The organism is Nostoc sp., assembly GCF_036917095.1.
Classification (GTDB): Bacteria; Cyanobacteriota; Cyanobacteriia; order Cyanobacteriales; family Nostocaceae; genus Nostoc.
On sequence record NZ_JBALFH010000044.1, the window covers coordinates 519,042 to 749,727 of the forward strand.

At 42.4% G+C, this 230,686-nt stretch carries 188 protein-coding genes, 2 tRNA genes and 3 pseudogenes (1 of these 193 running past the window's edge); 106 read left to right on the top strand and 87 right to left on the bottom strand.

Annotated elements, in window-relative coordinates; all coding sequences use genetic code 11:
- On the top strand, positions 1-91 hold the end of the coding sequence (locus V7L01_RS26770; protein WP_335040198.1) for a GumC family protein. The gene continues 2,135 nt to the left of window position 1, outside the view; 91 of the gene's 2,226 nt are visible here — the last part of the coding sequence; its start codon lies off the left edge, out of view; its stop codon occupies positions 89-91.
- 680 nt (positions 92-771) lie between these two features.
- Here V7L01_RS26770 and V7L01_RS26775 read toward each other — a convergent pair.
- The 5 genes from V7L01_RS26775 to fabI all read right to left on the bottom strand — a co-directional run bounded on the left by V7L01_RS26775 (position 772) and on the right by fabI (position 7,826).
- On the bottom strand, positions 772-2,208 hold the full coding sequence (locus tag V7L01_RS26775; RefSeq protein ID WP_335040199.1) for a right-handed parallel beta-helix repeat-containing protein: 1,437 nt from the start codon (positions 2,206-2,208) through the stop codon (positions 772-774).
- A 1,015-nt stretch (positions 2,209-3,223) separates the two neighbouring features.
- Positions 3,224-4,693 carry an SLBB domain-containing protein gene (locus V7L01_RS26780; RefSeq protein ID WP_335040201.1) on the bottom strand — a complete coding sequence of 490 codons (1,470 nt, stop codon included), beginning with the start codon at positions 4,691-4,693 and terminating at the stop codon, positions 3,224-3,226.
- A 507-nt stretch (positions 4,694-5,200) separates the two neighbouring features.
- A complete protein-coding gene (locus V7L01_RS26785; protein WP_335040203.1) occupies positions 5,201-6,187 on the bottom strand; it encodes an ABC transporter ATP-binding protein in 987 nt (328 codons plus the stop codon).
- A 153-nt stretch (positions 6,188-6,340) separates the two neighbouring features.
- Positions 6,341-6,982, bottom strand: coding sequence for an imidazoleglycerol-phosphate dehydratase HisB (gene hisB, locus V7L01_RS26790; RefSeq protein ID WP_335040206.1), 642 nt, complete (start codon positions 6,980-6,982; stop codon positions 6,341-6,343).
- Between the two features lie 67 nt (positions 6,983-7,049).
- Complete coding sequence (gene fabI, locus V7L01_RS26795) at positions 7,050-7,826, bottom strand: enoyl-ACP reductase FabI (RefSeq protein ID WP_335040208.1); 777 nt, start codon at positions 7,824-7,826, stop codon at positions 7,050-7,052.
- 381 nt (positions 7,827-8,207) lie between these two features.
- Here fabI and ntcA point away from each other — a divergent pair, with 381 nt between their 5' ends.
- The 3 genes from ntcA to V7L01_RS26810 all read left to right on the top strand — a co-directional run bounded on the left by ntcA (position 8,208) and on the right by V7L01_RS26810 (position 11,145).
- Positions 8,208-8,879 carry a global nitrogen regulator NtcA gene (gene ntcA / locus V7L01_RS26800; RefSeq protein WP_017652326.1) on the top strand — a complete coding sequence of 224 codons (672 nt, stop codon included), beginning with the start codon at positions 8,208-8,210 and terminating at the stop codon, positions 8,877-8,879.
- Between the two features lie 168 nt (positions 8,880-9,047).
- A complete protein-coding gene (locus tag V7L01_RS26805; RefSeq protein ID WP_335040210.1) occupies positions 9,048-10,538 on the top strand; it encodes a DUF3084 domain-containing protein in 1,491 nt (496 codons plus the stop codon).
- A 151-nt stretch (positions 10,539-10,689) separates the two neighbouring features.
- Complete coding sequence (locus V7L01_RS26810) at positions 10,690-11,145, top strand: pre-16S rRNA-processing nuclease YqgF (RefSeq protein ID WP_335040212.1); 456 nt, start codon at positions 10,690-10,692, stop codon at positions 11,143-11,145.
- 55 nt (positions 11,146-11,200) lie between these two features.
- On the opposite strand, the gene V7L01_RS26815 is transcribed toward V7L01_RS26810, so the two are convergent.
- Positions 11,201-11,464 carry a DUF3146 family protein gene (locus V7L01_RS26815; RefSeq protein ID WP_069070640.1) on the bottom strand — a complete coding sequence of 88 codons (264 nt, stop codon included), beginning with the start codon at positions 11,462-11,464 and terminating at the stop codon, positions 11,201-11,203.
- 265 nt (positions 11,465-11,729) lie between these two features.
- Entirely contained in the window at positions 11,730-12,491 is a 762-nt protein-coding gene (locus V7L01_RS26820; RefSeq protein WP_335040214.1) for a hypothetical protein, read from the bottom strand.
- Positions 12,492-12,651: 160 nt separating this feature from the next.
- Between V7L01_RS26820 and V7L01_RS26825 the strand changes: the two genes are divergently transcribed.
- The 4 genes from V7L01_RS26825 to V7L01_RS26840 all read left to right on the top strand — a co-directional run bounded on the left by V7L01_RS26825 (position 12,652) and on the right by V7L01_RS26840 (position 15,032).
- Positions 12,652-13,518: an aldo/keto reductase gene (locus V7L01_RS26825; RefSeq protein WP_335040216.1), complete on the top strand. Its 867-nt coding sequence runs from the start codon at positions 12,652-12,654 to the stop codon at positions 13,516-13,518.
- 217 nt (positions 13,519-13,735) lie between these two features.
- Positions 13,736-14,257, top strand: coding sequence for a GNAT family N-acetyltransferase (locus V7L01_RS26830; protein WP_335040218.1), 522 nt, complete (start codon positions 13,736-13,738; stop codon positions 14,255-14,257).
- Between the two features lie 73 nt (positions 14,258-14,330).
- Positions 14,331-14,657 (top strand): DUF433 domain-containing protein, encoded by a 327-nt coding sequence (locus V7L01_RS26835; protein ID WP_335040220.1) that lies wholly within the window; start codon positions 14,331-14,333, stop codon positions 14,655-14,657.
- A 3-nt stretch (positions 14,658-14,660) separates the two neighbouring features.
- Positions 14,661-15,032, top strand: a complete 372-nt coding sequence (locus tag V7L01_RS26840) for a DUF5615 family PIN-like protein (RefSeq protein ID WP_335040222.1) — start codon at positions 14,661-14,663, stop codon at positions 15,030-15,032.
- A gap of 62 nt (positions 15,033-15,094) precedes the next feature.
- Here the strand turns inward: V7L01_RS26840 and V7L01_RS26845 are convergent, their stop codons facing one another.
- Complete coding sequence (locus tag V7L01_RS26845) at positions 15,095-15,808, bottom strand: Crp/Fnr family transcriptional regulator (RefSeq protein ID WP_335040224.1); 714 nt, start codon at positions 15,806-15,808, stop codon at positions 15,095-15,097.
- Between the two features lie 8 nt (positions 15,809-15,816).
- Entirely contained in the window at positions 15,817-17,214 is a 1,398-nt protein-coding gene (locus V7L01_RS26850; protein ID WP_335040227.1) for an amidase, read from the bottom strand.
- Positions 17,215-17,617: 403 nt separating this feature from the next.
- Between V7L01_RS26850 and V7L01_RS26855 the strand changes: the two genes are divergently transcribed.
- Positions 17,618-18,871 carry a hypothetical protein gene (locus V7L01_RS26855; RefSeq protein ID WP_335040229.1) on the top strand — a complete coding sequence of 418 codons (1,254 nt, stop codon included), beginning with the start codon at positions 17,618-17,620 and terminating at the stop codon, positions 18,869-18,871.
- A 128-nt stretch (positions 18,872-18,999) separates the two neighbouring features.
- On the opposite strand, the gene map is transcribed toward V7L01_RS26855, so the two are convergent.
- From map to V7L01_RS26885, 6 genes are all read right to left on the bottom strand, one after another.
- Positions 19,000-19,827, bottom strand: coding sequence for a type I methionyl aminopeptidase (gene map / locus V7L01_RS26860; RefSeq protein ID WP_335040232.1), 828 nt, complete (start codon positions 19,825-19,827; stop codon positions 19,000-19,002).
- A gap of 280 nt (positions 19,828-20,107) precedes the next feature.
- Positions 20,108-20,632, bottom strand: coding sequence for a cupredoxin domain-containing protein (locus V7L01_RS26865; protein ID WP_335040234.1), 525 nt, complete (start codon positions 20,630-20,632; stop codon positions 20,108-20,110).
- 103 nt (positions 20,633-20,735) lie between these two features.
- A complete protein-coding gene (locus V7L01_RS26870; protein WP_335040236.1) occupies positions 20,736-23,588 on the bottom strand; it encodes a M16 family metallopeptidase in 2,853 nt (950 codons plus the stop codon).
- A gap of 142 nt (positions 23,589-23,730) precedes the next feature.
- Positions 23,731-24,174, bottom strand: a complete 444-nt coding sequence (locus V7L01_RS26875) for a VOC family protein (protein WP_335040238.1) — start codon at positions 24,172-24,174, stop codon at positions 23,731-23,733.
- Between the two features lie 78 nt (positions 24,175-24,252).
- Positions 24,253-24,762, bottom strand: a complete 510-nt coding sequence (locus V7L01_RS26880; protein WP_428850620.1) for a TIGR02652 family protein — start codon at positions 24,760-24,762, stop codon at positions 24,253-24,255.
- Between the two features lie 39 nt (positions 24,763-24,801).
- Complete coding sequence (locus V7L01_RS26885; protein ID WP_335040240.1) at positions 24,802-24,990, bottom strand: hypothetical protein; 189 nt, start codon at positions 24,988-24,990, stop codon at positions 24,802-24,804.
- 14 nt (positions 24,991-25,004) lie between these two features.
- On the opposite strand from V7L01_RS26885, the gene V7L01_RS26890 reads away from it, so the two are divergent.
- From V7L01_RS26890 to V7L01_RS26900, 3 genes are all read left to right on the top strand, one after another.
- Positions 25,005-25,532: a gamma carbonic anhydrase family protein gene (locus V7L01_RS26890; RefSeq protein WP_335040242.1), complete on the top strand. Its 528-nt coding sequence runs from the start codon at positions 25,005-25,007 to the stop codon at positions 25,530-25,532.
- A gap of 225 nt (positions 25,533-25,757) precedes the next feature.
- Complete coding sequence (locus V7L01_RS26895) at positions 25,758-25,883, top strand: photosystem II protein Y (RefSeq protein WP_012411301.1); 126 nt, start codon at positions 25,758-25,760, stop codon at positions 25,881-25,883.
- A 205-nt stretch (positions 25,884-26,088) separates the two neighbouring features.
- A complete protein-coding gene (locus tag V7L01_RS26900; protein ID WP_335040244.1) occupies positions 26,089-27,387 on the top strand; it encodes a bifunctional folylpolyglutamate synthase/dihydrofolate synthase in 1,299 nt (432 codons plus the stop codon).
- An 88-nt stretch (positions 27,388-27,475) separates the two neighbouring features.
- On the opposite strand, the gene V7L01_RS26905 is transcribed toward V7L01_RS26900, so the two are convergent.
- Entirely contained in the window at positions 27,476-28,774 is a 1,299-nt protein-coding gene (locus tag V7L01_RS26905; RefSeq protein WP_335040246.1) for an ABC transporter substrate-binding protein, read from the bottom strand.
- Between the two features lie 141 nt (positions 28,775-28,915).
- Between V7L01_RS26905 and pilM the strand changes: the two genes are divergently transcribed.
- From pilM to V7L01_RS26925, 4 genes are all read left to right on the top strand, one after another.
- A complete protein-coding gene (gene pilM / locus V7L01_RS26910; RefSeq protein ID WP_335040249.1) occupies positions 28,916-30,022 on the top strand; it encodes a type IV pilus biogenesis protein PilM in 1,107 nt (368 codons plus the stop codon).
- A gap of 4 nt (positions 30,023-30,026) precedes the next feature.
- Entirely contained in the window at positions 30,027-30,803 is a 777-nt protein-coding gene (locus tag V7L01_RS26915) for a PilN domain-containing protein (protein WP_335040252.1), read from the top strand.
- Positions 30,800-31,567, top strand: a complete 768-nt coding sequence (locus V7L01_RS26920) for a pilus assembly protein PilO (RefSeq protein ID WP_335040254.1) — start codon at positions 30,800-30,802, stop codon at positions 31,565-31,567. The genes V7L01_RS26915 and V7L01_RS26920 overlap by 4 nt, the downstream gene beginning before the upstream one ends.
- Positions 31,568-31,873: 306 nt before the next feature.
- Complete coding sequence (locus V7L01_RS26925; protein ID WP_335040256.1) at positions 31,874-34,309, top strand: AMIN domain-containing protein; 2,436 nt, start codon at positions 31,874-31,876, stop codon at positions 34,307-34,309.
- Positions 34,310-34,565: 256 nt separating this feature from the next.
- On the opposite strand, the gene V7L01_RS26930 is transcribed toward V7L01_RS26925, so the two are convergent.
- Positions 34,566-35,204, bottom strand: coding sequence for a Uma2 family endonuclease (locus V7L01_RS26930; RefSeq protein WP_335040258.1), 639 nt, complete (start codon positions 35,202-35,204; stop codon positions 34,566-34,568).
- A gap of 692 nt (positions 35,205-35,896) precedes the next feature.
- Here V7L01_RS26930 and V7L01_RS26935 point away from each other — a divergent pair.
- The 3 genes from V7L01_RS26935 to V7L01_RS26945 all read left to right on the top strand — a co-directional run bounded on the left by V7L01_RS26935 (position 35,897) and on the right by V7L01_RS26945 (position 38,857).
- Positions 35,897-36,181, top strand: a complete 285-nt coding sequence (locus tag V7L01_RS26935) for an HU family DNA-binding protein (RefSeq protein WP_010998076.1) — start codon at positions 35,897-35,899, stop codon at positions 36,179-36,181.
- A gap of 26 nt (positions 36,182-36,207) precedes the next feature.
- Positions 36,208-37,293 (top strand): threonine-phosphate decarboxylase CobD, encoded by a 1,086-nt coding sequence (cobD, locus tag V7L01_RS26940; protein ID WP_335040260.1) that lies wholly within the window; start codon positions 36,208-36,210, stop codon positions 37,291-37,293.
- A gap of 109 nt (positions 37,294-37,402) precedes the next feature.
- Complete coding sequence (locus V7L01_RS26945) at positions 37,403-38,857, top strand: dihydrolipoyl dehydrogenase family protein (RefSeq protein WP_335040263.1); 1,455 nt, start codon at positions 37,403-37,405, stop codon at positions 38,855-38,857.
- A 387-nt stretch (positions 38,858-39,244) separates the two neighbouring features.
- On the opposite strand, the gene V7L01_RS26950 is transcribed toward V7L01_RS26945, so the two are convergent.
- Both V7L01_RS26950 and V7L01_RS26955 read right to left on the bottom strand, forming a co-directional pair.
- Entirely contained in the window at positions 39,245-39,955 is a 711-nt protein-coding gene (locus V7L01_RS26950; RefSeq protein WP_335040265.1) for a diacylglycerol/polyprenol kinase family protein, read from the bottom strand.
- Positions 39,956-40,020: 65 nt separating this feature from the next.
- Positions 40,021-41,799 carry a DUF3685 domain-containing protein gene (locus V7L01_RS26955; protein WP_335040267.1) on the bottom strand — a complete coding sequence of 593 codons (1,779 nt, stop codon included), beginning with the start codon at positions 41,797-41,799 and terminating at the stop codon, positions 40,021-40,023.
- A 143-nt stretch (positions 41,800-41,942) separates the two neighbouring features.
- Between V7L01_RS26955 and V7L01_RS26960 the strand changes: the two genes are divergently transcribed.
- Complete coding sequence (locus V7L01_RS26960) at positions 41,943-44,981, top strand: pentapeptide repeat-containing protein (RefSeq protein ID WP_335040269.1); 3,039 nt, start codon at positions 41,943-41,945, stop codon at positions 44,979-44,981.
- A 160-nt stretch (positions 44,982-45,141) separates the two neighbouring features.
- On the opposite strand, the gene V7L01_RS26965 is transcribed toward V7L01_RS26960, so the two are convergent.
- Positions 45,142-45,588, bottom strand: coding sequence for a Fur family transcriptional regulator (locus V7L01_RS26965; protein WP_335040271.1), 447 nt, complete (start codon positions 45,586-45,588; stop codon positions 45,142-45,144).
- 661 nt (positions 45,589-46,249) lie between these two features.
- On the opposite strand from V7L01_RS26965, the gene V7L01_RS26970 reads away from it, so the two are divergent.
- Positions 46,250-46,735 (top strand): CRR6 family NdhI maturation factor, encoded by a 486-nt coding sequence (locus V7L01_RS26970; protein ID WP_335040273.1) that lies wholly within the window; start codon positions 46,250-46,252, stop codon positions 46,733-46,735.
- A gap of 116 nt (positions 46,736-46,851) precedes the next feature.
- On the opposite strand, the gene V7L01_RS26975 is transcribed toward V7L01_RS26970, so the two are convergent.
- A complete protein-coding gene (locus tag V7L01_RS26975; RefSeq protein ID WP_335040275.1) occupies positions 46,852-47,811 on the bottom strand; it encodes a glycosyltransferase family 9 protein in 960 nt (319 codons plus the stop codon).
- 69 nt (positions 47,812-47,880) lie between these two features.
- Between V7L01_RS26975 and ispD the strand changes: the two genes are divergently transcribed.
- The 3 genes from ispD to V7L01_RS26990 all read left to right on the top strand — a co-directional run bounded on the left by ispD (position 47,881) and on the right by V7L01_RS26990 (position 49,802).
- Complete coding sequence (gene ispD / locus V7L01_RS26980; protein ID WP_335040277.1) at positions 47,881-48,561, top strand: 2-C-methyl-D-erythritol 4-phosphate cytidylyltransferase; 681 nt, start codon at positions 47,881-47,883, stop codon at positions 48,559-48,561.
- A 185-nt stretch (positions 48,562-48,746) separates the two neighbouring features.
- Positions 48,747-49,289, top strand: coding sequence for an SMC-Scp complex subunit ScpB (gene scpB, locus V7L01_RS26985; RefSeq protein ID WP_335040279.1), 543 nt, complete (start codon positions 48,747-48,749; stop codon positions 49,287-49,289).
- 165 nt (positions 49,290-49,454) lie between these two features.
- A complete protein-coding gene (locus V7L01_RS26990; protein ID WP_292873506.1) occupies positions 49,455-49,802 on the top strand; it encodes a DUF760 domain-containing protein in 348 nt (115 codons plus the stop codon).
- A 43-nt stretch (positions 49,803-49,845) separates the two neighbouring features.
- On the opposite strand, the gene V7L01_RS26995 is transcribed toward V7L01_RS26990, so the two are convergent.
- A complete protein-coding gene (locus V7L01_RS26995) occupies positions 49,846-51,054 on the bottom strand; it encodes an HhoA/HhoB/HtrA family serine endopeptidase (RefSeq protein ID WP_335040281.1) in 1,209 nt (402 codons plus the stop codon).
- Between the two features lie 216 nt (positions 51,055-51,270).
- On the opposite strand from V7L01_RS26995, the gene V7L01_RS27000 reads away from it, so the two are divergent.
- A complete protein-coding gene (locus V7L01_RS27000) occupies positions 51,271-52,164 on the top strand; it encodes a M23 family metallopeptidase (protein ID WP_335040283.1) in 894 nt (297 codons plus the stop codon).
- A gap of 65 nt (positions 52,165-52,229) precedes the next feature.
- Here V7L01_RS27000 and V7L01_RS27005 read toward each other — a convergent pair whose 3' ends face one another.
- Both V7L01_RS27005 and V7L01_RS27010 read right to left on the bottom strand, forming a co-directional pair.
- The gene (locus tag V7L01_RS27005) at positions 52,230-53,267 is read right to left on the bottom strand and encodes an isochorismatase (protein WP_335040284.1); all 1,038 of its coding nucleotides are present in this window, start codon (positions 53,265-53,267) and stop codon (positions 52,230-52,232) included.
- Between the two features lie 95 nt (positions 53,268-53,362).
- A complete protein-coding gene (locus V7L01_RS27010; protein WP_335040286.1) occupies positions 53,363-53,581 on the bottom strand; it encodes a hypothetical protein in 219 nt (72 codons plus the stop codon).
- 132 nt (positions 53,582-53,713) lie between these two features.
- On the opposite strand from V7L01_RS27010, the gene V7L01_RS27015 reads away from it, so the two are divergent.
- From V7L01_RS27015 to ctpC, 3 genes are all read left to right on the top strand, one after another.
- On the top strand, positions 53,714-54,928 hold the full coding sequence (locus tag V7L01_RS27015) for a pentapeptide repeat-containing protein (RefSeq protein ID WP_335040288.1): 1,215 nt from the start codon (positions 53,714-53,716) through the stop codon (positions 54,926-54,928).
- A 308-nt stretch (positions 54,929-55,236) separates the two neighbouring features.
- Positions 55,237-56,463, top strand: coding sequence for a (E)-4-hydroxy-3-methylbut-2-enyl-diphosphate synthase (gene ispG / locus V7L01_RS27020; RefSeq protein ID WP_335040290.1), 1,227 nt, complete (start codon positions 55,237-55,239; stop codon positions 56,461-56,463).
- A gap of 231 nt (positions 56,464-56,694) precedes the next feature.
- Positions 56,695-57,978, top strand: coding sequence for a carboxyl-terminal processing protease CtpC (gene ctpC / locus V7L01_RS27025; protein ID WP_335040292.1), 1,284 nt, complete (start codon positions 56,695-56,697; stop codon positions 57,976-57,978).
- Between the two features lie 78 nt (positions 57,979-58,056).
- Here the strand turns inward: ctpC and V7L01_RS27030 are convergent, their stop codons facing one another.
- The gene (locus tag V7L01_RS27030; RefSeq protein ID WP_335040294.1) at positions 58,057-58,242 is read right to left on the bottom strand and encodes a DDE transposase family protein; all 186 of its coding nucleotides are present in this window, start codon (positions 58,240-58,242) and stop codon (positions 58,057-58,059) included.
- Positions 58,243-58,665: 423 nt separating this feature from the next.
- Here V7L01_RS27030 and V7L01_RS27035 point away from each other — a divergent pair, with 423 nt between their 5' ends.
- Complete coding sequence (locus V7L01_RS27035; RefSeq protein WP_335040296.1) at positions 58,666-59,169, top strand: DUF6174 domain-containing protein; 504 nt, start codon at positions 58,666-58,668, stop codon at positions 59,167-59,169.
- Between the two features lie 509 nt (positions 59,170-59,678).
- On the top strand, positions 59,679-60,518 hold the full coding sequence (locus V7L01_RS27040) for a DNA/RNA non-specific endonuclease (protein WP_335040298.1): 840 nt from the start codon (positions 59,679-59,681) through the stop codon (positions 60,516-60,518).
- 80 nt (positions 60,519-60,598) lie between these two features.
- On the opposite strand, the gene V7L01_RS27045 is transcribed toward V7L01_RS27040, so the two are convergent.
- Complete coding sequence (locus tag V7L01_RS27045; RefSeq protein ID WP_335040829.1) at positions 60,599-60,991, bottom strand: nuclease A inhibitor family protein; 393 nt, start codon at positions 60,989-60,991, stop codon at positions 60,599-60,601.
- 113 nt (positions 60,992-61,104) lie between these two features.
- On the bottom strand, positions 61,105-61,755 hold the full coding sequence (locus V7L01_RS27050; RefSeq protein ID WP_335040300.1) for a Uma2 family endonuclease: 651 nt from the start codon (positions 61,753-61,755) through the stop codon (positions 61,105-61,107).
- Between the two features lie 185 nt (positions 61,756-61,940).
- On the opposite strand from V7L01_RS27050, the gene V7L01_RS27055 reads away from it, so the two are divergent.
- The gene (locus V7L01_RS27055) at positions 61,941-62,411 is read left to right on the top strand and encodes a hypothetical protein (RefSeq protein ID WP_335040302.1); all 471 of its coding nucleotides are present in this window, start codon (positions 61,941-61,943) and stop codon (positions 62,409-62,411) included.
- Positions 62,412-62,832: 421 nt separating this feature from the next.
- Here V7L01_RS27055 and V7L01_RS27060 read toward each other — a convergent pair whose 3' ends face one another.
- On the bottom strand, positions 62,833-64,881 hold the full coding sequence (locus V7L01_RS27060; protein ID WP_335040304.1) for an elongation factor G: 2,049 nt from the start codon (positions 64,879-64,881) through the stop codon (positions 62,833-62,835).
- Positions 64,882-65,145: 264 nt separating this feature from the next.
- Here V7L01_RS27060 and V7L01_RS27065 point away from each other — a divergent pair, with 264 nt between their 5' ends.
- From V7L01_RS27065 to V7L01_RS27080, 4 genes are all read left to right on the top strand, one after another.
- Positions 65,146-66,066, top strand: coding sequence for a tetratricopeptide repeat protein (locus tag V7L01_RS27065; protein ID WP_335040306.1), 921 nt, complete (start codon positions 65,146-65,148; stop codon positions 66,064-66,066).
- Between the two features lie 87 nt (positions 66,067-66,153).
- Positions 66,154-66,702: a phosphate-starvation-inducible PsiE family protein gene (locus tag V7L01_RS27070; protein ID WP_335040308.1), complete on the top strand. Its 549-nt coding sequence runs from the start codon at positions 66,154-66,156 to the stop codon at positions 66,700-66,702.
- A 238-nt stretch (positions 66,703-66,940) separates the two neighbouring features.
- Positions 66,941-67,186: a hypothetical protein gene (locus V7L01_RS27075; protein ID WP_335040310.1), complete on the top strand. Its 246-nt coding sequence runs from the start codon at positions 66,941-66,943 to the stop codon at positions 67,184-67,186.
- 265 nt (positions 67,187-67,451) lie between these two features.
- Positions 67,452-68,312, top strand: coding sequence for a class I SAM-dependent methyltransferase (locus V7L01_RS27080; RefSeq protein WP_335040312.1), 861 nt, complete (start codon positions 67,452-67,454; stop codon positions 68,310-68,312).
- A gap of 248 nt (positions 68,313-68,560) precedes the next feature.
- Here the strand turns inward: V7L01_RS27080 and V7L01_RS27085 are convergent, their stop codons facing one another.
- The 4 genes from V7L01_RS27085 to V7L01_RS27100 all read right to left on the bottom strand — a co-directional run bounded on the left by V7L01_RS27085 (position 68,561) and on the right by V7L01_RS27100 (position 72,005).
- The gene (locus V7L01_RS27085) at positions 68,561-69,553 is read right to left on the bottom strand and encodes a cyclase family protein (protein ID WP_335040315.1); all 993 of its coding nucleotides are present in this window, start codon (positions 69,551-69,553) and stop codon (positions 68,561-68,563) included.
- Positions 69,554-69,718: 165 nt separating this feature from the next.
- Positions 69,719-70,639: a methylenetetrahydrofolate reductase gene (locus V7L01_RS27090; protein ID WP_335040831.1), complete on the bottom strand. Its 921-nt coding sequence runs from the start codon at positions 70,637-70,639 to the stop codon at positions 69,719-69,721.
- A 58-nt stretch (positions 70,640-70,697) separates the two neighbouring features.
- Entirely contained in the window at positions 70,698-71,708 is a 1,011-nt protein-coding gene (gene trpS, locus V7L01_RS27095) for a tryptophan--tRNA ligase (RefSeq protein ID WP_335040317.1), read from the bottom strand.
- Between the two features lie 165 nt (positions 71,709-71,873).
- The gene (locus tag V7L01_RS27100) at positions 71,874-72,005 is read right to left on the bottom strand and encodes a hypothetical protein (protein WP_335040319.1); all 132 of its coding nucleotides are present in this window, start codon (positions 72,003-72,005) and stop codon (positions 71,874-71,876) included.
- A gap of 173 nt (positions 72,006-72,178) precedes the next feature.
- Here V7L01_RS27100 and V7L01_RS27105 point away from each other — a divergent pair, with 173 nt between their 5' ends.
- Positions 72,179-72,958 carry an acyl-CoA desaturase gene (locus V7L01_RS27105; protein ID WP_335040833.1) on the top strand — a complete coding sequence of 260 codons (780 nt, stop codon included), beginning with the start codon at positions 72,179-72,181 and terminating at the stop codon, positions 72,956-72,958.
- A gap of 397 nt (positions 72,959-73,355) precedes the next feature.
- Here V7L01_RS27105 and V7L01_RS27110 read toward each other — a convergent pair whose 3' ends face one another.
- The 3 genes from V7L01_RS27110 to V7L01_RS27120 all read right to left on the bottom strand — a co-directional run bounded on the left by V7L01_RS27110 (position 73,356) and on the right by V7L01_RS27120 (position 77,150).
- The gene (locus V7L01_RS27110; RefSeq protein ID WP_335040322.1) at positions 73,356-74,489 is read right to left on the bottom strand and encodes an SAM-dependent methyltransferase; all 1,134 of its coding nucleotides are present in this window, start codon (positions 74,487-74,489) and stop codon (positions 73,356-73,358) included.
- Positions 74,490-74,857: 368 nt separating this feature from the next.
- Entirely contained in the window at positions 74,858-75,724 is an 867-nt protein-coding gene (locus V7L01_RS27115; RefSeq protein ID WP_335040324.1) for a calcium-binding protein, read from the bottom strand.
- A 166-nt stretch (positions 75,725-75,890) separates the two neighbouring features.
- On the bottom strand, positions 75,891-77,150 hold the full coding sequence (locus V7L01_RS27120) for a glycosyltransferase family 4 protein (RefSeq protein WP_335040326.1): 1,260 nt from the start codon (positions 77,148-77,150) through the stop codon (positions 75,891-75,893).
- 151 nt (positions 77,151-77,301) lie between these two features.
- Here V7L01_RS27120 and V7L01_RS27125 point away from each other — a divergent pair, with 151 nt between their 5' ends.
- Complete coding sequence (locus V7L01_RS27125; protein WP_335040328.1) at positions 77,302-78,036, top strand: DUF429 domain-containing protein; 735 nt, start codon at positions 77,302-77,304, stop codon at positions 78,034-78,036.
- Positions 78,037-78,165: 129 nt separating this feature from the next.
- Here V7L01_RS27125 and V7L01_RS27130 read toward each other — a convergent pair.
- The 3 genes and pseudogenes from V7L01_RS27130 to V7L01_RS27140 form a co-directional block, all read right to left on the bottom strand.
- Positions 78,166-81,021 (bottom strand): annotated as a pseudogene (locus V7L01_RS27130) (beta strand repeat-containing protein); the annotation flags it as partial.
- A gap of 901 nt (positions 81,022-81,922) precedes the next feature.
- Entirely contained in the window at positions 81,923-84,487 is a 2,565-nt protein-coding gene (gene glgP, locus V7L01_RS27135) for an alpha-glucan family phosphorylase (RefSeq protein WP_335040331.1), read from the bottom strand.
- A gap of 592 nt (positions 84,488-85,079) precedes the next feature.
- Positions 85,080-85,403 carry a hypothetical protein gene (locus tag V7L01_RS27140; RefSeq protein ID WP_335040332.1) on the bottom strand — a complete coding sequence of 108 codons (324 nt, stop codon included), beginning with the start codon at positions 85,401-85,403 and terminating at the stop codon, positions 85,080-85,082.
- Between the two features lie 716 nt (positions 85,404-86,119).
- Between V7L01_RS27140 and V7L01_RS27145 the strand changes: the two genes are divergently transcribed.
- From V7L01_RS27145 to V7L01_RS27160, 4 genes are all read left to right on the top strand, one after another.
- Positions 86,120-86,248, top strand: a complete 129-nt coding sequence (locus tag V7L01_RS27145) for a hypothetical protein (protein ID WP_256091202.1) — start codon at positions 86,120-86,122, stop codon at positions 86,246-86,248.
- A 427-nt stretch (positions 86,249-86,675) separates the two neighbouring features.
- Positions 86,676-87,371 (top strand): acyltransferase, encoded by a 696-nt coding sequence (locus V7L01_RS27150; RefSeq protein ID WP_335040334.1) that lies wholly within the window; start codon positions 86,676-86,678, stop codon positions 87,369-87,371.
- Between the two features lie 316 nt (positions 87,372-87,687).
- Positions 87,688-87,804 (top strand): photosystem II reaction center protein I, encoded by a 117-nt coding sequence (locus V7L01_RS27155; protein ID WP_015114068.1) that lies wholly within the window; start codon positions 87,688-87,690, stop codon positions 87,802-87,804.
- Positions 87,805-88,000: 196 nt separating this feature from the next.
- Positions 88,001-90,904 carry a DUF3769 domain-containing protein gene (locus V7L01_RS27160; RefSeq protein ID WP_335040336.1) on the top strand — a complete coding sequence of 968 codons (2,904 nt, stop codon included), beginning with the start codon at positions 88,001-88,003 and terminating at the stop codon, positions 90,902-90,904.
- A gap of 66 nt (positions 90,905-90,970) precedes the next feature.
- Here V7L01_RS27160 and V7L01_RS27165 read toward each other — a convergent pair whose 3' ends face one another.
- The 3 genes from V7L01_RS27165 to murJ form a co-directional block, all read right to left on the bottom strand.
- Positions 90,971-91,255 carry a hypothetical protein gene (locus V7L01_RS27165; RefSeq protein WP_335040339.1) on the bottom strand — a complete coding sequence of 95 codons (285 nt, stop codon included), beginning with the start codon at positions 91,253-91,255 and terminating at the stop codon, positions 90,971-90,973.
- Between the two features lie 221 nt (positions 91,256-91,476).
- Complete coding sequence (locus V7L01_RS27170) at positions 91,477-91,989, bottom strand: outer membrane beta-barrel protein (RefSeq protein ID WP_335040341.1); 513 nt, start codon at positions 91,987-91,989, stop codon at positions 91,477-91,479.
- Positions 91,990-92,243: 254 nt separating this feature from the next.
- Positions 92,244-93,848, bottom strand: coding sequence for a murein biosynthesis integral membrane protein MurJ (murJ, locus tag V7L01_RS27175; protein WP_335040343.1), 1,605 nt, complete (start codon positions 93,846-93,848; stop codon positions 92,244-92,246).
- Positions 93,849-94,491: 643 nt separating this feature from the next.
- On the opposite strand from murJ, the gene V7L01_RS27180 reads away from it, so the two are divergent.
- Positions 94,492-97,509, top strand: coding sequence for a GAF domain-containing sensor histidine kinase (locus V7L01_RS27180; protein WP_335040345.1), 3,018 nt, complete (start codon positions 94,492-94,494; stop codon positions 97,507-97,509).
- Positions 97,510-97,567: 58 nt separating this feature from the next.
- On the opposite strand, the gene V7L01_RS27185 is transcribed toward V7L01_RS27180, so the two are convergent.
- Both V7L01_RS27185 and V7L01_RS27190 read right to left on the bottom strand, forming a co-directional pair.
- Positions 97,568-98,074: a pentapeptide repeat-containing protein gene (locus tag V7L01_RS27185; RefSeq protein WP_335040347.1), complete on the bottom strand. Its 507-nt coding sequence runs from the start codon at positions 98,072-98,074 to the stop codon at positions 97,568-97,570.
- A gap of 85 nt (positions 98,075-98,159) precedes the next feature.
- Positions 98,160-99,680, bottom strand: a complete 1,521-nt coding sequence (locus V7L01_RS27190; RefSeq protein WP_335040350.1) for an LCP family protein — start codon at positions 99,678-99,680, stop codon at positions 98,160-98,162.
- A gap of 115 nt (positions 99,681-99,795) precedes the next feature.
- Between V7L01_RS27190 and V7L01_RS27195 the strand changes: the two genes are divergently transcribed.
- The 4 genes from V7L01_RS27195 to V7L01_RS27210 all read left to right on the top strand — a co-directional run bounded on the left by V7L01_RS27195 (position 99,796) and on the right by V7L01_RS27210 (position 104,765).
- A complete protein-coding gene (locus tag V7L01_RS27195; protein ID WP_335040352.1) occupies positions 99,796-100,917 on the top strand; it encodes a mannose-1-phosphate guanylyltransferase in 1,122 nt (373 codons plus the stop codon).
- A gap of 197 nt (positions 100,918-101,114) precedes the next feature.
- Positions 101,115-102,761, top strand: a complete 1,647-nt coding sequence (locus V7L01_RS27200) for an ABC1 kinase family protein (RefSeq protein WP_335040354.1) — start codon at positions 101,115-101,117, stop codon at positions 102,759-102,761.
- Between the two features lie 161 nt (positions 102,762-102,922).
- Positions 102,923-103,903 carry an ABC transporter ATP-binding protein gene (locus V7L01_RS27205; RefSeq protein WP_335040356.1) on the top strand — a complete coding sequence of 327 codons (981 nt, stop codon included), beginning with the start codon at positions 102,923-102,925 and terminating at the stop codon, positions 103,901-103,903.
- A 73-nt stretch (positions 103,904-103,976) separates the two neighbouring features.
- Positions 103,977-104,765 carry an ABC transporter permease gene (locus tag V7L01_RS27210; protein WP_335040358.1) on the top strand — a complete coding sequence of 263 codons (789 nt, stop codon included), beginning with the start codon at positions 103,977-103,979 and terminating at the stop codon, positions 104,763-104,765.
- Between the two features lie 282 nt (positions 104,766-105,047).
- Here the strand turns inward: V7L01_RS27210 and V7L01_RS27215 are convergent, their stop codons facing one another.
- The 4 genes from V7L01_RS27215 to V7L01_RS27230 all read right to left on the bottom strand — a co-directional run bounded on the left by V7L01_RS27215 (position 105,048) and on the right by V7L01_RS27230 (position 109,771).
- Positions 105,048-106,772, bottom strand: a complete 1,725-nt coding sequence (locus V7L01_RS27215; RefSeq protein WP_335040360.1) for a serine/threonine-protein kinase — start codon at positions 106,770-106,772, stop codon at positions 105,048-105,050.
- A 187-nt stretch (positions 106,773-106,959) separates the two neighbouring features.
- A complete protein-coding gene (locus V7L01_RS27220; RefSeq protein WP_335040835.1) occupies positions 106,960-107,796 on the bottom strand; it encodes an alpha/beta fold hydrolase in 837 nt (278 codons plus the stop codon).
- 119 nt (positions 107,797-107,915) lie between these two features.
- Complete coding sequence (locus V7L01_RS27225; protein ID WP_335040362.1) at positions 107,916-108,836, bottom strand: bestrophin family protein; 921 nt, start codon at positions 108,834-108,836, stop codon at positions 107,916-107,918.
- A 503-nt stretch (positions 108,837-109,339) separates the two neighbouring features.
- A complete protein-coding gene (locus tag V7L01_RS27230; protein WP_335040363.1) occupies positions 109,340-109,771 on the bottom strand; it encodes a VOC family protein in 432 nt (143 codons plus the stop codon).
- Positions 109,772-110,345: 574 nt separating this feature from the next.
- On the opposite strand from V7L01_RS27230, the gene V7L01_RS27235 reads away from it, so the two are divergent.
- Both V7L01_RS27235 and V7L01_RS27240 read left to right on the top strand, forming a co-directional pair.
- Complete coding sequence (locus V7L01_RS27235; RefSeq protein WP_335040365.1) at positions 110,346-110,564, top strand: hypothetical protein; 219 nt, start codon at positions 110,346-110,348, stop codon at positions 110,562-110,564.
- Positions 110,554-110,916: pseudogene (locus V7L01_RS27240) on the top strand (type II toxin-antitoxin system PemK/MazF family toxin). Before V7L01_RS27235 ends, V7L01_RS27240 begins: the two are co-directional and overlap by 11 nt.
- Positions 110,917-111,126: 210 nt before the next feature.
- Here the strand turns inward: V7L01_RS27240 and V7L01_RS27245 are convergent.
- The 3 genes from V7L01_RS27245 to V7L01_RS27255 all read right to left on the bottom strand — a co-directional run bounded on the left by V7L01_RS27245 (position 111,127) and on the right by V7L01_RS27255 (position 114,165).
- A complete protein-coding gene (locus V7L01_RS27245; protein WP_335040368.1) occupies positions 111,127-112,005 on the bottom strand; it encodes an SIMPL domain-containing protein in 879 nt (292 codons plus the stop codon).
- 189 nt (positions 112,006-112,194) lie between these two features.
- Positions 112,195-112,572, bottom strand: a complete 378-nt coding sequence (locus V7L01_RS27250) for a hypothetical protein (RefSeq protein ID WP_335040371.1) — start codon at positions 112,570-112,572, stop codon at positions 112,195-112,197.
- A gap of 525 nt (positions 112,573-113,097) precedes the next feature.
- On the bottom strand, positions 113,098-114,165 hold the full coding sequence (locus tag V7L01_RS27255) for an NAD(P)/FAD-dependent oxidoreductase (protein WP_335040373.1): 1,068 nt from the start codon (positions 114,163-114,165) through the stop codon (positions 113,098-113,100).
- A gap of 144 nt (positions 114,166-114,309) precedes the next feature.
- On the opposite strand from V7L01_RS27255, the gene V7L01_RS27260 reads away from it, so the two are divergent.
- The 6 genes from V7L01_RS27260 (at position 114,310) to V7L01_RS27285 (ending at position 119,114) form a co-directional block, all read left to right on the top strand.
- Positions 114,310-115,152, top strand: coding sequence for a hypothetical protein (locus V7L01_RS27260; protein WP_335040374.1), 843 nt, complete (start codon positions 114,310-114,312; stop codon positions 115,150-115,152).
- Entirely contained in the window at positions 115,134-116,471 is a 1,338-nt protein-coding gene (locus tag V7L01_RS27265) for an O-antigen ligase family protein (RefSeq protein WP_335040376.1), read from the top strand. The genes V7L01_RS27260 and V7L01_RS27265 overlap by 19 nt, the downstream gene beginning before the upstream one ends.
- A 571-nt stretch (positions 116,472-117,042) precedes the next feature.
- The gene (locus V7L01_RS27270; RefSeq protein ID WP_335040379.1) at positions 117,043-117,432 is read left to right on the top strand and encodes a hypothetical protein; all 390 of its coding nucleotides are present in this window, start codon (positions 117,043-117,045) and stop codon (positions 117,430-117,432) included.
- 261 nt (positions 117,433-117,693) lie between these two features.
- Positions 117,694-117,924 carry a hypothetical protein gene (locus V7L01_RS27275; protein WP_335040381.1) on the top strand — a complete coding sequence of 77 codons (231 nt, stop codon included), beginning with the start codon at positions 117,694-117,696 and terminating at the stop codon, positions 117,922-117,924.
- Positions 117,917-118,252 carry a GNAT family N-acetyltransferase gene (locus V7L01_RS27280; RefSeq protein ID WP_335040383.1) on the top strand — a complete coding sequence of 112 codons (336 nt, stop codon included), beginning with the start codon at positions 117,917-117,919 and terminating at the stop codon, positions 118,250-118,252. Before V7L01_RS27275 ends, V7L01_RS27280 begins: the two co-directional genes overlap by 8 nt.
- Before the next feature lie 337 nt (positions 118,253-118,589).
- Positions 118,590-119,114: a Ycf51 family protein gene (locus tag V7L01_RS27285; protein WP_335040385.1), complete on the top strand. Its 525-nt coding sequence runs from the start codon at positions 118,590-118,592 to the stop codon at positions 119,112-119,114.
- Positions 119,115-119,349: 235 nt separating this feature from the next.
- Here V7L01_RS27285 and V7L01_RS27290 read toward each other — a convergent pair whose 3' ends face one another.
- Positions 119,350-119,526: a hypothetical protein gene (locus V7L01_RS27290; protein WP_335040387.1), complete on the bottom strand. Its 177-nt coding sequence runs from the start codon at positions 119,524-119,526 to the stop codon at positions 119,350-119,352.
- Positions 119,527-119,903: 377 nt separating this feature from the next.
- Here V7L01_RS27290 and V7L01_RS27295 point away from each other — a divergent pair, with 377 nt between their 5' ends.
- Both V7L01_RS27295 and V7L01_RS27300 read left to right on the top strand, forming a co-directional pair.
- Positions 119,904-121,094, top strand: coding sequence for an iron-containing alcohol dehydrogenase family protein (locus V7L01_RS27295; protein ID WP_335040390.1), 1,191 nt, complete (start codon positions 119,904-119,906; stop codon positions 121,092-121,094).
- On the top strand, positions 121,091-122,296 hold the full coding sequence (locus tag V7L01_RS27300) for an aspartate aminotransferase (RefSeq protein WP_335040392.1): 1,206 nt from the start codon (positions 121,091-121,093) through the stop codon (positions 122,294-122,296). The genes V7L01_RS27295 and V7L01_RS27300 overlap by 4 nt, the downstream gene beginning before the upstream one ends.
- Positions 122,297-122,611: 315 nt before the next feature.
- On the opposite strand, the gene V7L01_RS27305 is transcribed toward V7L01_RS27300, so the two are convergent.
- Positions 122,612-123,421: a metallophosphoesterase family protein gene (locus V7L01_RS27305; protein ID WP_335040394.1), complete on the bottom strand. Its 810-nt coding sequence runs from the start codon at positions 123,419-123,421 to the stop codon at positions 122,612-122,614.
- Positions 123,422-124,461: 1,040 nt separating this feature from the next.
- Here V7L01_RS27305 and V7L01_RS27310 point away from each other — a divergent pair.
- On the top strand, positions 124,462-127,707 hold the full coding sequence (locus tag V7L01_RS27310) for a non-ribosomal peptide synthetase (protein ID WP_335040396.1): 3,246 nt from the start codon (positions 124,462-124,464) through the stop codon (positions 127,705-127,707).
- Positions 127,704-132,056, top strand: a complete 4,353-nt coding sequence (locus tag V7L01_RS27315; RefSeq protein ID WP_335040397.1) for an amino acid adenylation domain-containing protein — start codon at positions 127,704-127,706, stop codon at positions 132,054-132,056. The genes V7L01_RS27310 and V7L01_RS27315 overlap by 4 nt, the downstream gene beginning before the upstream one ends.
- A gap of 174 nt (positions 132,057-132,230) precedes the next feature.
- On the opposite strand, the gene V7L01_RS27320 is transcribed toward V7L01_RS27315, so the two are convergent.
- Together V7L01_RS27320 and V7L01_RS27325 are read right to left on the bottom strand one after the other, a co-directional pair.
- The gene (locus tag V7L01_RS27320) at positions 132,231-136,298 is read right to left on the bottom strand and encodes a PAS domain S-box protein (protein ID WP_335040398.1); all 4,068 of its coding nucleotides are present in this window, start codon (positions 136,296-136,298) and stop codon (positions 132,231-132,233) included.
- Between the two features lies 1 nt (position 136,299).
- Positions 136,300-136,620 carry a helix-turn-helix domain-containing protein gene (locus V7L01_RS27325; RefSeq protein ID WP_335040400.1) on the bottom strand — a complete coding sequence of 107 codons (321 nt, stop codon included), beginning with the start codon at positions 136,618-136,620 and terminating at the stop codon, positions 136,300-136,302.
- Positions 136,621-137,051: 431 nt separating this feature from the next.
- On the opposite strand from V7L01_RS27325, the gene V7L01_RS27330 reads away from it, so the two are divergent.
- Positions 137,052-138,101 (top strand): 1-acyl-sn-glycerol-3-phosphate acyltransferase, encoded by a 1,050-nt coding sequence (locus V7L01_RS27330; RefSeq protein WP_335040402.1) that lies wholly within the window; start codon positions 137,052-137,054, stop codon positions 138,099-138,101.
- 31 nt (positions 138,102-138,132) lie between these two features.
- Here the strand turns inward: V7L01_RS27330 and V7L01_RS27335 are convergent, their stop codons facing one another.
- Both V7L01_RS27335 and V7L01_RS27340 read right to left on the bottom strand, forming a co-directional pair.
- Complete coding sequence (locus V7L01_RS27335; protein ID WP_335040405.1) at positions 138,133-138,594, bottom strand: GNAT family N-acetyltransferase; 462 nt, start codon at positions 138,592-138,594, stop codon at positions 138,133-138,135.
- A 51-nt stretch (positions 138,595-138,645) separates the two neighbouring features.
- Positions 138,646-139,119, bottom strand: coding sequence for a DUF4385 domain-containing protein (locus V7L01_RS27340; RefSeq protein ID WP_335040407.1), 474 nt, complete (start codon positions 139,117-139,119; stop codon positions 138,646-138,648).
- 77 nt (positions 139,120-139,196) lie between these two features.
- On the opposite strand from V7L01_RS27340, the gene V7L01_RS27345 reads away from it, so the two are divergent.
- Together V7L01_RS27345 and V7L01_RS27350 are read left to right on the top strand one after the other, a co-directional pair.
- Entirely contained in the window at positions 139,197-139,664 is a 468-nt protein-coding gene (locus V7L01_RS27345) for a VOC family protein (protein ID WP_335040409.1), read from the top strand.
- Positions 139,665-139,692: 28 nt separating this feature from the next.
- On the top strand, positions 139,693-139,983 hold the full coding sequence (locus V7L01_RS27350) for a hypothetical protein (RefSeq protein WP_335040411.1): 291 nt from the start codon (positions 139,693-139,695) through the stop codon (positions 139,981-139,983).
- 33 nt (positions 139,984-140,016) lie between these two features.
- On the opposite strand, the gene V7L01_RS27355 is transcribed toward V7L01_RS27350, so the two are convergent.
- Entirely contained in the window at positions 140,017-140,688 is a 672-nt protein-coding gene (locus tag V7L01_RS27355) for a Uma2 family endonuclease (protein ID WP_335040413.1), read from the bottom strand.
- Between the two features lie 58 nt (positions 140,689-140,746).
- Entirely contained in the window at positions 140,747-141,496 is a 750-nt protein-coding gene (locus tag V7L01_RS27360) for a class I SAM-dependent methyltransferase (protein ID WP_335040415.1), read from the bottom strand.
- A 6-nt stretch (positions 141,497-141,502) separates the two neighbouring features.
- On the opposite strand from V7L01_RS27360, the gene V7L01_RS27365 reads away from it, so the two are divergent.
- From V7L01_RS27365 to V7L01_RS27375, 3 genes are all read left to right on the top strand, one after another.
- Positions 141,503-142,321, top strand: a complete 819-nt coding sequence (locus tag V7L01_RS27365) for a class I SAM-dependent methyltransferase (protein ID WP_335040418.1) — start codon at positions 141,503-141,505, stop codon at positions 142,319-142,321.
- 160 nt (positions 142,322-142,481) lie between these two features.
- On the top strand, positions 142,482-144,755 hold the full coding sequence (locus V7L01_RS27370) for a cation:proton antiporter domain-containing protein (RefSeq protein ID WP_335040420.1): 2,274 nt from the start codon (positions 142,482-142,484) through the stop codon (positions 144,753-144,755).
- Positions 144,756-144,940: 185 nt separating this feature from the next.
- Complete coding sequence (locus V7L01_RS27375; RefSeq protein ID WP_335040422.1) at positions 144,941-145,468, top strand: cupin domain-containing protein; 528 nt, start codon at positions 144,941-144,943, stop codon at positions 145,466-145,468.
- A 385-nt stretch (positions 145,469-145,853) separates the two neighbouring features.
- On the opposite strand, the gene V7L01_RS27380 is transcribed toward V7L01_RS27375, so the two are convergent.
- The 6 genes from V7L01_RS27380 to V7L01_RS27405 form a co-directional block, all read right to left on the bottom strand.
- On the bottom strand, positions 145,854-147,278 hold the full coding sequence (locus V7L01_RS27380) for a TolC family protein (RefSeq protein ID WP_335040424.1): 1,425 nt from the start codon (positions 147,276-147,278) through the stop codon (positions 145,854-145,856).
- 114 nt (positions 147,279-147,392) lie between these two features.
- Positions 147,393-148,064, bottom strand: a complete 672-nt coding sequence (locus V7L01_RS27385) for an ABC transporter ATP-binding protein (RefSeq protein ID WP_335040427.1) — start codon at positions 148,062-148,064, stop codon at positions 147,393-147,395.
- Between the two features lie 30 nt (positions 148,065-148,094).
- Positions 148,095-149,375 (bottom strand): ABC transporter permease, encoded by a 1,281-nt coding sequence (locus tag V7L01_RS27390; protein ID WP_442937027.1) that lies wholly within the window; start codon positions 149,373-149,375, stop codon positions 148,095-148,097.
- Positions 149,376-149,574: 199 nt separating this feature from the next.
- Positions 149,575-151,155 (bottom strand): efflux RND transporter periplasmic adaptor subunit, encoded by a 1,581-nt coding sequence (locus V7L01_RS27395; protein ID WP_335040429.1) that lies wholly within the window; start codon positions 151,153-151,155, stop codon positions 149,575-149,577.
- Between the two features lie 97 nt (positions 151,156-151,252).
- A complete protein-coding gene (locus V7L01_RS27400; RefSeq protein WP_335040431.1) occupies positions 151,253-151,801 on the bottom strand; it encodes a hypothetical protein in 549 nt (182 codons plus the stop codon).
- Positions 151,802-152,149: 348 nt separating this feature from the next.
- The gene (locus V7L01_RS27405) at positions 152,150-152,776 is read right to left on the bottom strand and encodes a TetR/AcrR family transcriptional regulator (RefSeq protein WP_335040433.1); all 627 of its coding nucleotides are present in this window, start codon (positions 152,774-152,776) and stop codon (positions 152,150-152,152) included.
- Between the two features lie 145 nt (positions 152,777-152,921).
- Here V7L01_RS27405 and V7L01_RS27410 point away from each other — a divergent pair, with 145 nt between their 5' ends.
- Positions 152,922-153,809, top strand: a complete 888-nt coding sequence (locus V7L01_RS27410) for a tetratricopeptide repeat protein (RefSeq protein WP_335040435.1) — start codon at positions 152,922-152,924, stop codon at positions 153,807-153,809.
- A gap of 170 nt (positions 153,810-153,979) precedes the next feature.
- Here the strand turns inward: V7L01_RS27410 and V7L01_RS27415 are convergent, their stop codons facing one another.
- The gene (locus tag V7L01_RS27415; RefSeq protein WP_335040437.1) at positions 153,980-154,384 is read right to left on the bottom strand and encodes a response regulator; all 405 of its coding nucleotides are present in this window, start codon (positions 154,382-154,384) and stop codon (positions 153,980-153,982) included.
- A gap of 283 nt (positions 154,385-154,667) precedes the next feature.
- Between V7L01_RS27415 and gyrA the strand changes: the two genes are divergently transcribed.
- The 3 genes from gyrA (at position 154,668) to V7L01_RS27430 (ending at position 158,213) form a co-directional block, all read left to right on the top strand.
- On the top strand, positions 154,668-157,220 hold the full coding sequence (gene gyrA, locus V7L01_RS27420; RefSeq protein ID WP_335040439.1) for a DNA gyrase subunit A: 2,553 nt from the start codon (positions 154,668-154,670) through the stop codon (positions 157,218-157,220).
- Between the two features lie 9 nt (positions 157,221-157,229).
- On the top strand, positions 157,230-157,694 hold the full coding sequence (locus V7L01_RS27425) for a GNAT family N-acetyltransferase (protein ID WP_335040441.1): 465 nt from the start codon (positions 157,230-157,232) through the stop codon (positions 157,692-157,694).
- Between the two features lie 333 nt (positions 157,695-158,027).
- Positions 158,028-158,213 carry a chlorophyll a/b-binding protein gene (locus V7L01_RS27430; RefSeq protein ID WP_196525045.1) on the top strand — a complete coding sequence of 62 codons (186 nt, stop codon included), beginning with the start codon at positions 158,028-158,030 and terminating at the stop codon, positions 158,211-158,213.
- Between the two features lie 147 nt (positions 158,214-158,360).
- Here the strand turns inward: V7L01_RS27430 and rpoD are convergent, their stop codons facing one another.
- Positions 158,361-159,530, bottom strand: a complete 1,170-nt coding sequence (rpoD, locus tag V7L01_RS27435; RefSeq protein ID WP_012412585.1) for an RNA polymerase sigma factor RpoD — start codon at positions 159,528-159,530, stop codon at positions 158,361-158,363.
- A 1,752-nt stretch (positions 159,531-161,282) separates the two neighbouring features.
- Positions 161,283-163,220, bottom strand: a complete 1,938-nt coding sequence (gene gyrB, locus V7L01_RS27440) for a DNA topoisomerase (ATP-hydrolyzing) subunit B (protein ID WP_335040443.1) — start codon at positions 163,218-163,220, stop codon at positions 161,283-161,285.
- Between the two features lie 228 nt (positions 163,221-163,448).
- Here gyrB and miaA point away from each other — a divergent pair, with 228 nt between their 5' ends.
- The gene (miaA, locus tag V7L01_RS27445; protein WP_335040444.1) at positions 163,449-164,354 is read left to right on the top strand and encodes a tRNA (adenosine(37)-N6)-dimethylallyltransferase MiaA; all 906 of its coding nucleotides are present in this window, start codon (positions 163,449-163,451) and stop codon (positions 164,352-164,354) included.
- A gap of 57 nt (positions 164,355-164,411) precedes the next feature.
- Here miaA and V7L01_RS27450 read toward each other — a convergent pair whose 3' ends face one another.
- Positions 164,412-165,137, bottom strand: a complete 726-nt coding sequence (locus V7L01_RS27450) for a Uma2 family endonuclease (RefSeq protein ID WP_335040446.1) — start codon at positions 165,135-165,137, stop codon at positions 164,412-164,414.
- A gap of 29 nt (positions 165,138-165,166) precedes the next feature.
- Entirely contained in the window at positions 165,167-166,756 is a 1,590-nt protein-coding gene (locus V7L01_RS27455; protein ID WP_335040449.1) for a substrate-binding periplasmic protein, read from the bottom strand.
- Between the two features lie 605 nt (positions 166,757-167,361).
- On the opposite strand from V7L01_RS27455, the gene glcD reads away from it, so the two are divergent.
- The 6 genes from glcD (at position 167,362) to V7L01_RS27485 (ending at position 175,678) form a co-directional block, all read left to right on the top strand.
- Entirely contained in the window at positions 167,362-168,834 is a 1,473-nt protein-coding gene (gene glcD, locus V7L01_RS27460; RefSeq protein ID WP_335040450.1) for a glycolate oxidase subunit GlcD, read from the top strand.
- 306 nt (positions 168,835-169,140) lie between these two features.
- A complete protein-coding gene (locus V7L01_RS27465) occupies positions 169,141-170,388 on the top strand; it encodes a glycoside hydrolase family 10 protein (RefSeq protein ID WP_335040452.1) in 1,248 nt (415 codons plus the stop codon).
- A complete protein-coding gene (locus V7L01_RS27470; RefSeq protein ID WP_335040454.1) occupies positions 170,388-170,972 on the top strand; it encodes a hypothetical protein in 585 nt (194 codons plus the stop codon). Before V7L01_RS27465 ends, V7L01_RS27470 begins: the two co-directional genes overlap by 1 nt.
- Positions 170,973-171,386: 414 nt before the next feature.
- Entirely contained in the window at positions 171,387-173,636 is a 2,250-nt protein-coding gene (locus V7L01_RS27475; RefSeq protein ID WP_335040456.1) for a GAF domain-containing protein, read from the top strand.
- 61 nt (positions 173,637-173,697) lie between these two features.
- Positions 173,698-173,769, top strand: a tRNA-Lys gene (locus tag V7L01_RS27480).
- Positions 173,770-174,142: 373 nt separating this feature from the next.
- Entirely contained in the window at positions 174,143-175,678 is a 1,536-nt protein-coding gene (locus V7L01_RS27485) for a flavin-containing monooxygenase (RefSeq protein WP_335040458.1), read from the top strand.
- A 15-nt stretch (positions 175,679-175,693) separates the two neighbouring features.
- Here V7L01_RS27485 and rppA read toward each other — a convergent pair whose 3' ends face one another.
- Positions 175,694-176,392, bottom strand: coding sequence for a two-component system response regulator RppA (gene rppA, locus V7L01_RS27490; RefSeq protein WP_335040839.1), 699 nt, complete (start codon positions 176,390-176,392; stop codon positions 175,694-175,696).
- Positions 176,393-176,467: 75 nt separating this feature from the next.
- Here rppA and hisG point away from each other — a divergent pair, with 75 nt between their 5' ends.
- On the top strand, positions 176,468-177,112 hold the full coding sequence (hisG, locus tag V7L01_RS27495; protein WP_335040460.1) for an ATP phosphoribosyltransferase: 645 nt from the start codon (positions 176,468-176,470) through the stop codon (positions 177,110-177,112).
- Positions 177,113-177,439: 327 nt separating this feature from the next.
- Here the strand turns inward: hisG and V7L01_RS27500 are convergent, their stop codons facing one another.
- A complete protein-coding gene (locus tag V7L01_RS27500) occupies positions 177,440-177,652 on the bottom strand; it encodes a hypothetical protein (RefSeq protein WP_335040463.1) in 213 nt (70 codons plus the stop codon).
- A gap of 370 nt (positions 177,653-178,022) precedes the next feature.
- On the opposite strand from V7L01_RS27500, the gene V7L01_RS27505 reads away from it, so the two are divergent.
- The 4 genes from V7L01_RS27505 (at position 178,023) to V7L01_RS27520 (ending at position 184,368) form a co-directional block, all read left to right on the top strand.
- The gene (locus tag V7L01_RS27505) at positions 178,023-180,593 is read left to right on the top strand and encodes a GAF domain-containing protein (protein WP_335040465.1); all 2,571 of its coding nucleotides are present in this window, start codon (positions 178,023-178,025) and stop codon (positions 180,591-180,593) included.
- An 8-nt stretch (positions 180,594-180,601) separates the two neighbouring features.
- Entirely contained in the window at positions 180,602-181,027 is a 426-nt protein-coding gene (locus tag V7L01_RS27510) for a response regulator (protein ID WP_335040841.1), read from the top strand.
- A 5-nt stretch (positions 181,028-181,032) separates the two neighbouring features.
- A complete protein-coding gene (locus tag V7L01_RS27515) occupies positions 181,033-183,312 on the top strand; it encodes a hybrid sensor histidine kinase/response regulator (protein ID WP_335040844.1) in 2,280 nt (759 codons plus the stop codon).
- A 144-nt stretch (positions 183,313-183,456) separates the two neighbouring features.
- Positions 183,457-184,368 carry a hypothetical protein gene (locus tag V7L01_RS27520; protein ID WP_335040467.1) on the top strand — a complete coding sequence of 304 codons (912 nt, stop codon included), beginning with the start codon at positions 183,457-183,459 and terminating at the stop codon, positions 184,366-184,368.
- Between the two features lie 301 nt (positions 184,369-184,669).
- Here the strand turns inward: V7L01_RS27520 and ychF are convergent, their stop codons facing one another.
- From ychF to yidD, 3 genes are all read right to left on the bottom strand, one after another.
- Positions 184,670-185,761, bottom strand: a complete 1,092-nt coding sequence (gene ychF, locus V7L01_RS27525) for a redox-regulated ATPase YchF (protein ID WP_335040469.1) — start codon at positions 185,759-185,761, stop codon at positions 184,670-184,672.
- 45 nt (positions 185,762-185,806) lie between these two features.
- Positions 185,807-186,034: a hypothetical protein gene (locus V7L01_RS27530; RefSeq protein ID WP_196508711.1), complete on the bottom strand. Its 228-nt coding sequence runs from the start codon at positions 186,032-186,034 to the stop codon at positions 185,807-185,809.
- Positions 186,035-186,213: 179 nt separating this feature from the next.
- Positions 186,214-186,450, bottom strand: coding sequence for a membrane protein insertion efficiency factor YidD (gene yidD, locus V7L01_RS27535; protein ID WP_012412579.1), 237 nt, complete (start codon positions 186,448-186,450; stop codon positions 186,214-186,216).
- Positions 186,451-186,511: 61 nt separating this feature from the next.
- Between yidD and V7L01_RS27540 the strand changes: the two genes are divergently transcribed.
- Together V7L01_RS27540 and V7L01_RS27545 are read left to right on the top strand one after the other, a co-directional pair.
- The gene (locus V7L01_RS27540; protein WP_335040471.1) at positions 186,512-187,213 is read left to right on the top strand and encodes a diacylglycerol/polyprenol kinase family protein; all 702 of its coding nucleotides are present in this window, start codon (positions 186,512-186,514) and stop codon (positions 187,211-187,213) included.
- A 221-nt stretch (positions 187,214-187,434) separates the two neighbouring features.
- Positions 187,435-187,914: a pentapeptide repeat-containing protein gene (locus V7L01_RS27545; RefSeq protein WP_335040472.1), complete on the top strand. Its 480-nt coding sequence runs from the start codon at positions 187,435-187,437 to the stop codon at positions 187,912-187,914.
- A 243-nt stretch (positions 187,915-188,157) separates the two neighbouring features.
- On the opposite strand, the gene V7L01_RS27550 is transcribed toward V7L01_RS27545, so the two are convergent.
- On the bottom strand, positions 188,158-189,057 hold the full coding sequence (locus V7L01_RS27550) for an alpha/beta fold hydrolase (protein ID WP_335040474.1): 900 nt from the start codon (positions 189,055-189,057) through the stop codon (positions 188,158-188,160).
- A gap of 445 nt (positions 189,058-189,502) precedes the next feature.
- Here V7L01_RS27550 and V7L01_RS27555 point away from each other — a divergent pair, with 445 nt between their 5' ends.
- The 4 genes from V7L01_RS27555 (at position 189,503) to V7L01_RS27570 (ending at position 192,644) form a co-directional block, all read left to right on the top strand.
- Positions 189,503-190,057, top strand: coding sequence for a thioredoxin family protein (locus V7L01_RS27555; RefSeq protein WP_335040476.1), 555 nt, complete (start codon positions 189,503-189,505; stop codon positions 190,055-190,057).
- 71 nt (positions 190,058-190,128) lie between these two features.
- Positions 190,129-190,857 (top strand): UMP kinase, encoded by a 729-nt coding sequence (gene pyrH, locus V7L01_RS27560; protein ID WP_100898733.1) that lies wholly within the window; start codon positions 190,129-190,131, stop codon positions 190,855-190,857.
- A 25-nt stretch (positions 190,858-190,882) separates the two neighbouring features.
- On the top strand, positions 190,883-191,404 hold the full coding sequence (frr, locus tag V7L01_RS27565; protein WP_335040479.1) for a ribosome recycling factor: 522 nt from the start codon (positions 190,883-190,885) through the stop codon (positions 191,402-191,404).
- Between the two features lie 118 nt (positions 191,405-191,522).
- Positions 191,523-192,644, top strand: a complete 1,122-nt coding sequence (locus tag V7L01_RS27570; protein ID WP_335040481.1) for a geranylgeranyl reductase family protein — start codon at positions 191,523-191,525, stop codon at positions 192,642-192,644.
- A 498-nt stretch (positions 192,645-193,142) separates the two neighbouring features.
- Here V7L01_RS27570 and V7L01_RS27575 read toward each other — a convergent pair whose 3' ends face one another.
- Both V7L01_RS27575 and V7L01_RS27580 read right to left on the bottom strand, forming a co-directional pair.
- Entirely contained in the window at positions 193,143-194,012 is an 870-nt protein-coding gene (locus tag V7L01_RS27575; RefSeq protein WP_335040482.1) for a CPBP family intramembrane glutamic endopeptidase, read from the bottom strand.
- Between the two features lie 192 nt (positions 194,013-194,204).
- Complete coding sequence (locus V7L01_RS27580; RefSeq protein WP_069074038.1) at positions 194,205-194,642, bottom strand: AbrB family transcriptional regulator; 438 nt, start codon at positions 194,640-194,642, stop codon at positions 194,205-194,207.
- A 1,452-nt stretch (positions 194,643-196,094) separates the two neighbouring features.
- Here V7L01_RS27580 and V7L01_RS27585 point away from each other — a divergent pair.
- Complete coding sequence (locus V7L01_RS27585) at positions 196,095-197,102, top strand: succinate dehydrogenase/fumarate reductase iron-sulfur subunit (protein WP_335040846.1); 1,008 nt, start codon at positions 196,095-196,097, stop codon at positions 197,100-197,102.
- Positions 197,103-197,172: 70 nt separating this feature from the next.
- Here V7L01_RS27585 and V7L01_RS27590 read toward each other — a convergent pair whose 3' ends face one another.
- The 4 genes from V7L01_RS27590 to psbX form a co-directional block, all read right to left on the bottom strand.
- Entirely contained in the window at positions 197,173-197,697 is a 525-nt protein-coding gene (locus V7L01_RS27590) for a TolB family protein (protein ID WP_335040484.1), read from the bottom strand.
- A 158-nt stretch (positions 197,698-197,855) separates the two neighbouring features.
- Positions 197,856-198,416, bottom strand: a complete 561-nt coding sequence (locus V7L01_RS27595) for a TolB family protein (RefSeq protein WP_335040486.1) — start codon at positions 198,414-198,416, stop codon at positions 197,856-197,858.
- Positions 198,417-198,463: 47 nt separating this feature from the next.
- Positions 198,464-199,387, bottom strand: a complete 924-nt coding sequence (locus V7L01_RS27600) for a Ycf66 family protein (RefSeq protein ID WP_335040488.1) — start codon at positions 199,385-199,387, stop codon at positions 198,464-198,466.
- A 245-nt stretch (positions 199,388-199,632) separates the two neighbouring features.
- The gene (gene psbX / locus V7L01_RS27605; protein ID WP_012412183.1) at positions 199,633-199,752 is read right to left on the bottom strand and encodes a photosystem II reaction center X protein; all 120 of its coding nucleotides are present in this window, start codon (positions 199,750-199,752) and stop codon (positions 199,633-199,635) included.
- Positions 199,753-200,010: 258 nt separating this feature from the next.
- Between psbX and V7L01_RS27610 the strand changes: the two genes are divergently transcribed.
- A complete protein-coding gene (locus tag V7L01_RS27610; protein WP_265276153.1) occupies positions 200,011-200,304 on the top strand; it encodes a YggT family protein in 294 nt (97 codons plus the stop codon).
- A gap of 106 nt (positions 200,305-200,410) precedes the next feature.
- Here the strand turns inward: V7L01_RS27610 and accC are convergent, their stop codons facing one another.
- Positions 200,411-201,754, bottom strand: coding sequence for an acetyl-CoA carboxylase biotin carboxylase subunit (gene accC / locus V7L01_RS27615; RefSeq protein ID WP_335040490.1), 1,344 nt, complete (start codon positions 201,752-201,754; stop codon positions 200,411-200,413).
- Between the two features lie 595 nt (positions 201,755-202,349).
- Here accC and V7L01_RS27620 point away from each other — a divergent pair.
- The 8 genes from V7L01_RS27620 to V7L01_RS27655 all read left to right on the top strand — a co-directional run bounded on the left by V7L01_RS27620 (position 202,350) and on the right by V7L01_RS27655 (position 209,441).
- Positions 202,350-202,430: transfer RNA gene (locus tag V7L01_RS27620), tRNA-Leu, on the top strand.
- A gap of 128 nt (positions 202,431-202,558) precedes the next feature.
- Entirely contained in the window at positions 202,559-203,182 is a 624-nt protein-coding gene (locus V7L01_RS27625; protein WP_335040492.1) for a chorismate lyase, read from the top strand.
- A gap of 171 nt (positions 203,183-203,353) precedes the next feature.
- Positions 203,354-203,899: a Uma2 family endonuclease gene (locus V7L01_RS27630; RefSeq protein WP_335040494.1), complete on the top strand. Its 546-nt coding sequence runs from the start codon at positions 203,354-203,356 to the stop codon at positions 203,897-203,899.
- A gap of 61 nt (positions 203,900-203,960) precedes the next feature.
- Positions 203,961-204,524: a Uma2 family endonuclease gene (locus V7L01_RS27635; RefSeq protein WP_335040497.1), complete on the top strand. Its 564-nt coding sequence runs from the start codon at positions 203,961-203,963 to the stop codon at positions 204,522-204,524.
- Positions 204,525-204,977: 453 nt separating this feature from the next.
- Positions 204,978-206,750, top strand: coding sequence for a DUF3352 domain-containing protein (locus V7L01_RS27640; RefSeq protein ID WP_335040499.1), 1,773 nt, complete (start codon positions 204,978-204,980; stop codon positions 206,748-206,750).
- 138 nt (positions 206,751-206,888) lie between these two features.
- Positions 206,889-207,950: a c-type cytochrome biogenesis protein CcsB gene (gene ccsB / locus V7L01_RS27645; RefSeq protein ID WP_335040501.1), complete on the top strand. Its 1,062-nt coding sequence runs from the start codon at positions 206,889-206,891 to the stop codon at positions 207,948-207,950.
- A 289-nt stretch (positions 207,951-208,239) separates the two neighbouring features.
- On the top strand, positions 208,240-208,548 hold the full coding sequence (locus V7L01_RS27650) for a KGK domain-containing protein (protein ID WP_335040504.1): 309 nt from the start codon (positions 208,240-208,242) through the stop codon (positions 208,546-208,548).
- Positions 208,549-208,700: 152 nt separating this feature from the next.
- Positions 208,701-209,441: a Uma2 family endonuclease gene (locus tag V7L01_RS27655; protein WP_335040506.1), complete on the top strand. Its 741-nt coding sequence runs from the start codon at positions 208,701-208,703 to the stop codon at positions 209,439-209,441.
- Positions 209,442-210,031: 590 nt separating this feature from the next.
- Here the strand turns inward: V7L01_RS27655 and V7L01_RS27660 are convergent.
- From V7L01_RS27660 to V7L01_RS27670, 3 genes are read right to left on the bottom strand one after another with little or no spacing between them, the layout of a single operon-like run.
- Positions 210,032-211,714, bottom strand: a complete 1,683-nt coding sequence (locus V7L01_RS27660; RefSeq protein ID WP_335040508.1) for a tetratricopeptide repeat protein — start codon at positions 211,712-211,714, stop codon at positions 210,032-210,034.
- On the bottom strand, positions 211,671-211,922 hold the full coding sequence (locus tag V7L01_RS27665; protein ID WP_335040510.1) for a hypothetical protein: 252 nt from the start codon (positions 211,920-211,922) through the stop codon (positions 211,671-211,673). Before V7L01_RS27665 ends, V7L01_RS27660 begins: the two co-directional genes overlap by 44 nt.
- Positions 211,900-213,024: a P-loop NTPase fold protein gene (locus tag V7L01_RS27670; protein ID WP_335040511.1), complete on the bottom strand. Its 1,125-nt coding sequence runs from the start codon at positions 213,022-213,024 to the stop codon at positions 211,900-211,902. The genes V7L01_RS27665 and V7L01_RS27670 overlap by 23 nt, the downstream gene beginning before the upstream one ends.
- A gap of 168 nt (positions 213,025-213,192) precedes the next feature.
- On the opposite strand from V7L01_RS27670, the pseudogene V7L01_RS27675 reads away from it, so the two are divergent.
- Positions 213,193-213,288, top strand: a pseudogene (locus tag V7L01_RS27675) (Npun_F5749 family FMN-dependent PPOX-type flavoprotein); the annotation flags it as partial.
- On the opposite strand, the gene V7L01_RS27680 reads toward V7L01_RS27675, so the two are convergent.
- Entirely contained in the window at positions 213,274-213,501 is a 228-nt protein-coding gene (locus tag V7L01_RS27680) for a hypothetical protein (protein ID WP_335040513.1), read from the bottom strand. The pseudogene V7L01_RS27675 and the gene V7L01_RS27680 overlap by 15 nt on opposite strands.
- Before the next feature lie 251 nt (positions 213,502-213,752).
- Between V7L01_RS27680 and V7L01_RS27685 the strand changes: the two genes are divergently transcribed.
- From V7L01_RS27685 to V7L01_RS27700, 4 genes are read left to right on the top strand one after another with little or no spacing between them, the layout of a single operon-like run.
- On the top strand, positions 213,753-214,370 hold the full coding sequence (locus V7L01_RS27685; RefSeq protein ID WP_335040516.1) for a Uma2 family endonuclease: 618 nt from the start codon (positions 213,753-213,755) through the stop codon (positions 214,368-214,370).
- Positions 214,371-214,382: 12 nt separating this feature from the next.
- Entirely contained in the window at positions 214,383-215,384 is a 1,002-nt protein-coding gene (gene tilS, locus V7L01_RS27690) for a tRNA lysidine(34) synthetase TilS (protein ID WP_335040517.1), read from the top strand.
- 30 nt (positions 215,385-215,414) lie between these two features.
- Positions 215,415-215,714, top strand: a complete 300-nt coding sequence (locus V7L01_RS27695; protein ID WP_335040520.1) for a type II toxin-antitoxin system HigB family toxin — start codon at positions 215,415-215,417, stop codon at positions 215,712-215,714.
- Positions 215,698-216,099, top strand: a complete 402-nt coding sequence (locus V7L01_RS27700; RefSeq protein WP_335040522.1) for a helix-turn-helix domain-containing protein — start codon at positions 215,698-215,700, stop codon at positions 216,097-216,099. Before V7L01_RS27695 ends, V7L01_RS27700 begins: the two co-directional genes overlap by 17 nt.
- A gap of 201 nt (positions 216,100-216,300) precedes the next feature.
- On the opposite strand, the gene hmpF is transcribed toward V7L01_RS27700, so the two are convergent.
- A complete protein-coding gene (hmpF, locus tag V7L01_RS27705) occupies positions 216,301-218,058 on the bottom strand; it encodes a pilus motility taxis protein HmpF (protein WP_335040524.1) in 1,758 nt (585 codons plus the stop codon).
- Positions 218,059-218,450: 392 nt separating this feature from the next.
- Between hmpF and V7L01_RS27710 the strand changes: the two genes are divergently transcribed.
- The 5 genes from V7L01_RS27710 to V7L01_RS27730 all read left to right on the top strand — a co-directional run bounded on the left by V7L01_RS27710 (position 218,451) and on the right by V7L01_RS27730 (position 229,985).
- Positions 218,451-219,629, top strand: a complete 1,179-nt coding sequence (locus V7L01_RS27710; RefSeq protein ID WP_335040526.1) for a response regulator — start codon at positions 218,451-218,453, stop codon at positions 219,627-219,629.
- Between the two features lie 395 nt (positions 219,630-220,024).
- On the top strand, positions 220,025-220,390 hold the full coding sequence (locus V7L01_RS27715) for a response regulator transcription factor (protein WP_012412195.1): 366 nt from the start codon (positions 220,025-220,027) through the stop codon (positions 220,388-220,390).
- Positions 220,391-220,403: 13 nt separating this feature from the next.
- Positions 220,404-220,934: a chemotaxis protein CheW gene (locus tag V7L01_RS27720; RefSeq protein ID WP_335040528.1), complete on the top strand. Its 531-nt coding sequence runs from the start codon at positions 220,404-220,406 to the stop codon at positions 220,932-220,934.
- 14 nt (positions 220,935-220,948) lie between these two features.
- The gene (locus tag V7L01_RS27725) at positions 220,949-223,891 is read left to right on the top strand and encodes a methyl-accepting chemotaxis protein (RefSeq protein ID WP_335040530.1); all 2,943 of its coding nucleotides are present in this window, start codon (positions 220,949-220,951) and stop codon (positions 223,889-223,891) included.
- A 91-nt stretch (positions 223,892-223,982) separates the two neighbouring features.
- On the top strand, positions 223,983-229,985 hold the full coding sequence (locus tag V7L01_RS27730; RefSeq protein WP_335040532.1) for a hybrid sensor histidine kinase/response regulator: 6,003 nt from the start codon (positions 223,983-223,985) through the stop codon (positions 229,983-229,985).
- The last annotated feature ends 701 nt before the right edge of the window (positions 229,986-230,686 follow it).

Sequence of the window (230,686 nt, forward strand, 5' to 3'; positions counted from 1 at the left end):
TAAAAATGAGTCTAGTAGTTATTTATACCACGATCACGAATATTTTAAACCAAGGGAGTTGACAAAAGAGCTTAAGGCTGCAAAAAAATAAAATATCTAAACTTTAGGGGCTACAGAAAGACATATCAATAAACCATTGACTAGAATTTCGTAGTTCCTCTGACCCCAGATTGTTTATTTAGACTTTATCCAAATAAAATAACGTCGCCTTGTTATTTGGCGAAAATTCTAGGTTGTCAAAAAGCTCTAGAATTCAGAAATGCCAAAAGTTTTCGGAAAGTGACAAAAGAGGAATATTTTAAATAAACACACTTGTGAATCCGATAGTTGATCGCGAGTGGAGATTTTTAATGTGTACTTTAAACAGAAAAAAGCGGCAGCCAACACCTACCGCTTTCTTCTCTTAACAATGATTATTATTATTTAAATGTCCATGAATTAATTCTTGGGAAGTTTTTAAGAGAGTACATTTAGTTTGGTTCTACCACCCGCTTATTTATGCTACATCATTAAAATTAAGGTTTTATATCAGATTCGGAATGTGGGTCACAACAATGGGTTGTAGACAAAAACTCTATATAAATCAGGATTTTGTCATACAACCCAATACCATATTATTAACTCAATTTCTTTGCCAAAATGACTCAAGATAAGCATGTGATTGACTGTTAAGCAAAACCTAGAGCTTTTTTACCCGATCGCAAAAATAGGCACGTATCATTCAGTTTTGTTTTATGTCAATCTTCGTAAATTGGCAAAGGTCATTGTTAACTAATACTGCATTTCGTATGCACCTCTTTCGGATGCTGAACCATACACACGAGACTTGCCTAGAATATCGGTTGTCAAATTATTCCACCTCATACCACTATTGATTGCCCGGCTTTTCCGGTTCAGTCTAAAGTCGCCATTAGAGGGATTCATAAACATTGGATCTGCCATAATATCGTTAGGGCCAACAGCACTTACACGAGAACCATTGTTGTTGTAAAGGTTGTAGTTAAAAGTAACGTTGCTACTTCTATTATTCAGGTTTATTGGTTTCTTAGACGCAGAATAAAGGATGTTATTGACAACTTTGATATCGCTTGAATAATTACTCATGATTTGCCCGGAATTACTTCCCGCAGTCCGGTTATTCAAATAAGCTGTGTTGTTGACAATATCTACATGATCACTTTCATAAGTATGAATGCCCGAACCACCATTTCTATATGAGATATTGTTGGCAATCAAAGTACGCCCTCGGTATCCATAATTTCTTGAACGATCGACAATAATGCCATTACCGTCTTGGTACTTTCCATTTTGAATCCAGGGAACCAACATTTGATTGTTATAGACCTTGTTCCTGGTCACAAACATCTTGTAGTTCTTGCTGTTGTCATAATTCCGACTGTTGAGCAGCGAAATTCCACTACAGCCGAAGACTGAGTACCAAGCACTATTGAACACCTCGTTATTATCGATTGTCACATAGTCCGATTCTATAACCGTAATGCCTCCACCTCCACAATCATGTATTTTATTGTTGAGAAGACGTATATGGTGGGTTTGACCACTTTTTCGCCCATCTATGCTAATGCAGTTTCCATTCGTCTTAGGGTTAGATACGTTATACTTCTGACTCATCGCATAATCACGGTCTATATTGCCATTGTTCCCTACAACCTCCAGACCGTTTACCTCGACATATGAGGCTCGATTGTAAATCCAAATTCCATGCCATCCATTGTATTGAAGTTTCGGGCGATGTCCAGGATATGCTTTATACGTAATCCATGCATTTGCCTTTCCAGAGCGTTTAATCTCTATTACCGATCCAGTCTTACCCGTATTCTTGTATACCCCATTCATAATAAGTACGGTGTCGCCGGGGTTAGTCAGGTTTGCTGCTCTTTGAATTGTCCTAAAGGCAGATGAAGTAGTGAGTCCGCTATTTCTGTCGTTTCCGGTATCACTAACATAGTATTTTGTCGCAGTTGGAATAGCACTGATCAGCTTGCGGCTGGGTAGTGGCATCTCCTGATTGGTGGATGACTGACGAACATCTTTAACATCGTTAACTAAAGACTTTGTTATCCTGTCTCCTTGAACTAGACCTGTTAATGCCCAGGGAAGTACAAGAGATGCGCTCAAACTGAGAAAACCTAAACCATGAATCATCATAGGGAAAAATAGGGTATGTTGCAAAAACTGAATCGTCAACAGTCAGTAGCTCTAGCCTTAATCAGTAACTCAGTATTGGATACGGTCGTGTAACTGCCGTTTTTAAGTTTATACACGGTTTTTTAAGATTGCACCTGCGAATTTTCGCTGAAATATGACTGGGATGCCTTTTGAACTTGTATTATAAACAACGGTAGTTGTTTGGTATAAATACTGGATAAAAATTATCAGTATCCAGAGTTATACCATTAATGGACACCAAGCAACCGTACAAATGGCGTCATTTCCAATTCGACATCATTTTACTGTGTATACGCGGCATCTGTGGTTAAGATAGTATATCTGTCATCAATCAATTAATTTACTTAAATAATTCTTATGATAATAAGAATCATAAAATGACTATAAATAGGGCATAGACTAGGATTTATCGTCTCTCCCTTGTAAAATATTCTCATTATCATCAACCAACCGAGTACTTACAACAAAGTTGGCAAAAGCATATCAAGGTAGATTAAGTATTTTTAGTGAAAGTTTTATAGTCTACAGCATTTGTAAACAAGTAGTTTTACTAAAAATTTCTCTAATAATGGCGGATATAAAACACAATTTTGGAGGAAATGATACCTTATCTGCGTTCGTGCAGCGTGTCACAGATATACTCTACGCGTAGCTTGATTCCTCGTGGGAATCCGGTGGGCTACGCCTTATGCCAAGGGGAAACCAGTTCAGTTAAGGCTAAAACTCTATTACAAAATCAATTCTTTAACGTGGGCGTGGAGCGACTTGCGGCCTCTTAAAAAGCAGTACAAGAGTTAATTTAATAGTCCCATTTATGAGTCTATAGTTGTTTTATATAAATCTAAATTAAATCGTGAGAAAATACGAAGATAAAAATACGTATTTATAAGTTTTTCAAATTTTTATTTCTCACGAATGATTAAGTTGGGCTATATTAACTCTTGACTATTAAGCTTTGATTCAAGGATAGTGCTATTTGAGGGACGAAGAGGGTTGACCAACGCCCCCAATTTGCATCTATCTATCTATTAAACTAGAGTCCGAACAAGTTCAGAAGATTAAAGATAACACCTAGAGGGCCAGTTATAGTGTTTACGGTATCGCCAGTATTAGCTAAACCAGATCGGTTGACTACCACAACATCATTATTACGGAGTATAGGATTAGTTTGCTCATTAATTCCGGCGGAGAAATCCACTTTTACTATACGTTTAGTGACAGAACCATTAGGGTTGAGGCGAATCAAATCAACAGCTTTACTACTAGCTCTGGCATCATTAAATCCGCCAGCAGCGAGTATAGCTTGATTTAAAGAGCTATTCGGCTGAACGTCTGTTAACCCTGGTTTTTTAACTTCGCCTACCACACCAACTTGAATGCGTGTAGGAGATAAAGTAGTGGTAGCTAATTGAGTAGCTTCTGCGGGGTTAATTTCAGTTGCCGTTGGAATAACAATCGTATCTCCGTCTTGCACGATGATGTCTTGATTGGCATCACCACTCTGCAATAATTGCCAAAGATTGATATCTATAGTTTGTTCTGAGCCAGTTCTTGTAGGTCGGCGTAGCCTGAGATTACGAACATCAGCCTGTGCTGTAATTCCCCCTGCGAGTTGAATTACCCGTGTCACATTTGGTAAACCAGTGGGACTGGCAGTGCCACTGTTAGGGGTTGCGCCCACTTGGCTATCTGTGTTACCTGGGGTGACAAGATACGAGCCGGGACGGTTAACTTCACCAATAATTGTTACTGTGCGGGGTGTGGTTTGACTGGCGGCAAAGTTGGATGCAAATATATTGCGAGATTCTGCCACGTTGAAGTTGGTTGCTGTTGGCACAACTATGGTGTCTCCATCCCGCAAGGTAATATCCTGCGATAACTTGCCTGTTTGAATGAGTTCTTTCAAATTGAGGGTGACAGCTTGCTCTGAAGAACGTCCTATTCTACGCCGTAATTGAACTTGAGTCACATCCGCAGCTAAAGTCACCCCCTGCGCTGTTGTTAATGCGGCTAATACAGTGGGGTATTGTACGCCTGGATTGTTCCCGGCACCTCCGCTCAAGTTTAGAGTGTAAGCTCCTGGACGGGTCACCTCTCCGGCAACGAAAATATTGATGGGACGCGGCGATAACAGATTGACAGAGATTAAGGGGCGTTTGAGGAAGCGAGCATATCTTCTGGCAATTTCGTCGGCAGCCTGTTCGCTTGTTAGTCCGAGAACGGATACACTGCCAATTAAAGGCAGGTTTATCGCTCCACCTGGCGGAATTTGGTATTCACCTGTATATTCTGGTACTTCAAATACATTTACACGGATGAGATCCCCGCCTCCTAATGAATAATTAGTATCTAATTGTGTTGGTGTGCTTGGTGTTTCTGTAGTTGGTGGTAATGGTTGTCCCTGAGCCAGACTGACACATGGCACAGCAACATTGACAGCACTTAACAAAGCCACACCCACAACTGGCTGAGTTAGGAATTTAAACAAACTTCTGTTAAGCATATTTACCTGAGATTCTGAAACTACAATCAATAAAGTACTGTCTAAACATTTTTATTTTGACTATACCTAAGTATTCAAGTTCCCTGACACTCTTATTTTCCTCGAAAATTGTGATTTTCCGGAGGAAATTTGTTTATTGAATTTGAATTTTTAGTGAAGTTAATTTAAAGTTAACGCTACTTGAATAGAGCAATTATCAAAAAAGACAGGATTTACGCAACTAAACGCAGTTTATACAGTAAATACTCTGTCAACTAATAAAGTACTTACGAATAAAATTTTCTTGCAAAAGCCAATTTTATGTTATTTAAACTGCAATCTCAAATCTGCTATGAGTACCCAAATTATGAACAAGTTCATTAAATAAATACAAATAACCTTAAAAATAGGTCGAAATTTGATTTTTGGTAAGTTGGTTTGAGAAAGATAAACTCAAAAAGGCATAAATTTTGAGGTTTTGTTCCTCAAGCCAACCCCAAATTTACTATTTGGCAATAAGCAAGAAGACTAATTCAGTGAGTCCTTTTTGCTTTGAATTTGTTGAATAAAAAATTCTTCTAGGGAGTGACGCGACAAGTTCATGGCAATAATTTTACCATCCATGAGACGAAGACTGGCGAGGAAATCATAGTAATTGTCTTGTAGTGTACCTTGCCATGAACCATCAGGCTCAAATCTGACAGTGGGTATCCATTTTTTAAGAATTTCCCAGTCACCACCTTGACCTTTGACATGATATGTTGTGTTTTTTCCGCCTAAAAGTTCATTAAGGGAACCAGAGCAAATTAATTCACCTTGAGCGAGGATGGCAATGCGATCGCAAATTTGTTCTACTTCACTAAGAATATGGCTGTTGAAAAAAATCGTCTTACCAGCGGCTTTTAGCGCCAAGATAATTTCTCGCATTTGGTAGCGTCCCACCGGATCGAGACCAGACATCGGTTCATCTAGAAAAACCAATTCTGGCTCGTTAATTAGCGCCTGTGCCATACCAACACGCTGTAACATTCCTTTCGAGTAGCGACGCAGCAGCTTTTTGCGGGCATCGGCTTGGGATAAACCCACTAATTCCAGCAGTTGGGGAATACGTTGGCGTTGTACACTTTTGGGGATTTGGAATAGTCCAGCGGCTAGCTGCAAAAACTCCCAGCCCGTGAGATAGTCATACAAATAGGCATTTTCCGGCAGATAACCGATATGTTGCTTAACGCTGCGATCGCCTAGTGGCTCACCCAATAATAATCCCCGTCCAGAGGTAGGACGAATAATTCCCAGCAACAATTTTAAAAGGGTGGTTTTACCTGCACCGTTTGGCCCCAGCAACCCAAAGGTTTCGCCTTTGTAAACTGTTAAAGAACAGTTTTTGAGAGATACGACTTTTTGATTTAGCCAAAAACCAGTGCGATAGACTTTTCGTAACTCAGAAGTCAGGACTACTGGCGGAGTGTCTGTCGTATTAAGTTGAGAATCAGGGTCATCTGCAACAGACTTCATCTCGGTTCAATTACTAATTACCAGCTTGGTATTAATTACAGGTTACCCGGTAGGCTGATAATAACCATCACCGAGCAGTGTGTCAATTATCGCAAACAGAGTAGCTAAATTAACACTATAAAAATCAGCGCTGGTAACTAACTATGGCTAGCTTTACAAAACGCCTTTAGAACTGGGAATTACACCAGCCCGACGAGGGTCAATTTCCACCGCCAGCCGCGTTGCCCTCGCAAAAGCCTTAAATGTCGCTTCAATAATGTGATGGGAATTAATGCCATCCAATTGCCGAATGTGCAGTGTCATTTGGCTATGGTTCACCAAAGCCACAAAAAATTCGCGCACGAGTTGGGTGTCATAGGTTCCTACCCGCTGGGTAGGAATTTGCAAGCCATAGCTGAGGTGAGGGCGTCCAGAAAAGTCCAGCGCTACCTGAACTAAGGCTTCGTCCAGTGGTGCAAGAAAATTACCAAAGCGGACAATGCCTTTTCTGTCGCCCAGTGCTTGGTTCAAAGCTTGGCCTAAGGTAATGCCTACATCTTCGTTGGTGTGGTGGTCATCAATTTCCCAGTCTCCCTTGGCTTGGACATCTATATCAATCAGCCCGTGGGAAGCAATTTGATGCAACATATGATTCAAAAACGGAACACCCGTTGCTGCCGTGCAAGCTCCTCTACCATCCAGATTGATGGTAACTTGCACATCGGTTTCACCTGTGGTGCGGTGAACAGTGGCAATCCGAGGGGTTTTAGTTGAGCGATCGTAGTTTGAATTAACTTGGTGATTGGTTGTTTGCATGGGGAATGGAAAGAGTTAGACGTTAGGAGCTATGAATTTTTAACTCCTAACTTCTCACTTTATCGCGTCACATTCCCATAATTTCATATCCTGCATCTACATACAGCACTTGTCCGGTAATGCCGCTGGACAAATCACTACATAAGAAAGCGGCAGCATTGCCGACTTCTAACTGAGTGACGGTGCGTCGTAGGGGAGCTACTTCTTCTACATGATGAATCATATCCAATATTCCGCCTACCGCTGAAGAGGCCAAAGTCCGGATGGGGCCTGCGGAAATGGCATTCACGCGGATATTTTGCGGCCCTAGTTCGGCGGCTAGGTAACGTACACTCATTTCTAACCCCGCCTTGGCAACTCCCATGACATTATAGTTAGGGATTGCTCTGACACCACCTAAATATGTCAAAGTGACGATACTACCTCCCTCTGTCATCAAAGGTTTAGCTGCACCAGTTAACTGCACCAGCGAGTAAGTACTAATTTCTAAGGCGGTGTTGAAGCCAGAACGAGAGGTTTGACTAAAATCTCCAGTCAGATCGTCTTTGCTGGCAAAGGCAAGACAATGGATGAGGATGTCTAGCTTTCCCCAGCGATCGCGGATTGTTTCAAAGGTAGATTGAATCTGTTCGTCATTTTGAACATTACAGGGAAGAAATAAGCTGGGGTTGAGAGGTTCTACCAATTCTGCAACTTTTTTCTCCATTTTGCCGCGTTCATCCGGCAGGTAGGTAATACCCAGGTTTGCTCCGGCGAGGTGCAGCTGTTGGGCAATGCCCCAGGCGATCGAGCGGTTATTGGCAATACCTGTAACAAGGGCATTTTTTCCAGTCAGATTTAGCATAGAAATTGTTAATGCGATCGATCATTAGGAGCATACTAGAATCTGAGGCACGTTTTGTCTTTGTTTTACACAGGATTTGTAAAAATGAATATTGCTAAGAGTGTTTACTGCGTGTAAAAATCTTGATTTTTCCTAAAGATTTTCTCAAGATATCTTTATTTGTTCTTTAAAAAACCCTTTTTAATACAGCTATTGGAACTACTTATCAACAACTAGTAGCTGAAAGGATCAACAATTATGTATCATTATAAACAAACAGTTATGAAGAGATGAATTTGAGTATAGGAAAGTACAGAAAGGTTGACGGTGCTTTATTCATTTTTCAGGTGTATTCTTAGGTAATCAGTTTTTGTTTTTCCGGCATTGGGTAGGGGAAGGGAGATGATCGTGACACAAGATAAAGCCCTAGCAAATGTATTTCGTCAGATGGCGACCGGGGCGTTTCCGCCAGTTGTGGAAACGTTTGAACGCAATAAAACGATCTTTTTTCCTGGCGATCCTGCCGAACGAGTTTATTTTCTTTTGAAAGGCGCTGTTAAACTTTCCAGGGTGTACGAGGCAGGAGAGGAAATAACGGTAGCGCTGCTGCGGGAAAATAGTGTTTTTGGTGTATTGTCATTGCTGACAGGAAATAAGTCAGATCGGTTTTACCATGCGGTTGCATTTACGCCTGCGGAATTACTGTCAGCACCAATTGAACAAGTGGAGCAAGCACTCAAGGAAAATCCAGAATTATCAATGTTAATGCTACGAGGTCTGTCTTCGCGCATTTTACAAACAGAGATGATGATTGAAACTCTCGCTCACCGAGATATGGGTTCTCGGTTGGTAAGTTTTTTGCTAATTCTTTGTCGGGATTTTGGGGTTCCTTGTGCAGATGGGATCACTATCGATCTGAAGTTATCTCATCAAGCGATCGCAGAGGCAATTGGTTCAACTCGTGTTACCGTTACTAGGCTACTAGGGGATTTACGTGAAAAAAAGATGATTTCTATTCACAAAAAGAAAATTACTGTGCACAAACCTGTTACCTTAAGTAGGCAATTCACATAAAATCAATTGGAGAAAGGGGAATCGGCGCGTGTTGTATTTTGAAAAATGACACTAATAGCTAGAGGTAAATCTAAAATTGAGTAATTTCAGCTATTGCCAATTTCCAGTTCTCCACAGACAATGCTTAAAAGTAGTAGGCTGTATCTGGAAGGATTTCGGTAGCTAAAGATGACCACCGGATACATCCTCATCGCAGCAATTTTAATTCTGGGAGGCGTAATTGCAACCGTGGGCGATCGCATCGGCACACGAGTTGGCAAAGCCCGCCTCTCACTTTTTAACCTTCGTCCGAAAAATACTGCTGTACTGGTAACTATTTTTACGGGCGGTTTGATTTCAGCATCAACACTAGGAATTTTATTCGCTGCCGACGAAGGCTTGCGAAAGGGAGTCTTTGAATTAGAAGATATTCAAACAGACCTCAGACAGAAGCGGGAACAGCTAAAAACCGCAGAAACTCAGAAAAGTCAGGTAGAGAGCGAGCTAAACCAAGCAAGAATTGCCCAAGCAAAAGCACAACAAGACTTGCAGGTAATCAATCAATCTTTGCAGGCGGCGAATGCCAAACAACGCCAAACACAAGCTCAGTTGAACCGCACTATTAGTCAACAAGCTCAAACTCAAACTCAACTCCAACGCACACAAGGCCAGCTAGAACAAGTTGTAACTCAGTACCAAAAAGCCATAGCTGAATTACAAAGCGTTTACAACCAGAGAAAGGAGCTACAGGCAGCAGTTGAACTACTGAAGACAGAGCGGCAACGACTGTATGCTGAAGCTAAAAAAGCCATTGACGAAGCCAAAACAGCGATTGAAAAACGCGATCGCGAACTTGCTAACCGTCAAGAAGCCATAGAAGTACGCGATCGCAAAATTGCCCAACTCGATCAACTGATTCAAAAGCGTAATATAGAAGTTGCAGCGCGAGAGCAAGTGATTGCCAAACGAGAATCGCGCCTCAAAGAATTGGAAGCACAACAGGAGCAACTAGAACAGGAAGTTGCAAGGTTGGAAAAATATTATCAGTCCTACCGCGACCTGCGTCTTGGTAAGCTGGCCTTAGTTCGCGGTCAAGTTCTATCTGCTGCTGTAGTTCGTGTTACCCAACCTGCTGCTGCTCGTCAGGCAGTGATACAACTTTTACAAGAAGCCAATCGCAACGCTAGCCTCGAATTAAGTGAGCCTGGGGCAAATCCTGCAAATGCAGAGCTACTGCGGGTGACCCAGGATAGAGTTGACCAATTGAGCAAGCAAATTGGCGATGGTCAAGAATACGTGGTGCGAATTTTCTCGGCTGGTAATTACGTCAGGGGAGAAAAGCAGATAGAATTTTTCACCGATACAGCCCGCAATCAACTGGTTTTTTCGGGAGGCGCAGTGCTGGCCACAACTACTGCTGATTCCAAAAGCATGACATCCTATCAATTACAGCAGCGGCTGGAAATACTGATTTCTGCTTCGCAATTTCGTGCCCGTAATGCCGGAATTGTCGAAAATGTGCAAGTAGAGGGGACTTTCTTACGCTTTGTCAGCCAACTAAGGCAGTACAATCAACCACTGGAAATCAAAGCGATCGCAGCAGAGGACACTTATACAGCCGGGCCATTGAGAGTAAAATTAGTGGCAATAGTCAACGGACAAATCATTTTTAGTACTTAAAAAATTATTTGCACACTGTTATTAGTAAGATTTAAACATATTGAACAGCAGCCAAAATAATTGGTGTGATTGCATTTTTTCTCTACGTTCGCGTAGGAAGATATTTGTAAGGGTACATTTCTAATTCTTAATTTTTAATTTTGAATTTATTATGAATTTCCGTGAATTTTCACCAACGCAACCAGTGATATTAGGGTTTGATCCAGGTCGAGATAAGTGTGGTTTAGCGGTGATGGGACTGGATCGGCAATTGTATTATCATCAGGTCGTCCTAGCAAAGGAGGCGATCGCTACCATTGAGACACTGCGTCAAAAGTTTCCTATCTCTTTGATGGTGATGGGAGACCAAACTACAGCCAAGGAGTGGAGACAGAAATTATATCAGGAATTGACAGAACCGTTGAGTATTATTTTAGTGGATGAGCGCTACACAACTTTAGAAGCACGCGATCGCTATTGGCAAATGTACCCAGCTAAAGGGCTAATAAAACTATTGCCACAGGGTCTGCGACAGCCACCAAGACCCATAGATGACATTGTTGCCATCCTCTTAATCGAAAGATACTTGAATCGCCTCACGGAATCAACACTCAGCAGTCAGGAGTGAAAAATTAGATCGTTGTACAGACGCGATTAATCGCGTCTCTCCAAACTTCTAACTTTTAAAGTTCTGCCCGAATAGTAAAAGCATAATCTCCTCCAGGCTCTAGCTGGTAATCTTGTTGCTCCAAAAATCGACCGAGGGGTTCTTTGATTAAGGCGCGACCTTGGGAAGGCTTGACGGCAAGTTCTCCCCGGCGAAAATGCCACTGGAAATGCCACTCAAACTCACCCGCACTCACTTCGCCTTCAAGGAAGCCATGTTGCCAGGATTGGCGGGTAATTCTGACATGGGCAATGGTTTCTGGCAGACGTTTTGCACTCACAATGCTTTATGTCAAGTGTGGAATAACAGCCGATCGTGTAGGCTACTTATTTTATTTACCAAACATAGCTTAATTAGACAAACTGACAAAGTGGGTATTTCTAATTGACTAGGTTGTGTTAATAAGTCGGATGACTACAGTATTCTGAAGTTGCGGCTATAATGTGCATGGACTTAATGGCGAAAAGCCTACCGAATCAGGCTTTATTTGTAACCCTGTAACTTCAGTCTCAAGGCACAGCGGGACGTTTTGGGAATAATTTTGGTTAATATTTTAGGAATAACTGTATCCTAGAAACTGCATATCTGATGCTTTTTTCATCAGTGTATTGTGGGTTAATTGGAATTTCCTGGTAAGATTTTATAACAATTATAGCTCGATAAAGCTTAGAGTATTTATATTGCTTTTCTTGGATATCAAAACGCATAATATTTTCTAGTGGATGTTCTATAACTTGATTGCCACGAATACTTTTTCGCTCGATAAATACCTTATCGATACTTTTGTAAAAAGTGCAGATAGTTACAGGTGATGTTGCAAAATAAACAGCGATCGCCATAAAAATCAATATAAATAAATTCAAGAAAAATAGATAATCTCGTTGATTCTGCTGCACTAATAAAGAAGTTTGCCCAGAGTTGATAAAATCGTTAATTTTAAAAGCCACTTTTTCATTCTCTTCATAGCTAACATGTGACAGCAAAGCAAATTCTCCAAATGGTGTCACAATCATAACTTGATAAGTTTTCGATCCTTTGCTACCAGTCTTTGTCAGAATGTATGCTTCTTGGAGATCGAACATTTTCAGTTTATTCATGCTTCCCACCAAGTTAAACCGCTTCAATTCACAGTTAATTTGGTTTGGTGAAGGTCGAGTGCAATTGAGACTAACTGAAGCAGAATCAAAAACTAAGCAGTAAATTAAAAAGCTCAAACAGACAGTAAAAATGCACCACCCGCTGAACCAGTGTCTGAGTGGTCGATGCTTTAGCTGCAATCTGGTACGGGTTTCCTCTACAATTTTCATCGGTGCCTGGTATAGAATACTTACCCCCTAAGTAGAGTATTCCCTTCGTAGCCCATTCACTTATCGCCAAGTCTAAGTACTAGGGAAGATTTATGAGGAATCCCTAAAAAATCTTTGACTAGCTGGTAGATAATTGGTGCAGAAAGCTATAGCTAGAAACATGGAAACCAAACAACTAGGAAAAACTGGTATCTTTGTGAGTGCGATCGGTTTGGGTGGTATGCCCATGTCAATTTCTAATCGTCCTCCCGAATCGGAATCAATCCAAGTTATTCATCGTGCTTTGGATCTGGGTATTACATTTATTGACACTGCCGACTCTTACTGCAAAGATGAGTCAGATAAGCACCACAACGAGCGACTAATTCATAAGGCGCTTACTAGTTACAAAGGCGATGTTAGCCAAATAATTGTGGCAACTAAAGGCGGGTTGATGCGTCCCAATGGCAACTGGACAAGCAACGGCAACCCAGAACATTTGCGCCAAACAATTCGAGTCAGTTTTGAGGCGTTGGGTGGTGCTAAACCTATCGATATTTGGCAATACCATTCTCCCGATCCAAAGTACACCATTGAAGAATCCCTTGCACCTGTGAAAGAAGCAGTGGAGGAAGGTTTGATTCGGTTTGTGGGAGTTTCTAACTTTTCCGTTGAACAAATTCAGCGAGCGCGGGATGTGGTAGATATTGTCTCAGTGCAGAATCAATATAGCCCTTGGCAACGACAGCCAGAAAATGATGGCGTGTTGAAGTATTGCGAACAGCAAGGATTGACCTTTTTGCCTTGGAGTCCCTTTGGTGGTAGGCGTCGCCATCAGGACTTGCAAGATATCCCAGCGATCGCTCAGTTAGCTAAAGAAAAAGGCGTGTCTGTGTATAATATTGTTTTGGCGTGGTTGCGTTCCAAGTCGCCCGCTATTTTACCAATTCCTGGTGCTAGCAAGGTTTCCAGCATTGAAGACTCAGCACAAGCTATCAATGTGAAACTATCTGATGATGAAGTGCAAAAAATTGATGGGGCAACCTAATTATTCCACTGGCTAAGGTAGATGTGGTAAAAGTTGCCTGAGATTTCCGTGGCTTGTTTAGCTGCATAAACTATTTTAAATCTTCCACAAAGACGCAAAGACACTAAGAAATTCTTTGCGTTTTTGTGTAGTGTAAAATGTAAAACTTAAAATTCCTAGATTGCCTGCATTAAGCACATAGAGAAAATACATGATTTTAGAAACAGACCGCTTGCTAATGCGTGAGTTTGTAGAGGCAGACTGGCAGGCGGTTTTCGCTTATCAATCCGATCCTTTTTACTTGCGTTACAACTATTGGACACACCGCACGCAGAAGGATGTTTGCGAGTTTGTTCAGATGTTTATCGTTCAGCAAAAAGAGCAACCACGGACAAAATTTCAGTTAGCTATTGTCCTCAAAGAAGAAAATCAGCTTATTGGTAATTGTGGTATCCGTATAAACGACCTGGAAATGCGGGAAGCAAATATCGGCTATGAACTAAACACTAAGTATTGGGGACAAGGTTATGCAACAGAAGCAGCACACGCCATTTTAAAGTTCGGTTTTGAAGAACTGGGAATGCATCGTATCTGGTCTTGGTGTGTTGCAGAGAATATCGCTTCTGTAAGGGTATTAGAAAAAATTGGTATGCTTCGTGAGGGCCATCTACGAGAAAAAGAGTTAATCAAAGGCAGATGGTACGATAATTTTCTTTACGCTATCCTTGAGCACGAGTGGAAAGCCTGGCGGTGTGTCTAGTTCTAGTTGTCACTGCACGCGAACAAATAAAATTGTAAATGTAACCTTCCAAAATATTAGAGGATTTACATCCGTGACATTCAAAGAGTTAGAACAACAACTTCTTGCCCTCAGTCCTAGTGAAAAAGTGCAGGCTATTCAGTTACTTGCTCAAAGTCTCAGTAGTAATTGGCAAGGAATTGAGAAAACCCCTAAAGTCTGTGGTGGGGATGCTCGCATCGCTAAAACTCGTATTCCCGTCTGGGTACTTGTAGAAGCTCGTCGTCTTGGATATAGTGATGCTGACCTTTTGACGAGCTATCCAACCATTACAGCGACAGATTTAGCTTATGCTTGGGGATATGCAGAAGCTCATCCCGATGAAATCGAACTAGCTATTGAACGAAATGAGGTAGCCTAATCAATGGGACGCTTTTACGCGGATGAGCAGTTTCCGCTTCCAGTTGTGGAATTATTACGCACTTTGGGACATGATGTTTTGACTGTTCAGGAAGCAGGAAATGCAGAACTAGGCATACCAGATGACGAAGTGCTGGAATTTGCAACTAGCCAGGAACGCTCGATTTTAACCATTAACAGGGATGATTTTATTCGCTTGCATCGTCGAAATTGCAATCATTTCGGTATTATTGTTTGCACTAACAATCGTAATTGGCAGCAGTTTGCAGCACGAATAAATGAGGCTGTGACAGCAGAAGAATCGTTGCAGGGAAAACTAATTCGTGTGGTACGTCCAGTCACTTTAAAAAATTTTACTGAAACCGCGCAAACTTGAAAAATTATCTGTATTTTCTCGTAGTCTTTTGCAAAAATCCACCCGGATTCCTATAGAACATATTAGCTAATGTGTTCAGGTGGTATTCTACCAGAAGCGATCGCATCCAATTTCTTTGCATCAAGTATCGTAATCTTCCCACCTCGGCTATAGGCAATTACTGACTTGAGACTTTTAATTAACCGCACACATTCTTCGTAAGTAATGCCACTACTGCGAGCCATCCGATAATAAGATAATTTGACTTTTAAACACTCGCCTTGCGAACTAGATTCAGTTCCAGATTCAGCAGCAAAATATTGAATTAATCTGGCAAGGCGAACAATAGCTCTTTCAGAAACTAATCCGTGGACTGTTTCATGCAATTGCTGAATTCGACTGTTAAAAACCATCAGCATTCGTAATGCAATTTCAGGATTTTGTCCAATAGCTTTTAATAAAGCATCTCGCTCTACAGTCAGAATATGACAATCAGATTCAGCAGTCACAGTTGCCGGAGAAATTCCATTTCCTAACAAAGCAGGAGCCGCAAAAATTTCTCCAGCAGCTAGGGCGCGGAGAATCGTCTCTTTCCCCGTTATTGCTGTTTTAGTAACTTGAATTGAACCACTGACAACAGCATAGAGTTTTGCTGGTAAGCGATCGCCCTCATGCAGAATAATTTCTCCTTTGCGATACGGTTGTATCTGAGTGGAAGGTTGCAAATTTACTTTGTCTGCTATTTCTAAACTTGCAAACACAATAATTTGCGAAAGTTGTTCCAGGGATGCCTGCACGATCAGCCCTATATTGCAAAGGCTGGACGATGATGAATCCAAGGGTTAGCCGCTTCTAATTGTGCTGCTAGGCTGATGAGGGTGGCTTCAGCCGCAGGTTTACCAATTAGCTGCACACTCATGGGTAAACCCTTACTATCAAAGCCTACAGGAATTGCGATCGCAGGTTGTCCAGTTGCATTCGCAGGCGGACAAGGGGCAACCCATTGAATAATATTTTGGAATGTCTCTTCTGGACTCAACGAAGCCCATTCCCCAACTAGGATGGGTGAATGTAGATAAACTGGCAATACCAGCACATCCACGGTATCGAAAAACGCCACAATCTGCCGTGCCACTATCTGCATTTGAGAAACTGCTTGCAGGTATTCTGCAACAGTACCTGTGCGTGCAAATAGCCAGCGATTCAATGGTTGCAAGGCTTCAACAGGAAGTCCCGCCGCAGCTACCCCAGCTTGCCAGACGATTTGAAATGGTTCAACTAAAGCACTAAAATCTGGGGATTTCTGTTCAACTTGGTGGCCGAGTTGTTCTAATAACTCAACTGTTTGGCGGACACCTTGCTGACAGTTGGCATCAGCTTCTCCCAAAGGAGAAATGCTAGTGTCAAAAGCAATTCGCAAAGCACCGAGTTTTGTCTTGGTGGCGGCGAGAAATGATGGTTCGGGATCTGGCAACCAGTAAGGATCGCCTGTGACATAGCCAGATATGGTATCCAAAAGGGCAGCAGCATCAGCCACAGTCCGGGCGATCGGGCCGTTGGCAGCAATTCCAGCAAGGCGTTCGCCTACGGGTGCTTTACTCACCCTGCCTCTGGATGGTTTGAGTCCCACCAAACCACAACAAGCCGCAGGCCCCCGAATCGAACCACCGCCATCAGAACCTTGAGCGATCGCACACAATCCCGCTGCCACCGCCGCTGCTGCGCCACCACTGGAACCACCAGGGGTGTATTCTAAATTCCACGGATTTCTAGCTGGGGGAAAACCCGTAGGTTCGCTGTAAGGTAATGAACCTAATTCGGAAGTGGCTGTTTTGCCGAGAATAGTAAATCCAGCTTGCTTAATCCGTGCCACAATCCCATCATCATAGTTAGGGATATTGTTCAGTAATGCCGGATTTCCATAAGTACAGGTAACACCTGCTACAGCATTGAGGTCTTTAATGGAAATTGGCACCCCAAAAAATGGCGGTAGTTCTGAGGTAGTTGTCAATAATTCTGTTTTGGCTTTGGCATCTGCGATCGCTAGTTCTGCCGTCACCGTAAAATAACTTCCTAATTGGGGATTCAACTGCCCAATCCGTTCTAAATATATTTCTACCAACTCTAGCGGTGATACTTCCCGGCGACGGATTAATTGCGCCAACTCTAGTGCTGGGGTAAATGCTAAATCAACTTCATTCATACGTTAGTGAATGGGTAATTTTGTCTTTCTCTGGGATTTTGAAACTGAAATTGTTACTTTAGCAGGATTTCCGGGAACTATATATTTTGTAGCTCCTGAAATTTGTCACTCAACTAGGATGCTTGGATGCAACAGCCGTGGTTACGTTCTTACTCAAGCCATTTTAATTGTTTCGCGTAAACTTTCGACAAATCCCTAAGGGGTATTTATGGCTAACTTAGAAATACTTGTTAGTGAATTGCCAACATTGATTCAGAGTCTAAAACTGACTATTGGCGATTCTAATCAAATCATGGAACAAATTATCCTGATTAATAATGCTCAGGAACAACTACGGAATATTAAAAAATTAATTGTTCATGAATTAAGATTTGATAACATTAGAAGTTCTGCGATCGCCCCGGTGACTATTACTAGTTTGTTTATCCCAAGTATGGGATTAGTAGATGCAGTCTTAGCAGAAAAATTTGGCAATTCAAAAACTAAGTTTTCCTTAACTGATTTACAAACAAAAATTGATTCTTGGATTGAATGGGGATATTTTTTACAGGCAATAGCCGCCGATATTCTTAGTGATGTTAAGTTGGTAAATCAAATAAACATTGATATTAATCATCTCAGCATAACCATGAGTTTTCAGGAAATTACTGAGGGTTTAAAAATTAACTTAGACTTTGGCAAGCCTAATATTTTACAACGTCAAATTCAAATAATTAGCAACTATCAAAAGGAGCTATTAGAGTTACAATTAAAATTAAATTATATTTTTAATACTATTAAAAATAGTCATGGTTTATTAAATATTTTATTAGGTGTGTCTGCTTTCTATGGTAAATCTGGCTTCGCTTTAGAGTGGTTAGATGATGACCACGAATTAATTATATCGAGTGAAGGAAAAGTTCAAGAATTGACAGATATTCTCAATGATTGCGATTATTTTCAAGAAAAAATTACTGCTTTAATTATTCAGGGTGACACTTTAAGGGAACAGGCAGAAGAAGCCGTAAAAAAGATTGGTGAGGAAAGTAGTAAAGAAGTAATTATTAGCCAGCAGGAAGAAATAGTACCAAAGTTCTCGACACAAAAAATAGTACGTTTGGCTTTAGTTATAGCCTCAAGTTTATTAATCTTGGGTTTTGGTGCTTGGAAAATTAAAGAGCAAAGTCTAAGTTTAGCTCAAGAAGGAAGTGCGAATGCTAACTTTAAATCTGCTCAAAAACTCGGTATGGAGGCTGCCTCTCTGGTTCAAAAACCACCACATCCTCTAAAAGTCTGGCAACAAGCACAAAACAAATGGCATCAGGCAATAATCTTGTTAGATAGTATTCCTAATCAAACATCAGTTTCTGACCGAGCAAAAAAGAAATTGGCTTACTATCAGATTAACTATAACGCAATCAATCAAAGAGCCTTAATTGAAAAGAAAGCCGTAGCCAACTTAGAATCAGCCCAAAAACTAGCAATAGAAGCTAATTTATCTGTCCAAAATTCACCTCATCCGCTAATAGTTTGGCAGCAAGCACAAGACAAATGGCAACAGGCAATCAATTTATTACAAGCAATTCCAGACAATACTTCTGTCTCTATACAAGCTAAAGAAAGACTTCCTATTTATAAAACTAACTATGCGGCTATCACTGAAATAATCCAAAACTAATACACGATTCCTGATTTTTCTAAGAAGTCACGAATCTAAGACTTTCGATTTTTGTAAAAAAATAAAGAGGCAAATCGTCCTCTTTTGACGCTTCACCTCTCTTAAAAACAGATAATTACAACTAACAATTACACCTTAGAACGGTCAGTCAAAATCTCATAACCAGTCTCTGTCACCAACACTGTATGCTCAAACTGAGCCGATAAAGAATTATCCACGGTGACTGCTGTCCAACGGTCAGATAATGTCCGGGTGTGTCTAGAACCTGCATTTAAAATTGGCTCAATTGCCAGCGTCATCCCCGCACGGAGTTTAACATTTGGCATCTCACGGGTACGGTAGTTGAATACTGAAGGTTCTTCGTGCAGATTACGACCGACACCGTGTCCAGTGAATTCTTCGACTATACTGAAGCCGTTAGCTTTCACATGGTCTTCAATTGCTCCAGCTAGGTCAAGCAAATAGACACCAGCTTTTACTTGTTCAATGCCTTTATATAAGGCTTCTTCTGCTACGCGAATTAATTTAGCAGCTTCTTCCGTCACTTCACCGACAGCAATTGAAATGCAAGAATCACCGTGAAAGCCTTGGTAATAAGCGCCCGTATCTACTTTTAATACATCCCCCACGCGAATTACTTTCTTCGGACTAGGAATGCCATGCACTGCTTCATTGTTAATGCTGGAGCAAATAGAACCTGGAAAGCCGTGATATCCTTTAAAACTAGGCGTTGCACCCATTTCGCGGATACGTTTTTCTGCATAAGCATCCAAATCAGCAGTGGTCATTCCTGGCTTTACTAGCTCGGAAATTTCTTTTAGGACAGTTGCCACAATTGTCGCTGATTGGCGCATGATTTCAATTTCACGCGGCGATTTAATTTCAATTCCTCGACGTTGTTTTTTCGCAGGTGCTGGCTGAGTCGTTTGAGAAATTAAGTTACTGAAAATGTTCATGGGAAATTAATAATTACTGGTGGCTCTGACGCTGAAGTATCAATGCTTTCTCTAGATTAATTGAGAAATAATATCTATAATTTAAGTTATTTTAATCCCCGATCGGGATTCTTCCAGTTTAGCCGCTAACGTATATACAATAACACATTCGCCTACTCGCGATCGCTTGGGCTGCAATCAAAATCGCCCTAACTTATTTTTCGCTGCACACTATGCGATTTAGCTCAATTATCTTTAATCGAAACATTATACGGCTACCAAATACCGAGTCGAATAATTTTTAATTCTTGATGGCAATTTCTCCAGTCATGCCTGCTTCGGTATGTCCTGGTATTGGACAACGTAAGCCATAAGTGCCAGATTTCAGGGGCACAAATACCCATTCTGCCTCAGCACCCGGCTTGAGTTCTAGTTCGTGAATGGCTCCTTTGATTTCTACTTTGCCTGCTTGGACTTTTTGTGTCCAGATGCCATCGGCAAAATCTTTAGCAGTAAAATAGTGTTTCAGTTGGCTGGGATTGGTAAGCCGGAGTTGATAGCGTTTGCCAGCCTCGAATTCCAAATGATTTGGCTCAAACTTGAGTTCGTTAGCCAAATTACCTAAACTAACTGTAATTTCTGTAGCTGGTTGCTTGAGCAAATCGCCAGACAAATTTGCTGCCATTGCTGGAGTAGCAGCGATGAAATTTAGACCCAAAAGCAACGTTAATATCACGTAGTTTCGTCGTAATATTTGCAGCCAAGCAAGAGTGGGTAAAGTCAGAGATGTAATTACAATTTGATATAAATAGTTATAAATTTTCATCAGTAGTTCTCAAAAGGCAATGTTAGCGAGCAGGAAAAAATAATAGGTATCTGGAAAAAGAACTTTACCTATTCTTTATATTATCCATGCCCAATGCCCATCTCTACCTAATGCTTTTCTCTGCTAACACAGATGGCCCAGCAGTAACGACTACAATTCGATCTGGGTGAAGTAACTCACGAGCCGTTTGATTAACTTGGTCAAGAGTTACTTTCTGGATTTTTTGAGTCAAGGAGTGTAATTCTACTTTATCTAGTCCATACACCTCATTCATCAAAATCCTGTCTGTTAATTCCTCTGGGTTTGCCAGGGAAACATTGTAGTTGCTGATGAGGGTGCGTTTAGCTGTTTCAACTTCCAGTGCAGTGACGCCTTGTTGATGGATTTGCTGGAGTATTTGGCGGGTGCTGGCGATCGCTTTGGTGCTATCTTCAGGACTAGTTTGCATCTCAATCAAAAATGTCCCTGCATTCTTCCCAGCTTGGAAGGAGCTATAAATTCCATAGCTCAAACCTTGGCGATCGCGCACTTCTGCACCCAGTCTACTAGATAAGGTATCGCCTCCCAAAATCTGGTTCAATACTAAGGCTGCGTGAAATCGAGGATCGTAACGGTTAATAGCTGTGTAACCCATATATGTAACAGCTTGGGCTTTATCTGGCAAAACTGGGTTGACACTGACTATTTTCTCCAGCATTGGCACCGGGGGATATTTTAATGTTGGTGCTTGGCCGCTAACTTCCCAGTTACCAAACTTATTTTTAATCAGCGATCGCACTTTGTCTAGATCGAAATCTCCCACCAGCGCTAACACTGTCGTATCTGGACGATAATGTTTAGCTTTGAAGTCAATCACATCCTGGCGCTGAATCTGCTGTAAAGTTTCCTCTGTGGGAAAGGTATGTAAGGGATGTTTTTTCGGGTAAATTGACTGAACAAATATTCTTCTGGCTACTTCTGATGGCTCATCTAATTCCTGTTGCAGTTCAGTTAAAGTTTGTTGGCGATACAATTCCAATTCTTTGACTGGAAAGGTACTATGTTTAACAACATCTGCCAATATCTCAACGAGTATCGGCAAATCCTCTGCTAAACTATCACCTTCGATATGCACACCTTCGCGGTAGGTTTGAAAGTCTAGACTCGCCCCCCGTTCTGCCAAGACTTTAGCAATAGTTAAGACATCCTTGCTTTTGGTGCCATTGAGCAAATTCTCTGCGACAAAAGCAGCTAGTCCAGCTTTATTCTCTGGATCGAATTCCGTCCCAGCTTGAATATAACCGCTCAGGGTAACGGTGGGAGTACTATTATCCGGTAACAGTAATAATCGCAGTCCGTTGGTAAATTTGAATTCCTGTGGTAATACTTGGGCGATGTTTTCGACGGCAAGCAACGCATCTGGAGCCAAATCCACAGGTGGTAAGTATTTCCCCACCTCAGAAGGAAGCACAGGTGCGCCAGGAGAAAAATTCTCTGTAGTTTGGGCTGAATCTGGTTTGTCACCAACCCCTGTTATCCGCTTCTGGGTTGGTTCAAAAAAGCCTACTGTCCTGGCTCCTTTTGTGAGGTATTTATTAATCGCAGCAACAACATCCGTTGGCTTCACCAGACGGACAGCGGCCAAATAGCGGTCTGTGTAGCGATAATCACCAACAGTTGTCTCATCAGTACCCAATCGCATTGCTTGAGAGGTAATATCACGGTTACTCAAAATTACATCTGCTGCTAATTGGGTTTTGGCTCGTTCAACTTCCTCTGATGTCACGCCTTTTTCTGCTACATTGGCGATCGCGCTACTCAATACTGAATCAATTTTTTTCAAATCTTGTTTAGAACCAGCCGTCACCAACACCTCATACCATCCAGATTCTCGCAAACTGGTGACGGATGCTGTTAATTCACTAGCTAAACCTGATTCCACCAAAGCCTGATAAAGTCTAGAATTCCGTCCTTCTGTCAAGATGTAATCCATCACATCCAGCGCAGGCACATCTGGTTGATTTGCATCCGGTAGCGGATACACAACTTGTAACAGCCGCCCTGCCCCCGGTTCTCGCAATATTATGGGGGATGAGGGGGATGAGGAAGAAATAATTCCTGCTCCCTGCTCCCTGCCCCCTGCCCCCTGCCCCCTGCCCCCCTGCCCCCTGCCTAGTTTGCCAAATACCTCTTTAACTATTTCCAGAGTGTTTGCAGTTTGAAAATCACCAGCAATCACTAAAACAGCATTATCGGGACTGTAAAAATTGCGGTAATATTTTTCTACCTGCTCAACTTCAAATTTTTCAACATCAGCTTTCGTGCCACCTACAGGCAACCCATAAGCATGATTGGGAAACACCGCCTGCATGACAGCCCGGTTGAGGCGATATTCTGGACTATTTTCGTAACCCTGCAACTCCGAAATTACTACCCGCTTCTCACTCGCTAGTTGCTCTGGCTCAATCTGGGAATTTTGCATTCTGTCTGCTTCCAGCACCAAGAGCGCTTTCAGCTTGTTTCGTTCTACAGTACCGTAATATGCAGTTTGGTCATAGCTGGTAAAAGCATTGGAATCACTACCTAAAGCACTAAACAAACGTCCAAATTGAATCGGACGATTTTTTGTGCCTTTAAACATCATGTGTTCTAACTGGTGGGCAATGCCATTCACGCCCGGTTCTTCGTTGCGTGAGCCAACCTTATACCACACCTGCACCGTCACTACTGGCGCAGTATGCACTTCCTTTGTCAGCACAGTTAGACCATTCTCCAGCACTGTCTTGCGGACATTTTCTGTCAGTGTTGAGGGCATTATTCTTTTTGTTAGCAAGCTTGACTGATATTTTTCTTTATTAGATGTGGTTGTATGTTGGCTATGAGCAGGTCGATCGCTCAATAAAAAAACCGCTAATAGCCATAAGATTAAAAGTAATAATGGCAAAGGATATTTATAAAATCTGGAAAATCCATACATGTACTTAGCAAGTATCTCTGTAAATTAAATTACATAGTTATTTTGGTGAGCGAACATAGTTTAATCTGGCAAGAAAATCTGTTACCTCGGCAACAATACAGAAAAACAATATATTAGCAATAAAGGTAATAAAAAAGCTAAATTATGGGAGTTTTGCTAAAACTCGAATGAATTCCAAAGGTAAGCCATCGGTATCGGCGATAAAAGCCACTTCGTAAATGCGATCGCCTATTTGCTGTTGTGTCGGTTCTAAAAGTACCTTCAACGGTTGTAATTCTTCGGCTTGACTCTCAGCAGCAATTGCTACACGTTCTTGCAAATTTGTCAACCAGGTAGGTAAATCTGGTGTAATCTCAGTTAAATCAAACGAGAGATGATAATATCCCACATAATGTTCGTCAGCAAACGCATCTGGGGCTGGTTTTGGTTCGGGAATTTGGATCAGTTCAATTCTGCCGCCCAATCCTTCCATCCAGCAAGCTAGGGTGTAGCCTGTAGTAAAGCGCTCCGAAATTGTAAACCCTAAATGTTCGTAGAAAGCGATCGCTCGATGAATATTCGCAGTCCGAATAGAAGCGTGGTGCATATTAGTCCTTAGTCCTTAGTCCTTAGTCATTTGTCCTTTGTTATTCACTAATGACAAATGACTAATGACAAATGACCATTACTCAAACAACCTGAAATAAGGGTAGCGTACAGGGACGCCAGGTTCTTTTTCCAAGTCAAAATTAATCACTTCCCAACAGGGATCTTCTGAGGTATCAGGGCTAAACTCAACGGGTAAGCCGTATAGTCGAGCCGCTGTAGCTTCCGGTTGTCCAGAACGCCAAGGTGTACTGCGTTCTAAGTAGCCACTCATCAATTCTTGATAGCGTCGAGCAATAATCACTCTTGTGGCTCGATAGCCTTGGGTATAGAGCTTGTCTAATGCTTCGTGAATTTCAAACCGAATACCATCGGGATGAGTATGCTGTCTATACCATTCATTATTCCACCTCCGCCAATGACGCCCCGATTGCAAATGGATTAACTCTCCATTTTTAGGATTGGCTTCAAACGCGCCATGACGCGGACATAAATAGGTATCTGTTAGTGTCAGCGCCGGAATAGTCTGGCGACAATGGGGACACTGTATTTCCGGCCCAAACATCGGGTACTGCAAACCTGGATTCATCATGAAGTGCGTACAAACATAATTTTGTCTTCACCAGCACTAGTAGATTGGATCGTACACTTCGGCTCCACCACTTTGGGTTACTTGCTCACTGCTGCATAGACACAGAGTTGCGGCAGGAACATTGTTCACCAGTGTTTTCCTCAGCGTAGAGGCTTGACGCTGTGATATCCTGGTTATGCAACCAGCCTCAAAGGTTGGAGTTTCTCCAGTGTTCCTGGGTACCATATTTATATTCTATCGTGTCTACCGCTTCTTACTGGACATCTGTCGATTTTTCTCAAGCTGCCTTCATCGCAGCCAATGCTGTTGTTATGGGTTCGGTAAATATAGCACCAGGGGTAAGCATTTGGTATGGAGCAGTAGTTAGGGGAGATGTGGAACGCATTGAAATTGGCGAATGCACAAATATTCAGGATGGTGCAATTCTACATAGCGATCCTGGTTTTCCGACAATTTTAGAAGATCGTGTTACCGTTGGGCATCGCGCTGTGGTACATTCCGCCTACATTGAGCGTGGAAGTTTGATTGGCATTGGCGCAGTGATTTTAAACGGGGTACGAGTGGGCGCTGGTAGCATTATCGGTGCTGGTGCAGTTGTAACTAAAAATGTACCGCCTCTGTCCCTAGTTGTCGGTGTTCCTGGCAAAGTGTTACGCCAAGTAACAGAGACTGAAGCCGCAGAACTGATTGAACACGCTAAACGTTACCAAAAGTTAGCTTTAGTTCACGCCAATAAGGGTACTGATATTGGCTTTAGTAAGTCTTAAGGAGTGGGGAAGAAGCAGGGGAGCAGGGAGCAGAGGAGAAGTTGCAGTAAGTTTTTCCCCTCTGCCCCCCGCACCCCGCCCCTCTGCCTCTTTATCAATGCCCAATGACCCATAATTTAAACATTCTTTACATATCTAGTTGGAAAAGTTGCCCACTTCAGCTAAAAATAAAAATGAGAGCAGTTGACAAAACTTTAATTTCTACTTAAGAGAGGGGTTCTAGATATGGATATCGATTACCGTATAGCGATCGTTTTAGCACCAGTTGTCATTGCTGCTAGCTGGGCAGTATTTAATATTGGCGCTGCGGCTTTAAGACAAATTCAAGGCTTTTTGGATAGAGAAGCTTAAATTCGGCTCAATATCATCAATCTTCAACCGACTGTTTCTGTTCACAGAGGCAGTCGGTTTTATTCATAATGATTAATTGAGCATGGGGCATTAAAAGAGGCAGGGAGCAGGGGGCAGAGGGGAAAACTCTTCTCCCCTGCTCCCCTGCTCCCCTGCTCCCCTGCTCCCCTGCTCCCCTGTTCCCCTGCTCCCTACTCCCCATCCCTTGGATATCGATTCTTTAATACAACCCCTGCAACGCTTTGGCGTCCATCTGGGACTCGATCGCATTGTCAACCTATTGGCAAAACTCGGCAATCCCCATCACCAAGTCCGGATAATTCATGTTGCTGGCACCAATGGCAAAGGTTCAGTATGTGCTTATCTTTCCTCAGTACTTACTGAGGCTGGTTATCGGACAGGACGCTACACTTCTCCCCATTTAGTTGATTGGACAGAACGTATTTGTCTGAACGAACAGCCAATTTCCTCAGAGGAATTGAGCCAATTATTAGAACAAGTCCAAGCGGTTATTCGTGCTGATGACGAATCGGCAACTCAGTTTGAAGTAATTACCGCAGCGGCTTGGTTATATTTTGCCCAGCAACAAGTCGATGTAGCAGTGGTAGAAGTTGGGCTAGGAGGGCGCTTAGATGCTACAAATGTCTGTTTGGAACCCCTGGTTACCATCATCACTTCCATCAGCCGAGAACACTGGCAACAACTTGGCCCTACCGTCGCTGATATTGCTAGAGAAAAAGCAGGTATTCTCAAACCTGGATGTGCCGTTGTGGTTGGCGTATTACCACCGGATGCAGAAGAAGTTGTGCGATCGCGTGCCTTAGAATTACAATGCCCGATTTTTACGCCTCAACCCGCCCGTCAAATCGCTACAGGATGGGCAGAATATCAAAGTATTCAAAATTCTAATTTAATTAAATATCCGTTACCGTTAGCGGGACAGATTCAATTAACTAATTCAGCTTTGGCAATAGCAGCTTTAGAAATTCTCCAACAACAGGGTTGGCAGATTTCAGAAGAAGCCATAACTAACGGTATGGCAAAAACTAAATGGCCGGGGCGGATGCAATGGGTTACTTGGAACAACCATAAATTATTACTTGATGGCGCTCATAATACCGCCGCCGCCCAAGTTCTGCGCCAGTATGTTGATAGCTTAGACAAAGTTAAGCATGAGCCAGTCAATTGGGTTATGGGAATGTTTTCCGATAAGGATCATGCTGATATTTTTGCCGCCTTATTGCGGCCAGGCGATCGCCTTTTTTTAGTACCAATACCAGTAGAATCTTGGCCTGGTAGAACCTCCGCTGACCTAGACTACTTATCAAACCTAGCTTACAGCCTCTGTCCCGAATTAAGCTATCGCCAAATATATCCAGATTTATTCACAGCATTAGAAGCCGCAACCTCAACAGCTGCCACAGACGATTTAATCGTTTTGTGTGGTTCCCTTTATTTAGTAGGCGATTTCTTAGCAACCACCAATCTAAATCGTAATTCGTAATTATGATTTACGTTAGCGTAGCGGTAGCGAGTCCGCGATAGCGAAGCGTTAGCGACGCAGGAGCGTCGCGTCATTACGAATTACCAATTTACCTTTGATTCCACTCTTGCGCCGCATCTTCTACAGCTTTATCTACAGTCTTCTCGCCTAACATTGCTGCTTGCAAGTTCTCATAAACTGCCTTTTGTAGTTTGTTAAAGTCCTTCAAAGTAGGAGTTAATATTTCTGCTTGTGGTAGTTCTTTAGCACTCATAACTCGCGCTTTTTCTATCGTTGAAGCATTAGCTGGAACATCTTTAAAATAACTATCAGACAATGCTTTGATTGTAGAAGGTAGAACATTTGCAGCTTTTGCAAAGGCTAACTGATTTTCGTTATTGGTGACAAATAAAGCAAATTTCACAGCGCCGTCTGGTTGTTTGCTATCGCGGGGAATAACTATATTCATCACCGCGACATTTTTCTTACCTGTGTCACCAGTGAGTTGAGGTGCTATTCCCGAAGCTTGAGCGATTTTTGGGGCATTATTAGCGATCGTTTTCAGGAACTCTGGGCCAGAAGCTAGAAATGCAGTCTCTCCAGATTGGTATAAATCGATCGCGTGGCGATGTCCTTGGGTCAAAGCCTCTTTAGGAAGCAATCCTTTTTTATACAAGTCTACCCAATACTGAAACGCTGCCTTACCTTGTGCCGAATTAAACGCCGCTTTCCCCTGAGCATCTACTAGGGTAACTCCCATTTGCACGAAAGATTCCAGCACTTCACCAGAATCTTGTGGTACGAAAGTCACAAAAAACGCATATTTGCCAGTCTTATCTTTAATTTGTTGGGCTGCTTGTGCCAATTCTGCGTAGGTCGCAGGTGATTTATTGATACCTGCCTGTTTTAATAAATCAGTGTTATAAATGGTTAACCGTGTGGTGAGATACCAGGGAATCCCAAAACTCTTGCCATTAAGCGTGCTTGCTTTCCATATATTCGGTAGATAGGAGGAACGTACATCGTTTGGGACTTTCGTGTCTAAATCTAACCAGGCATTTCGTCCGGCAAGTTGGGAAGCAAAACCCGGATTGAGGTTAACTACATCAGGTGGCGTTTTTGCTGAGACAGCTGTTAAAATTTTGTTCTCCATCGCCGCCCAAGGGATATCAACCCAGTTAATCTTTATACCTGGATTTTGCGATTCAAAACTCGCAATTAGGCTTTTGAAGTAGTCGGTAAATTGAGGTTGGAGTTGCATTGTCCAAAACTCAACAGTTGCCGCTCCTGAAGTAGCCTGTTTTGTAGTTGTACCAACATTACCTGTGCTGCAACTTACAATCCAACTAGTTAATAAGCCAAGTAATGTAAAAGCAATAAGTTGTTTAAATTTTCGCAATTGAATCATTTTCCCAGTATTTTTACGCTTGCTCAGTGTGAAAAGCTTAGACAGAATTGTCGAGATTATAGGCTAAATAAATTACCTAGCACCAAGTCCGTTTCTTAGTATCATTTAAATTTCCAATTTAGCAGTCCAGCGGGCACACCTGTGGTAAAAAGCTTCAATAGTCTGTTTGGCAAATCAAAAAAAGGGGTCGGCATTGAACTTGCTCCCGAACGGGTAAATGTAGTTCAACTACGCAAGCAGGGTCAAGGCTTGAAATTAGAAACCTTTACATCGGTACCAGTTCCAGAAGGCATAGTTACCGATGGTCAAATCACCGACTCTCCAGCAATGGCGCAGTTAATCCAGCAGGCGCTAGCTGAGAGCAAAATCAAAACTTCTCGTGTTGCTACTGGTGTACCAGGGCGAGATTCTATCGTTCGGATAATACCTGTGCCAGCAGAGTTAGATGACAAAGAACTGCGAGAAATGGTTCTGAACCATGAAGCAGGTTTGTATTTACCCTATGCTCGTGAAGAGGCTGATGTAGATTATCAGAAACTTGGGTATTTTGTAGATGAAGATGGCATTGAAAAAGTACACGTACTCCTAGTTGCCACCCGCAAAGACATAACGGATACCTATATAAGTACATTCGAGCAGGCAGGATTACAAATTGATGTTTTAGAAATTAACAGTTTTGCTCTGATTCGGACTATTCGCGAACAACTGCGACAATTTGGTCCGCAAGAAGCAGCAGTACTCGTTGATATAGAGTTCGACAGTACAGAAATCGCCATCATCGTTAACGGAGTGCCGCAATTTTCGCGCACAGTCCCAATCGGGACTTATCAAATGCAAACTGCCTTAGCAAGGGCAATGAGCTTACCCACATCACGAGATATGGATCTGTTATACGGAATGGTCATTACCCCAACTCCCATAGACGGTGGCAAAACCGGCGTCACGGAACTCAATCCTGGTATGGCAGCCATATTGAGGGTATTGGGAGAACTAACTGACGAACTACGCCGTTCCATCGATTTTTACCTCAATCAAAGTGAAAATTTGGAGGTAGCGCAGATTATATTAGCTGGCCCAGGAGGTGGACTCCAACAGCTAGATGAATTTTTTACCCAACGATTGAGCTTGCCAACTACCCAAATAGATCCAATCGGGGCTTTGTCTTTGGAAGTTGACACTGATAAATATCCACAGGTGCAACGCTCTGGCTTGGCGGTCGTACTCGGTCTAGGAATGCGGGAGGTGTAACAAAATGTACAGCCTAGATGTTAACTTTCTTAAAGACCGCCCAGCATACCAGAAAAAGCCTGAGAAAAAGGGAGGAATATCCCTAAAGCTGCCTACAGGGAATATGACACCAGTGTATGTAGGAGTTGCAATAGGTGTAGGTATTCCAGTTTTATTGGGAGTTGGTTGGTGGATTTTGCAAGGGAAGATTGTTGAATTAGAAGGGAAAGTAGCACAACTAGACCAAGAAAGCAAGCGATTAGATACAGAAATAGGAAATCTTAACAAAATCAAAACCGAGACGAACGCAATTAAAGGGGAAACCCAAGCTTTAGTCACTGTATTTGACCAGATTCGTCCTTGGTCAGCAATGCTGCAAGATTTGCGCGATCGCACCCCAGTGGCAGTGCAAATCGATAACATCAAGCAAACGCCACCCATTGTGGCAGCGGCAGGTCAACCACCAAGCAATCCCGCCGGCGGATTAGAAATTAACGGATTGGCCCGTTCTTTTAACGATGTCAATGATTTCTTATTGATTTTACAACAGTCTCGGTTCTTGAAGTCCTCAGAAAGCAGAATTCTGACGGCAACGTTAGTAGATGCTCCCTTAGCACCTGGTGTGGGTCAACCTACTGCTGGTGTAATAATTAAGCCACCCCAAGTAGTGAGATACACTATTCAATCGAGCATGAGCGATGTACCAGCTTCGGAATTAATCCGGGAGTTGGAAAAAAAAGGCACAGTGGGGTTAGTGACTCGAATTCGTAATATGCAACAAACAGGAGTCATTCCAAAATGACGCTGAGTGATGATTTAAATTTTGCCGAGCATGGTGGGGAATTCGATCAAGAAACGCCAGCCTCCCCCGTGATATTTGGTATTGCCTTTACACCACAAATCATTGGTATTTTAGTGGGGGTAATTGGTTTAGCGGGAGCAGGTTACATATTTTTAAACCTGCTGATGCCAGCTTGGGAAAGCTATCAGCAGCAGCAAGCAAAAACCTCTGAACTGCAAGCACAAATTGAGCAAAAAAAAGCCAATATCAAACAGATTGATAAAGTTAAAGCCGATCTAGCGCAGGCAAAGCAGCAAAAAGTTCAGGTTTTAGGTTTATTTGCTAACGAAAAAACCTTAGATACATTGCTGTTGGATGTGAACCGCTTGGTTGAGTCTGGCAATACTCCAACTTCTATGAATGTAGTGAGAGCCAAATTAAAGAAATTTGTGCCAGTTTCCCAAAAACCAGAACCAGTCACCGATGGAAGTCTAGGACTACAGGTTGACGGCAAGCTGCAACGCAGCATTATCAATGCGGAAATTACAGGAACTTATGAGCAAACACAATCGATAATGCGTAACATTGAGCGTTTACAGCCTTTGTTAATAGTTAAAGATTATCAAGCAACTTTGGCTCCTGTAGAGTCAAGATCCTCATTAGATAAAACGCCGATACAGGTAGGGCCAGCAGCGATTAATACATCATTCCAATTACAGGTATTGATGCCACTTAGTCCAGAAGCAATAGCAGCCGCAGCAGCTAAAGCTGCCGCGAAAAAGTAATAGTAAAGAGTCCTAAGTAGGGGTGCACAGTTGTCATACGTGTCAACTTAGAGCCAGGGCAATCGAATTCACAGCTATACAAACTAAGTCCGTCTACAAGGGCTAACGAAAAACTCAGGGTTTTCAACCCGCGAAGGCGTGTTTTGCTTGTGTAGACGAGCCAGCACTGTGCGTATTTTCCTCCATTGAGATGACTCGTGTGCGGTTTATAACCGCCCTTTTGACGTTAAGTTGACACCAATGACAATTGTGCGCCCCTACTCAAAATTGTTTGTAAACAAGGTTTTATAAGGTGAGGAATGAACTGTGAAACAGCTTCACGGTAATAGTTTTATATTGGGTGCTGCCGCTTTTGTATTTTTGGCAGCCCAACCAGTTAGGGCACAAATTAGTCAAATTACTGATGTCCAGTTAAATCCAGTTGATGGTGGAATAAGCGTTGCTTTGAAAACTTCTTCAGGGTCGCGCCCCCAAGTTTTCACTACAAAAAGAGGCAAGGCTTTAATCGCGGATGTTATCAATACTCAATTACGATTACCACAAGGTAAGAGTTTTCGTCAAGATAGCCCAGCACCAGGAATTGCCTCTGTTGAGGTTAATCAACTTGATGCCAATAGCATTCGGGTGACGGTAACTGGCAGCAGCAACACACCTAGCAGCCAACCCGTGGTGCGATCGCAAAATGGAATTACACTCAATTTTAGCCCATCTGCTGGCACTACAGCATCAGCACCAGCATCAGCACCAGCATCAGCACCAACATCCACAGCACCGCCTGTTACTACCCCAGCCCAACCTGGTCAAAATTCAGGTGTTCTCGTTCCCAACCCGCAAGTCACCATTGACGGACAACCTGCACAAGCTGCTGGCCCAGGTCAACCTCTAAGTCAGGCTCCACCTTTCTTACCTAGAGCCGTCGCGCCACCTGTGGGAGATATTGCTATTTCCGCTACCGATGCTTCTCCTAGCACCATTGACTTAGGAACTCAGGAACGTGTACCCCGTTTAGTATTGCGAGATGCACCGGTGCGTGAGGTTTTGTCATTGCTTGCCCGTGCAGCTAATCTCAATCTGGCTTATATCGGAGGTGAGCAAGGTGCTAGTGCTGGTGCCGGTGCACAAGCAATCTCTCAAACAATTTCCCTAGATATAGAAAATGAGCCAGTGCAAGATGTGTTTAACTACGTCTTGCGTCTGAGTGGTTTAGAAGCTAACCGCAGTAATCGCACAGTTTTCGTGGGGCCTAAACTACCTAATTCCACCCGTGACATGGTTATGCGTAACCTGCGACTCAATCAGGTAACAGTGGGAGTCGCCCTGAACTTTTTGGTGGGTTTGGGGGCAGAAAGTGCTGTCAGCCGTGAACGACAAGTTACCAGTGTTAGTGCTGTGGCTGTTGGGAATGCAGCTGCTCCCGTCACACAAGCTCAAACGACGACGGAAACCAGAATTGAAACTCAACGCGTTACTTTTACAGACTCTAACCCATTACTTAGAGGTCTACAGGCATTAGGAGATGAGCGCACCAATTCCTTAACCTTGATTGGCCCTCCCCGACTAGTTGACATGGCGATGGCTCAACTAACTCAGCTTGATATCCGCCGTCGTCAAGTAGTAGTCAATGTCAAGATTATTGATGTTAACCTCTTGAACACCCAAGACTACAACACAAGCTTTTCTTTTGGGGTTGGTAACAACTACTTCTCTAGTGATGGTGGTGCAGCATCTTTCAATTTTGGCGGTTCTAGACCCGCTACTAGTTCTGAAGTAGCAAATAGTGTGACTAGTACACCTACTATTACGAATCCACTTACAGGAACGCCATTCTTGAACCAAAATGGTACTTTTACAGTTCCAAATGGAGGCTCAGGCGTCAGAGTCATACAAGATGGGGTACTCACACAAAACACACCAGGCGATGCGACCTTCCTCCAACCAATTTCTCCGGCAAACGGCAATCCAACTACCCCTGGTCTTACAACTTTTACTCCAGGAACACCAGACACAGTAACAATTACTACCGATCCTACAACTGGAAGACAAACTGCTAGTTATGCACAAGGCACTCGTGCAAACGCCGGATTTAGTTTGCCAAGTTTGTACCAGTTCCCCAAACGTCTTCTTGCTAGCTTGCAAGCTCAGATTACAAATGGCAATGCCAAGATTTTGACTGACCCAACATTAATTGTGCAAGAAGGTCAGCAGGCTCTTGTGAATCTGACCCAGGAAGTAGTGGGAAACATAACCATCGAAACAACGGATACTGCTGGTGGTTCTAGGACAGAAAGAACAATTGATAAACAAAAAGTTGGCTTAACCTTAAATGTGAAAATTGACCGGATTGACGATAATGGTTTCGTTTCTCTATCGGTTGCTCCTACTGTCAGCGCTCCCACAGGTTCACAAGATACAGGAAATGGACAAATTATTTTAGTGTCTGAGCGATCGCTTACTTCTGGCTTAATTCGCTTACGAGATGGTCAAACGCTCATTCTCTCAGGCATCATTCAAGACCAAGACCGGACAAGTATCTCCAAGATTCCTATTTTGGGCGATCTTCCACTGATTGGTTCGCTATTTAGAAAAACAAATAGATCCAACCAGCGCAATGAGGTGATTGTATTGCTCACGCCTCAAATCATGGACGACTCTGAGAACTCCTCCTACGGCTATAACTACAATCCCAGCCCAGAGGTGCGGCAAATTCTTGAGCGTCGGGGGTTGAAGCTTCCTAGCAGATAATAAAAATGATTAGCTGGTGAGTCACCTTTGCTAAAGGTTCAGATCCCCGATTTCTTAAAGAAGTCGGGGATCTTCTTGTTCGCAGAATTTTCCGCGCAGAGCAGATAAGCGGCTGAGGCGTTGCAGGGTGTAGGTTAGTATTTCATGCCCTTTTATTGTGGTTTAGAACAAAATGGATATAGGTTTGTAGCCTAGTCAGCTAACAAAAACGGGAAATACTCTTATGACAGCACTAAAACAGTAAGTGGGGTTGTGGCTATGTTGGCAAACCTCCAGCTTGAAAAATCTGTTCGACTGTTAAATTCAATTCCGGGAAAGTAGGCGAGACGATGCGTTGTTTACCGCAGCAGGCATCGGTACCTCTAAATTGAGTAACTTGGTATTCACCATCGATTAATTGATAAATAGATATAGTAGGCTGTTTGGGGTTGCCAGTAAACTTTTTAGCGCCTAGACCGAGATAATCTACAACCCAGTATTCAGGAATTCCAATACCCTCATACTTACCCTGTTTTGTGTAATAGTCATCATCCCAGTTGGTACTAACTACCTCAACTACTAAAGGAATTGATGCTGCAAGGCTTACAGTTGATTCTTTTTTCCATAGCGGCTCATTCATTAAATTAAGGCGATTTAGTAATAGCACATCTGGAGAATAGGCAGATTCTGAGTTAATTGGTTTCACAAGCACAGTTTTGGGAATTGTATAAGGTAAATTTAATCGGTCAAATTCTACTGTTAATTTTCTTGCTACAAAACCAACAACATCTTCATGGTCTCCCACTGGTTGTGCCATTTCAACAATCACGCCATCATGTAATTCGTACCTTCCGCCTTCGGGCCGCCACGCTGCAAAATCTTCAAAGGTTACTAGTTTAGCTATGGCTTGAGTCATAATTTATCGCCTCTAGTAGTCGTTTCGATCGTATCGCTTCCCTACTTTAGCTAACCGGAATTTTAGAGGATTTTCCTGATTTACAGCCAAAAGACATCCAGGCTTGTCTATTAGAGCCGGGGCGAATCGAATTGCCTGCGGTACACTGTGTGTAGCTTCCTTCTCCGTAGCAGTACGCGGCTACACAGGCAAAGTTCACCTGCGTGGACTAAGGGAAAATTGAGGGTTTGAAATCCACGGAGGTAGGTTTTGCTTGTATAGACGCGATTTTTAACCGACGATTGAACTATTTTTTATAAATATTTAGTTAATCTCAGCAATAACTCTTCACCATCGGTAATGAATCCCAACGATTCGCACCTATCTTCCATCTCCTTACTCCCCTGTTTTCTTGGCAATGGGGGTTTGTACTAAGTATTTTTTCCTACTTTTGGGGTGGTTTTTAGTGAAACAAGTACCCTAAAATTACAAAAAAACCTGAAATCTATATAAATTAATGGTTTCATCTATCCACATCAGGCTACAACACCTTAGAATGATTCATTGAAAAGTCGAGCCGATGGGATGTACAGCCGTTTTGAGTAAAAATACTCCCAAAGGATGATTTTTGTATTTCCGCGAACAAAGATTTCAGTACAGATGCACCAAAGTGCATCCGTAAAAAATCTCAAGTAAACCTTCAGGAGTTTGACATGAACAAAGGTGAATTAGTTGATGCCGTAGCTGAAAAAGCTAGCGTTACCAAGAAACAAGCGGATGCAGTCTTAACTGCCGCTTTGGAAACGATTATTGAAGCGGTTTCCTCTGGTGATAAGGTAACGTTGGTTGGATTTGGCTCATTTGAATCACGGGAACGTAAAGCCCGCGAAGGTCGCAACCCGAAAACAAATGAAAAAATGGAAATTCCAGCGACGAGGGTTCCTGCCTTCTCCGCAGGAAAACTGTTTAGAGAAAAGGTAGCACCCCCAAAAGCATAGGTTCTGTCTTCGGGAACCCTTTTTTAATGCGGCAACCTGCACACGGGGGAAATTTAGCCTGGGCAGCGGCACTGGCTGGCTGTCCCCCTGATGCTATTCTGGATTTTTCTGCTAGCATCAGCCCGTTGGGGCCTCCAAACAGCGCGATCGCTGCTATTAAGTCCCAAATCGGTAATCTTAAGCACTATCCAGACCCAAACTATAGTGAACTGAGACTAGCTCTCAGTCACTTCCATCAATTGCCGCCTGAGTGGATTCTGCCGGGTAACGGCTCCGCAGAATTACTCACTTTAGTAGGTAGGGAATTAGCTCAATTAGCCGCGACAATTTTAATCACTCCAGCCTTTGGCGACTACTACCGAACCTTGAGGGCGTATAACGCTAATCTGCTGGAGTGTCCTTTGTCATTAGTCACTGGTCATTGGTCATTATTCCTTGACACAGGACATAGACGCCCCAGCGGCTTCCCGCAGGGTAAAACAAAGGACAAAGGACTATTGCTGAATAATCCCCACAATCCAACCGGAAAGCTATTTTCACGGGACTCTATTTTGCCCTACTTGGAGCAATTTGCTTTGGTTGTGGTGGATGAAGCATTTATGGATTTTGTGCCGCCTAATGAGGAACAAAGCCTGATTCCGGTGGTACAGGAATATGCAAATTTAGTAGTATTGCGATCGCTGACCAAATTTTACAGTCTCCCAGGACTGCGATTGGGATATGCGATCGCTCACCCCGACTGCCTAGCTAAATGGCAGCTATGGCGTGACCCTTGGCCCGTAAACACCCTAGCAGCGGCGGCGGCAATTGCGGCACTCCAGGATACGGAATTTCAGCAGCAAACCTGGGCATGGCTACCACCTGCACGAAACCAACTCTTTCAGGCTTTAGCTGAAATCCCAGGATTGCAACCCCAAGCGAGTGCCGCTAACTTTTTACTGGTTGAGTCCCAAAAGTCTACTTCGCAGTTACAGCAACAATTACTCAAGCATCACCAGATTTTAATCCGCGATTGCCTTAGTTTTAAAGAACTAGGCGATCGCTTTTTCCGGATTGCTGTACGTTCCCAATCCGATAACCAGCGCTTACTAACAGCGCTAAAAGAGAGTTAGGGGTTATAAGTTATAAGTTAGGAGTTATAAGTTGAAGAAGGGTTTTAATTCTTAACTCTTAACTGCTAATTTCTAACTCCTAATTCCTAATTCTTAACTCTAAATTCACGTGACCGTTGACTACGATGTCGTAATTATTGGCGGCAGTCTTGCTGCATACTACGCTGCCCTTGCTGCAACCCAACTACGTGCTACAGTTGCCCTGGTGGAACCGAAAGTAGACTATGGGTTTACTCATCACCATGCTCTTACCGAAATTGGTAAACTGGCGCAGAAGTTGAATGATGCCGCTGGTTTTGGTATTCATGCCACACACACTAATACCTCAGAAGAATGCCACATATCTATGGCATGGCAAGAAGCGATGCTGTATGCTCAATGCGTCGCCTCAAATATCAAAGAACAGCATTCTCCAGCCATCCTAGCCGCGCAGGGAGTCGATGTCATCGTTGGCAGTGGTCAATTTCAATCTTCACCCCAACTGGCTTTTACCGTTAATAATCGCCTACTACGCGCCCGTACCTATTTGCTGGCTAATGGTTCGCGTCCAGAAATTCCGGAGATTGAAGGATTGCAAGCCACTGGCTATCTAACCCTATCTAATATTTGGCAATCCTTACAAGGAGCTACCTTACCCAAAAATTGGGTAATTATCGGCGGGATTCCCCAAAGCATTGAAATCGCTCAAACTTTAGCGCGGTTTGGTTGCAGTGTGACGCTGGTAGTCAAACATCGCTATGTTCTACCTCATCTTGACCCTGAGATAGCCATATTGCTTCAGGCGCAGTTGGAAGTTGGAGGTGTGCGCGTCTTTACCGAAAAACCAGTAACTCAGGTAAGGCTAATTGAAGATAAAAAGTGGGTTCAAGCAGGAGATAAGGCCATTGAAACTGATGAAATCTTAGTGGCGACTGGACAACAACCGAATCTTGAATCACTAAATTTAGCAACGGTAGGTGTGAAATGGCATCGGCGGAGCTTGGTAATAAATGATAAACTGCAAACCACTAACCATCGTATTTACGCTTGTGGTGATGTAATTGGTGGTTACGACTTTGCCAATATTGCTAACTATGAAGCAAAAATTGCTCTGAACAATGCACTCTTTTTCTCCAGGTTACGAGTAGATTATCGCTCCATTCCTTGGGCGATGTTTTCTGTGCCGATGGTGGCGCAAGTGGGTTTGACAGAGGCGCAGGCAAAACGCTTATTTAGTCGAAATGAAGTTTTAGTTTTGCGACAGTATTTTAAAACAGTGGCAGCAGCCCAACTTCGGGACGAAATCACTGGTATGTGTAAATTAATTGTGCTCCGCAACGGAGAAATTTTAGGAGCTTCGATATTGGGGGCGGAAGCTGGTGAATTAATTAATTTGATTGCTTTGGCAATGTCCCAAAAAATTAAAGTCAAACATTTAGAAAATTTATCTCCTGTCTATCCCAGTTTCTCAGAAATTCTGGAACAAACCGCAAGAGAGTGGAGTAAGCAAAAGTTAAATAGCAATATTGCTTTGCAAGAGTTTTTAGAAGGCTTCTTCCATTTCCGTCGCAATTGGAATTTGTGAGTGGGGAGTCAGGGCTATTTCATTCTCATTTAGCCCACCTCAGAATAAATTCTGAGGCTAATAGCAAAAGTCGTCTAAAGACGACTAGAAAGGCTTTTAGTCCAATACAGTTCACTTAAGCATTTCTTCCTTCTCTTTTTTTCTTCCTTCTCTGCGAGACGCTGCGCGAACGCGTCCTTCGCGTCCTTCGCGGTTCGTTAAAAAATAACTTTGACAAAAAGTTTTAGCCTTAACTGAACCGTATTGGCTTTTAGTCCACTAAGCGTGGACTTGGGCTATTAGCCCGGAACTTTAGTTCTGGGCGGTTTATGTCTAGAACGAAATAGCCCTGAGTGAGGAGTAGGGAGTTAGAAGTTTGGAGTTGAGCCTTTGAACTCGGAAGTTGGTTTAAAACCCTTGCATTATTACCCACACTACCCCAGCCGCTACTAGAGGCACGCTGAGGTTATCTGTGCCGTGGGGCGAGACAGCCTCTGCTAGGGTGGCGAATGTAGCAGTTACCACCGCTGTCAACAAGGCCCATCCGAAACCCAAAGGCGCTGCTAGGGGACTCAGCGATGAACCAGGTAGCAGCAACAGCACCAAGAAAATCACTACTGTACTTGCTACAAACATTGCTGCCGAACCCTCCCAAGAACGCACAGAATTTCCCACTTGGTATTTATGCTGCCCGAAGCGTCTGCCGATTAATGCTGCTAGCGCATCACCCCAGGTCATCGCCATTATCCCAGCAACAGCGATCGCAACGCTATCCACTGGCCCCTCTGGTCGCCACAGTAGCCCGAAAAGCAGCGTTACTGAGATAGCGAAATAAACTGTACCAGGTGAGCTGTCCTGGGTATCCATTGCGCCGATGACCCGGTAGCGGTAAAACAAGTAGTTGAGTCCGATAAAACTAGCAAAAGGTATAATTCCGATTTCCCAGTGGTTAAACAGTAGCAGGACGCCGAAAACCCACATCCCTGCACCAATATGGATTACCTTGCGGGTCAAATCCGGCTTTACACCAAACAGCCTACGCAGTCCCTCGCCAATGACAAGCAGACCAATAGCGTAAACATAAGAAATTGCTAGCCCAATAAAATCATTTTTTGTCATTGGTCATTGGTCATTTGTCATTAGTTAAAAATTCTTCCCCTGTCTTCCCTGCCAAACCTGCACCTTCACTTAGGTCGATCGCTATTTCGTTTAAAATTTTTTTCTATTAACGAAGCATTACCAATACCTTGAAGAATACCACGACCGATTAAACCTAAGCCCCGACCAATTACTTGGGTGAGAATGAAGACTATACCGCTACCTGCAAAAGCTAATAGTGATTTTAAACGCGGTGCGATCGCATCACTAAATTCTAGGAGTAACGTCACTACTAACGGAATATTAGAAAGTTTTACTAACTCCTCATTTCGAGGAGCGTAAACTGAAGTATTGGCAATACCACGAGGCGCAATTACAAATAATTCATAGCGGCTTTCAAAAACTGCTTTTGGCTCGTTAATATAATTTTTTAACCGATATTTCCACGACAAATCATTTCTAAATCTTTCAATTTCTCTTGTGGAAATCAATTGGCTACCATAAAAATTTTGTTTAATCGCTTCTACATCTGCTAAAGAATTTAATAGTGGTTGCACTACCCCATTCGCTACCTGAATCAACAAGTTCTCTAAAATCATTAATGCTTGGGATTTTGCTTCAGCGCTCACTACCGGATAGGAGGTATTATTAATGTTCAATTCTGTTTGAAATAGTAGATAAGAATATAACTCACAAACTAGCGGGATTTTATTGAGAATATCTCTTTGCACAACTTCTATATTTTCCAATAATAAATTAACAATTTTTATATTTTGATTTCTTAATTTTATCTGAGAAAATTTCCCAAAAAACTCGGTAATTGCTACCTGCCATAAATCGCGTAATAGAGTAATTTTTCCCTCATATAATTGATTCATCTCAAGCTGAGAAGCACGCAGTTCATCCAACTGTTCAGCTAATTTTTGCAGAATAAGATAAAGTAATTCCCGTTTTTTGTCTTCGCGAAAGATATCAATTTCTAAAGGTACATCTGTGACATTTCGTAAAGGAAATTGTAGTTTAGTAACGCAAGATGCAAACAAGGCAGATTGTAGTGTTTCCGGACTAAGTAAAGGTGACACACTTTGCCTTTGTTGAATGGCACTACTTAATGAAGCAGTCAGAGGCGGCTCATCAGCAACCGGGATATCCTCCTGTTGCCTTTCTTGTGGTGATAAAAACCGATTTAGCAACCAACGAGCTGCTAATAGTTCTCGCCGTTGTCCAGCTAGAATTGCTCGATCTACGACTGGTAGTCCGGGAACTTGTAATTGTGCTGTTACTGCGGTTAGGGTAGCGTCAATGTTAGTGATTCCTGACAAACGGATATTATTTCGTAGTTTAGAGAAAGGAAGTAGGGTGTGGGGAATACGTAGCGCTCTCTGGGAGTTAGGGGCAATGGGGAGTGGTGAGTGAGGAGTTATTATTGCTTCCGTTTCCCAAAACCAGTAAGAACCACCATCGGCAACTTCTTGCATGGCGGCGACTAACTCAGGAAGTGGTGTGCCTTTGGGGCAGTAGCCATTTACACCAATAGATTTCGCAGCCAATAGCAGTCCTTGTTCTTGAACAGAACTGAGGAGCAAAATTGGCAAGTTGGGATATAAGGCTCTAAGTTGCCGACAGAATTGTAAACCTAGCTGTTGACTGGTGGTGGAGCGACCATTACCGAATTCTAAAACCACCAAATTTACCCGATTAGGGTCTTGTTGGGCAATTTCTGCTAGAATCTGCAAGGCAGCAGTGTCAGTTTCTACCACTGCGATCGCCTCCACGTTAGGAATCGCTTCCAAAGCTAGCCGTAATCCCAGACGAAAAATCGGGTCTTGGTCGATTAACAATAATTTTAGAGGGCGATCGCTCATAGTCTACTCAATTACACAAGCACTATTTTTTACCAATCAGAAAATAGCTTTGATACAAAACTTTGTTTTCCTCATTGTTACCTGTTTTCGCAAACTGATAAATCGATCATAATTGCCATAGGCAGCCTTCACTGTGTAATTAAATGAACCTGAGTATTCGGCACTGGTTGGCAGAACGCCATATCGCAATCAATCAAATCAGAGGGTTTTCAACGGGACAATTGGCAGGTGTTGCCTATCGTATTGTTCAGGATATGGAAGTCAAAAGCCTGATGCCTTTTGATATCTGTACCTTGGTAGAGGTCTTAGAACTGCCCTTAGGTATTGTTTGGGAAGAAATCAGTGTTATTTCTCAATTAACAGAAAACCTGTTGCGTAGCCTCAGCCAAAAAAAACCATTAAAACGTAACGAAGGCACGTGGCTAGCGTTTCAAATTGCCTATCTCCAGGCTTTGCAAGCAATTCTAGAGCAGGAAGCAAGCCTGCAAAAACCGTGGCTAGACCGAGCAAGTATACCTATCCAAGCACACATCCTTAAAGAGGAAGTAGGTAAACTCACCCTCCAAGATCCGCAGCTGCAAGGATTGTTGAAAACTCTTAGCCCAGGTAAATTGACTGACACTCAAGCCGAACAAGCACTGTCTTTGGTTACAGATTCATTGCTAGTGCAACAAATAAATAACGCTGCTATAGCTTGGTTTGTTGCCAATGGTGCAGAGGAACCTGAAGCTAAACTCTTAATACAGCGTTTGGGTAACTCACTTCCTGGTTACTTAGTGGTAGTCGTTACCGAGAATGCTGCACCTTTAGCCCAACTGCAAAAATTCTTCCGTTTGGGGATTTCATTATCTCCCAGTTCGATCGCTCCAGAAGTTGGTTCTACAGTCGCTGAGAAAATTGATTTGCACCGAGAACATTATCGTGCAAGTTTGATTAAAAATCTCAGTATGCCGTTGCTCGTGGAATCCTTTGCCCTTAAGGATATCTATGTGCCACAAAAAGCCTTACCAATAGAGGAAAGTATTTCTCAGCAAGATAAAAAAACTGTTAAACCGGTTGATTTAAATACATGGGCGCAGCAACAGCTAACTGATTTAGAAACGATCGCTGTTATTGAGTCGGAACCTGGTTATGGAAAAACTAGTTTTTGCCAACTTTGGGCGGCACAGGTAGCACAGGAATTGTACCCTACTTGGATGCCTATAGTAATTAGGTTGCGAGATGTAAAATACGGTAAAACCTTAACCGAAACTCTGAATTCTGCCTTTCCTGTTAATCTTTCAACTTGGTTAGAGCAAGAAAATCTCCCTTGTCTGCTGCTGCTGGATGGTTTGGATGAACTACCCCCTTCTGCTCAAGGTACAAGGGCACAAGCAATATTTATTCAGCAATTACTGAACTTGCAATTTCAGCACCGACACAAAATTTTGTTAACGAGTCGATCCACAACATTACAGGAAATCGCCCCAGAGATACCCCTGCCATTGAAGCGAATTATCATTCAGCCGTTGGAAGGGGAAGAACTCAAACAATGGTTTCAGCAGTGGGCAAAAGTGCAATCGTTGGCGATCGCTCAAAATTTCTTTACATTTTTAAAACAGACAGGGCTATTTGCCAGCCAATCAAAGTTCAGAGAATTATCTGTCCTAATCCGTCAACCTCTAATGCTGCATTTGTTGGGCATTTTACACCGCGACGGATTGCTAGATGATGAACTATTGCAGTTAGCTGCTTATAACCAAAAGTCTTCTCTGTTATGGAAAATTTATCATCGCCTGAGTCGATGGTTGTTGGGCTATCCGCTAGTTGGCGGGATCGAGCCAATGTTACTGCGCTCAGGATCGGCTCATATCCACCGAACTCCAGAAGCGATCGCTAATTTACTCGCCGATCGTCATCCCCAAGATTTACTCGATCGGATGCAAGCGATCGCTCTAAAAATCTTACACTCGCAAGGTCATCAAATTAATGTAACTGGTGAATTTAATACTCTACCAGGGTTTTACTTTAAAATTCCGGGTTCGGATACCTTACGCAAAGGCGCGGCGGAAAGTAATTTAATTGAGTTTTCTCATGTCAAGTTAGGAGAATCTCTTTGTGCAAATGCTATTGCTGCCCAACTTAAATTTCTGACTCAGTACCAAGATGAGGCTTACGGTACGCTCACTTTTGTGCTTGATTCTCCCAGTAGCGTAGCCCAGCATATTTACAATTTACTGGGTTACGGGATACTTAGCCAAGAAATTGAAGAACTAGCGATCGCAGAATTGCACCAGCAGCAAAAGCACAAGTTTTCCTTTGAAGTTTTGTTTCAACGGCTTTTGTCTTTCTGGCGTGCTTACTGTCAAGGACGTTGGTTAGATGAGGGGATAGCCCACAAAGCTTTAACTCATTTTCACACACTGCAAAACCCGGTGAATGTCGAACAGGTGAATGCTGCTGTGGGACTGAATGTGTTTTTATTGCTTTGTGCTTGCTACCAAGAAACAAAAGTTCCTTTTTGGCCTTGCGGTAATCCAGCAAATTTAGCAGAATTCAATCCAGAGGCGCTGAGTGTTCTAATTGCTAGGACAACGGTTTTGCATAAAACTGCCTTCGCAACCCGAATTAAATCTCTGGCTAGACTCAACTTATCGGGAGCTTCTTTATTGCAAGTGATGTTAACTGGGGTAAATCTTGAACAAACAAACTTATCCAATGCGGAGTTAATTGGGGCGAATTTAGCTGGAGCCAATTTGCAACAGGCGAACCTTGCAGGCGCGAACCTCCAACAAGCAAACCTCGCGGGCGCAAACCTACAACAGGCAAACCTCACAGGCGCAAACCTGCAACAAGCCAACCTTATGGGGACAAATCTTAATTCTGCCAATCTCACCAACGCCTGCTTATCTGATGCCATCCTCAGTGAGGCTGACAAAAAATTACTCGGCGATAATGGTGCTTTGTTCTCCAAAGAGTCGTTTCAAAAACTGAAACATTTGCGATCGCAGCAGCCGTTCTTAAATACCGTTCATATTCCGATAAACACAGATAATAATTGGAACAAACTCCCTGCGATCGGACTCATCGAAAGCTCCGAAGGCACGATTGTACCAATAGATTTATATGATGATGATGATGATGATGCCGAGGATCGGACAGTTTTTGGCAATAACTCCATTGATGATAGTAGTATTTATTAGGTTTTATTGCCTAGTAAAGCTAAAATCCAAACACCTAATTTCCAGTTATTAACTCTTAGGGAACTCAAAAAAATCAATTATCCATTTTTTGGAATCAAAACGACTTTTCCTCCCCCTGCCCTAAAAACGATAGGATATTTTTTGATTTGGAAGTCCCTTATCAGCTTTCTTGCGGGTTACGGTAGCCAACAAAGTTAATACTGTAGTCAGTAATCCGCACTCCTGTTTGTTCTTCAATTTTGCGGATTAAATCTTCTGGAAGTTCCACATGAACATCAAGAATTTGATTTGTATCTATACAGTTGACATGACTGTGAGAGTCACTGATATTGCCGTACAAACGCCCATCACAGCGTTCAATACATTCAATGATGCCCTGACTGGATAATGCTTCTAAATTTTGATAAACAGAAGTATGACCGATCTCTTTACCTTGTTGGTTCAAGCGATCGTAAATCTCTCTTGCCGCAAGGTGTTCATTTGCTTGCCAAAGTAATTCTAGAATAAAGCGACGCTGGCGACTGACGCGCATACCCAGAATTTGACACCGCTCAAGCGCATCTTCTAAAGAACGAATTGGTTTTGTAGTAATTGTTTGTTTTTGCATAATATTACAGCTTCTTAACTGTTAGGGAAATTTTCCCATATAAATGTTTATTGGTTATTCAATATATGCAATGATATTGCACACCGCTCTTTTACCTGTAGTTGTGTTTTGGCTTTTGATGCTGCAAAAGTCACAGGTGGCGATAAGGATTTTTTTTGCTTGTTGATGGCTACTTTGTCAGACCTTAATCTAAAACAAACTCATTACAACTTTAACTTAAAATTGCTGTAAATGTCCACCTTGGGGCAAGCGTTGCCTTTCCCAAGTAGGCTACTTCTAATGACATACCATGTAAATGGTGTAGCAATTTTGGTTTAAATATAAGTAATTATTTTAATTAAAAAAGTAACATTTAAGTGGACAAAATCAGGTGTACGTAAATAGCGTCGGCGTAGCCCGCCGCAGGCATCGCTAGTAGCTCATATTAAGGCTTGCAACTAGATGTATGTTTGTTATAAGCAAGCAAAAGTATCAAATAAGTTTGGGAAGGTCAGACTTGTGTATAGAGCTTGTATAGGTTGACCTAATTTTCAGTAAAAAGGATCGCTAAATAGGAATTGATTTAGTCAAAAAAAACTTTGTAATACTAAAGGTCAATCTAGCGTCAATCCCTGAAAGCTGCTACTGTAGATTGTCGATCCTACAGTTGAGCATCAAGAAAGTGGCTGCTGAATCAAAGACAATCGCGATCGCACTCAATAATGACTTCATAAACAATCTGGATCTGTCGCCTGCGTCAACGGTGATTGAACAACTGCTGCAAGATGGACTCGCATCCTATGAACAGCAGCTACGCTTTGATATCAATTATGAACTCGAACCTGGCGATCCACGGGAACTCTCAGAAATTCCAGAGGTGCGCCTGTGGTTTGTGCGCCTAGATGCCAAATACCCTTGGTTACCATTTTTACTAGATTGGAAAGCTGGAGAGTTTGCTCGTTATAGCGCCATGCTTGTACCACACCAGTTTAGTTCCCAAGAAGGCATTCAGTATAATCCTGAAGCCTTAGAAATATTTTTGATGCACAAAATCTTTATTTTAGGTGATTGGCTCAAACAGCAGGATATCCCCAGCCTCTCGCGGCTGAAGTCTATGGCCCAAATGCTGGGTTATGAATTAGATGATGCTTTTTTTGAGATATTTTAATCCTGAATAACCGCAAAATCTAGCTGTCACATCCAGGTTTTGCGGTCATTCAACGAACGCGTAACTATATTGGATATCCAATAAACTGATTGCAGAAATTGGGGCAAAGTGCTGGTTTAGCCACCCCAAATTTTCTCCAAAACTGTGTTTGGTGAAACATCTACCATTTTTCCCGTGGGGGATGCAATCGCCAAGAATTTATCGTTTTTCGGCAATAACTTCGCTGGATCGGTGGACCCAAAGATGGCAATGGTATAAGTTTGAACTGCAACACTCAGTTGTAGTGCCGGACTATCAGTAGACAACATCAGATTTGCCCCGGCAATTATGGCAGTTAACTTGCCAATATCATCTGGGGCAGTCACCTTGATATCTGGAGAAGACCCCAGAAGCGATCGCACAAACTGCTCATCGTCAAGTCCCTTAATGACCACCACAGGCAAATCCGGTTGCTTATCTTGGAAGTTTTGAATAATTTGGTGCCACTTCTCGACAGGGTAGATTTTATCCAGTTCTTTAGCCTGGGATAACTGGCCAGAACCGCCATTAATCAAGATATAGCCTGTTTCATGAACCCCTAAGCGTTTCTGTTCCTTTTGTGCCCACTCAATATCTGGTTTTGGCACATTTACAGCTAATTCTGGGACAGGGGTTTTTATGCTTAATGGTTGCAGCAAATCATGATATACTGCCGCCGCATACTGGGATGGTTTGAATGGCACAGTGTTGGTCAGAAAAACCGAGCCTTTGCCTTGGTAGCCAATGCGTGTGGTAATTCCTGTCAACCAGAGTAAAAGACCTACCAACCAATTTTGCTCAACAGCAATGGCAATATCGTATTCGCGATCGCGAATTGTGCCCACCAGGTTACCCCAATCTGCCAGACTATTACGGTCTTGAAAATCAAAGGTCAGTACCTCGTGAACTGACTTGCTCACTCGGTAGGCAGCCTTTGACCGGGGTTCAACAACGACATCTATTTGAGCGTTAGGATAATTGCGCTTCAGGTCATCTAGAGTCGGAAAGAAGAGAATTTGGTCGCCAATTCCGCCAGGTACAAGGGCTACTACTCGCATAATATTTATTGACGCTTACTCGCTCCCTATTTTAGGGGAAAATATATAGCTTAAAGATTGAGGAATTCTGTGTATTTACTAATTCCAGCTGCGGGAATCGGAAAAAGAATGGGGAGTAACCGCAATAAACTCCTGCTAGTCGTGCGATCGCAACCAATTATTGCTTGGACTTTATTAGCCGCAGAAGCCGCCAGTACAATCAGTTGGATTGGGATTATTTCTCAACCTAGCGACTGGTCTGACTTGAAAGCAATTATCGCCGATCTGAAGCTGACTAAACCAGTGGAATTGATTCAAGGTGGTTCCACCCGCCAAGAATCTGTTTACAATGGCTTGCAATCGCTACCAGTAGCCGCAGAACAAGTGTTGATTCATGATGGAGCCAGATGCCTAGCCACACCAGATTTATTTAACTCTTGTGCCCAGGCCATTCGCCATTGTCCCGGTTTAATTGCTGGTGTACCCGTCAAAGACACCATCAAAGTTGTTGATGAAGGCATAATTCAAGAAACACCCGACAGACGACAACTATGGGCGGCACAAACTCCCCAAGGATTTGATGTCGAGTTGTTGAAACAGTGCCACGCTGAAGGTGTCCGTCAAGGTTGGGAAGTAACTGACGACGCCGCTTTATTTGAAAAGTGCGGCATAGAAGTGCGAATTGTCGAGGGAGAGGAGACAAATTTGAAAGTAACCACTCCACAAGATTTAGCGATCGCAGAATTTATTCTCACAAGTAGGGGCTTTTGAGGAAAGTTAAGAGGCAGGGGGAAGGGGGCAGGGGGCAGGGGGAAAATTCCTCTCCTCTTCCCCATGCCCAATTTGAGACTTTCAAACAATATTTAGACAATTTAAGATATAATGCCACACACTTGTTGATTGTTAGTTGTCATGTACTAATGACCAATGACTAATGACCAATGACTAATAACTAAATGATTACAGCTACAGCGACGAAGATAGAAGCAATTCTCTATTTAAAAGGTAAACCCTTGTCGCTCGGCGAAATCGCCGAGTATGCCGCCTGCGATCGCGCCAGTGTCAAAGAAGGCATAATTGAACTAATGGACAACTATGCCCACCGAGATAGCGCTCTAGAGGTAATAGAAACTCCAGATGGTTACAGTTTGCAACTCCGGTCTGACTTTCATGATTTGGTGCAAACGATGATACCAGTAGAATTAGGTGTAGGCGCATTGCGGACTTTGGCCGCGATCGCCCTCAATAGTCCCATACTCCAGAGCGACTTGATTAACCTGCGGGGTTCAGGAGTATATCAGCACGTTCCAGAACTCGTCGAACTCGGTTTTATCCGCAAGCGCCGAGACAGCGATTCTCGTTCCTATTCGCTCCAAGTAACACCGAAATTTCATCAGTATTTCCAAATAGAACAACTCCCGCAAATACTTTCTACTAGCCAGAAGGAAGAACAACTAGAACTAGAACTAGAACTAAAGGGAGTAGGGAATAGAGAATAGGGAATAGCGAGCACGGGGTACGGGAAAAATAAAAATATACCTCTTTCCCCTCTGCTCCCTGCTCCCTGCCCCCCTGCCTCTTCAGAGCTTATACCTGTGGTGAATGCGCTACCCTTGTACTATGGTTTAGAGTAGAGTTAGCAATTAAGCTAAATAAAACTGCCAATGGTGTTTAATCCTGACTTTTTGAATGACAACTCTGAGGAACACCCTAATCAACTTCTTTCCGACCACTCTGAGCAATACCCCAATCAGTTACTCAAATATCTACAACATCAGTCTCCTGATGTTTTAGCGAGGATTGCTCAGTCCGCTAGCCCCGAAATTAAACAAATCATTTCCCAAAATGTCCAAGGGCTTGTGGGAATGCTCCCGGCAGAAAATTTCAACGTGCAAATCACAACAGATCGGGAAAACTTAGCTGGGCTTCTAGCGTCTGCCATGATGACGGGGTATTTTCTGCGCCAGATGGAACAAAGAATGCAGTTAGAGCATTTGTCTAATGGTCAATAATCAATAGTCAGTAGTCAAACATTCTGGGACTATTGACTATTGACTATTTCCTTTCCGGATAAGCTGCTGATTGTACTTTGAAGGTTTGAATTTTACCGCTGCGATTGACTTCGAGCGCTAAAATGTCTCCAACTTTACTGGACTCTACCAGCTTCTGAACTTGGGCTGAGGTTTTGACTGGTTTACCGTTAACTTTTTGAATCACGTCTCCAGGAAGCAGTCCTCCACGCTTGGCTGGGGAATCATCTGTGACTCCTTTAATTACAATCCCAGCTTCTTGCTGAATGTTCAGTTGATTTTCTTGATTAATCTGCTGTTTTTTGATGGGAGAAAGGTCTGCCATATCAATACCCAAGAATGGATGTTCCACACGCCCTTTGGTAAAAAGTTCATTGGCGATGCGGGCGGCGGTTTCAATGGGGATGGCGAAACCGAGTCCTTGAGCATCAGCGCGGATGGCAGTGTTAACACCAATCACTTCGCCTTGGGCATTTAATAAGGGGCCACCGGAATTACCAGGGTTAATTGCGGCATCAGTTTGAATAAAGCTGACTCGCTTATCGGGGACACCAACTTGAGTGCTGGTGCGATCCGTAGCGCTGATGATGCCAATAGTGACAGTATTATCTAAACCCAGAGGATTGCCAATAGCGATCGCCCATTGTCCTGGTATTAAGTTTTGCGAATTGCCCAGTTTCACTGTCGGCAAATCATTAGCTTTTATTTTCACCACCGCCACATCTGTCACAGAATCAACTCCTACCACCTTCCCCTCTAGACTCCGACCATCCTTGAGGGTGACTTGTACTGTATCTGTATCTGCTACCACATGAGCGTTGGTGAGTAATTCTCCATCTTCGCTCAAAATAAATCCCGATCCTGTACCGCGCTCAATACGCTCTTGAGGAATAGGTTGCTCATCCTCTCCAAAAAATCGCCGCAAGAGGGGATTTTTCAATGCGTCAGAGATGGGATTGGCGACTTTGCGAGTGGCATTAATTCGCACCACAGCCGGGCCAACTTTTTGCACTGCCGTCGCAATAAAATTCACATTATCGCCCCCAGTAGCCCCAATAACTCCGCTAGAGGAATTTGGCACTACAGATTCTGGAGGCGAAGCCATAGTTACATTTCTTAACTGTTGGAACGAGCGATTTTGTGGCAGGAGATAGCGACTGCCAAACAAACCTGCACCACCGCCGAACACCAGTAATAACACATAAACGCCCAGTTGCTTTAAAGATAACTTCATAATCATTCTGCTTAAGGATAGCAATGCAGTTGCTAATTTCTAAGTGTAGTCAAGCTAACGGCAAGTGGACAGATCAATTTATAAGGAATTGGGCATTGGGCAGAAGAGGCAGAGGGCAGGGAGCAGAGAAGAAGAATTTTCCCTTGCCTCCTCATTCCCCCACTCCCCACTCTTGCCATCTAAAATTTAAAGTTAATGCGCTCTTGACCTTTATACATGACTTTACCCTTTCGTCAACTGTTTCTCTGTAGCTTAGTTAGCGCCTTGAGCCTAGTATCCATACTGCCAAACACCAACAGCGCCAACGCTGCTGTGGCTGCTTGCCCAACTCCAGCCCTATCTCGCTTCCAACGCCATAAAGTTGTTCGTGGTGAAACTTTGGAGAGCATAGCGCAGCGCTACAATCTCATACCTACAACTATTATCGGCATGAATCCAGCTTTGCAGAGTGGTGCGATCGCAGCCGTTGGTAGTGTACTTCAAATTCCTCCCTACAATGGGATTGTAGTTGAAGTGCCTCGCGGTCAAACTTGGCGACAAGTGGCCGCACAATACAAAGTTCGTGCTGATAGTCTTTTTGAGGTGAATGGCTGCCAACAGAACCCCAGAGTTGTGTTTGTTCCGGGGGTAAATTGGTCGCCCAATGGTGTTGTAACTAAGGCCCCTTTACCTACTGATGCAGGTACGCCAAACCGTGCCTCCCTGTCTGGATATCCCTTGGCACAAGTGGTAACAGTGGGATTAGCTTACAGTTGGCAAATTAATCCTGCTACAGGTGAAGTTTTCTTTCATAGTGGTGTTGACTTATTAGCACCAGTTGGTACAGATGTGCTAGCGATCGCGCCTGGAACCGTAGCTTTTGCTAATGACCAAGGTTCTTATGGCAAGTTGGTCATTATTAACCATAGTGGCGGACTCCAAACCCGCTACGCCCAGCTTGACAGTATTAAGGTTACTGTCGGTCAACAGGTAAAAAAAGGAGACTTACTGGGAACGGTAGGCACTAGTGGAAAACCAAGTTCCAGTCAACCGCACCTCCATTTTGAAGTGCGTTCTAGCTCATCTCTGGGTTGGGTAGCAGAAGATCCAAAGGGCTATTTGAAAAAATGAAGTTCGTTTTGAAACGCAGAGGAAATCTCTGCGAAACCTCTGCGAAACCTTTGCGATCCTTTGCGTTAAATAAAGGATGCTATATTTTCGCTAGATTTTACGATGTGCATTCCTGCCTCTGCAAACCTTTTAAATGCTGCATCTGCCTGTTCTGTGTAGTCCACAACACCAGGAACAACAACAGGGGAAGTGCAATCTTCTAAGAGATAGATTTTTTGAGTAAGGGCAGCATCTACCTGTTTAATTTCTGTTAATAAATCGTCGATTGTCCAGGCGACGCAGTGACTTTTAGCTTGACCACCAATAATTACTGCATCATATTCTAAAAGTTGCTTAATCAGGTGCGTGTTCTTTTGGGCAAGTGGACGTTGCTCAAAATCTTCCAACACCTCTGGACGCAAAATAGAATAGTTTTCTGTTAAACGATTTTCACCTTTTATTTCAAATTGCGTTTGACTCTGACGAGCAATACCGTAAAAAAATATCGCTTCTTCTACCGATGGAACTAAAGCATGACCAATACCACCCAACATAGAATGATAAGGCCAAACTGTGAGGGGATATTTACCGTCTTGACTTAGTTGCTTAACATAATGGTAAGCGTGTTTTTCTAATAATTCATAATCCCCATTAGTAACAGTGTCAGCAACTGCTGGGTTGACTTTCCAGATACCTTGTTGAATATCTGCTGGGGTGATGCTAGTGGCGGCTGGAGTGGGATGTTCTCCGGCAGCGTTCACCCAAAAGATCGGATGGAAAATTTGGGTTGCGGTGTGGGTATCTAGAGTAGGTACAATTTTTGTAATTACTCCCAAGTTGCGATAAATAAACTCACATAATCTGACATTATCATCCACTGCCCCTTTCCCAGATTTTCCACCTACAAATAATTCAAAACCAGGGATGCAGAAGGTGTTTTGGACATCAATTAATAGTAAGCAAATCCGGCTTTTATCTAAAGATGCAGGTTTGATATCGTGTTGTTTTGCCCAGATTTCAGCTTCGGCTGCACGTTCTTGGTAAGGTACGCGCCAGACTTCGCCGACTTCTTCAGGGTTAAAGTGTGGGGGAATTGGTAGTTGGGGTGTTATTTGGGTGTTCATAATTACAGCCGCTTTTATTCTGTAATAACATCTATAATTTCAATCCCCAAATTTCCTAAAATCTCGAATAAATCTTGCACTCCATAGCAGTTGCATTAATCATCTAACTCCGCCATTAAATCAGCAACAGTTCCACTACGTAATTCCCCTTTAGCATAGGCTTCACGAGCTTCTGCAACCGCCTTTAATAAGTCATCCCGCCGCTGTTGTTTAAGGCGCTTTTGGATAATATCTACAAGAATAGCTTGAGCTTCTGGATCTAATGCTTCTACTGCTTCTATGGCTTTCTGGAATGTAGATGTTTTTTCTAGCATGGGCGTCAAAGAATTTGCTGATAAGTCTAATTTAGCTGCTAGTAGGAGCGATCGCTCCTCCCTTGCTTAATAGTATATTTGTATTATTAAATAAATTTAGCGTTAGCAAAGCTTAACGAAGTTATCGCTCTTATGAACCGTGATGAATTACTCAAACGCTATGCCGCAGGTGAGAGAGACTTTTCAGGAGTTAACCTGAGTCGTGCTGATCTCTATGGAATTGACTTGAGCAGTGCAAATCTAAGTAGAGCTAACATCAGTTATGCAAAACTAAGTGATGCGAACCTTCAAAGCACTGATTTATGTCAAGCCGATCTAAGTGATACCAATCTAAGTTATGCGAATCTAAGTTATGCCAATCTGAGTGATGCTAACTTGACTGGTGCTGAATTAGATGGTGCCGAACTGAGTAACACTAATCTAAGTCGTGCCAACTTACAAGGAGCATCAGAGATAAATGGTGGGAGCAATGTTAACCTAAGTGATGCCGATCTAAGACAAGCTAGGCTAGCGGATGGTGAACTGATAAACTCCAACTTGAGTGGAGCTAATTTAAGCCGTATTGACCTCAGTCATAATTATTATTTTGAATTAAAAAATGTCAATTTGAGTAGTGCCAATTTACAGTATGCCGATCTGAGGGGTATGGATTTAAGTAGTGTTGACCTCACAAATGCTGACTTAAGTTATGCAAACTTAATTGGTACTCTTTTAGTTGGAGTAAATCTTAGTGGTACTATCCTAAAAAATGCTCTCTATACAGATCCAGATTTACCTGCTGATATTGAACAACTTTCTCAAGCGTACTTCATTGCTCCTGGTGCCAATTTGAGCAGTGCCAACTTAAGTAAAGCATGGCTGGAATACCAAGACTTGAGTGGTGCTGATTTGAGTCATGCAAACCTGAGTTATGCCAACTTAGAATATGCCAATCTCATTGGTGCTAACTTGACTGGTGCTAACTTGAATAGTGCAAAATTGTCTAGGGCTATTTACAGTTCAAAGACAATTTTTCCACCTGAAATTGATTTAACTAACGCAACTTACATTGGTGCTGGTGCCGATTTATCAAAGTCTCAATGTAATCTCAGAGGTTTTGACCTACAGAACTTTGACCTAAGCAATATAAACTTGAGAGGTCGCAATCTTAATAATGCTAATCTTATTGGTGCTAATCTAAGCAATGCTAACTTGAAGAATACTTCTCTAAAAAACGCTAATTTACATCAAGCTAATCTTAGTTACGCCAATCTTGAACAAGCAGACTTGAAAGATACAAACCTTGAGGGTGCGATTTTTTACAATACAATCATGCCTGATGGTAGTATAAAGAATGATAATTTCTAGTTAAATTATTACAGGTTGGGTCATAAAATCACGATATACTGGTAGTATTTATGACTCAAAAATAAAGCGATCGCTTGCTTAAGTTTTCCTGCTGAACGCTACTCAAGCTACTCAATTAAAAGGCTTTTTAAGTAATATATCTTTACAAACGAGCAAAACTCCTCAAATGCTCTTGATTTCTTTGCCTGTATTATTTTCCATTTTTTTTCTATAGTAATCGTCCAAAAAAGCGCTAGCTGTGGCAATCTGGGAAACAGAGATTTATCAAATCTGATATTTTAACGACAGCAAATTTACCTAATCAGGTTATGCAAACTCTGCCCATAGTAGATACTTCAAATACTACATCCAGCCAACCTACCTTTGATACAACTATCAAGCGGCGTAGAACCCGTCCCGTAAAGGTGGGAAATGTCACCATTGGCGGTGGCTACCCCGTTGTAGTACAGTCAATGATTAACGAAGACACCCTTGATATTGATGGTTCCGTGGCTGGTATTCGTCGTCTGCACGAAATTGGCTGCGAAATTGTCCGCGTCACAGTGCCGAGTATGGCTCATGCTAAAGCTTTAGCAGAAATTAAACAAAAATTAATTAAAACTTACCAAGACGTGCCCATTGTGGCTGATGTCCATCACAACGGACTAAAAATCGCCGTGGAAGTCTCCAAGCACATAGAAAAAGTGCGGATTAATCCGGGGTTATATGTCTTTGAAAAGCCCAACGTCAATCGAACCGAGTATACTAAAACCGAATTTGACGAGATTGGCGATAAAATCCGCGAAACCTTAGAACCTCTGGTAGTTTCTTTGCGCGATCAAGGTAAATCGATGCGAATTGGGGTAAATCACGGTTCACTCGCTGAAAGGATGCTATTTACCTACGGCGACACCCCAGAAGGCATGGTGGAATCTGCCATAGAATTCATTCGCATCTGTGAATCTTTGGATTTCCGCAACTTGGTAATTTCCATGAAAGCCTCACGAGTACCGGTGATGCTAGCCGCCTATCGCCTCATCGCCAAGCGCATGGATGAACTGGGTATGGATTATCCGCTACATTTAGGCGTTACCGAAGCCGGTGATGGCGAATACGGGCGAATTAAATCTACGGCTGGTATTGCTACCTTACTTGCTGATGGCATTGGCGATACAATTCGCGTCTCACTTACAGAAGCACCAGAAAAAGAAATTCCCGTCTGCTACAGCATTCTCCAAGCTTTGGGATTGCGAAAAACGATGGTGGAATACGTCGCCTGTCCTTCCTGTGGACGTACTTTGTTTAACCTAGAAGAAGTGTTGCACAAAGTTCGGGAAGCCACTAAACACTTAACTGGTCTTGATATAGCGGTTATGGGTTGTATTGTCAATGGCCCCGGAGAAATGGCGGATGCCGATTATGGTTATGTTGGCAAAACACCTGGTTACATTTCTTTGTATCGTGGCAGAGAGGAAATTAAAAAAGTCCCAGAAGATAAAGGTGTAGAGGAATTAATTAACCTCATTAAGGGAGATGAACGCTGGGTAGAACCTTAAAGGCAGCAAGGGGGAGAAAAATTAGCTCTTTCCCCTCTGCTCCAAGCTTTGTGCCCCTCTGCCTCTTCCCGATGCCCTATGCCCAAAAGTTTTGTATCTTTCAATCATCAAGTTCGCCGGATTGTCAAGTATTTTGTTTAAATTAAGGATACATACTCGGTCTGTACAGTGGTAGCCTGTGTTAGATTGAGCATACTGACTATATATTTTCCCTCTGACGCAGCTGTCATTATGGTGATTACAAAAAGTAGGCTTGTTTTGGGTGCTACGGCAGTGACACTCTCCACGATCGCTGTTACTAGCCTTGGCATTCATTCGCGAGGTCAGGCTTTATTTAAAGCAAGTCCCAAAGAACTAGTAGATGAAGTTTGGCAAATTGTTCAACGCCAATATGTAGACGGTACTTTTAATCAGGTAGATTGGCAGGCTGTTCGTAAGGAATACTTGAGCAAGTCCTACAGTAATCCGCAGGATGCGTATAAGTCCATTCGGGAAATGCTCAAAAAGCTAGATGACCCATACACCCGGTTTATGAGTCCAGAGGAATTCAAGAATATGCAAGTGGATACCTCTGGAGAATTGACAGGTATTGGCATCACGATCAGCCAGGATGAAAAAACCAAGCAATTGGTTGTAATTGCACCAATCGAAGATACACCAGCCTTTAAAGCTGGTGTTTTGGCAAAAGATATCATTCTCAAAATTGACGGCAAAGATACTAAGGGGATGGATACTAATCAGGCAGTATCCTTAATCAGAGGTGCAGCAGGATCTCAAGTCAGCTTGACAATTTTGCGCGACCGTAAGACAAAACAGTTTGATATCAAACGGGCGCGAATTGAAATCCATCCAGTTAAGTTTTCTGAAAAGAAAACCCCAGCAGGAAATCTTGGTTACATCCGCTTGAACCAGTTCAGTGCCAATGCTGGTAAAGAAATGCAAACCGCCATCAAAAATTTAGAAAACAAAAAGGTAGCTGGATATATTCTCGATCTGCGTGGTAATCCAGGCGGCTTACTCTTCTCTAGTGTGGATATTGCCCGGATGTGGATAGATAAAGGTAAAATTGTCTCCACTGTTGAACGCCAAGGAGAGGCGGAAAAGGAAGAGGCAAACGGACGAGCCTTGACCACTAAACCATTGGTGGTACTGGTAGATAAAGGATCGGCTAGTGCCAGTGAAATCCTCTCAGGGGCTTTGCAAGATAATAAGCGTGCTACTTTGGTCGGTACTCAAACCTTTGGTAAGGGGCTAGTGCAATCGGTGCGTCCCCTGGAAGATGGTTCAGGATTAGCGGTGACAATTGCTCATTACTATACCCCCAATGGTACAGATATCAATCACAAAGGCATTTCGCCAGATGTGAAGGTGGATTTGACCAAAAAGCAGATGGAGGATTTGTGGCTCCATGAACGTGACAAACTCGCGACTCTTGCAGATCCTCAATTCGCTAAAGCAGTGGAAGTGATAGGTAAAAAAATTGCTGCTCAGGGGACACCTACAGCAGAAAAATGAAGAGTTAGAAATAAAGTTAGGAGTCAATAGTGAGGAGTTAGGAATAAAGTCCATCACTGTCAACTTCTAACTCCTAACTTAAACTGGTTGGCACTTTCCAGCCCTAATAAGTCCGACACGGCGAGCGATCGCTTCTTCTTGCGAACTAAAAGGCCCCCACTGTTCTATAATCTCTAGATTATCGTCTCCAAGTTTGTCGCTGGGGAAAATTTCGCAATTACCAACAGAATGCTTGACAATATACCAAGTTTGTGAATCATTCATAGTTGAAAGAAATATTTGTTTTTTACAGTAAAGATTCTCCGGCATAGATAAAATATTTTCGCACGTATGCGATGCCTATGGCGGGCTGTGCCAACGCGTCGGATCTGATTTAGCCTAGACTACACTCCCCAACCAGTTCCGTACAGTCAGAAATTTACTATAGCGCTTCTCGTTTGGGTGCAATACACTTTGACCTCACTTCCATTCCTCTCTCCTAAAAGGAGAGAGGCTTTGAATCTTACCCCCTTCCCTACAAGGGAAGGGGCTGGGGGTTAGGTCTGTATTCCATGCAATTGAGAACCGCTATATTTGCCCTTGGCTACCCACTGAAGAATTTAATCAAAATATAAAGTGTACTTAAATAAGTAGATGAATTTATCTATATAATACATATATAATACTTTTGAAATCCAAGGGATTGATATGCGTTTACCCATCATTATCAGTGCCGGGTTATTACTATCTTTCGGACTGAACCTACCAGTAATGTCCAAATCTCCCATAGAGATAGCACAATCGCCAACGAGTAAGAACTTTAATTTAAGGCGAGCAGAAAAGCGATTAGAATTTAATCGCCGTTTCTGGAATCAGCAAAATATTTCCAACTATGACTATACTTTAAGCAATAGTTGCTTTTGTATAGGCGATGCTAGGGGGCCAGTAGTAATTAAAGTACGTAATGGTCAAACAAGTTCTATCACTTCTGTAGCTACAGGAAAAGATGTTAAAGAATACTTTCAAAATTACAACACAATTCCTAAACTGTTTGATGTGATTCAAGATGCTATCAAACGTAAAGCCGCCAGCCTGAATGTGCGGTACAATGCTAGATTCGGCTATCCAACCCAAATTGATATCGATTACAACAGTCAGATAGCTGATGAGGAAAGATATCTCACAATTGAGAATTTTAAGGTAATTAAATAGCCACCGCAAACAGAAAATTAGATATTAAGGCGATAGGTATACTTACCTCGATCATTAGACCTCTTGCATAAATGCTTAAATTGTCATACTGAGCGGAGCGAAACATCTGATTAAATTCTTCTCTCCCCTGCGTTCCGCTCAAAATGACATTCCTAATTTATTGACTTTTGCAAAGGTCTATTAACTGCTGGCGTTCAAGTTTGTATGTGTTGCTGTGCGAATCGCCCTCATTTTTCACATAATTAAATTTACTCTACGAAAAAAGATTGGTGTTGCTGATTAGATGTATAAATCTTGGTGTAGGGATGCGAAAGTTTGAGCCATCGCTCCTCACCAAGGTAGTGGTAAAGTAGTGATTTATGAATTGTTAACTATTGTCGAACCAAGATTTTCGGCTATGGTATCACTACATATTTACCATTACAAAAATTTTTAGTTTTGTATCTCTAGATGCTTGATATTGAAGTGAAGAACTCAGACACTGTTTTTGCAATCAAAAGTACAAAAACGTGAAAAAAATCAAGATTTTCAAGTTCCTGCTGCCATTTGTGGTGGTAGTTTTATTCATAATTGGCTTGGCACAGCTTGTACCAGCCCAGTCATCAGTAAGTGTTCACCTAACCCTTGGCAACCCAAGCAATGCTGGAACTTCCAGCCTAAATAACTACTTGCTGGTAAAACCACAGTATGTAATTGGTTACAACTGTGGAATAGGTAGAGCAAATTGGGTGTCTTGGCAGTTGAATAGTAGTTGGTTAGGTAATACACCAAGGCAAGATAATTTTCGGGCTGATACAACACTTCCTTTTGGGTGCTATCAAGTTCAATCTACCGATTTTAGCGGAAGTGGGTTTGATCGTGGTCACATGACACCTAGTGGTGACAGAACTAATAGTGTTACCAATAATTCTGCCACCTTTTTGATGAGCAATATGATTGCTCAAGCCCCAGATAACAATCAGGGGATTTGGGCAAACTTAGAGGAATATGCCAGAACTTTAGCAGCACAAGGTAAAGAACTTTACATCATATCTGGTGGATATGGGATGGGTGGTACTGGTTCTAACGGAAGGTTCTATACAATAGCTAATGGACGGGTTCAAGTCCCTAATACAACTTGGAAAATTATTGTTGTAGAAGATACTCCGGGTTTAGGTCTTGCTGGCGTGACAACCAGGACGAGAGTCATTGCTGTCAATATTCCCAACATGCAAGGGGTGCGAACAGCGAATTGGAGAAACTATCGGGTTAGCGTTGACTCATTAGAATCCCTAACGGGATACAATTTTCTCTCACAAATCTCAACATCTATTCAGTCTGTAATAGAAGCGCAAGTTGACAATTTATAAGTTTGGATGATTTCAAAAATGAGAAAGCCTAGCTACACAGATGGCTAGGCTTTTATTTAGATAAATTTCCAAACTGCTTACTAGGTTTCAACCAGTTTTGTGACTACTCCAGCTAAGTCACCATCTTTAGTTTGTCCTATGATATAAGCGTCAATATTTATTTGTCCAACACGATAAACGCTGATGTCACTAAGATTATCTTTAAGCGTTTGGACAAGTGTTTGAAATTTTTTAACATCTTTTTTCTGTAATTCATTGTGCCACTCTTGCTCAAATGCACAATTACGAAAGAGATAGTCCAAGTCTACTACTTCTACTCGCAGGTCTTGAGAACCTGTTAGCTGTAAAATTTTCTCCTGTGTTGCAGGTGCAGCACCTTTCCACTGAACAACCTCAAAAGGGTAATCCGACTCGCTCATCATTAACAAACCAGTACTAGCTTCCTTTAGTTTTTCGACAATCTCGCCGCTCATAGTCATCAGTTTCTAGCAACGCTCATACTGTATCATTCAGCCAGCAGCAACGTGGGAATGGGACAACTCAACCATTGGGTAGAAAATTTAGGGCGGATGGAGCAAAAATTACATTAAGTTTGGGTGATTTGCTTTTTTACCCATTGACGAAATGCTCTAAGCGTTGGACTTCTACCTAAAGTTCGGCTCTGTTCGACAAATCGGGGAATTACTTCAACAATGGGCAAGTTGGGAAAAGTAGAACTAATTTTAGACTCAATATATTTGCCATCCTGAAGAATATTAATTTGTAGCTTACCATCTTCATATCGCCACAGTTCAGGAACTCCTAATGCTTCGTAAGCATCAAGTTGAGTTTTGGAAGTAACATCAATTTCAATTGCTAAATCAGGTGGCGGGTCAACCTTCAAGTCTATTCGCTCTTTACCAATCATTTGAGCATGATTTTGAATGTAGAAAGAGTCATCAGGCTCTACACCAAAAGCCATATCTTCACGTTTAAAAGTGGTTGAGCCAAATGTTTCACAGTCAATCTCTAACTCCTCCAGCAGAATTTTTACCAAATCCCCAATGATAACTTTGGCTTTCTCATGCTTTGGTAATGGCATTCTCATCTCCAAAGTTCCGTGGCTGTAGGCCAATCGAGCGGCTCGGCGATCGCCAAGTTCTTCTAAAATCGCCTCAAATTCTTGCCAGCTAACATCGTGGAGTATTACTCTATGTCCCGGCGGAACACTTAATTGTCGTAATTGAAGTGTTACCATTACTTACCATTGAAATTTCATGTTTAAGCTTGCAAAAGCCAATATAAGATTATCTTAGCAAGGAATAATGTTGCACTACCAAACTTTTAACAAGATATGCAAAAAATAAGTGCTGTTACTTGAGCTATATTTCAGGGAAAACTATAACTATAGCTTCTGTATTAGAACAAGATTGAGAAATATTTATGGATTTAAATGGATTAATTTGGACTAAAAACGTAAAACCTATAGATGGTGAAATTTGGGCTTATGAAAACATAGATACTATATATCCAGACTTAAAGATTTTTGCTTTACATTGGAGAAATTTAAAAGGTAGAGACGAAAACAATGCCAGATACCCACTAGAAGCAGAACTGATGATTTTAAGACAACATGGAAAAGTAACGCACATTGTTCAATTGCTGAATAATCAAGTTTATCGTGACACAAATGCTAAAGAGGAATTTAATATTTATCGTATTGTTCAGGTGGTTTGGATAACGGATAATTGGGATCATCCTCCAGATAAGAATACAGTATTTGGTTATGATATTAAATTTCCTCCCAATGGAAAAGCAATCAAATTGGAAAATATACACGCATTCCAAGAACAGTGGAACGCAGAAGGATTAACGTTTCAACAGCACGTCCAAAAAGAATTAAATATTCATTAACAAACAAAAAGCCCTGCAACTTTAAATGCAGGGCTTTAATTTTAGTATAGATACAAGATTACTTGCCGTTGCTGTGAATGACATGTTCGGCGAGTTTTTCCGGTACTTCTTGGAGATGGTCATATTCCCAGTGGAAGGAAGCAATGCCAAGAGTGAGCGATCGCTACTACAAATAATCTATAGTGTTAAGCATCTGTTGCATATAATTAAAATTATGTCAAGAAAAATCCCTAAGCAGATTTATATTGAACCACGTCAAGAGCATAGCCACTAGCAAGAACTTGAACTCGATAAACAGTTGATTGAAATATCCCTATGAAATCTGTTTCTGGTAAGGACTTTAGTTATTAGCCCGAAACTTAAAGTTCCGGGCTAGTGTTGATTTTAGATTAATCCAAAATCCAAAATCTAAAATCCAAAATTACTTGCCGTTGCCGTTACCACCATTGCCATTGCTGTGAATGACACGTTCGGCGAGTTTTTCCGGCACTTCCTGCAAATGGTCATATTCCCAGTGGAAAGAACCAACGCCCAAGGTGAGCGATCGCAGCTCTACAATAAAGTTTTGCATCTCTGCTTGTGGCAAGTATGCAGAGATATTATCCCAGCCTTGCCAATCGTTTCTGCCTTCATAGCCTAAAATTTGCCCCCGTCTACCACTCAACAGTTGCAACACTTTGGAAGTAAATTCGCTAGGTGTGGTAACATCCACCCGCAGAATTGGTTCTAACAGGGTAGGTTCCGCTTGGGGTATTCCCGTTTGCATTGCTAATCGGGCAGCTTGTTTAAAGGCTTGTTCGGAACTATCAACGTTGTGATACGAACCATTAGTCAGAGTTACCGCCAAATCCACCATTGGGAAGCCCAAAGGCCCATGTGTCAGAAATTCCCGCACGCCCATTTCCACCCCAGGAATGTACTGTTTGGGAACCACACCGCCGACAATGGTTTCATTAAAGTTAAAGCCTGTACCGCGTGGTAGGGGTTTGATGTCGAGAAAAACATCACCAAACTGTCCGTGACCACCGCTTTGATGTTTGTAGCGCCCATGAACTGAAGCCACTGTTTTACGGATGGTTTCTTTGTAAGGCACTTGCGGCAAGTGAGTTGTCATTGGCAGATTATATTTGCGGCGCAGTCTGTCTAAGGCGACTTGTATATGAATTTCGCCTTGTCCCCACAAGATAACTTCGTGAGTATCGCCGTGTTGTTCCCAAGCAAGTGAGCAGTCTTCTTCTAATAACTTGGTGATAGCACCACTGAGTTTTACTTCATCGTTGCGCTTTTCTGGGGTAATGGCGAGAGCATACACTGGTTCCAACTCTACAGCCTTGGGTAATTTTATTGCCGACTGCTGTTCTGTGGAGATTGTATCGCCTGTCTTGATTCCTTCTAAACGGCTCAATGCCACAATTTCACCAGCATTAACTTGGTTCACTGACTGCTGTTGTTGTCCCATCAAGCGGTAAATTCCACCAGTGCGAATGCCATTGAGGACAATGCCATCAGTTAATTTGCCCCGCCAAACACGCACCAAAGAGAGTTTGCCACCTTGAGGAGTGTAGTAAGTTTTTAATACCTGCGCTAGAGGTGTATCACCTTTTATGTTTTTTAAACGACGTTCTGCTGTGGTTTCTGGTTCGGGCGCTTCCCGTAACAAGGCTTCTAATAGAGGTCTAACACCATAATCTTGTTCTGCTACACCAAAGAAAACGGGCACTACCAAATCTGCCCCTAATTCCATTTTTAAATCTTTGAGGATTTCTTCTTGAGGAGGTTCGATGTCTTCTAAAAGTTCTTCGAGTAAATGGTCGTCAAAATTTGCTAAGGCTTCGAGCATTTCTGCCCGCGCTATATGTTCTTCTTCTTTTAAACTTTCGGGGAAGGGAATGGGGTCAGCAGGTGCGCCTGGATGATATTGATATGCCTGTTCGCTCACCATATCGATAAAGCCGGTGAGTTGTTCCCCGTTCATGATGGGATATTGATGCGCTACCAGGGGACGGCTAGATACTGCTTTCAGGGCGTGTAACGTTTCCAAAACGTGAATATTTGCCCGATCCATTTTGTTGACGAAGACGAGATGGGGAATTTCCCAATCGTCGAGGAATTTAAATAGAGGGGCGAGGGTGAGGACTCGTTCGCGGATGGGTTCGCAAACTACAATTGCCGCATCAACTCCCATTAAAGCATTGTACGTTTCTTGAGCAAATTCTATACTTCCCGGACAGTCAATAAAAGTGAAGCGAATGCCGTTATACTCAGTGCTAGCGGCGCTGACTTCTACACTCATGTGGCGATCGCGCGACTCGGCAGCACTATCTCCCACTGTATTGCTGTCCTTAACACTCCCTTTGCGAGAAATTGCCCCTGTGACAAATAACAAGCTTTCTAGTAAAGTGGTTTTTCCACTCAAATAAGGCCCGACAATTGCAACATTCCGCGAACCCGATTTTACTTTTTCGTTCATAAAACCTCCCTTGCGGTAAGTTTTTCCTAACCGCATTATTCTGTATATATCAGGGATAAAAAATGGTTCTCTGGAGTCAAAATTACCCCTTCTTTAATTTGTTATTATGCTCCTTTTAATCTAAATTTAAAAAAATTGTAGCCTGTCGTAAGATTTGGCTTAATAAAACTTAACAAAAACGGGCTTTTATGGCCAAATAAAAATTTTTGTAAAAAAGTTTTTATAAAGTAAATTTAACTGAAGGTATTGCAAGTCAGAAAATTAATGGGATTATCATTCTTTAAATATCGCATAGCCGGGTTAGTAAGTTTGATGCTCGTTGTTAGCATTCCTTCCCCCTCTCTTTCCCTCTCTCCTTCTGTCCCCTCAAAGCTGGCACAATCTAATGGTAAAACTGCCATAGACTGGTTAAACCAAGGCTTACAGGCAATTCAGGCGGGAAAGGTACAAGATGCGATCGCAGCCTTTAAACAAGCAACTCAATTAGATCCGACATTAGCACCAGCGCACTATAATCTAGGGCTAGCATTCCGACAAACGGGACAATTACAACCCTCTGCGGATGCATTTTATCGAGCCACGCAAGCCGATCCTAAGTTTGCGCCAGCTTTTGCTAATTTAGGTGGTGCGTTGTTAGAAGGGAATAATTTACAGTTAGCTAACGATTACTTGCAACGAGCGTTAGAACTCGATCCCAAGTTAGGATTTGCCCACTATAACTTGGGATTGGTACGAGAACAGCAAGGAGATTGTGAAAAAGCGATCGCATCTTTTAGAAAAGCCATAGAATATAGCAAAAATGCACCAGAGCCTCCTTACCATATAGGGATGTGTTATCTCCAACAAGGCAAACTTGACCAAGCCAGAGATGCCTTTAATCAGGCAGTAAAAATTAATCCGAAGTATCCTGAAGCTTACTACAATCTCGGCTCAATTTGGTTTGGGCAACGCAAATCACAAGAGGCATTAGAGGCTTTTAGAAAATCAGCCGAAGCTAACTCTAACTATCCCAACGCTTATTATGGTGCAGGGTTAGCTTTTATGCAGTTACAGCAATATGGAGATGCAGTACAAGTATTGCAATTTGCTAGAGATTTATATAATGCTCAGAAAAATCCTCAGTGGGCAAAAAATGCCGAGCAATTGTTGCAACAGGCACAAAATTTAAATTACCAACCTCGCTGAGGCGCAAAAACTTAATATTGCATAACATAAAACTATTGGGTTAACTCGCTGGTGTTGTCTGAAGTTGTCCCGATTGGAAAAACGTACATGCAAAAGCGCCAGAAAAGTCGATTTTTATTTAGCGATCGCTGGCTCGATCGGCACTCAATTGTTCGCAACATGGAAGCCTTTCAAGACTTAATTGTGATTGTCTTGTGTTTGGGATTGTTCGCCGTCATGCTGATCCAATTGTGGGGGATAGCGATCGCCATCATGCAGCCACTAGACTATAAACATGTGACTGCAAAAATACTATTTGTGTTGATTTTAGTCGAGTTATTCCGACTATTAATGGTCTATTTGCAAGAACATAGTATCTCTGTGGGAGTGGCAGTTGAGGTAACAATTGTATCTTTACTGCGAGAAATAGTAGTTCATGGTGCGCTGGAAATGCATTGGGTTAATACGCTTGCAATTTGTGGTTTGTTGTTTGTTCTGGGTGGACTACTTGTAGTCTGTGCTAAAACGCCACACATGGATTGCATGAGTGCTGACACTAAGTCTTGCCCGATTGTCTATAGAGGAGGTAGAGAACGGCAAAAGGAGTTGGAATTCCAGTATTCACGTCAATGTGATGAGAATCAACCGCTTGGATAAATTGTTATGAAAATGGGGAGTGGGGAGTGGAGAGTCGGGAAAAAGCATTTTCTTACTCTCCACTCTTTGCTTAAGGCTGTATTAGTAACTTGGATGCATCTAAAATCTAAAATCTAAAATGGTATAACTTACTTTTGCAAGGTACTTCCGACGTATTGAAATATACTCTTTTTGGAAGATGAATCCCTCTTTTAGGGTGAGTATAAGTTAATTAGAAATTCTAAAAGAGGGTCAAGCTATGACTACAAATACAGGTAACGGACAGTCTCAACAACCAATTAGCAATTTGGAGTATGATTTTGTCACCGTTTTGCACAACAAGGCTGAAGCCGTTAAAGCTTACGATACCTACATCAAAGATGCAGAACAAGTAGGTTCTCAGCCTTGTGTAGAGTTGTTCCAAAAATTGCGTCAATCTGATATTGAACACGCACAAGAGATTCGCCAACATCTACAACAAGTGCTGCAACACGGTAAGATGTAACCCAGGTTTTAAGTGCGATCGCTTCTGATTTAGTAAAACTAAATATAAAAGAGGCGATCGCACTTGCCGATTACATTAAATGCCAGGGCAAATGCATCTTATTTACTAATAAAGAGCAAGATTAAAAGAGCGTGTTTGTGTTCAGGGCCTTGTAGAGAGGAAAACGGGAGAGCAGACAATGCCTATAGCGGACGGGTACGCCATCGCACCCATTTATGAGAACGCTATTTGCTCTATGCTGAAGCGGAAAGTAAAAATAATAGCTATGAAATTTGCACAAAATCTCAGGCCCCGCCAAGGCTTACTGAAAGCCCTGACTCTAGTTTTCCTCGTATCGATATCTGTAATGCCCCTTAATGTTCTAGCCAACGAGAGCGAAAAAGCGACATTCAACAGCACAACCACACTCCAAACCATACTTACCAGCAGTCATCGCTCAGAGCAGAATCGCCTCCGAGACAAGTACCGCCACCCAACCCAGACTTTGGAATTCTTCGGTCTGCGCCCAAATATGACCGTAGTTGAATTGTGGCCAGGGGGTGGCTGGTATACCGAAATATTAGCCCCATTCCTAGCGCCCAAGGGACAACTCATAGTTACTAACTTGGCTGACGCGAGTAAATCGGCTTTGGCTTTCCAAGAAAAACTAGCAGCTAATCCAGAGGTTTTTGGTAAGGTCAAAGTAGCCCAAATCAATCCGCCAAATGAATTGACCCTAGCACCAGACAATTCTGTAGACATAGTTGTTACCTTCCGCAATATTCACAACTGGGTTAAAGCTGGCTATGACGAGCAGGTTTATGCGGCGGCTTATAAAGCACTCAAGCCAGGAGGCATTCTGGGAGTGGAAGAACACCGCGCCCTTGAGGGGACTTCTTTACAAGAGAGTATTAAAACTGGCTATATGTCTGAAGATGGGGTAATTGCTGCTGTGGAGAAAGCTGGCTTTAAATTGGTAGGCAAATCAGAGATTAACGCCAACTCAAAAGATACCAAGGACTATCCGGGCGGAGTTTGGACACTACCTCCAACCTTAAGCCAAGGTCAAAAAGACAGGCAACGCTTCCTCACCATTGGAGAGAGCGATCGCATGACCCTCAAGTTCGTTAAACCCAAAGCCCCCTAATTAGATATAATATCGTGTCCGGTTAAAGACTTATCATTAAGAGCGTAAGGGGCAGGGAGCAGGGGGCAGGGGGAAAAAGAGTTTTCAAGTTATCGCACAGATGCAGGAATTATAACTAATCTGCCGGACATGATATAAGGTGTCATCGCTTGCCTGTATCTTGCTGAGGCAAACGCCCTCCTTGCGACCATTCAAGCGATCGCGTTCAGCGTTTTGTAGAGAGGAATCAATAACCCAATTGCTTCATCTCACCGTACCCGTACACCCAATTTTGTATCCCAGTGCAGGGGTTTATCTGCTTTTTGTAGGGGAGACTCCGGCATTTGACCTACTGAAACGCCGTATTTCCAATCTGGCGGACAGATAGCAATGTAACGTGCATAACCTCCTAAACCACCTTTGAATTTGGGATACCCAATAGAGATCAACGCGCCTGTTTCTGGCACACGATCTAGATTTGCAACACCCTCTGCTTGGGTATATCCATTTTTCAACAGCCAAGCTTCTCCCTCCAGTGTTGGGGTGCTATCTGTATCCAGGGGTTCGTGTCCGTGAAAAAGAATGTGGCGCTCAAGGTGCAGAAACTGCAAAGCTTCTAGCTTCACCCCAGGAAACTTAGTTCTTGTAGCTAGTTCGCGGTTTGGCCATTCTTTAGACCAGTCAGAGCGAACAAACACAACTGAGCCTTGGGGAATTCTGCCATATTTGCGTTCCCAATCTTGAATATCTTTGACACTCAGGTGGTAATTGGGGTCTTTGGCAACTTTATCTTGGATCGGAATTATTACTAGAGGACGAACAGCAAATGTCGCTGGTAACTCATCAATAGCTGGATAGTCAGGGTTCCAGTGAGCAGGTGGATCTAGTTGGGTTCCTAGCTGATCGGTGGATAAATCGTAATGAGTTGCTTCAAATCCATCTTTTTGGTAAGTGTATGGCTCACCCGTTTTTGGATTGATGGCAGGCGCAAACTTTGATGAACCAAAACCTGACCATACAGGAATTGCCGGAGCGATTGTATGAGTCAAGTCAACATATTTGGCTGACTTGAGCGACTGCTGATAAACTTGCCACAGGGGAGGCTTACGTAATGGCTGTACCGCATTTACAGACGCTAAACCTACACCAAACAGAACTATTAAACAAATAATTCCCCAGAAAGTTTTTTGCAATGGTTGACGCAAAAATCTATCTAGTTCCTGCTTCAGATGTGGATAGTTATATTGGGGCAGTATTGTCATTGTGTTTTTTATTATTGCTTTTGAAGGCTCTAATTTTTTTACCACAAATTGCTATATTGTTTATCCTGTAGCTGTTTCGGGCTATATAGTGTAGATACATCTGTTTCACCATAAAAAAGCAGATGGCTGTTCCCATCTGCTAGAATAAAAAATGCGTTATTTTCTTTACTTGGATACCAACTGATTAACTGGAGCAATCCCAGCCAAATCTAAAATTGGCGCGATCGCATCTTCTCGCTTCACCGCCATCATGTGGACACCCTGGCATAATTGCCGCGCTATTTGCACTTGCTCGGCGGCAATTTTCATCCCTTCCTCAAAAGGATCTTTAGCTTTTGCCAATCTATCAATAATATGTTGGGGAATATTTACACCCGGAACACACCTATTAATAAACTGGGCATTTTTTGCCGATTTTAACAGAAAAATTCCTGCCAAAATTGGTTTTTTATAGCCAGATGCAATGGTATCCATAAACTTTTCTAGTCGCTCAAAATCGGTAATCAACTGACTTTGAAAAAACTGCGCTCCTGCTTCGATTTTACGTTCAAATCGACTTTGCAAACCCGACCAACTCTTACATTGTGGATCTACTGCTGCACCGACAAATAAATCTAACGCTCCATCAGTCAAGGGTTTCTCGTTGCAATCAACGCCTTGATTCATCTTCCGAATCAGTTGCAGCAGTCGCACAGCTTCTAAGTCAAACACTGCTTTAGCATCTGGATGATCGCCTGCTTTTACTGGGTCGCCAGTCAAAGCTAAAATGTTATTTATGCCCAAGGCATGAGCGCCCATCAAGTCAGCTTGTAAACTAATGCGGTTGCGATCGCGGCAAGCAACTTGACAAATCGGCTCTATACCGTTTTGTAACAAAATCACCGATGCCATTAACGAAGACATCCGTAATACTGCGCGGCTACCATCGGTAACATTGACAGCATGAACCCTTCCCTTAAGAGTCGCCGCCATTTGAATCATGTGTGCTGGATCTCCCCCTTTCGGGGGTGCTACCTCGGCAGTAACTAGAAATTCACCTGCTTGTACAGCTCTGCGAAAGGCTGTGGGGCTATGGGTGTGATGCATAAAATTAAGAATTTCCATTTCTTAAATGGTATAGCAAATCACACCTAAAAGGGACAACTTATAGAGGTAGAGAGTAGCCCAAAGCAGCTTTTACTTGTGATAAAGTTTGATTTGCGATCGCTCTAGCTTTTTCCCCTCCATCCCGCAATACAGACTCCAAATAACCTTTGTCCGCCGTTATCGACTGATATTTTTCTTGGATTGGTTTGAGAGCCTCAATTATTGTGTCCGTCAACAATGGCTTGAACTGCCCCCAGCCCATATCCTGACACTCAACTGCGACATCTTCCTTCGTTTTACCAGAAAGCAATGTATACAGAGTTAACAAATTATTACATTCTGGACGCGCTGGATCGTCGAAAGTCAGTCCACGAATCGGATCGGTTTTACAACGTTTAATCTTGTATTGAATCTGTTCTGGTGGATCTAGCAAACTGATTCGGCTTAACTCCGAAGGATCGGACTTCGACATTTTACGTGTACCGTCCGCCAAACTCATCACCCTTGCCCCTTCCTTACGAATCAAAGGGTCTGGTAACTTCAGAACTGGTTGATCTGGTTTACCGAATTGGTGATTTAACCGAGCTGCAATATCCCGTGTCAATTCCAAATGTTGCTTTTGGTCTTCACCCACTGGCACCTTATCAGCTTGGTAAAGCAAAATATCAGCTGCCATCAGCACAGGGTAATCTAATAAGCCCGCACTGACATTTTCTCCCTGTTTAACAGCCTTTTCCTTAAACTGGATCATATCTTGCAGCCAGTTTAGAGGTGTAATGCAGTTGAGCAACCAGGTGAGTTCACTGTGGGCCGAAACGTGGGATTGTACAAAAATGGTGGAGTGATTTAAATCAAGACCACAAGCGAGATACAGAGCGGCAAGGGTGTAGGTATCAGCTGCCAACTGTTTTGGGTCGTGTGGCACTGTAATCGCGTGTAAATCAGCCACAAAAAGGTAATTTTCGTATTCGCTCTGACCTTCTACCCAGTTGCGAATGGCTCCCAAATAGTTACCTAGATGGTAATTGCCCGTTGGTTGAACTCCAGAAAGAACACGTTGCTTGCCCATAAATTTCAACTTAGTTATCTCAAATCCGCGCTAGTAAAGTGGCGATGTCTGGCGACAAATTGCTTTCCGCCTACGCAAAACTCATTTAATTTTGACATTTTCCAGGTCAACTCGTCGTTACGGGATTAGAGATTTTAACTCAACTCCGATTGCTATAGAAACTCTTCATTGCTTTTTTGCCACCGCTTGTGTTTGAAACTGCTTTTCATATTCCAAGCGAATTGTGCCAAGATATGCCTGTACTATTAACGCTGACAAAGGTGAGCGTTCTGCTGTCCGCAAGCTTGACTTCGGCAAAGATATGGTGCATTTCTATTTTGAAGCTTAAGGACGTTAGAAGACTAATGAAGCAGTACTCTCAGCTCACAATTATTTCTTACATAGTAGGCCCTACTTTGATCGTAGTGAGTCATTTAGGATCGTTACTCATTATTGTTACTGGCTTATCGCCGGGTGCTGTCTTGTGGGCCGTGTTGTTATATGTAATACGAATGCTTGCAACTACTGGCATCTATCATCGGCTACTCACCCACAAGAGCTACCAGGCTCCAACCTCAGTTCTATGTGTTGGAAGCATCGTGGCTGCTTCAGCCGGGCAGATGGGGCCAAGTTGGTGGAAAGCTCACCACATGGATCATCATCAATGCTCAGACCAGAAAGAAGATCCTCATTCTCCCTATTTGCCTTTCAAGGGGATCAAAGGATTCTGGTGGTCTCAAGCTGGATGGCTATTCTCCCCACAGTTTTTTCCCTCGAAACTTCCCACCGATGTTGAGAGTAATCTGGTTTTGAAGATTGTTGACCGTTTGCACTTCATTCCCACCGTTGCTCTGGCTGCGCTTTCGTATTACATTGGTGGAATTGAATATCTTGGCGCTTTTTTCCTCAGCACGACTGTTCTCTTCCACGGTGTCGCCACTGTAAACTCACTTAGCCACATACTGGGCGAGCAACCGTTCACAACTAATGACTACAGTCGCAACCATTGGCTCGTAGCATTTCTGACCTTGGGTGAAGGCTGGCATAATCTTCATCATGCATTCCAGTGGTCAGCCCGGCATGGCATAACCGTGCGAGAGGGGCAGGTTGCCTATCTTCCAGACCCAACATTTTGGTTCATCAAAATCCTTGAGTTCCTGAAGCTAGCCTCAAAGATTAGAGTGCCTTCTGAACCAGAACTTCTCGCTCGCGCCAGAAACCGAAACTCTCAGAACTCAGTTTTCAAGGCGAGGGCAAAGACATCCGTCTGATATTCTGGTTGACAGATTGGTCAGAAGAAAAGTCTGTTCCTTGCCGTCTCAGCCAGTTAGAATCCAAGGATTCTAACTGGCTGAAGATGTTTTTTGTGAAGAACCCATCTTCAGCCAGTTAAATAAGGAAAGGCAGGATGTCCATCCTCTAGCAGGATAAACACTAGTAGTCTGGCAAGTCAACTTTGCATGGTGGTTAGCAGAGCGGCAGAGGGGAAAGAACTTGGTATTTGCCTCTCATCTGCTCCCCTGCTCCCCTGCCGACCTCCACCCAGCAATTTTGGGTTGGCGAACTATTAGTACAGCGGGTGCGGGAATAAACATACCATTTCAAATGGCGCAAGAGCTTGGAATACAATTCTTTTGACTTGCGCCTTGCAGTACTAGCTTTGTCCGCCTAAGCATGAACCATTAAAAATTGACCATTACCATTATATTCTCCATCGCAACTAGCAAAATTACGAATAAACCATATCAAATAAAATCTCCATATCCGGCGAAACTTGGCATAGTCCATGCCATAGTTTAATGTTTTTATTGTTGCCTGGTTGTCGTCAAAATTTTGTAACCAGTTAGCTAGTGTTTTGGAGTAATTAGAGCCATTTAGATACCATCTTTGAATTGTTTTGAGGTCTTCTTTATGGCTAGGAACTGCATCGTAATTCCAGTACCGACCGTTTGGAAAAATATATTTGTGAGTGTAAACGCTAGACATATTGTTAGGGATGCGGACTGTGATAATGTGAATTAAAACTTTGCCATCATCCTTCAGAAACGAAGCTAATTTTTTAAAGGATTTCGTTAAGTTACCAACATGACAAAAAACACCAATCGAGAGTATTTTGTCAAACTTCGTCTCGAAATCTGCATTATTCAAATCACCTTCATATAGGGTAAACCGATCTGAACTGAGATAACTCTCAGGATCTTGCATTTTGCGGCGTATATATTCACATTGCTCGTGGCTCAAATTAAGACCTGTAAACTTGACATTGGGGAACTTAGAAAGAATGTAATTAGGAACACATCCCCACCCGCAGCCAAAGTCTAAGATATTGTCTCCGTCCTTGATGTCTAGCTTTTCAATTACATCATCAATCATGTGCATCTGGGATTGCTCAAGATTTAATGCTCCTTTTTCCCACAATCCCATGCTGTACTTAGGATAAATGAGTTTCCAGTCCCCCAACATAGTATTCAGCATGGCTTGAGGCAAGTCGTACTGAATTTTCATTAGTTCCCGCGATCCTTCGGCGAGATGATCGGTTTCTTTTAATACCCATTCATACGGTGCCAGGAGGGATGGGAAATACTGAAAGAAAATTGGCATACAGGTATCAAAAAGCGATTCTAGAACGGAATCAGGAACTTCTAATCCGTTGATATAAGCTTCTGCCACTGCCATTTGGACTGTGTTAACTACCTCAACCGCCCCACGAGTTGCTTGGTATGCTAATGGATTCTTAGTATTTATATCTCCCAGAAGAGGGATATACTTTTCTATTTCTTGCAGCAGGGTACTAGTAGTCATAGTCATACTCCTAACAAGCATTAAAATAATGCTATATGAGTATAATAATTAGATTTTTTTAGTTTTTTAACACCAAAACGTAAGAAGTTGTAACATACATTTAGAAATATTTATCTCTAACACATCTAACACATCTAACGCTACTTTAACTTAATAAAAGGTAAGCGTCCTAAGGGAAAACGTCTTATAACTTGGCATTAACTGCGTTTATTTCCGATAATTGTTTGGCGTCAGGGTGTTATTCGCTCAACTCGTTTCCGTTTCTAGTGGTTGGTAGTTGCGATCGCTCTCCAGAAACCGCATTTATTGTATGATTTCCCAATGGATTGATTAATTTTGCTCAAAAAAGCCAAACTCTTAAATTCGATTTACCTCTCTGCCAAACCCACCTGTCCTCCAATTAGCCCCAGAAAGCCTGTTCCAGAGTGCTGAATCTCCAAAAAACTTGCTTGTTCCGGTGAGGTTTTGTAAATTTGGAATGTCTTCATAATTCCCAAGGTTGCAGCACTTTCTAGAGGCCCAACAAAGCTAATATCCCGGTCAAGGAAATAAGTTTGATTAGCCCAATAAGTCATCTGATTTGCATTCAAAAAATAGCAGCCTGCGTGAGGATTGAGAGCACGAAAAAAGGTAATTGGTGCATTCATAATTGTACCTTTTAGTTCCTGTTGCCCCTCCACATTTTGAAAGGGAGCAGTTACTCGCAAAGCCAAATCCCCATCAATATAAGCTTTATGAATCAAACCGTAAGGGGAGACTTCATAACGATTTGGCTGGAGCAAATTTAAATCACCAGCTTGTTGGGTAAACCAATTTAATTTTATAAAAAACCAAGGGTCATGGAGAATTAAGTCATCTTCCAAGAAGCAGTAATAATCATATTGGCCAAGACAACTTTGCAGAACAGCTTGGCACTCAAACCCCAAAAGCAGAGGTTCTACATTTGTAGAATGATGCCTATATAAATGGGATGGTAAGGGAAGCTGATTCAGAAGATGATTGTCTTTGGTTGTACAAATAACAATATCTAGTTCGTGAGACTGCGGTTGGTTAGCAGGGAAAGCTAGTCTTTGAGCAATATTGATGATACGTTGAGATTTATCAAATAATTGGTGTAAGGCGGTAAGGCTTTTAGTTAACGCCTGCAAGCGCGGTTGAGGGTCTTTGTGTTGAGAAGCATGACGCCCCTCACTGCTAGGTTTGAAAAAATGGGCAATGGTAAAAATGATTCGCATTTTAAATATTGCTTTTATATTTCTCTGTCTTTTGTCATTTGTCCTTTGTCCTTTGTTGGTTGTAACTAATGACCAATGACTAATGACCAATGACCAATGACCAATGACTAATGACCAATGACCAATGACCAATGACCAATGACCAATGACCAATGACTAATGACATCTAATTTCTGCCAAAACCTTTAGAAGATGGGCGCTTTTTCAAACTATTAGAATTTTTACCAGCGAACATCCATTGCAAATGCTGTGGTAACAGTTTTGCCAAATCATAACGCTTGATAATTGTCTCTCGCGCATTTGCACGAATTGCTTGCATCTCCTGGGGATTATTCAGCGCCTCTTCAACCCGATTAGCAATATTGTGAGGAGAAAAGAAATCTACCAGCAGTCCATTTACCCCATCCTGTACGACTTCTAATACTGGCTGAGTTTTAGAAGCTATTAGTAAACATCCTGCTGCCATTACTTCTAACATTGACCAGGATAAAACAAAAGGACGGGTTAAATAAACATGAGCAGAAGAAGCTTGCAAAACCTGAAGGTATTCATTGTAAGGAAGTCTATCTGTGAAGTGCAGTCTCGATAAATCCAAAGATAACTTTTCTAACATTAATTGTTTATAAGTCTGCCCATCGGGGAGATTCTTCCCATAAGCAACCCTATCTTCTCCCACAACTACCACATGGCACTTCGGTCTTCGCTGCTGAATTAGCGCTACCGTTTCCATAAACTGCGGAAAACCTCTATAAGGTTCCATCCCTCGTCCTACATAAGTTACCAACTCTTCCACATGAGAAAGGTCGAGATTTATTCTTGGTAAAACTAACTTTGCGCCTGGTTTGGGAACAAAATATTTGGTATCAACGCCATCATGAATTACAGTGAGTTTGCTATGATATTCTTTGGGGAATTGCTGACGCTGCCAATTCGTTGGAGAAAGTCCGCGATCGCAGCTATATAAATCAGTCAAGATCGGCGCATTTTTCACGCGGATACGGCATTCATCATCAGCATTCAGCGGATCGTTGGGATCAAAATCTGCATCAGAACCGCGAGCATGGTAAAACCACTCGAAATAACACAATAATTCTGCTTTAGGGAAAACATCTTTCATAAATAAAGTTGGCCCCCAGCCAGAATGGCCATAGACTATATCTGGAACGAAACCTTCAGCTTTTAATTTTTCGGATACGCGATAGACAGCCTGCGCGGTGAGAACAGCATTTTCCAGGTTGCGAACGTAATGGTGAGTTTGGGGAGCAGCTTCACGAGAAGGAGTATAAATAGCTTTAAAAACGCCAGGTATTTCCCCTTCCCGACGATTTGTTCCAAAGACAACTTGGCAATTAGGATCTTTACCTAAAACTATCGCTAGGTTGCGAAATTGCGAGGGAAAATTGGGATGTAAAAATAAGATTTTCATTGGAATAATCTTGATTAATTTATTGCGAGATAAAATAAATTAAGACAATCTTTTTAAGATTATAAGATTATTTCTCAAGATTTTGAGCAAGTAAATTTAGGTAAATGGTAGCTCGAAAATGCGAGAATAATCGCAAATTCGTGTTATTACAATGAAATTTATTGGCATTGATTTAGGCTGGCGATCGCAACCAAGTGGACTATGCTGTTTAGAATGGATAGATGAACAACTGCAACTACTCGATCTAGACCGCAAAGAAGCCATTGCAGACATCCTCACCTGGATCGATCGCAGCGTCCAACCAGACGAGTCAGCCATCATCGCCGTAGATGCGCCTACCCTCATACCCAACGCTACCGGGAGTCGCCTTCCCGACAAACTCAGCCACAAGTACTTTGGCAAATATCATGCAGGATGCTACCCAGCTAATCAAAACCTAGCCTTCGCCGATCGCACCGTCAACTTTGGCTTAGAATTAGAATCACGCGGTTTTGCCCACGCCCCCACCATTGAACCGCAAAAACTTAGCAGATATCAAATAGAAGTTTTCCCCCACCCAGCAATCGTTAACCTATTCAACTTAGAACGCATCCTTAAATACAAAAAAGGACGCCTCAATGAGCGCCGCCTAGAACTAATCAAACTTCAAAATTATCTTCTTGATATCCTCCCCTCCTTCTCTCCTCCTCTGCGCCCTCTGCGCCTCTGCGGTTCGTTTATCCCAGAAATTCCCACTACAGGCGCAGCCCTCAAAGCAACCGAAGATAAACTAGATAGCTTAATTTGCGCTTATGTTGCTGCATACTGGTGGTATTGGGGAGAAGAACGTAATTTGGTATTAGGCGATCGCACCACAGGCTACATTATCATCCCTCAAAGAATTTGAGCAAAGGCTTTTTGTACAAAAATTGCGATCGCTCACCAAAACGACTTGCATTGAGCAATGGAATGCGAGATGCTATTTTTAGCACCTCGCAAACCTTACCAATTGGTAATCAAAGAGCGCTAATAAAGATTAAACAATCACAAAATTATTGTTGGTTAGTGACAATCCAGCAGATAGTTGTGCAAATTTCACCTCAGTAAACCCAGCCGTACTGCCATCTTGGTCAAAGAACAATCCACCTGTAGCACTGTTATAAATAAATCGTTGATTGCTTGTCGTTGCAGATGTTCCCAGAGTAAACTGATTTGTCTGAAGTGAACCTATTGATAACCCACCACCAAAACCATCAGCCGATAACTGAATCAGTCCATTAGTGGTGTTGAAGTTAAAAATAGTATCAGTGCCTTCATTGTAATTATTGAAAGCAAAGGTATCAATAGGGTTAGCAATGTTGATGGTGTTGTCCCCATAGAGAGTATCGTTACCATAGCCACCTATGAGGATATCATTACCATCAGAAGAATCAGTCTTAAAGCTAACATCAGCCCTGAGGATATCATCGCCATTACCACCAATGAGTGTGTTATTACTAGAGCCAGCAAGGCTTACGAGAATATCATTACCATCGCCACCATCCAATATGTTATCGCCTCGAACGCTACCAGATAAGTAATCGTCACCAGCGCCACCCTTGAGGGTATCATTGCCAGAATTACTTCCGTTGAGGGTATCATTGCCATCGTTCCCCACAATATTGTCATCGTAGCCTGTACCTGAAATACTTAATTGTTCGATATTCTTATAGGTAACGCTATCCGTGCCTGCCGTAATTGAGCCAATCTTAGTAGTACTATCAAATGTTGCTGTGATTCCTCCCTTAGAATAGTAGTAATTGACGGCCAACAAATCGTTCCCTGCCCCTCCATCGATCGTATCCTTACCACCATTTGTTATGGAAAACGTATCGTTTCCATTGTTGCCCACAAGATTGTCATCGTAGCCTGTACCTGAGATACTTAATTGTTCGATATTTTTGTAGCTAACGCTCTTCGTACCTGCCGTAATTAAGCCAATATTGGTAGTGCTATCAAATGTCGTTGTGATTCCTGTGGTAGTATTGTTGTACGCAACTCCTAAGTAATCGTTCCCTGCCCCTCCATCGATCGTATCCTTACCACCATCCCCTGTGGAGAGCGTATCGTTACTATTGCTCCCCACAAGATTGTCATTGTAGGCTGTACCTGAGATACTTAATTGTTCGATATTTTTGTAGGTAATGCTATTCGCGCCTGCCGTAATTAAACCAATGTTAGTAGTAGTATCGAATCTCGTTGTGATTCCTCCCTCAGAATTGGAGTAATTGACGGCCAACAAATCGTCACCCTCACCCCCATCGATCGTATCATTGCCAGCATAGCCCCCAGAGAGCGTATCGTTACCATTGCTCCCCACAAGATTGTCATCGTACTTTGTCCCTATGATATTTAATTGTTCGATATTCTTGTAGGTAACTATATTCGTACCTTCTGTAATTACTCCAGTGTTAGTAGTAGTATCGAATGTTGTTGTGATTCTTTCGATAGGAATGGTGTAATTGACGGTCTCGTCGGTGTAGGTATCGAAAGACAACAAATCATCACCTTTACCCCCATCGATCGTATCTTTGCCAGTAATGCCCAGATCGCTCACATAACTGCTACCAGTGCCCCCAGAGAAGGTATCGTTGCCATCGCCCCCAAAGAGCAAATTATTGCCTTTTGAATTCTTAATATTAAAACGATCGCCACCAATACCACCGTTGAGAGTGTTATCACCTGTTGCAAAACTAACATCTAAGTCATCATCACCAATACCACCGTTGAGAGTGTTATTACCTGTGGTATTATTAGCATTCAGTGTATCGTCACCAGCACCACCCTTGAGGGTGTTATCCCCTGTGGCATAAAATCTCCTAAACAATCCATATTGGTCGTCGTGGTAGCCAGAAACGGAGAGATAATCATTACCCGCGCCACTAGAAAGCAGATTATTACCTGTTGAATAGACAACATTCAAGCGATCGTCACCAATACCACCGTTGAGAGTGTTATTACCTGTTGAATAATTAGCATCCAAGGTATCGTTACCAACGCCACCATTGAAGGTGTTATTGCCAGAGATAGAATTGCCAAATGAAATTGAACCCCCTCGTCCCTCCCCGTAGTCACCAGAAGCGGAGAGAGCGTCATTTCCATCGCCACCAGAGAGCAGGTTATTGCCCTCACTATCAGTGAGCGTGTCATTGCCCGCAGCACCAATGAGAGTATCATTACCGGCACCACCTCTTAAAATGTCATTGCCACTCAAGCCATCGATTTTGTCATCACCCCCCTGACCATTAATCACATCATCTGAGTTATCAAAACCCTTGACATTGTTGTTCAGGTCATTAAGGAAGGTGACTGTATTCTTATTGAAGATAGTACTTTGAGTGGAGTTGGCATTGAAAACATCAAAGCTATCCGTGGCGGTAGTTTGCCCATAAAACAGGATATTGCCCAAGTCTACAGTGGCTCCAGTAGATTTGCTGAGGTTATCCAGGTTTTCCAAAGCAAAATTTTGCAGGATGACTTTGGGGCTATAATCGCCACTATAATCGTAGTCAAAGTTGTTCGCAAAGCTGATTTCCAGATTGTTGCCATTCTGGGTCAGCAGCAGATTTTGGGCGGTTAAGCGATTGCTCTGGAAATTGAGAGTGTCTACTTCGGCAATGACTGCTGCTGTTGGGTTTGTTCCTTTACCTACGCCCCTAAAATCGGTGATTATAATTATATCTTTGGTGCCCTTGTAGGAATAAACAAATTCATCATTGCCACCACCACCAGTTAGAGTGTCGTTGCCTCCGTTACCTGTGATGGTATCGTTGCCTGCAAGACCCTTAATTGTGTCCGCGCCAGAACTACCCACTAGGGTATCATTACCGTTGGTTCCAATGATATTTGCCATAACTTTTATCTACCTAAATCTAGCTTTTCAGTAACTTCAGTTCTCAACATGGAGTTTATTGCTATTTCTGGACACAAAAATTCCCAGAAATTTTAAGTTTTTGCCATGCTTATAGTTGGCCTTTGAGTAACACTAAAGTTTCTTAAAGACTTATCCAAAGAATGACTTTTCTGTAACACTTCCTAATCTATTTGAAAACTATCTAAGCCTTAATCGCTGTACAAACTAATAAGCGTGTGTATTCACAATAATCTGTCATTTCAGGCTAAATTAATTATTCTTGTTCAGTAAAAATCAGCGAACAAGGATGATTAAAAAATCTCACAATTGAATGCCTAAAATTCATACTTGGTATTTGGTTATTTGCCAGCGTCTAAGTCCTACTAGAAGAGAAAATGTTCAATTTTCGAGCGGAAAATGGATTTTTATACTCTCCTTTGTGGTAATTATACATAGATATTTAGCTTGAAAATAGAGAAATCTAAATAACCCAACAGTGACTATATACTACTGTATTTACTTAGATATTTTTGTTTCCAGGCGCATCTTTGCATATTCTTCACATTATTTGCTGAGAAATTTACGTAAAAATATTTGTTTATGTACTATTAATATTTTGATGTTAGATATTACCAAAAACTATTAAGTATTGGTATAACGTTTGTAAACCAAGAAATCCGCGATCGCAGACATTAGTACTTCTGATTCCAAAGTGCGGATAGATTAAAGCTTAAGAAGCTGACTTTTGCGATTATCCCAGTCAAATCATATTTCCCTTATAATTACTCGTAATTCTAGCAATAATTATTTTTTGGGCATGACTGCATCCCATAATAAAAGGCGTTGCTAAACTTAATTTAGCAACGCCTAGTCTTGAGTATTCAATAACTACTCACTACTCTTATTCTGCCCAAGCAATTAACCTTGGTTCATAAGGATTAGCCAGATTTTTATTTTTCGGCAATACACGCAAAGACAAGCCTTGCAAACCAGAAGCGGTATAGGTAATATTACCAGTGTAAATACTCAATTGCTGTCCATCTTCCCCTTCGTAATCCATCACCACTGGCACAGCGTTGACAATATCACCATTGGCATCGATCGCACCTTGATATAGCTCAACCTGCACATCATTATTTGTCAAAGTTGCCAAGTCAACCTTGGCTTTGACAGCAACGGTTTGGTTAACCTCAATGTCTGAAGCTGCCGATACGTCAATATCTTTGATTCTGATGTTGAACCAGTGTTCGCTGAGTTTTTCTTTCCAAGCGGCTAGTTCTTTAGCTGGGGCATACTTATTAACAGTCAGGGTATGATAGCGATCGCTGGCTGGGAAATAAGCCCTTTGTGCATATTCTCCTACCATTCGCGCTGTATTAAAGAAGGGACAATTCAATCGAATTGCATCCTTCATTTTGGCAACCCACGGACGGGGCAAGCCATCTGTATCCCGGTGCTCATAAAATAACGGCACAACTTCCTTCTCTAGCAACTCGTAGAGAGCATTTGCTTCTACTTCATCTTGATAGTTCGGATCGTCGTAATTTTCTCCATGTCCAATCGCCCAGCCCGTGCGGACGTAATCAGCTTCATCCCACCAGCCATCTAGTACGCTTAAATTTGGCAAGCCATTCATTGCGGCTTTCATGCCACTAGTACCAGAGGCTTCCCGTGGACGACGCGGTGTATTCAACCAAATATCGCAACCCGCAACCATCAACCGGGAGATGTAAATGTCGTAATTGGGAACAAACACTACCTGTTTTTCTAAATGCTGTTCGCGGATAAAGTGATTGATATCGCGGATGAGTTCTTTACCGGGAATATCCTTGGGATGTGCCTTACCAGCAATCACGAATTGCACTTTTCGGTCTTTGTTAGCCAGTAAAAGCCGCTTAATCCGATCCAAATCGCGCATCCAGAGGGTAGCGCGTTTGTAGGTGGCAAAGCGACGGGCAAAGCCAATGGTGAAAGCGTAAGGATCTAAAACTTCTTGTGCCTGGGAAATTTCGGAGGCGGAAGCGCCGCGATCGGTTAAATGCTTGACTAAATGCTCCCGCACATACAAAATCATATCCAAGCGGCAGCGTTCGTGATTGCGCCACAATTCCTCATCGGGTATAGCGTCCATGCGCTCCCACAATGGGCTATCTGGTGGTGCTGATGACCAATTTGGGCCGAGGTAGCGATCGTACAACTCTTGAGTCGATTTCGCAACACAACTCCGAGCATGGACACCGTTGGTAATTGCGGCGATCGGCACTTCCTCTACTGGCACTTTCTGCCATAATCCCTGGAACATTTGCCGCGACACCACACCATGCAGTTGTGCGACACCGTTAGAAAATGTTGCCATTTTCAGCGCCAGCACCGCCATACTGAAAGGCCCAGATAAATCGCCTGTATTCTCGCGCCCCAGTCCTAAAAATTGCTCTTTGGGCAACCCAAATATCTCTGCATAGTACCCCAGGTAGTACAACATTTTGTCGGGAGCGAACAAGTCAATTCCCGCTGGTACTGGTGTGTGGGTAGTAAAGATATTGCTGGAAGCCACCACCTGTTTAGCTTGGGGATAATTCAGTCCCTCTTCCTGAATCAGCAAGCGGATGCGTTCTAGGGCAGAGAAGGCAGCGTGCCCTTCATTCATGTGGTAGGCGGTGACTTTCAGCCCTAAGGCTTTGAGCATTTGCACGCCACCGATCCCCAACATGATTTCCTGGTGGATACGCATATCGATATCGCCACCGTACAGCTGATCTGTGATGTCGTGGTCGTAAACATTGTTGGGTTCAATGTTGGTGTCCATTAGATACAGGGGCACCGTTCCTACCTGTACGCGCCAAACTCTGGCATACACCTTCCGTCCTGGATAATCTACCGCAATTCGCAGTTCTGAACCATCGGGATTGCGCTCTAGATGCAAGGGCATATTGTAGAAATCATTGCTCAGGTAGCGTTCCTGCTGCCAACCATCGGCATTGAGATACTGGGCAAAGTAGCCTTGCTGATACAGTAAACCTACACCCACAAGCGGTAGCCCCAAGTCACTGGCAGATTTGAGGTGATCCCCCGCCAGAACGCCCAAGCCCCCAGAATAGACGGGCAAACAATCTACAAGTCCAAATTCAGCCGAAAAATAGGCGTAGCATTCTTTTGGTTTCTGCTCGCGTTGTTTCTGATACCAGGTACGCTCTTGCAAATAATCTTCTAACTGACGGTCAGATCGATCCATTTGCGCTAGGAAGCCTTCATCTTCGACAACTTCCAGAAGCCGCGATTGAGAGATTGTACCCAACATTAACACCGGGTTATGATGGCTAGACTCCCAGAGGTCAGAGTCTAAGCGACGGAATAAATCTTTAGTTTCAACGTTCCAATCCCAGTGCAAGTTATATGCCAGCCGCCGTAGTGGTTCGAGTCGCGGCGGTAGTGAAGGGGATACGTTAAATGTACGAATTGGCTGCATAGGTTGGCAAAACTCCAAGTTTAGCTATGGTTATTGTTTACTCTCTTTACCAATGTTGCCAATTCTTTATACAGTAGTTTGTGAAAAAGCGATGACTTTGTTAAGCATTGAGAATTATTTTTAACCTCGTTGCTAAAGTTTACACCAAGGTGTTTCTAATTCTATGCGTTACTCTCAGCCATGTACTTGGTATATTAAAATTTAATCATTTACTGCCATGTATCACTTAAAAAAAATTTAGTTTTGAATAAATAATTTATATTTATTTTAGAATTTATTCCGGGGATCAATTCTGAGGTCTTGGCTGACGGCTGAAAATTCCTCATCACTGCGTCAAGGAACAGTTAAATTTTTAATTATTTTTTAATAAAATTGCCCTAGCGTAGAGGCAGTGTGAGAGGAAAGACTGACTATAATTCTTCGGTTAAGGTTAGCTTCAGGTGATGTAAGGCTGAATAGTCGCTCGTAGACACCGCCTAAAATTGGATCGTGTAAAAACAATACCAAGCAGTTAACTAAGAAAAGCAACCGCTGACTACTTGGTATAAATTTTTAGTACTAAATCAGGAAAATAACTTACGAAGGTGTTATTTTACGCCCCTAGTGAAGGCTGATCTTTGGTATTTTTCGTCATTGACAAAGCTACAGCTGCTGCATAAGCAATCTCCGCTGCCATTTGATAAGCAAGTTTGATACTAGATGAAGTGTCCTTGGCTTTAGGAGAAAGGGAAGGCTTTTTACGGCGCGACTCTTGTTTGACATCACCTGCCACAATAGCTCGCTGTAAAATGATCCAAGCATCTAGGTCTTCTGAGTCATAATTACTTTGAAGTTGCGATCGCAGTTGATCTTCGGCTACAACACTCAGATAGCCGGTAGTTAGAGCTTGTTGCACAATTTCTTTAATTAAAGCCATAATTTGAACCAAGTGTGTGAGTTAAAACCGATACCTCAATTTGGCAATTTGATGTTGTTTTGTGGACTTCTCCTAAAAACCAAGCTATGTTTTAGCGTTCTTTCAATAAAATTTATAATGAGTGGTACCAAGCACGCATCACCCGCTTGGCTCACCCGAATGGGTGATTTACAAATTTTTAAATATAAGTAATAGGGAAGAGGAAAATTTTTAGCTTTTTTATGAATAGGTGTCATAAGTATAGTAGATATCATTCTGAATTTAAAGCGTAATCATAAAATTACTTGGACAAGCAACGCTAGAAATATAAACAAAAATGCTGCTTAACCGCTTAGAGCATTTTTTTACTCCTCGTCCTAAATGGATTTTCTCTAAGTGTATAAAATTAATAGAGAGTAACCATCGCTCCAGTAAAAAAGTTAACTAATTTCCTCCATTTTCATCAACAAGCAACCTGAAAATCAACTTCCAGTATTTTGCAACTAAGTGAAGTACAAAATGCGGGAGTCCTGGATCAAATATAAAGAGTTTCTACCTACAGCAAGAATTGCCTCAAAATCCGTAGTTTTGTACTTCATGCAAAAGAGAACTGCTGTATTGAATGAGAGTGTTCCACTAAAAATAAAATGTGTTATCGTTAAAAACAATTGTTATTAAAAACCATTCATGTAATTACAAACGTGAATTGGCTAGTCTGTAAATCATCCGTGTGCAACATGATTGGAGCAGCATACTCTAGAAATTCGTTGCAAGAAAGCCGTCATAGCAGTCGGGGAAGCGCTTACTTGTTTGCACCGATGGTTAACTTTAATGTGATGGCTGATGTGGGAGATAATCCACCCTAATTGGGTTTTATCTGGGCAAAATTCTCAGAAAAATCCAACAATAATTACATTGTCATGCTAGGCAATAATTTTAACTAAACTTTGAATATAGTCTAGTTAAATGTATTTTTTGTTGCACAATAGCTTTTGGAACTGAGTTGTTTTAAAAGACTAGAACCGCCTGAGAGAAAGTAGCCTCAAGGCAAATAACTCTATACCTGGTTGCGTAGCAAGCTTTTCAAATTTGCAATTGCTCACATAGTCAAAGCCAGACTCTGGTTTTTCAACATTTGAAAAACCATCTAAAAATATTGGAAAATTTCGGTAATACTGCCAATTTAGTTACTGCGTAAAAAATACTAACGCTGTTGGTATTAGCAGAAGATTAGGATACAGCCCGAAAATTTTCAACACTGTCAAAAAAAATTGATTTAAGAGATATGTAGCCATGCATAACGAGCAATATTTTTCAAAATTGCAGCGCGTGCAAGAACTTTTAGTTACTACGGTGTTAGGAGATATTCCGACACTTATTCTTGGGACAAAGTTGCGTAATTTGGGATATCGTAGTATTTTTGCCCAGATAGGCAGCCCAGTTTATATTCAAAATGGTGTTGAATTTAACGGTACTTCTTGTATTGAGATCGGGAGTGGAGCCTATATTTTCAAGGGTGTGCGGATGGATGCTAGAGGAGACAAAAATAATAGAATTCATCTAGGAAATAGAGTCGCTATTGAGCGTAACGTTGATATAGGGTCTTTGGAAGATACATGTATATATATTGATGAAGACACCTTCATTGGCCCTAGCGTGTGTATTGAGGGGCCAGGAGACATTAAAATTGGTAAACACTGTTTGATTGCTGCCCACTCAGGGATATTTGCCAATAATCATAATTTTGCCGATCCGATGGAGCCGATTAAATCCCAAGGTGTTACTCGCAAGGGAATTGTGATTGAGGATGATTGTTGGCTAGGACATGGAGTAACAGTATTAGATGGCGTTACTATCGGCAAAGGCAGTGTTATTGGTGCGGGAGCAGTTGTCAATAGAGATATTCCTCCTTTCTCCGTTGCTGTAGGCATACCTGCACGAGTCATCAAAAACCGAATTGGCAAAGACTTAAGCATTACTTCAAGCTGAGAAATAGGGGATGGGGCATGGGGCATAGTAATTATCTCCGGTAACAATTAACCTGTTCCCTTTTTGAAGAAACTTTTGCCGTCAGTTAACGTCACAAGAGTAACTAGTCTCTGAGTTATTTATTAAGGGCATCTAAAAGTCAGACAACTGACATCTTGCGCCATTTTCAATAACCGTAGGATAGGCACTCCAGCTCTCAGTCCCCAGAGTCCTCTAAAAAAGGGGCGAGATTTGGGTAATATAAAGTAGCTATCTTTTCTGCATGGCAGATCCTGAAAGAAAAGCTTTCTTTGTCTTACCCGTTGGAGATATTTCTATGCTGACTTTAAAAATCGCTGTTTATATTGTTGTTGCCTTCTTTGTAACTATCTTCGTCTTCGGATTCTTGTCGAACGATCCAGCTCGTAACCCCGGTCGTCGGGACTTAGAGTAAAAAGGCGATAAGTCATCCGCGACTTGGGAAGGCGGAAAATACTAAACGCCAGAGAAACTTACTACGCGAAAGTTTAGTAAGTTTCTTCCTCCAGGTAGCTTGCTGTAGGTAGCAGAAGGCGACAGCCGGAAGGCAAAATGTATGTTTATCCTTCCCTTTGTCATTTGGCTGTTTGTTAGCCCGATTTTGCTCAAATATGCTTCATCCAGTTCTGCCACCCGATCCGCCTCCTATCCTCGAATCTTTACAACCTGTAAATCCCGCCTCATCTGCTAGTCATACAAAGTTTCTTTCAGGTGTAGATACTGGAATACACGAAAAGACAGACAAATCCAAGCAGCCCAAAGTTTTGGCTCAGTTGGCAATTGCGGGTAACACCAAGAGCGATCCGTCATTGCCAACTTCGATCGAGTCAACTCAGGATGACTTGGTAATTGGCGAAACTTCCTCTGTACCTCATTCACCAGAAACCCTCCCACCAGAAACTTCTCCACTCAACAGTTCTGGAAGTGCTGCACTTTTGGGTCAGTCGCTGGTCGTTGGTTATCCCAAGCAGGAGGTTAAAACCTCTAATCGCCAAGATAAAGAAGACATGAAGATAAGTCCGAGCGTCAGCGTCCGGCGCTCAGAACTTCTGCTAAGAGCGGCGTTACGCAAACGGGAGACACAAAGAGAAGCCACTGCGTTACCAAGAAAAGTTGGAGCGGAGGCTACTTCTGTAAACGTAAAACGCGAACCTTCTGAAAAACTTGATGAGCGATATCTAACGACAAGCCGCTTTGCGTCTACGCCATCTTCCAACTCTATTGGAGAAAAACAAACCTTTTTGGATGGTAACTTTAGCTATAGAGTTTCCCCAAGTCCGGTTGTCGCCCAATCTCCGCATCCTCTTCAAATTGCCCCAAATGTCACAAACAGCAACAAGTTAGTCGAGTCCAAGACGGCAATTTTAGCTGAGAAGTTAACCCAAGAAAAACAGCACAGTGATATTACTGCACAACAGTCTCCACTAGGAGGCAATATCTCTGTATCTGCTGCCGATCTTGCACCGAGTTCTCAATCAGTACAAAATTTTATAAAATTTAAGTCTCGTAACCCAACAAAGCAACTCTCAGCGCCCCTCACTGTAGAATTCAAGTCTCAAGCCCAACAACAAACTCAAGCACCAACGCCTACACCAGGGGCAGGTACCACAAATCAACCACAAGAACCATCTGGTACAACAGCGCCAGCTACCACGCCGCCAGCTGGGCCGAGAATTGTGGAAGTTACTTCAGATCGGCAAGAGTATGACGAGCAACGGCGAATTATTACAGCTGTTGGTAATGTAATTGTGCGATTTGATGGAGCTGTGGTGGATGCCGATCGCTTGCAAGTCAACTTGGACAACTTGATTGCTGCGGGGGAAGGCAACATAACTTTAACACGGGGCGATCAGATACTACGCGGACAACGGTTTACCTATAACTTTGTTCAAGATAGTGGGGAGCTGGAAAATGGTAGAGGAGAAATTTACGTACCCTCAACACAAACAGATTTTGCTTTTTCACCCACGGGTGTAACTGCTGGTGGAGTCCCAAAACGTCCGCCCAGCGATCGCATTAGAGCCAATCAGCCCCTTTCTGGTGTCAGCAGCCCTGGAGGAATCGATCTGGCATTTGGTGGTCAGTCAGATGCTAGCAACATCCCGCGATCGAAAACAGGAGGTGCAGTCAATCGGCTCAGGTTTGAAGCTGAACAAATTGATTTTTATCCGCAAGGCTGGCAAGCAAGGGATGTCCGCATCACCAACGATCCTTTTTCGCCCCCAGAATTAGAATTACGCGCAGATAAAGTAACTCTGACGCGAGAATCACCCTTGGTAGACCGCATCAGGACACAGGGGCAGCGTTTGGTATTGGATCAAACGGTTTCCTTACCAATTCCGCTGAATGAGCGGACTATTGACCGCCGGGAGCGGGACGCTACACCTGCAATAGTTTCCCCCGGCTATGATGGCGAAGATCGGGGTGGTTTGTATATTGAGCGTGGCTTTCCAGTGATTGATACAGAGCAGACACGCTGGACGATTACGCCCCAGTTCCTAATACAGAGAGCTGTGCAAGAAGGCACGGGTGATTTAGGCGCACTGTTTGCTGCGAAGACAAAGATAAATTCTGTTTTAAGTCCACGAGCAGTAGTTGATGGGACTGCGGAGTTAACCAGTTTTGACTTGAACAAGGTAGAAGATAATTTGCGGGCGAGGTTGGGATTGCGCCAGGTATTAGGGACTTCCCTTCCCCACATATTGAATCTGGAATATGGCTACCGCGATCGTTTTTACAACGGTACTCTCGGCTTTCAAACTGTTCAGAGCAGTCTTGGCGGCATTATTACCTCTCCTGTAATTCCTTTAGCCAAGACTGGCATTAACCTCACCTATCAAGCAAGCGCTCGATATATCAATGCCAACACCGATCGCCAAGACTTACTAGAACCAGTACGGGAAAACGATCGCATCTCACTAGGTCGTTTACAAGGCAGTGCTACCCTCAGTAAAGGGCTGTTGCTATGGCAGGGAAAACCATTACCACCCACTGCCAGTCAGGGATTACGATACACAGCTAACCCTGTAGTTCCTTACTTGCAAGCGATCGCAAGCCTCACAGGCACTACCAGTTATTACACCAATGGTGATGACCAAAGCACCCTAACTGGTACAATTGGCTTACAAGGGCAAATTGGTCATTTTTCTCGACCTTTTTTCGACTATACCGCCTTTAATATTAGTTATTCTCAAGGCTTAAACAGCGGATTATCACCCTTTTTGTTCGATCGCTCTGTTGATAACAAAGTGTTGAGTGCTGGGATATCACAGCAAATCTACGGCCCTTTTCGCTTAGGCTTTCAAACATCTGTTAACTTGGATACTGGTAAAGAAACTAGCACGGACTACATTGTGGAATATAGCCGTCGCACCTATGGCATCACGTTGCGTTACAATCCGGTATTGGAGTTAGGCGGCATCAGCATCCGAATTAGTGATTTTAACTGGGGTGGCGGCACCGATCCATTTACTGACATTAGGCCAGTAGTAGGCGGCGTAGAACAGAATTATTAGTCAAACAGTTATCAGTTACCCTGCCCGACAGATATTTTGTATTCACATTTCTATCTTTTGCCCAGTCTAAGGGCTGGGCACGACTCGACAGCTTATCCCAGAATTGGTTGATGCCGCACCAGGTATTCTCAGGATGGCATAGTCGCCGCTTAGTTGAATACGTGATGGTGGTTGGTGTAGGCTTGCACAGCATCTTTGCACTGCGGCTTGGTACTCTCGCCATTGCTTACGGATTGCAACACTTGCGGCATCGTTACCTAAGTCTGAAAATCTTAGCCCAGCCCGAATTAGCCAAGCTTCTACGTCTGTTGTTTCACCAACTATTTCGGGAATGGAATTAATCTTTTCCATGAGTAATATCTTTTATACATATTCAGAATTGGTGATTTAACTTTAAGAGAAACTATTGCTCATAGCCAATAGAATTGTTTATCAAAATCATCAATAAAAATGATTAAAAAAATGAGTCATATCTGAGTATGAAGACTCAGATATGACAGAAGGAATTACTATTACGGCTGGCAAACATCATTGCTTTAGCTTACGAATAAGCTATTTTCTAGCTCGTAATACTAGAAGCGATAGCCTAATCCAGCTTGGAAGCTGACAGCATCAGCATCACTATTTCTGTAGGCATCAATGCCCCATTTAGTATCGCCGTAAGCAATGACATTCTTGCTAACTTCTGATTCAACCCCAAGGGTGACTACAGGTGCATTCTGATTGCCCAATGGGGTTTTTTGACCTTCGTCAGTTACAAAAGAATAACCACCACCGAAGTAAACGTTAGTATTTTTAGCGATGGGCGCATCGTAAGTCACTATGGGCATAATTGCGGCAGCATCACCACCATACAGCACAGAACCCCGCAGTGAAACAGGCGCATTAGGAACGGCGTAACGTCCTTGAATATTTCCACCAATTTGTGCTTCATCGTTTCCTTGTCCGCCACTGGTTGCACCAACCGCAACACCAGCACCAATGTAATTACCGTTTGTGCCAGCTGTTTGAGCAGAAGCAATTCCAGCCGAGAGGACAATGGAAGCAACAGCGAGTGCGGAGGCAGCTAATTTTGTAAGTTTCATAGAATTCTTCTCACTAGAGTTAGGTAAAATCAATATTCTCTAGTACTAGAATCTCTTTTTTTACAAAATGTAACCTCGCACATCTGGTTCACCCAAGTGGCTGAATTCTTTCTCACCCACTTGGGTGTACCAACTGAAACATTCAAATAACAGTTAAGCTGTTCCACATTTAAATTGCATAGCTAGGGCGGGCAAGATGCCCACCCCACAAGAGTTTGATTTAATTTGATTATGCAATTTAGATGTTTTTTAGTTTATTTCTTCAAAAAGCGCTGACGTAGACGAGAGATAAAAATATTCACCTCTGGTATTTTCATTAATGAAGCGATCGCAGCAAACACCGCAATCCCCACGAAGCCAGATACACACAATTGCAACACCAAAATCAGTAAACCCGTTTTACCCAGCAATTGTTGAGAAGCAACTAATGTCCCATAGCTTGCTACCCCAGCTACCAAGCTACCAGCAGCCAAACCCAAAATCGGCAAACCCCACTCACGCCAGGGTAAACCATTGAGCTTGCGATCGAGCAACCATAACAGCATTAACATTGAGCTGCAATTTACACCCACTGTTGCTAACACCAAACCGGGAGCGCCAAAAGGTTTAACGAAATACCAATCTAATATGATGTTGAGCAAAATGTTAAAAATGCTGATGCGAAAAGGTGTTTGTCCATCGCCTAAAGCATAGAACACCCGCACTAAAACATCACGCCCCAAATAGACAAACATCCCAATTCCATAAGCCACTAACAATGATGAAACTAGCTCTGTAGCTTCTGGCTTGAAAGCACCGCGCTCATATACCACCTGCACAATGGGTACAGATAGCGCCACCATCAACGCCCCTAACGGTAGCATGGTGAAAGCGGTGAGTAGCAGTCCTTGGCGAATGCGTAATTTTAAGTCTGGCCAATTTTCTGGGCCGGCTAGTTTGGCAAATATGGGTAACAGGGGCAGCAAAATGATATTAGAAATAATCCCTAAGGGAGTTTGGACTAATAGATTCGCATAGTTAAATCCTGCCGCAGCACCAGGGATAGGGCTGGCAAAATAGAGGTCAGTGGCAACATTAATTGGCATCATTCCAGAGGAAACTGTTGCCGGAGTCATGATTCTAATGACTTCTTGAACGCCTGGGGATTTAAAGTCAAACCGCAGGCGCAATGTGCCTAATCCTAACCGCCACTGGACAATTAGCTGCACTAACCACTGGAGAACTGCTCCTGCCAAAGTTCCCCAAGCTAAAACCATTCCACCGATTAAAGCGTACTCCGGCTTAATAATGTCTTTGCCTAGCTGCATAGCCAAGATACCAAGACCGGCAACAACGGTAATACTGGATAATAGGGGACTAATGGAGAGTAACCAATATTGATTGGCTGCATTAAGAGTACCGAAGCCAATGCCAATTAATCCGGCAAATAAAGCCATTGGTGCCATAATGCGGAGTTGTTGAATTGCGATCGCTCTGGTTGTCTCTTCCAAACCATGACCGACTAAATCAACGATCGCATCCGCAAATAAAACTTGAGCCACTGTCACCACCAACAGCGATCCAGCTACCAGCGTTGTCACGGTTTCCACTAGAGGAGCCGCTTCTTCTCGCCGCCGCTTGGCTAAAACGCTGACAACTGCACTGTGTAATGGCCCATTCACACCGCCAAGTAATATCAATAGAAAGCCAGGGATAATATAGGCATAACTATAGGCAGTGGCAGCAGCACCAACACCAAATGCGGCAGCGATCGCTTGCTGCCGCACTAAACCGAAGACTTTACTAATTAATGTGGCTGCGGCAACAATGCCAGCAATTCCAGCGAAAGAACGAGAGGGTTTTTGGTCTTGTTGTGTCACGAATATTACCCGACAACTCTTGCAGAGTGCATATTTTAAAACATTTAACCTGAAATCCCGTAGTCTGTCAGGTAAATTTTGGCAAATTACTTATTTTAAATGCTTTCGCTTTTGGTATTAGCGGAGCGATCGCTATGATAGTACGCATTTTAGCTCTCATTTTCAGCAAAGGCAGGAACTCTTGCACAAAGAGAACACGGAAAATTAAACAAAATCACGGGTTTATTGATTGCCAGCCAGTCATAACGACTCAAAAGGGGTCAGGGACTTCCAACTAAAAAAATAATCAATCGTTTTGGAAGGCAGGGGGAGCAGGGGAAGCAGGGGAGGCAGGGGAAGAAAAAATTGGATAGTGACGTTGGATGCAGGAATTGAGTAATTTAATTCTTGGATGTTCCTCAGATCGCTTTTCTGATTTATCCCAGCAACACTACTTAGCCATGCCTTCCGTTGTATACAAGCCAAAATTATTTTTTAACCATTATTGAGGATAGTTCGAGAAAGGGGAACTATAACAATAACCATCTTCTAGGGATTCGTTGAAAACTGCAAAAATTTGCAGTTGGTCATATTTTTGACACCCTTTGACCCCATGAAGTTTGGTATGAAAAATCATTATATAAAAACGACATAATCCAGACCAATGGAACCCAATTCAGATTTCACGGAAAATCAACTTCTTTTGTCAAGCGCTCAACTTCAAGAGCAACTAGACCAACAAAAGGCTCTGGCGAGTGTAATTGTGCGAATTCGAGAGTCTCTTGACTTAGAAACGATTTTTCAAATTACCGTTACACAAGTGCGTCAGCTGCTAAATGCCGATCGGGTTGCAGTTTTCCAGTTTGATCAAGAAAAAGATTGGGAAGGAGAATTTGTTTCTGAGGATGTTGCACTTGGCTGGGACTCAGCACTGGCAATAAAAGTTTACGACCACTGTTTTGGAGAACAATTTGCTTCCAGTTATCAACAAGGTAGAGTGCAAGCAGTAGCAGATATTTACAAGGCGGGACTGAGTGATTGTCATGTAGCATTTTTGAGTAAATTTCAGGTACAGGCCAACCTTGTTGTCCCTCTATCGCGCCAAGAGGAACTGTGGGGATTACTTTGCATTCATCAGTGCAGTGAGGCTCGTAACTGGAAAGAATCGGAAATTGAGTTTATTCGTCAAATTGCTGACCATCTTGTTGTTGCGATTCAACAAGCGAAGCATCTCCATGAAGTTCAATTGCAAGCAGTAAAATTAGCTCAAGCGGCTCAACGCGACCAAGTAATTGCTCAGATCGTCGATAAAATTCGCTCCCCGCTTGATATTGAAACCATTTTTAAAACCACAACTCAAGAAATACGCCAGTTGCTGCAAACCGATCGAGTTGCCATCTTTAGCTTCAACCCAGATTGGAGTGGTAACTTTGTTGCTGAATCATTTGCGGAAGGCTGGACTCCTTTAGTTGGCGTTCAGCCTGCGATCGCTGATACTTATTTACAAGAGACGCAAGGCGGACGTTACGTTAATAACCAGACATTTACAGCCAATGACATTTACCAAGCCGGATTAACAGACTGCCATATAACCTTGTTGGAGCAATTCCAGGCAAAAGCCTTTGCAAGCGCCCCCATTCTCCAGGGAGATCAACTTTGGGGAATCATCGCTGCCTACCAAAATGCCTCACCCAGACAGTGGCAATCTTATGAAGTCGAATCGTTGACCAAAATCGGCACACAAATTGGTGTGGCACTGCGACACTATAAGTTACTAGCACACGCTCAATACCAAGCAGAGCAACAAAAGACATTAACTTGCGTGATTACTCGAATTCGGGAGTCTTTAGATTTAGATACAATCTTCCAAACTACTGTCACTGAGGCACGGAAAATGCTGCAAGCAGACAGAGTGGCAGTCTTTCGTTTTGACCCTCAAAAAGATTGGGAAGGGGAATTTATTTCTGAGGATGTTGTACCTGAATGTAACTCGGTAATCGCAGAAAAAGTTTATGATTATTGCTTCGGTGAAAACTTTGCACCCCTTTACGCGCAAGGTCGAGTCAATGCGATCGCGGACATTTATCAAGGAAAGTTTCCAGGTTGCTACGTCCAAATCTTAGAAAAATTTCAAGTGCGGGCAAATATGATCGCACCTCTATTGAAAAAAGGCGAACTTTGGGGATTGCTGTGTATTCACCAATGTACCGCTCCTCGTCACTGGCAACCCTCTGAAATTGAATTTACCAGTCAAATAGCCGAGCAATTGGGAGTCGCATTAAAACAAGATTCTTATTTAAAGCAAGTTCAAATGCAGGTTGTCCAGTTAGCAGAAGCGACTGAACGGGAGAAAGCAATGGAACGGCAAGAATTGCTGGCTGCAACCATTGATAAAATCCGCCAGTCACTCGATATTAAAACTATTTTTAGAACCACTACTCAAGCTGTGCGAGAGTTGCTCGAAGTTGAGCGAGTTGCAATCTACCGTTTCAACTCAGATTGGAGCGGTAAATTTGTGGCAGATTCTTTTAAAGATGGTTGGAAACCTGTTACACAAGCCCAACCAATGATTATAGAAACTTTTGAGGACACAGACGACGATAACGAACTTCCGCGTAACGAAACCTTTGTTCCGATTCGGGAAGGTGAAAAATTATGGGGATTATTAGTTGCTTATCAAAATTCACAACCGCGTTATTGGAAAGAGGAAGAAATCAATTTACTAGCTCAAGTAGGTGTGCAATTGGGAATTGCAATTCAGCAAGCGGAATTACTCGAACAAACTAAACGTCAAACCTCAGAACTTACTCAAGCTCTGCATGAATTAAAACAAACTCAGACTCGATTAATTCAGGGTGAAAAAATGGCAGGTTTAGGACAACTACTTGCTGGCGTCGCTCATGAAATCAATAATCCTATCAGTTTTATTTTTGGCAATCTCATCCATTTAAATGAATATACTCAAGAACTGCTAAAGGTAGTGAAACTTTACCGCCAAAACTCCTCAATATTGCCAACTGTCCAAGAGCAAATTGACAAAACTGATTTGGATTTTCTCATCGAAGATTTACCCAAAACCCTTGAGTCCATGAAAGTAGGCACAGAGCGGATTTGTGAGATTGTGCTATCACTGCGTAACTTTTCTCGTACAGATGAGGCTGAATTGAAGCCAGTAGACATTCATGAAGGCTTGGATAGTACTTTGCTAATCTTAGGACATCGGCTCAAAAACAATAATGAGCGCCCAGCTATTGAGATTGTTAAAGACTATGGTACTTTATCCTTGCTCCAATGCTATCCAGCGCAATTAAATCAAGTGTTTATGAATCTTTTGAGTAACAGTATTGATGCATTAGAGGAAAAGTTTAAAACTATACAGCAAAGGTATTTGATGTTGTCTCAAAGGTGTCCGAGAATACCTTTAACTATCTGGATTATTACGCAAGCCGTTAATAACCAGATTGTAATTAGAATAGCTGATAATGGTCTTGGGATTCCAGAAGATGTGCGATCGCACATGTTTGATCCCTTCTTCACCACCAAAGCACCAGGTAAAGGTACAGGCTTAGGATTATCTATTAGCCATCAAATAATAGTTGAAAAACATCATGGTCAAATTAAATGCTCCTCTAAACCAGGAGAAGGGACAGAGTTTTTAATTGAAATTCCCAGCGGTAATTAGAGGCGACTGGTTTTCGGAAATTATAAAATACTATTTTTAAGCTCAACACCGAGATTTTTTACCTACAACCCAAACTATCTCGCGTTGACATACCCGTAACCGGATTTATCCCATCCGCTCTTTCACACAGCAGCGACACTTGATAACGGTCGATTAAAGCGTCGGTAAAATCAGCACCAGTGACATCAGCATCATAAAAACGGCTACGGGTCAAAGTTGCTTCTGTAAATATGGCATTTTTCAGGTTAGCACCATCCATAGTGGCGCGATCGACTAAAGCGCCGCTCAAGTTCGCACCTTCCAAATTTGCTTTTAATAAAACTCCTTTGGTGAGAATTGCATTGGTTAAATTCGCTCCTTGAAAATTCGTCCCCCGCATTTCTGCTGCGACAAAAGTTACACCTGCCAAATCAGCATTAGAGAAATCACGATTTTCTAAATTTATATTGTTGTAATTGATTGTGTTGATTTGAGCAAAAGCAGGTTTAGGATTAAGTATTATCCAGCAAAATGCTAGTATCAAAATCACAATCAAACCAAAAAAGCGCAGTAAAATCTTTTTCATAACTTTATTATTTCTCAGAAGTCCTTTGTCATTAGCCCTTTGTCATTTAACTAATGACTAATGACTAATGACTAATGACTCTTGCCTATTTCCAATCTTTACCAATCCGAATTGTGAGATCGGATTCTAAATCACCAATCGCCGACACCTCAATTTGACCCAAGCCTAAGACTTTTTGCAAATCAACTCCAACTCGTCGGTTGCCTTTTTGGACAACAATCTGAGTTTGACGTTGGGTATCTGGCCAATCAGGCACTTTGTAAATATTAGTAAAGCCTTTCTGTTTGAGATAACCAATAACTTTTTCAGTTAGCTGAGGTTGATTGGAAGCATTTTGAATAGCAATTTTGAGGTTAGGAACCTGACGCATATCTGGCTTTAGACCAGGTACATTTACCCCAACATAATCATTCAACAGGCTCTGTTGACCAGTCATATTTAGCCAATAGCTATCCGGGTCTTTGCTAAAACGGCTAAACGTACCAGGTAACACGGTCATTTGGAAATTATCCCGATCCAGGTTGAGTCCGAAGTTCACCAACGCCATCATTTCTTCCATCTTCAGGTTGGTGTCAAAATATTTTCGCATCAAGCGAGTTAATTGAGGCAACCTGGGTAAGACGGTAGGACTATTTAAGCGTTGCAGCAATGCTGCTGTTAGTGCTTGCTGACGCTGCACTCTCGGCAAATCTCCCAAACCTGGCTCGGAGAACCGGGCAAACTGTTCTGCTTGTTCGCCGTTGAGGGTTTGCCAGCCACTGACTAAATTAATCGACAGCCGACTGCTGGAGTCTTTATATTCCATTGATTTAGGAACAAAGACCTCTACTCCGCCTAACTGATCGACTAACTGGCGTAAGCCGCTGGTAGAAATGCGAATGTAGCGATCGATTGGGGCATTGTTTAAGGTACGGCTAACTACCCGTGCTGCCAAGACTGGGCCGCCTTTGGCATTGGCATCAGATACCTTAGTTAATCCCTTTTCTCCCTTTTCTGGGATGGCGATCATCGTATCTCTAGGAATGGAGAGCACCCGTACAGATTTTTCACTAGGGTTAAGCCGTACCAGCAGCATGGTGTCGCTTTTCCCAGCAAAGCTTTCTGGCGAACCATCAACGGTACCGTTAACTGGTTCAATCCCCATAATTAAAATATTCATCGGTCGTGAAAGCTTGTACTGGGAGAGTTTGCTCCATAACTCCCCTGGTAGTGGTATTTTTATCTCGTCTTTAGCAGTAGTTCCTAAATCTTCATCTGTTCGATCTAGATTGCTCCATAAGGGAGTCCACAGCGCTAATGTTGATACCAGCAGTCCAGATAAGATGATGCCGATAACAACGGTCGCGATCCACAACAGCCATCGAGGCATGGTTAAGCCCAGTCTCTCGTAAAGCTGATTGTGAATGGCACCCACTGATTCGACAACGCTACGGTTGGGATTCGCTGGCGGGTTTAGTTCTACCTCCTCCTCCTCTGAATCAGCTACTGGTGCGGGTGTTACTTGATTTTCCGCTCGTTGAATTTGCTGCGATCGCACCTCATTTTCAAATTCTGCTACTTGCTGAGATGTCACTGAATTTTCTGACCATTCGACTTGTTTTATCACAATTATCTCCCCACTCAACCACTCCCTAAAAGTATGTTAATCCAAGCTACAAATATTGCCAGTGGAAAAGCTCACTGTAAACTTGTAATGTTCTTCGGTAGGCGTGTATGACAACATGAATACTTTATTGTTCCCCGTAATCCTTGCTGGTGGTAAAGGTGAACGTTTTTGGCCTCTGAGTCGCAAAGACCGACCCAAACAATTTTTAAGTCTTGATGGTAGCTCTAGAAGTTTATTACAAGCAACCGCCGATCGATTGATTGAACTCGGTGGCGGTGAGTCCAGCGCTGCGGGAGGGTTTCCCTCCACAGGCGACTGGCGAACCCCAAGGGGGTGGGATTCCTTATGGGTAATTACTTCTAATCAGATAGCTGAAGGGGTACGACAACAATTACCCGATCTACCATCTCAGAACTTATTGATTGAGTCGGAAGGAAGAGACACTGCCGCAGCCGTTGCTTGGACAAGTTTAGAAATCAAACAGCGCTATGGAGAAGACGCTGTTATTGGCTTTTTCCCTGCTGACCACTGGATTGCTGACCAAGAGGCGTTTGCACACACATTAAGCGCGGCTACGCAACTAGCAGCAAGCACAGCAGCGATCGTTACACTGGGGATCAAGCCTACTTTTCCATCAACCGGTTACGGCTACATTGAACAAGGTGAAAAAATAGGTAGCTTTAATGAGTTACCAGCTTATCGCGTTAACCGTTTTACTGAAAAGCCCAACCGTGAAACGGCAGAGACTTTTTTATCTACGGGACGCTTTAGCTGGAATAGTGGAATGTTCGTTTTTCGGGCAGGGGTTGTTCTCAAGGAACTACATACCCATGCTCCAGAAATTATCGAACCTTTAGAACAACATGGTCCTGATATCTATCCCCAGTTGCCTAAGAAGAGTATAGACTATGCGCTAATGGAAAAGACAACTCTAGCATACGTTTTGCCAGTTGATTTTGGTTGGGATGATTTAGGAGATTGGAATGCGATCGAACGCTTACTGAAGACGGAGGAGACTCCCAATGTAGAACTCGCTACTCACATAGGGTTGGATACGCAGGGGGCGATTATTTATGCCTCAAATCCAGAAGATGTAGTTGTTACTATTGGTTTAGAGGACGTAGTGATTGTGCGCGATCGCAATGTCACCCTCGTTGTAAAAAAAGAACGTACCCAGGAAATCAAGCAGATTCTTAAAATTCTCCAAAGCGATTCCCGATTTACCGACCTGCTATAAAAGTTAAAACTCTTGGCAGAGGCGAAAAAGTCTATTTTCCCATTATAACTTGACTGTCGAAAAGCAGAGCATTGAAAAGAGGCAGGGGGGCACTTAGCAGGGAGCAGAGGGGAAAGAGGTAATTTTTTATTCTCCCCCTTGCCCCCTGCCCCCCGCCCCCTGCCCCATTCCCCACTCCCCACTCCCCACTCTCAAAAATGTTCCTCACCCAAACTGTTCCCCGTCAACGAGAAATTCTTGAAGTATTCCTTCGCAATGGCTGGGACTATATGCGAAGGTTACTCACTGGTGGCAAAGCTGATGAACCACAGCTACCTACACCTGCGGTTTTAAAAAATATCCTGGTAGACTTGGGGCCAGTTTACGTGAAACTTGGCCAGCTAATGTCTACTCGTCCAGATTTACTGAATGCTGCCTACATTGAGGAACTATCAACCCTACAAGACGAAGTACCACCAGTTCCTTGGTCAGAGATAGAAATAATCCTCCGTAAAGAATTAAAACGTCCACTAGCAGAAACCTTCAGCACAGTTAACCCGATTCCAGTAGCGGCAGGATCGATTGCTCAGACACATCGAGCTACATTAGCAGATGGTCGAGAAGTCGCTCTGAAAGTGCAACGTCCGGGAATCGATCTGACTATTGCCCAAGATATTGCTTTAATTCAAGGTATTGCCGATTTAGTGGCGCGGACTGAATTTGGGCAAACCTACGAAATCAAATCCATTGCGGAAGAATTTACCAAAGCTCTAGAAGCCGAGTTGGATTTTACACGAGAAGCGGGTTTTACAGACCAACTGCGGCGCAACTTATCTAAAAGTCGCTGGTACGACCCGACACAAATAGTGGTTGCGGAAATTAACTGGGAATTGACCACAGAAAAATTACTGGTGATGGAATGGCTGGATGGGGTGCCGTTCCTGGCGGCGGATTTGGATAATGACCCCAACGTTAAAGACCCTGCCGAAAGGCGTAAAGAAATAACTACTTTGTTATTTCGGGTATTTTTCCAGCAACTATATATTGATGGCTTTTTTCACGCCGATCCCCATCCAGGAAACTTGTTTTATCTCAAAGATGGTCGTGTTGCCCTCTTAGACTGTGGCATGGTGGGAAGACTCGATCCCCGCACACAGCAGATATTAACAGAGATGTTGTTAGCGATCGTTGATTTAGATGCTCAAAGGTGCGCTCAATTAACTTTGCAGTTATCAGATTCTGCTCAACCAGTAATTTTGTCGCGGTTAGAAAATGATTACGATCGCATGTTGCGAAAGTATCACAACGTCAGCCTCACGCAAATCAACTTCAGTCAGATAATTTATGAAGTTTTACAAGTTGCCCGCAACAATAAAATTAGATTACCTAGCAATATGGGTTTGTATGCCAAAACCCTAGCAAATTTAGAGGGTGTAGCGCGGACATTCAACCCAGAACTTAACTTTTTTGATGAAGTTAAACCATTAATTACAGACTTGTTTCGTCGGCAATTACTAGGCGATAATCCAGTGCGATCGCTCCTGAGAACAGCCTTAGATATTAAAAGTTTGTCTCTCCAATCTCCTCGCCAAATAGAACTTTTATTAGACCGAGTTACCTCAGAAACCTTACAGTGGAATCTATCACTGCGGGGTTTAGATGGTGTGCGGCGCACAATGGATGATGCAGCTAACCGACTATCTTTTAGTATATTAGTGGGTTCGCTGATTATGGGTGCAGCAATTATTTCCACCAGAGCACAGACAAGCCAGCTATCTTTTTTAAGCACCACCCTGTTTGCCGTCGCTAGTTTATTGGGTTTGTGGTTAATAATTAGTACATTGCGATCGGGACGTTTACGCTAAAGTCTATGTGTTGTGCTTGAGTAATGCCCACCACAGTAAATCATGATATGTCACTGGCAAAAATCTCTGCTTTAGTATTTAGAACCACAGATAAATAGCCCTAAACAACACTGATTTATGTGTGTTTACCTGTGTACATCTGTGGTTCTAATATAAAAAATATGTCAATTATCATTGCTGAAAAGCTAAGTAAATCTTATCCAGTAGCGATCAAAAATCCGGGTATTAAAGGCACAATCGCCCACTTGTTTCGCCGCACTTACCGCTCAATTCAAGCAGTTCAGGATGTTTCCTTTGAAATTGCCCCTGGTGAAATAGTAGGGTTTTTGGGCCCAAATGGGGCTGGTAAAACCACCACACTCAAAATGCTCACGGGGCTGATTCATCCCTCTAGCGGTACAGTCAAAGTAGCTGGACAAATTCCGTTTCATCGGAAAGAAACATTTTTGCAAAAAATTACCTTGGTAATGGGGCAAAAGCAGCAGTTACTTTGGGACTTACCAGCACTGGATTCTTTGAGAATTAATGCTGCTGTATACAACATTTCTGATAAAGAGTTCCAGCGGCGGATGGGAGAACTAACAGAGATGCTTTCCCTGGAAGGCAAACTTACCCAACCAGTGCGGAAGCTATCTTTGGGTGAACGAATGAAGGCGGAATTGCTAGCAGCACTTTTGCACCGTCCTCACGTATTATTCCTAGATGAACCGACTCTGGGACTAGATATAAATGCTCAGGTGGCAGTGCGCGATTTTTTGCGCGACTACAATCAGCGTTATCAAGCGACAGTGCTGTTGACGAGTCATTACATGGCTGATATCACAGCTTTATGTCAACGAGTACTGCTGATTCACCAGGGAAGACTGATGTATGACGGTAGTTTAGATGGACTACTAGAACGTTTTGCCCCATACCGGGAAGTCCATATAGAGTTAGCCCAACCTCTACCGATAGAAAAACTTATGACCTATGGCGATGTACAACACTTAGAAGGGCGATCGGTGCATTTTATGGTATCTAGAGAGGCGCTCACCCGCACCGTTTCTAAGATTTTGACGGATTTGGAGGTAATTGATTTAACAGTTACCGAACCGCCTGTGGAAGAAGTGATTGGACGAGTTTTTCAAGCGGGTGTCGTGTAGTAGAGACGCGATTAATCGCGTCTCTACAAGAGTGGAGAATTCCGGGTAATGTTTTGTAGCGGGAAGTGAATAAATGAAGCGGATAATCAGAAAAGCCTTAACTTTGCTGTTAGTGTACTACGCCTATATGGTTGAGTATCGGGCAGAACTAATCTTATGGGTTTTGGCTGGCTCTTTGCCGATTATCCTCATGGGTATTTGGATACAGGCAGCACAAGGCGGGCAGTTTGGGCTATCACCTGTGGATTTTGCTCGTTACTTCATCACAGTTTTCGTCGTTAGACAATTAACAGTTACTTGGGTAATTTGGGACTTTGAAAAAGAGGTAGTAGAAGGTATGCTTTCGCCCAAGTTGCTACAACCACTCGACCCCGCATGGCATCATGTTGCAAGGCATGTTTCTGAAAGATTTGCTCGTTTAACGTTTGCTTTTCTATTAGTGGGATTATTTTTTATTCTCTATCCCCAGGCTTTTTGGTTACCAAGTTTGAGTAGATTTTTGCTGTTTATATTGGCGGCGGTGCTAGCTTTTGCTTTGCGGTTTACGATTCAGTACACCTTTGCTATGTTCGCCTTTTGGACAGAACGGGCTAGCGCTTTAGAAAATTTTTGGTTGTTATTTTATCTATTCTTATCTGGTTTGATAGCACCTTTAGAGGTTTTTCCAGAATCTGTGCAGAAAATAGTGATGTTTACGCCTTTTCCCTATTTGATTGATTTTCCTGCGAGTCTTTTGGTAGGGCTACCTGTGGATATAGGACGAGGATTTTGGTCAATCTTGGGATGGATATTAGTGTTTTTGGGTGCGAATCGCTTTCTTTGGCGTGCAGGTTTAAAGCGGTACTCTGGGATGGGAGCTTAAATAATTTAACATTCAACAAAAAAATTCCATCTGATGATTTGGCTGAGTACAGCTTTGCATCAAACTGTGCAGAATTGAGAGTGATGAAACGCAGGGGGTAAGCAAAGGTTTGAGATGTGGCAATTTTTCACTACGAATTTATAAAATCATGTACTAAGATTAATCGCTTGGTACTAATATCTGCTGCTTTAGCCATAGGGGATGTAGGTAACCATAGTTGTAAGTTTATGGCTAAAGTGGCGATATCTACTATGTGTTACGCCTATACACTGATTAGATATTTTATAAACTACTCGGTATCGTCTTAAATTTTTCCGCTGCTCCCAAAGAATAATCTTCTAACTTAAAATCAGCAAAAGGCTTTTTTTCTAACCTATCCCGTAATGCCTCATCCAGAATTAAACCTGCTGATTGTTTTTTTACACCAATGATTATAATACTTCTCTGATATTTAGTTAAATCCTGATTTGTCTGACAATCACTCCGCTGAAATTGCCCTAGATTCAATAGACGATAACTTTTGACGCTTGGTGTATTAATAAATAGTTTTTTTACTAAAAGTTGTATTTGTTTAGAACGTTCTAGAGCCATTCGTTCTTGAACTGCTATATTACCTTTACAAGAAACTGTTCCTACAGAGATAATCTCGCTAGTATCTTCCATTATCTTCTGTATACCTTCTTGTTCTAAGTTCAGCTTTAAAAGGTCTAGACTAATAATTTCATCATTATATTTAATTTGAAAATTGCTACCTAAAAGCCATTTATATTCTAATGATAAAACAGCTACATTAAATTCACCTACCCTGCCTTGACTATCCCTACCTTCTTTATAAGTAAAATAATCAATCTTACCTTTTTTTTCTGAGGATTGTCCGTAATTTTGTTTCACAGAAAACTTTGATGTCCGCGTTGCTAGAGCGACTATACTAAGTAACCCTAATATCACTAGCATCACTGCAAAAAATTTAAGTAGTGGTACTTCTTCTGGCTGTTTTTCTGGAGGAAATGAAGTTTTAGTAATTGGTAGCGGCAATTCTTCAATGTTATTATTATCTAATAAATTAATATTTTCAGGAGTAGTTTCTGTTAGTTGTATTTCAATTTCTTCTAGGCACTGCAAAATCTTTTGGGTATTAGCGGGACGCTTTTCTATATCCGGTGCTGTGAGCCAATCAATTAAATTCAATACTAAGGGTGAGATATGGATAGCATGATTTTGCCAGTGCAATAAATTGTGCTGCATATCATACATATCTAAGGGATGGTATCCCGTGAGTAAAAATACAAATGTACGCCCTAAGGCAAAGAAATCTGATTGCGGTACTGCTTGAGCATTCATTTGTTCTGGAGCGCTGTAGCCAGATGACATCAGTGCTGTCATTTTGTCACCGTTGCTGAGTTGGTCTTGGGAGGTTTTAGTAATTTCACTGGCGGTGCCAAAATCAATCAGTACTAGATTCCCCGAACTCTTCTCAATGGGGGATCTAATCATAATGTTAGATGGCTTAATATCACGGTGTAGGTACTGTTTACCATGCACTAAATCCAAAATTTCTACCAATTGTTTTAACCAGTCTATGGCTTGTTCTTGGGATATGGGGCTATTTTGTTGCTGCTTTAGCCACTGTTCTAAGTTGTATCCATCGATTTTTTCCATTGCAATGCAATGCAACACTAAACCATTTCGGGTTTGATACTGGAAGTAACTATCTTCGTTGGGAATGCCGGGATGCTTGAGTTGTCCTAATACGGTTACTTCTTGCTGAAATAGTTCTACTGCTTTGGCGTCGCCAGATAAATCCTCTTTGAGTACCTTGAGGATTTTAGGGGTATCTTGTTCGTATGCTTCATAAACTTTACTAAACCCTGTTTTGTCACTCAACAGGCACATCACCCGGTAACGCCCTAGCAATTCTAAATGGGAACCACAACTTTGACAAAAGCGGTTTTGATGATTATTCGGATGATTTGGTTTAGGGCAAACGGGATTGATACAAAGGCTCATGACTGGCTTATCCGTACATTAACAGTTATCAGTTATTAGTTATCAGCGTTCGCTGGTTACTGATAACGAATAACTGATTTAACAGGAGTGCAGACGCGTAGCTACTTGTCGCTAGACATCGCTCACATCGCTCCTATTAATTCTTCTGTTGCTGTATGATAATCCCGTCCAATAATAATGAGATTTTCTATCTGTGTTCTGCCAAGAAGGCTGCTACAGTTTGGTTAAATGCCTCTGGTTGTGTCAAAAACGGCCAATGATTGCCGGGAACTTGGCAGATGCGTAAGTTTTTAAGATAGGTTTTGTAGGGTTTAATTTGCCAATCTTGGCGGTTCAATCCTTGTTCTGGCTGGACGAAGATGGCAGGGGTGTCAAGGGGAATTGTAAAACCAGGTACTTGCATTACTGCTTCAAAAATCCCGTCGCGGGCGGCTATGGTAAATTTGCTGCCCCAACTACCATCGAGTTTTTGTTCTATTCCTGCTTGGAAGACTTGCTGTTGTAAGGAACTCCATCCTTGATATTGCTTTAACTGCTGTGCTTGTTGTTCGGCTTCTTCATAACTGGCAAAGGGGCCCATGCTTTTGAGAAAAGGCAAGAAGCGATACAACATCGGAAAAGTTAGCCTGAAAAGGCTGGGCATTTTCCAGATGAAAATTGGATCGACCAGAATTATACTCCGCAAACGCTTTGGGTTTTGCCTTGCCCAGATGGCGGCTAATTTGCCTGTCCACGAGTGGCTGACAATATGGGCAAAAGTCCATCCGAGACGATCCATTAGTGCTTCGAGGTCTGCGATCACACTCTCAAAGCTATAATCTCTCTCAGGCTTACTACTTTGGCCGTGTCCGCGCATATCTGGTGCAACTATGTGGTAGTCTGCCGCTAAGTAATTTCCTAAACTAGACCACACTAAAGCATGGTCGCCTAAGCCGTGTAACAGCAGTAAGGGTTCTTGCCCTTGGTTCCACTCTAAGTAAGAAAGTTGAATATCAGGCTTTGATAATGTTTGACGTACAGGCATCATTGCACATCCACCAGTGAAGAGAGTTTCGCGTCTATATAGTACTGCGAAAGAAGATGGAGAGTGCGGGGAGATGGGACTTGCCAGCTATAACCAAGGTTTGGAAATTCTTCCCAATTTTAACTTTTCTCATAGGTCAAATTACTTGGATGCGATCGCGCATTTGGAGTTAAAGTAATCAAATCGTCAATATTGCGTTTCATTGTCTCGCAAATCGCATCTAGAGGTAAGTCGTTAGGATCGTAACCAAAGGGGTTTTCTATCTCCAAGCCGATGGCTTCAATGCCAAATACTGTAAAACCAACTAAAGCAGAAATTAAACCTGTCCACCAACCCAGTTTTTCCACTATTTGAAAGGGTAGCAGGGAACAATATAGTAACAATAATTGTTTCAGATGAATTGAATAAGCTAATGGCATAGGTGTTTTTAAAATACGTTCGCAAGCTCCTAAATTATCCACAAGATTATTCAATAATTCTTGCATAGATGTTAACTGGTAGCTATTAAGGCAATTTCGATGATACTGCTCCTGTAAATAATCTCCTATCCAAAAGGCAACCTCTATGGGGGGATTATTCATAATCTTCAGTTTTATATACTTACTTGATGGCATTAAATCTTCTAACTCGCTATTGACTGCTTCTCCCCGCAAATGTAACTTAGTTGTTACAGCAAAAGCTACCAATAAATTTAATGCTGTAATTTTATTATATTTATCTTCTGGAGAAATTTCGTCAATAGATACCCAAATTTGCCGGGCTAGATTCCGGGTGTTATTTACTAGAGATCCCCAGCATTTTCTCCCTTCCCAAAATCGCTCATAAGCAGTATTGGTGCGAAATACAAGTAACAAACCTAAAACAATACTAGGAATAACACCCTCTAAAATAGGTTGGGATACAGGCTGACCAAAATGGTAAAGTACAGAAATCAAAAATCCGAAAGCTCCGCACCATAAAATATGTTTATAGATTGCTTTTATCACCGAGCCTTTAAGTTGTAATGTTGTGCGTAGCCATGTGATTTTTTCGGACATCATGTAGTCACCCCAAGAGAATATTTAGCGAATTAATACCTTGACGATCGGATAGTTTAAAAATAATAACTATAGAAATAGCACAATTGGCAAAAAAGATATTGGAAAAAGTAATATATCCAAAGAACAGGATATCCTAGCAGCAATGACTGTATACTAGCTCCTACGCAGCTAATTGTAAATAAATGTAAACATTCTTCGGTGGCTGCATAAATCCCGCACCTCACGCCGATAAATCGATAGAAGAAAAGGTACATGGCTATCGATGATGGTCAGTACGTATCATGTACTCCAGTAAGGGACTTCCAAATAAAAAAAATATTCAATTTATTGATTGTGGGGTGGGCATCTTGCCCGCCATATAAACTGGGCGGGCAAGATGCCCACCCCACAAGATTGGATAATTTATTTCTTGGAGTTCCCTAAATCAAAAAGTTCTAACCTGTACAAATCCTGCCCTGTAAATTATAAGGTTTAGACATAACTTATTTAGTTATGTCTTTTTTTTAGTGGTTAGTCTCGAAACGTTGAATTTCAATCAAATAACCACTGGGATCGCGTAGAAAACAGTGGTAAATGTTGTACTTTTCATTTAGTGTAGGTGGCTTTTCAAATTCGACGCCACGTTCTTTGAGATATTCAAACCATTCATCTACCTGCTGTGTTACCAGGGTAAAAATGACGCTTGATTGCTTGGCGGCTGGAGGATCTGATGTTTTGGTTGCTTGACACAATCCCAAGTATCCAGAGCCACTAACAGTATAAATTCGACAGGTTCCTTGGTCAAGCCACAAATCCAAGCCCAACTTTTGTTCGTAGAATTCTGTGGACGCATTGAGATCGTGGGTATAAAAGAAAGTAACCTGCTGTTCTATTGGCGGACGATCGCACATAAAATACATTTGAGTATATACCCCAACGACATCTGGCGATCGCATAGGTAAAAATTGATTGATGTTAGAAACCTGTTACTACTCCAGATGCCTTAAGGGCATTTGGAGTTTCTTTTTGGAAAAAACGATGTCTACGACGGGCTGCGCCTACTAAATTCTCTAAATCATCCGGATATGCCAGAACATAGTTGAATACGGATGCATACTGAATTATCTATATCTAACACGGGGCATCGCTGTTGATGTACCCCTTCTACCAAACAACTCTCGCAAAACAGCCTCAGATGAACTGGGGCTGTTCTGCGTTACTTCCAACACACAAGCCGTGTAAACGAGAAACACAGCAGTTGAACTTCAGACATGCTTAACTGTATTTGAGTGTAAACCCTGATGACGTAACATTCTCTCACGGTGAAAATTTGATATAGGTAAATGCGTATCTTTCCTGACTCCAGATTTGCCACAAACATTTCTGGAGTTTTTCCATTACTAGAATTTTAAATTACGCATCTAGTCTAGACTCCAGTGAATATTTTACTTTTTTTATGAACATGCATACTATATCTGTGCGGTAAAATGAATATAAGTTAGGGATTATTATAAAAATTACTGAGAAAGTATGGAAATTTCAAATTCTACTCCTCAGAGAGAGAATCTACACCTACAACCTTCTGAAAAAGCTGTACAACCTAAAAATATCAGCCGTCGCGAGTTTATGAAATTGCCATTAGAAGAACGGCGATGTATATTGGCAGCACAGGCTGAGTTAATGTTATTACATTATGAACAAGATAGAGAATGGCAGGAATTACAGACAGGAGACTTGATTGATTATTAGATATCCATCTCCTAAACGGGGTGATATTTGGCTTGCTAATTTCGATCCGACAGTGGGAGCAGAAATCAGAAAAGTCCGTCCTGCTGTAGTAGTAAGTTCTAATGGTGTTGGCAAGCTACCCATTAAGTTGATTGCACCAATCACAGACTGGAAATAATATTATACTGGCAATATTTGGCACGTTAAAATTGAACCAGACAGTGCAAATAGTTTAACAAAAACTTCTGTTGTGGATATTTTGCAACTGTGTGGGATGGATATACAAAGATTTATCCGTAAAATTGGAGGATGTTCGAGTGAAATTATGGAGGAAGTTGCTGCTGCTATTGCTGCCGTAGTTGAGTATTATTAGTGATTTGTATAATTAATTTATTAATGTGTATATTAAAACTATAGGGTGCATCAACATAATGTAACGCACCTTGAATTACCTTACTATTTTTTGTTTTCTTTCCCAAAGTGATAGACTGCTAAAGCAGCCCCTATTCCTAATACAGAAAGTTAAGCGATCGCACTCCTAATTTTGACTAAATCAAAGTGCAATCGCACTGAATATAAATGTTTATTTCGTTGTATATGTCACAAAAATATCCTTTTTCATCTCTACTTCTGCCGGGGCGTCTGGATTATAAGTCGGTGATAATAAAAAACTAGCAAATGACGGTAAAGTAACTCCAGCTTTAGAATTACATGAGGGATAAAGTAATGTGTAAAACGGCTCCGCTACAGAAGGAGTACCAAGTTTAACGCCCATAGCAGTTGCCAAAGCCTGAGCGCGACTTTGAGCGTCTTTCATAGCTGATTGATAAACTGAACTCTGCAAAGCCTGACAGTCATTGACTGCATACTCAACACCTACGTTCTTGATAGAAAGATTTTCAAGTTGACTCGTGGACTTGTTCGCTGTACCAACAATTTCCTGGACGCGATCGCGTGTTGGTTTTTCCAATCTCACCAATATTTTGGCGTTATTTTCACTAGAATTAGGATTAATTTGTACTTGAATTCTATCAGCAGTAATCCCGTTGGCAACTAGGCTATTAACTACAGGCTGAAGAGTTGCTTTAGTTAGTGATTTTTTGCTGGGTAAAGATTCTGCTGCTGTTTTGTAATTTAAAAGTTGAGTCGGTGAGGCAGCCCGGTCTTGTTGTTCCAACAAAGAGGGACTGCCGAACCCGGAGGGTGAGGATATGCGGCGGGTTTCGGGTAGAGATGACGGTTGCGTTTGTAACTCATCATTGCTACCTTCACTACTGAATACCAATTCAATATCCGCTGTATCCGCTGGCACTCTCACTACCCCTTGACCGATTACCATTAATGAATGGCGATCGCTTGCTGGTGGGTAAAATAATTGGGCATTAGTGACTTTGGGCGTTAGTGCTCCCACTCCGACAGCCACGGTAATACTTACCAACATTAGAGCAGTTATTTTTCTCATGTCCTGGGAATGTCCTTTGAACCTGGTAATTGTCAAAGTTTACACCTCAAGAGCAATATACTTACAAAATTTTTGAGCTATTCCCACGCCTTTTACACTGAACTTTAGCCGTGGGATTAGCTCAAAAATTAAAAATTCACTGCGGGCATTATGATATCTCAGCAGAGAGCCAAATCTTGTTAGGAACTATTAACCAAACCAGTGAGAGGGTTCACAAGCTGGTTCAACTGTTTCACAAACACGATCGCTAATCGAATCTGACTTTTCTTGAACGATTAAACAAATGCCTTGGTGAATCAAATTTTGTAAGTGTAGTTGCTGTTCTAAGGGTTTACCAGGCAATTTGTAATAAGCCAAGCTTGCTTCTTCAGCCTCCGCTAGTGGAATCTGTCCGTTAGACATCGCGGTGTAAAAGGAGGGAATGCGGTTGAGGACGAAACTAATTAGCTCTTGGCGTAAGTCAGGAATCGCAAAGGCTTCTTGATATGGATGGTATGGATATGTATCCAAAACGCTTTCAATCTCTCCTACTATTGATTGCTGTGTTAAATTGACTACTGTTGTCATGATTTTTAAACTCCTTTTTTAATCCAGTCAATGCTTGGTGGAGAAAATAACTTTTTTAGATGGCAACGTCCTTATCACAATCAGTTAGAAGTAATTTAACTGATAGATGCAAAATACCCTGAAACTAGCCTTTTCTTTTGGTAGATAGACATTTGGCTTTGCTTATTTTAGTGAAAGCTTATACTGCTTCACAGCATTACTTCTTAAAACAGCGTCCAAGAAGCTGGCAAGTTAGCGACGTTTTATATTTATAATCCTAATTATTTAAAATCTCTGCCTTTTTAGCAGAAATCTACATAAAACGCAGCATCAAGGCTAGGGGATCAAGATTAACGGCAATGAAATAACTTCAGCTAAGAACAAGTTTTTAATGAAGTTAAGCTTTATTGGGAATTTACATCACTTTTTATATTTGTTGCAAAATTTGCTGTTTCATCTAAAAAACTTATTTGTTGCATGTTCGTTTAGTGAGTCATAAAAATAGCGACTCACTATAGCGCAGAATCAGTCTAGCGACAGATGAAATCAACTGGTAAAAACGTTTAAAAAGTTCACATTATCTAAAGGTAGATGACGTAACTGATGATTAATTTCATCAGCCGCAGCTAATCCAGAAAGCATCGCATCTTCCACAAGATTGCCCCCACACCAATCACCACAACAAATTAAAGGTAGGGTACTTCCAGCAGACAAAAATGTTTCCTGCCAAGGACGGCTAGGAAAGGCATAACGCCAACGATGTACTTGCATCCATTCGGGAGTATTCAGCCAAGGAAGGGACAGAGATTCAGCTGCTCGTTGCAACATATACTGTCCGGCAGGTTGTAAATCCTGCGATTCTAGATGGCGTTGGGCAAAATCAGCGCTACTTTGCACCACAAAATGTGGTTGCTGAGGGTTAGGACGCTTGCTACTGTCCAAACCAATCCATGCTAAATCAGCATCATCCACAAAAGTTAGAGCTTTCCACTGAGGGAGGGGTTGAGATGTGGAAGGATATCCAGCGATCGCACTAATTGAGGGATAAAATTCTACAGAACGCAAGTTATCAAGAAAGACTGCATCCAATACACTTTCAGCTAAAGGTTCTAACAGCATCACAGCTTGGGGCGCAGGAATGGCGACAACTAAAGCTTTTGCAGTTAATTCTTCGTTGCTAGATTCGAGAGTCAGACGCCAACTATTTTCGGGAGTTGGGGTAATAGCGATGACACGCTGATTCAGTAATATTTCTAAACCTGGGGCGAGTGATTTAGCGATCGCACTCATTCCTTCAGGTGCAACATATCGCGGACTGCGGTTTTTGGGTTCAGATAAAGGAGCGCCTGCTGTGAGTTCGTAAACCTCCTCTGTCCAGACTTCGAGGATATGGCGCAATTGCAATATCTCCACAAAACGCCCGAATAATTCACCCTTTGGTTTCAGGTAACAAGCTCCATGATCCGCGCAAGTTCCATGCAAGCGGCGGGTAGCCAGTCTTCCTCCCAAACCACGGGACTTTTCCACCACTAGCACCGAATATCCAGCTTGACTTAACTGCTGGGCGCACACTAAACCAGCTATTCCGGCACCAATCACTGCAATATCAGTCATGAGTCAATAGTCCCTAGTCATTGGTTATTAGTTATTCGTCATTAGTTATTCGTTATTATCAAAGGACAAAATTACTACTAATGACTGCTGAAAGCTAATAGTAGAATAAGGTACAGAAAGCTGCACGGAAGGGAGGAAGGGAAATTGGATGAAATGAGGGCGGCGCTAGAGTTAGCGACCGAAGAAGAATTGCAAGACTTAACCGCAATTCTATTTAGTCGTAAGTTCAATCCCCTAGACTATGTACACACACCCGAACCCATCGAAGTACAAAGCCAAGACCGCAAAGCTTGGTTAGATGCACTAGAGGGTCGCTTTCGCTTTTTGGCGGCAGATGGGATGACAGTATTGCGGGGACGTACAGGCCAGGTAACTTACCGACAAGCGTTAGTTCAAGTATGTAAATATCTAAAAATTCCCTATTCTAATCAGCTAGCAACGATTGATTTAGAAGCAGAAGTATTTTTGCATCTGCTAGGACAGGTGTGGAAAAAATTACCCGAACAGGAAAAACAAAAATTAACTCTCCGAGTGCAGCGTCACCTGATCAAATCAGAATTAAAAGAACCGCTACCACTTTTATTGCAGCGCGATCCGTTGGGATTGCTTTTCAAAGGCGGGAGTGCGATCGCTGTTACTTCCATGCTCCAGCCACTTGTACTTAAGCAAATTGCCCGTCAATTTGCCATCCACTTTGCTACCTATGAAGTAGCCAAGCAAGCGGCGATTACCGGCTCAGAAGCAGCTACAACGCAATTTCAAAGCTATGTAGCTATGCAAATGGCTCGACGGGGTATGACTGTAAGTGCAGCTCGTTATGGGGCAGCCCGCAGTATGTTTGCTGTGATTGGGCCGATCATGTGGACTTGGTTTTTTGCAGATTTAGGGTGGAGAGCGATCGCCACTAACTATGGTCGGATCATCCCTACCATCTTTGCCTTAGCTCAAATTCGCCTCACTCGTGAGGAATGTTGGGAGCCAGCTTGAACAAGGTTTTTTACTATTTCAAGTCTCGTTGGCAATCTTCTTGGAACTACTCTCTATGGGCCCTGTTAATCTTCCCATTGAGTCCTTTAGTGGGGGCTGTGACTCTAGGTTTTGTATCATTAATAACTTGGCTGAAACAATACCGCAAAATTAGTCGCCGCCCCCTCAACTGGGGATTTGCCCTTTTGAGTGTCTTGCTGATCGTCAGTGCTGGGTTTGCCCAGAATAAGACAGAAGCTTTCCTTGGCTTATTTAATTTATTACCATTCTTTTTACTTTTCGCTGCTCATAGCACTTTGATTCAAACATTTGCTCAATTGCGACAAATGGCTTGGATTTTGGTGCTCGGTTCCATGCCAGTAGCGATTATCGGTTTGGGACAGTTATTTTTGGGCTGGAGTTTAAAATTAGAGATTTTGTGGATTGTCTTAGCTTGGACGATCAGACCAGGAGGAAATCCCCCAGGCCGCATGGCCTCACTGTTCTTGCACGCTAACACCTTTGCTGCTTATCTAGCGATAGTTTTCATCCTGGGCTTAGGGTTGTGGCTCGAACAATGGCGATTGAGGATTGGGCAACGAGGATTGAGTATTGGGAAGAATTCAGTCCCCTTTATCTTCCTAAGCGTGGCGATTATGACAAATTTCATTGCCTTGATTTTCACCAGTTCGCGCAATGGGTGGGCGATCGCTATTTTTGCCTGTTTAGCTTATGCACTTTTCCAAGGTTGGCGTATTCTTGTGGGCGGCGTCGCTGCGATCGTCTCTAGTGTGCTTTTGGCAGCTTTTGCTCCCTCACCAATCGCTCAATTTGCTCGTCAGTACGTTCCTGCCTTCTTTTGGGCAAGGTTAAATGACGATATGTATCCAAACAGACCAGTTGCTTTAATGCGAAAAACTCAGTGGGAGTTTGCCTGGTCTTTAGCTCAGGAACATCCTTGGACTGGCTGGGGATTACGTAGTTTTAGTAAACTTTACAAAGCTCAGATGCACATTCCCTTGGGTCATCCCCATAACTTGTTTTTGATGTTATCTGCTGAAACTGGTTTTCCTAGTACTCTTTTATTTTGTGGCTTACTCGCTTGGATTTTGATTACAAGCGTGCAATTACTGCGAAACTCAAAATATATAAATACTGAAGACAGACTGATATTTTTAAGTTATCTTCTGGCTTTTGTTGGGTGGATTTTATTCAATACAGTAGATGTAACCCTCTTCGATTTTCGTTTGAATGCGCTTTCATGGTTAATTTTGGCTGCTATTTGTGGAGTCGTACATCGTTATAACCAACATGACCGGCTTGCATCTCATCCAAATTAGTTAGCAAATGACAAACAGCAACTATTTGCATTATAAAAAGCTAATTCATCCTTATTTAGTTCCAAGTTTTCATCGTGTTTCTAGGCTTATGTTGATGAACGAGCAAAAAAGATAGCACAACAACAGTTATTATATTTATCTTCTCAAGAAAAGATAAAAACTTGTTTGCAATTAGTAAAACTCTAGAAATATATATCATTGGTTGCGCTTGCGTATATTTATGTACACACTGGCAAAAAGGTATAAAGAATTTACTACTAAAGGATCGGGCGATATCTACGATCGGCTATGCCTACGCAGCCATGCCACCTTAGAATAGCTACAATTTTTTCAGTGTATGCACTGGGGGCATTTAGTGTTTTAAGTTAATAAGATTACTATATTCACGTCTGTGAGTGTGACTAATACCTAATTAGTTACTGTTGCTGATTGTTGGGAAGGTGTAGGGATAACCCTTTGGGGTTTTCCTGCATGACGGGCATCTCTTGTAGATGCCCTTTTGTATATTTATTATTTTCCTCAATTAAACATAATTAATATATATATATTAATAAAAAGCCGGAATTTATTCATGAAATTATCCTTACAAAGCTTTGCATTTTTAACTTCTTCATTAGGTATAGTTACAATAAATTTTGCTTTTAACTTGCCTGCTCAAGCAGCAATTAAGTGTGAAGCAGGCAATATGATTTATTATCCAAATGGTTCGCTATTAACTTGTATACTTGAGCAAAATATTACTGTGCAAGTTTCCAATTCTATTTCGGGGACATCCAATTTTACCTGTCGAGGAAAAACTTATATATCTTTCCATGAGAAAGGACAGTTTAATACTTGTGAGCTTGCCAATGACATCCAAATTAAAACAGGTAATTCAGTTGAAACATGTCCGGCAGAATATAGGATATATGTTTCAACTCCAGATGATGGGAAAGAATCCATTACTTGTCGGCAATACTAACACTATCAAAATAATTTTTAATTCGTAATGAGGCTCTCTGCGAGACGCTGCGCGTAGGGATACGAATACTCGCTAACGTAATTCGTAGTTGTAATCAGTGCTTGCTCTAAACCCTCACCATCTTGTTGACTATTAAATCTATATTTTGCTATTTCAAAAGTGGAAAAATAATTAATAACCTGACTTAAAAATAAATTTACCCTCAATTATAGGGAATTTTAAAAGTAGTACTAATAAAAATTGACGAACAGAGCTAGAATCATGAGCTACAGCATAAATGAAGTAGTGAAGGTAGAACCAATTGCTACTGAAATCATTACTGAAAAGTTTGCAGTTCAAGCGAGCATTTCTGATTTGACTGAGATATATGACCTTTTTAAATTCGCTGCTGAATACTATAAAAACAAAGGAGTTAAACAGTGGGAGAATGGTTATGATTTAGTAAAAAAAAATACACCAAAACATTATAAAGGGAGAGATGTTTTTGATTAGAAATGAGAGCGGAGCTTTGTTATGTACATTTGCTCTCTCTAATCAATTGCCAGATTATTACCCTGAGCATTTAAAAACATACTCTAATATTTGGCTGATCAAAAGTGTATGTGCAAAATTACAAGAAACAAGATATACAGTTAGAAAAATTATTAGAAAAGTTATTGAAATTGCCCCTGAAAACCAGATTAAAAAAATATATTTAGATTGTGTTGTAGATAATCCAATTTTAGAATCATATTATCAAAGATATGGTTTCAAACGTATAGCAATAGCTGAACATCCACGCTACAAACAAAATATGGTTATTATGGTATTTAATATTTAAATTTCTAATGATTATAGATTGGTATAACTCTGCACTAACCAAATTATTTTGGCTACTTTCTCATCATTCTATAAATACCTTCATTTGATTATTAGAGGAAATTAGTAATGTGCCGTAGCTCCTGCTCCACCATTTTTCACTTTTAGGATGATAGGGGATGCCTGTGGCGACAAGTTCCGCTTAGTCATTCACCAAAGATTCATTTATTTTTTTATCAAAGACTAATTTTTGCCCTACACTCGCATCAAGCGATGACTACGATAACCCTTATGGTGTAAGCTCTCGGTAAAATGAGTGTGTCGGTAACGAAAAAAAAGACGCCTTCATAACCAACCTTATGCTCACAACAGCTAACTTTCTTCAGTACACCCAATGGTCAGGCATAGCTACTTTAGTATTTGCTGCCTTAACAGTTTTGGCTTTTATTCTCAAATGGGGCATCCGCTTTCGGCTGGTGGGTACAACTGGCTTTATGCTGGTGCTGACGGCTGGTTTATTTGGACTCTCGATAGTCCCCTTGAGTCGTACTGTGATTCCGGGAGCAGCGCGGTACACTCTAGTTTATGACAATGGCTCAACCCAAGCGGTGATTTCCACATCGCCCCAAATTACACCCACACAATTAGAAGCAACTTTACGTCAAGCAGCTAGTAATCTGTTTTCTTATGGTCGCTCAGGTACGCGGGAAGACGATAATTTGACAGTTCGCGCCCGTACCATTCTCCACCCGGAACCAGGGACTTCTGTACCAGTTTACTTGGGTGAGGTGAAGCGATCGCTCGTTTCTCATCAAAATTCCCCAATCACAGTCAAAATTTACACAGACAAATTCGCCCAATTGCCAAAACCTGCTGCTTCTTAAGCTGGGGAGACGCCTGCCGTAGAATGCCTAAAGGGCTGTATGGCGATAGCAAGTGTCTCTTAGAGAGCGTCTGGGGTATCGCAGGGGGGAATTATTGTACAATTTTCTCCTTATCTCCTCTGCCTTATCCCAGAGAACAAAATAATTTACCTGTTATCAGAATGACAAAATTTATTTTGTATTTACTGATACATTAATAGTTATTTTATATTAAAATATTCCCACTAAAGTGGTTTCACCGTAGGAAAAGGTCAACCAGCGTGAAGGTAATGGGTACTGAGAGTTGTGATTTGTCAGTTGTTAACCTAATTACCACTGTTGCCATTTTCATAAGTCTTTCCAGCAAATCTGCTGTGGGGCGTACAGATAGATGTACCTTCCTACGCACATATCCATAGCTGGAATGAACCATCGACACATTATTCAGTTCTCAACGACTTTTCCTGAGAATCTGAGAGTGGTAATGTTAATTTATTATACGGTTATTCAAAACTTTGATAGTTCCGAATTTCAGGCTAATGGACATTACAGATTTAAGAAGAGGCAGGGGAGCAGGGGGATTTTCAGATGGGAATTGAAACCCCCTGCCCCCTTGCCTCTTGTTCAAGCAAAATCGTCAAATTGCTTAAACAGTCGGCGATGGGCTTTGTCTTTTTGATTAGATCGGTTAAAACCTAGTTGAGTCAGATGCTTTGTTTGTAGCCATCCTAAAAGGAGCGTGGCAACAAGCATCTCTGGCTGCCAGTCTATTACATTAAGAAATATAAAGGTTTTGGCAAACTAGATTATATGCCCAATAATTTTTCTACTCAACCTTCTTTGTCTACTCAAACCTCTAGTTCGTTATTTACACTCACAGTTGCCCCAGCAAAAGTAATCCGTGGTTCTGGGGTGTTGCAAACAGCCGCAACAGAGATCGCCTGTTTGGGAAGTCGTCCCTTAATTGTGGCAGGTGAGTCTACTCTCGCCATCAGCCGAAAAAATTTGCAACCAGTTTTAGAAAGGCAACAGTTACACACTACCCAAGCTACCTATGGTGCAGATTGCTGCGAAGCTAGCCTGAAATCTTTACAGAAAACGGCAAAAGAACATAAAGCTGATGTGATTATCGGTATTGGTGGCGGCAAAGCCCTAGATACAGCGAAATTAGTCGCGCAACAATTACAGTTGCCAGTGGTGACAATTCCTACTTCAGGGGCTACCTGTGCAGCTTGGAGTGCCTTATCGAATGTTTATTCGGAAGAGGGGGCGTTTCTCTACGATGTCGGGCTATCTCGTTGTCCCGATTTACTGATACTCGATTACGACTTGATTAAAACTGCACCACAACGGACTTTAGTAGCTGGAATTGGTGATGCGATCGCTAAGTGGTATGAAGCCTCAGTTAGTAGTGGGCATTTGCAAGACACTTTAATTATTGCTGCGGTGCAACAAGCACGAGTTTTGCGAGATATCCTCTTGCAAAAATCAGCCGTCGCCCTGAAAGAACCAGGCAGTGAGGTTTGGCGAGAAGTCGTAGACGCCACTGTTTTATTAGCTGGGGTAGTTGGGGGACTTGGAGGGGCGCAGTGTCGCACGGTTGCTGCCCATGCCGTGCATAATGGTTTAACTCATATTTCAGGACATGGTAGTATTCATGGCGAAAAGGTTGCTTTTGGGATTTTGGTGCAACTGCGTTTAGAAGAAATGCTACAAGGCAATCAACTAGCAGCATCGGCACGACAACAGTTGTTAAAGTTCTACACAGAAATTGGACTACCCCAAAGATTAAGCGATTTGGGATTGGGCAATATTACATTAGGCGAGTTGCAAACAGCCGCTGAAATCGCCCTACTTCCTAATTCTGACATCCATCGACTACCATTTAAAGTCGCGCCAGAACAGTTAATGGCAGCAATGGTTTCTACCACTGCACCCATAGAGAGTAAAGATATGAATCGAGTTTCGCCCAAGGGAATAAGTGACGAGGTTGAAGTATGAGTTTAGATTGGATCGTGCCGGCAGAACGGATACAAAAACTGCCACCCTATGTATTTGCCCGTTTAGATGAACTGAAAGCTAAAGCACGGGAACAAGGGTTGGATTTAATTGATTTGGGTATGGGAAACCCCGATGGTGCAACGCCAGCACCAGTTGTAGAAGCAGCGATCGCTGCTTTAAAAGATCCCGCCAATCACGGTTATCCTCCTTTTGAGGGCACAGCTAGTTTCCGCCGGGCCATCACTAACTGGTATCATCGCCGTTATGGTGTGGTTCTCGATCCTGATAGCGAAGCTTTACCGCTACTCGGTTCTAAAGAAGGTTTAACTCATCTTGCGATCGCCTACGTTAACCCAGGTGATTTAGTTTTGGTTCCTTCCCCAGCTTATCCCGCCCATTTTCGCGGCCCGGCGATCGCAGGTGGGAAAATTCACAGCTTGATTCTCAAACCAGAAAATGACTGGTTAATCGATTTAGCTGCGATTCCTGACGAGGTTGCAAGACAAGCTAAAATTCTCTATTTCAACTATCCCAGCAATCCCACTGCTGCCACCGCACCCCGCGAATTTTTTGAAGAAATCGTCGCCTTCGCCCGCAAATATGAAATTCTGCTGGTGCATGATTTGTGTTATGCCGAGTTAGCTTTTGATGGTTATCAACCCACTAGCTTGCTAGAAATTCCCGGCGCGAAAGATATTGGTGTAGAATTTCACACCTTATCTAAAACCTACAATATGGCTGGTTGGCGCGTCGGGTTTGTGGTGGGGAATCGCCATGTAATTCAAGGTTTGCGGACGCTGAAAACTAACTTGGATTACGGCATTTTTGCCGCTTTACAAACAGCAGCCGAAACAGCTTTGCAACTGCCAGATGTGTATTTGCACGAGGTACAACAACGCTACCGTACCCGCCGCGATTTCCTGATTCAAGGATTAGGAGAGTTAGGTTGGGATATCCCCAAAACTAAGGCGACGATGTATCTTTGGGTGAAGTGTCCCGTTGGCGTTGGTTCCACAGATTTTGCCCTGAACGTGTTGCAGCAGACAGGCGTTGTCCTTACTCCAGGTAATGCCTTTGGGGTTGCAGGTGAGGGTTATGTCAGGATCAGTTTGATTGCCGATTGCGATCGCTTGGGTGAAGCTTTACATCGCTTCAAGCAAGCTGGCATCCGCTATCAACCTGAAGCCGTAGTCTCTGCTTGACAATAGAGATAGCATTCTCAGTCTAGTCAAGGTTATGTGAATAAAAGCTGAAAGCCAATTTCAGTAATGATTGACTTGAAAAAAAATAGATTTTCATCTACAGTCATTCAGAATTTTCTCGTAATCCTAAATAAGCCATATTTATTCCATATTAATGAACCCATATGCCTCCTGAAAATTCAGTGCGATCGCCCAATAAGCTAAAAAACATCTAAATTGCATAATCAGATTAAATCAAACTCTTGTGGGGTGGGCATCTTGCCCGCCCTAGTTATGCAATTTAAATGTGGAACAGCTTATTATAGAGACTTGATATTATTTCTTCGCCTGAAGTATGACAACACGACTATCTACTTTAAGGACTTGGATACCATTTTCTAAAACTATCATTGGAATTTTCCAATAAGAATGACCGCAGATAACTAATAAATTATTAGTTAGATTTATTTTTTCTAACTCCTTGCGGATAGATTCTTTTCCAACCAAATTACTTTGTGGGTAATCTGGCCCTTCATGTAAAATTAAAATATCTGGTGACTGCTTTATAAGTTCCCTAATTGCTTTAATAAATTCTTTTTCAGGGCGTCTGAAGGGTTTGATTTTTTTACCAATAATACCAGAAATTCCGGCAAGATTAAGCTCGCCATTTCTTCTAATCTCACCATCAAGATAGTAAATATTCCGGTTTTGTTTAAAAATCTGAATTTCTTCTTGTGTATTTCCCAAACTATCGTGATTTCCAGCAACACCAGCCACCCAAGAAAAACGTCGATTAAAAGCTTGCCAAATTTCTCGGATATCGCCCACCACTCCGCTACGTCTATTTACCTCTGCATATAAATCACCTGCTAATATAATGCCTGTATTTTTTAGGGAGGGAATTTTTCCGTTCTCTGCAAGTTTTTGTAATTCTTCTATAACTAGATGACCGAGAAGTTGTTGATTTTTCGGATCGATTCCTTGTAAATCGCTAGTAACAGTAATTGCCTCTAAATTATTAGGTAAATAATCAACTTCTGCCAATAAAACTGGTAAATATCTCTCAATAACACCAATACCACCAGAAGCTGCTGTCAGATACTGTATCTCATGAATAGGTAAATTAGAGATTGATGTGATGTGCATCTTAGTAAAAAATAGTCCTGTTCAAGTGCGATGTCTGACGACAAGCCGCTACGCGTCTACGCACCTAAGCTATAGTTTCTAGTTCACAATAGGCGATCGCTCTTGCTCTCTTAACTAGTTTTTAACATAAGATTATATCATAAAAAGGTATTTTTTAGCAAGAGAGCGAGCTATTTGACTCTAAGCTTTGAAAATTACTTTTAAGAGTGATGTTTCAATGCGGTTGGTAAATTCCCAGAAGCGATCGCGCTTTGTAACTAATGTCCACACAGAACTACACCTGAAACGCATTTATAAAGTTTATGTAAAGCTGAAATGCGATTAGACAGAAAAATTCTCTACGCGTCCTATAAATATTAATTATATTTTTGCTAATACGTTTCTATAACAGAAAAGTATTTTTTGTAAAAAAATAAAATATTTATTTGTCAAAAGAATTGATATTGTAATTTAACTTAATAATAATCCCATTTTAAGGTGGTAAGTAAGTTTCTTATAGTACCAAAAGACTTAAGATTATTACTAGTTTTTGTAAGTAAAATCACATATTTGTGTAATTGTTTAAAAAATCACATATGTCTCAATATTGAAGATTTGGTAAAAAAGTTTAGGTGAGCGTTTGCTCATGTTAAATAAATAATTATGGTTATGTTGAAAATGACCAAAATAAATGAATTTTGAGCAATTACTTACCATTCGCGTAATCGACTAACCAAATAAATAATTGATGTTTTATAAGGAATCATTACGTAAAGGATAAGTCATTAGTTACCTATTACAAAATTCCAAATATTTTAGCTTTGTTGCTCACTTTATGGGTCTAATAACAAAACCGTAGGCTGTGCTCTTTACGTAGATGAAATGAAGATGTTTTAAAAGGGTCTTTTGCTTTCATAATTAGCACAGCCAAGTATCTAAGTACGCGGTTGAAACCTTGGTTTATCGTCGGAGTTAACCAAGTCAGAACAGCAAAAAAATTATACCTTCTTGGACTTTTAAAATATCCTATTTAACACACTTAATCGTCCAGAGGCTTTCAGATGAATTCTATCTCTGCGCTCAAAAATATTACAAGGCAGGAGTTAGACTCTGCTCCATTGTCCTTTGCTCAACAATGGCTGTGGCTCATCGACCAGTTAAATCCTGGCAACACCTACAACATACCTCTAGCTATTCAGCTGAAGGGCTTGCTTGATATCAGGGCACTGGAGCAGGGTTTAGGTGAAATTGTGCAGCGCCATCACCCTTTGCGAACCACTTTTACTGCTGTGGATGGGCAACCATTACAGTTCATTGCCTCCGCCTCGAACTGGAAGCTGCCAACAGTGGATTTGACGGAGCTTTCTGAAAGTGAGCGTTATCAAGAGAGTCAACGGCTGATAAATGAGTCAGTGCAGCAGCCTTTTGACCTGACGACTGGGCCTTTACTACGTGCAGTTTTGCAGAGATTGAGCGAACAAGAGCATATTTTGCTGCTAACAATACACCAGATTATTGGCGATGATTACTCTTGGGGCGTACTTTTGCAAGAACTTACGACTTTATATGAAGCTTTTTCCAATGGCTTATCATCACCATTGGTTAAACTACCCATTCAGTATGCTGACTTTGCTATCTGGCAACGTGAGTGGTTGCTTGGTGAAGTGTTGGAATCTCAGCTTGTTTATTGGAAGCAGCGGCTAGGAGGAGAGTTACCCGTACTGAAGTTGCCGATAGACCGTCCGCGTCCGGCAGTCCAGACTTATCGGGGTGCAAGACAATCTTTGAATTTATCCAAAGATTTAACTGCTGCACTTAAGTCTTTGAGTCAGCAGTCAGGAGTTACCTTATTCACAACTTTGTTGGCAGCATTCAAGACACTGCTCTATCGCTACACGAGTCAGGAAGATATTATTGTTGGGTCGGAAATTGCTAACCGCAACCAAACTGAAGTTGAAGGGTTAATTGGATTATTTGCTAATACTTTAGTCATGCGAACCGACCTTGGAGGGAATCCAAGTTTTCGGGAATTGTTAGGTCGGGTGCAGGAAGTAGTATTGTCAGCATACTTCCACCAAGACCTACCTTTTGAGAAGCTGGTAGAAGAACTACAAACGGAACGAGATTTGAGTCGCTCGCCACTTTTTCAGGTGATGTTTGTTCTCCAAAGCGAGCAAGTGTTGGCGTTGGAAATTCCTGGTTTGAGCCTGAAGGCAATTGAGGTGGAGAGCAAGACTGCAAAGTTTGATTTAACTCTGAAGCTACAAGAGACAACAGAAAATATCAATGGTTGTTTTGAGTATAACGCAGACTTGTTTGATGCTGACACTATCAGCAGGATGATAAGTCATTGGCAGGTATTGTTGGAAAGTGTGGTTGCTCAACCCAATCAGCAGATTTCACATTTGCCAATTTTGACGCCAGCTCAACAGCATCAGTTGTTAGTGGAGTGGAATGATACTGAGGTAGATTATCCTAAAGATAAGTGTATCCATCAATTGTTTGAAGAACAGGTGGAACGGACTCCCGATCGCGTGGCGGTGGTGTTTGAAGACCAGCAATTAACTTATCGGGAGTTGAATGCAAGAGCAAATCAGTTGGCGCACTATCTGCAAAAACTGGGTGTGGGTTCTGAGGGGAATCTGGGGATCTGTATAGAGCGATCGCCTCTGATGGCGATCGCATTGCTTGGTATCCTCAAGGCGGGTGGTGCATACATCCCGATTGACCCAAGTTACCCCTTAGAAAGAAAAGCTTTTATCTTAAACGATTCTCAAATGCCAGTGCTGCTGACTCAACAGCATTTAATAGCAGATTTAGCTACAGATGGAATTAAAGTCATTTGTATAGATAGTGATTGGGAAGTTATAAATCAACAAGAAATTGAGAATCCAATTACTACAATAACGCCATTAGATTTAGCATATATTATTTACACCTCCGGTTCCACTGGTAAACCCAAAGGAACTTTAATTAGCCATCAAGGATTAGTTAACTATCTAAGTTGGTGTACTAAAAGATATGCAGTAGAGGAAGGAGTCGGATCTTTAGTTCACTCACCTTTGGGGTTTGACTTAACAATCACCAGCCTTTTCTCACCTTTATTAGTTGGCCGCACAGTCGAATTGCTATCAGAAGAACAAGGCATCGAAGCCCTTTCTGAAGCTTTAAAGAAAAGCTCGAATTTAAGTTTGGTGAAAATTACCCCTGCTCACTTGGATTTGCTTAAGCAACAGTTATCCAAAGCAGAGATCGCAAATAAAACTAGAGCTTTTATTATTGGTGGCGAAAATTTATTAGCCGAAAGCATCACCTTCTGGCAAGATGTAGCTCCAGATACGATGTTAATCAACGAATACGGCCCGACAGAAACAGTGGTAGGCTGTTGTGTTTATCAAATTCCAGTCGGGAAACATTCTTCCGGTTCCATACCCATTGGTAAGGCGATCGCTAATACCCAGTTGTACATTTTAGACCAATATTTGCAACCAGTACCAATAGGCGTACCGGGTGAATTGCACATTGGCGGAGTTGGACTAGCTAGAGGTTATTTAAATCAACCCGAATTAACAGCACAGAAGTTTATCCCCAATCCCTTCAGTAAAAAAGCAGGCGATCGCCTTTACAAAACCGGTGATTTAGTTCGCTTTCTCGTAGATGGAAATATTGAATATCTCGGTCGCATCGATAACCAAGTTAAAATCCGCGGTTTCCGTATAGAAATAGGCGAAATAGAATCTGTACTAGCTCAACATCCTGCTGTAAAGCAGAGTGCGATCGTACTTAGAGAGGATACGCCTAATGATAAGCGTCTGGTAGCATATGTTCATTTAGAGTCAGAACAGACTTTAGGAATCAGAGAAATCCGCAGTTTCTTGCAGTCAAAACTTCCTAACTACACGATTCCTTCAACTTTTATATTGTTGAATAGTTTGCCATTGACAGCTAATGGCAAGGTCGCTTACAACGCTTTACCCGTACCTAACTACACTAGAACTGAATTTGAAGAAATATTCGTTGCTCCCCGCACTCTTGTTGAACAGCAGCTAACTGACATCTGGGTTAATGTCCTAAAACTGGAAAAGCTTGGAATCCACGATAACTTTTTTGCATTGGGCGGACATTCATTGCTAGCTACCCAAATAATGTCTCGACTACGCCAAACCTTTAGAGTAGAAATTCCCTTGCGTACTTTATTTGAAGCACCTACCGTGGCTGAACTAGGAAATCGCATCGATACACTTCGTTGGGCAACTCAACAATCGCAGACTGACACAATGGACAGCTATGAAGAGGGCGAAATATGAAAACCATCGATCGGTTTTTGTCTGAGCTTCGTAGTTTAGATGTCAAACTTTGGTCAGAAGGCGATCGCTTGCGTTATAAAGCTCCCCCTGAAACACTAACACCTACACTGCTGCAAGAACTGCGATCGCGCAAAATAGAGATTTTAGAATATCTGCATCAAGCGAATACTGCTGTAAGTTCCAACTTGCCCTCGATATTACCAGCAGCAAAGGAAGGCGATCTACCTCTTTCTTTTGCCCAAGCTAGACTCTGGTTCCTCAATCAACTGGAACCTGACAGCACTGCATATAACATGCCAGCCGCTTATCGGCTAACAGGTGTAATAAATATTACCGCTTTAGAGCAGAGTCTAAATGAAATTTGGCAACGCCACTCCATCCTGAGAACCGTTTTCCCATCAGTGGATGGACAACCAAGACAAGTCATATTAAAAGATATAAATTTTACATTATCATTAATCGACCTCAAGGAAATTCCCGAAACTCAGAGGGAAGCGTCAGCCCAAAGCTTTGCTAATCAAGAAGCACAACAGCCATTTGATTTGGCGCAAGGGCCGCTGTTTCGCGCCAAACTCTTGCGCCTAACAGCAACAGAGCATGTCTTGCTATTAACAATGCACCACATTGTTTACGATGGCTGGTCTTACAGTATATTCTTTCGGGAAATGGCAGCACTGTACGCAGCTTTCTGTGCTGATAAACCCGACCGATTAACAAAACTCCCTATCCAGTATGTTGACTTTGCTGTTTGGCAGCACCAATACCTCCAGGGTGAAGTCTTAGAATCTCAGCTATCTTACTGGAAAGAGCAGCTTGGTGGTAGTCTTCCCGTTCTTCAGTTACCAACTGATTATCCACCTCCACCAGCCCAAAGTTATCAAGGTGCGGATCGATTTCTTGAGCTATCCGAAAATTTAGTCGCTGCACTCAAATCACTCTCCCAAGGCTCAGGAGTAACATTGTTTATGACCCTGCTAGCGGCGTTTAAAGTCTTGCTCTACCGTTATTCAGGGCAAGAAGACATCATAGTAGGTACGCCGATTGCTGGCAGAAACCAGGAAGAGACTGAACAGCTAATTGGATTATTCCTGAATTGTTTAGCAACGCGTACTAACTTATCGGGAACCCCGACTTTTCGGCAACTGCTAAATCGGGTGCGGGAAGTCACCTTGGGAGCCTATGCTCACCAAGATTTACCCTTCGAGAAACTGGTAGAGAAACTACAACCAGAACGCTCTTTGAGTAGACATCCATTATTTGATGTGATGTTCAACTTCTTCAACACCCCACAAACAACATTAGAACTTTCTGGACTTAATGTTAGAGACTTCTCCAAGTTGAGCGAACCAGAGTCAAAATTTACTATGACTCTGTATGTGCAAGAACAGGGAAGCAAACTGAGCCTACAGCTAGTGTATCGAAAAGCTCTATTTTCTCCCGAACGCATCACCTGCTTTTTGGATCAATTCAAATATCTGCTGGAGCAAATTATTGCCGCACCCGATAGCTCGATTCAGTCTTATTCTTTGGTGACGCCGAAAACTCGAACCTTACTTCCTAATCCCAGTATTGCCCTACCAGAGCCAGATTACAAACCAATTACCACCCAAATCATCTCTTGGGCAAACATTACACCCGAACAAGTAGCCGTTAGTCAAGGTTCGCGCACCTGGTCTTATCAGGAACTAGTAGAAGCTGCTCAGATAACCGCACAGATTTTACTAATTCACCAAGTTGAACGGGGTCAGGTCGTAGCTGTGTCTGGTTGCCGGAGCTTTGGGTTAATTGCCAGTATACTAGGTGTGCTACTAAGTGGTGCAGTATTACTGACTCTTGATGAGAACCTACCTCAGCAACGGCAGCAGTTGATGCTGACTTCAGCCAAAGCCCAGTACCTGTTGTATGTTGGCGTAAATCCGCCGAAAACTGAGGGAATCTGGGAATCTCTTCAAATCATTTCCATTCACCCAGATACAGGGAAACCAAAACTAGCTAATTCCCAACTTCCCACTTCTGAGCCTTTAGTTTCCCTCTCTTCTGAAGATTCTGCTTATCTTTTCTTTACATCCGGGACTACAGGCGTTCCTAAGGGAGTACTGGGGTCTCATAAAGGGCTGTCTCACTTTCTATCCTGGCAGCGGCAGACATTTTGTGTCAAACCACAAGACCGTGTTGCTCAATTAACAGGTCTTTCCTTTGATGTCGTCCTTAGAGATGTATTTCTACCTTTAACAAGTGGTGCTACCCTTTGTTTGCCTGCACAGGAAGACGATCTAACACCTTCTAGTATTCTGCCCTGGTTGGAACGTCAGCAGATTTCTTTGTTACACACCGTGCCGGCACTCGCACAATCCTGGCTAATCAATGTACCACCAGGAGTCAGTTTACGGACTTTACGCTGGGTATTCTTTGCTGGCGAACCACTAACAGACAGCCTTGTTCGCCACTGGCGTTCCACTTTTCCCGAATCAGGGGAGATTGCCAATTTATATGGCCCCACAGAGACGACTTTAGCAAAATGCTACTACCATCTACCTGTTGATTTGTTACCCGGAGTCCAGCCAATAGGCTTCCCACTGCCGGAAACCCAAGCACTGGTTTTAGGAGAAAACCATCAATTGTGTGGCATTGGGGAAGCAGGCGAAATCGTATTGCGAACCCCTTTTCGGACTTACGGCTACATTAATGCCCCGGAAGAAAAGCTTTTTCAGTTTGTCAAAAATCCCTTTTGCAATGACAAAGATGATTTACTTTACTACACAGGCGATCGCGGACGCTATGGACTTGACGGCTCTGTAGAAATTCTTGGTCGTCAAGATCGTCAAATTAAAATCAGAGGGGTACGGATCGAGCCTGGAGAAATTGAGACGTTACTCAACCAACACCCCAACATCCAGTCATCCGTGATTATAGCTAGGGAAGATATGCCCGGCGACAAGCGTCTAGTTGCCTACATCGTCTTTAACCAGCAGCAAGCACAATCACTCACCAGCAGCGAACTGCGTAGTTTCCTAAAACAGAGACTGCCCGAATATATGCTGCCTTCCTCTTTTGTTTTTCTAGACGCTCTGCCCCTAACTCCCAACGGCAAAGTAGACCGTCATGCTCTACCAGCACCCGACCAAATCCAGCAAATGTCAGCAACTACATTTGTGGCTCCAAGAGATGAGTTAGAAATTGAGCTAACAAAGATTTGGGAAGACGTTTTAGGTATCAAGCCTATTAGTATAAAAGATAACTTTTTTGAGTTGGGAGGGCATTCGCTGCTAGCTGTGCGCTTGTTTGCCCAGATAGAAAAGACATTCGGTAAGAACCTGCCTCTGGCTACTCTATTCCAAGAATCAACAATAGAGAAACTAGCTAGCATTCTACGCCCAGAAGATGAGAACTTAACCAGGCAAAAAAGCCAGTCGGAATCGTATGTACCTTGGTCGCCTCTGGTGCCAATTCAACCCAAAGGTTCCAAGCCACCTCTGTTCTGTATTCATGGCCTTGGCGGAGATGTGCTTTTTTACTGGGATTTAGCCCGTCATCTTGGTCTAGAGCAACCAGTTTATGGATTACAATGCCAAGGTTTGGATGGAAGACAGCTTCCCCATACCAGAATTGAAGATATGGCATCTCATTATCTCAAAGAGATACAAACCCTTCAGCCCAATGGCCCTTATTTTCTAGGAGGGTATTCCTTTGGGGGCACAGTTGCTTTTGAGATGGCCCAGCAACTACACTCTCAAGGTGAGAAAGTAGGTCTGTTAATTCTGTTTGATAGTTCTGGCCCGAATTCTAAGAAAAGATTGCCATTTATCAAACGAATTCCGCTTCATTGGAATAAATTTTTAAAACTTGGGCCCAACTATTTTTGGGAAAAAGCTGGGAAATGGAGTAATCTGATCCCCGATAAGTTCCAAAAGATTGTCTACAAGTTTTACTTAGATATTGGTCGTCCCTTAACCCGTGACTTACGTCACTTACACATCATGGAGATTAATGCCCAAGCTGCAAGAACTTATACAATGCAAGTTTACCCAGGAAAATTACTTCTCTTGCGAACTGATGATGGGCAGCGACTAGAAGGTATTGGCTTTGATTTCGATCCGCAATTGGGTTGGGGCAAGTTGGTGGCTGAAGAATTGGAGATCCAGTACGTTCCTGGTTCTCACCATTCCTTTCTCAAAGAACCCTACGTACAAGTTCTGGCTGAAAAATTAAAGGATTCTTTAAATCAGGCTCAGACTCATAATTGGGGACTTTTAAATAAAAAAGAATCAATCGCTTTTACGGCAGGGAGCAGGGGGCAGGGGGAGAAAGAGTTTTCAGGTTCTTGCACAGATGCACCGAATCATAACTAATCAGGCGGACATGATATAAGGGACTTCCAGTTAAAAAAATATCCCGTCGTAGGGGCGCAAGGCCTTGCGCCCCTACAAATCTATAAATAATTTGGGATAATTTATTTTTTGCAAGTCCCTAAAGTAGCGCCAGAGGTGGTTTTTGCCTCTGGTGACTTTGATAGAGGAAAAAATCTAACGCAGATTGCTACAACTAGAAATTAGGTTAGCGATCGCTTCAAGTAATTTAGCTGGTTCCACAGGCTTGGTGATATGCTGCCCAAAGCCGGCGGCAATTGCCTGTTGGGAATCAGCCTCAGATGCGTAAGCTGTGAGAGCGATCGCTGGAATTTTCCCTCCACGTTCTGGTAACATAGCTCTGATTTGACGCATCAGCATATAGCCGTCTACTTCTGGCATTCCAATGTCGCTTAACAGCAGATTTGGCTGGAACTCAGGCATAACTCGTAGTGCTTCCATAGCAGATGCGGTTTGCATTACTTGAGCGCCAGATTGCTCCAAAATGAAAGCAATTATCTCTCTGGTATCGCGCTCATCATCCACAACCAGAACTTTCAGCCCATTTAGATCGGGCGAATCATCAGGTTGTCTATCAATCTGCTGGCTATTTAGAAAAGTCTTCATCAGCGGTAGCATGACTGTAAAGGTTGCTCCCTGTTCTTCGCCCAAACTTTCTGCCTTAACTGTGCCGCCATGTAGCTCTACAATGTGACGCACAATAGCTAATCCTAATCCCAGTCCGCCGAATTTCCTGGTAGTTGCACCATCAGCTTGTCGGAAGTATTCAAATACATAGGGTAAAAAATCTGGGCTAATTCCCTTACCTGTATCGCTAACTCGAAGTTGAGCCTGAGAACCAACAGACTGTAAACTGATTTCTACCTGTCCACCTTGAGGTGTAAACTTAATCGCATTGGAAAGTAGATTCCAGATAACTTGCTGCAAGCGACCTGAATCACCAGTTACTAATAATTTCGGGTCGCACCTTTGGTGGGTTTGTTGCACTTGGATTTGGGATTTTAAATTGTCAGATTGCTGCTTCAAATCGATCGATTCTAAATGATTTTCTAATCCAAAATCTAAATTTGTAAATCGCAAATTGATAGATTTGGCTTGGGCGGCTAGACGTACAGTTTCTATTGCAGATGCGATCGCAGTTTCCAGATTCACAGGAGCAATATTCAGGCTGAGTTTACCTTGCAAAATGCGAGAGACATCTAGCAAATCTTCAATTAGTTGCGTCTGAAGCTTGGCATTGCGCTCAATAGTTTCGAGAGCGCGAGTGGTGGTTGCTTCATCATACTTTTTAGTTTGTAGTAACTTCGACCATCCCAAGATCGGGTTTAGCGGCGTGCGAAGTTCGTGGGAAAGCACCGCCAAAAATTCATCTTTGATCCGGTTAGCTTGAACTAATTGCTCTTTTTGCTGCTGTAACGAATCCATCAACTGAGCGCGTTCCAAAGCAACCGCCACCTGATCGGAAGTTGCTTGTAATAGAGTAATTTCCCCAGAAGTGAACTGGGTACGGGTGCGACTGGCAAAGGAGAGGACACCAAGCAGCTTTCCCTGAGCAATTAATGGTTGACCTGCATAGGCTGTGATTCCCAAAGCACTAAGGTTCTCGGCATTTGGATGAGTAGAGTTCGGCACATCATTAACAACTATTTGACGGCGTTCTTGCGCTACTAGTCCGCACATCCTTTGATTAAATTCCAGATATTCAATTGTTTGAAATACTTCATCAGTAATGCCGTTCCAAGCTACTAACCGAAGTTTCCGCTTATTTTCGTGCGTCTCAATTAGATAGTGAAAATAAAAGTGCAAATCCATCTGCGCCGAGAGTTTGCTAAACAAGCTGTTCATTAAATCCAAGGGGCGCTCGGTTGAAAGCAAATCGCTGGTTGTTTCAGAGAGCAGCTTGAGTCGTTCGCTACGCTCTTGTAAGGCAAGTTCAGCAAGCTGGCGTTCGCGAAGGGTGCGTTCGCGTTCGGTGATATCAACTGCAACCCCTCCTACCAGGCGTTGCCCAGATGCATCGGTAATGGGAAACTTATATACCAAAAATTCGCCGAGTGTGCCATCTGTGCGTGGGGCAGACTCGATGGTTTCAACAACCTGATTCGTCTCGGCAGCCATTTTAATGTTATCGAGGAAGGGTTGAGCAATTTGGGCTGGGTATAGGTCAAAAATGTTTTTATTAATCGCCTTATTTGTTGCTACATCGAATGTACTCAGATAATTAGGGCTGAGGTAAATTACACGCCCGTCTGCATTCGTAATCCATGCTGCGGCGGGAATATTGTCCATAAAAGCTTGAAATTGCTCTTGACTCTGACTCAGCGCTTTTTTTGCTTGCTGGAGATCGCTAATATCCAGAATAAATGCGACTAATTTGTGCCGAGATTCTCCTAACAAAGAGTAGCCAACTACAACCGGGACACAAGAACCATCTTTACGAATACATTCCTTCTCATAGGGAGTACAGGTTCCCTTCGCTGTTGCCTCGGCAATAGCCAGTTCATCTAAATATTGGTACTCATGGGGCGCGATCTCAGTCCAGCGTAGTCTGCCTGCCTGGATATCTTCCTGGGTATAGCCGACAATTCGCAAGAACTCTTCATTGGCTTCAGTGATATCACCATTCACATCACCAAAGAAGATGCCAACTATATTCGCTTTGAAAAAACCCCTAAGGCGTTCCTCACTTGCTTGGACTGCTTTCTCTGCCTGCTTGCGTTCGCTGATATCTGTAGTGCTGCCAACTAAGCGGATTGGTTTTCCATCAGCATCCCGCTGTACCACTATTCCTCGATCCAGTACATAAATATACTGATTTTTCTGGTTGCGGATGCGATACTCGACAGCATAGCGATCGCTATTTGCCAAAGCAACTACCGCCTCCTCTAGTACGCGCTGCAAATCCTCTGGATGAACAAGCTCGCGCCACCAATTACCAGTTGGTTCAGTTTGTGCGAGAGAATAGCCCAAAATTCGGGTTAACCCTTCGGTTCTTTCAACGGTATCCTCCTCTAAATTCCAGTCATAAATGAGACAGTTGACCGCAGCAGATGCTAACTCAAAACGCTCGTTAGCTAACCTCAGACGTTCCTCTTTTTCCCGCAAAGTTTGTTCTACTTGCTTGCGTTCGCTGATGTCACGGAAGAAAATGTCAAGACCATCCTCACAAGGGTAGGCGTGAATCTCCAGCCACAGGTCATGCTTAGGCGGGAAGTAGTAGTGATGCTCGAAGTGGACAGGAATCTGTTCTGCGATCGCCCATCGGTACTGGCGCTCTATATTAGTTCCTAGTGATAGAGACCATTCCTCCCAGTACGACTTACCGATAACCTCTGTACGGGGTTTGCCGTTAATTCGCTCTGCTTCGGCATTTTGGTAGATGATTCGCCAGTCCCGGTCTAAAGTAATAAATGCATCACTCATGTTTTCCAGAGTGCGTGTGTTCCGCTGATTGGCTTGCTGTAATGCCGCTTCTGCTTGTTGGCGCTCGCTTAAATCAACCACGAAACCAATGACTGTTTCTTGAGTATCTCCCGCAAGCACAGAACCGAGTAGAACGGGAATGCGATCGCCATCTTTGCGGATGTATTCCTTCTCAAAGGGTTTACATACTCCCATAGTTTTCAGTTCTTCCACTGAACGCTCGCTTAATAGAAGATACTCCGGTGGGGTCATCTCCCGCCATTTCATTTGGTTCGCGGACAAATCTTCTCGCGTATAGCCGACCATCTTCAGAAAAGCATCATTGGCCTCGACGATCGAACCGTTGTTCATATCAGTTAAGATCGCTCCAATGATGTTGGACTCTACCAGTCGGCTAAACTTCATTTCGCTATTTTGCAACAACTTTAGGCTTTTCTCTGCCTTGCGTCTAGCAGTTCGTAATTCTGAAGAGAGTGCAGTAATTAAGAAGGATACTAATGAGAACGTGGTTAATCGTACCAAGACATTCAGGCTGAGGAAATCGAACGAGTAGACTGGCTCGATCAAAAAATAAAGAGCAGTTGTAACAGAAAGAGCGATCGCCAGTACTCCAAGCCCTATGCCACCATACCAGGCACTGATGGCCACAGCAGCATAAAATAATGGAAATACGCTCGGCTCGAAAACTGGCAATAACAGTCGCGTCAGCAGCAGCGCCGCTATGACTGCCAGAATCATCACACCATAGGTTAGTAACCAAGAGCGCATCATCAAAATTTTTTCGAGTACTTTCAGCATCATTTTAAGAGTCCTCCCGTTGCTCCGCTTTTAGGAGATACTCGTTCAGTAGTCTTTTGCCTGGTTCGCCCATCTTCTGTAACATTTCTTCAATTAGCTTTAGTGCCATCTGTGAAGGCACTGTAGATCCGTTCTCCCAGCGATTAACTGTTCGCAGGGAAACTCCCAACTTAGCTGCAAATTTTTCCTGAGAGAGATCGAGTTGCTGCCGAAGTTCGCGGATTAAATCTGCAATTTTTAGTGACTTTTCTAGTTCCATAATAGGAAGAGTAAGACAGGTGTCTCGCCATTTGACTCCAGCTTGAGGAAGAATTTGCACAGTCATTAGTTATTATCAACTTCATCTTTTGGCGAAACATTAATATTCAGTTATTAGTGTTCATTGGTTACTGCTCGGTGTAGAACGTAGATATAAAATAAATATTAAATTTTGTCTGGTTTGCGATCCCACAATAGTATTATCTAAGGCAATTTGATGATTATCAGCTATCACGCACTGCCGAAAATTTATCGGTAGTACGTTACATTGTCATAGCTCATAATCAACTAATTTTATATATACATACCCCTAGATATAAGTTGCCTTTAATACTTTGCGTTCATAAAATTTTCCAAATAATTGCTAATTTTGGCAACGAAATCGGAAATGCTTATTAAAATATATCGTTAACTTTACTTCTCTGGTAAGATGCCAATGGTAAAATTATAAAGCTATGATGTGCTTTTGTTCGGATTTTTGCATGTTCTTTAACTGTTTTGATTAACCAACACTCTGAAAACCTCCTAAACACTCAACTGGAAAATAAACCAGGTGAAAGCTATATATTTAGCTGGTTTGATTGGTTTTGTCTTTGGTATCCTCCAGGCTGGCTAATTTTATTTAACCGTCATTGGCAGCACTATCATACCGATTCAGATGGTTGGAATTGGCCCGAATATGGATTATTTTTAATTCCTGGCGGATTTTATCTGGCGCTGCTGAGTCGTTGGTTGCGTCTTGGTTTTCGTTCGCCCGGAAAAGAAGTTGGTGAATTCGATCCTAAATATCAACAAGCTTTTCGTAAAGAAGTTATCGGGCCTATTGTTAAATACTATTTTCGTGGAGAATTACAACAAGTAGAAAACTTGCCACAAACAGGGCCGTTGATTGTGGCAATGAATCACGCAGGGATGAGTTTTCCTTGGGACTTTTTGACCTTGGGCTATTTATTAAGTGAAGCCAGAGGATGGGTAGTACAACCCGTAACAAGTCCAGCACTATTTGAGCATCCTTGGATCGTTTGGTGGCTACCACCTAAATGGTCACAGGTTTTGGGTGCCGTGCGAGCCGAATTAGATGATTTTGAGGCAGCGATGGCTACGCCAACGCCTATAGCGAACGCCCAAGGTAAAATTATCTTGTATGCACCCGAAGGTATCCGCGGCCCTCAGAAAGGTTGGAAAAGACGCTATCAACTAGAAAAGTTTGATGTGAGTTTTATTAAGTTGAGCGATCGCTATCAAATTCCTATTCTTCCAGTAGTTTGCATCGGTAGTGAATCTTTACATCCTTGGACTGTTAATTTCAAAAAATTGCAACGACTAGTAAAATTACCATTCTTGCCTGTCTCGCCTTTAATGCTTGCCTTAATTCTGTTTCCTTCAATGGGAATTTGGGCAATGAAAACTCGCCTGCGTTACTTTATTCAGCCTTTAGAACCAGCAGAATTATACAACTATTCAAACAAAGAGCGTACAGTAGCTTATCGGCAGGCACAACAATTACGAGAAAAACTGCAAATTAAGATTAATCAGTTATTGAAATAACTTTAATCCTCCGAAACTAATTTAGTAATTATTAAATTGATTTTTCCATAACAAAATTTATCAGCTTTTGCCCTCTACGTTCTACCTCTTGCTGTTTCACAACAATAAAATTCTGACTTTCAAAAAAAGGTTTAGCTGTAATACTGGCTTCTGTAAATAACTTTTCAATCCCTAAAGCCTTTGCTTTTGATTCAAGCTGTTCTAATATTTTCTTACCAATCCCTTTTCTTTGAAAATTTTTATGACAGTAAAAACGGTCAATATGACCATTAGCCTCTAATTCCCCAAAACCAATAATTTTGCCCTGCTCCTCTGCTACATAAGTAAACTTACTTCCTAAACCTTTAATCCAAACCTCAATATCCATATTTGCTGGTGCCCAAGCATCTACTTGTTCATCTGTGTAATCGTGAATATTCACCTCATGAACAGTGTCGTAAAACAATTTCATAATTTCTTCGGTATCAGCTATTTCGTACATTCGTAATTTCATAAGAGAACAATATGAAGATTATCCAAAAATAATTTTAAACTTGACAGACAGCTAGTTTACTTCATACATCTGTTTATGCTTGGCTAAAAGCTCTTGATATTTCTCATTTGTCTTTGCTTCTATCCACTTGGCTTTAAATATTGCTGCTGATTCCGCTTTAACTGGGTCTACTTCATAGGGAAGAATTTCTTTTTGGGAACCTGAAGCTTCCGAATTTTGTTTATATTTCCTGCCGCTTTTATGATTAGCATAACGGCGAGAGCGAGTATAACCCATTTGGATAAACTTCCGTGCCATATCCGCGCCGACAAAATCATCTTTATCTAAATAATCAAGAAAAATCTCGTAGATTTTTTCACTCGACTCTCTAGCAATCTCAGGAGTTTTAAACCGCCAGTAGGGAAGAATTTCTGATTTGTATGGTTCTACCAAAAGTACACCCTGCTCGCCCTTGCCAACACGATACAATTCAGGGTGTAGGCGAAAGTCGATATTTTTAAAGTCTAAAGAATAATCAAAAGCCATGCTAAGTGTTTATTATGAATAATAAACTTTAAGAAAGAAGTCAAGCTTCTATCTCTGTAGGTAAAATTTGTTTTATTATGCTATCTAGTACTCAATCCGCGAACAGTGTCCTTGCTCCGGGCAGTCTGCGTAAAGTGCATCACATTGCCCTCAACGTCCGGGATATGCAAGCTTCCCGCTACTTTTATGGCACCATCCTGGGTTTGCATGAACTTACAGGCGACGAAGTACCCGCAACCCTAGTGGAACTTGTCGCATCTGGGAAAGTAGCCAACTTCATCACCCCAGATGGTACGATTCTGGATTTATTTGGGGAACCAGAATTATCACCACCAAATCCAGACCCAGAAAAGACTTTCACCAGAGCCTACCATCTAGCCTTTGATATCGATCCGCAGTTATTTGACCAAGCGGTGACAGCGATCGGGGAAAATAAAATAGCGATCGCTCATGGCCCAGTCACTCGTCCTACTGGTAGAGGAGTATATTTTTACGATCCAGATGGCTTTATGATTGAAATTCGTTGCGATCCAGAAGCTAGTTAACTTAAGGGTAATAACAAAAGTATCTACTATGAGCGAGAAAATCACGCAAATATTTAAACTAATTGAAGACACAATCACAAATCCGCCAATTCCACACGAACCATATAAGCAATCATTGAAAGCTTGGGCGATGTATTGTTTGCGATACAAAGGTTTTATAGTCGTTTATGCTCAAAATGCCGACTTTGCCATTGAAACTAAAGGCGCAGAAAAGCTATATTTTAAAGTTTCAAATAGCCCCGATGATTTAGATGATTCTATTAATTGGATTGTTTGGGATAATGGAACCAAAACCGCCAGTGTCATTCCCAAAAAATAGACTGATGTAAAAAAAATTGCTGTAACTAAATAATTACTGCTGCACAAATATTTGATGTTCTGGCGAATTTAATCCCAACTGCAATACAGCCAATACTTGCTGCATATTGCCAGCAAGTAAATCTGGCATTGACAGCCACAAGCCAGGAAATATTTGACTTTTGATAATTCCATCTGCATCTACTTCTAAGGAAACATATTCTCCTTGTTGCAGACCAAACCAATCTAATTTGTTTTCAAATATTTGCCAAACAATATATTCTTTGACCCCATTCCGACCGTAAACTTTTTTCTTGTCATGTAAATCAATAGCAACACTGCTAGCTGCTATCTCTATTACAAGTTCTGGCGCACCTTCTATATAATCATCATCACTCAAACGAGATTGTCCTTTAGCTGTTGGTGTGATTAATAGCACTCCATCTGGTTGCGGTTCATTGTCTCGATCTAAGCGGACTGTTGGCTTAATTCCCAATTTCACACTAGGAGTTGATGCTTCATAAACTCCGAGACAACCTATTAGATGACCATGTGGTTCAGCATGACTTTCAAAGCGTAATGGGGATGCCAAGTATACAACTCCTTCAATTAATTCTGCCTTTTGATAATGGGGCATTGCTTGATAGCGTCGCTCAAATTCGTATCGAGTGAGGCGATCGCCATTCTCTAAAGGAGGAATTCGCTGCTTGAGTGATAGGTTGACCATGATTTTCCGCTCTGGCAAGGAGTCTTACTTTATTGTGGCTTGAAACCTGAATTACGAATTACGAATTAGTGTTGGGTTTCTCAAACACAATTAAATGCTGTTTAGGTAACAAGTTTTTGGTTTCACGCCAAACCAAACCAACAGCTTGCATTTCTTTGCGAACTTGCTTTTGAGTCATTTTGTGCAGACCTTTTATCAGAATAAAGGGATTTTCACCTCGGTACTCAACCAGCACTACCCTACCACCTGGTTTAAGTGCTTTCACAATCCCTTGCATCACTTCTTGAGGATACTCAAGTTCATGGTAGGCATCTACCATCAAAGCCAAATCGATACTTTCAGGTGGTAAGTTTGGGTCAGTAAAGGTTGCTAAAACAGGCTCAACATTGGTGATATTTTTCTCTTTTTTGAATAAATCAATGATTTCTAACATTTCTGGTTGAACATCTACAGCCAACACCTTACCTGCTGTTAATAACGGCGCGATGTGAAAGCTCAAGTAACCTGTACCAGCGCCAATATCCGCCACCACATCATTAGGTTTCAAGTTGAGAAGGCTGACTATCTTACTTGGCTGTTCCTCTCCCTCTCGACTTGGACGTTCTAGCCAGCCAGCGCCAGTGTATCCCATAACTTTGGCAATTTCGCGCCCCATATAGTATTTACCGATACCATCTGGGCTGTGGATTATTCGTTGTTCGTAAACAGTGCTAGATGAAGTTACGGCTTGTGCTGTCAGGGTTGGATTCAGCAGCAAGCAACTCAATATCGCAACAAGAGTTACTATAAAGTGGAGAAAATTTAACATTTGGTTATGACCGATCTAGATAATTATAAGCAGCAACTAAGAGAATTTTATGGTAGTAGAACGACTTATGACCATGAAGAAGGTACTCGCCATCCTCTAGAAGCCAAGACTCTACTTGAATTTGTTCCACTACATTCGGGACAGAAAATCCTTGATGTGGCGACGGGAACAGGTTTAGTTGCGATACCCGCAGCTGAAAAAGTTGGTTCAGAGGGCTACGTGATTGGGATTGATATGACTCCTGAAATGTTGCATCAAGCAAGACTTAAAATTGCAGCAGCAAGATTACAAAATATCGAGTTGATTGAGGCGGATGCAGAATATTTCAACTTTACTGATAGTAGTTTTGATGTTGTCTTTTGCTGTGAAGCCATTGTACTTTTTCCTGATATCCTTGCTACTTTGCAAAAGTGGTATCGCTTCTTGAAACCCGGAGGGTATGTGGCATTTACCTGTCCTCCGGAAACTGCTATTATGGCATCTCTTCATCAAAGTATCTGCGCTAGAGTTTTAGGTGTATCGCTACCGCATATCCTTGAACCACTGGGGACTCCAGAAAAATGCCTAAATTTGCTCAATCAGGCAGGTTTTAGAGATATCGAAATTAAAATTGAGCCATCAGGACGTTATCGGCCTCTTAGTGATAACAAATTATCTGAAACAGTAATTAAGATAAACTTGAAAAATAATCCACTGTTGTCAAAATTATCACAAGAACAATTAAATCAATTGCAAGTTGAGTACAAAGCAGAAATTGAGAAACTAGCAACCGATCGAGGTATTTGGATAGACACTACAAAGTTTTTTGTTCGCGCTCGAAAATAAGTTGATGAGCTTTGCTGCTGAACTGACACCTTGGGGCGATCGCACACGATCATCTTCCGGTTAATAATGACAACCACAGTTTAATCTCCTAGGCCGATGTGGAAGTAAACATGTTCAGGATTTACTTGAACAGCCCCTTTTAAAATTTGTAATCCAACCTGTGAACGCTCATATGCAAAACCTGTCCCTAATGTTAGTGCCTGTACTCGCTGCACAGAAAGTAGCAGGTGACGGTTTAATTAAACCTCTCGGTCATCATGAGCTGCTGTTGGTGCTGGTGCAACTGTCAGTATTGCTTCTGGTAGCGCGGGGATTAGGTGAGTTGATGCGCCGGATTAACCTACCGCCTGTTGTTGGGGAATTATTGGCAGGTGTGCTGCTTGGCCCTTCTCTATTTGGTTTGCTCCTTCCAGACTTGCAGGCGCATATCTTCCCCAAAAGTCAAGAACAGTCTAATTTACTTTCGGTGATTTCTTGGTTAGGCGTGTTATTTTTGCTGATTGTGACTGGGTTGGAGACGGATCTAAAGCTGATTCTTCGTAAGGGTAAAACGGCTCTGCTGATTTCACTGGGTGGAATTATTATCCCTTTTATCACCGGATTTGGATTGGGCTGGCTATTGCCAGATAGTTTTTTAGCCGATCCAGAAAAGCGACTAGTATTCAGTCTGTTTATCGCCACAGCAATGAGTATTTCCGCAGTTCCAGTGATTGCTAAGGTGCTGATGGACTTAAACCTGATTCGCCGTGATATTGGTCAAGTTACCTTAGCTGCCGGCATGACTGACGACACCATCGGCTGGATTTTACTTTCTGTGGTTTCAGGTTTAGCTAGTAGCGGCAAATTTGACCTTGGGACAGTTTTCCATTCCGTGAGTGCGGCTATATTGTTTTTAGCGATCGCCTTCACAATTGGGCGTACCATCGTAGACCAGATTTTGCGCTGGGTTGATGACTACGTTGGTGGCATTGCCGCTAGTATGTCGGTTGTGCTGATTCTTGCGCTCTCGGCAGCAGCACTTACCCACGGATTAGGTCTAGAAGCGGCATTAGGTGCTTTTGTAATGGGGATTCTAGCAGGTCAATCCCGCCGCTTTAGCAATGAAGCTGGACACATGTTAGAAGTCTTCACAGCAGCCTTTCTAGCGCCAATTTTCTTTGCTTCAGCGGGCTTGAAAGTTAATTTGCTCGCTCTGTTAGTTCCTCAAACGTTGATATTTGGCTTGATTGTTCTCGCTGTTGCCTGTGTTGGCAAATTTACAGGTGCTTACCTTGGTTCTCGCGTCGGTGGTTTGAGCCATTGGGAAGGTTTGGCAATGGGTTCCGGGATGAATGCTCGCGGGGCAATGGAAATTGTCGTTGCCACGATTGGTTTATCTTTGGGAGTGCTGAATCCCCAGATGTACTCAATTATTGTGATGGTGGCGATCGTCACTTCCCTAATGGCTCCACCCCTGCTGCGCTGGACTTTATCAAAAGTAGTTATGGGTGAAGAAGAAGCTCGACGTTTGGAACAAGAAGAACAGGATAGCCGCAGCTTTATCAAGCAGATCCACCGTATTTTAATACCCACTAGCGGCGGCCCCAACATCCAACTCGCGGCGCAACTAGTTGGTTACATGGCTCACCAAAACTCCATAGAAGTCACATCTCTATATGCCCTGAGTGACAAGCAGCCCCAAAAAAAAGCGCGTCGAACGGCAACCGAGGTAAAAGACACTGCCGCAGAGCAAGCTCTGGCCTCTGTTGTTGAGGAAATGCAGCTACCTGCTGATACCACCCTGCAAACAAAAACGGAGTCTGGGCGGAATAAAGCGGAGGTAATTCTGAATGAAGCGAACAAAAACTATGACTTGATCGTACTGGGAGCTTCTGAAAAGATCAGCCGCCAGAAAGCATTATTTAATTTGCTTGTAGATAGGGTAGTACAAGAAGCGCCTTGTGCAACGATGGTGGTGAAGTCGCACCGACCCCAAACCAAAGGCGAGACATCCAAAATCGCTCAACAAAAGCTAACAAAGATTTTGGTGCCAACAGTAGGGACAGAATATAGCAAAAATGCTGTAGAGATAGCAAGTACGATCGCTGCTCAGACAGGGGCATTAGTTACGATCGTGAACGTGATTAATTTGCCACAGGTTGAGTATATTCTTTACGAACAGCGATCGCTAGCTCCAGTCAAAGAAATTGCCCACGATCTGCTCGAACAACAAGCAGAAATTGGCCGCAATCTAGGTGCTGATGTCCAAACCTATATTCTTCAAGGAACCAGCCCAGAAAGGGAAATCCTCAAGTTTGCCCAAACCAAGGAAGTTGACCTAATTATTCTAGGGAGTAGTATCCGAATGGTTACGGGTCGCGTTTTCTTCGGTCACAGAGTGGATGCAATTCTGAGTAAAGCTCATTGCCCAGTAGCGGTAATTACTACGCCATAGTGGTTCTCAGCTAAAGCTTAGATTACGACTGATACCAATTCTTTTTGAAGTTGCACTTAATAACGAGGTGATGATATAATCCCATCCACAAATAGGAGCGTAGTTTACCGCCGTAGGCATCGCTTCTGCTGAGATGGAACCCTTGAACCTATTTTAACTTCCGTCTTAATTCATCTTTAGGCCCTTTGCTTGTTCGCCATCAAATTTTCTTAGCACCTTGGTATCAAGAAATGGAAAAGTATTTAGTCACCAAAGAAGAGATTGAGTCTTATGAAGGACTAGAAAAAACACATTTTCTCAACTCCAATGCTCGCAGACTGAATAAGTCTTTAGGAGATTTGACAGGTTTAAAAAATATCGGTTTCCACATCATTGAAGTAGAGCCTGGACGCGAATCAACGGAGCTTCATATGCACTATCACGAAGAAGAGTGCGTATACGTTCTTGAGGGAGAAGCTGAGGCAACAATTGGAGAAAGCATTTATCCAGTTAAAGCAGGAGATTTTATTGGATATCGCGCTGGTGGTAAGCCGCACAAGCTAAAAAACACGGGCAATTCTATATTCAAATGTATAGTAGTTGGTCAAAGGCTAGACCATGATATCGGTGACTATCCAAATTTGCAGAAGCGTATATATAGGAGCAAAGGTTTAAAGTGGAATCTGGTCGATATGGAAAATATAGCTGAACCAGTAGCAGGTAAGAAGGCATAACAGGTAGAATGCATTTCCTCAATCGAAACTCCGGCATTTTGGCCGTGCCTAATACCAATTCTCTATGAAATCGAACTTAACAACGAGGTGAGAATATATACTATTCACAAATAGAAGCGATTACTTCTGCTGAGATGGAACCCTTGAACCTGTTTTAATTCATCTAAATTTGTCCAATATTGCCAAGACAGTTTGTACTTGATGTGTTCCCATAATCGTTCAATAAAATTAAGCTCAGGACTGTTCGGTGGCTGGAAAATTGGAATAACATTATCTGGCCATTTTAAATGTTTAAATTTCAACTTTCAACTCGCCACGACTTTACACGCGGATTTATCCGTGGCGTATTTAATTTTTAATTTTTAATTCCCCAAAGGGGCTGAACTTAGCGCGAACCTCTGGAAGTAACCGATCTTTGCAAATTAGCTAGAGCGCGATTGTAATCCAAAATAGCTGCGACTCGATTACCTTCTGCTCTTGTCAAGTCATTTTCAGCATCAATCACCTCTGTTTGAGTGCCCACACCAGCTTGGAACCTCAGCCTTGCTAAATTCACAGCTTCTCTGGCTTGATTTAAAGCCACACTAGAAGTTTCCACATTATTTAAATTCGATTGCAATTGAGAATAGTACTGTTCTACATCAAAGCGAATTAAGTCGCGCTGGCTACCAAATTGAGACTCTGCGATCCCAATATCAGCTCTCGACTGAGCCGCCCTTGCTCTTGCAGCTCCGGCATCAAACAAAGTGAGATTTCCATTAAGTCCGACTGAATACCTATCATTAAGAGGGACACCATCGTTATACCGATCTTGCACATTGTAGTTGCCTACCAAACTAATTTGCGGGCCTAGCTGTGAAAGTGCCTGTCGTCGCTGTTGCTCGTAAATATTACGTTGTGCTAATTGCTGTTGCAATTCTGGACGATTTTGAAACGCTTGGACAATAGTTGCTTCCAGTGTTGGCTGCCAAAGTCCTGCTAGTTGTACGGGATCTGCTGCCCTGATATCAACTGACTGCGACAAACTTAACAGAGTGGCAAGCTGACGACGGGCAATTTGCTGCTGTGAGATCGCATTAGTCAAATCTTGTTGGGCGTTTGCTAAATTCACCTGAGCTTGTAGCACATCGAACCGTGTACCTACTCCAGCCTGTTCTCTTGCTAGAGTATCCCGCAAACTAGCCTGGGCATTTTCCACAGCAGACCGATTAATTCTTACTTGTTCATCGGCTTGTTGCAAATCATAGTATTGAGTCGTGGCATTCAAACCAATTGTAAGAGACTGACTTTCAACATTAAATTGATCCACACGTAATTGTTCTTCAGCTGCTCGGATAGCCGCTAGTCGGTTCCCAGAAGTAGAAAGGTCGTAATTCAGTTGTACTGAACCATTGAAAGAGGTCCTGCCTTGAGATGAATTGTTAGTAAAACCATTACCGCTATTAGTCAGACTACTATTAATATCAAGAGTAGGAAACAAAGCAGCTTGAGACTCGCGTAGCGCCGAGCGACTGCGTTCTAACTGTAATATAGCTACCTGTAAGTCTCGATTGTTGCGTTTTGCTAGTTCCAAAGCTTGTGCCAAAGTGATTGGCACAGTTCTCTGAATCCTTACTTCCTCCGGTTTGGTAGGAAATTGCAGAGGATTAGGACTAGGGTTGAGGTAATCAGGAACCTGTACTGAGCTTGAGGAATTCTGCGGTTTTAGGGGAGTTGCTGCACTTGCTGCATTTGGAAAAAGAATAGGGATGCCTAATGCTAGCGCTACGGTAATCCAGGTAAAATGCACGAAGAATAAGCTGAAATTCATAAACAGATGTAGTCATTAATTGGTTTTTTTGAGGATACAATTAAAACTTTTCATCCTGATTATCTACGGAGATTTAAATTTTAAATTTACCCCCAAAGGATTGATACTAACAAATTAACCTACAATCAAACCATCCTGAACTCGAATAATCCTTTGGGTTTGAGCAGCGATATCTGGTTCATGAGTGACAATCACAATTGTGATCCCTTGGTTATTAAGTTCTGTCAGCAAACTCATCACCTCATAGGAAGTTTCAGTATCTAAAGCTCCTGTTGGCTCATCTGCCAAAACTAATGCAGGTCGGTTGACCAAAGCGCGAGCGATCGCTACCCGTTGTTGTTGTCCCCCTGATAGTTGACTCGGACGGTTAGCTATGCGTCCCTCTAGTCCCACCTTTACCAAAGCTTCTAATGCCCTTTCACGGCGTTTTGGCTTAGGCAAGTTAGCGTAAACCATTGGTAACATAACATTTTCCAGCGCTGTCGCCCGTGCCAATAGGTTAAATTGTTGGAAAACAAAACCTATCCTTTGGTTACGAATATAGGCTAATTCATCATCATCAAAAGTCGTCAGGTTTCTGCCTTCAAAAATATAGTCTCCAGTTGTCGGACGATCCAGACATCCCAAAATATTCATGAGCGTGGATTTACCCGAACCTGACGCACCCATAATTGAGACATATTCCCCCTCCTCAATAGAGAGTTCAATTCCCTTGAGTATTGGAACACTAACTTCTCCCAAGTGGTAAGTTTTAGTAATAGATTCCATCCAAATCATCGTTGGCATAAGAATTACGAATTACGAATTACGAATTATTTAGTCGCTTCTTAAAGCAGTAATTGGATCTAATTTAGATGCATTCCGTGCTGGAATTACGCCAGCCACTAAGCCAACGCTCAATGAGAGTCCAAAGCCAGCAATAATCGACAATAAAGAAATTACAAAGGGAAATTTGAAAGTGCTTGCAGCTATAAAGGCTAATAAAACGCCAGTTGCCATCCCAATACATCCACCAACAATGGAAATCACGATCGCTTCAGCTAAAAATTGATTGAGAATGGCTGAATTAGTTGCTCCTACGGCTTTGCGAATCCCAATTTCCCGCGTCCGCTCGACCACAGAAACTAGCATAATGTTAGCAATACCAATTCCACCAACCACTAACGAAATTCCAGCGATCGCTACCACCATTACTGTAAATAAACCCACAATACTAGTGAAAGTACTAACAATATCAGCTTGATTGGTGAGTCGAAAATCATCAGCTTGCGGCGGATAGATGTTGTGACGCAGCCGTAAAAGATTGGTGACTTGAAACTGAGCGGCTTCTAACTGCTCCTGATTAGCGCCTTTAACTAAAATTCCATTTACAGAAACGCCTACCAGGGCATTGTTTCCAACCAGTCTTTTCGACATAGTAGTTAGAGGAATGAAAACCTGATCGTCTCGATCCATCGGCCCCTGAGAACCTTTAGGTTCCATCACCCCAATTACTTCATAAGCCTCTCCCTGAATCCGAATTCTCTCGCCGATAGGATTTACACCCTGTCCAAAGAGGGTTTTTTGAACTGTAGGGCCAAGAATAGCTACCTGTGCAGTAGTATCTAATTCTTCTTGAGTAAAATATCTCCCTTGCTGGGGGTGAGTATTTCTGACTTCTGGGTAGTTCAAATCTGTGCCATAAATGGTTGTTGAGGTGTTCTGTCCTGCATATACAACTTGAGCGCTGCGTTGAAGATAAGCAGAAACCATCTGTGCTGATGGGGCTTCTTTAGCGATCGCCTTTGCATCTTCCCAAGTCAACGTGCTGCTAGAACCTACCCCCTGACGGACATTTCCGCTTCTTGCAGCACCCGCTAAAATTTGGATGACATCTGTACCCAATGCTTGTATCTGTTGCTCAACCCCCTTTTGCACTCCCTGACCGACAGAAGTAATGGCAATGACTGAGGAAATCCCAATAATCACGCCCAACATAGTTAGACCTGTGCGTAATTTATTACTCCACAGAGTCTCTGCCGCCATTGTCAAGATTTCTAGCAACGGCACTGTGCGGGTATTCTTAGGTTTGTAAAAGCCCTTAAATATCTTAAACATAATATTTTATTTAAAACTCAATACAATTCAGTTAAGCATTTCTTTCTTCTCTTCCTTTGCGTCCTTGGCGTCCTTGGCGGTTCGTTAAAAAATTGAGCCTTTTATACTCGACAGTTGAGCCTTTTTGCTCTCCTTTCAGTTCCATCCCCCCTGCTCCCTTGCCTCTTTTTAACTAAACCGTATTGATTTAAAACTCACTTTAAGGGGAACCACCGCCTGAACGACCACCGCCCCCACCGCCTGAACGACCTCCACCGCCACCGGCTCCACCACCACCTAGACCAGGAAAAACTCCTCCTCTTGGTGTTGATTGGGGACGCGATCCTGGTGGGAAACTGAGCAATACCCTTTCGTTTCCTGTCAATCCAGACTTAACTTCAGTAAAATTATTCGCAGTAACTCCAGTCTCAATGGGAGTAAACACAGGTCTGTTATTCTTTCCTGCCACAAACACACCTGTGGCATTTTCTTGGCGCACCACCGAGGCCGTTGGCACTACTAAAACATTTTGAACTTGACCGACTTGAAAATCTACTTCCGCATTCATCCCAGACCGCAGTAGCCTTTGAGGGTCTGAAAGTGATACTCTCACTTCAAAACTGGTGACGTTTTGCTCTACTATTGCTTGGGCAGCAATTTGGCTGACTTTACCTTCAAAGGTCTTTCCTGGGTAGGCATCTGCTTTAATCGAGACTTTTTGACCAAGGCTAATTTTAGAAATATTTGTTTCCGCTAAATTGGCGACAACTTCATTTGTGGAAGCTAAAGACAAGATTGAAGAAGAAGAAGAAGAAGCGACTTCACTACTGGCAGTTGTAGGTGTCACGAAAGCACCGGGATCGGCAAACTTCTTTGTCACCACACCATCAAAAGGTGCGCGAATAATCGTGTCATTGATTTCGGCTTGGATGTTTTGCAGCGAACCGCGAGCTGATGTTACCTGGGCGCGGGCTGCGTCAATATCTTCTTGGCGCGTTCCGGCTTTCACAAGTGCCAAAGCTTGCTGTCTCTGCTTCACCACAGCTCGTGCTTGCTCAATGTCTTCTGGACGTGACCCAGCTTTTTGCAGAGCCAGTGCTTGCTGTGCTTCATTTACATTAGCTCGGGCGCTGTCACGATTGGAACGGTTTTGGTTAAGAGTCTGAAGGGAAATACCGCCTGCATTATAAAGCTGCTGATTGCGAACAAAATCATCTTCTGCTTGGCGAAGGGCGGCTTGAGCGCTTTGCAAGCGTGCCTGTGCTTGGCCAATATCTTGAGAGCGATTGCCTGTTTGTACCTTTTGTAGATTCGCCTCGGCTTCGTCTAATACTCCTTGTGCTTGAGCAATATCTTGAGGGCGATTACCTGCGATCGCCTTTTGCAGATTTGCCTCGGCTTGTGCCAATTGTCCTTGAGCAGAGGTGAGTTGCCCCCGCAGGTTGGAATCATCCATGTAAGCGACAATCTGTCCTTGTTTGACGATATCTCCTTCTTTCGCCAACAGGCTTTTCAGGATGCCGGAATTTTTCGGGCTGAGGTTAATTGACCGCTCAGGTTTCACCGTTCCATTCGCTGAAACTGTGATTGTTAAACTCTGCCTTTCTACAGGCTGTGTCAGCACCCTACGTCTGGCTTCTTGACGCGGAGCAACCGTTACTTGGTAATAAACGGCATAGCCAATTCCACCCAAAAGGCAAAGCGCAATTAGCCAAGAGAGCCAATTACGTTTTACCTTTTTTTTCTTTACCTCTGGAACTAAAACTGATGAATCTACGGTATTTGGTGTATCAATTTTCATATAACTTCGTTTAAAAAGAACGGCTACCGAGCTAGTTATTCACGGCTAATATAGCCTGGTAGCCCTATACCAACAATGATTTTGAGTTTTTAGTGTTTTAAAGGTTTATTTGCAGTACTAATCCACTAGGAAGTCTGAAGTAATCATCACGCACTCTCACTAATCTTCCAGCAGGAACAATTTCCTGATTAGGAAGAAGAATATCCCCGTTGGGAAGTCTGAAGTAGCCTTGATTACGCAGTCTGGCTACGGATCTAGCAGGAATAATTTCCCCATTGGGATATCTGATGTCACCATTACCAAGTCTGACTACTCTGTTATTGAATTGGTTGTCACGGTTCCAATTATCCCGATCTCTAGGGTTTCTGACTTCTCTATCGTTGCGTCTCCCGTCGCGATCCCAATTATCCCGATCTCTAGGGTTTCTGACTTCTACAGGATAGGATCTGCCGTCGCGGTTCCAATTACCTCTGTCTCCATTTCTGTCTTCTCTATCGTTGCGTCTGCCGTCGCGATCCCAATTTTGAGCGCGATCGCCAACAACGTAGACTTTCGTCTGGGCACTTGCAGGCGCAGTCAAGAGAGTGGGGACAACGATTAGGGCAGCAGCAGCTAAGACTATCGATATCCGGTTTGCTTTCAACATCCAATTGACTCCTTATTTGTATTTAAAGTTATATTTTGCTGAGTTTGAATACAGCAATCTTTAGACAGTTGTTTTTGTTTTGGCATCAAGGTGTTTAATATTTACCTCTTCGTATAAATTCATACATAATAATTATTGCTCAAAACGCCTAGACTGATGTATGACCAAAGTCACTAGTAATTCCAGACTGATGTATGACCAAAGTCATAAGTTTTTTTAATAGGGAATGGGGCATTGGGCATGGGAAAGAGGCAGAGGGGCAGAGGGGATGGGGGGCAGAGGAGAAAGACTTGCTGTAATTTCCCCCCTGCTCCCCTGCTCCCCTGCTCCCTCATCCCCACTCCCTATTTAATCCTGACTTGGTGCAATTCCTTGCCAGACAATATCTACAAGGCTCTGGACAAATGGTGATACTTCTGTGACACGATCCCCAGAATGTAATGGTAATTCGGCAGTTGGTATACTTAGTTGAGACGATATCTGCTCTAAGAAAATGTAGTTCATCAGCGATCCTAGTAAGATATGAGCCACTGTCTGGGGATCGCAAGGGCGAAGCCGATCTTGCTCGATCTCACGCTCTAGGAAAGCAGTCAGTACTTTGACATCTTGCATGGGTCTTGGTTCTTTACCTCCAAGTTCTGGGAGCGCATTGCCTCGCGATCGCAGCATCATCAACCGAGGCAGCACCTGACGATGGAATTCCAAAATCTGGAGACACACCTCGATCAGGTTTTCTTTGAGATTGCCTTTGCCACTAAGAGATTCCAATCCGCTCACCCAGAGGGGTTTTTCTGGAATTCCCATCGCTGCAAAAAATAATTCTTCTTTCGTTGAGAATCGCTTAAAAATAGAAGCTTCAGAAATACCAGCCTGTTGAGCAATTTCTAAGGTTGAAGCACCAAATCCTTGTTGGAGGAAAACTTGACGAGCTGCTTCTAAGATTTGCTGATTGGTGATTCTGGGTGTACGAGCCATAAATAAGTAAGTGATTACTTATTAATATATTGCTTTTATTATGGGGATGTCAAGAACTAATGACCTAAGATTTTGCTGCCGTCAACAGCAGAGATCGTTTAAGCTAGCTGAAAGATTCTTTGATTAGTGGCTTAAAGGCGGTATTGTGCCTAAACATGTTCGTTTGATTTCTTTTCTAATGGTCTGTAGTTTGTGGAGTATGCCGAAAGCCGCTAACGCGCAGGCATTAATACCCCATACACTGCAACTAGATGGGGCAAAGTTAGAGAAGCAGGGGTTGAGTCTGGCACAAGAGGCGGCTCAACTGGCTCAGTTTCAACAGGTTGAATTAGCTTTGCCACGAGCGCGGCTAGCTAGTCAACTGGCTCCTAAGAATGATAAAGTGTGGTTGCTCTTAGGTGGATTGCAACTGCAAAGCAAAGAGTTTGACGGGGCGATCGCTAGCCTGAAAAAAGCGCAATCTATCAACCCCAAAAATGGTGATATTTTGTTTGCTTTAGGTTCAGCTAATTTTCAGCAGAAAAATTACCAAGCAGCTGTTGTCAATTACCAAGACGGTTTGAAATTAAAACCCAACGATCCAGAAGGGTTATTTGATTTGGGTAATGCTTACTATCTGCTGGGTAAATTGCCAGATGCGATCGCACAGTACGATAAAGCCGTCTCCCAAGATAAAAAATTCTGGCCAGCACTCAACAACATTGGCTTAATCAATTACGAACAGGGTAATATCCCCGAAGCAATTAAGCGATGGCAATCTGCTGTAACTCTTGATAAGCAAGCCGCAGAACCTTTATTGGCTTTGGCAGTGGCACTGTATACTAAAGGCGATCGCCAACAAGGATTAAATTTGGGAGAAGCCGCACTCCGCATCGATCAGCGCTATGCTAGTTTGGATTTTCTCAAAGAAAATCTCTGGGGCGATCGCCTACTGTCTGATACGAAAAAATTCCTAGAATTACCCCGTATTCAAGCAGCTCTACAGCAACGAGAAAACTCATCATCTGCCCCTGAACAACAGCCTACCCAATAATAGAGTTAGGAGTTAGGAGTTAAGAGTTAAATATTTCAACTCATAACTCATAACTTTTCTATTGCCACTTGCCTAACAGTACCTTTTCGTAGTACATCTATACTAAATACCAGGAACTAGTCGCCCAAAAACCTTTGCGGGCGAGTATTCCTGAAATAAGTCGTCAATTCTCAGCGATCGTCTGTGGGTAGAAGTGCGATGATTTGGTCAACAAACTGTTGATGGTCAACAACTGGCTTAGAAATGTAGCCATCAGCACCGCTTTGCTTGAGAAAGTTTTCGCGATCGCCTTCCATAGCATGTGCCGTCACCAAAATAACAGGTAATTTTGCTGTTTTTGGATCGGATTTTAACATTTGTGTAATTTTAATTCCATCAACAGACTTACCTTGATAAACACTTCTAGACAGAGAAACATCCATCAAAATCAGGTCTGCCTCTCCTGATTGGGCAATTTTTATGACTTCTTCCACATTTTCAGTGTGTTTCACACCCAAGCCGCCACGCTTGGACAAAATTTTGGAAAAAACACGAGCATTAATTAGATCGTCTTCGACAATTAAAACAGTTTTCATGAGAATTTTAGTTATAGAGGTGAGAGGATTCAAGAATTCCAAAATTCAAAATTAAGAAATGCAATCATGGTAAGTATCATGGCTACTAAGTTTATGTAGATTATAGTCGTCTGCATCCTTTTTAATAGTCAATTGCATCCTCGTCATCAAGGATGATACTACTGCTTTTTCTTCTGTGACTATCAAAATTTTGTTATGAATCCTATTTCATCCGTTATGCTGTGGTTGCCGCAGTGTTGAGTTCCATCGGCTTTTGTGTAGTTAAATTTCAGGGAAAAAACTCATGGCAAAACAGTTAAACCTTCTCTCAACGGGACAGGTAATTACAACAGCCCTGCACACCGAGATGCAACGGTCTTATCTAGAATATGCCATGAGCGTGATTGTCGGGCGAGCGCTACCAGACGTGCGTGATGGCTTAAAACCAGTGCATCGTCGCATTCTATATGCAATGCACGAACTCGGTTTAGTACCAGATAGACCCTATCGAAAATGTGCCCGTGTAGTGGGTGATGTGCTGGGTAAATACCATCCCCACGGCGACCAATCAGTTTACGATGCTTTAGTAAGGCTGGTACAGGACTTTTCTAGTCGCTATCCTTTGCTAGCAGGACACGGTAACTTTGGCAGCGTCGATAATGACCCGCCAGCGGCGATGCGCTACACAGAAACGCGCCTCGCACCCATCAGCCATGAGGGAATGCTGACAGAAATTGGCGAAGAAACTGTGGAATTTGTTGGGAACTTCGATAATTCCCAGCAAGAACCAACGGTGTTACCTGCTCAGTTGCCGTTTCTGTTGCTTAATGGCTGTTCTGGTATTGCCGTGGGAATGGCAACAAATGTACCACCGCACAACTTGGGGGAAGTTGTCGATGGGTTAATTGCCTTAATCGACAACCCAGATTTGCCAGATGAAAAATTATTTGAACTAATTCCAGGGCCAGACTTTCCCACTGGTGGAGAAATAGTTGGTGAGACGGGAATTCGAGAAGCATACACCACAGGTAAAGGTGGAATTTTAGTGCGGGGAGTCGCAACTCTGGAGGAAATTCCAGCCGCGAGGGGAAGCAAGCGACGGACGGCAATTATCATTACAGAATTGCCATATCAAGTGAATAAGGCTGCCTGGATTGAGAAGGTAGCGGACTTAGTAAATCAAGGACGCTTGCAAGGAATTTCCGATCTGCGAGATGAGAGCGATCGCGAAGGGATGCGGGTGGTAATTGAACTCAAACGCGATACCAATCCCCAAGAAGTTCTCCAGCATTTGTATCACCAAACTGCTTTGCAAATGACTTTTGGGGCGATTCTCCTGGCAATAGTGAATGGACAACCCCGCCAGTTAAGTTTGCGTCAACTGTTGCAGGAGTTTTTGAGTTTCCGAGAAGAGACGCTCAACCGTCGCTACAATTACGAGTTGGGAAAAGCCCAAAGTCGCGTGCATTTAGTGGAAGGTTTACTCAAAGCACTATCTAATTTGGATCGGGTAATTGAAATTTTGCGGCAAGCTCCCGACGGCAGTACGGCAAAAATAAACCTTTGTAGCCGACTAGATTTGAGCGAGGTACAAGGAGATGCAATTCTGGCTATGCCGTTGCGTCGCCTCACCAGTTTGGAACAGCAACATTTGCAGCAGGAATTTGAGGAGCTAAACGAACAAATTAGCTTGTTGGAGCGGTTACTGAACGATCGCCGAGAATTACTCAAGGTGCTGAAAAAAGATTTGCGATCGCTCAAGCGCAAGTACAGCGATCCCCGGCGCACGAAAATTGGAGAGGAGCAGAAGTCTAAGGTAGAGGAGCAGAGGGGCAGAGGGGCAGAGGGGCAGAGGAGCAGAGGGGCAGAGGAGGAGGAACTTAAATCTTCCGAACCAGTAGAGGAAGCGGTTTTAGAATTTACCCAACGGGGTTATGTGCGCCGCACCCAGCCATCTGGGAGAAAGTCAAAAGCTGAAAATGGTCTGCATGATAACGACTTCATTATCCAAACTGTGTTGACCAACACCGAAAAAGACCTGCTAATACTAACCAGTGGTGGCAAAGTCTATCCGGTGAATGTGGGAGAAATTCCTCCAACTAATGGACGTTCTCCACGAGGCAAACCTTTGATTACCATGCTCAGTAGTACTGCTCAAGGCGCTCAAGAAGCTGTAGTCAGCCGCTTTTTGCTGCCGGATAACCTCGAAACTAGGCAGATGATTCTTTTAACAAAACAGGGACGGATAAAACGTCTATCTCTGGAAGAATTTACTAACCTGACTCGACGCGGAATCACGATTTTGAAGCTCAAAGACGATGATGAATTGTCATTTACCCAGTTCACCGCTCCAGGGGAGCATCTGATTTTAGCTAGTTCAGGTGGACGACTGTTGCGCTTTGCACTCAATGATGAACAATTACCGATTATGGGCCGCACAGCGATGGGTTTACAAGCATTTCGGTTATTGAAAAATCAGCAAATGGTTGGCTGTGTCACTGTCGGTAAAGATGATCAACTGCTGCTAGTTACTCAAGAAGGCTATGCAAAGCGGATGGCTGCGAGTCAGTTGAGGGCGGCTAATCGCGGCGATTTAGGCACGCAAGCGCTGAAATTTGCTAGCAAAACTGACAACTTAGCTGGTATGGTGATGGCGATGCCAACTCTTGGAGACGCTACGCGAACGGCGGGCTACGCCAACGCATCTGGCGAGGTAGCTTTAGTGACGAATAAGGAGCGGGTAGTGCGAATAGCTGTGGAAACAGTGCCGATTTTAGGTAGAGATGTCAAAGGTGAAAGCATCCTCCAACTCAGCCGCGATGAAAAAATTATTACTGTCGCTGAAGTGCGATCGTAAATTAGAGTGATGTTCAACTTCCGACAAGCCAACTTGCAGGATTTAGAGGCGCTTATCCAACTGCGTCTCGAACTCCTGCGTGAGGCTGGCGACATCAAAGGTAACTCTGACACTGCAAACCTAGCAGAAGCAACTCGAAAATATCTTGGCGAAAAAATGCCGACGGGTGAGTTTTTAGCTTGGGTCGCTGAAGTGAATAACCAAATTGTTGCCACTAGCGGCTTGGTATTTTTTCAACGACCCCCCTACAACGGCAATCTTTCAGGCTTAGAAGCCTACGTTATGAACGTTTATACAATTCCGATGTGGCGAGGTCAGGGAATTGCAACAGCATTATTAAAGGAAATTATTAACTTTGTAAGAGCAACTGAGGCAAAACGCCTCTGGCTTCACGCCACTGAAAATGGTAAACGTATCTACGAGAAGCTTAGTTTTGTCTCAACTTCAAAAGAAATGGAAATTGTCTGGTACTGAGCTAAGTATTTTTGACTCAAAATATCTCTATAAATTATCATTAGTTTTTAATCTAAAAATAACAAACTCTATATAAATCAAGCGATTTAAATTATTTATTGCAAAATACTTGCAATAAGTTATATTGTTTATGACAGTAAAAATTTAAATAACATTTCTTGTCCCTCAGTACATCTAACTGAAGGTCGATGTTTTGATGTGTATAAATAGCTATTTATATTTATGTCAAGTTATGGAAATAAAAGTATAAAAAATGTTGCCTTTATAAAATTATTTGTTATATTAGTTTACATAAGGCAATAAACCTTAAAAATTAAGTTTGGAGTCCTAACCATGACAAATGCAAGCACAACAAAAGTCACCACTCCTATAATTGAAGATCGCAACGCTTGGCGTTGGGGCTTTACCCCACAAGCAGAAATTTGGAACGGTCGCTTGGCAATGATTGGTTTTTCAGCAGCCGTTTTGGTTGAGCTTTTTTCTGGTCAAGGTTTCCTACATTTTTGGGGCATCCTATAAGTTTTAATATTTAAGATGACCTATAAATAAAAAAACCTGGAGTGCTAATTCACTACCAGGTTTTTTATTGTTTTGTCATTTGTCAGTTGTCATTTGTCATTTGTCATTTGTTTATTTACTAATGACCAATGACTAATAACTAATTGACTACCGAATATACTCTTTGAGAACGCTGTTACGATTTGGGTGGCGTAACTTGCGGAGTGCTTTCGCCTCAATTTGACGAATGCGTTCGCGGGTAACGTTGAAAATCTGTCCGATTTCCTCAAGGGTCTTCATCCGACCATCATCCAAGCCGTAACGCAGTCTGAGAACATCGCGTTCGCGTGGGCTGAGACTGTCGAGGACTTTTTCAAGGTCTTCGCGCAGAAGGTTTTTGGAAACTTGGTCTTCTGGTGTCTCACCATCGGATTCAATAAAATCGCCCAATCGAGAATCTTCTTCTTTACCAATAGGCGTTTCTAATGAGATAGGTAATTGGGCAGATTTAGCAATGAACCGCAACTTCTCAATGGTCATTTCCATGCGAGTGGCGATTTCTTCTTCCGTGGGTTTGCGACCCATCTCTTGAGAGAGCAACTTGGTAGTTTTCTTAATCCGAGAGATAGTTTCGTAAAGGTGAACTGGAAGGCGAATTGTGCGGGATTGATCTGCGATCGCACGGGTAATTGCTTGACGAATCCACCATGTAGCGTATGTAGAAAACTTATAACCTTTTTCGTGGTCAAACTTTTCAGCGGCACGAATCAAACCGAGACTGCCTTCCTGAATTAAGTCTTGGAACGACAAACCACGATTCATGTATTTCTTAGCAATTGAAACCACAAGACGGAGGTTAGATTGCACCATCTTGTCTTTCGCCCGACGACCAACATGGAGGCGATAACGAAAGGCTGGTAGTGGCAGTTGCACTGCTTCTGCCCATTCACTATCTCGAGGATCGCGATCTAACTGTTCTGAGAGTCTTTCGCGTACCCTTTCTAATTCCAGCAAATCGGCTATTTTCCGCGCCAATTCAATTTCTTCGTCTGCCCGCAACAGACGAATTCTACCAATTTCTTGCAAGTAAAGCCGAATTGAATCTTCGGTATAGTGCTTTTTCTTGCTTTGTGTCCGACGACGCGATTTAGCGGCTTTTCCAGACTTTGCGTCGTCCTCATCAGACTGAGGCTCTAAAAATTCATCGTCACCTTCATCGATGATAAGCAAGTCCTCTTCATCGTCTATTAAGAGTTCTTCTAACTCGAGCTCAGGCTGATTCATTATTTCTAGGTCAGGCTGATATATGCTTTCGAGTACGTTGTTAGCCTGGTTCATGCCGCGTTCCTCATGCTCCTTGCAGAATCAATTACTCAAGATGTGTTTACTGCTCTTTTAAACGAGCTAGTTCTCAACCGAAAATAAGCTTTTTGGCAGATTTGCCAGAAATATTTTCGGACATTTTAAACCTCCGGTTGGAGGGGTTTTTACTTTAGTTTAAGCCATTACTAAAAGTGACTTGCTCATCTTAGTAAATGTTATGTGTGTTGCAATCACACACTGCTTTCAACTAACTGGTCAAAAAAAGACTCGCCGTTATCAAAAAATTTGCCACTCTATACTAAATTAATTCAGACTGTTGGCAGATTTTCCTATAAAGACTCTTCCGATTGTAGCCTGTTTCACAGAAATTGCACTCTTTTTGTGTATTAATCATGAACTCCTAAAGCAATTATTAGCCACTATTACCAAAAAGACATTAAAAACGGGAGTTATACCCTGAAATTTTTCTCTACTTTTCGGAATTGCAGTGACATTCTTATTACATTACAAAGTAAGTACGTTTGCTTTTGCCGAATTTCATGTATTTTACACAACATTAATTACTTAGAAAGAGTGCATTGTATGTTAACTCAGATGATTGGTCTTAATCTACCCATTTTTACATTTCCTTCACAAATCACGCATTCCTTAAACTAAAACGGGTCTTGACCTTGGGTAAATACAACAAGGCTGATGGTGCTTGCCTTAAAGCAGTTAACCTTCTGCGTACTAATTACCTTAACTGAGGAGTTGAGGCTGTGGCAGAATCAACCTGAGAGCAGATCGATTTCGGTTTAACTAATTTGGTCTTATTCACACGTTAGCGCACTGTGGCGATTTCAGCCCTATGAAACTTGACAAACTCTTTTTATTGTATACAAGGATATTTTAATCAATACAAAAACAATTTGTCCTGCGAACTCGCCAATATAGTCGTATTTAAGGCAAAAATTCATTAGATACATACGATACAATCGCGATCGCCACAGCATTACATGAAGATATTAACAAGTTTACTGCCAGATGGTTTGTGCTTTCAGTAGCCATTACCTCGAACAAACAGAACCCAGAAGATTGCCTGATGATTTGGTTACAAAGTTGGCTTACGTAAGTATTTTGTAAACTTCAATACTTTTATTTCGGTAAATTTATATCATCTTATTATCAGAAATCCTCAAAATACTTATTAACTGCTGTTTGATAGATGATATTTAGTTATTTTCCTAAAGCATAACAAATGTGTTTCTCGCTGATGGGCAAAATTAATCAGCCAGTCAATATTATAATTTTGAATTTTTATTAAAAATTGACAAAAAATAAGTCATATGGTAAAAAATAAATTAAAAATTTAGAATTTTTGTAGTTGTCTAGCACTGAACTACCACTTCTGTAGTAAGCTAACCTAATTTTTTTAATTGATTGTTAGCGTCTAGTTCAAAGTTAGGGTGGCTTTAAAACCTACCCCTAGCAAAATCTGAAAACTATTAGCTTTGCTGAACGACCTTGGTATTGAGGTGGTGTTTAGATTTGTACGAAAACTAGGTGGCAGAAGTACCCGGTCAACTATGTTTGTAGCGTGAAAAATATCGACACAAAAAATTTACTACTTTTCTAGTTTGTCATCAGTCAAAAGACATAGGTTATAGTCATAATTTTTTTGGATTAAAAACAGCCATAAATTATAAAAAAAGCAATGGGTAATAGATTTTCACCCATTACCCATTATTAGCTTGACAAATTACTCAGAGTGGCGTATGTGAATTGAGATTAGATATCTAGATCGGTGAAGTTGAGTTTAGAACCATAGGTTTCGATGAATTCTCTTCTGGGTGCGACGCGATCGCCCATTAAAATTGTGAAGATGCGATCGGCTTCGGCAGCGTCCTCAATTTCGACTTGCTTCATTTTGCGGGTTTCTGGGTTCATTGTGGTGTCCCAGAGTTGTTGCGGCATCATTTCACCCAAACCTTTGAAGCGTTGGATGGTATAGTTGGCGTTAGCAGGGAATTTTGCAATTACTTGATCTTTTTCGCGATCGCTATAGCAGTACTCATGATTACGTCCCCGTTCTACTTTAAACAGTGGGGGACAAGCAATATAAATAAAGCCTTGTTCGATCAGCGCTCGTTGATATCGATAGAAGAATGTTAACAACAAAGTCCGAATGTGCGCCCCATCTACGTCAGCATCGGTCATGATGACTATGCGGTGATAGCGCAGTTGAGTGGAATCGAATTCATCACCTTTAACACCTAAACCGAGGGCTGTAATTAACGATTGAACTTCGTTATTTTTATAAATTTTGGCATCGTCGGTTTTTTCAATGTTGAGAATTTTACCACGTAGAGGCAAGATAGCTTGAGTGCGGCGATCGCGTCCTTGTTTGGCACTCCCACCTGCTGAATCCCCTTCCACGATGAATATCTCAGATTCGCTAGGATCGCGAGAACTACAATCTGCCAATTTACCAGGTAATGGCGAAGATTCCAACACCGATTTGCGTCGAACTAATTCCCGTGCATGACGCGCTGCTTCTGCGGCTTTGAAAGCTTGGATCGCTTTATCTAAAATGGAGTCTGCGATCGCCGGGTGAAATTCTAGATACTCGGTGAGGACTTCTCCTACTAAAGAATCGACAATTCCCCGCACTTCGGTGTTACCGAGTTTAGTCTTGGTTTGTCCTTCAAATTCTGGATCTGGGACTTTAACGGAAATTACCGCAGTCAAACCTTCACGCACGTGTTCGCCACTGAGGTTAGGTTCATTCTCTTTAATTTTATTGCGCTTGCGAGCGATCGCATTTAATGTCCGAGTTAGAACTGCTTTCAACCCTTCTAAGTGCGTACCACCATCCACCGTGCGAATATTGTTGGCAAAACCTAGAACATTATCCGTGTAAGCATCAGTACACCATTGCAAGGAAACTTCCACTTGTACATTGTTGCGTTCCCCCTGCACATAGATAATTTCTTCATGCAGCGGTTGCTTCTCGCGGTTCATGTAGGCGATATATTCTTTAATGCCACCTTTGTAATTGTAGGATTCTACTTTCGGTGTATCGCTTTTTAGTAGTTCTAAACGGTGGTCAGTAAAGGTAATTTTGACACCTGCATTCAGATACGCCAATTCCCGTAGGCGACCTGATAAAGTGATGTAATCAAACTCAATGCTTGTTGTAAAGATTTGGGTATCTGGCTTGAAGGTGACAGAAGTTCCAGTTCTAGCTTCTTTGTAAGGCTTGACTTGCAGTTCACTAACTGGGACACCACGTTCATAGCGTTGAAGATGAACCTTTTTATCTCGCCAAACTGTAACTTCTACAACCTCAGAGAGGGCATTAACAACAGAAATACCAACCCCGTGCAATCCTCCAGAAACTTTGTAACCACCGCCGCCAAACTTACCACCGGCGTGTAGTACCGTCATTACGGTTTCCAAAGCTGATTTTCCAGTGCGCGAGTGAGTATCGACGGGAATACCGCGACCATCATCTGTTACAGTCACCGAACCATCAGCGTTGATATCCACCTCTATATGAGTGCAATAACCCGCCAAAGCCTCATCGATTGAATTGTCCACCACCTCGTAAACTAAATGGTGGAGTCCTCGCGGCCCAGTGGTACCGATGTACATTCCTGGTCTTTTGCGGACGGCTTCCAGACCTTCCAGAACTTGAATCTGATCGGCACTGTAACTGCTCGTCATGTAAACTCTCCTGATGCGTGGGGTTAAAATCGCCTAAAGGCAAATAAAAGTAAAAACACTCCAAAATTGTAACACAAAAGCCTTGCTGGCGTCTGTAGGGCATTTTCAAGAGAAGTTTATACTGGGGTTGCACTACCGTGGAAGAGAGGCACGGGGAGCAGGGGAGGCAGGGGAAGCAGAGAAGCGGGGGAAAGTAACTTTTGACTAATGACTAATGACTAACGACTAATGACTAAATTAATTGTGATTTGTGGGGCGACGGCAACGGGTAAGTCTGGTTTAGCTTTGGCTTTGGCGATGCGTTTGGGTTCTGTAATTCTCAGTGCTGATTCTCGTCAAGTTTACCGTGAGTTTGATATTGGGACAGCTAAACCAACTATAGCTGAACAAAAATTGGTACCACACTATTTAATAGATATCTGCGATCCAACAGACATGATGACAGTAGCAGACTACCAGGAACAAACACAAGCCTTAATTGCTTCTGTTGGTGTTACACCACTGTTTCTAGTTGGTGGTACTGGTTTATATATCCGTTCTATTGTCCAAGGGATGAAAATTCCCAGAGTTGCACCACAGATTGAATTGCGATCGCAGCTTGAATCTCTTGGTCAACCACAACTCTACGCAATCTTACAACAAGTTGACCCCGTTGCTGCACAAAAGATTCATGGCAACGATTCCGTAAGGACTTTACGAGCATTAGAGGTATTTTACGTAACCGGATATCCAATTTCAGAACAGCAAGGGGAGAATCCACCGAATTATCCGATTCTGCAAATTGGTTTAGATTGCGATGTTGAAAAGTTAGATGCTCGGATTCAACAGCGTACTGAACAGATGATAGCTAATGGTTTGGTTGCTGAGGTGGAGAATCTTTGTCAAAAATATGGCGCTGATTTGTCTTTGTTGAATACTTTGGGTTATCAAGAAATAAAGCAATATTTGGCTGGGGATATTTCCTTAGATGAAGCGAAAGAATTAATCATTTTACATACGCGACAATTTGCCAAGCGACAACGCACTTGGTTTCGAGCATATCCGCAAATTGAATGGTTTGATGCGAATACTCCTGATTTATTAGAGAAGGTTTGGCTGCGGATAAATGAGTTTATAAGTTGCACAAGTTTGTGAGAACTTTTTTTGCTCATGCAAAGACGCAAAGTTTTTTGCGTCTTTACAGTCAGTGTCCTAAAGAGTATCGGGATCTACGCCCATAGCCCGTAGCCTATCTGCTAGCAATTGGGTGCGTTGTTCTGCTTGTTCGGCACGTTCTCGTTCCTGTTCGGCGCGTTGTCGTTGCTGTTCTGCGCGTTCATCTCCAGTTAGTAAAACAGTACCATCTTGGTAGCACCAGCGTAACCAAGTATCTTGTCTATCTTCAAATTTACCTTCCCACAAAGTTACACCTAAACCAACTTGTTCTAACCAATTTTCTGAAGTTTCAAAGTAGCGCCTTCCTCTAAGTTCATAAACGCGTAGTAGTTTTTCTCCTAATTGCTGATTCTGGTCATATACGATGTAGTAACTAGCCCGCATTTGTTCATAAATTTTCAGCTTTTTGCCAAGTTCATCACCTTCTTTATTAGAAACAATTTCTAGGACAACTTCTGGAGGTTTGCCAAAACGCCAAACCATATAACAACGATTTTGTTTTTCCCACCAATTTTGAGGCACTTGCACATCCAAGCTGAGAAAAACGTCAGGTACAATTGCGGGTTGACCGTCTGTATGGTAAATACCAACATTAGCTGCTGCTAAAAAAGTCTGCTGCTGTAGAGTACTGTAAAGAGAGGCAATTAAAAGGCGTTTCTGTTTGGAAGTAGCAAAATTATCTAAAGTGTCATTTTCAGTGACTAGCTGGTTAGCATCTGGCACATAGTAATCATCATCATTGATTAAAAGTTGCTCAATCATGACTTTATCTAGTATTTGACAATGCGATCCTACTCTTCCTTCTGCCATTCTTTAACAACGGCTATTGCAATGTTAAGGTAAGGATTATCAAGCAACTCTTCCAGTGCCTTCTCCCCTCCGGCTTTTAAAGCTCTCACAATCCTGCTTCTTTGCTCTGGAGGAATTTCGTAAGAGACTATGTTTTGTTTTTCCGCTTGAGTAGCATTAGGTTGATTTTTCTCAATTTTTTCTAAAATTCGCTGTATATCTTTTGCAAACTGAGATAAATCTTGCTTTTGCTCAGATGTATATTGAACAAATTGTTGAGTATTTGTATTTGTATTTGTACCTTGATTACCAACAGTTATATTTGAATTTTTTTGATCAAAATTGATAGGATTGTTCATCTTGCCTCCTTTAGTATTAGACTGATTAGTCTTGTTATGAATAGTAACATGAACAGAAGCTAATGAGGGATCTACTTTATTGCCCTGAATTTTGACAGATTGAGGTTGATAATTTCCTCTTTTATTGTTTTCTATTTGTAGTTTGCTATTGTTTTGATTTTGATATCTTTTAATCACTACAAATAACGCACCCACAGAAGTAATTAATAGAAGCAGGAGAAAAACAGTTTTTATCCAGGAGGCTGGACTGGGCAGAGGGTTTGAATTTGAGCTGGATTTAGGAGTAATGATGCTTGGACTACGCGTAGGATCAACCTTATTGCTATAATAGTTCAAATCATTTTTAATAAAATATTCAAAATCTGGATTATTGTTTAATATTTTAAGCTTTGTGCCGCCAAAAGTTTTAATTTCAGCTTCTCCTAGCAAAAAATTTATCTGTTGCAATAGCTGCTGATTTTTAGCTTCATCTGTATGATAGACAACGACTCCATATTCTTCATTACTTATCAGATCAGGTTTAATAGAATATTTTTCTGCGCCTGCTTCTTCGTTTAAATTTTTTAAATTACTTCTCAAAATGATTTCATCATTAAAATATACATCTATTTCACCACTTTTTAGCTTATTTATTCCATCTTTATTATCTTCTAAAGTTATAATATTATTGTCTTCTAATAAAGGGTTAACTTTTTTTACTAGATTTATAGTAGTTGTTCCGCGAATGAGACCGATTTTTAGTTTTTTAAATTCAGGTCCAGGAGAAAGCTTTTGCATATTTTTATTCAATAGTAAAGCCGTTGCACCTGTCCAACCAAAAGTTGTAGAAAATTCACCACGTAGCTCATTTAGACTAATTTTTCGTATCCGCTCTGGGGTTATAGTGTTAGGACCGCACTCAGCATCAAGTTTTTGATTCTTACTTCCTTTGCCTGTGAAACGATTATCTCTTTCCATCTCTACTCTCTCTAGAGTCAGATGAAACTTTTTCTCTAAAGTTTTTATTAAGGCATAACAGTAACCTTTGAAATCTCCGGCTTTTTCGTCATTATAGCTAATAGGAGGAGATGTTCTACGAAGACCAAAATAGTAGGTTTTTGCCTTATTTATTACTATCCCATCATCACTACTTTTTGCCGTTTGTGTTAAAGCCGGAGAATTTAATAACAAAATTATTAGCGTTACCAGTATGGCTAATAAATAGTTCAGCTTCCTGTTATAATTCAGCTTCATAGTGGCTGTTGAAGAGAAATAAAGTTTGTAATAATCTGACTAATCCCCGTCATGGGATTGAATTGATTCCACAAAAATACTCAGGAAAATATGCAATTATGCTGAGAACGCGACTGCTCACATTTATAGTAAAACCACGTAAAAACCAATAGTTTCGTAAAACTATGGTTTTTTGTAAATATATTCACTATATTATCGCGAGTCACAGGATAAATTGTACTTGAGTTCCCCTTAATTTCTCGGAAACACTCAAGTTTATGCTTCTTACTCCTGAATCAGTACAGCATAAGCTGCATCGGGCTAAGAGCCTTAGCAAAATTTGTCCGAAGAGCATAAGCCAGCAATTAACAGGATGTTAAGTTTCATTACCATTCAATACAACCTGTCTATGAGAAGCTCTATACCCAGAAGGCGTTAAACTTCGCTCATCATATCTGCTTTATTCAAATCAGGCGATCGCACTTACTCTACACCAAATGCGTAGACGCAAAGCGCCTTGTCGTCAGACATCGCATTTTACTCACTTTTGACTGCTATTCTTGCAACAATAGTAATTACAGCTATATCAACCAGCCTGCAACATCTACCTTTAAATGTAAAAATCTATGCTTACCCAAGATAAAAAACAACGCAACTGGAAACCCATTCTCAAAGCATTCGAGGCTGTCCTTGGCAAAAATGGTGTAGTGCAACGCCGCGAAGAACTCATTACCTATGAATGCGATGGTTTAACTGGCTATCGCCAACGTCCGGCTGTGGTGGTGTTACCCAGAACTACAGAACAAGTTGCAGAAATTGTAAAGATATGCAATCAATACTCTATCCCCTTCATCGCACGCGGTTCTGGCACTGGTCTATCTGGCGGCGCTTTACCAGTAGAAGACTCTGTTTTAATTGTTACTTCCTTAATGCGGCAAATCCTCAGCATTGATTTGGAAAATCAACGGACAGTTGTGCAACCGGGGGTGATTAATAGTTGGGTAACGCAAGCAGTAAGTGGTGCTGGATTTTACTACGCTCCTGACCCTTCTAGTCAAATTATCTGCTCTATTGGGGGCAACATTGCCGAAAATTCTGGTGGCGTACATTGTCTCAAATACGGTGTTACTACTAACCACGTTTTAGGATTAAAAATTGTCACACCAGAAGGGGAAATTATCGATTTAGGCGGACAAATTCCAGAAATGCCTGGTTATGATTTAACAGGTGTGTTTGTTGGTTCCGAAGGCACATTAGGAATTGCCACAGAAATCACTTTGCGAATTCTCAAAAGTGCAGAATCAATTTGTGTGCTATTGGCTGATTTTACTAGCATTGAAGCTGCCGGAGCAACTGTTTCTGACATCATCAGCGCCGGGATTATTCCTGGTGGTATGGAAATGATGGATAACTTTAGCATCAATGCAGTTGAAGATGTTGTAGCAACTAATTGTTATCCCCGCGATGCTACTGCAATTTTGCTAATAGAAATTGACGGTTTAGAAGTAGAAGTTGCAGGAAATAAGCAGCGAGTTATTGAAATTTGTAAAAAGAATGGGGCGCGGAATGTCACTTCTGCTACTGACCCAGAAACCAGATTGAAATTATGGAAAGGACGCAAAGCAGCTTTTGCTGCGGCTGGGCATTTAAGCCCAGATTATTATGTACAAGATGGTGTAATTCCTCGGACTCAGTTGCCTTATGTTCTGCACGAGATTAAGACTTTAAGCGAACAGTACGGTTATCGGGTTGCTAATGTATTTCATGCTGGCGATGGCAATCTTCATCCGCTAATTCTTTATGATAATTCTGTGCATGGAGCATTAGAGCAAGTAGAAGAAATGGGTGGAAAAATTCTTAAACTTTGTGTCCAAGTCGGTGGTAGCATTTCTGGCGAACATGGTATCGGTGCAGAGAAAAAGTGCTATATGCCACAGATGTTTAGCCAAGTTGATTTAGAAACTATGCAATGGGTGCGGCAAGTTTTTAATCCTAAAGGTTTAGCAAATCCTGAAAAGATATTTCCCACACCACGAACTTGTGGCGAAGCAGCAAATGCATCCGCTGTTAAGCAATTTGAAGGTGTGGAAAGATTTTAAGAGTTAGGAGTTTTCTCTTGTTCCCTGGCTCTGCCTCAAGTTAGTATACAAGGCAGAGCCTCAATGAGGGGCATTCCCAGTCTCCGGGTGGGAACGAGAGTTTGAGGAGTGCGCCTAATATGGGGAAAGCACGCACATAATAGCCTCTTATATTTCACAGAATTAACAATAGCGAGAATTGTCCACTAAGCCACATTTATTAATTTATACTTTGGCATAAAATCATCATTTATTTATATAATCCGGAGGATTACAACTTTATTTTGTAGTTATATATATTCCGATCGCACTAGGTAAAGCTTACAAATGAATCGGGTTGCTCGCCGTTATGTTTCTTACTTACTGTGTTTGGGATTAGTAGCCATTTTAACAGTTTTTTCGCTCTCTTCAGTCTCTTCACTGCCAGTTTATTCCCAAAATATAAGTCCTTTAACTACAGAAATTCGCGGCGTTTGGCTCACTAATGTTGCTAGTGGTGTACTATTTGTTCCTTGGGGTATTAACCGTGCTATAAACCAATTATCGGCTCTTAATTTTAATACAATTTATCCTGTAGTTTGGAATCGAGGACATACTTTTTATAAGAGTGCTGTAGCTAAAATGACTACAGGTTCGGAAACTCAACCTTTGCTCAACTTTATGCACGGTGGACAGGATGTTTTAGCAAAGATAGTAACACTTGCTAAAAATAAAGATTTGAGAGTCATTCCCTGGTTTGAATACGGATTTATGACGCCGCATTATTCACAATTAGCAAGGCGTTATCCCGACTGGCTGACAATTGGGCAAGAAGGTATAAAGTCAACCCAAGATGCCCCACCTGAAGAAATCGATAATCTTTTGGTTAGTAAGGTGGCTTGGTTGAATCCCCTACATCCGCAAGTGCAAGAATTTATCCAAGAGCTAATTTTGGAAGTAGTCAGGGATTACGATGTGGATGGTATTCAGCTTGACGATCATTTTGGAATGCCGGTACAATTTGGCTACGATCGCTTCACTATTGAACTCTACCAGCAAGAGCATCAAGGTAAAAGTCCCCCAACCGATCCTTTTAACCCAGAGTGGATGCGTTGGCGGGCAGACAAAATTACTGATTTTATGGCAGAAATCTATCAAGCTGTGAAGGCTGTTAAACCCAACGTGAGAATATCTCTGTCTCCTAACTATCAAGCTTTTGCTTACAAATACTATTTGCAAGATTGGGAAAATTGGGTAAAAAAAGGTTTAGTTAATGAGTTAATTTTACAGGTATATCGAAATGATAAAAACTCTTTTATCGCTCAACTGGAACAATCTTCTATAAAATTGGCTCAAAGTCTAATTCCTGTAGGTATTGGGATCTCAACGGGAACGGTGCGTAATCCTGTGAAAATGGCACAAATTAGAGAACAAGTTCAGGTGGTGCGCGATCGCAATTTTGACGGGATCTCCTTTTTTTACTGGGAGAGTCTCTGGGGTTACATCGTACCGGAATCACCCCAACAGCGACGCAAAGCTTTTTTTGAGATGTTTAATGCTAAAACTGTCAGACTATTAAAACCAAAGAAACTTTGATGCCACTCACGCGGGAAGATACTAGATTTAGCTTTACATTACTGTGGACTTTCGCTACTTTTGGCGGTTTTTTATTGAGTTTACTCTTTATTGAAGTTGGCGATAAACCAGATATTGGAGTGGTAGAAGCAGCTATTGGCGGATTTGCGATCGCACTTCCTCAAGGTTGTCTTCTCAAAGAACCTATATATTGTGTCAGGTGGATTTTGTCAAGTCTTTTGGGTTGGAGTATCATCACCGCGATCGGTATTGGTGCGGTGGGTTGGATAGTACCTAGCACTCAGATTCTTCCCCTGAGAATCTTATCTGGGGCGGTTTATGGGGCACTTGGCGGCTTGGGGATTGGATTGGCACAATCATTGGCAATTCCCCAGCCTATGCCGTGGCGATGGATATTTGTCTCTTCGGCAAGTTGGGCTGTTGCTGTCCCTGTGGGTTCTGCTGTCGGCACGATTTTACATCGCCTGATGCAGTTATTCTTAGGCGAAGTCATGGGATTAGCTATAACTTGGCTGCTGGTTGGTATCCTCACAGGAATGAATGCTCACAAGTTGCGATGCCTGCGGCGGGCTACGCCTACGTGAGTTCCTATTCCCTTGTTCGCGCCGATATGATATGGAATTGAGCATCCTTCCGGCTTCCTATTGTTTCTTCCCATTCCCCACCCTAACCCAATAAATTTATTAAAAATTGTAAATTTAATTGATGTATACTGAAATTTGCGCTTAGGTGTATGCAACAATCTTGAAAAACTCTTAAAACTCGACTTCAGTAAGTTTGCCCTAATCTGCAAATGTATTTTCGCCTTCAAAAAGCAGGATTTGTTAAGCTGACTTCTATTAGCTTTCCTAGATTTCTGACCAGAAGTAGAGAAAGAACCAAATTTCGATGAGCAACAGCTGACAATACTTTGCTATAGGCGCTAAAGTGCATCTACTACAAGCGTAACAACAAGAGAGCGCCTAGAAGAGTCAGTAATACCAGATAGGGACTCTCGCATGAATATAAATCCAGCAGAATCAACTATAAAGTTGACAAAATTATCACCACCTCAGATTCTCTTTGGCACAGAAGTAGACGAGAAAAGTAGTATTGAGCAGTTTATATTGAGCATGTACAATTCTGTGCAGGCATCAATATTTGTAGTTGATGTACTAGAAGACGGAGATTTTCAATATGTGGCATTAAATCCCACTCATGAGCGGTGGATAGGCATTCGCTCAGACGATCTCCAAGGCAAAAAACCAGAAGATATTCTCTCCCCAATCGATGCTGCTAAGGTGCGTCAGCATTACGCTGAATGTGTGCGTTTCGGCAAAACTATTTCTTACGAACAATGTTTGCAATTCCAGGGGGTTGAAACTTGGTGGAGTACAACTCTTACTCCACTAAAGGATGCTAAGTCCCGGATTTATCGACTGATTGGTACTAGTAGCAATATCACTCCTGTGAAGCAAGCGGAGCAAGCAGTTGGATTCCAGGTTGAAGGGGAGCAACTCCTAGAAGCGATCGCAGGACGGATTCACCAATCTGTAGAATTTGAGACAATTCTGCATCAGACAACTATTGAACTGCGGCAGTTTTTGAATTGCGATCGCGTCCTCATTTATCGCTTCGAGGCTGATGGCAGTGGGGTAATCATTGCCGAGTCAAGTGTGGCTGCCAGTAATCCTCTGTTGGGGAAAAACATCAGCGATCCCTGCTTGGCTGGCAAACATCGAGAACACTACGGACGAGGTTGCATTCAAGTCGTCGAAGATATTTATGCAGCCGGGTTGCATCCTTGCCATATAGATTTTCTGGCATCTTTGCAGATAAGAGCCAATCTAGTCGTGCCGATTTTCAAAGAGCAAAATATGTGGGGACTGTTGATTGCCCAGCATTGTCACCAACCGCGTCAATGGCAGCAAACAGAAACAGACTTACTCAAGCAGTTAGCAACTCAAATTGGCATTGCTGTTGGGCAGGCAGAACTTCATCGACAGATTGAGGATCTCGAAGCAAAGTTGGAGTTGCAAAAACAGAAGCACATCAATCAGTTGCAGCAGGTGCGAAACTTTGAAGCCTTGGTGCGACGAATGACAGAACAAATCCGCGACAGTCTGGATGAAACTCAGGTATTGCAGACACTCACCCAGGAATTAGCAGAGTTACTAAACCTCGATCGTTGCCAAATCGAACTTTATAGCGCCTGTCAAACCCTGGTAACTATTGCCTACGAATACACCACTAACTTACCTCGGTGTCAAGGATTGACCAAACAGATTGCAGACTGTCTTGAGGTTTATCAGCCACTGTTGCAAAAACAACCTTTGCAATTTTTGGAAATTGAGCCTGGATGGCAACCTAAGTTGTTGGTTTTGTCCCAGATGGCTTGTCCAATTTTTGATACTCAAGGACTTTTGGGAAATATTTGGTTGACAAGACCGACACAAGAAGCATTTGATGAATTTGAAATCGAGTTAGTGCAGCAGGTTGCAAATGAATGTGCGATCGCTATTCGTCAAGCCCAACTTTACCAACAAACCCAGGCACAGGTTAAAGAATTAGAAAATTGCGATCGCCTCAAAAACCAATTTCTCAGAAACCTCTCCCAAGAACTGCGGACACCAATAACTAGCATCAGCCTTGCAGTCCAAACCCTCGAAAGTGTCCTCACACCAGCAGAAATATTAGAGATAGAAATAGTTCCACAACTCTTGCAGATTCTGCATAACGAGTGTGCGCGAGAAAGCAAGTTAATTAACGATCTACTCACACTCACATATCTCGAAGCCGAACCCGATCCCCCAACTTTGATTGCCATTGACTTACAAAGCTGGCTTCACCCCATTGTCGAGTCTTTTCGAGACCTCACCAGTTGCCAGCGACAGCAGTTAAACCTGAGTATCGATCCTGCACTCCCGCTTTTAGAGACAGATATCACAGATATGGAGAGGATTATCACCGAACTACTCAACCATGTCTGCAAATATACCCCAGCAGGTGAGTCTGTCACAGTTTCTGCTCGCCTCACAGGGGACGCAGTAGAGCTTAATATTAGCAATTCGGGGCTAGAACTGACTAGCAACGAACTGTCACGGATATTTGAGCCTTTCTATCACCTTTCCAAACACGATCCTTGGAAACATAGCGGCACTGGACTGGAATTGGCATTAGTCCAGAAAATGGTCAGACATTTAGGCGGCTCAATTTATGTAGAGAGTGGAGCCGGTCAAACCACCTTCAGCATCAAATTCCCGCTTTAATTAGTTTTTGGGCACGGCACTAGCTAAATTGTCAGAAGTCTGCTAATATGGTTATTCGTGCGGGTGACTAGCTCAACGGTAGAGCAGTAGACTCTTAATCTATTGGTTGCGGGTTCAAATCCCTCGTCACCCACTTTTAAAGTATTTTCAAAGCTTGTTAATCAATAATTCTTCAGATACTTCTCTGGTATAGTGCCACTTCCAGAGAAGTATCTGACTTTTTACCATATGTAAAAAAGTCTAAAGGTATGGGGTATGGAGTTGTAGGTTGGTCGTAAGACTTTGAGAGTTCCCAACACCTTACGCCTTAGCCTTGACATTTGCGTAGCGTGCCCTAGACAAGGTTTCTTATATTGCTATATGAGCACCCAAAATTCCTATGGCAGGAATACTGCTCATAACTGTCACTTTAGATCGAGCGATTAGTGTGTATTTACATAAGTTGCATCATAATAGCTTAAATTCATCTTTGCAGAAATTCTTTTAGCATTTACTTAAAAAAGAATATGGAAATTAAGCAAATTTGCGTGATTGGCGCTGGAATTAGCGGTCTGGTAACAGCTAAAACTTTTGTCGAGGAAGGCTACGACGTTACTGTATTCGAGAAACAAAAAGGACTTGGTGGTGTTTGGGAAAAATCTCGAACTTACCCAGAATTAACAACCCAGAATACGGGTGACACATATAGTTTTTCTGACTATCCTATGCCTGCATCCTACCCAGAGTGGCCCACAGCAGAGGATATGCGGAATTATCTAAATTCATACACCCAGAATTTTGGGGTTCTTGAAAGAATTCGCTTCCAAACGGAAGTCACCAATGTTTCCCGAAAAACTGGAGAACGTCCAGGATGGGTAGTTAGCATCAGAGTGAAGGAAGATAATCGGGGTGAGACAAAAGAAGAAAAGCACGAATTTGACTTTGTGCTAGTGTGCAATGGGATATTTAGTTTCCCTAATTTACCTTCTTTGCCTGGTAGAGAGGAGTTTGCAGCATCTGGAGGACGAGTACTCCATTCTACTGAGTTTAACGATGCTTCAATCATGGAGGGTAAGCGGGTAGTAGTAGTGGGTTTTGGCAAATCTGCCTGCGACATTGCGACTTTGGCGGCGAACATAGCCAAAGAATCCACCCTCGTCTTCCGTCAATCCCTGTGGAAGGTTCCTAGATTTTTTCTGGGTTTAGTCAACCTGAAGTATGTTTTATTAACCCGCTTTGCAGAAGCTTGGTTCCCCCACCATCAGATGGGACGGCTTGAAAGATTGCTGCACACTATGGGTAAACCACTAGTGTGGGCTTTTTGGCGGACTAACGAGATGGTGCTACGCCTGCAATTCGGTCTTGATAGCTGCGGCATGTTGCCCGAACAACCGATGAATCAGGCTAACTGTCAAATTACTATAGCTCCTCCAGATTTCTTCAAGTACGTACACTCTGGTAAAATTCAGGCAATTAAAACTAGCATCGCCAAGTTTATCCCTGATGGGGTGGAATTAGCTAATGGTCAGCAGTTGCAGGCAGATATAGTAATTTTTGGTACAGGATTTAACCAGGAACTTCCCTTTCTCGAAGAAGAATATCGCCGACAGATAATCGATGAAGATGGTAATTTTAAGCTTTACCGTTATCTGATTCACCCTAATATTCCACAGATGGGTTTTGTTGGCTATAACAGCAGTTTCTATTGTCAGTTGACATCAGAAGTTGGTGCTTGGTGGCTACTAGAGTATGTCAAAGGCAACTTGTTATTGCCTTCGCCTTCAGCAATGTATCAAGAAATAGCAGCAGATATGGATTGGATGAAAACTCAATACAATAATGTTGTAGCGAGGGCGACATGCATTGCCTCGTTTTCCTTGCGTTACACTGAGCAACTTATGGAAGATATGGGTGCAAATAATCAGCTTGGTGTCTGGAAAGGAATTTCACAGATTATGATGCCTGTGGATTCATCTCTCTACAACAAACTTCGACAGGAATTAAAGTCGCAAAGACTGAAAAATAGCAATGATTCTCCTAACCAATTAACCGAATCATTGTGAGTTGAAAGCAGGCGGCTAAACTGACTCCAATGAGGAAGCACCGAAACGATAGCCTTTGCCGTAGACTGTGTGAATCAGTGTAGTTTCTTTACCTACCTCAATTTTACGGCGCAGCAAACGAATTAATGCCGCGATTACATTACTACTGGGTTGTTCTTCCTCTTGCCACAAATTTTCCATAATCTGGGCATGAGTCATTAGTTGTCCAGTGTGTTCCATGAAGTATTGCAGCAACTGGCTTTCTTTTTGCGATAGCTCAATTATTCTTCCTTGGCGATAGGCTACTTGATTTTCGCAATCGAGTTCTAAATCAGCGACGGTTAACCGTCCGGTGGTGGTTTCATAGGTTTGGGAACCGGAACGACGCAACAAAGCCCGGACTCTGGCTAGTAACTCTCGCAGTTCAAAAGGTTTAACCAAGTAGTCATCAGCACCAGCATCTAAACCTTGTACGCGGTCATCTAGAGTATCTTTGGCTGTAAGAAACAGCACGGGAGTGGTTTTACCTTGGCGTCGCAATTGCTGACAAATCTCTAACCCCGTTTTTCCTGGCAGCATCCAATCTAAAATTAGTAGGTCATAACTGCCTGCTTGGGCATGTTCGTTGCCACTTGTGCCATCGTAAGCGGCATCCACAGTGTAACCCTCACGAGTTAATAAGCGACTCAAGGGTTCAGTTAGTTCAACTTCATCATCAACTAATAAAATTCTCATGCTGCTTGTGGTAAGCATATAGAGATATTCTCAATATTATTCAACTGCCAGAACGCCAAGGATATTAAAAAAAGAATGCTAACTGTTGCATTGCCAAAAGGGGAACTCCTTAAAAATAGCATCCGCCTGCTACAATCTGTGGGATTAGATTTTAGTGCTTTTTTAGATTCGGGAACTCGCCAACTTCAGATTCCTGATACTAAGGGAGTCGCAAAAGCTTTGTTGGTGAGGGCGCAGGATGTGCCTGTTTATGTGGAATATGGTCAAGCACAACTGGGTGTTGTTGGTTACGATGTGTTGCGGGAGAAGCAGCCGCAAGTTGCCCACTTGGTGGATTTGCAGTTTGGGCATTGTCGGATGTCGGTGGCGGTAAAAGCATCTAGTTCTTACCGATCGCCTTCAGATTTACCACCGCATGGTAGAGTTGCTTCCAAGTATGTCAATTGCGCTCGTGAATATTTCCACAGTCTAGATTTACCTGTGGAAATAGTGCCGTTGTATGGTTCAGTGGAACTAGGCCCAATTACCGGAATGTCAGAAGCGATCGTGGATTTGGTTTCTACTGGGCGGACTTTGCGCGAAAATGGTTTGATTGAAATTGCAACTCTCTATGAAAGCACGGCGCGGTTGATTGCTCATCCTTTGAGTTACCGTCTGAACACGGGTAATCTCAGTGATGTTATTGCCAAGCTGCGGGAAGCCGTTTTGGTAGGGGTTTAACAGTTATCAGTTTTAGGATAACTATGCTTTGACGGTACAGTTATAAAAGAAAGGCGGAGGCTAGACCACAGTAATGTGAGTTCGACGGCTCGTCTCTTAAGTGCCTAATTAGCGTAAATATTGAAACCTCTCCCTGGTTTTACTACGTAAAACCGTCCCTCTCCGAGTCGGAGAGGGAAATAGTTGAGGGAAAGTTTAAGGAAGGGAGACAATATGGTTTGGATAAGGTTTTTTGATGACACGCCCTAAATTGTAGAGACGGCGATTTATCGCGTCTCTTGCCTTAACCGAACCGTATTGGGAAGGCAGAGGTTTGTCGATTTCACGTTACATAAGGGCGGGCATTGTAATCCCTACGCTTCCGGGCAGAGGACAATTTTGCACCTTTGATTTGGGATGTTTTTCAATTTTTTTAAGCAAAATCATGGTTTTCATCAACAAAATCATGGTTTTCATCAACAAAATCATGGTTTTCATCAACAAAATCATGTTTTTCATTAACAAAATCATGTTTTTCATTAACAAAATCATGGTTTTCATTAACAAAATCATGATTTTCATCAACAAAATCATGATTTTTATAACGACAGCCTTTGGTGTAGTGACAAATGACTAGCTGATAGTCTGCAACAATTGAATCTCCTCATGCAGACTAAATTTATTTACACTAGAATTACTGGGATGTCAACCGACGGGCTACGCCTACGCAATAACTTTGCGACGTAGATGGCAATAGCTGACTCTAAGCATCACTTTTAATGTGAATTTAGCATTTCGGCAAAATTTAACAAGCTTTCCCGAACAGCCAGAGGCAGGGAAAAGACTAATAATTATTACAAGAGGTTAAGCTATTCTTGAGATAGCCATCCTGCTGACTAGATATAACATTTAAATTTATTAAGAAAAGTTAATGAAACCTGGACAAATTGATACAGAAGTGGCCAGGCTAGAAGCCCTCCGCCAGTATCAAATTCTTGACACCGAACCCGAAGAAGCTTACGACAATCTTGCTCAGTTAGCAGCATTTATTTGCGGTACGTCCATCTCCTTGGTAAATTTCATTGATGAAAACCGTCAATGGTTTAAGGCAAAAGTAGGTTTAAATGTATCAGAAATGCCCCGGTGTGTTGGGTTATCTTACCTTTGCCAAGAGCGGCGTAATGTTGTGGTGATTCCTGATACCCTAGCTGATGAAAAATTAGCAAATAATTCGGTAGTGACTGGCTATCCATATATACGGTTTTATGCAGGTGTACCCTTAATTACTCCCAAGGGAGATATGCTGGGAACTCTGTGTGTAATTGACCAAGCCCCAAAAGAATTGAGCCAAAAACAAGTGGAGGCGCTTGTAGCTCTGAGCCACTTGGTAATCGACCAATTAGAATTCAGGCGTCATGTAACGGAGGTATCTCAAGTTACCGAGAAGCTCGTGGCGTATGAGCAAGCAGCGCACGCCGAGTCAGAATCGGCCAGAATCCGCATTGCTAATTTGCTCGAAAGCATCACTGATGCGTTTTTTGCCTTAGATAAAAAGTGGCGATTCACCTACATTAATCGTCAAGCAGAACTGCTGTTGCAAAAAACCCAGAATGAATTATTAGGTCAAAGCATTTGGGAGGTATTTCCAGAACTCATAGACACAACATTCCATCGCGAGTATCACAGAGCAATGTCAGAACAGGTGAGCGTGGAATTTGAGGAGTTTTATCCGCCACTAAATTCCTGGCTTCAAGTCCACGCTTATCCTGCAAAAGATGGCTTGTCTGTTTATTTCCAAGACATCACTGAACGACGGCGAACAGCAGAAGCACTCCGAGAGAGTGAAGAACGCTGGCAATTAGCATTACATGGTAATAATGATGGGATTTGGGATTGGAACCTCAAGACTAATGAAGTGTTCTTCTCAACTCGGTGGAAGGAAATGCTCGGTTATAAAGAGCACGAAGTTTCCAACAGTTGGGATGAATGGACAAAACGAATCCACCCCGATGAGCGAGATTGGGTACTTCAAGCTTTCCAAGACCACTTTGCCAAGAAAACACCGTTTTATGTCTGTGAATATCGAGTCCAGTGCCAAGATGGCAGCTATAAATGGATTCTAGATCGAGGACAGGCACTTTGGGACGCATCCGGTGATATAGTGCGAATGGTGGGTTCTTATACTGATATCACCGATCGCAAGCAGGCAGATGAGGAATTAAAGCGGCAGAATTTGCGATCGCAATTATTTGCTGAAATCACTCTGAAGATTCGAGAATCTTTACAAATAGATGAAATCCTCCAAACTACTGTTACTGAAGTACAAAAACTACTACAAGCTGACCGAGTGTTAATTTTTCAACTAGAGCCTGATGGTTCGGGAACAGTCGTGCAAGAGGCGGTGCTACCTGGTTGGCCGGTAATTTTGGGAAGAAATATTTTTGACCCCTGCTTTAAAGAAGAATACATAGAAAGATATCGCCAAGGAAGAGTGAGTGCGATGGCAGACGTTGAAACCGCTCGCATTCAACCATGCCATCGAGAATTTCTTCAGCAGTTTGCTATCAAAGCTAACCTCGTAGTACCAATTATGGTCAGAGACAGCATTTGGGGCTTGTTGCTGGCTCATCAGTGTGCTGCACCTCGACGGTGGAATAATTTTGAGACGGAGTTGTTAAAGCAACTAGCTAACCAAATTGGGATTGCTTTATCTCAAGCGCAACTATTAGAAAAAGAAAGCCAGCAAAGTCAGGAACTTGCTCGTTCAAATGCGGAATTGGAACAGTTTGCCTATGTGGCTTCTCATGACTTGCAAGAGCCATTGCGGATGGTAACAAGTTATTTACAACTACTAGAACGAAGATACAAAAATCAACTAGATACCAATGCCGATCAGTTTATCAACTACGCAGTAGATGGGGCGCGGCGGATGCAGACCCTAATCAATGATTTGTTAAATTATTCTCGCGTCAGCACCCGCGGACAGCCCTTTCTGCGAGTAAATTGTAGCGTTATCTTAGAACAGGCGATCGCTAATCTGCAAATTGCGATCGCAGATAGTAAGGCAATTGTGACTCACGACCCTCTACCTGAAGTAATGGCTGATGCTACCCAACTGATACAAGTATTTCAAAACCTGATTGGCAATGGGATCAAATTTTGCCGTCATCAGCAGCCACAAATTCACATCGGCGTAGCGAAGCTAGATGCAAATTCAGATGGAGAAAGTTTAAATGTTATCCCGTCGGCAGATGAATGGTTGTTCTCGGTGCGCGATAATGGTATTGGTTTAGAATCCCAGTATGCTGAACGCATTTTTATAATTTTTCAGCGCTTGCACGGTAGAGATAAGTATCCCGGTACTGGAATCGGTCTGGCAATTTGTAAAAAAATTATAGAACGCCACGGCGGCCGGATCTGGGTTGAGTCGAAACTGGGTCAAGGCTCGACTTTCTACTTCACAATTCCAGATAAAGCAGGTAAGCAATCGTGGGCATTATAACACCTATTATGCCTATTGAGGTTTTGTTGGTAGAGGACAATCCAGGCGATGCCCAACTCACACGCATCGCCTTGGAAGATAGCAAAATTTCGATTAACTTAAATGTGGTCGAAGATGGGGTGGAAGCAATGGCATTCTTGCGAAAGCAGGAAAAATACGTTAAAGTAGCCCATCCAGATATTGTGTTGCTCGATCTAAATCTCCCCAGAAAAGATGGGCGAGAAGTACTGGCAGAAATTAAAGGAGATGAAAACCTCAAACGAATTCCCGTAGTAATTTTGACGACTTCCCAAGCTGAAGAAGACATCCTCAAAGCCTATAATTTATGTGCAAACTGTTATATAACTAAGCCCGTAGATTTCGATCAATTCGTTAAAATTGTCCAATCAATAGAAAATTTTTGGTTTGCGATCGTAAAACTGCCACCGGAGTAATGGAAATGGCAGGTAAAAATATTAAAGTCTTATTAGTAGAAGATAACCCTGGTGATGTTTTTTTATTACAAGAGTTTTTAAAAGAAGTTACCACAGTTGTAATTGAGTTAATGCCCGTTGAGAAGCTTTCTGAAGCACTCAACTACCTAGCAAAAGAACTTTTTGATGTAATTTTGTTAGACCTCTCGCTGCCAGATAGCCAGGGGCTAGAAACTTTTGTGATTGCTCACCATCAAGCAAAAGCCACTCCGATAATTGTGCTCACGGGTATAGACGATGAAACCCTAGCAATTAGGGCAATGCAGGAAGGAGCGCAAGATTATTTGGTGAAAGGGCAAGTAACTGGCGACTTGCTAGTGCGCTCAATGCGTTATGCCATCGAACGCCAACGGGCAGACAATGCACTGCGACAGAGCGAGGAACGATTTCGGGTGGCTCTGAAAAACTCTCCCATCTTCGTCTACAACCAAGATCGGGAGTTACGCTACACTTGGGTTTACAATCCCCCTTATGGAGTGAGAGTTGAAGAAATATTGGGCAAACAAGACTCGGATATCATCCCAGTTGAAGATGCTCAACATCTCACCACAATTAAACGTGGGGTGCTAACCACTGGCATCGGAACGCGAGAGGAAGTATCAATTACAATCAAAGATACAACTCGATATTACGATTTGACAGTTGAGCCATTGCGGAATGAGTCGCAAGAAGTTGTTGGTGTGACATGCGCCAGTATTGATATTAGCGAACGACAAGCCGCACTGCGCGATCGCAAATTGGCAGAAGAAAAAATCCGCGAACAAGCAGCATTACTAGATTTCACCACAGATGCCATTTGCCTACGAGATTTAAACAATCAAATTATCTTCTGGAACAAAGGCGCAGAAACACTTTATGGTTGGAAAGCGACAGAAGCTTGCGGCCAAAATGCTAGTGAGCTTTTGTATGACGAACCTTCACCAGAATTTGAAGCGGCTCTTTTACAAGTTGTTAGTAAAGGAAAGTGGCAGGGCGAGTTAACTAAACTTACTAAAACTGACAAGGAAATCCTTGTTGCTAGTCGCTGGAGTCTGGTGTGCGATGAACAAGGGAAAGCCAAATCAATTCTCACCGTTGATACAGATATAACTGAGAAAAAACATTTAGAAGCCCAATTGTTTCGCGCCCAACGCCTGGAAAGTATTGGCACTTTAGCTAGTGGCATTGCTCACGACCTTAACAATATCTTGACACCGATTTTGGCAGGAGCGCAACTGCTACCGTTGAAGTTTCCCGATGCAGATCGGCGGACTCGCCATCTACTGGAGATTTTGGAAATCAACGCTAGACGTGGTGCTGATTTAGTCAAACAGGTGCTGTCCTTTGCGCGGGGTGTAGAAGGCAAGCGGATCGCTTTGCAACTCAGACATATAATTGTGGAACTTGCCAAGATTCTTAAAGAGACATTTCCGAAATCTATAGAAATCAGCACAGATATACCGCAGGATTTGTGGATGGTTTCTGGAGATAGCACCCAACTACATCAGGTGCTGATGAACCTCTGCGTTAACGCCCGCGATGCTATGGCTAATGGCGGTAGTTTGAGTATCTCTGCCGAAAATGTCTTGATAGACGAAAATTATGCCCGCATGAACCTGGAAGCCGAAGAGGGGCCTTACATAGTAGTTACTGTCTCCGATACTGGAATTGGGATTCCTAAAGAGATATTAGATAGAATTTTTGAGCCATTCTTTACCACAAAAAATGTAGGAAAAGGCACAGGGTTAGGACTTTCTACCGTACTTGGGATCGTTAAAAGTCACGGAGGTTTTGTGAACGTGTATAGCGAACAGGCAAGTGGGAGTAGCTTTCAGGTTTACTTGCCAGCAGTAGAGGGAATGGAAACATTCAGCCCAGAAGATTTGCCACCACAGACAGGACATGGAGAATGGATTTTAGTTGTGGATGATGAAACTGCCATTCAAGAGACTACGAGAACATCGCTGGAAACTCACAACTACAAAACCATAATAGCCAGTGATGGTATTGAGGCGATCGCGCTATACGCTCAAAATAGGGATAAAATTAGTGCTGTCCTCATGGATATTATGCTCCCCTCGCTAGATGGTTTAATTGCCATCCGTACCCTGCAAAAAATCAATCCCCATGTCAGAATTATTGCCAGCAGTGGGCTGATGTCTGACAATAAGCTTAATGCAGTAGCTGCTATTGGTGTGAATACGTTTTTGTCGAAGCCCTATACTGTCAACGAATTATTGCTTTCTTTACAGAAAGTCTTATTGTGAGTCAATAAATTACGTAAATATCCTGTTAGCAGTGAGTAAAAAAGGCTGCTTTCTTGATATGGGTGCGAATTGCCTGGATTTGATATGATTGAGCATCCGTTAACCCACTCCTTTTACAGATACTCACAGCTTGGCTAAATCAATATGCCTCGGTTTCTTAGGTTAATCATCAATATAGTAGTCTTAGGCGCATTGTTACTTATATCCCAGCAAGTTTGGGCGCAAGATTGGCGTCCGGTTCGCGGTGGAATCCCTTTCGGTATCAGTGGTATGGCTTTGATAGAGCAACAAAGCAATACGCTGAATTTTCTGATTGCCCATGACAACAAACAAAAAAACCAAGGTCGTTTAGCAATCATCAGCATTAAGGGTAAAAACCAACCTGAATATTTCCCTTTAAGCTGGCCGAATAACATAGAATTGCCCATCGACTTAGAAGCTTTAACATCTGTTCCAGAAAAGACAAAATCCTCATTTATCGCTTTAAGCAGTTCTGGAAAAGCTTATTACATCAGGTTAGAGCCTGCCAATAAGACAATCTCGGTTCTTAAGGAATTCAATCTACCAGGAATTATTCAAGGAAATAATTTTGAAGCATTTGGATTACAAAATATCGACGGTCAATTAGTTGCTATTTGGGGACATCGCGGTGAAGCAAAACAACCAGCAACTATTTTTTGGGGAGTGTTTGACTTAACTAAATATGAAATTACTCTCGCGGGTTCTGCCAATCTGAAAGTACCGTTTCCATCTGGCAATGTTCGCCATATTTCCGATATTAAAGTAGACCCCGTAGGAATTGTCTACATCACCTCAGCAAGTGATGCTGGAGATGATGGCCCATTTCAGTCCGCTGTGTATGTCGCTGGTTACTTGGGATTTCGTGGTAACAAAATTGCATGGCGGCAAAATCCTCAACTAGTTCCCCTTTACCGCTCTGAGTACCACAAAATTGAAGGTATGGAACTTGTTCCCGGTGCAGCAGGCGGCGTGATTGTTGGTACAGATGATGAGAATTTGGGTTCTTATGTATACATTGTGGGTGGAAATAGCTGAACTATGTCCAATGATTATGAGAATAGGCAGACAGAATGTCCGCCTACCCACTTTTAGTTTCTTGAGGGTGCGATCGCCTAGCAACTTCCTTAAGCAAAAAATTCATATATTAAAGGTTTTGTCAAGTTATTTCTGGCGATCGCAACTTAGTGTAAGGGACTTGCAAAAAATAAATTATCCCAAATTATTTATATATTTGTAGGGGCGCAAGGCCTTGCGCCCCTACAATGGGATATTTTTTTAACTGGAAGTCCCTAAGTTGACCATTATCTTATCGATAACGGCCACTCATTAATTACCCCTACACATTAAATCGGAACAACATTACATCCCCTTCTTGCACAACATACTCTTTCCCTTCACTGCGAACCAACCCTTTTTCCTTCGCAGCATTCATCGAACCAGTTGTTACCAAATCTTTATAAGCAACAGTTTCGGCGCGGATAAATCCCCGCTCAAAATCACTGTGGATTACACCAGCAGCTTGAGGTGCAGACATTCCGGCATTAATTGTCCAAGCGCGGGTTTCTTTAGGGCCACAAGTGAAATATGTCCGCAAGCCTAAAAGCGTGTAAGTTGCCCGAATCAACGATTTCAAACCGCCTTCTTCCACACCTAAAGACGCAAGAAAATCAGCTTTATCTTCTTCTGGTAATTCCACTAATTCAGCTTCAACTTGGGCCGAAACTATCACAACTTGAGCATTTTCTGTCGATGCAATTTGCCGCACTGTTTCCACAAAATGATTACCAGTTGCCAACTCATCCTCAGATACATTGGCGGCGTAGATAATCGGCTTATAAGTCAGCAGTTCTAATCCTTTAATAATTACTGTTTCTTCTTCATTCAAGCTTACCTGACGCACCGATTTACCTTCATTTAAAGCCGCAGCTAATTTTTCTAAAACTGAGACTTCAAACTGTGCATCTTTGCTAGTACGAGCTTGTTTGCGAGTGCGGTCAATTCGCCGCTCAATTTGTGCTAAATCTGATAAACCCAGTTCTATATTAATGATTTCAATATCTCGCGCTGGGTCAACAGAACCAGCAACATGGATAATATCGTCATTCTCAAAACAACGTACCACATGGACGATCGCATCAACTTCCCGGATGTGGGACAGGAATTGATTCCCTAGTCCCTCACCCTGACTAGCACCTTTAACCAAACCAGCGATATCTACAAATTCAACCCGCGCCGGGATAATTTGTGCCGAACTGGCAATCTTAGCAAGAACATTTAACCGTTCATCCGGGACTGCGACAACGCCGACATTCGGTTCAATCGTGCAAAAAGGGAAGTTAGCTGCTTCTGCTTTAGCATTAGCAACTACAGCATTAAATAAAGTAGATTTTCCGACGTTGGGAAGTCCGACAATTCCGGCTCTTAGCATTTTGGATTTTAGATTTGAGATTTTGGATTACATTACCAAGGTAATCTAAACAGGTTCCGGTATGGTTTGGGGAATCGGCCCTGGAACTGTCTGAGGAATGGGAGCAGGTACTGGTTCTGGTACAGGCCCCGGCAATGGTTGAGGAATCGCTGGCCCCGGTACAGGTTCGGGACTAGGTAGCGGATTCGGCTCAGGATTGGGACTAGGTAGCGGACTTGGGCCAGGAGTAGGAATTTGTGGTTCAGGTATAGAAATCGCAGTAGGATTAATCATCGTAAGTCTAAATTAAATTATTTAACCTTCCCACGCTAGATGACAACCTCATCTGTTGACATCTCCCCAAATAGCTATACCCACGAACACATCCTTTAATAATCTACCCCTCTTCTCATTCTCTGCGTCCCTTTGCGCTTCCCTTTGCGCCCCTTTGCGTTTAAACTCCAATCCTCAAACTACTCCTCCTTCACCTTTTCTACCACCTCTGGCACTGGATCGTAACCACCTGGATGAAACGGATGACAGCGTAAAATCCGCCGAGTTGCCATCCAGCTACCACGCAACACTCCAAATCGTTCAATAGCTTCAATAGCATACATCGAACAAGTTGGTTGAAAGCGACAAGTCGGGAGAAACAACGGCGAGATAAACATTCGGTAGCCCCGAATCAGCCAAATAAATAATAATTTCATTGCAGCTACCCAAATCTTATAAATTAGTAACAGGGGTAAAAATTTTCATTTTGTCGTATCTTTGTTAATTACATTTTCTGACTTCACCTCAATTCCGGTTTTCTGGCTACAAATTGCGATCGCTGCAATTTGGGTGTTACTCATCCTTCTGATTGCAGGGGTGGTAAACCGCTTTGCCGACAAGCCAGAAATCGTGCGGAAGATAGTTCATATTGGCACTGGGAATGTGATTTTAATCGCTTGGTGGCTAGAGATTCCCGCCAGTGTAGGGATTACAGCTTCTATTTTAGCGAGTGCAATCACCTTATTATCCTACCGATTGCCCATTCTTCCTGGTATTAATAGCGTTGGACGGCAAAGTTTGGGGACATTTTTTTACTCTGTCAGTTTCGGTATTTTAGTTGCCTGGTTCTGGTACTTGCAACAACCCCAATACGCAGCACTCGGAATTTTGATAATGACTTGGGGAGATGGATTAGCAGCCTTGATTGGGCAACGCTTTGGTAAACATAAGTATAAAGTTTTTGGGACAGAAAAAAGTTGGGAAGGCTCCCTAACTATGATGCTCGTTAGCTATGTTGTGAGTAGTTGGATTTTAGTTGGAACTCAAGGAAACAGTTGGCAAACTTGGGCGATATCGCTGATAGTGGCAGTTATAGCTACTGCTTTAGAAGCTGTTTCATTTTTGGGTATTGACAATTTAACAGTTCCTTTGGGTAGTGCAGCCCTTGCTTTCTTCTTAAGTCAGTTAGTTTTGAGTTAGTAATTGCCTTGAGTGCTATTCCTAATTAAGCAAATAAGAGACAGTGCCAAAAATTTATCGTTAGTTAACAAATATAATGCTTCTGATCTGATTCCAATACGGGTAATACCAATTCTGTATAAAGATGCTCCAAATCAGATGAGGAACGAACCGCAAAGGGCGCAAAGTACACAAAGAAAGAAATAAAAAGTATATGTGTTAGTTAATGTGAGGGTTGGGTTATGGATGCTGAAGAGTTGTACAGGCGCTATGCTGCTGGGGAGAGAGACTTCTCTGGTGTTGACTTGAGCGATGTCAACCTTAACATTGCTAGACTCGATGAATACGACCCCACTAGGAATAATCTTAGCGGCATTAATTTGAGTAGTGCTAATTTAACTAGAACCAACATGATATGCGTCAACTTGAGTGGTGCTAATCTCAGTGGTGCTTATCTGGGACGTGCTACCTTGACTTCTGCTAACCTGACTAATGCTGATTTGAGAGATGCCGATTTTGATTGTACTGATCTCGAAGGCGCTAAACTAATCAATGCCAATCTGCGTAGTGCCCATCTTGGTTCCGTCATATTGTATGGAGCTGACTTGACTAATGCCGACTTGACTGGTGGTAGTCTTACTGGTAATGTCAGATACCTGACTTTGTGCAACACTATCATGCCAGATGGTACTGTTAGAACTGAGTTCCTTGATACCGAGTGAGTAAGCTAATGATTCTGTATCGGCTAGGAGAGATGAAATGATTGGTATTGGAACAGGACTCAAATAATCTTCAATATGTTCTTGAATCTCTTCAGGAATATTTGAAAAGAAGTCTATTCCTGTAAAATTTTCAAGTTTATCCACAGTCAACCGCCAATTTTTCGTATCGGCTCAATCAACAAAAAATAAATCTTTTTGATTATATTCAAGACCGCCCATTACGTGAAAATTGAACCGAGTCTATTACCGCGATCGCTCCAAAATCCAATCGAGTAAAATCGGATTGACTAACTCCGGCGCTTCATCCTGCGGACAATGCCCCACTCCCTCTAAAGGAATAAACTTTTCTACTTGGGGAAAATTAGCTAATTCTCTCCCTAACTTAATTGGTTCCCACGGATCGGCCGTTCCCCACAAGATAATCGCCGGACACTGTAACAGTGGTAAAAGGTCTTCTGGTAATGGCCCTGTAGAATAAGAAGTAAAAGCAAGAAACACAGCCCCAGCCCCCGGATCGCTTGCTGGTGAAGTAAGAATATCTACCAACTCATCTGTCACCATCTCAGCATTTGCATAAGCTTGCAACAGAATTTTCCGCACCGTTTTCGGTTTGGCGAGTTGATTGAAAAAGAAATCGCCAACTGGTTTGATAGATAACAGGCGTTGCAGTAGAGGTGCTCCGTAACGACGAGATAAAGGTAAAGTTACCCGTTTGCGATCGTGCAACAGCCGTAAAGAACAGTTGAGCAAAGCAACTCCCAAGGCAATATCTGGGTTACTTACTGCTGCTTGCATGGCTACAATACAGCCAATAGAATTTCCGACTAAAAAAGCTGGCTCACCGACAACTTCGCGGCAAAAATCTGCCACTTGCTCTCCCCAAGTTTCTAGAGTATAGGCAATTTTTTCCCCAGGTTGAGGTTTTGCGGAAGCCCCAAAACCAATCAAATCAATAGCATAAACACGGCAATTTTGTGCTAATACGGGAATATTTTTCCGCCAATGCCACCAAGAAGCGCCAAATCCATGCACGAGGACAATAGCTGGCCCAGTGGTTCCTTGGGTTTGATAGCAGATAGGGAAATCTTGCCAAATCCAGGTTTTTGTAGAGGTAAGTGCTGTTTTTGAACTTGAGGTTGTCATAAAAAATTTGGAGAATATAAGGGTAAAAGCCTTTCAGCAGCAAGGCGCAAGCAAAATTGTTTTGAATTTGAATAAAATTTATCAGATTTTCAAAGCAAATCCTTTGCTGTAGTGATAGCTTAGACGTATATCACAAAAGCTTCTTGGCTGATAGTTTTATCCAGCATAGATTTCCGTCTTGTTGATACAGATAATTTACTCCCAACTTAGATTATGTCAGTATTAGGAATCATGACTTTTGTAATGTGAGTAATATTTTCGCTATTTTTAGATGTGAGCCAATTAGCATCAGTGCTAGATTCAGTAGTTTCACAATTTACGATAACCAATGCGAGTCTATAACATTGTCGAATATGAGGCATCGGCTAAGGGGTGGTTTGCAATTGGAAACTGACGCTGAATTTAACAATATTTTTCTTGTTCCTAGTTCTGCGAGCCAGACAACATGAATCTACTAGAAACAATCGATACTCCCATTGGGAGTTATGCACCCGATTTTGAACTGCCAGGAATTGACGGTCAAGTACACCATCTCAGGCGTTATCTTGAGAAGTTCCGAGCAGTGGGCGTTATTTCCATGTGTAACCACTGCCCTTATGTAGAGTGGTATATAAATAGGTTAAAAAACATTCAAGCCGAATTTGCCCCGAAAGGCTTCACACTAATTGGGATGAATGGTAGTGATGGCAATCACGGCACTAGGACAAGCTTTGAAAATATGAAAGCTTTTGCCCAGCGTCACGATTTGAACTTTCCTTACCTGTGGGACTCGACGCAAGATGTAACCCGCAGTTTTGGTGCTACAAAAACACCAATGGCCTTTTTAATAGATACTAATGGTATAGTCCGCTACAAAGGGAAAATTGACGATCGCCCCCAAGACCCATCAACGGTGGGAGAGGATTATTTAAAAACTGCGATCGCTTCTCTGTTTCTTGGTCAAGAAATAGATATACCAGAAACAGAACCAGTAGGTACTACATTGATTTGGCGTAACTAGACATAGATAGTCCCTGTAACTGCTATCTTAAGTTGGAGGCAATTGCAACTTTTTTGATAAAGCGGAACTTCATGGGAACGAATTACCGACGGGTTTTACTCAAACTGAGCGGTGAAGCCTTAATGGGCAACATGGGCTATGGCATCGATCCAGAAGTGGTCAAAGGCATAGCACAAGAATTAGCAGAGGTGATAGCCACTGGCACTCAAATCGCCATAGTTGTTGGCGGCGGCAATATTTTTCGTGGCGTCAAAGCAGCGTCGGCGGGGATGGACAGGGCAACCGCTGACTATATTGGGATGATTGCCACGGTAATGAATGCCATGACGCTGCAAGATTCGCTCGAACGCATAGGAGTACAGACGCGGGTGCAAACTGCGATCGCTATGCAAGAATTGGCAGAACCATATATCCGTCGTCGTGCCATCCGTCATCTTGAAAAAGGACGGGTGGTAATTTTTGGTGCTGGTTCTGGAAATCCCTTCTTTACTACAGATACTACTGCGGCATTAAGAGCCGCAGAAATTGATGCAGAAGTGATTTTTAAAGCCACCAAAGTAGACGGAGTGTATGATGCCGATCCTCATATTTATCCTGACGCCAAGCGTTACAATAGCCTTACCTACGCGCACGTTTTAGCCAAAGATTTGCGGGTGATGGATAGTACTGCGATCGCCTTGTGTAAAGAAAATAATATCCCAATTCTGGTATTTGACCTAACGGTGCGAGGTAACATCCACCGAGCCGTCTTGGGAGAATCCATCGGTACCCTTGTGGGAGGTTCTTGTGATATTAGCTGAGATATTAGCTGACGCTAAAAGTAAAATGCAAAGTTCTGTTGATTCAACTCAACGAGCTTTTAACACGATTCGCACTGGTCGCGCCAATGCGAGTCTATTAGATAAGGTATTAGTGGACTATTACGGTTCGCCCACGCCCATAAAATCACTGGCAAATATTAGCACGCCAGATGCCTCGACAATTCTAATTCAGCCCTACGAGCGTAATACCCTAAACATTGTTGAGAAGGCTATTTCCCTCTCAGATGTAGGTTTAACCCCCAGTAACGATGGTTCTGTAATTCGGCTGAATATTCCGCCTTTAACCAGCGATCGCCGTAAAGAATTTGTCAAAATGGCATCTAAATATGCTGAAGAGGGTCGTGTCGCTATTCGCAACATCCGCCGCGATGCCGTAGACGCGATTCGCAAACAGGAGAAAGCCTCTGAAATCTCCAAAGATGAATCAAAAGACCACCAAGACAGCTTGCAAAAACTCACAAACGAGTATGGTGCCAAAATAGACTCACTGTTAGCAGAAAAAGAAAAAGACATCACGACTGTTTAAAGTCTGAAGTCTGAAGCATAAAGGCTGAAGAATGATGGATAAATTCTTCAGCCTTTATCATTTGTTAGATATTTAACAAAAATTAATTAAACTAATTCAGGAGCAAAAATTCAGCCTTATGTACGATTGCATCATCGTCGGTGCTGGGCCAGCTGGTGGAACAGCTGCATATCATTTAGCCAAACAAGGTCGCTCAGTATTAGTGTTAGAAAAAGAATCCCTGCCAAGATATAAACCTTGTGGAGGTGGTGTATCTCCAGCGATCGCTCAATGGTTCGACTTTGATTTTAGCCCAGCGATTTCTGTGAAAGCCGACTCCCTTCGCTTTACGTGGAAATTGGGCGACCCCGTAGAAGCAAAAATCGCCACAAAAGAACCAGTCTGGATGGTGCGACGAGATATTTTTGACCATTTCTTGGTGCAGCAAGCACAGAAGCAAGGGGCTGAACTACGAGATAATACTGAAGTAACGGGTATTGAGTTTAAAAGTGACTATTGGCAAGTTAACACAGCGAATGGCCCAGTTACAGGTCGCTACTTAATCGCGGCTGATGGTGCTAAAGGATCGATGGCAAAATGGCTCGGCTTCAAAGACCGTAAACGCCGTTTAGCAGGAGCTTTGGAAGCAGAAGTTCCCGCAATTGTGAAGGACAAATCCACAATTCACTTCGAGTTTGGCTTGGTGAAAAATGGTTACATCTGGAACTTTCCGAAGGCGGACGGTTATTCAATTGGGGTGGGTACGTTTCTCGGCGGTGAACCTCAAGACTTTAAGAAGATTTTAGATGAGTACGCGCGATCGTTTAATGTAGATATCCAAACTGGCAAGCAGTATGGTTATCCCCTTTGCTTGTGGGATGGCAACCAAAAGTTGCATAGTCAAAATGCCGTTTTGGTTGGGGAAGCTGCTTGTGTAGTCGATCCGATGACAGCAGAAGGCATTCGTCCGTCAATTTTTAGCGGTTTGATTGCAGCAGGAGCCATTAATGAGGCTCTTTCTGGTGATACCAACGCTTTAGAAAAATATAGTGAAGCCATTAATGAAGAATGGGGTACTGAGATGGCTTGGGCGCAAAAATTAGCTGGAGCATTCTATCGCTTTCCTGGTATTGGCTACAAAGTTGGAGTTAAGCGCCCCTCTGGTGCCCAAATCATGGGCAAGATTATGTGTGGAGAACTTAGCTATGGCGACGTTGCCGATCGCGCTCTTAAGCGTTTAATCCCTGGTTTTCGGGGTTAAGTTTTAGGGATTAATACCAATTTAATGTGAAGTTGCACATATCTTGATCCCCCTAAATCCCCCGATAAATTGGGGGACTTTGAATTCCCCCCTTTTTAAGGGGAGCCAGCGCGGTCTTGGGGTCTCCCCAAGTGGAGCGACTGGCGTGGGCTAGGGGGGATCGAATTCTATGCAGCTTCAGAAAGAATTGGTATAAGTAACGAATCTCTAGCGGGTGTCTCGCTCGCCCTATTTTCACCTTAGGGACTTCCAGTTAAAAAAATATCCCGTCGTAGGGGCGCAAGGCCTTGCGCCCCTACAAATCTATAAATAATTTGGGATAATTTATTTTTTGCAAGTCCCTTATTTACGATCTACTTATCATTTCTCTAAACTAGGGTTTTAGACAAGGAACTCTCAAAGGTCTGCAATGTGCATGGCCTCCCGCTCTTGGCAAGATATTGAAAGGCAAGCTTCCTTAGCAGGCTTGCCTCTCAAGCATTGCACCTGAACGCGAAATTAAAAATACCTAGAGAAAAACCAGATAATCACTCCAGTTCCCAATACACAAATAATTCCGGCCAAGCCAGCTAGAGGTTTTTTGTTTTTACCTGTGAACCAGTCAGAGACTTTACCTGTGTAAGTAATTAGTTCTGCTGTGTCTAGGGTAGCGATCGCCCATACCCATCCCGCGTGCAGTCCCCAAGCTAAACCCAAATTGTTGCGATCGGCAAGGCGTGCCAACACCAACACCATTCCCATCAGCCACAATCCAGGGAGTTGGGGTGCGGTTTCGCGTTGCTCCCAAACCAGATGTAGCAAAGCAAAAATCAAGCTAGAAATTGCTGCCGCTACCCAAACTGGATAATCCTGCGCTAATTCAGCGAACAGGAAACCGCGAAAAATTAACTCTTCTATCCCACCTACTAATAACGCTATCAAGAAAATCGGTAGCAAGATGGGTACTAGTAACTTAAAATTCGTCTTTTCAAAAGAACACCAACCTAACCCGAATTGCCCACTAAATACAATAGCTAGGCTCACCACTCCCAAACCGAAACCTAGTGCTAAAGAGCCAAGAGTTGAAAGATTCCCAACAAAGCCGTAATCCGAAAAAGATTTATTCGTCAGCCAACTAACTCCCCACAGAATCAGGGGAGCTAATAGGTAGAGTGACACCAATAACGGCATCTTTTGCTCTGGTTGCAAAGGTTTGGGAGGTTGCCAATTGAGCAATATTGCTGATACTGTTGCGACTGGCAACCAGCAAACTATCCAGGAAATAAAAAATGCCATCACTACAACTAGTGCTGGTGCATTTTCCATAAACGCCAGTAAGGAGTTGACCGAAGGATCAAAGAAAGTTATCCAAATAAACAAAAAAAACACGATAGACTTCTTGCACTATAGATTTCTTGTTGATTAATCAAGACTCTACTAAATTTGGTGACTTCTGCAAGGGGCCTAATCGTATTTTTTACTTGGGACAAAAATTTCTCATTTCTCAATCAAGCTACCAGTTTGCTGTCGCGGTAAGGACAAGTTATCATCACCTGAAACTTATCCCTACCATCAGCAAATTTACTCTTCGTCTTCCAAATCTTCGTCCGATTCGTCAGAATCTATATCTTGTGAGGTTAGTTTTTTGTCAGTTTCACCGAGTTGAATCAGATGAATATGCTTGTATCCCAACCTAATTTCAAACTCATCTCCAGGCTTTAAGCCCATTGCTTTGGTGTATGTAGCACCAATCACAATCTGACCATTTTGATGGACACTAACCCGATATGTCGGTTCACGACCACGACCATCTTTAGGTGCTTCTGGACTTAGAGGAATTCCTCTAGCCGATAGCAAAGCGTCATAAAAATCAGTGAGATTGACACGAACCTGGTTATTCTTAGTAACAGTGTAATAGCCGCACTGTTTAGCTCTTTCTCGACGTGGTAAAGTGGAAAGTTCTTTTACTTTCGCTAGTAGTGCTTTTCCGGTTAATGGCGCGGTTGCAGTTTCAGTCATTATGCTCAAATTTTCCTTACTCTCTCCAAACTGATAAATGATGTAGTCTCATGCCAGCATTTGGCTTTTTAGCATTTGCATAGAGCTACTTAGGACTCTAGTGTAATGGGTCAATTCCTGCCGATAGGAGCCAAAAGCACTTCTATATATGGTTGTCCACAACCAATTAGAGGTCATAGTTGCCATAGAAATTAATTTTGCTGATTTCACGGCACTTTAACCATTATTCGCCATCAGAAATGAAATTATTTTCTCTTTTGGCGCTACTGTAGCGGTGTAACTTTCAGCCACCTTTACACATCGGGTTGATTCTACTCCAAATAAGTCGTAGATCCCAAAAAATGCAGGTTTTCCACTTCTAGTGCTTGCCCTTTTGGCTAATGAGCAGGTAGAGTTTTCTCTACTCGTCCTCTCAAGCTTAGGACAGCATAGTATTTCAATAGAGTCCTACGGGCATATGCCCTTTTGTCCTGCCAGTAGAGACGCGAATTTTCTTGTCTCTACATTACGAATCAACAAAGCAGTAGTAGCCGCGCTGATACGGCCATTTATTCTGTTTTGTGTCTTCGTAATTTTATATTAAATACTAGCATGGACTAATAATAGCAAAATAGTTGTTTAATTTTGAATTAAAGTTGCTGGTAAATTTTTATTTAAATTTCTGGACTTAAAGCTTGGAAAAAGCAGTGAGGATTTTCCTAACCCTTTATTGCAAGCGTGAGTATTGCTCTATGCCTTTTATAAAAATTTATCTAATTTAGACGAGCAGTTTTGACTAATGTGTTAAATCCAAGATTTTCTTGATTGAGAGGAGGCAAAAATCTAAAAGTCTCGCGCATCCGGGATTCCCGGTACAATAAATTTTATTTTAAAGTGATGAGGATTTTTCCTCGGTTTATTATCGTCAGCTCAAAAGCAGTCAGATAATTTTGTACGTCTGTCTATGGGAAGAATAAATCTCTTAACATATACCTAGCGCTTGATTGCCACTACTATATATTGAACATGCCCTTTTACATTTATATATAATCAAAAAATTCCGTCAAGCGGTAGCTTCTGCTGAATTTTCTAGTTAGTTGCTCTGACTCAAGTTGACATCAAGACGTGTTGCTAACCTGACATGCATTTAATTGGGATACGATCGCTAGGTCAGAGATGAAGGTAAAATGCTCTTTCCTTTACATTCCTAAACAGGTAAATTCAATGCAAAGCTATAATTACATTTTTGGCGTTTTATCTAAGAATTTGACACAAATCTTGCCTAGAGCGCTGTTACAAGTAAAGTTTGAATGCTTATCGTTAAACTAGAATCAGTCGCTCTTTGATGGTCAGCCTATTAACACCAGGCTTTGAATGAAGATCAAAAAAGTATAGCTCAATTTTCGCAACTACCTGCCTTGACTGATGATTGTTGAGGCTGGTGAAGCAATTTTAAAATTTTGGTTAGTGGTTATGGAAGTTATTTTTAAGGTCATTCGACAGCAACAAAATTCCTCCCCTGTAGTGCAAACCTACCTCGTAGAGGCTCAAGCAGGTAATACAATCCTGGATTGCCTCAATCATATTAAGTGGGAGCAAGATGGAACTTTGGCGTTTCGCAAAAATTGCCGTAATACAATTTGTGGTAGCTGTGCTATGCGAATTAATGGGCGTTCGGCTTTAGCTTGTAAGGAAAATGTTGGCAGCGAACTTGCCAGATTACAACAAATACCATCATCCCAAAGTAAAGTAAATGCCATTCCCGAAATCACGATCGCCCCTCTCGGCAATATGCCCGTGATTAAAGATTTGGTTGTGGATATGAGCAGCTTTTGGAATAATCTAGAAGCAGTTGCTCCTTATGTGAGTACAGCAGCACGACAAGTACCAGAAAGAGAGTTTTTGCAAACACCACAAGAGCGATCGCGCCTCGATCAAACTGGTAACTGTATTATGTGTGGTGCTTGTTACTCTGAATGCAACGCCCGTGAAGTCGATCCAAACTTTGTTGGTCCCCATGCCCTTGCCAAAGCTTACCGGATGGTAGCAGATTCCCGCGATAGCGACACCGAAAATCGTTTAGCAAGCTACAACGAAGGTACTAAAGGCGTATGGGGTTGTACCCGTTGTTTGTACTGCGATTCAGTTTGTCCAATGGAGGTTGCACCATTAGAACAAATCACCAAAATTAAACAAGAAATTCTCACCCACCAACAAGCCAGCGACAGTCGCTCAATTCGTCACCGAAAAGTGTTGGTGGATTTAGTTAAAGAAGGTGGTTGGATTGATGAACGTCAATTTGGTTTACAAGTTGTCGGTAATTACTTTCGGGATTTAAAAGGATTATTAAGTCTTGCACCCCTCGGTTTGCGGATGATCCTCCGGGGTAAGTTTCCCCTATCATTTGAACCTTCAGAAGGGACGGAACAAGTGCGATCGCTCATTGAATCTGTGCAACAGGTAGAAGGGAATAGGGAGTAGGGAATAAGGAATAGGGGGTAGGGAATAGGGAATTTTCTTTCACCAGTCCCCACTCCCCAGTCTCCATTTTTTAACGCGGTTCTTGAGGTATATTCAACGGCTGTCCATAACGGTCATATACCAAAACATCCCACTGTCCGTTGTTACTGGACTCAAAAGCAATCCTGCTACCATCAGCGCTTATTGTAGGGTTGCGAACTTCCGCTTGCAGGTTATTAGTCAAATTCCGTGATTGACGTGTTTCGCGGTCGTAGAGAAAAATAGCCGATCGCCCCTGACGGCTAGCACCAAACACTACATAACGACCATCTTGGGAAACGCTAGGATGAGTTGCGATCGCATCAAAGGAGTTTAAACCTGGCAAATCAACCAAATCACGACTCACTGTATCAAACATATAAACATCTTGGCTACCCCGTCGGTCAGTAATAAAAACAATGTATCTCCCAGAAATTTGGGGGTTTAATTCCGACGATAAACTATTGAGACTCCGCCCCCCCGGATCAAAGGGATAACTCAAAATGCGAGGGTAGCCAAAACATCCAGTCAATAAACTTAAGGATAAAAATACAGGTATAAAAAAAACACGTTTCATATATATAGTAATTAGCTATTAATCAATAATTATTCTCCCCCTGCCTCCCCTGCCTCCCCTGCTCCTCTGCTCCCCTGCTCCCCTGCCTCCCCTGCTCCCCTGCCTCCCCTGCCTCCCCTGCCTCCCCTGCCTCCCCTGCCTCCCCTGCTCCTGCTCCCCTACGGAGGTGAACCTACGGTTGCACCGTTAGGAATATCTAACTCAATATTTGGCCCTCGGTCTAGGACTTCAACATCCCACTGTCCACGGCTGGCGGTTTCAAAAACAACATAACGTCCATCTGGGCTAATATTTGGTTTCCTGATCCAGCCGCGATAGGTTGGTGTGACGATTTGCGACTGTTGCGTAGCGCGATCGTAAAGCGCCACCACTGGTCTACCTTGGTCGCTAGTAAGATAAGCAATGTAACGCCCGGTATAGCTCAAGCTAGGACTTTCGGCAATTGTCTCCGCTCGGTTTATCCCTGGCGTGCCAATAAACAGTTGCCTCTCCAAGTCGAAAACCAGTAGCTGCTGATTACCATTTCGATTAGATACAAACGCTAAAAAGCGCCCATTTCCACTCAAAGCAGGTTGCTCCTCGGTGTAGCGACTGTTGAGGGAAGTAGGCCCTATGGAAATATCGTTAGAACCACAAGATGCAAGCAAACTGGTTAAACCAAAAACCAGGCTCCAATGAATTGGTCTTTGGAGCCAAAATGTAGGCGTAAATTTTTCCACCTCAACTGTTTTCCGTCGCCTTTAAACCTACTTCCACACCAACTGTTTTAAACATCGTCATCAAAATCGGTCGAATTATTTGGCCGCTCATTTGGTATTTCAACCGGATTGTATGGCACATAATCAGTTGGAATCGCGTCATCATCTTCGCGCGGTCTTCGAGCAGTTGAGTCAGTTGGTGGACGACGCCTTCTTGGTCTGGGAGCAACATCATCTTCCCGGCTTTCTGGACGCCCTGCTCCGTTATTATTACGGCGAGAAGCTTTTCTGGCTTCCCCTCCCGAACTTTCCCAATCATCAACTTGCCTAGATGAAGAACCCCAATTTTCTTCTTCAGAGCTTTCAGAAGGGCGATTCACAGGACGGCCAGAAGTCCGCCGCCGCGTTTTATCAGCTGGAGCCTGTCTTTCACTACTGCTGCTACTGCTGCTGTTACGGCGTTCTGAACGACGGGGGGGTTGCTCCTCGTAGTAGTTATCACGAGTGGAAATCTCATCCCTGCTACCCTGAATCCGGCGACGCGGGGGGCGTTCCTCCTCCTCTTCATAAGGCAATGGATCTAAGTCTGCAATTTCAGCCTCATACTTTCTGCGATCGTTGTATGAATAGTTTCTACTTACCTCTCGTTCATCATCCACAATCGGAGTGTTCCGCTTTGCTTGCTGGGTAGCTATACTCCGCAGACGAATACTTTCAACTGCAAAAAACACAGTTGTGCCAACTAAAAGCAGTTGGCCAAATTGCAGAATCGGGTCTAGCCGCCATCCTTGAAAGACGAGAATAAAGCCGCAGAGCAAGCCAACTGCCGCAAAAAAGATATCTTGATCCCGTGACAATTCTGGACGCACAGTGCGGAGAAAATACAGTGCTGCCCCAGCCACAGCCAGGAAAATTCCTAGAATACTGGCTGAGTTTGCCCCAAAATTTACCTGAGCCAGAAAACTGGCTGAGTTCAGCCCAAAATTTATCATTGCTGTTTTCCCAATATCAAATCTATGTTAGCGAGTCACAATTAAAATCACTACTGTAATTAGTCACGATATATTGAAGCTTCAAAGCCTCTGGCAAAGAAGCTCTGAAGCTGTTCACCGAAAAATAAAAACACCTATGTCTGTAATCTACAACTGCTTCTAGCGACAAACACTGCTGCTTTTAGTGCAATTATAAATAGCTAACAGACAATCGGTTGTGAGAGTCAAACTGACTCTCATAAGCATTATGAACGCTGAATTTTATCTTTTTGGCTAATGAAAATTAGACCAACTGTAACGGGTATCACAACAATTGCAGTACCCCATAACAGACTCCAAAGAAAATTTGCTAAAGAAGGCGTCATACTTCTAAACCTTTTTTTACACACTTCATCCTAATTTTAATAGTGTATTACTTTCTTGAGAAGCCTCTAACTCTGAACTGCCAAACTTGGTAAGTGCTGTGAGGGAGTTTGCTTTTCTATTGCAGAAGGAAGTGGCAGCATTTGGTTAAAATGATGATGAGAGTGCTTTACAAAGCTTCAAATTTTGTGGCGTTCGCGAAGCGCGGCTTGCCGTTGCCTAAGTTTTTCTTTCTTTACGATAGATAGTACCTTAAACCGATGACTGGTGTTGACCTGACTGCTTGGATTCTTGGCCCTGTGTTAGGGGTGATGACATTTTTATTTATATTTCGGATCATTCTCACTTGGTATCCGCAAGTGAATCTGAATCGTTTGCCCTTTAATTTAATAGCTTGGCCTACCGAACCATTTTTAGTGCCATTGCGAAAACTGGTACAACCTATAGGCGGAGTGGACATTACACCTATTATTTGGGTTGGTATCTTCAGCCTGCTGCGAGAAATATTACTAGGTCAACAAGGATTACTGACAATGCTATCTCGTGTGAATTAGGTGATGGGGCATGGGTAAGAAGCAGAGGGGCAGGGAGCAGGGAGCAGAGGAGAAAGAGGTAATTTTTTATTCTCCCCCTTGCCCCCTGCCCCCACTCCCTACTCCCCTAGCCGTTCATTTCCTGGACAAAATTTGTATAGACATTACCCTGCAAAAACTGTGGAGTTTCCATAATTCTTTGATGAAACCCAATTGTCGTGGGTAGTCCAGTGATGGCACACTCCCGGAGTGCGCGTTTCATGCGGTTAATAGCAGTGGGTCGGTCTGGTGCCCAAACAATTAACTTGCCGATCAAGGAATCGTAGTAGGGCGGAATTTGGTAATCTGTGTAAACGTGGGAATCAATCCGAACACCAGGGCCTCCAGGGGGCAGATAGCCACTGATCCGTCCAGGAGAAGGGCGAAAGTCATGATCTGGGTCTTCAGCGTTGATCCGGCACTCGATCGCATGACCCCGCAACACTACTTGTTCTTGCGTAAGCTTGAGTCTTTCCCCTTGAGCAATCCGAATTTGTTCGGCAACCAAGTCTATTCCAGTAATCATCTCTGTTACAGGATGTTCTACTTGAATCCGGGTGTTCATTTCCATAAAGTAGAATTTACCCGATCTATCCAAGAGAAACTCGATAGTACCCGCCCCACTGTAATTAATGAATTGGGCAGCTTTGACAGCAGCTTGTCCCATTTTCTCGCGTAGGTCTTCGTCGAGAGCGGGACTGGGAGCCTCTTCTAGTAGCTTTTGATTTCGGCGTTGAATAGAGCAATCGCGTTCGCCCAAGTGGATAACATTACCATAGTTATCCGCCAAAATTTGAAATTCGATGTGGCGGGGACGTTCAATAAATTTTTCTATATAAACGCCAGAATTACCAAAAGCTGCTCCTGCTTCGCCTTGGGCTGCGAGGAAAAGTTTGACAAATTCGTCTTCAGAACGAACTAGGCGCATACCCCGTCCGCCACCACCGGCTGTGGCTTTGATCATCACTGGATAGCCGATATCCTTGGCAAATTTTAATCCTTCTTGCTCGGATTCTACCAACCCCTCAGTACCTGGTACTGTCGGGACTCCAGCTTTTTGCATGGTTTCTTTGGCAGTGGATTTATCCCCCATCAACTTGATAGCTTCTGGAGTTGGGCCAATAAAAGCAATATGATGGTCGGCACAGATTTCCGCAAACCGGGCATTTTCTGCTAAAAAGCCATAACCTGGATGAATAGCAGTCGCATTGCGCGTCAATGCGGCAGCAATAATATTGGGAATATTCAAATAACTTTTACTGCTAGCAGGTTCGCCAATGCAAACTGCTTCATCAGCAAGTTGGACGTGGAGAGCATTCCGGTCAACGGTGGAATGAACCGCGACTGTGGCAATTCCCATTTCTTCACAGGCGCGGAGAATGCGAAGGGCGATTTCTCCCCGATTGGCAATTAATATTTTGTCAAACTTCATTTTTTAGTTTCGATATCATTACCAGTAGATTGACATTTTCTCCGATCCAACTTGAAACAACATTTTCGCATTATTTCAAATTATCACAGGAGATTCGCCACCCTGACTCTAAACAAACTCGCATATTGCAGGCTTGCTGCCTCTACGGGTCTTACTACACTAACAACATTGCTGCTGTAAGTCTTGGCTAGCTTACCAAGCTGGGCTTTTGCGACGCCGAGAGCGTTCGCGAGTGCGTCTCCAAGAGTTGCGGTAGCGAGTCAGACGCTCCTACGTCGCTCTCAGCGTTCGCGCTAGCGTCTCGTAGAGAAGCTATGCTGAAGGCGTTGCCTCTCGTAGAGAAGGCTTTACGCTGCGCTATCTATCGAGCGTCATAGCCCATCGTAGACATCGCCTACAGCGAGCGGTTACGCCATCGCACCCTGCCGAACACAGTAGCTCTAGCTCTACCCTTTTTAATATCACTTGTGCAGATGCTAAATTTCTGTCAGTCTGATACCGCCTTGAGAAAATTTATATTTTTGAGCAACTGAATTTAGATATCACCTTACTATAATTATTTTCTTATGCTATAGTCTATCTTTAGACAACCCGTGCGGATGTGGCGGAATTGGTATACGCGCACGCTTGAGGTGCGTGTGGCTTTGCCTTGCGAGTTCGAGTCTCGCCATCCGCATATTTTGTTTACTTAGTCAAGGGTCAATAGTCAAGGGTCAATAGACCTTAGGCTGTTGACCCTTAAATCTGGGTATAGCTCTGGTTTTTTATGCTTTTATAGAAATAGATGAAGTTTTGTAAAAACCATTGAGTATCACTTTTACGGGGACAAACAACTTAACACTGCCAGCAGCTTGGCATCGCCTCACTCCCATTTGGCAAGGAGGGGAGGAAATAATTCAACAAAGTTTACCTCACACTCAGCTGGCACCTACCTGGCAGCTAATGCTTTTGGGTGATGGCTCTCCAACACGTCACTTAGAACTGCTTACAGGTGAGCGTGTAGAAGTAGATGTGATTGATATGTCATTAATTGGCATAGACTTGGATGGTGCTCCTGACTTAATCCAAGCTGTTCCAGGGCCGCGACTACGGCGACAAGTGTGGCTGCGTACCGCTTCTGGTCAGCGATTAGCTTATGCTACCTCGTGGTGGGAAGCCAGTCATGTAGATGAGTATTTGCAAAATCGTTCATTACCAATTTGGGCGAGTTTAGCTCGTCTTCGCACAGAGTTGTATCGGGATGTTCGAGGAATTTACTACGGTGACTCATTGGCGCTAGAGTCTGGTTTTAATGTAACTGGGCCTTTTTGGGGCCGCCACTACTTGTTTTGGCATCATGGACAGCCATTAACCTTAATTTATGAAGTTTTTTCGCCTTATTTAACTAAATATTTGGGAGCTATGCAATTAGATTCCAAATATCAGTAAAAAAGCATGATGTGGTGCGATCGCTACCAAGCAAAACCAAGTAGCTGGAATCGTACAATGAAATTATCAAATTTGGTAGTATGCCGTTAAAATAAAGATTTTTCGGTGATGGGTTGGCGTTGTTGTGCGATCGCATCCTCTCTAAAATAGAGTCATTCCCCAAGTTCAACCATGATTCAACTTAAAACCCAACTCACCCTCGAAGAATTTCTCGCACTTCCTGAAGGAGATATTACCTACGAACTCATTGATGGACAAGCTGTTCCCAAATTCAAAAACGATGAGATGGCACCAAAATTTTTTCATAGTTCTATAACAGGTGCATTATTTATACTATTGTCTGCATGGGCGCAAGGAAAAGGGCGGGTTGTAATTGAATGGGCAATTAAGCTAAAACAAAATCAACAAGACTGGGTTCCTGTAGCAGATTTGACTTATGTTTCTTATAACCGTCTTTCTGCTGATTGGTTGCAAGATGAGGCTTGTCCTGTTGCACCCGAATTAGTCATTGAAATTATCTCCCCTGGTCAAACTTTCGGAGAAATGACCGAAAAAGCCACTGATTATCTAAAATCTAAAGTTCAACGAGTTTGGATTATTGATTCTAGAGCAAAAACTATTACTATTTTTTATCCTGATATTCTCCCTCAAACGAAACGTGGTACTGATAGTTTAGAAGATTCTTTATTTGAAGGGTTGCAAATTACACCTCAATAAATCTTCCAACAAGCAAAAATTTCCTACTGATGTTAGCAAGAAGGACACGAGGAAAGGTTTAATGAATACTGTTGTGCTAAATCTAGAACCGATTGCTCATTTAAGCGATGAACAATTTTATCAATTGTGCATTGCCAATCGAGATTTAAGCTTGGAAATGAATGCAGCCGGAGAATTAATAATTGTGCCACCAGTAGGAGGAGAAAGCGGAAATCAAGAAGCAGATTTAATTACGGACTTAAATAATTGGAATCGTCAAGTAAAATTAGGAAAAGTTTTTAGTTCTTCAACTATCTTTATACTTCCCAACGGTGCAAAACGTTCTCCTGATGCTGCTTGGGTAAAATTGGAGCGATGGGAAGCTTTAACACCAGAACAACGAAAAAAATTTCCGCCACTTGTACCCGACTTTTTGATTGAACTACGTTCAGAGACAGATCGCCTTGCACCGATTCAAGAGAAAATGCAGGAATACATTAAAAATGGTCTGCGCTTGGGTTGGCTGATTAATCCTCAAGATCGTCAAGTTGAAATTTACCGACTTTTGAAAGCTGTAGAAGTTATACAAATGCCAGCGATTGTTTCTGGAGAAGATATATTACCTGGATTTGAGTTGCAAGTATAAGTAAATGATAAGCCTGACGGTATAGCAAAGCTATACTTCATTATCCCAAAAAATACTGCACTTTTGATGTGGCGCAATGGCGTACCCGCCCACAGTAGGCGATCGCGTATCGCAACCGAGCAAAGCCAAGTAGCTGAAATTGAGTTGCAGTTTTTTTCAGTTAATTATATTCTCAAATTGCTTGGAATAACAGATTTACTTGCGGAAACTTTCCGAGTGAGGAATTAATCTCAGGGAAACGTCCTACGAAATTCAACAAAGCGTGTTAAAAATGGTAACTGAGTCAAATACACAGCTTTTGAAAGACTAGGGAAAGTTGATTACCGAAGTATCATCAACATCTAGGGTGGAAAAATTTAATCTAATTAGCTGCCCTAAAGAATGGTTAAACCTGTTGGTGTACTTGACTAATCAAGCAAGTAATAAGTTTGCAAGTATAAGGTATAGGTTTCAATGGCACCGCCTCTTGTGTCTGTTCCGATGAAGAAAAATAAGAAACCGTCTCTGGTGCTGACGCTCTCGGCTGCTGGGTTATTGATTGGTGGGGGGAGTGTAGCATACTGGTTGTTAGCCCAGAGACAAATATCTTCCAGCGATTTGCTAGTAGGTGCAAATATTATTCCTGGTGATGCCCTGTTTGCGGTTTCTCTGACAACAGATCCGCAGCAGTGGCAGAAATTGCGGCAGTTTGGCACAAAAGAAACTCAAGCAGAACTGGACAAAAATTTAGTAGAATTGCGCGATCGCTTTCTGACTAATAACGGTTACGATTTCCAGAAAGATATTGCTCCTTGGGTAGGTAATGACGTTACAATCGCAATTCTTGCCCCAACAACAGCAAGTAAAGCTGTACCCAAACCAGTTGCCACCAATGAAGATGCTGCCAGCGATCAGCAGTCGATGGTAATGGTATTACCAGTGAAAAACCCAGAAATCGCCAAAAGCATTTTGGCACAACCCAAAGCCCTGAAACAAGGCAAATGGATTGACCGTATTTATCAAGGGATCGCCATTAAACAAAGTGAGGGACAAGCAGGAGAAAACTTCTCCGCAGCATTACTAGATGGGCGTTTTTTAGTTATAACTGATAGCCCCAAAGCCACAGAAAGAGCGATCGACGCTTACAAAAATAAAACATCCCTAGTCACAACAGGGGGATTTGCTGAGAATTTTCCGAAAATTGCTAATTACCAACCCTTTGCCCAGTTTTACGTAAATGTGCCAACAGCGGCCAAAATAGCCGCAGCTTCTCCAAACCGTCCTTTACCTGCTCAAGTTTTGGCTCAACTGCAAAATAACCAAGGTTTAGCAGGGACAATGACCTTAGAGGCAGAAGGAATTCGCTTAAAGGGCGTATCTTGGCTAAACCCTAACAGTCAACGTGTGCTGGCAGTGGAAAACAAAGCTGGGAAAATGCAAAGCCGCGTACCAGCGGAAACCTTAATAATGCTCTCTGGCGGTAACTTACAGAGATTGTGGGGAGATTACGTTTTAACATCTCAGGGAAATCCCCTTTCGCCGATCGCACCAGAACAGCTTAGAGGTGGGATAAAATCTCTTACCAATCTCGATTTAGATAAGGATTTGCTCAATTGGATGAAAGGCGAATTTTCCTTATCAGTGATTCCGACTACTCCAAAACAAGGTTCACCAGACGATTTTCGGGCGGGTTTAGTGTTCATGGTACAGGGAAGCAATCGCCAATCAGCTGAAGCATCCATAAAACAGCTCGATGAAGTGATGAAAAATCAATACCAGTTCCAAGTCCAACAGGCAAAAGTCGCAGGACAACCCGTTGTTAACTGGGTTTCACCTTATGGTACGTTAACTGCTACCCACGGTTGGTTAGATGGAGATGTCGCCTTTCTAGTAGTGGGTGCTCCCATTACTGATAAAATTCTTCCTCAACCCAACAACACACTAGCTACCACTCTTCCCTTCCAGCAAACAGTTCCTACAGAACCAAATCCGACAAATGGTCAATTTTTCTTGGATGTGGAACGAACTGTGAAAAATTTCCCTTTACCAACTCTAATTCCCAATCAACAAACTTTGCTAGATGCAACCCGCTCAATTGGGATGACATCTGCTGTCAGCGACAGTCGCAGTAACCGTTACGACATTTTTATAGCACTCAAAAAAGTTACGAATACGACTACTTTGCCTAGTCCAAAAAGCAGTAACAGCAACTCTGCTACACCATCTACGATTACTCCATTTAGATAGCAAAGTCGGGAGTGGTGAAAGAAAAATTCTCATTCCCTACTCCCTATTTCCCATTTCTCCTGTCCCATGTCCCTCTAAGCAGATAGGATCAGAACAGTCAGAATCCATATTTTAAATCATCCACGGAGAGAAGACTTTATGAATCTGGTTGTACTCCAGAACTGGCTGGACAATGCCTCCTTTGCCATATTATTCCTAACAATGCTGGTGTATTGGGGAGGAGCGGCTTTTCCGAATCTGCGTTATCTAGCCGCTTTGGGGACAGCTGGGATGGCGATCGCTAATTTGTGTATGGCGACTCTATTAGGGGCGCGATGGATCGAAGCTGGTTATTTTCCTCTAAGTAATCTGTATGAATCTCTGTTTTTCTTAACTTGGGGAATTACCGCCGTCCATCTAATTGCTGAAAGTAGTAGCCGTAGCCGCTTAGTAGGAGTTGTTACGGCTCCTGTGGCAATGGCGATCGCTGCTTTTGCTACCATGACACTACCATCCCAGATGCAAGCGTCAGAACCCCTGGTACCTGCTTTGAAATCTAATTGGTTGATGATGCATGTCAGCGTCATGATGTTGAGTTATTCTGCTTTGATGGTGGGTGCGTTATTAGCGATCGCTTTCTTAATTGTCACTCGCGGTCAAAACATCCAGCTACAAGGCAGTTCTGTCGGTACTGGTGGCTATCGCAGCAACGGCTACCGCTTACACAAAGCAGCTGAACTAGTTTCTCAACCACCAGCCCCTTCTGCCGAAAATAACGGCTTTGCTCGTTTTGAAAGTAGTAGCAACGGCAACGGTAACGGTAACACCGCTGTTTTGAATTTATTAACTACCTCTGAGCCTCAAGCCGTAGCATCTGCCGAACCCCTTTCACCCCAGCGCCTTAGCCTTGCCGAAACCCTCGACAACATCAGCTATCGCATCATCGGATTAGGATTTCCCCTGCTGACAATTGGTATTATTGCCGGTGGCGTTTGGGCTAATGAAGCTTGGGGTTCCTACTGGAGTTGGGACCCCAAAGAAACTTGGGCATTAATCACCTGGTTAGTTTTCGCCGCCTATCTCCACGCCCGAATCACTCGCGGTTGGCAAGGGCGTCGTCCCGCAATTTTAGCCGCTACTGGCTTTGTTGTTGTCTGGGTTTGCTATCTCGGTGTGAATCTTTTGGGTAAAGGTTTGCATTCTTACGGTTGGTTTTTCTAAGAACCTCACTAAGACAGTACTGAGTGTTGAGTATTTTACTTTTACTCATAACTCAGGACTTAGTAAAATCTCGCGTAAAACTATGGGGAGTTGAGTGTTTAAGTTGAAACGCAGAGGAGGGCAGAGTTTTTCTTTGCCCCTACTCTTACGAGATCGCTAAGAGCGATTGCGCGAGACAAAAGTTAGTAATAATTTTTATTTGCCCAGCATTAAATCTATAAAATCATCATTTTATTTCGGATGAACTGTTATATCTCTGAAAATATAGATTTATTGACAGGAGATTTTTATGGAAGATGGATTTGAGAGACTAAATCATGATGAAGTTGTGTCTATAGAACCAGACACATTTAATAAGTTAAATATTGCTAAAACCTTTAAAGTCCGCGATTTGATTACAGCAATTAAGGAATTTATTGGAGCAGAAGAAACAGATGAAGTAAATTTGTATACCCAAGGATTAAGTTGTGAAGTTTTACAATTTAGTACTTTGGGATGGAAAAAAGGAAAAGTTAGACTTGCTTTAGAATTTTGTCCTGATGAATCTGAGTCACCACTTGATGAAATTTTTCAAAAACTAAAACAAGTAGAAAACTAATACCTAATGAGCAAAAGATCCCCGACTTCTTAAAGAAGTCGGGGATCTGATACTCTCGATGTTTGTAAATAAAATTAGTATGTGCTGAATTGATATCAAAATTCATTTATAAAATAAAGATGTACTAATAACTGAGGAACGGTAAATCCATCATGCTAAAGTACGATCCATTAGCTTGTTTACCCTCATCTGAGGAACTGCCAGACTCTGACGATACCCCAGTGGATAACGAATTACAAAATATAATTCCAGGTTTACTCAAAGTTATCTTAGCGATGGTTTGGGCAGAACGCATGGATTGGTTTTTTGGTATAGATATGGGTATTTATTATGACCCCGATTTACCAGCAATAGTCCCAGATGGGTTTTTGAGTTTGGGCGTAGAGCGATTTTATGATGAAGGACTCCGCCCCAGTTATGTGCTTTGGGAAGAGAAGAAATTACCGATATTAGTGTTGGAGGTAGTATCTAAAACATACCGTGGTGAGTACTCGACCAAAAAAGCAGAGTATACAAAATTAGGAATTTTGTATTATGTAGTTTACAACCCATTTCGTCGCCGTAAGCCACGTTTAGAAGTTTACAAATTAGTTAACAATACTTATGAATTAGATGATGGTAATCCAGTTTGGTTGCCAGAAATAGGTTTAGGAATTGGCATCGAACGAGGAACTTATTTAGGCATACCACGGGAGTGGATGTATTGGTATAACCAACAAGGGCAACGGTTTTTAACACCAGAAGAAGACAAAAAACTTGCTCAACAAGAAGCTCAACAAGCAAAACAAGAAGCTCAACAAGCACAGCAAGAAGCCCAGCAAGCCCAACGACGCACTCAATTATTAGCAGAACGGTTGCGATCGCTCGGCATAGATCCTGATTCTCTCACCTGAATTGCTATCAAAATCTATTAATGAAATAAATCCCATAATCACGAAGACGCGATAAATCGCCGTCTCTACAAAGGAATGATTATTGTAGAGACGGCGATTTATCGCGTCTTTTGCCCTAACCGAACAACATTGCGAGGTTCACAAATGAAGCTCCGAGGTTCATCAACGAAGCTCAAAGGTTCATCAACGAAGCTCAAAGGTTCATCAACGAAGCTCTGAGGTTCATTAATGGAGTTCAAAGACTCATTCACGAGTATCAAAGACTCGTCCACGAGCATCAAAGACTCGTCCGCGAGTATAAAAGGCTCGTCCACGAGTATAAAAGACTCGTCCACGAGTATAAAAGGCTCATCCACGAGTATAAAAGACTCATTCACGAGTATCAAAGACTCGTCCGCGAGTATAAAAGACTCATTCACGAGTATCAAAGACTCGTCCGCGAGTATAAAAGACTCGTCCACGAGTATCAAAGACTCATTACAGCAGTTTTCATTTACTTAACTCACACTCTTGCCTTCTTCTTCGCGCCTCTGTGCCTACCCTGCGGGAACGCCTAAAGGCGAATGCGTGAAACAAAAATCTTTCAGTAATTACGAATTACGAATTACCCTATCAAGACTTGCACTCACACCTTCAGCATCCGGTGACTGCAATCGCTGCAAAATCTCTAAAGCTGGTTGCAAATAGGATATTGCTTTAGTGTATTCACCCTGTTGTTCTGCCAAACCTCCTAACCACCACAGAGCCATTGCTTTGCCTTGGACATTACCAATGCTTTCATTTATTGACAAAGACTGATTGAAAAGTGCGATCGCTTCATCCACTTCCCCTTTGTTAGCGTAGATAACTGCCAGTTGGTGCAACGTCACCGCTTTGGTTTGGACATTTCCAATGCGTTCATTTATTTCCAAAGACTGATTGTAGAGTGCGATCGCTTCATCTACTTCCCCTTTGTTAGCGTAAAGAATTCCCAGATTGCTCAACGTCGCCGCTTTGCCTTGAACATTTCCAATGCGTTGTGTTATTTCTAAAGACTGATTGTAGAGCGCAATCGCTTTATCCACTTCCCCTTTGTTAGCATAAAGAATTCCCAGATTGCTCAACATCGCCGCTTTGCCTTGAACATCACCAATGCGTTCAGTTATTTCCAAAGACTGATTGTAGAGTGCAAGCGCTTTATCTACATCGCCTTTGTTGGCGTAGATACCTGCTAGGTCATGCAACGTCGCTGCTTTGGTTTGGACATCACCAATGCGTTCAGTTATTTCCAAAGACTCATTGTAGAGTGCGAGTGCTTTATCCACATCGCCTTTGTTGGCGTAGATACCTGCTAGTTCGTACAACGTCACCGCTTTGCCTTGGACATCACCAATGTGTTCAGTTATTTCCAAAGACTCATTGTAGAGTGCGATCGCTCTATCCCATTTTCCCAAATCATGATAGGTGTCACCCAGTTCGTGGAGAACGCTGGCTTTGATTTCTGCTAGATTTTCATCTTCTTCAATCAACTTCAAAGCTTTTAGCAAAAAATATTCTGCTTTTTCTGCCTCAGCAATACTCCTATAAGCTGCCGCTAATTCCTGCAAAATAGTAATGCGGGTACGTACATCAGTTGACTCTTCCATTAGCAAGCGCTCAAGTAAATCAATCCGCTCTTGCCTTTCTGGTAAATCTAAACTTCCTAATATTCTCTCAGACTCAATAGTTTTTTCAATAGCCAAGTTTTGAGTAGACTGGACTGTTTGAAAATAAAATACTCCTTTTCTCCATGCCCAAAAATCTGGGGCATATTTTGCCAAACGCATTAGGGCATGATCTGGCAGAAATATCAGTATAGGGTGAGGAACACTATTAGTAAAAGCGTCTCGGACAAAGTTCAAGTCTTGCAGTACAGGCGGATATTCTCCAGATAAACCAATAGACTTTTCTAAACCGATAACAATTAATACTAGTTTTTTATCTGGTTCTAAATGAATTTCTTTTAAATCATGAATAATCTCATCCCTTAAAAAACGCAAATTAGGAGCAGCAAAATTGAGAATTTCAAACTGAATATCATGAAATTGAGGATGGTTTTTGAGGATTTCAATTAAAGTATTTCTATCTTCTGCAAAGTTAACAGCAACGAACCCAATCGTTAACTGAGTGTCAGCAAAGTCAATAAAGGTTAACAGTTCCGCTAATGACTGCTGATTTATTTGCAAAAAAGTTTCTTTTTCTAAATTTAAATCATGGGTTACTTGTAGCTGATTTGAGTGCTTCTTGAAAAGCATGGATTTGCCTCACAACTGGATTAACATAATTCCAGCGATTTTTACCGTTGTACTCAAAAACCCAAAGACTGAACAGCATTAACCTGCCGATTTCATCTTTAGAAACATCCTTATTTACACATACCGCAGCCAACGCCGAATAGTATTCTGTTGATATACTCCGCTCAAAATTAAACTGCTCTTGCTTAATCGCATATAATGATATCATCGGCAGTAACTTTTTCGCGATCGCGAGTTGCGGCTGTAAGAAATGCTTTTGATGCTATTTGCATCAATTGACGGATGTGACCGCCGCTTGCTTTGGCTAAATCTACCAATAGTTGACGCGATTCAAACACTGCGTCTACTTCAACTCTTTGTTCAATTAAACTCGTAATTGCTGTTATACCATCATCATTATGATCTAGATCGGTTTTGTCTTGTTCAAACTCATATATGTTGACCATCGGCACAATATTGGGTGTGTCGAAAGTGTTACTCAAGTTATTTTCAGAATAGACAATAGAAATTGGTGCTGTATAGATAATCGTACAATGTAGACTTTGTAATTGAAATGCGTAATCACAAAATAAATGTTTAGCTACATTTGGAGGCACTCTGTCTAAATTATCGAAAATAATTAAAAATCCTTTTTCATATTCAGGATATTTTGATTTAAGCTTGACAAAAGCATCGCCTAATAACAAATTTATATCTGCTTGTAAACGACCAATATCTTTTTGTAAATTCTGGCGAACCGTTCTTCTTTGTATGTCAGCGCCTTTAATTTGAGCCTGTATTTTACCCAATAACTTTGAAAGAAAAGGAATTTTTATTCCTGCTTCAGCCTCAGCACCGATACTTGCTGACCTTTCAACTGTTTGTTCAGTTTCTTGAGTTATTTCTTTAAACCAAGATTCAAAATTAGTTAAAAGTTTTGCATCAAAATTTAATTCCGATGTGTATAGGACATCAGCAACTTTTTTAATAATTACCAAATATAAATCTGTGTATTCTGCGTCTAATATATCTAGTTCAGCATCGGCTTCTATATAAATAACTTTATATTGAGATTCCCATTCTTGCTGAATCTTTCTTAATTCTGTACTTTTACCGCATCCCCGATGTCCAGTAAATAGAAGACTGCAAAATTCTGCGGGTTCCAGAAAATCTAAGCGTTTTTTAATAGTATTAATTGCTTCTGTCTTGCGGACTTTTGATAAATTAACATAATAACGTTCAATATCTCTACTACTCACTAAAGGAGCTACATCACAAACACGAAAAGCAGCTTTGAGGGTATTAGCACGATTAGCGGGTAAAGAACTCATCAGGTGTTATTTATATGAAGAATTTATATATACATATTTTACAGCACCGGAATCTTAAAGCTTCTTGGCGTTAGAGAACTTTTAGGAATCAGTGGCGCTCAACCAAGATTCTTGAAGTGGTAGTATGTTCAGGAATACCTGGCGTTAGATTACCAACAGAATTGTATAATGTCTCTTGCTCCTTGGCGAAGTGCGATCGCCCATGCGCTCCATCACAACCGCAGTCTTGTTTATGCGCGTTACCTGCAACTAGTAACGGTACAGATGAGATTGATGCCATTCTTGATACCATTTGCGGATTTGTTCAGCTAAAGCCACAGCACCACCCACAATGCCAATAATAGTAGCGATCGCCGCCAAAGTTCCTTCTCTTTGCGTCGGAACTTCATAGCTTCCCGATATTCCAGGAATTTCTAGCAAAGCTTCAGCTGCTGCTGGTGCGCCTTCACCCTCAATACCGACTTGAATTCCTGCCATAAAGTTACCTGTGAATTTATACATTATTTTTATCTTACGCATTTGCCTTTAGGCGTTCCCGCAGGGTAGGCGCAAAGAAGAAAGCATTTCTAAATTATTTACTTTGTGTTGCAAGAATTGCCTAAAATAAGGCAACAGACGCAAACCTGGAAACCCAGATTGAATCTGACTTTCAAAAATTCCGAATTACCTTAGCAATGTAGGAGCGTCATTATCAATTACTTTAAGTCCTTTTTTAGCAGGTGAACAATATGGTTCAGACTCCAGTTAAAAAACTAACTTTTGAAGAGTTTCTAGAGCAATACCCTGATGGTGGCATTTACGAACTGATCGACGGAGAGATTATACCAGTGGAGCCAACTAGAGCGCATAAGAATGTGGCAAGGTTTTTAATGCTTGCCTTCAATGATGAAATTAGACGCTTGGGACTTGAATATATTGCTGACAAAGATATCATCATTAGGACGTTTACTGATTCTGGGGAAGAACGAGGTAGAAATCCAGATGTGGGTGTAGTTAATGCATCACAGTGGAATACCAATGTTCTAGCCTATGGTGCGCTGATTGAGCCTATCCAACTTGCTGTAGAAGTCACCTCAACAAACTGGGATGATGATTATGTTGACAAGCTAGATGAGTATCAGCTACTCGGTATCATTGAATATTGGATTGTAGATTATCTGGCGATCGCTTCTCGTGCTTATCTCGGTAATCCTAAACTCCCCACGGTTTTTGTTTACCAATTGGTTGAGGGTCAATACCAAGTTCAAAAGTTTACGGACAATGACCGTATTATTTCTACTACTTTCCCCGAACTGGCGTTAACTGTTAAACAAGTTGTAGCTGCAAGTCAAATCCAAAAACTATGAGAAGTTCTAAGAATGGTATGGACTCCTCTACACGCGAAAATCCATCGCACCATCCGATCGCGCCACTTATTTGAGCGCAACCAGCGGCTATTAATCGCTGTCTCCGGTGGGCAAGATTCTCTATGTTTAATAAAATTACTTTTAGATTTACAATCCAAATGGGGATGGAATTTAGGTATTGCCCACTGCGATCATCGTTGGCGTTCTGACTCCGAAGCTAATGCTCATCATGTCGAAAATTTAGCTAAAACTTGGGATACATCCTTTTATTTAGAAACAGCGAACGAACCTATAAATAGTGAAGCTGCTGGACGCGATTGGCGCTATCAAGCTTTAAGTGCGATCGCGCAAACAAATAATTATCAATATATAGTTACAGGACATACCGCAAGCGATCGCGCCGAAACTCTTCTCTACAATTTAATTCGCGGCACTGGTGCTGATGGCTTACAAGCCCTAACTTGGCAACGCCCTCTAACTACAGGCATTATGCTAGTGCGTCCACTTTTAGAAATTACTCGTTCACAAACAGAGCAATTTTGTCACGAGTTTAAATTACCAATTTGGGAAGATTCCACCAATCAAGATTTGCAATATGCCCGCAACCGCATTCGCCAAGAATTATTACCATATTTGCGAGAAAATTTCAACCCCCAAGTAGAATCAGCCTTAGCCCAAACAGCAGAACTTCTCCAAGCAGAAGTGGAATATTTAGAAAAAGCTGCCCAGGAGTTGCGGGAAAAGGCGATGTCATGGGGCGTTGGGTATGAAGAAAATTCCCTTACTCCTCTTCTTCCCTTGCGGTTAAATCGTCGAGTATTGCAGAAAGCACCATTGGCGCTGCAACGTCGCGTGATGCGTCAGATATTGCAGCAAATACTTACTGACGCAGCGAGTTTTGAACACATCGAAAAATTAACGGCTTTAATTAGAGCGCCAAACCGATCGCAAACCGATCCATTTCCTGGTGGTGCGATCGCGCAAGTACAAGGTGACTGGATCTGTTTGAAATAGTTATTTAAAGTCTTTTTGTTTTCAGGGACGATGCACATTATTAGTTTCAGAATCTTAAGAGAATATGCAGAAAACCATTCAGATTGTCAGGAAGCATTAAGCAATTGGTATAAGGTTGCCACCAAAGCGAAATGGCAAAATTTAGTTGAAGTACAGCAGGTTTTTCCTAAAGCTGAAGCTGTTGGTAATTTTACAGTTTTCAATATTAAAGGAAATAAATATCGCTTGATTGTTAGTATAGATTATGAAGGTCAGTTAATTTATATTAAATATATCCTCACCCATGCGGAATACAATAAGGAAAGCTGGAAAGATGACCCTTACTTTTAATTCAGATAAATACAAGGAATTGTTAACAGCTTATCTTCCCAAACTGATAAAAAGTGAAGTTCAAAATGAGCAAGCTTTAAAAATAGTAGAAGATTTAATGCACCGGGAACGCACCCCAGAAGAAGACGAACTTTATCAGTTATTAATTACTTTAATTGAAAAATTTGAACAGGAATATTATCAGCCAATCCAGCAGAATAATCCTGTATCTATGTTGCTATTTCTCTTAGAGGAATCTGAGAGAAGTAGAGATGATTTAGTAGCAGTTTTAGGAACAGAAGATTTGGTTAATAATATTTTAAATGGACAAGAGAAGATAAATACAGAACAAGCGCGTAAGCTGGGAAATTTTTTTAATGTAGAATCTAATTTATTTATGGAATAACTAAGCTCGTAGTTCGTAGTTGGGCTTTAGCACGAAAAAAATAAGTTAGGGCTGATGCCCGATCGCAAAATTATCCATTTCCTGGTGGTGCGATCGCTCAAGTAGAAGGCGACTGGATCTGTTTGAAATAGTTGGGAGTTAAAAGTGATGAGTTAAGAATTTCCTTTAATTCATAACTCATCACTCCTAACTCCTAACTTGTTAAGACGCTAATAATTCTGGCTGAGGCATTAAACTCTGGAGAGTATGGCGCAACTGAGCGATCGCTTGGACTTGAGAATCGCCAGTTTCCTGGAATCGATCCAAAGATTCTCCAATTCCTTGCAGCTTTTGCCGTAATCCATCCAGAGAATCCTGAATTGGTTGTAGTGCTTCTTCATAGAGATTCACTCGACCACAGCATTCAGCAGTTGTTCTTCGCAGGGACAGCAAGTTTTCCTCGATCGCTTTGATTTCTTGGCGCTTTTGATCTAAATCGTGAGTTTGATTGTCAATCATTCCCTGATTTAGCTCAATCCCAGAACGAATCTGCTCAATTTCACGTTCCAGCTTTTGGATTTCCTGTGAATATTGTTGTCGCTGGGTTTCAATTTGTAACAGAACTGGCTCTAAATTAACTTTATTACCCTCTTCTTCAACAACAGTATGTCCTTGTCGCCGTAGCAATACAGCTTGGTGTTGCTTAAGAAACTTCTGATGCTGTAGCATATTGCGGCGTTGTCCCACCAAACTGGAATTTAGCATCTGATAGAGGTCTTTTTCATCTGTTAGTTCCATTTCCAAATTCATATGGTCATGGTCAGATGCGTGATTTATTTTAGTTTGCAGTTCTTCTATAGCTTCTTGTTTATATTTCAGTTCTTGTTCTTGATCGTGAACAAAGCTAGCGTCTATTTCTAGCTTATGCTGCAAGTCTTGCACTATTTTTTGTAGTTCTTCTAAAGGCATTTTCTCCAAAGCTTCCACATCAGCTTGCTGGCCGAGAACTACACCACCAGATATTGCAGCCAAAGAGTGAATCTGTTGATATAACTCTTCGGCGTTTCGTAACTGCTCTTTAATTATCTGAGCATACTCTTGCTTGCTGCTAAGGTCTGCTGTATTTATCTGTAATTGGGCTGTTTGCTGGACTAGAGAATTTTGTGCTTCTTGGCACGCATTTTGGCGATCGCTAAAGGTTTGCGCCAAACGCTCAACTTCTTCTTGCTGTTGTGCGATCGCAGTTTTTTGCTCCTCCAGTTTTTGCCAGTGTGGGGTAAGAGTAGCTTGCTGCTTTTCGACCAATTCAAAGGCCAGATGCAGTTGTTCTTTAACTGTTTCCGTGGGAACTGCACGACTAGACAAGCGATCGAGTAACTCACTCATTACCCGACTTTGCTCTTCATCCAAAACCGTCCCTTGTTTAAAATCCGCTTGACGCTCTTCTAGGCGACGTTGCTCACCCCGCAAATGCTCCCAAGCGCCTTCCAATTCTAGGCGATTGCGCTCAACTTCTGTTTGTAACCGTTCAATTTCCTGGCGGGATGTGTCAACTTCCTGTTTTTGCTCCTCTAGTTGTTGCAACTCATCTTCCAATTGTTGCAACTGTTCTGAGCGTACTTCCATGTCCATTTCACGGCGATTCAACTCTTGCGCTTGAAACGTTAGCGACTGCTTCCACTGATCGATCTCATCTTCCTTGAGCTTAAATTTCTCCAATTGGCGGGAAAAATTCTGCAAAATGTTGACTAGTGGCCGCCCTGCTTCTTGAATCCGCTGCACTTGACGATTCGGATTCAGTTCAACCAGTACTAAAGCACCATCATTTAATTTGCTTGCGTCCTCAGCGGCAATCACTTCTTCCGACACAGTACTCCAATTCTGGTCAGTTCGTTGGCAAGCTAGCAGTTTCAGTTCGGTTTTGGCACCGCCACTGAGTAAACCACCTTTCTGTTTTTGTACTTCTGCTAAATACAGCACACCGTTAGTCCTTTATTGATGCACTTAAAGTTCGTGTTTTGGGATATACCTTAAATAATTCTGTTAACTCGTCTTACTGAACCGAAGTTTAGGAGAACAAGACAGACAAAACTATAGACGCGAGATATTACGTCTTGATACTTATAAAAGCAACCTGGTCGCGCCTTTATATTTTGTACTGATGACAGTGATGATGACTTCCGTGTTAACACTAGCTTTGTCGAAGTGTATTACGAAAGATAAAGGTTTATAGTTTAATGTATTCTCGGATGAGAACAAAAAACAGGGTAATAATCTTACCAATACTCGATAATCAATACTTAAAGAAGAAGCGAGAATTCAGAATTCGCAATTCAGAATTCAGCAATACTTAAGGAGTAATTTTTAGATAAATGCAGGGAAATTTAAATGAAATTGATATTTGCAGTATCCTGCAATTGATTGAGTTGGGACAGCGAACTGGGCAACTATGGGTGGAAGCTCATAGCTCTCACCATAACACCAAACTGGGTGGAGAGGGAGGTAGTAAATATCGCCCCAAACAACAGTCTTGGTTCGTTTTTTTCCTGAATGGTCAAATTATCTATTGCCAAGAAGGCGAGAGTCGTTTATCCAGAATTAACGATTATTTGCGTCATTACCGAGTTGAGATGCGACTCACCGACAAACAAATTGCCTCCCTACCATCCGACGCGCCAGAGTATGCCTATCTGTGGGCACTTTTGGAGCGGAATATCATTAACCCAAAAATAGCTGGTAGTATCATTTACGGCTTGGTGCATGAAACTCTCTTTGACCTGTTGAGCTTACACCAAGGTAACTTCATTTTCCATCAGGGTGTAGCACTTGCCCCGCAATTAAACACTTTCGAGATTGCTCCATTTGTTACAAAAATTACGAAGCAGGTGCAAGAGTGGAAGCAGCTGTATCCACACATTCAGTCTCCAGAACAATTGCCAGTGCTATCTGACAAACAGTTACAATCCTCGCTACCAGAAGCAACCGTGAATAAGCTACGACATTGGGCTGATGGTAAAACAACCTTGCGTCAACTGGCTCGCTATCTCAACCGAGACATTTTGACAGTCGCTAAGGCAATATATCCATATGTGCAACAGAGTTGGCTACAGCTAGTATATCCAGATACAACTGAACTCAATATACACACGGATAGTGGGGAATTGCAGGGAAAACAGAAGGGGCGGATAGTATGTATTGACGATGCGATCGCTATCGGTGAGACTATAAATTCCATCTTACAACCACAAGGTTATGAAGCGATCGCCCTCACCAATCCCTTAGAGGCACTGAGTTTGGTTTTTCAACTCAAACCGGATTTAATTTTATGCGACATTGCCATGTCGGAATTGGAGGGGTACGAGGTTTGTGCCATGCTGCGACATTCAACAGCATTTCGGCTCATACCGATTATCATGCTTACTGGTAAAGATGGATTTATCGATCGAGTCAAAGCTAGGATGGTCGGGGCTACAGATTATTTAACAAAACCATTTACAGACACTGAATTACTCATGCTCGTAGAAAAATATATCAACACAGACTCTCAATAGTACAGGACTTACGCAAAATAAAAAACGAACCGCATAGACGCAAAGCGTCTACTCTTCGAGTTCTCCAACGGAGTACCCGCAGGGTAGGGCGCAAAGGAATAAGAGTTTCAGAGAGTTATTGCGTAAGTCCTATAGTACATGAGGGAGGCAGTAGGGTTTTGGGGTTTCCCCAAGTGGAGCAACTGCCATTATCGGGCACATAAAAAGATCCTAGATTTGTTGATCTACTAAAAGATCGGGTAAAAAATGTTATCACAGAGTCAGCCAACTCAGTGAAACGTCAATATCGAGAAAAATAGTGAAAAACTAGAATTAATTTATACAGTTAATACTTGCGGAGGAATCAGGGAATGTTCCAAATAGGAACGTCTACATCAGGAGGTAAATAGACATTTATGAGTACAGTTCTGATTGTGGAAGACAGTATCGCGCAAAGGGAGATGATTACAGACCTCCTGAAAGCAACTGGCCTAACAGTAACCCATGCCAGTGACGGATTAGAAGCATTGGAGGCAATTCAAGTAGCACCTCCCGATTTAGTGGTATTGGATATTGTCATGCCCCGGATGAACGGCTACGAAGTTTGTCGGCGCTTAAAATCCGATCCTAAAACCCAAAATGTCCCTGTGGTTATGTGTTCTTCCAAAGGCGAAGAATTCGATCGCTATTGGGGCATGAAACAGGGAGCAGATGCCTATATAGCTAAACCGTTTCAACCAACTGAGTTGGTGGGAACAGTCAAACAACTGCTGCGAGGATAAGGATAAAAGCAATATGGTCAGCAAACCGGACTTTTTAAGTGGCAGTGGTCAAGACCATTTCCGACCTGAATTACAAGTAGAAAGTCCTGAAGGTGAGTTACATTTGAGGTTTTACATTCCCTCGCATCAGGAGTTTGCACTACAAGCAACTGGCATTCGGGAGGTAATTGAACTAAGTCCTGATAGAATCACCCCGATTCCTAATGCTTCTCCTTTACTTTTGGGTACTCTAAATTTACGAGGTCGAGTTATTTGGGTGGCTGATTTGGGTCAATTTCTTGGGGAAGCAAGTGCATTAAACACGGATAGAGCTGAAATTCCGGTGATTGCCATTGAAGAGCAAGACACAATGGTGGGTTTAGCAGTAGAGGAAATCGGTGGTATGGACTGGCTGGATGTCCAGAATCTCATGCCACCAACTAATGTTCCTGATACTATGGCTCCCTTTTTACGTGGAGAGTGGTTACTAGGTACTAAAACTAACCAGTGTCTACGACTGCTCGATCAAATAGCGATTTTACGGAGTGCGCGGTGGGCAGGATGAAATTGGAGGAGGAAATGGCAGCAAGTATTGATAATTACGAGCCAACATATCAACAGGCGATGACCGCCTATGTTCAAAGGAATTATGAGGTTGCCGCCACTTTAGTTGACCAAGTGGTGCAAAATTTACCAACTGACCCTAACTCCCATTTGTTAAGGGGTCACATCTACTATGTTTTACAGCAGTACGATGTAGCAAAAGAAGAATATCAACAGGTATTACTATTGACTGACGATCGAGAAATTATTGCTTTTGCCAATAATGGAATTGAGAATATCAATCAATATTTACAGTCATTCGGTGGGGAGATTGATACATCAAATAGTCAAGAGCAAATAAGTTCCTCAGATATGTCTGATGCACTGGCATATAGCGAACAAGAATTAGAAGATTTGGGCGCTAGTGAGGACTTTGACAGCAATAACCTTGATTTGAACTTTTTTGGAGAGCATCAAGAAACTCTGAATGGCATTGAAGAAATATCTTCAAAAAGTCCATTTGACATGCCCACAGAAGATAGTATTGGAACAGTAAAAATATCAGATTCTTCTACACCTTTTGGTGACGATCCTTTTGCATTGGATGAAGAATTAGAGGAACAAGAGCCGAATAGCAACTGGGAGGAAAAAGCAGAATTAGAGTTACCTGCTTTTTGGCAGGAAGATATGTCAGAAGATGTTCTGGAAGAATCATTAGTAAATAGTCCTTTCTCAGATAATGGGATAAATGCCGATCGCGGAAATTCAGCTATTGACAATAATAACTCTTCATCTTCTAATTCAAAAACTGGTAATAGCGAGAATAATTTACCTGATTTTTTGAGCGAACCAGAATCTCCAGAGCTTAGTAAGGAGAATTTAGAATATAAAAAATCTAGTTTTGGAGACGAAACCTTATTGATTGTTGAAGAAGAACTTAGAAATGGTTCGTCTACAACTAATAACTTGAAATACAGCAATGAGAATGATTTACCGGAAACCGCAGCACATAATTGGTTAAAACCAAAAAATGTGGGAACAGGATCAGCTTTTCAGCCTGATTTACTTGAGGATTCTTCATCTTTTAGTAGCAATCTCCCTCTGGAAGAAAAGCAGCTTAAATCAGGTAAAGTCATAAATACAAACAGCTTTGAAGATGATGAAAATTTTGATATAGAAGCATTTGAGTCTGCCTTTGGGTCAGAAGAATTAGGCTCTTATGAAGACTCAAACAATATACTAAATGGAGAAAATTCTAAGAGCAATATTGAGTTTTTAGATGACTTTGAGGAATTTGACGATTTAGGCAACATTCCAGGGTTTGACCTGATTGAAGGAGATTCTAACTTCGGCGATCTAGCAATGCATTCTACTCCATCAGAAACCAGTGGCAGTGGACGCCCTAAAGTCGCGGAAGCTTTTCCAAGTAATGCGGCTAGCGATCGCGAAGAGGAACTATTCACGATGACTGGTTCCCATGAAGCCGTTCCAGTCTTTAGCCAAACAGATATCTCGAAACTAGAACCCAACGTCAGCATTGAGCAGGGATGGTTAGCACCATTAGAAAATGCTTCTATTGAACGGAAACAATGGCTAATTGCTGGAAGTGTGGGCATCGTCTCAGCGCTGGTTGTAGCCACAGTTAGCTTTGTCGCCACTACATTTTCTCCAGCCCAACAACGAGAATCAGTACGAAACACAGGTTGGGCAATGTCGCTAGCATCTGGGATTGCAGGTTTTGCTACCGCAGGCTTCATGGGGAATCTGGCGCTTAAACAAATTCGGCGCACAACAAACGATCTCCAAACTCAGTTTGAGGCTGTACGTCAAGGAAATCTGAATGCTCAAGCCACAGTGTTTTCCGAAGATGAATTGGGGCATTTAGCCACTGCCTTTAATGAAATGGCGCGGGTAATTTTCACGACGACAAGTGAAGCCCAACGGAAAGCTGATGAACAAGAGGAAGCCAAAGAAAACCTGCAACGTCAGGTTATTCGCTTATTGGATGATGTCGAAGGAGCTGCTAGAGGCGATTTAACAGTCCAAGCGGAAGTGACAGCCGACGTACTGGGAGCCGTAGCTGACGCCTTTAACCTGACAATTCAAAACCTGCGGGATATCGTTCAACAGGTAAAAGTGGCGGCGAAGGATGTGACCAAAGGTGCAACCAACTCCGAAACCTTTGCTAGAGCCTTATCTGGTGATGCTTTGCGCCAAGCAGAAGAGTTGGCAGTAACGCTGAATTCTGTACAGGTAATGACTGACTCGATTCAGCGGGTAGCAGAGGCAGCACGGGAAGCTGAAACCGTCGCTCGTGATGCTAGTACGATCGCTCTCAAAGGTGGCGAAGCAGTAGAAAATACCGTGGCGGGGATTTTAGAAATTCGAGAAACCGTTGCCGAAACCACTCGGAAAGTGAAGCGGTTAGCGGAATCTTCCCAAGAAATTTCTAAAATTGTGGCGTTGATTTCCCAAATTGCTTCCAGAACAAACTTGCTAGCACTCAATGCTAGTATTGAGGCGGCAAGGGCAGGAGAAGCTGGACGCGGGTTTGCGATCGTAGCAGATGAAGTACGCCAGCTAGCAGATAAATCTGCTAAATCCCTGAAGGAAATTGAACAAATTGTGATGCAAATCCAAAGCGAAACAGGCTCTGTAATGACCGCAATGGAAGAAGGCACACAACAAGTAATTAAAGGTACAAAATTGGCAGAAGAAGCCAAGCGATCGCTCGAAAATATTATTCAAGTGGCGAATCGCATCGATATTCTTGTGCGCTCCATTACCAGCGACACTGTGGAACAAACGGAAACCTCCCGCGCCGTTGCTCATGTAATGCAGTCAGTAGAACTCACCGCCCAAGAAACTTCCCAGGAAGCACAACGAGTTTCAGGTGCCCTACAACACTTAGTTGGTGTATCCCGTGACTTGATCGCCTCCGTTGAACGTTTCCGAGTGGAAACTATGGAAACCAGATAAATTGTCATTTGTCCTTTGTCCTTTTTTATTTGCTAATGACCAATGACTAATGACCAATGACCAATGACCAATGACTAATGACTAAAAAACTATGCTGCCGGAACAACAACAGCGGATTTTGGGTTACTTTATCGAAGAAGCCAGGGATCACCTGAATACCATTGAGCAGGGGTTGCTGAATTTAGAAGGTACCCTGAACGACCCGGAAATGATCAGTGAAGTCTTCCGGGCGGCTCACTCCATCAAAGGAGGAGCGGCGATGCTTGGATTGACTAGCATCCAGCATACCTCCCACCGTCTGGAAGATTGTTTCAAAGTTCTCAAAGATAATCCGGTTCAGATTGACCAAAAGTTAGAGTCTTTATTTCTCGGTGTATCTGATACCCTAAAATCGCTGTTAGAGCATTTGAGCGGGCCATTTGGTCTTTCCGAAGATGCAGCTAATACTTTGATGTCAGAAACTGAGCCAGTCTTTCAATGGCTGTATCAGCATTTAGAACTACTTGTAGAACAAGGAAAGAGTGGAGTAGCCAGCAGTCCTGACGCAACAGAACTACACACAACCTCTGTAGAGAATGTCTCCACACTGACAGAAATGTTCTTTCGGCCAGATATTTCCAGTTTGGCAGAAGACACCCATCAGGTATCTTCAGAAATATCTGGCTCGGTAGCACCCCAGGAGGTGCGAGACGCTACGCGAGACGCTCGCGGACTCGCTAACGCTGCGCTATCGCCAGTCACCGCCAAAGAAAATAATAATTGGAGCGAATTTCAAGCCCAGGTGCTGCAAAGACTGCGGGAAATGTTGCAACTGTTTAAGCAAACAACAACACCCTCAACTCGACAAAACCTTCAGCAATGCTGTTACCAGTTAGTCAAACTTGGTGAGACTTGGAATTTATCTAAGTGGTGTGGTTTGTGTCAAGCAGCAGCCAGTGCGATCGGCAATCCCGAAAATACTTATTTGACTTTAGCTAAAATTGTCATTACCGAAATCAAGCAAGCTCAAGAATTAGTCCTGCAAGGTAGGGAAACTGAAATTGCAATTAGTCAGCAACTAGAAGCACTTTTGAGCTTTGCAGAAATTGATTTATTAGAAATTACCCCTGATTTGTTTGACGATCGGTCTGCGGTTTTGACAGAATCATTAACTATATCAGAGCCAATTTTATCTGGTAACACCGAGCCATTACTCATAACTAACTTAGCCCAAACAAGTGACGAACAAAATCTAGACGAGGATATTACTGTTAGCCCCTATCTTCAGCGACAAGAGACATCACTAAACGCTACAACTCACACTAGTCTTGCTTTCACGGCACATGAAGAAGCGCATCCAATCAGTAGCAATCTTGACCCCAATGGCCCAGAGGTAGGAATAGCTGAGTTAAATACGCTTGCCGATTTATTTGCAGGTGAGACTCCCGAACTAGATGAAAGCTGGCATCAAGAAGAAACCTTAGATATTGTTGCCTCCGATGACTTTGGAATTGATTTCAGCAGCACTGATGCTGAGGACGCTCATAGCGATTTATCCGATTTCCTCTCTTTTGATGAAGTTATAAGCAACGAGCAACACCCAACAACCACAGCCACGACAGAAGATTTATCCCTGTTATTTGGCGAAAACTTCCTAGAAAAGGAGAATTCAGAACCGCAAAATCAAGAAACATCTGCTACGACTCTAGAGTTAAGCGATATTAACGTACTTAATATAAATTTAGATTCTTATACTGCTGATAATTTAGAAGAATTTGCTGAGATTCCTAGTGATACAAACCAGCCTCTTGGAGAAATTGGCCAAAATAGTGTTAAAGAAAACGCTGTTGTTGAAGATTTGTTGACACTGGCACTAGATGATGATATAGAACTATTGCCTACAGGCGAAGTGACTCAACCAGAAACTGAGGCGTTCGTCGGAGACGTTGGCGCAGCCATCGCCAGTGTGGAACTATCTACCAACCAACAAAATAGTTTTGATAACTTATTCTTAGAAAGTAAAAATGCAAATTGGGTAGAAGAAATTACCCCTAGTGACTACATAGAATTACCCCAGCAAACAGGCTTGTCTTTGGACAACCCGTTTGTTGAAATGGAAGAACAGACACTACTACCGACAAGCGAACCAGAAATTGGTGATTTATTTGATACATCATCACCAACAGCACCTGAGTTTTCTCAATCAGAAAACGATCTGAGCAACTTCTGGAACCAAGAAACCACAGACGAACAGGACGAATTCAATTCCTTAATTGAGCAGAATGTGGAGAGGGCGTTAGAGGAGAGTTTGTTTGCGGCGGCTGATGACATTTTTGCTAACAGTCAGCAGTCCACACCTTCTCCTATAGCCGGTTTTGGCATAGAAGAAGATTTTGACATCAATTTCCAGCAGCAAGAGCAGCTAGATTTGATATTCTCATCAGATTCTGGAGATGATTTATTTGATGAGTTAGCACCGAGTAACTTAACTATTTCCCCTGCAACCAACGATGGTGTACAGCCCTCCACGCCGGAAACGCCGTTGTTCGCGCAGCATTCAGGGGAAGAAATTATCGGGCGATCGCAACAACCAGAAGCTTTAGATTTTGTTCCAGAATTTACTAATCAGCCCCCAGAGATATCTGCTGTCGATCTGGAATTTAATCCATTCAGTTCTTTCGATGAAAACACTGATGAGAATCCGCAACTGCTGTTTGAAGATGTAGCTACACATGACTCCACCTATATTCAGATGGACACCACAGAGAATCCTGTGGATATATCAGAAACCATCAATTTTGGAGAAACTTCAGATTCAGCATCAGCCCAAGCACAGCCAGATGATTTGTTCAGCTCTTTCGATGAAAGTCTCCAACTGCTGTTTGAAGATGTAGCGACACATGACTCCACTTATATTCAGATGGATGCCACAGATAATGCTGTGGATGTATCAGAAACTATCAGCTTTGGAGAAAATTCAGATTCAGCATCAGCCCAAGCACAGCCAGATGATTTGTTCGGCTCATTCGATGAAAATCCGCAACTGCTGTTTGAAGATGTAGCGACACATGACTCCACCTATATTCAGATGGACGCCACAGATAATGCTGTGGATGTATCAGAAACGATCAGCTTTGGAGAAAATTTAGATTCAGCATCAGCCCAAACACAGCCAGATGATTTGTTCGGCTCATTCGATGAAAATCCGCAACTGCTGTTTGAAGATGTAGCGACACATGACTCCACCTATATTCAGATGGACGCCACAGATAATGCTGTGGATGTATCAGAAACGATCAGCTTTGGAGAAAATTTAGATTCAGCATCAGCCCAAACACAGCCAGATGATTTGTTCGGCTCATTCGATGAAAATCCGCAACTGCTGTTTGAAGATGTAGCGACACATGACTCCACCTATATTCAGATGGACGCCACAGATAATGCTGTGGATGAACTATCAGCTACAGAAGTTTCTCTAGATTTCAGTTTTGAGGAAGCTCCAGCTTCACCCCAGACAAGCTCAGAAGTTTTAGATACTGAGGGGAGCAATAACTTAGAAACTGCCTTTGAGTTCCCAGAAAACACAGATTTTGAAGGTATAGAGCTGGGTTTTGCAAATGATTTATTGTTTACAGAAACTGCTCTGCCAGAAACAGCAAACCAGGAAGAATTAGGAGAAAACGCGGCAACAATTGGCTCACAATCTGTCAATGACTTCACACAAACGGTTATTCAGGAAGATGTAGAAACCGATTTGTGGGATCTAGGAGAAATATCTGAAGCTGTACCAGTGTCAGAGGTAGAAAATGCTCTTATTGCCTCAACTGAAGAATTGGCAACGACAGAAACCATTGAAGAAGTTGCTCCAGAAGCTGATGAATTTGCAGACTTGGCAGCATTACTAGGAGAGGAAGTAGCACCCATCCCCAAAGCTAAGTCAATACCAGAAGTAGATTTTGCTGCGCTGGAAGACTTGCTAGGTACAGATAACGACAGCAAGCGCCAGCCCTTCAAGACTCAACCAGTCTTGGCTAAAACTACTATTCCATCACCAGTCATAAAAGATGAATTTGGTGACTTGGAGAAGTTGCTGGCAGAAGCAGATCAAACAATATCTCATTCACCACTAGTAAAATATAACGCCAATAAAACTACCGGCCCCTCTACTCGTCGGGCTGCAAGATTTGAAGAAACGATGAAGGTTCCAGTTAAGCAACTGGACGATATGAGTAATTTAGTTGGAGAGTTGGTGGTAAATCGCAATACCTTAGAGCAGGATCACGAACGGCTGCGACAGTCATTAGATAACTTGCTGATTCAGGTACAACAACTCTCGGATGTGGGCGCAAGGATGCAGGAGTTGTACGAGCGATCGCTCCTAGAAGCCTCTCTGTTAGCTGGACGCAAAAAGAAAGACTCCGGCTTTCAAGCACCTGATTCCAATGCCGATAGGGGTTTTAGCGAGCTAGAAATGGATCGCTTTACTCCCTTCCATACACTCTCCCAGCAGATGATTGAGCGCATTGTGCGAGTGCGTGAGTCGGCAAGTGACATTGATTTTGTGACCGAAGAAACCGAGCGAGTCGCAAGGCAGTTCCGCCAAGTAACCACTCAGCTACAAGAGGGATTAACAAGAGCGCGAATGGTGCCTTTTGCCCAAACTATCGATCGCTGGCGGCGAGGAGTGCGTGACAATGCCATTAAATGTGGCAAACAAGTAGAGTTGGCGATCGAAGGTGGCGATACCTTAATTGACAAGATGATTTTGGATCATCTTACCGATCCATTAACTCATATGCTGAATAATGCGATCGCTCACGGCATTGAAACCCCAGAAGAAAGGCAAGTTGCTGGTAAACCTGCCGTAGGAATCATTACTATCCGTGCCTTCCACCAAGGCAACCAAACGATCATTTCTGTAGGCGATGATGGCGCAGGCATCGATTCAGCGCAGGTTAAGGCTAAGGCAGTGAAGATTGGCATGATTACACAAGCGCAGGCAAAAGCCATGTCTCGCCTGGAGGTCTACGATCTGCTGTTCCAGTCTGGTTTTACAATTAAAGACCAAGCAGATGAAATTTCTGGCCGTGGCGTGGGGATGGACGTAGTGCGTTCCGAGATTAGCGAAATTCGGGGGACAGTGAGCACCGATTCTGCGATCGGTAAGGGAACCACCTTCACCATTCGTCTGCCACTGACTCTGAGTATTTGTAAAGCTCTCTGCTGCGTCTCCGATCGATCTAGAATTGCTTTCCCGATGGACGGTGTAGAAGATACGCTGGATATACCAGTCAAGAATATTCAGCACGACGCCAATGGGCAATCATTTATTTCCTGGCGCGATACGGTGTTGCCATTCCGACCTCTGAAGGAACTTTTAACTTTCAATCGGCAAATCAGTCGCGGTAATGTCTATGGGGGTACGCGAGATGATGATATGGTTTCTGTCGTTGTGGTGCGATCGGCAAATACCCTGATTGCTCTACAAATTGACCTGGTGTTGAGCGAACAAGAAATTGTAATTAAGCAATTTGAAGGCCCAGCGCCTAAACCCATTGGTGTAGCAGGTGCTACAGTCTTGGGTGATGGTCGCATTATGCCTATTGCTGACGTGCTGGAAATCATTGACATCTTCCAAGGGCGGATTTCTACACAAATTGGTGGCAATTCTTGGCAACAGAAAGGTACTCCTCCAGACACCTCTCCTGCGAAGATCGATCCAACAGTGTTGATCGTCGATGACTCGATTACAGTCCGAGAATTGCTATCCCTGACGTTTAACAAAGCAGGTTATCGCGTAGAACAGGCGCGTGACGGTCAGGAAGCTTGGGATAAACTCCGCTCCGGTCTGCCTTGCGATATTGTATTTTGCGATATCGAAATGCCCCGCTGCGATGGTCTGGAGTTACTCTCTCGCATCCAGAAAGACCCCAATCTCAACCACCTACCGATCGCTATGCTCACCTCGCGGGGTGCAGACAAGCACAGACAAATTGCAGCTCAACTAGGTGCTAGTGGCTACTTTACCAAGCCTTATCTCGAAGAAGCTCTACTTGAAGCTGCGGGGCGGATGTTGAAAGGGGAAAAACTTGTTAGCACTACAAATAATGTTTAGTAAGCAATAAAAAAGACCTTGGCAGTAAACCTGTCAAGGTCTTTTACTTAAAGGAGATAAAAATTAAAATATAGCAACCAGCAACCGCCACAGCGCTTAGGGCACTAGTACACTATGGCGGAAGTTTACCTGCCTTTAAGCAGTCGCTCAAGCCCCAAGTCTTGTATAAAAAATAATTACTCTGTTTGAATAAATAATCAAAATATACTATAGATGCATTTAATTTGGTAAAAGCAAACTAAGATAAGAATCTTTCCAAATTTCTGTGCTTTGGTTTGTATAACTTTTCTAAAGTAAACCCAAAATACCTGGAAATATTGCCTAAATGGCAACATTGCTCTCCTTAGTTTAGATATTGTCTAGTGTTGAGTTTATCGATTGTGGATTATACACTCAGAGTTGTCTATTAATGACGTAGTTTTTGCATAAAAAACTACAGTTAACTAGTTTTTAGTACTGAATATCAAATTTGCACTCTCATCTGCTCAACTTTACATATACAGGAGATAAGAATTCGGTATACCTAATTGTTCTTTTATACCAAAATCTACGTTAGAAAGAGAACAGATCGAACATCTAAGCAAAAGACAGTATAACGATGCAAAACTACTCTATAACCTTTACCAACAGTAAATTTGGCTGCACATGCTCAATAAACACGTAATATGTAGCTTTTCTGTAGTTGACTAGTGGTAGATTTA

What these genes read in the sequence shown, in the direction of transcription:
- V7L01_RS27360 (WP_335040415.1), bottom strand. Translation starts at nt 141,496, where the DNA reads ATGTTAAATTTTCTCCACTTTATAGTAACTCTTGTTGCGATATTGAGT.
- V7L01_RS26780 (WP_335040201.1), bottom strand. Translation starts at nt 4,693, where the DNA reads ATGCTTAACAGAAGTTTGTTTAAATTCCTAACTCAGCCAGTTGTGGGT.
- V7L01_RS26825 (WP_335040216.1), top strand. Translation starts at nt 12,652, where the DNA reads ATGGAAACCAAACAACTAGGAAAAACTGGTATCTTTGTGAGTGCGATC.
- V7L01_RS27155 (WP_015114068.1), top strand. Translation starts at nt 87,688, where the DNA reads ATGCTGACTTTAAAAATCGCTGTTTATATTGTTGTTGCCTTCTTTGTA.
- gyrA (WP_335040439.1), top strand. Translation starts at nt 154,668, where the DNA reads ATGGCAAAACAGTTAAACCTTCTCTCAACGGGACAGGTAATTACAACA.
- V7L01_RS26865 (WP_335040234.1), bottom strand. Translation starts at nt 20,632, where the DNA reads ATGAAAATTTATAACTATTTATATCAAATTGTAATTACATCTCTGACT.
- V7L01_RS27425 (WP_335040441.1), top strand. Translation starts at nt 157,230, where the DNA reads ATGTTCAACTTCCGACAAGCCAACTTGCAGGATTTAGAGGCGCTTATC.
- ychF (WP_335040469.1), bottom strand. Translation starts at nt 185,761, where the DNA reads ATGCTAAGAGCCGGAATTGTCGGACTTCCCAACGTCGGAAAATCTACT.
- V7L01_RS26915 (WP_335040252.1), top strand. Translation starts at nt 30,027, where the DNA reads ATGTACAGCCTAGATGTTAACTTTCTTAAAGACCGCCCAGCATACCAG.
- V7L01_RS26965 (WP_335040271.1), bottom strand. Translation starts at nt 45,588, where the DNA reads ATGCAAAAACAAACAATTACTACAAAACCAATTCGTTCTTTAGAAGAT.
- V7L01_RS27030 (WP_335040294.1), bottom strand. Translation starts at nt 58,242, where the DNA reads ATGAATGATTCACAAACTTGGTATATTGTCAAGCATTCTGTTGGTAAT.
- psbX (WP_012412183.1), bottom strand. Translation starts at nt 199,752, where the DNA reads ATGACGCCTTCTTTAGCAAATTTTCTTTGGAGTCTGTTATGGGGTACT.
- ccsB (WP_335040501.1), top strand. Translation starts at nt 206,889, where the DNA reads ATGAATCTGGTTGTACTCCAGAACTGGCTGGACAATGCCTCCTTTGCC.
- V7L01_RS27680 (WP_335040513.1), bottom strand. Translation starts at nt 213,501, where the DNA reads ATGGCAGGAATTCAAGTCGGTATTGAGGGTGAAGGCGCACCAGCAGCA.
- V7L01_RS27005 (WP_335040284.1), bottom strand. Translation starts at nt 53,267, where the DNA reads ATGAACACCCAAATAACACCCCAACTACCAATTCCCCCACACTTTAAC.
- map (WP_335040232.1), bottom strand. Translation starts at nt 19,827, where the DNA reads ATGAACATTTTCAGTAACTTAATTTCTCAAACGACTCAGCCAGCACCT.
- V7L01_RS27200 (WP_335040354.1), top strand. Translation starts at nt 101,115, where the DNA reads ATGTTCCTCACCCAAACTGTTCCCCGTCAACGAGAAATTCTTGAAGTA.
- V7L01_RS26880 (WP_428850620.1), bottom strand. Translation starts at nt 24,762, where the DNA reads ATGAATCCAGGTTTGCAGTACCCGATGTTTGGGCCGGAAATACAGTGT.
- V7L01_RS27315 (WP_335040397.1), top strand. Translation starts at nt 127,704, where the DNA reads ATGAAAACCATCGATCGGTTTTTGTCTGAGCTTCGTAGTTTAGATGTC.
- V7L01_RS27325 (WP_335040400.1), bottom strand. Translation starts at nt 136,620, where the DNA reads ATGACTGTGCAAATTCTTCCTCAAGCTGGAGTCAAATGGCGAGACACC.
- V7L01_RS26830 (WP_335040218.1), top strand. Translation starts at nt 13,736, where the DNA reads ATGCGTGAGTTTGTAGAGGCAGACTGGCAGGCGGTTTTCGCTTATCAA.
- V7L01_RS26975 (WP_335040275.1), bottom strand. Translation starts at nt 47,811, where the DNA reads ATGCGAGTAGTAGCCCTTGTACCTGGCGGAATTGGCGACCAAATTCTC.
- V7L01_RS27610 (WP_265276153.1), top strand. Translation starts at nt 200,011, where the DNA reads ATGACTGGTGTTGACCTGACTGCTTGGATTCTTGGCCCTGTGTTAGGG.
- V7L01_RS27080 (WP_335040312.1), top strand. Translation starts at nt 67,452, where the DNA reads ATGAAATTTGCACAAAATCTCAGGCCCCGCCAAGGCTTACTGAAAGCC.
- V7L01_RS26805 (WP_335040210.1), top strand. Translation starts at nt 9,048, where the DNA reads ATGACCACCGGATACATCCTCATCGCAGCAATTTTAATTCTGGGAGGC.
- V7L01_RS27185 (WP_335040347.1), bottom strand. Translation starts at nt 98,074, where the DNA reads ATGAAAAAGATTTTACTGCGCTTTTTTGGTTTGATTGTGATTTTGATA.
- V7L01_RS26930 (WP_335040258.1), bottom strand. Translation starts at nt 35,204, where the DNA reads ATGACTCAAGCCATAGCTAAACTAGTAACCTTTGAAGATTTTGCAGCG.
- V7L01_RS27215 (WP_335040360.1), bottom strand. Translation starts at nt 106,772, where the DNA reads ATGAGCCTTTGTATCAATCCCGTTTGCCCTAAACCAAATCATCCGAAT.
- V7L01_RS27115 (WP_335040324.1), bottom strand. Translation starts at nt 75,724, where the DNA reads ATGCGAATCATTTTTACCATTGCCCATTTTTTCAAACCTAGCAGTGAG.
- V7L01_RS27685 (WP_335040516.1), top strand. Translation starts at nt 213,753, where the DNA reads ATGGTTCAGACTCCAGTTAAAAAACTAACTTTTGAAGAGTTTCTAGAG.
- V7L01_RS27250 (WP_335040371.1), bottom strand. Translation starts at nt 112,572, where the DNA reads ATGACAACAGTAGTCAATTTAACACAGCAATCAATAGTAGGAGAGATT.
- V7L01_RS27380 (WP_335040424.1), bottom strand. Translation starts at nt 147,278, where the DNA reads ATGAATTTCAGCTTATTCTTCGTGCATTTTACCTGGATTACCGTAGCG.
- V7L01_RS27730 (WP_335040532.1), top strand. Translation starts at nt 223,983, where the DNA reads ATGCTGCCGGAACAACAACAGCGGATTTTGGGTTACTTTATCGAAGAA.
- V7L01_RS27500 (WP_335040463.1), bottom strand. Translation starts at nt 177,652, where the DNA reads ATGAAAACCATGATTTTGTTAATGAAAAACATGATTTTGTTAATGAAA.
- V7L01_RS26960 (WP_335040269.1), top strand. Translation starts at nt 41,943, where the DNA reads ATGAACCTGAGTATTCGGCACTGGTTGGCAGAACGCCATATCGCAATC.
- V7L01_RS26920 (WP_335040254.1), top strand. Translation starts at nt 30,800, where the DNA reads ATGACGCTGAGTGATGATTTAAATTTTGCCGAGCATGGTGGGGAATTC.
- V7L01_RS27275 (WP_335040381.1), top strand. Translation starts at nt 117,694, where the DNA reads ATGAGCTACAGCATAAATGAAGTAGTGAAGGTAGAACCAATTGCTACT.
- V7L01_RS26955 (WP_335040267.1), bottom strand. Translation starts at nt 41,799, where the DNA reads ATGAGCGATCGCCCTCTAAAATTATTGTTAATCGACCAAGACCCGATT.
- frr (WP_335040479.1), top strand. Translation starts at nt 190,883, where the DNA reads ATGCAAAGTTCTGTTGATTCAACTCAACGAGCTTTTAACACGATTCGC.
- V7L01_RS27355 (WP_335040413.1), bottom strand. Translation starts at nt 140,688, where the DNA reads ATGGTCAACCTATCACTCAAGCAGCGAATTCCTCCTTTAGAGAATGGC.
- V7L01_RS27195 (WP_335040352.1), top strand. Translation starts at nt 99,796, where the DNA reads ATGAATACTTTATTGTTCCCCGTAATCCTTGCTGGTGGTAAAGGTGAA.
- V7L01_RS27530 (WP_196508711.1), bottom strand. Translation starts at nt 186,034, where the DNA reads ATGATTAATCCTACTGCGATTTCTATACCTGAACCACAAATTCCTACT.
- ctpC (WP_335040292.1), top strand. Translation starts at nt 56,695, where the DNA reads ATGGTGATTACAAAAAGTAGGCTTGTTTTGGGTGCTACGGCAGTGACA.
- V7L01_RS27695 (WP_335040520.1), top strand. Translation starts at nt 215,415, where the DNA reads ATGCACATTATTAGTTTCAGAATCTTAAGAGAATATGCAGAAAACCAT.
- pyrH (WP_100898733.1), top strand. Translation starts at nt 190,129, where the DNA reads ATGGGAACGAATTACCGACGGGTTTTACTCAAACTGAGCGGTGAAGCC.
- V7L01_RS27345 (WP_335040409.1), top strand. Translation starts at nt 139,197, where the DNA reads ATGCTATCTAGTACTCAATCCGCGAACAGTGTCCTTGCTCCGGGCAGT.
- V7L01_RS27405 (WP_335040433.1), bottom strand. Translation starts at nt 152,776, where the DNA reads ATGGCTCGTACACCCAGAATCACCAATCAGCAAATCTTAGAAGCAGCT.
- V7L01_RS27065 (WP_335040306.1), top strand. Translation starts at nt 65,146, where the DNA reads ATGGGATTATCATTCTTTAAATATCGCATAGCCGGGTTAGTAAGTTTG.
- V7L01_RS27365 (WP_335040418.1), top strand. Translation starts at nt 141,503, where the DNA reads ATGACCGATCTAGATAATTATAAGCAGCAACTAAGAGAATTTTATGGT.
- V7L01_RS27720 (WP_335040528.1), top strand. Translation starts at nt 220,404, where the DNA reads ATGGTCAGCAAACCGGACTTTTTAAGTGGCAGTGGTCAAGACCATTTC.
- V7L01_RS27590 (WP_335040484.1), bottom strand. Translation starts at nt 197,697, where the DNA reads ATGAAACGTGTTTTTTTTATACCTGTATTTTTATCCTTAAGTTTATTG.
- V7L01_RS27335 (WP_335040405.1), bottom strand. Translation starts at nt 138,594, where the DNA reads ATGAAATTACGAATGTACGAAATAGCTGATACCGAAGAAATTATGAAA.
- V7L01_RS27670 (WP_335040511.1), bottom strand. Translation starts at nt 213,024, where the DNA reads ATGAGTTCTTTACCCGCTAATCGTGCTAATACCCTCAAAGCTGCTTTT.
- V7L01_RS27285 (WP_335040385.1), top strand. Translation starts at nt 118,590, where the DNA reads ATGCTCACAACAGCTAACTTTCTTCAGTACACCCAATGGTCAGGCATA.
- V7L01_RS27010 (WP_335040286.1), bottom strand. Translation starts at nt 53,581, where the DNA reads ATGCTAGAAAAAACATCTACATTCCAGAAAGCCATAGAAGCAGTAGAA.
- V7L01_RS26810 (WP_335040212.1), top strand. Translation starts at nt 10,690, where the DNA reads ATGAATTTCCGTGAATTTTCACCAACGCAACCAGTGATATTAGGGTTT.
- V7L01_RS27630 (WP_335040494.1), top strand. Translation starts at nt 203,354, where the DNA reads ATGATTCAACTTAAAACCCAACTCACCCTCGAAGAATTTCTCGCACTT.
- V7L01_RS27725 (WP_335040530.1), top strand. Translation starts at nt 220,949, where the DNA reads ATGGCAGCAAGTATTGATAATTACGAGCCAACATATCAACAGGCGATG.
- V7L01_RS27650 (WP_335040504.1), top strand. Translation starts at nt 208,240, where the DNA reads ATGGAAGATGGATTTGAGAGACTAAATCATGATGAAGTTGTGTCTATA.
- V7L01_RS27400 (WP_335040431.1), bottom strand. Translation starts at nt 151,801, where the DNA reads ATGTTGAAAGCAAACCGGATATCGATAGTCTTAGCTGCTGCTGCCCTA.
- rppA (WP_335040839.1), bottom strand. Translation starts at nt 176,392, where the DNA reads ATGAGAATTTTATTAGTTGATGATGAAGTTGAACTAACTGAACCCTTG.
- V7L01_RS26785 (WP_335040203.1), bottom strand. Translation starts at nt 6,187, where the DNA reads ATGAAGTCTGTTGCAGATGACCCTGATTCTCAACTTAATACGACAGAC.
- V7L01_RS27465 (WP_335040452.1), top strand. Translation starts at nt 169,141, where the DNA reads ATGAATCGGGTTGCTCGCCGTTATGTTTCTTACTTACTGTGTTTGGGA.
- V7L01_RS27350 (WP_335040411.1), top strand. Translation starts at nt 139,693, where the DNA reads ATGAGCGAGAAAATCACGCAAATATTTAAACTAATTGAAGACACAATC.
- V7L01_RS27710 (WP_335040526.1), top strand. Translation starts at nt 218,451, where the DNA reads ATGCAGGGAAATTTAAATGAAATTGATATTTGCAGTATCCTGCAATTG.
- V7L01_RS27050 (WP_335040300.1), bottom strand. Translation starts at nt 61,755, where the DNA reads ATGGTAACACTTCAATTACGACAATTAAGTGTTCCGCCGGGACATAGA.
- rpoD (WP_012412585.1), bottom strand. Translation starts at nt 159,530, where the DNA reads ATGAACCAGGCTAACAACGTACTCGAAAGCATATATCAGCCTGACCTA.
- V7L01_RS27470 (WP_335040454.1), top strand. Translation starts at nt 170,388, where the DNA reads ATGCCACTCACGCGGGAAGATACTAGATTTAGCTTTACATTACTGTGG.
- scpB (WP_335040279.1), top strand. Translation starts at nt 48,747, where the DNA reads ATGATTACAGCTACAGCGACGAAGATAGAAGCAATTCTCTATTTAAAA.
- V7L01_RS26850 (WP_335040227.1), bottom strand. Translation starts at nt 17,214, where the DNA reads ATGAATGAAGTTGATTTAGCATTTACCCCAGCACTAGAGTTGGCGCAA.
- V7L01_RS27070 (WP_335040308.1), top strand. Translation starts at nt 66,154, where the DNA reads ATGCAAAAGCGCCAGAAAAGTCGATTTTTATTTAGCGATCGCTGGCTC.
- V7L01_RS27715 (WP_012412195.1), top strand. Translation starts at nt 220,025, where the DNA reads ATGAGTACAGTTCTGATTGTGGAAGACAGTATCGCGCAAAGGGAGATG.
- V7L01_RS27255 (WP_335040373.1), bottom strand. Translation starts at nt 114,165, where the DNA reads ATGACTGATATTGCAGTGATTGGTGCCGGAATAGCTGGTTTAGTGTGC.
- V7L01_RS27075 (WP_335040310.1), top strand. Translation starts at nt 66,941, where the DNA reads ATGACTACAAATACAGGTAACGGACAGTCTCAACAACCAATTAGCAAT.
- accC (WP_335040490.1), bottom strand. Translation starts at nt 201,754, where the DNA reads ATGAAGTTTGACAAAATATTAATTGCCAATCGGGGAGAAATCGCCCTT.
- V7L01_RS27150 (WP_335040334.1), top strand. Translation starts at nt 86,676, where the DNA reads ATGCATAACGAGCAATATTTTTCAAAATTGCAGCGCGTGCAAGAACTT.
- V7L01_RS27120 (WP_335040326.1), bottom strand. Translation starts at nt 77,150, where the DNA reads ATGAAAATCTTATTTTTACATCCCAATTTTCCCTCGCAATTTCGCAAC.
- V7L01_RS27265 (WP_335040376.1), top strand. Translation starts at nt 115,134, where the DNA reads ATGTTGGGAGCCAGCTTGAACAAGGTTTTTTACTATTTCAAGTCTCGT.
- V7L01_RS27385 (WP_335040427.1), bottom strand. Translation starts at nt 148,064, where the DNA reads ATGCCAACGATGATTTGGATGGAATCTATTACTAAAACTTACCACTTG.
- V7L01_RS27090 (WP_335040831.1), bottom strand. Translation starts at nt 70,639, where the DNA reads ATGCATCACACCCATAGCCCCACAGCCTTTCGCAGAGCTGTACAAGCA.
- V7L01_RS27300 (WP_335040392.1), top strand. Translation starts at nt 121,091, where the DNA reads ATGAGTTTAGATTGGATCGTGCCGGCAGAACGGATACAAAAACTGCCA.
- V7L01_RS27235 (WP_335040365.1), top strand. Translation starts at nt 110,346, where the DNA reads ATGGAAATTTCAAATTCTACTCCTCAGAGAGAGAATCTACACCTACAA.
- V7L01_RS27220 (WP_335040835.1), bottom strand. Translation starts at nt 107,796, where the DNA reads ATGCCTGTACGTCAAACATTATCAAAGCCTGATATTCAACTTTCTTAC.
- V7L01_RS27055 (WP_335040302.1), top strand. Translation starts at nt 61,941, where the DNA reads ATGGATTTAAATGGATTAATTTGGACTAAAAACGTAAAACCTATAGAT.
- V7L01_RS27660 (WP_335040508.1), bottom strand. Translation starts at nt 211,714, where the DNA reads ATGCTTTTCAAGAAGCACTCAAATCAGCTACAAGTAACCCATGATTTA.
- V7L01_RS27110 (WP_335040322.1), bottom strand. Translation starts at nt 74,489, where the DNA reads ATGACTACTAGTACCCTGCTGCAAGAAATAGAAAAGTATATCCCTCTT.
- V7L01_RS27160 (WP_335040336.1), top strand. Translation starts at nt 88,001, where the DNA reads ATGCTTCATCCAGTTCTGCCACCCGATCCGCCTCCTATCCTCGAATCT.
- V7L01_RS27550 (WP_335040474.1), bottom strand. Translation starts at nt 189,057, where the DNA reads ATGACAACCTCAAGTTCAAAAACAGCACTTACCTCTACAAAAACCTGG.
- V7L01_RS26905 (WP_335040246.1), bottom strand. Translation starts at nt 28,774, where the DNA reads ATGATTCAATTGCGAAAATTTAAACAACTTATTGCTTTTACATTACTT.
- V7L01_RS27485 (WP_335040458.1), top strand. Translation starts at nt 174,143, where the DNA reads ATGGAAATTAAGCAAATTTGCGTGATTGGCGCTGGAATTAGCGGTCTG.
- V7L01_RS27455 (WP_335040449.1), bottom strand. Translation starts at nt 166,756, where the DNA reads ATGAAGCTGAATTATAACAGGAAGCTGAACTATTTATTAGCCATACTG.
- V7L01_RS27635 (WP_335040497.1), top strand. Translation starts at nt 203,961, where the DNA reads ATGAATACTGTTGTGCTAAATCTAGAACCGATTGCTCATTTAAGCGAT.
- V7L01_RS27475 (WP_335040456.1), top strand. Translation starts at nt 171,387, where the DNA reads ATGAATATAAATCCAGCAGAATCAACTATAAAGTTGACAAAATTATCA.
- V7L01_RS27290 (WP_335040387.1), bottom strand. Translation starts at nt 119,526, where the DNA reads ATGGTTCATTCCAGCTATGGATATGTGCGTAGGAAGGTACATCTATCT.
- fabI (WP_335040208.1), bottom strand. Translation starts at nt 7,826, where the DNA reads ATGCTAAATCTGACTGGAAAAAATGCCCTTGTTACAGGTATTGCCAAT.
- V7L01_RS27585 (WP_335040846.1), top strand. Translation starts at nt 196,095, where the DNA reads ATGGAAGTTATTTTTAAGGTCATTCGACAGCAACAAAATTCCTCCCCT.
- V7L01_RS27505 (WP_335040465.1), top strand. Translation starts at nt 178,023, where the DNA reads ATGAAACCTGGACAAATTGATACAGAAGTGGCCAGGCTAGAAGCCCTC.
- V7L01_RS27395 (WP_335040429.1), bottom strand. Translation starts at nt 151,155, where the DNA reads ATGAAAATTGATACACCAAATACCGTAGATTCATCAGTTTTAGTTCCA.
- V7L01_RS26820 (WP_335040214.1), bottom strand. Translation starts at nt 12,491, where the DNA reads ATGAAAATTGTAGAGGAAACCCGTACCAGATTGCAGCTAAAGCATCGA.
- V7L01_RS26995 (WP_335040281.1), bottom strand. Translation starts at nt 51,054, where the DNA reads ATGAAGTTATCTTTAAAGCAACTGGGCGTTTATGTGTTATTACTGGTG.
- V7L01_RS27045 (WP_335040829.1), bottom strand. Translation starts at nt 60,991, where the DNA reads ATGAGCGGCGAGATTGTCGAAAAACTAAAGGAAGCTAGTACTGGTTTG.
- glgP (WP_335040331.1), bottom strand. Translation starts at nt 84,487, where the DNA reads ATGCAGCCAATTCGTACATTTAACGTATCCCCTTCACTACCGCCGCGA.
- V7L01_RS27205 (WP_335040356.1), top strand. Translation starts at nt 102,923, where the DNA reads ATGTCAATTATCATTGCTGAAAAGCTAAGTAAATCTTATCCAGTAGCG.
- V7L01_RS27655 (WP_335040506.1), top strand. Translation starts at nt 208,701, where the DNA reads ATGCTAAAGTACGATCCATTAGCTTGTTTACCCTCATCTGAGGAACTG.
- V7L01_RS27225 (WP_335040362.1), bottom strand. Translation starts at nt 108,836, where the DNA reads ATGATGTCCGAAAAAATCACATGGCTACGCACAACATTACAACTTAAA.
- V7L01_RS27230 (WP_335040363.1), bottom strand. Translation starts at nt 109,771, where the DNA reads ATGCGATCGCCAGATGTCGTTGGGGTATATACTCAAATGTATTTTATG.
- ntcA (WP_017652326.1), top strand. Translation starts at nt 8,208, where the DNA reads ATGATCGTGACACAAGATAAAGCCCTAGCAAATGTATTTCGTCAGATG.
- hisG (WP_335040460.1), top strand. Translation starts at nt 176,468, where the DNA reads ATGCTAACTGTTGCATTGCCAAAAGGGGAACTCCTTAAAAATAGCATC.
- V7L01_RS27665 (WP_335040510.1), bottom strand. Translation starts at nt 211,922, where the DNA reads ATGATATCATTATATGCGATTAAGCAAGAGCAGTTTAATTTTGAGCGG.
- ispG (WP_335040290.1), top strand. Translation starts at nt 55,237, where the DNA reads ATGCAAACTCTGCCCATAGTAGATACTTCAAATACTACATCCAGCCAA.
- V7L01_RS27085 (WP_335040315.1), bottom strand. Translation starts at nt 69,553, where the DNA reads ATGACAATACTGCCCCAATATAACTATCCACATCTGAAGCAGGAACTA.
- V7L01_RS27245 (WP_335040368.1), bottom strand. Translation starts at nt 112,005, where the DNA reads ATGAGAAAAATAACTGCTCTAATGTTGGTAAGTATTACCGTGGCTGTC.
- V7L01_RS27340 (WP_335040407.1), bottom strand. Translation starts at nt 139,119, where the DNA reads ATGGCTTTTGATTATTCTTTAGACTTTAAAAATATCGACTTTCGCCTA.
- V7L01_RS27140 (WP_335040332.1), bottom strand. Translation starts at nt 85,403, where the DNA reads ATGGCTTTAATTAAAGAAATTGTGCAACAAGCTCTAACTACCGGCTAT.
- V7L01_RS27390 (WP_442937027.1), bottom strand. Translation starts at nt 149,375, where the DNA reads ATGTTTAAGATATTTAAGGGCTTTTACAAACCTAAGAATACCCGCACA.
- V7L01_RS27035 (WP_335040296.1), top strand. Translation starts at nt 58,666, where the DNA reads ATGCGTTTACCCATCATTATCAGTGCCGGGTTATTACTATCTTTCGGA.
- V7L01_RS27450 (WP_335040446.1), bottom strand. Translation starts at nt 165,137, where the DNA reads ATGATTGAGCAACTTTTAATCAATGATGATGATTACTATGTGCCAGAT.
- cobD (WP_335040260.1), top strand. Translation starts at nt 36,208, where the DNA reads ATGCGGCAACCTGCACACGGGGGAAATTTAGCCTGGGCAGCGGCACTG.
- V7L01_RS27555 (WP_335040476.1), top strand. Translation starts at nt 189,503, where the DNA reads ATGAATCTACTAGAAACAATCGATACTCCCATTGGGAGTTATGCACCC.
- V7L01_RS26950 (WP_335040265.1), bottom strand. Translation starts at nt 39,955, where the DNA reads ATGACAAAAAATGATTTTATTGGGCTAGCAATTTCTTATGTTTACGCT.
- V7L01_RS27210 (WP_335040358.1), top strand. Translation starts at nt 103,977, where the DNA reads ATGAAGCGGATAATCAGAAAAGCCTTAACTTTGCTGTTAGTGTACTAC.
- V7L01_RS27430 (WP_196525045.1), top strand. Translation starts at nt 158,028, where the DNA reads ATGACAAATGCAAGCACAACAAAAGTCACCACTCCTATAATTGAAGAT.
- V7L01_RS27165 (WP_335040339.1), bottom strand. Translation starts at nt 91,255, where the DNA reads ATGGAAAAGATTAATTCCATTCCCGAAATAGTTGGTGAAACAACAGAC.
- V7L01_RS27515 (WP_335040844.1), top strand. Translation starts at nt 181,033, where the DNA reads ATGGCAGGTAAAAATATTAAAGTCTTATTAGTAGAAGATAACCCTGGT.
- V7L01_RS27415 (WP_335040437.1), bottom strand. Translation starts at nt 154,384, where the DNA reads ATGAAAACTGTTTTAATTGTCGAAGACGATCTAATTAATGCTCGTGTT.
- V7L01_RS27570 (WP_335040481.1), top strand. Translation starts at nt 191,523, where the DNA reads ATGTACGATTGCATCATCGTCGGTGCTGGGCCAGCTGGTGGAACAGCT.
- V7L01_RS27145 (WP_256091202.1), top strand. Translation starts at nt 86,120, where the DNA reads ATGATTGGAGCAGCATACTCTAGAAATTCGTTGCAAGAAAGCCGTCAT.
- yidD (WP_012412579.1), bottom strand. Translation starts at nt 186,450, where the DNA reads ATGAAATTATTATTTATTTGGCTGATTCGGGGCTACCGAATGTTTATC.
- hisB (WP_335040206.1), bottom strand. Translation starts at nt 6,982, where the DNA reads ATGCAAACAACCAATCACCAAGTTAATTCAAACTACGATCGCTCAACT.
- V7L01_RS27125 (WP_335040328.1), top strand. Translation starts at nt 77,302, where the DNA reads ATGAAATTTATTGGCATTGATTTAGGCTGGCGATCGCAACCAAGTGGA.
- glcD (WP_335040450.1), top strand. Translation starts at nt 167,362, where the DNA reads ATGCTTACCCAAGATAAAAAACAACGCAACTGGAAACCCATTCTCAAA.
- V7L01_RS26885 (WP_335040240.1), bottom strand. Translation starts at nt 24,990, where the DNA reads ATGGTACCCAGGAACACTGGAGAAACTCCAACCTTTGAGGCTGGTTGC.
- V7L01_RS27640 (WP_335040499.1), top strand. Translation starts at nt 204,978, where the DNA reads ATGGCACCGCCTCTTGTGTCTGTTCCGATGAAGAAAAATAAGAAACCG.
- V7L01_RS27295 (WP_335040390.1), top strand. Translation starts at nt 119,904, where the DNA reads ATGCCCAATAATTTTTCTACTCAACCTTCTTTGTCTACTCAAACCTCT.
- V7L01_RS27600 (WP_335040488.1), bottom strand. Translation starts at nt 199,387, where the DNA reads ATGATAAATTTTGGGCTGAACTCAGCCAGTTTTCTGGCTCAGGTAAAT.
- miaA (WP_335040444.1), top strand. Translation starts at nt 163,449, where the DNA reads ATGACTAAATTAATTGTGATTTGTGGGGCGACGGCAACGGGTAAGTCT.
- V7L01_RS27310 (WP_335040396.1), top strand. Translation starts at nt 124,462, where the DNA reads ATGAATTCTATCTCTGCGCTCAAAAATATTACAAGGCAGGAGTTAGAC.
- V7L01_RS27015 (WP_335040288.1), top strand. Translation starts at nt 53,714, where the DNA reads ATGAACCGTGATGAATTACTCAAACGCTATGCCGCAGGTGAGAGAGAC.
- V7L01_RS26895 (WP_012411301.1), top strand. Translation starts at nt 25,758, where the DNA reads ATGGATATCGATTACCGTATAGCGATCGTTTTAGCACCAGTTGTCATT.
- V7L01_RS26935 (WP_010998076.1), top strand. Translation starts at nt 35,897, where the DNA reads ATGAACAAAGGTGAATTAGTTGATGCCGTAGCTGAAAAAGCTAGCGTT.
- V7L01_RS27270 (WP_335040379.1), top strand. Translation starts at nt 117,043, where the DNA reads ATGAAATTATCCTTACAAAGCTTTGCATTTTTAACTTCTTCATTAGGT.
- trpS (WP_335040317.1), bottom strand. Translation starts at nt 71,708, where the DNA reads ATGGGCAAGCAACGTGTTCTTTCTGGAGTTCAACCAACGGGCAATTAC.
- gyrB (WP_335040443.1), bottom strand. Translation starts at nt 163,220, where the DNA reads ATGACGAGCAGTTACAGTGCCGATCAGATTCAAGTTCTGGAAGGTCTG.
- V7L01_RS26875 (WP_335040238.1), bottom strand. Translation starts at nt 24,174, where the DNA reads ATGCACCACGCTTCTATTCGGACTGCGAATATTCATCGAGCGATCGCT.
- V7L01_RS27180 (WP_335040345.1), top strand. Translation starts at nt 94,492, where the DNA reads ATGGAACCCAATTCAGATTTCACGGAAAATCAACTTCTTTTGTCAAGC.
- V7L01_RS27510 (WP_335040841.1), top strand. Translation starts at nt 180,602, where the DNA reads ATGCCTATTGAGGTTTTGTTGGTAGAGGACAATCCAGGCGATGCCCAA.
- V7L01_RS27060 (WP_335040304.1), bottom strand. Translation starts at nt 64,881, where the DNA reads ATGAACGAAAAAGTAAAATCGGGTTCGCGGAATGTTGCAATTGTCGGG.
- V7L01_RS27520 (WP_335040467.1), top strand. Translation starts at nt 183,457, where the DNA reads ATGCCTCGGTTTCTTAGGTTAATCATCAATATAGTAGTCTTAGGCGCA.
- V7L01_RS26990 (WP_292873506.1), top strand. Translation starts at nt 49,455, where the DNA reads ATGGTGTTTAATCCTGACTTTTTGAATGACAACTCTGAGGAACACCCT.
- V7L01_RS27700 (WP_335040522.1), top strand. Translation starts at nt 215,698, where the DNA reads ATGACCCTTACTTTTAATTCAGATAAATACAAGGAATTGTTAACAGCT.
- V7L01_RS26870 (WP_335040236.1), bottom strand. Translation starts at nt 23,588, where the DNA reads ATGTATGGATTTTCCAGATTTTATAAATATCCTTTGCCATTATTACTT.
- V7L01_RS27545 (WP_335040472.1), top strand. Translation starts at nt 187,435, where the DNA reads ATGGATGCTGAAGAGTTGTACAGGCGCTATGCTGCTGGGGAGAGAGAC.
- V7L01_RS27170 (WP_335040341.1), bottom strand. Translation starts at nt 91,989, where the DNA reads ATGAAACTTACAAAATTAGCTGCCTCCGCACTCGCTGTTGCTTCCATT.
- tilS (WP_335040517.1), top strand. Translation starts at nt 214,383, where the DNA reads ATGGTATGGACTCCTCTACACGCGAAAATCCATCGCACCATCCGATCG.
- V7L01_RS27000 (WP_335040283.1), top strand. Translation starts at nt 51,271, where the DNA reads ATGACTTTACCCTTTCGTCAACTGTTTCTCTGTAGCTTAGTTAGCGCC.
- V7L01_RS26840 (WP_335040222.1), top strand. Translation starts at nt 14,661, where the DNA reads ATGGGACGCTTTTACGCGGATGAGCAGTTTCCGCTTCCAGTTGTGGAA.
- V7L01_RS27320 (WP_335040398.1), bottom strand. Translation starts at nt 136,298, where the DNA reads ATGATGCTGAAAGTACTCGAAAAAATTTTGATGATGCGCTCTTGGTTA.
- V7L01_RS27580 (WP_069074038.1), bottom strand. Translation starts at nt 194,642, where the DNA reads ATGACTGAAACTGCAACCGCGCCATTAACCGGAAAAGCACTACTAGCG.
- V7L01_RS27305 (WP_335040394.1), bottom strand. Translation starts at nt 123,421, where the DNA reads ATGCACATCACATCAATCTCTAATTTACCTATTCATGAGATACAGTAT.